We start from the raw sequence: 204,323 nt of genomic DNA on the forward strand, positions 1-204,323 counted from the left end.
ACCGCCCCGGCCCGCCGCCACGCCGCCGCCGTGCCCGCGACCGCCGCGACGGCCGCCACCGCGAGCCCCTGGAGCGCGAGCCAGGGCAGCGGCCGGCCCGCGAGGACGGGCCCGGGGTCCGGCGCCCGCCCGGCGGCCATCAGGTAGAAGAGGTAGAAGAGCAGGCCGAGCGCCGCGAGGAGCCCGGCGCCGGAGAGCAGCCGGGGCGCCCACCGGCTCACCGGCCGGACCGTCCGCCCGCGCACCCGCCGGACCAGCGCCACCAGCGGGTACGCGGCGAACGCGACGACGAACAGCACGAAGGCGACGAGCTGCGCCCACGCCGACGCCCACCACGGCGACGGCGAGACCTCGGCGCTCCGGTGCTCCTGGCGGGGCGGCGCCGGGGCGTCGGCGACGGGCGCCTTCCCGCTCGTCGCGTCGCGCACCCAGGAGCCCACCAGGTCGGCGTAGCCGGGGGCCAGCGCCTCGCCCCGGGTGACGCCGCCGTCGGGGGTCGTGTGCGCGCCGTGGTCGGCGCCCGCGAAGAAGCGGAACGTGTAATGGACGTTGCCGCCGCGCCGCAGCGCCCGCGCGAACAGCGGCGGGTTGTCTCCCGGCGGCGTCTGGAGGTCGTGGTCGCCCCACACCCCGAGCAGCGGCTGCCGGACCCGGCTCAGGACGTCCTCCGCGGGGAAGAACGCCTCGGCGAACAGGCCCGCGTCCGCGCCGAGCCGGGCGAAGTTCCGCTTGCCGTGGTCGATCAGCGAGCCGGACGCGCCCGCCCGGCGCAGCGCGGACGCCTCGTTCCAGAGTTGCTGGCGGATCGGCGGCATGGCGTTGCCGCCGACCACGATCACGAACGCGACGTCCGCCGACCGGGACGCGGCGAGCGGCGCGACCCAGCCGCCCTCGCTCAGCCCCCACAGCCCCACCTTCGCCGGGTCGACGCCGGGCCGGGCGCGCAGCGCGCGCACGCCGCCGAGCGCGTCGTCCGCGAGCTCGGAGTAGGAGCGGCGGAAGTCGGTGTACCCGACGGACCGCTTGTCGTAGATCAGCACGGCGAGCCCCCGCCGCGCGAACTCGACGGCCTCGGTGAGCAGGTGGTCGCGCGGCACGCCGGAGCCCGAGCCGGTGACGAGCACGACGCCCGGCAGCGGCCCGGCCGCCTTCCGCGGCGCCACGACGGAGCCGTGCAGGGTGAGCCCGCCGTACCCGGTGAAGCTCACCTCGTCGGCGGTCAGCCCGGCCGGCACGGGAACCCGCGCGGACGGCGCGGTGCGCGCGGCCCCCGCCGGGGGAGAGCCCGCGATACCAAGCAACGCGGCGGCGAGGAGCGCCGCCGCGGCGATGAGCACTGTCTTCATGGCGGCGACGCTAGACCACAGAGAAGTCTCTGCAAAGGGTTCTCTGCAAAGATACCTCTGCAGTATTAGACTGCTCCCCATGAAGGACGACCTGGAGCCCGTGATCCTGGACGACCCGGGACGGATCAAGGCGCTGAGCCACCCGCTCCGCCGCCGGATCCTGCACCGGCTGCGCGCGCACGGACCCGCGACGTCCACGACGATCGGGGAGGTGCTCGGCGCCAACACCGGCACGACGAGCTACCACCTGCGGCAACTGGAGAAGTACGGGTTCATCGAGGAGATCCCGGAGCGGTCCGCCGGGCGGGAGCGCTGGTGGCGGCCCGCCGACACCCCGCGCGACCTGCGGCTCCCCGCCCCGGACACGGTCGCGCCCGAGGACCGGGCCGTCCTGGACGAGCTGATGCGCGTCGCGCACGCCGAGGACCTGGAGCTCTTCCGCAGGCTGCCCGCCGAGTACGCGCGCGACCGGTCCTGGGCGCTGCTGTCGCGCGGCTTCGCCCACATGACCGAGGAGGGCCTCGCCGAGTTCTTCGAGGCCTACATCCGCCTGCTGCACGAGCACTCGCACCGCCGGGAGGACGCGCCGCCGGGCGCGCGTCCCGTGCACATCCGGCTCTTCACCGTCCCCGCCGACGAGGACTGAGGGGCGCCTTCGGGCCTTACGATCTATGGGATGAGCGGTGTGCACGCGATCAGCGACCTGCACGTGGGATTCCCCGAGAACCGGGCCTTCGTCGAGGGCCTGCGGCCCGAATCCGGCGACGACTGGCTGATCGTGGCCGGCGACGTCGCCGAGCGGTTCTCCGACGTCGAGTGGACCCTGCGCACGCTTCGCGAACGGTTCGCGACCGTGATCTGGACGCCCGGCAACCACGAGTTGTGGACCGTCAAGGACGACCCGGTCCAGCTACGCGGCGAGGCCCGCTACCGGCGGCTGGTCGAGATGTGCCGGTCCCTCGGCGTCCTGACCCCCGAGGACCCGTACCCCGTGTGGGAGGGCGAGGGCGGCCCCGTCACCATCGCGCCCCTGTTCCTGCTGTACGACTACACGTTCCGGCCGGAGGGGACCTCCACGAAGGAGGAGGCGCTCGCCGTCGCGCACGAGGCGGGCGTCGTCTGCACCGACGAGGTCTACCTGCACCCCGACCCGTACCCGACGCGGGACGCCTGGTGCGACGCCCGCGTCGCCTACAGCGAGAAGCGCCTCGCCGCCCTGGCGCCGGGGACGCGCACCGTGCTGGTCAACCACTGGCCGCTCGTCCGCGAACCGACCCGCATCCTCTGGTACCCGGAGTTCGCGCAGTGGTGCGGGACGGAGCGCACCGCCGACTGGCACCGCCGGTTCGGCGCGGTGTCGGTCGTGTACGGCCACCTGCACATCCCCCGGACGATCCGGACGGACGGCGTCCCGCACGTCGAGGTGTCGGTCGGCTACCCGCGCGAGTGGCGCAAGCGGGGCGAGGCGCCCCGCGGGCCGCGCCGCGTCCTGCCGCCCTCCCCGGAGACCGCCTGACCAGGAAACGCCTGACCAGCCGCGTCAGCCCGCCTTGCCGGAGAGCACGCCGCGGGAGGCGAGGGCGAGGAGCCGTCCGGCGGCGGCCGGCTCCCGCTCGGTGACGGTCGCGATCCCGGCCGCGAGGCGGAGCGCGTCGGTGAACACGGCGTCCTCGGGGACGTCCCCGGCGTCCCGCGCGCGGGCGAAGAGGGCGGCGCCCGCCTCGCGCATCGCGCGGCACGCCGCGGACGGCTCCGGCGGGTCGTCGCGCAGCGCCACCGCCGCCGACGCCGCCATCCCGGGGAACGCCGTCACCCCGGACACGTACGCGCGCAGCCACGCCGCCAGCGCCGCCCCCGGATCGGGGGCGGCGAGCAGCTCGCGCGCGGTCGCCGCCAGCCCGTCGTAGACGTCGGCGAGCACCGCCTCCAGGAGGTCCTGCCGGGTCGGGAAGTGGCGGTAGAGCGTTCCGATGCCGACGCCCGCGAGCCGCGCGATGCCCTCCAGCGAGGCGTCCGCCCCGTCCCGGCCGAAGGTCTCCCGCGCCGCGGCGAGCAGCCGGGCCCGGTTGCGGCGCACGTCGGCGCGCACCGCCCTCACCGCCACCGCCGGTGGCATGTCGTCGCTGGTCACGTGATCGTCGGTCCTTCCGGCGAGTGGACGGGCCGGCGGCGATCCGGAGGGCTCCGCGGCTTTTGGAACGGTCCCTCGATACTAGCCCGAGCTAGGCGGGGGGCGGCCCACCGGGGGAGACCGGCAGGTAGACGCGGCCTCCGCCGTCCCGGAACTCACCGGCCTTCGCCCGCATCCCGGCCGCGAGCGCCTCGTCCTCGGCGAGGCCGTGCTCGGCGGCGTACCGGCGGACGTCGCGGGTGATCTTCATCGAGCAGAAGTGCGGCCCGCACATCGAGCAGAAGTGCGCCGTCTTCGCCGGGGCGGCGGGCAGCGTGGCGTCGTGGAACGCCCGCGCCGTGTCCGGGTCGAGGGACAGGTTGAACTGGTCCTCCCAGCGGAAGTCGAACCGCGCGTCGGACAGGGCGTCGTCCCACGCCTGCGCGCCCGGATGCCCCTTCGCGAGGTCCGCCGCGTGCGCCGCGATCTTGTAGGCGATCACGCCCGCCTTGACGTCGTCGCGGTCCGGCAGCCCGAGGTGCTCCTTCGGGGTGACGTAGCAGAGCATCGCGGTGCCGTGCCAGCCGATCATCGCCGCGCCGATCGCCGAGGTGATGTGGTCGTAGCCGGGCGCGATGTCGGTGGTCAGCGGGCCGAGGGTGTAGAACGGGGCGCCGTCGCACCACTCCTGCTGCAGGTCGACGTTCTCCTTGATCTTGTGCATGGGGACGTGGCCCGGCCCCTCGTTCATCACCTGGTTGCCGAACTCCGCGGCGATCCTCGTCAGCTCGCCCTGGGTGCGCAGCTCGGCGAACTGCGCCTCGTCGTTGGCGTCCGCGATCGAGCCGGGGCGCAGCCCGTCGCCGAGCGACCAGGTGATGTCGTACGCGGCGAAGATCTCGCACAGGTCGCGGAAGTTCGTGTAGAGGAAGTTCTCCTCGTGGTGCGCCAGGCACCACGCCGCCATGATCGAGCCGCCCCGGGAGACGATCCCCGTCTTGCGCCCGGCCGTCAGCGGCACGTACCTGAGCAGCACCCCGGCGTGGACGGTCATGTAGTCCACGCCCTGCTCGGCCTGCTCGATCACCGTGTCGCGGAAGACCTCGTAGGTCAGTTCGGCCGGGTCGCCGCCGACCTTCTCCACCGCCTGGTACAGCGGGACGGTCCCCACCGGCACCGGCGAGTTCCGCAGGATCCACTCCCGCGTCGTGTGGATGTCCCGCCCCGTGGACAGGTCCATGATCGTGTCGGCGCCCCAGCGGGTCGCCCAGGTCATCTTCTCGACCTCGTCCTCGACGGACGACGCGACCGCCGAGTTGCCGATGTTGGCGTTCACCTTCACGAGGAAGCTCCGGCCGATGACCATCGGCTCGATCTCGGGGTGGTTGACGTTGGCGGGCAGCACGGCGCGGCCCGCGGCCAGCTCGTCCCGGACGACCTCCGGCGCGACGCCCTCGCGCAGCGCCGCGAACTCCATCTCCGGGGTGATCTCCCCGCGCCGCGCGTACGCGCGCTGCGTCACCGCGCCGCCGGTCGCGCGGCGCGGCCTGCGCGTCAGGCCCTCCCGGGCGGGGCCGGGGCGCCCGTCGGCCTTGCGGCCGTCGTCCTCGGGTCGGACGGCCCGCCCCTCATACGGCTCGGTGTCGCCGCGCTCGGCGATCCACGCCTCGCGGAGCGGGGGCAGCCCGGCGCGGACGTCCGTCCGGTGCGCGGGGTCGGTGTACGGCCCGGACGTGTCGTACAGGACGACGGCCCCGCCGCCGGTCAGCGGCACCTCGCGCATCGGGACGCGCAGGTCCGGGCGCGAGCCCTGGAGGTAGGTCTTGCGCGCGGCTGGAACTGGAACCACAGGTTCGGTCATGACGACTCGATCTCTCCCTACGCCGGCATTACCCGGTCAGGTTCATGCGGTCAGCGGCCGTCTCAGCCGCTATCTCAGCCCGGTTCGCCGGACCCCCGCGATCTGTCGCCACCGACGCTAACCCGGTCCACCCCCGTTGCCGCAACCGCCGGTCATGGGGTAGACGCGCGCGTTAGGACGGCCGGGGCGCGGCCCCCGCCAGCAGGGGCAGGGCCAGGGTGAGCGCGCGCAGCGCGGCGGGCGCGGACGGGGACCGGTACAGCCGCGTCCCGCCCTCCCCGTCGGCCGGGACCCGGAGGGAGGCGGACTCGCGGCCGTCCACGCCGGTGACGACGTAGCGCCCGCCGCCGCCCCGGGTGGTGCCGAGGAGCATGCCGTCGGCCGCGTGGAAGGACGGCTCGCGCGAGCCCCTGACCCGGCCGATGAGGCGGCCGTCCGCGTCGAGGACGCGGATCCGGTCGCGGCCGAGCGGCGGCCGCTTGAACACGAGCAGCCTCGCCGCGTGGGGGTCGCGGAGGACGACCGTCCGGCGGCGTCCGCAGGCGACCGCGAGCAGGGCGCCGCCGCGCTCGCACCGGTAGCGGCCCCGGTCGTCCACGGTGACGCGGTCGGCCCTGGTCAGCGCGTCCGGCGGCGGCGGCTCGACCTCCTCGCCCGCGTCGTCGACGACGCGCCACGGCACGCCGAGTGTCCCGGTCGCGGCGTCCCGGACGGCGTCGAGCCGACCCGGGGGCAGCAGGCGGCCGCGCAGTAGGGGCGCGGCGCCGTCCTCGACCTTCGCGACGGCGGCGACGCCGGGGGCCGCGGCGGGGTCGAGCCAGACCGTCCACACGGGGTCGGCGACGGGCCAGGCGATGCCGATCGCGTCCAGCGCGCTCACCGGCACGGACGCCCGCGCCCCGCCCCGGCGCAGGACGAGCCCCTTCGCGTCGATCGTCACGACCAGCCGGGTCCGGAAGATCACGGCGGCCCACCCGGCGGCGGCCAGCGCGCCGATCCCGAGGAGGACGGCGGCGCGGCGCGCGTCCTCGGCGTCCAAGGCGCCGGTCCGCGCGGCCAGCGCGGCGAGCGCCGCGAGGGCGAGCGCGGCCAGGCAGGTCCGGAGCGGCCACCGGTAGGCTCTCCGGCCCGGCGCGACCCGGAGCTCCTGCGGGGGGACGGACGGCGGGGGCACGGACACTGTCAGCCCTTCGTGATCGAGTCCGCAGAACTATAGGGGCGCAACCCCCGTTTCACCGGAAAGCACGCGACAGTGATCATCCTGCCCGTCCGGCCCGCCGAAGGGAACGGCCGCCGCGTGTCCGGGTTCGGAGCGGGGCGGTGCGGCGCGGTCCGGGGCGTCGGTGAGAATGGACGGGTGGTGATCGTGCCCCGGGCCGGTGTGACGGCGAAGGACGCCCTGCTCGCGGCGGTGCTGGCGGCCGTCGCGGTGGCGGTGGCGGCGGCGTGGCCCGGCGTCCGCGGCCTGGACGCCGCCGGAGCGCTGCTGCTCGTCGCGGCGCACGTCCCGCTCGCGCTGATCAGGCGGTGGCCGACGCCGGGCCTCGTCGCGCTGGTCGCCCTGGTGCTGCCCTACCACCTGGCGCAGTACCAGCACCACGCGCTGGTGCCCGCCGAGGTGATCGCGCTGTTCGCGTACGCGGTGCTCGGACGGCGGGTCAGGGTCGTCCTCACCGTCGTCGGGTTCCTGCTGGGCGTGTGCGTGGTCGGGATGGCGATGCGGGCGGGCGGAAGCTCCGTCCGCGAGCAGATCGCGGTGATCGAGGCCGTGGTGTCGGTCGTGATCGCCGTCCAGGTGTGGCGGACGCACCGGGCCCGGGTCGCGACGATCACCGAGCGGGCCGAGCGCGCGGAGCGCACGCGCGAGGAGGAGGCGCGGCGGCGGGTCGCCGAGGAGCGCCTGCGGATCGCCCGCGACTTGCACGACCTGCTGGCCCACAGCATCACGCTGATCGGCGTCCAGGCGGGCGCGGCGGCGCACCTGGTCCGCGGCGACCGGCCGCTCGACCGGGACGAGCTGGCCGACGCGCTCGGCGCGATCGCCGAGACCTGCCGGGACGCCCGCACCGAGCTGCGCGGCACGCTGCAGGTCCTGCGCGGCACGGACGCGGCGCCGTCCGGGTTGCCGGACGGGACGCTGCCCGGCACGGGCGGCATCGCCGACCTCGTCCAGGCCGCGCGGTCCGCCGGGATCGAGGTGGACCTCGACGACGCGGGCGCCGGGACGCCGCCGCCGGAGGTCGGCGTCGCGGCGTACCGGATCGTCCAGGAGGCCCTGACCAACGTTGTCAAGCACGCGGCCGCGAAGCACGTCGTGGTGAGCCTCACACGCGCGGACGGCGGCCTCGTCGTGCGGGTGGCGGACGACGGCCGCGGGCCGTCCGGCGGGACGCCGAGCGGCTTCGGCGTGCTCGGCATGATCGAGCGGGCGCGCAGCGTCGGCGGGACCCTCGACGCGGGTCCGCGCGACGGCGGCGGGTTCGCCGTCACGGCCGTGTTCCCGGCCGCGGACGTCGCGGCGCCGCGGTGACCGCGCGCCGGGCGGCCCGCGGCGCGGCACCGGGACGATCTACCCGCGAGGGCTTTCAAACCCTTACCGGTAGGGTCAGGATCAAGGGGGACCAGGGGAGGCGAGCGCGTCGGTGAGCACGCAGAGCACGCAGCGGGAAGCCCCGCAGGACCGGATCTTCACGGTGCCGAACAGCCTGAGCCTCGCCCGGCTCGTCGGCGTCCCGCTGTTCCTGTGGCTCGTCCTGATCGAGGCCGACTGGTGGGCGCTCGGCCTGCTGGTGTTCGCGGGCCTGTCGGACTGGCTGGACGGCAAGCTCGCCCGGATCCTGAACCAGACCAGCAAGCTCGGCGCGATGCTCGACCCGGCCGCCGACCGGCTCTACATCCTCGCGACGCTGGTCGGGCTGACGATCCGCGACATCATCCCGCTGTGGCTCGTGGTGCTGCTCGTCGCCCGCGAGCTGGCGATCGTGCCGATCGCGCCGATCGTCCGGCGGCTCGGGTACAGCGGCACCCTGCCCGTGCACTTCATCGGGAAGGCGGGCACGCTCTGTCTGCTGTACGCCTTCCCGCTGCTGCTGCTCGGCGACCACGACGGGACGGCCGCGACCGTCGCGAAGGTGATCGGCTGGTCGTTCGCGATCTGGGGGGCGGGCCTGTACTGGTGGGCCGCCGTCCTGTACTGGGAGCAGACGCGGCAGCTCGTGGTGGCCGCCCGCGGCGCGCCGCCGCCGGCCGCGCCCGACCCGGACCCCGAGGGCGAGCAGGAGGGAGCGGAGACCCCCCGATGAAGGCCGTCGTGATGGCGGGAGGCGAGGGGACGCGGCTGCGCCCGATGACCGCCAACCAGCCGAAGCCGCTGCTTCCCCTCGTCAACCGGCCGATCATGGAGCACGTGCTGCGGCTGCTGAAGCGGCACGGGTTCGGCGAGACCGTCGTCACCGTCCAGTTCCTCGCGGCGCTGGTCCGCAACTACTTCGGGGACGGCGAGGAGCTCGGCATGGCGCTGAGCTACGCGACGGAGGAGGTCCCGCTCGGCACCGCGGGCAGCGTGAAGAACGCCGAGGAGGCGCTGCGCGACGACCGCTTCCTGGTGATCTCCGGGGACGCCCTCACCGACATCGACCTGACCGACATGGTGCGGTTCCACGAGGAGAAGGGCGCGCTCGTCACGATCGGGCTGAAGCGCGTCCCGAACCCGCTGGAGTTCGGGATCATCATCGTCGACGACGAGGGCCGCGTGCGCCGCTTCCTGGAGAAGCCGACGTGGGGCCAGGTGTTCTCCGACACGGTCAACACCGGCATCTACGTCATGGAGCCGGAGGTCCTGGAGCACGTCGCGGCGGGGGAGCCGGTCGACTGGTCCGGGGACGTGTTCCCCGCGCTGCTCGCGGCCGGAGCCCCGCTCTACGGGTACGTCGCCGACTGCTACTGGGAGGACGTCGGCACCCACGAGAGCTACCTCAAGGCGCAGGCCGACATGCTGTCCGGGCAGGTCGGCGTCGACCTGGACGGCTTCGAGGTGTCGCCGGGCGTGTGGGTCGCCGAGGGCGCGGAGGTGGACGCCGAGGCCGTCCTCAAGGGCCCGCTCTACATCGGTGACTACGCCAAGGTCGAGGCGGGCGTGGAGCTGCGGGAGTACACCGTCCTCGGCAGCAACGTCGTCGTGAAGGAGGGCGCGTTCCTGCACCGGGCGGTCGTCCACGACAACGTGTTCGTCGCGCCGTCGACGAACCTGCGCGGCTGCGTCGTCGGCAAGAACACCGACATCATGACGGGCGCCCGCGTCGAGGAGGGCGCCGTCATCGGCGACGAGTGCGTCATCGAGGCGGAGGCGTACGTCTCGTCCGGCGTGAAGGTGTACCCGTTCAAGACGATCGAGGCGGGCGCGGTCGTCAACACGAGCGTGATCTGGGAGTCGCGGGGGCAGCGCAACCTGTTCGGGCCGCGCGGCGTGTCCGGGCTGGTCAACGTCGAGATCACGCCGGAGCTCGCGGTGCGGCTCGCGAGCGCGTACGCGACCACGCTGAAGAAGGGCTCGACGGTCGTCACCGGCCGGGACGTCTCCCGCGCCGCCCGCACCCTGAAGCGCGCGGTGAACAGCGCGCTGACCGCGAGCGCGATCGACGTCCGCGACCTGGAGGCGACGCCGCTGACCGTCGCCCGGTTCGAGACCGGCCGGGAGGACGCCGTCGGCGGCATCTACATCCGCACCACGCTCGGCGACCCGCAGGGCGTCGACATCCTGTTCTTCGACTCCGGCGGCGCCGACCTGTCCCAGGCGGCGCAGCGCAAGCTGGAGCGGGTGTTCGGGCGGCAGGAGTACCGGCGCGCGTTCCCCGGCGAGATCGCGGAGCTGACCTACCCGCCGCGCGTCGTCGAGACCTACACCCGCGACCTGCTGCGCCGGGTCGACATCGGCGGGGTCCGGGAGGCCGGGCTCAAGATCGTCCTGGACTGCGCGGGCGGCGTCGCCGCGCTCGTCCTGCCGAGCCTGCTCGGCAAGATCGGGGTGGAGGTCCTCACCCGCAACGCCGGGCTGGACGAGGCGAACCCGACCGAGACGCTCGCCGAGCGGATGCGCGACCTGGAGCGGCTCGGCGAGCTCGTGTCGTCGTCGCGGGCCGCGTTCGGCGTCCGGTTCGACCCGGTGGGGGAGCGGATCTCCCTGGTCGACGAGAACGGCGAGCTGGTCGGGGACGACCGGGCCCTGCTCGTCATGCTCGACCTCGTCGCCGCGGAGCGGCGCGGCGGACGGGTGGCGCTGCCGGTGACGACGACGCGGGTCGCCGAGCAGGTGTGCCGGTTCCACGGCGTGCGGGTCGAGTGGACGTCCACGTCCCAGGACGTGCTGACCAAGGCGGCCGCGCAGCCCGGCGTGATCTTCGCCGGGGACGGCCGGGGCGGGTTCCTGATGCCCGAGTTCGGCGGCACCGTCGACGGGATCGCGGCGTTCGCCCGGCTGGTCGGGCTCGTCGCGCGGACGCGCCTCACGCTGTCGCAGATCGACCGCCGGATCCCGGACGCGCACCTGCTGCGCCGGTCCGTCCCGACGCCGTGGGCGGCGAAGGGCGGCGTGATGCGGCGCGTCGTGGAGGCCGCCGGGAGCCGCACCGTCGACACGACCGACGGCGTCCGCGTGGTCGAGGACGACGGCCGCTGGGTCCTCGTCCTGCCCGACCCGGCGGAGGCGGTGACGCACCTGTGGGCCGAGGGCCCCGACGCCGACGCCGCCCAGGCGCTGCTGGAGGACTGGGCCGCCGTCGTCGAGCGCGCCGGGTCCTGAGCCGCGCTCAGCAGCGCTCGCGGGGCTTCAGGCCGGTCGCGTCCGGCTCGCCGGTCCCGTAGGCGGCGGCGAGGAAGCCGGTGAGGCGGTCGACGTCGGCCGTGTTGGACACGAGCCCGAGCGACGCGCGCACCGCCCCGCCGCTCGGCAGGCCGAGGACGCCGAGGTAGTCGTCGAGCGTCCGCATCCGCCGGTGCGCGGTGAGCCGCAGCGCCCGCTCCGGGATCTCGAACGCGCCCTCCCCGGCGCCGGGGTTGCAGAAGCACCCGGTGCGGACCGAGATCCCCGCGGCGGCGGTGTCGCGGGCCACGATCCGCTCGTCGACGACCCCGCCGCGCGCGTCGAGGACGTTGAACGCGACGGTGCCGCCGCGCCGGTCGGTGCCCTCCGGCCCGTAGACCCGGACCAGCGGGGAGCCGTCCGGGTGGCGGAGCGCGGCGAGGCGGCGCAGCAGGCGGGCCGTCAGGAACGTGACGCGGCGGTGGATGAGGTCCATGCCGATGTCCTCGATCCAGCGGATGCCGAACTCCACGTCCGGGATAGACAGGAAGTTGAGGGTGCCGTCCTCGAACGCCGTCTCGTCCGGGGCGAGGACGTGCCAGCCGCCGAGCGCGCTGACGGCCTGGATCGTCCCGCCCGCGAACCACGGGCGGCGCAGCCGCGACAGGGCCTCGCGCCGCGCGACGAGCGCGCCGACGCCGGTCGGGTACCCGAACACCTTGTACCAGCTCACCGGGACGAAGTCGGGCCGCACGACGGAGAGGTCCAGGCGGTTGGCGGGGACGAACGCCGCCGCGTCCAGCAGGACGTCGTAGCCGTGCGCCCGCGCGAGCTCGATCCAGCTCAGCGGGTGCTGCACGCCGCTGAAGTTGCTCTGCGCCGGGAAGACGAACAGGCCGCGCCGGCCGGTGAGCGCGGCGGCCACCTCCTCGTCGGGGACGCGCAGCTCCGGCCCGCAGACGGGGACGTGCACCGTCGCCGCGCCGCGCGCCCGCGCGAACTCGCGCAGCCCGTTCACCGAGTTGTGGTTGTCGCCGGTGAGGACGAGCCGGTCGCCCGGCTCGAACGGATACGCCTCGCCGACGAGGCGGCACGCGCCGCTCGCGTTCGGCGTGAACACCACCGCGTACTCGTCCGGGGAGGCGTTGAAGAACGCGAGGATCGCCTCCCGCGTCCGCTCGACCAGGGCCGTGGACGCGCTGGACGTCGGGTTCTCCGAGTGCGGGTTGCCGTAGCAGCGGCCCGCGAGCCGCTCGCAGTGGGCGCGGATCTGCGCGTCCGCCGCGACGCCCGAGCCGGTGTAGTCGAGATAGGTCTGGCCGCGTTCGTCCAGGTAGCGGTACTCGGTGGCGCGCAGCTCGTCGAGCCGCCGCGTCCCCGCGTAGCCCCCGCCGCAGCCGGACGGGTCGTCTGAGCCGGATGAAGGGCCCATGGTGCACCCCCCGCGTGCATGTAAGCCACACCCTTAGGGAAACGGTCCGTAATTCGGGTGTGACACGCAAGGGGGTGTCCTGACCTTTTTTGGTCCGGCCGGGGACGTTTGTCAGGTAGGCCGGATGTCAGGTGCGCCGGACGATCACCAGCCACGTCCCGGCGAGGAACAGCGCCGCGAACCCGCCGAGGAACGCCCAGTCGGCGGCGACGGCGCGGGAGAACGTGTCCCCGTAGGAGTCGAGCAGCGGCGGGCCGAGCGGGGAGCGCCCGGTCGCCCAGAGCCGCTCGACGCCGAGGCTGTGGCCGAGCCCCTCGAACGCCCACCGGTTGGACATCGCGTAGCTCAGCCAGCGTCCCGGCGCCGCCATCACCGGAACGGGCAGGATCGCGCCCACGAACAGCACCTGCGGGAAGCACAGCATCGGCAGCGCCATCGTCGCCTGCGCCGGGTCGGTCACGGCCGCGGACACGAGCAGCCCCAGCGCCAGCGCCGCCAGGGAGCACAGCAGCAGCGTCGCGAACAGCTCCCCGTAGGTGCCCCAGCCCGCCGGGGGCAGCCGGTCGAGGGCGCGCAGGACGCCGAGGGTCAGCGCGTCCACGACGGCCAGCAGCGGCAGCAGCACGGCGACCTTCGCCAGCACGTACGGCCCGGCGCGCAGCCCGGTGAGCCGCTCCCGCCGCACCACCGGCAGCTCCGCGCACACCTGGAGCAGGCCGTAGGTGAGGCCGAAGAAGAACCCGCCGAACGCGATCCAGAACAGGATCATCACCGTGGCGCTCGGGCTGGGCGCGGCGGGGGAGAACGCCCCCGGGCGGAACAGGACGGCGAACATCGCCAGCACCATCACCGGCGAGCCCGCGAGGACGGCGAGCGTCAGGCGGTTCCGGGTCAGCAGGTCGGCGTTGCGGCGGCTGAGCAGGGCCCACTGCCGCCACGCCCCCACCGGCCGCCCTCCCGGCGGCGGGTGGTCGATGTCGCGCGGCGCGGGCTCCACCGGGGGCTCCGCTACGGGGGCCGCCGCGGTCTCCGCGGGGTCGCCGGACAGGCGGAGGTAGACCTCGTCGAAGCCGTCGGCCCGGAAGTGCGCGAGCGCCTCGCCGGGCGGGCCGTAGAACGCGAGCGTCCCGTCCATGGCGAGGACGGCGACCTTGTCGCAGGCGGCCGTGTCCGGCGGGTGGTGCGTGGTGAGGACGACCGTCGTCCCGGTGGCGGTGAGGCCGCGCAGCGTCCGCATCAGCCCGGCCGCCGTCGCCGGGTCCAGGCCGGACGTCGGCTCGTCCAGGAAGAACACGCGCGGCCTGGTCAGCAGCTCGACCGCGATGCTGGCGCGCTTGCGCTCGCCGCCGCTCAGCGCCCCGACCCGCTGCCCGGCGCGCCCGGTGAGACCCAGCGCCGCGAGCGCCCCGTCGACCGCGCGCCCGGCCTCCTCCGGCGGCGTCCCGGCGGGCAGCCGCAGGCCCGCCGCATAGCGGAGCGTGCGCCGCAGCGGCAGGTCCCGGTGGACGATGTCGTCCTGCGGGACGTACCCGAGCGACCCGCCGCCGCCCGCGTGGCGGACGTGGCCCTCGGCGGGCGGGCGGACGCCCGCGATCGCGTCCAGCAGCGTGGTCTTGCCCGCGCCGCTGCCGCCGATGATCGCGACCAGCTCCCCGGTCCCGATCGTCAGCGACACGTCGCGCAGCGTGCGGCGGCCCCCGTCCGCGCGCTGGCCCACGTCCCGGACCTCGATCATCTCCGCCTCGCTCCCGTCCGGGCGCCCGGCACCGCGCCCCGAGGGAAAACGATGGACGATCCGCCCCCGGCACGTCCAGGAAGGTCAGCCCACCGTGGCGGCGCGGGGACGCGCCCGCCGGGTGCGTTACGGACCGGGTTCCCGCGTTGATTTGGACGTCCTTGCCATGATGGGGCCGTGATCACACGACGGGACGACGGCCCGGACGGCTGGCGGCGGCGGCCCGACGCCTCCATGTCGCTGCTCGCCGACCTGTTCGCCGGCAAGCTCCTCGACCACGGCTACGCCGAGGCGGCGGCCCGGCGCGCGGCGGCGGGCGGGACCGGCCCCCGGCGGGGGCGGCTGCGCGGCGGCGGCGTCCTGCTCGTCCTCGCGCTCGCCGGGACGCTGATCGCGGTCGCCGGGGCCGAGGTGCGGCGCGGCGAGCCGGTCGCCGCCGAGCGGCGGTCCCGGCTCGTCGGCGAGATCCGCGCCCGCACCGCCGAGACCGACGACCTCCAGCGCCGCCTCGGCCGCCTGCGGGACGAGACCGAGCGCCGCCGCGCCGCCGCCCTCGCCCGCAGCGCGGAGGGCCGCCGCGTCCGGCACGCGCTCGCCCGCGCGGGCGCCGCCGCGGCCGCGACCCCGGCGGCCGGCGACGGCCTGGTCGTCACGCTCGACGACGCGCCCCGCGGCGACCCGGACGACCGCCCCGGCCGCGAGCCCGCCGCGGGCGACGGCCGGGTCTACGACCAGGACCTCCAGGTGCTGGTCAACGGCCTGTGGGCGGCCGGGGCCGAGGCGATCGGGATCAACGGGCAGCGGCTCACCCCGACCACCGCGATCCGCGCCGCGGGCGAGGCGATCCTCGTCGACTACCGCCCGCTCGGCGCGCCCTACGCGGTGACGGCGGTCGGCGACCCCGGCCGGCTCCGCGCCGCGTTCGCCGGATCGGCCGCCGACCGGCGGCTGCGGGCGCTGAGCGAGCGCTACCGGATCGGGTACGGGACGCGCCGCGCGTCCGGCGTCCGGCTGCCCGCCGCCGGAGCGGTCCGGCTGCGCTACGCCGTCCCGCACGAGGGGGACGGCCGGTGAGCGGGGGACCGGTGGACGCGGGAGGGGTGACCCGGACGTGATCGCGCTGATCGGGCTCGTGATCGGCGTGGCGCTCGGGCTCGTCCTCCAGCCGGACGTGCCGCTCTGGGCGGAGCCCTACCTGCCGATCGCGGTCGTCGCGGCGCTCGACGCCATGTTCGGCGGCATCCGCGCCCGGCTGGAGGGGATCTTCGACGAGAAGGTGTTCGTCGTGTCCTTCCTCAGCAACACCGTCATCGCCGCGCTGATCGTGTTCCTCGGCGACAAGCTCGGGGTCGGGTCGCAGCTCTCGACCGGCGTGGTGGTCGTCCTCGGCATCCGGATCTTCTCGAACGCGGCGGGCATCCGGCGCAGGCTGTTCGGCGCATGACGGGCCCCGAAGGCGACGCCGAACGCGGCGCCGGGCCGCGCCCGGAGGGCCTCCGCGCGGTCGCCGATCTGTTGAGGCCGCGAGTCAGCTGGGGCCAGCTGGTCGGCGGTCTGCTGTGCCTGGTCCTCGGGTTCGCGGCGGTCGCGCAGATCCGCTCGAACGAGCGGGACACCACGTTCGCCACCGCCCGCCAGGACGAGCTCGTCGGCGTCCTGTCCGACCTCGGGCAGCGCTCCGAGCGGCTGCGCGGAGACCTGCGCGACCTGGAGGACACCAAGGCCCGCCTCGAACGGGACGCCCAGGGCGGAACCGCCCTGGAGGAGGCCCGCAACCGGGCGGCCACCTATGGCCTCCTCGCGGGCACCGTCCCGGCCGAGGGCCCCGGCATCGAGCTGACGGTCGACGACCCCCGGCGCGGCGTGAAGGCGGTCAACCTGCTCGACGCGCTGGCGGAGCTACGCGACGCGGGCGCCGAGGTCGTGCAGGTCAACGACGTGCGCGCCGGGGTCGACAGCTACTTCCTGGACGGCCGCGACGGCGTCCTCGCCGACGGCCGCCCGCTCGTCCCGCCGTACCGGTTCCGCGCCATCGGCGACCCCCACACGATGACGACCGCGCTGAACATCCCCGGCGGCCTGGTGCGGACGCTCCAGGGGGCGGGCGCCGAGGTCTCGATCACCCCGCGCGCGAAAGTCGTCGTGGACGCGATACGGTCTCCGTAGAGGGAGACGGGGGGAGCGGTAAACCGGACGGCCCGCTCGAACGTCGTCATCGGGGCGGTCCGCGCGGCGGCGTAGACCTGCGATCATCGACGAATGTAGTTTGGTCCGGTCGGCTCACCGTTCCAGTTGACCCCTCGGGTAATACCCGCGTAAGTTGCGGCGACCGTCGTCTGAGCGGGCGGTGGGTCGACCGTGGCCGGGGGCGGGCCCCCGGCGTGGGTTGGTTGATGGATGCGCGTGGCGCAGGCGGCTCCCGTTGCGGCGGGGCGCCCGTGCCGCGCCGATGGTAGGAGGCCGAGCCGATCGATGCCGAGCGTCTACTGCACGCAGTGCGGTCACGCCAACCCGGATGATGCCCGCTTCTGCTCGAACTGCGGTACTCCGCTCACCCGGAGTCCGCTGCCTCCCCGGGAGTCGCCCGGCGAGTCCACGTCCACCATCTCCATCGGCGGCTTCGAGGCCCTCGACACCGACGCCGGGACCGAGGAGCCCTCGCTCGGCCCCGACCAGATGGCCATGGACGCGCTCCCCCCGGGGACGGCGCTGCTCGTGGTCAAGCGGGGCCCGAACGCGGGCAGCCGGTTCCTGCTCGACAAGGACCGCACCTCCGCCGGACGGCACCCCGAGAGCGACATCTTCCTCGACGACGTGACCGTGTCCCGCCGCCACGCCGAGTTCGCCCGGCAGGGGACGGTGTTCTCCGTCCGCGACGTGGGCAGCCTCAACGGCACCTACGTCAACCGGCAGCGGATCGACCAGGCCGGGCTGTCCGGCGGCGACGAGGTGCAGATCGGCAAGTTCCGGCTGGTGTTCCTGACCAACCCGGCGCACGGCTGACGCGGGCACCGGCGAGCACGAGGCCGCGGCGACGATGGGAGGGGCCATGAACGCGCAACCAGCCCGGTCCCTGATGACGATCGGGGACGTCCTCGGACTGCTCAGGCCCGACTTCCCCGACATCACCATCTCCAAGATCCGGTTCCTGGAGTCCGAGGGCCTCGTCGAGCCGCAGCGCAGCCCCTCCGGGTACCGCAAGTTCGGCGCGGCCGACGTGGAGCGGCTCCGGTTCGTCCTCGCCGCGCAGCGCGACCACTACCTCCCGCTCCGCGTCATCCGCCAGCACCTTGAGGCGCGCGACCGCGGCGAGAACCCGCCGCCGCTCGGCCCCCGCCGCGCGGGCGCGCCCGAGCCGCGCCGCCCCCGCACGCTCGTCGCGGCCGACACCACCGCCGCGGACCCGCCCGTCCGGCTGACCCGCCGCCAGCTCCTCGACGGCGCCGGGATCGACGAGGGCCTGCTCGCCCGGCTGGAGGAGTACGGCCTCGTCCGCCGCGCCGGGACGCACTACGAGGGGGACGCGCTGAGCGTCGCCCGCGCCGCCGCCGCGCTCGGCGAGTTCGGCTTCGAGGTCCGCCACCTGCGCGCCGTGAAGGCCGCCGCCGACCGGCAGGTCGGGCTGATCGAGCAGATGGTCGCGCCGCAGCTCCGCCGCCGCAGCCAGGGTGCTCACGAGCAGGCGGCCGAGACCGCGCGGGAGATCGCGGCGCTGTCGGTCCGGCTGCACGCGGCGCTGGTCGACGCGGGGCTCCGCGAAAGTCTCGACCGCTGATCATGGCCGCCGCGGAGGATTTTGCCGGACCCGCGGCATCACGAGCTGTCCGGGGGCGGGTGTACGTTGGCTACAGGGTTCGGTCACGAACTGATCCGCTGCACGTGGTGATCGAGACGGCGAGAACCAGCAGGGAGCCGCAGTGAAGCAGATGGAGGTCGTCGGCGTCCGGGTCGAGATGCCCTCCAATCAGCCCATCGTCCTTCTGAAGGAGACGGAGGGCGACCGCTACCTGCCCATCTGGATCGGGGCGGTCGAAGCGACCGCGATCGCCTTCGCCCAGCAGGGGGTGCTGCCCGCCCGCCCGCTCACCCACGACCTGTTCCGCGACGTCCTGGACGCCCTCAGCGTCCAGCTCCGCACCGTCAACATCACCGCGCTGCGCGAGGGCATCTTCTTCGCCGACCTGGTGTTCTCCAACGGCGTCGAGGTGAGCGCCCGGCCGTCCGACTCGATCGCCCTCGCGCTGCGCACCGGCGCCACGATCTTCGCCAGCGAGGACGTCCTCGAAGAGGCCGGGGTCGCGATCCCGGACGAGCAGGAGGACGAGGTCGAGAAGTTCCGCGAGTTCCTCGACACCATCTCCCCGGAGGACTTCGGCCGCGCGGGCTGACCGCCCGGGCCGCGGCGCGGCGAGCACCCTTGGCGAGCCGCGGGCGCGAGGGGATCACCAAGAGGTACTCTCGTTTCAGCAACCTCAGCCACCACCCCGGCCACGCACGCGCCCGGACCGTCGCGATCGCGGGCGAAGCCAGGTTCGAGCGAGGCGAGAACCTGATCGCGAAGCGAGCCGCAAGGCGAGCCGGAGCGATGCGGCGATCGCACAGCGGTGCACGACGATGGAGGGCCGCCAAGGCCCGAAGGAGGAGTGCGCCGCGATGAACACGAGTGCGGGGCGATAAACACGGGTAGGAGTGGGGTTGGCTCGGAAGGTGCGAGGTTTGCCCACGTGAAGCCGGTTCATCCGGGCATGCGACGCGCCGACGATGAACGTTGACCACACCCTGACCGGCACCTACCGTGCTGGTGGAACACCCGTGGTGTAAGTCGTCAAACCCCCTTGACGAAGCGCCACGGGATGATAGAAGCCGGAGGTCCGCGTGGCGGTGAGCAGCGGCGAGGGCAAGGCGACCCCCGACAGGCAGATGGCGTCCCAGCGCGCCGGGGAGCAGGGGCTGCTCTTCGACACGCAGGTGTCCGTGCCACCGGAGGATGTCGGCTACCGCGGCCCGACGGCGTGCGCCGCGGCGGGGATCACCTACCGGCAGCTCGACTACTGGGCGCGGACGAAGCTGGTCGAGCCGAGCGTCCGGTCGGCGCACGGGTCGGGCAGCCAGCGGCTCTACAGCTTCCGCGACATCCTCGTCCTGAAGGTCGTGAAGCGGCTCCTCGACACCGGGGTGTCGCTGCAGCAGATCCGGACGGCGGTCTCGCACCTGCGCGACCGCGGCGTCCGCGACCTGGCGCAGATCACGCTGATGAGCGACGGCGTCAGCGTCTACGAGTGCACCTCGGCCGACGAGGTCGTCGATCTGCTGCAGGGCGGGCAGGGCGTGTTCGGGATAGCGCTCGGCCGCGTCTGGCAGGAGGTCGAGGGCAGCCTCGCCGAACTGCCGGGCGAACGCGCCGAGGCCGTCGGGGACGACCCGTCCGAGCACCCGCACGACGAGCTCGCGAACCGCCGCCGCGCCCGCCGCACCGGCTGACCCTCCACCCCACTGTCTCGAACCCCCTGGCTCGCCCCCGCACCGGCTGAGCCCCCCGGGCACCGACCGAAGCCCCGCCGCACCGGCTGAGACGCACTCCGCCGGAACCCGCGCACCGGTCGAAGCCCCGCCGTACGGCCCGCCGCACCCGCTCGACCCTCCGGCCCAGGCTCAGAGGGCTTCCTTGCGTTGGAGGTAGGCGAAGGCCGCCCAGCCGGGGAGCACCGGCAGCCACAGGGTCAGCAGCCGGTACAGCAGCACCGCCGACGTCGCGGTCTCCGCGGACAGGCCCGAGATCGTCAGCGCCAGCGTCAGCGCGCCCTCCACGGCGCCGAGCCCGCCGGGCGTCGGCGCGGCCGAGCCCAGCGCGTTCGCGGTGAGGAACACCACGAACACCGACGTGATCGGCAGCGAACCCCCGAACGCGCGGATCGAGGCGTCCAGGCATAGGACGAACGCGAGCGTCAGCAGCAGGGTCCCGCCCATCCCGGTGGTGAGCTTCTTCGGCGACTGCAGGACGTCCACGAGCCGCGGCACCACGCCGGAGAACATGCTCCGCAGCCGCGACGTCGCCTCCCGTCTGACCCGCGGCACGGTCACCGCGAGCCCGGCCACCAGCCCGGTCGCGAGGACGGCGATGACGATCGTCCGGGACGGCGCGAGGTCCCGCGTGGCCTTGCCGCTCGACCCGGTGAGGAACCCGAACAGGACGAGCAGCAGCAGGTGCGTGGCCAGCCCGACGAGCTGGGACGCGCCGACGCTCGCCACCGCGGGCCCCGGCCGCACCCCGGACCGCTGCAGGTAGCGGGTGTTGACCGCGACGCCGCCGACCGCCGCCGGGGCGACGAGCTTCACGAACGACGCGGCGAGCTGGGCGAGGACGGTCCGGCCGAGCGGCAGCCGCTCCGGGACGAACCCCATCAGCATGAGCGCCGCCGCCAGGTAGGTGAGCGCGGCCCCGCCGAGCGCGGCGACCACCCAGTGCCAGCTCGCCGTGGCCGCCATGGTGCGCAGGTCGAGGCTCGCCACCTGCGGGATGACGATGTACGCCGCGATCGACAGCGCGACGATGCTGAAGACCGTCCGGGGCCGGAACCGCTCCAGCCGGATCGGCGCGACCTCCGTCTCCGGCTTCAGCCGGACGATCTGCTCCCTGATCCGGGTCAGCAGCTCCCGGTCGTGCCGCAGCGCCGCCCGCGTCTCCCGCGACAGCGCGACCCGCTGCAGCAGCGGCACGGCGGCGGCGAGGGCCTCCTCGCCGAGCACCCGGGCGGCGGTGCGGACGGCCCGCTCGGCGTCCGTCCGGAGCGCGACGGTGGTGAGGAACTGCGCGAGGTCGAGCCGCAGCGCGAGGTCGCCCGCCGCGATCTCCCCGGCCCGCAGGCCGGTCAGGTAGGCGCGGCCGTCGTCGCCGACGAGGACGGCGCCGTCCTGCAGCCGCCGGTGCGCGAGCCGCGCCGCCTGCAGGGCGCGGAACTGCCGCCACACGTCGGTGAGGAGGGCGTCGGTGACCTCCTCTCCGGGGACGTCCGCGAGCCGCCGCCCCGGGACGTGCTCGTAGGCGAGCAGGGCCGCCTCGGTGCCGACCTCCGACGTGCCGAGCAGGCGCGGGGTGCGGACGCCCGCCGCGTCCACCGCGTACGCCATCAGCGACTCCTGCTCCAGGGAGCGGCGCAGCGACCGCAGCGCCCGGCCGGTCGTCGCCGAGCGCAGCCGCAGCAGCCGCCACACCCGGTAGAGCAGCCCTGCGGTCTGCTGGTCGCGGTCGAGGACGTGGACCTCCACGTCCCAGCCGCCGCGCCGCGCCGGGGGGCGGACGCCGTGCCCGGCGACGGGGCCGGAGCCGAGGACGACGCCGTACCGGCGGGCCTCCTCGGCGCCCTCGGCGGGCTCGTCCAGCCGGGCGGCCTTCGCCGCGTGGAGCCCGAGCCGGGCCAGCGCGGCCATGACGGCGGCGCCGGACGGGCGCGGGTTCGGGGTGCCGACCGCGTAGAGCGTCCCGTGGCCGATGGCGGTGCCGAGGAAGTAGGTGGCGGCGAGCGCGGCGACCGACGCGTAGGACGCGGTGAGCCCGGTCAGCGCGGCGAGGCCGATCAGCGTCCAGGTCGCGGCCTGCCAGCGGGCGCGGCCCGCCATCCCGACCGCGCTGACGAACGCGATCACGGGCGCGATGTCGGTGTGCACGGGCGCGGTGGCGCTGCCGCCCCAGATCAGCGAGTCGAGGACGCCGCCCGGCGCGGCCCGCACGACGAGGTCGTCGAGGCCCACCGTGATCCCGAACGCGATCACGGCGGCGAGCAGCGCGATCGCGACGCGCGTCCCGTCCTTGTGGAACAGCCGCTCGACCGCGAACGCCACCGGGACGGCCAGCACGCCGAAGCTGGACACGAGCGTCGCGAGGGACAGCAGCAGCCGCGGCGCGTGCGCGGTGCCCTGCGCGATGTCGGTCTGCAGGCCGTGCGTCGTCTGCTGCGCGATCGACACGAGCAGCATCACCGCGGCCAGCCCGACCACGGACGCGGCGAACCGGATGGCGTCGGACGAGCGGCGGATCCGGTCCGGCTGGGCGGGCTCGTCGACGGGCACGGCTGCCGGGGTCACGGCCGCGCCCGCCCGTGCGTCCGCCCGTGCGTCCGTGCGCGCGCCGCGCCGTCGCCCGTGTGCGTCACGCCGTACCGCCGCCCTGATCGTCCATCGCCGTGATCAGTGTCCCAGGCCCGGTCCCCCCGGTGGACGTGCACATGGTACTCGCGGGTAGAGGCGCTCCGGCGCACCTCGGAGGGGTGGGACGATCGTCGCGACCGATCTTTGGGTAGGGTTTGTCCAGGACATGCCGTCGACCCTGTGCGGGAGAGTCCCCACGCGGCCAGCGTGGGGCGCCGAAGGGGCAACCTCCCCGGAACCTCTCAGGCAAAAGGACCGCTCGGGCGAGGCACCTCTGGAAAGCAGGCGCCGGTCCCCGCGGGAGGGGGCGGGCGGCTCACCGAAGGGGAAACCCCGCCGCGCGGGTGAAGCTCTCAGGTGCCGATGACAGAGGGGGAGAACCGGCCGCCGGTCAGTCCCGGCGGTTCACCTGAGCGACCAGCGACCCGCAGCAGCCAGGAGGCTCTCCATGACGGCCCAGTTCTTCGCGCCCGTGGCCGCGCCGCAGCACCCGCGCGCCGCGTTCGCCGACCGGCACATCGGCCCGTCCCCGGACGACCAGGCGAGGATGCTGGCGGCCGTCGGCTACTCCGGCGTCGACGCCCTGATCGCCGACGCCGTGCCCGCCGCGATCCGCACCGGCCGCCCGCTGGACCTGCCGCCCGCGCTGAGCGAGAGCGCCGCGCTGGACCGGCTCCGCGAGCTCGCCGCCCGCAACACCGTCCTCACCTCGATGATCGGGCTCGGCTACCACGGCACGACCACGCCGGGCGTGATCATGCGGAACGTCCTGGAGAACCCGGGCTGGTACACGGCGTACACGCCCTACCAGCCGGAGATCTCGCAGGGGCGGCTTGAGGCGCTGCTGAACTTCCAGACGGTCGTCAGCGACCTGACGGGCCTGCCGGTGGCGAACGCGTCCATGCTGGACGAGGCCACCGCCGCCGCCGAGGGCATGGCGCTCGCGCACCGGGTGTCCAAGCGCAAGGAGCCTGGCACGTTCCTGGTGGACGCCGACGCGCTGCCGCAGACGATCGAGGTCGTGCGGACGCGGGCCGTCCCGCTCGGCATCGAGGTCGTCGTCGCCGACCTGTCCGGCGGGCTGCCGGACGGCGACTTCTTCGGCGTGCTGCTGCAGTACCCGGGCGCGTCCGGGGCCGTCCGCGACCTGGAGCCGGTGATCGCGCAGGCGCACGAGCGCGGCGCGCAGGCGGTCGTCGCCGCCGACCTGCTCGCGCTGACGCTGCTGCGCCCGCCGGGGGAGTCCGGCGCCGACATCGCGGTGGGCTCGGCGCAGCGGTTCGGCGTCCCGTACGGGTTCGGCGGGCCGCACGCCGGATACATGGCGGTCCGCGACGGCATCCAGCGCCAGCTCCCCGGACGGCTCGTCGGCGTGTCCGTCGACGCCGACGGCGCGCCCGCGCACCGGCTCGCGCTGCAGACCCGCGAGCAGCACATCCGGCGGGAGAAGGCCACCAGCAACATCTGCACCGCGCAGGTCCTGCTCGCGGTGATGGCGAGCATGTACGCCGTCTACCACGGCCCGGACGGGCTCGCCGCGATCGCGCAGCGCACGCACCGCCGCGCCGCCGAGATCGCGGCCGGGCTCCGCGCCGGGGGCGTGGACGTCGTGCACGGCGCGTACTTCGACACCGTCCTCGCCCGGGTGCCCGGACGCGGAGCGGAGGTCGTCGCGGCGGCCCGCGAGCGCGGCATCAACCTCCGCCCGGTGGACGCCGACCACGTCGCCGTCGCCTGCGACGAGACGACGCTGCCCGCGCACGTCGCCGCCGTCCTGGACGCGTTCGGCGCCGCGCCCGCCGCCGAGGCCCCTGCCGAGGCGATCCCGGACGAGCTGCGCCGCGAGAGCCCCTACCTGACCCACCCGGTGTTCCACGCGCACCGCTCCGAGACCGCGATGCTGCGCTACCTGCGCCGCCTCCAGGACCGCGACGTCGCGCTCGACCGGTCCATGATCCCGCTCGGCTCCTGCACGATGAAGCTGAACGCCACCGCCGAGATGGAGCCGATCACCTGGCCGGAGTTCGCGAACATCCACCCGTTCGCGCCGGTCGAGCAGGCCGCCGGGTACGTCGAGCTGATCGGCGAGCTGGAGGGCGCGCTCGCCGAGATCACCGGGTACGCGAAGGTGTCCGTCCAGCCGAACGCGGGGTCGCAGGGCGAGCTCGCCGGGCTGCTCGCCATCCGCGGCTACCACGCCTCGCGCGGCGAGGAGCGCCGGGACGTGTGCCTGATCCCGTCGTCCGCGCACGGCACGAACGCGGCCAGCGCCGTCATGGCGGGGATGCGCGTCGTCGTGGTGAAGTGCGACCAGGGCGGCAACGTCGACCTCGACGACCTGCACGCCAAGATCGAGGAGCACGGCGACCGGCTCGCCGCGATCATGGTGACCTACCCGTCCACGCACGGGGTGTTCGAGGAGACGATCACCGACGTGTGCGCGGCCGTGCACGACGCGGGCGGCCAGGTCTACGTCGACGGCGCCAACCTCAACGCGCTCGTCGGGCTGGCCCGTCCGGGCGAGTTCGGCTCGGACGTGTCGCACCTGAACCTGCACAAGACGTTCTGCATCCCGCACGGCGGCGGCGGGCCGGGCGTCGGCCCGATCGGCGTCCGCGAGCACCTGGCCCCGTTCCTGCCGAACCACCCGCTGCGCGCCGAGGCGGGCCCGGACACCGGCGTCGGCCCGATCTCCGCCGCCCCCTGGGGCTCGGCGGGCATCCTGCCGATCTCCTGGGCCTACATCGCCATGATGGGACCGGACGGCCTGCGCGCCGCCACCGAGGGCGCGATCGTCGCGGCCAACTACCTCGCCGCCCGGCTCGGCCCGCACTACCCGATCCTCTACACGGGGCGGAACGGGCTCGTCGCGCACGAGTGCATCGCCGACCTCCGCAAGATCACCAAGGAGACCGGGATCACCGCCGAGGACGTCGCGAAGCGCCTCATCGACTACGGCTTCCACGCCCCGACCCTGTCGTTCCCCGTCGCCGGGACGCTGATGATCGAGCCGACCGAGTCCGAGGACCTCGCCGAGCTCGACCGGTTCTGCGACGCGATGATCGAGATCCGCCGGGAGATCCAGCGGGTCGCCGACGGCGCCTACGACCGGGAGGACAACCCGCTCAAGAACGCTCCGCACACCGCCGCCTGCCTGCTCTCCGACGACTGGAAGCACGCCTACACCCGCGAGGAGGCCGCCTACCCGCTGCCCGCCCTCCGCGAGGACAAGTACTGGCCGCCCGTCCGCCGCATCGACCAGGCCCACGGCGACCGCAACCTGGTCTGCTCCTGCCCGCCGCCGGAGGCGTTCGAGGACTGATGGTCGCCCCTCCGGGGCGGCGCACCCGCTAGGCTCGGGCGCGACCCGACCCCCCGAGAGGGCGGCGCGTCCCCGACCCCAGAGGGCAGATCGATGAGCGAGTCCCCGGAGCCGGACCTCGACCCGGCGAAGGCGTGCGAGGAGGCTCGGAACCTGGCCGAGAGCGGCGAGGCCGAGCGGGCGGCGGCGTTGTTCGAGGCGGTGCTCGCGCTGGGCGACACGCCGTGCCGGGCGCGGGCGGCGCTCGGGCTCGCGGTCGTCCTCGACGACGCCGGGGACGTCGCCGGGGCCCGCGAGGCCGACCGGGCGGCGATCGCCACCGGCGACCCCGAGTACGGGCCGCGCGCCGCCTACCACCTCGCGCTCACGCACGAGCGGGCGGGCGAGCAGGCGCAGGCGGCGCCCGCGTGGCGGGTCGTGGTCGACTTCGGCAACCCGGCCTACCTGCCGCCCGCCCACCTGGCCCTCGCCCGGATCGCCGACGACGCGGGCGACTTCGAGGAGGCGCGCGGCCACTGGGAGGCCGTGCTCGGCACGGGCGACGCCGAGTACGGCCCGCCCGCCGCGCACGACCTCGCCGAGCGGCTGCTGGAGCGCGGCGAGCCCGCGCGGGCGCAGCGCGTCCTCACCGCCGGGCTCCGGCTGATCGACCGCGGCGCCGCGCCGTACGCCTACGCGCGGCTCGCGGTCGCGCTCGGCATCGCCTGCCTCGACCAGGCGATCGGCGCGTTCGACGCGGCGCTCGGGCAGGACCCGTCCGACCCGGAGGTCGGGCCGCTCGCCACCGAGCTGCTCGCCCGGACGCTGCCGCTGCGCGGCCGCGGCGGCGAGGCGGCCGAGGTGTGGCGGCGCGGCCTCGCCGACCCGGCGACGGCCGCGCAGGTCCGCGCCCGGCTCCGCCGCGACTTCGGCGCCGACGAGGACGACGCCGACCCCGCCGACCTGTGGTGGGAGCCCGTCGTCGAGCAGGCCGTCGCGGACGGGACGCTGCCCGCCCTCGCCGGCGACGCGTTCGGCGCGCTCGACCACATGTACGCGCTGCTCGCCGTCCAGGACGCGGGCGGCCCCGCGGACCGGCCGAAGGGCGACGCGGGCGACGCGCTCGGCCGGGCGGTGCGCGTCCCGAGCGGCTACGCGTGGGGCCCGCTGCTGCGGGAGAGCTTCGCCGAACGCCTCCGCCTCGCCATGGACGCCCCCGACCGCACCGACACCTGACCGGGCGCGGGACGGCAAGCCGCTCGGCGGGCTAGTCGGTGATGCCGCGTTCGGCGACGACCTTCGTGACGCGGGCGCGGACGAGGTACTCGGTCGGGACGGCGTTGCGCGCGCCGAACTCCTCGGCGCGGTCGGCGCCCATGTAGCGGCCGCCGATGGCGGTGGCCCAGCGGCGCATCTCGTCCAGGTCCTCGACCAGGGACGCCTCGGCCCGCATCATCACGTACGAGTAGGGCGGGGTCTGGTCGTCCACGCAGATGGAAAGGCGCGGGTCCCGGGCGAGGGCGCGGCCCTTGACGGTCGCGCGGGCGGTGTTGAACAGCACGTCGTCGCCGTCGAGGACGAACCAGACCGGCGTGACGTGCGGCGTCCCGTCCGCGGTGGTGACCGCCGCCTTGCCGGTGCGGGTGCCCGCCATGACGAACGCGCGCCATTCGGCGTCTGTCATTCGCTCCATCCGCCCAGTCTGCCGCAAAGATCATCAGGGCGGCCCGCTACGGTGGGCGCATGGGCAGGCGGACGAGGCTGGCGACGGCGCACGGACCGGCCGGGGTGACCGTGGACGCCGTGGACGCCCCCGCGTTCCTGCTGGTCCTCACGCACGGCTCGAACGGGGGAGTGGACGCGCCCGACCTGCTCGCCGTCCGGGAGGCGGCGCTCGGCCTCGGCGGCGCGGTCGCGCGGGTGACGCAGCCGTTCCGGCTCGCCGGGCGCCGCGCGCCGGGCTCGGCGGTGAAGCAGGACGAGGCGTGGCTGCAGGTCGTCGCGAAGCTGCGGCGGCGGTTCGGGGACGTCCCGCTCGTCCAGGGCGGGCGGAGCAACGGGGCGCGGGTCGCGTGCCGGACGGCGGCGGCCGCCGGCGCGGCGGGCGTGGTCGCGCTGGCGTTCCCGCTGCACCCGCCGGGCCGTCCGGACAAGACGCGGGTGGAGGAGTTGCGCGGGGCGGGCGTGGAGGTGCTCGTCGTCAACGGCGACCGCGACCCGTTCGGGGTGCCGGACGCGGCGGACGCCGCGGAGGTCGTCGTCCTGGCGGGGGAGCGGCACGACCTGGGCCGCGACCCCGCCGCGGTCGGACGGGCGGCGGAGCCGTGGCTGCGGAGATGGGCGGGGTCCGCGGCGGGGTCGCGGGCGGCCCGTCCGGTGGGGACGGGCGGCCGGTGAGGGTCTCCGGTCCGGGCCCGGTGCGGGCCCGGAGTCCCGGGACAGGTGGGCGGAACAGGTGGGCGTTGCCCCCGAGGATGATCACCCGTTTGAACTAGTCCCCCGTGGACGCGTTCAAGCGGCGGACGGAGTCAGCGGATCCGTCGGCCGGTGCGGTGCGATGACTTCCCCGTCGGGCAGCAGCTCACCGGTGTCCTCGAAGAGCACGACGCCGTTGCACAGCAGGCTCCACCCCTGCTCGGGGTGGGAGGCCAGCGTCCGTGCGGCGTCGCGGTCGGGCGCGTCGTGCGAGGGACAGGGCGGCTGGTGCGGGCACATCGTGTGCCTCCGGTCTCGTGCAACTGGTCGGTCGCGTACTTGCTTGTCTGACGCACCCCAGTGTGGAACGGTTCGTGCCCCTCGGCCATAGCCCGTTGGGACGGTTGTCCGTTGGTACCGGAGTACCGGACGCTGTGACCCGCCTCACCCCGAAGTGCCGGTAACCTCAGCGTCCCCGCCGCGCGATAACGGACGGAGAACGACACGCCGTCGCCGCGTGAAACCCCTACGATGTTCGGCGGGAACGGGCTTTGCGGAGCGTGGGGGGAGTGAGGCCGGTGCGGGTCGCCCTGTCCGTCGCCTGCTTCGACGACGCGCTGTTCCCGGACACCGGGAAGGCCGTGACCGCCCTGCTGGAACGGCTCGGGCACGAGGTCGAGTACCCGCCGGGCCAGACGTGCTGCGGGCAGATCCACTGGACGACCGGCTACCACCGCGAGGCGGCCGCGCTGGCCCGCGCGTACGCGGCGCTGTTCGAGGGCGCCGCGGCGGTGGTGGCGCCGTCGGCGTCGTGCGCGGCGGCCGTCCGCGACTCCTACCCCCGGCTGGCCCGCGCCGCCCGCGACCCGGCCCTCGCCCGCGCCGCCGAGGGCCTCGCCGTCTACGAGCTGACCGAGTTCCTGGTGGACGTGCTGGGCGTCACCGACGTCGGCGCGTACTTCCCGCACCGGGTCACCTACCACCCGTCCTGCCAGGCCGCGCGGGTGCTCGGCACCGGCGACCGCCCGCTGCGGCTGCTGCGCGCGGTGCGCGGCCTCGACCTCGTCGAGCTGCCCGCGGCGGAGGAGTGCTGCGGGTTCGGCGGCGCGTTCGCGATGAAGAACTCCGACGTGTCGGTCGCGATGGTGGCCGACAAGGTCCGGCACGTCCGCGACACCGGCGCCGACGTGGTGTGCGCGGTCGACAACTCGTGCCTGGCGCACATCGGGGGCGCGCTGTCGCGGCTGCGCGGCGGCGTCCGGACGATGCACCTGGCCGAGATCCTCGCCGCGACGGGGCCGGCGTGACGGCCTCCTCCCGGCGGACGGCCCCCTCCTCCGCCGGGACGAGGCCCGGCGGAGGCCCGGTGCCGCTTCCCGCGCCGAAGTTCGCGACCGCCGCGCGGTCCGCGCTGGCCGACACCGGCCTGCGCCGCAACCTGCGCGGCGCGACCGCCGAGGCGCGGGCGCGCGCGTCCGCCGCCACCGCCGAGGCCGCCGACTGGGAGGCGCTCCGCGAGGCGGGCCGCGCGATCGGGGAGGCGGCGCTCCTCAACCTCGACGTCCACCTGGAGGAGCTGGAACGCGCGGTGACCGGCGCGGGCGGCGCCGTGCACTGGGCGGTCGACGCGGCCGAGGCGCGCGAGGTCGTCACCGGCCTGGTGCGGGCGTCCGGCGCGACGGAGGTCGTGACGGCGTCGTCGGCGACGCTGCGGGAGATCGGGCTGGCCGGCGCGCTGGCCCGCGCCGGGGTCGCCGCCCACGAGACGGCGATCGCCGACCTGGTCGTCGGGCTCGGCGGGGACGAGCCGTCCCACCTGCTGTCGCCCGCGCTGCACCGCGACCGCGCGGAGATCGCCGAGCTGTTCCGGCGGACGCTGCCCGCCGCCGCGGACCTCGGCGACGACCCGGCCGGGCTGGCCGCCGCCGCCCGCGCCCACCTGCGCGACCGGCTGCTGCGCGCCCGCGTCGCGGTGACCGGCGCGAACTTCCTCGTCGCCGAGACCGGGACGCCCGTGGTGGTGGAGTCCGAGGGCAACGCGCGGATGTGCCTGTCCCTGCCGGACACGCTCATCACCGTCGCGGGCATCGACAAGGTCGTCCCGTCGTGGGCCGACCTGGAGGTGTTCCTGCAACTGCTGCCGCGCGCGGCGGGCGCGGGCCCGATGACCCCGTACGTGACGTCGTGGCCGGGCGTGACGCCGGGCGACGGGCCGCGCGCGTTCCACCTCGTCCTGGTCGACAACGGGCGCACGCGGGCCCTCGCCGACGAGGTCGGGCGCGCCGCGCTGCGCTGCGTCCGCTGCTCGGCCTGCGTGAACGTGTGCCCCGTCTACGAGCGGACGGGCGGCCGGGCGTACGGGCCGGTGTATCCCGGCCCGATCGGCGCGATCCTCACCCCGCAGCTGCGCGGGGTGGAGAGCGCGGCGGACGCGTCCCTGCCGTACGCGTCGACGCTGTGCGGCGCGTGCGCCGACGTCTGCCCAGTGAAGATCGACATCCCGGGGGTGCTGGTGCACCTGCGGGGCGCGGTGGTGGAGTCGCGGCGGCGGCGGCCCGTCCCGACGCCGGAGCTGGCGCTGATGCGCGGGCTCGCCTGGACGATGGGCGACGCCCGCCGCTACGAGACCGCGCTGCGGCGGAGCACCCGGTGGGCGCGGCTGCTGTCGCGCGGCGGCCGGATCCGCCGCCTGCCCGGCCTGCTCGGCAAGTGGACCGAGGCCCGCGACCTGCCCGCGCCGCCCGCCGAGAGCTTCCGCGCCTGGTGGGCCCGGAGGCGCCCGTGACGGTGAGCGGGACGGCGAGCGGGACGGCGAGTCGGACGGCGGGGCGGTCATGACCGGCGGCGGTTCGCGCGCGGAGGTGCTGCGCCGGGTGCGGGAGGCGCTCGGCGGGTCGCGCGGCACGAGCCCGCCCGTCCCGCGCGGCTACGACCGGGCGCTGTCCGAGGCCGACGCCGCGACCAGGGCGGACGTCGTCGCGCTGTTCACCGAGCGGGTCGCCGCCAACCGGGCGGCGGTGCGGCACGTCAGCGCGGACGAGCTCGGCACCGCCGTCGCCGCCGCGCTGTGGGGACGCGAGGCCAAGCAGATCGTCGTCCCCGCCGACCTGCCGTACGGGTGGCTGGCGGAGCTGGACGGCGTCCGCGCGCTGGCCGACGCCCCGGCCCTGGACGCCGAGGCGCTCGGCGCCGTGGACGGCGTGGTCACCGGCTGCGCGGCGGCCGTCGCGCGGACCGGCACCGTGGTGCTGGACGGCGGCCGCGCGCAGGGCAGGCGGGCGCTCACCGCCGTCCCCGGCTACCACCTGTGCGTGGTGCACGCCGACCAGATCGTCGGGACGGTGCCGGAGGCGGTGGGGCGGCTCGACCCGTCCCGGCCGCTGACGTGGATCAGCGGGCCGTCGGCGACGCACGCGATCGAGATGGTCCCGGTGGAGGGCGCGCACGGCCCCCTGCACCTGGAGGTCCTCGTCGTCGAGGACTGACCCGCCGGGCTACTGGACGCTCTTCAGGACGAGCTCCAGCCCGGCGTCGAAGCGGTCGTCCCAGTTCACGGCGCGGTCGGCGCCGTCCTCGGCGGTGCCGCGGACCTCCAGCGCGGCGTGCCCGATGACGTAGCCGAGGAGGGCGTGCGCGGCGACGGCGGCGGTCTCCTCGCGGACGCCGCCGCGGCGCAGCACCTCGCGCAGCGACGTGACCGTCGTGACGAGCGCGGCGGGGTTGCGGCGGGTGACGACGAGGGGGAGGACGCCCGCGTGCGCGAGCAGGCGCGTCCGGTAGCCGCGGGCCCAGCCGCGCAGGACGTCCTGCCAGCCGGCCTGCAGCGCGACCGTGCCGGTGTCGGCGGGCGCGGCCGCGACGTGCGCGACGAGCCCGTCGAGGAGCTGCTCCTTGCCGCGGGGGAGGTGGTGGTAGATCGCCATCGCCTCGACCTCCAGGGCGTCGCCGAGGCGGCGCATGGTGAGCCGGGCGAGGCCCTGGCCGTCGACGATGCGCAGCGCCGCCTCGATGATCCGCTCGGTGGACAGCGGCGCGCGGTGCTGGGCGTTGATGCTCGGTTGCCTGACCATAGTGAGCCTGGACCTTACTACGTAAAGGGCCGGGGCGGGGCGTCCGCCGTCACGACACGCCGGGGCGCCGCGTACCCTTTCCTCGTCCGGACGATTTCACCGACCACGATGCCGACCGCCGAAGGAGTACCGCCATGCCGCTGGGCCGCCGGGTGAGCAAGGACGTCGCCGAGCCGTACGAGGCCGACCAGCGGCTCGCCGCCGAGTACGAGGAGCGGCTCGCGGCGGCCGGGGAGGCCGAGCGGGAGCTGCGGGACGCGCAGGGCGCGCCGACGCCCGAGCCGCGGCTGCGGGAGCTGACCGAGGCGTTCGACCGGGCGCTGACCGCCGTGCTCGCCGCCGCCGAGGCGGCCGAACGGGTCGAGATGGGCCCGAAGGCCTACGCGACGGACGCGCAGGACGCGAAGGCCCGCCGCGCCGCGGAGATCGCCGCCCGCAAGGCGCGGGCACGCGCGGCCGTCCGCCCGTGGACCGACGAGGTCGACCGGCTGCGCACCGCCCGCGAGGCGCACCGGCTGAGCTTCCGCACGCAGCCGACCGTCGTCGTCTGAGCGAGGCCGTGCCAGGGGGGCGTGGGGCCCGACCTGTGCCGACACAGTGTCGCCGGGTGGCACCGGGCACGGAACTTTGAGAGTCTGCCCTCTCGGGGGAGCGTCGGGGGGCGCCGCGCCGCGTGCCGCAGGAGCGCGCCGCGCGCGGCGGCGGCCCGGCGGAGGGGGCACATCGTGCTCTGGACGCGGGGGGAAGTCACGTGGAGCGCACGCCGCCGGATCGTGGCCGGTTGATCGAGTCCTACCAGGACGGGGTGGGGGCGATCCGGGCGCTGGCGGAGCAGGCCGCCGACTGGGACGCGCCGACGCCCTGCGCGGACTGGCGCCTCATCGACCTCGCCGGGCACCTGCGGTGCGTCGCGGAGAACTTCCTCGAGTACCTGCAGGACGCGCCCGACAGCCGGCTGGCGAAGCTGTTCGCGCAGGACGCCGCGTCCGCGGTGCTGATCAGGCAGCAGGCCAGGCAGAACGCGGCGGAGCTCGCGGTGCTGCCGGCGGAGCCCGGCCCGGCCCGGATCCTCGCGTTCGGGGTGTCGGCGGGCGCGTACGCCGACCTGCTGCCGGACATGTGGGACCGGACGCACCTGATCTACAAGGGCACGAAGTACACGGTCGGCGACCACGCGGGCGCGGCGTGCGTGGAGTGGCACCTGCACGCGTGGGACATGGCCCGCGCGATCGGGACGCGGTACCGCCCCCGCGACCCCGACCTGCTGGTGTCGGCGTGGCACTGGGGCGTCCCGCACCTGCCGCTGGAGTCGGGCGACTCGTGGGAGGCGGTGCTGCGGTCCTCGGGCCGGTCGCCGCGCTGGCCGGACCCCGGCGAGGGGGCGGGCCGCACGAGGGGGCGGCGCGCGGGCCGCGCCGCGGCCAGGGGCCCGGCGGCCGCTCCGGGCGGTCCCGCGGGCAAGCCGGTCGGCTGACGGGGTGGTGGGACGCGGCGGACGGGGTAGGGGAGTGTTCGCGACGCGGCGGGGGAACGGAGATCGGACCGATGGCGACCTGCGAGGTCTGCGGCAACGACTACGACATGACCTTCGAGGTGCACGCGCAGGGCCAGGTGCACACGTTCGACTCGTTCGAGTGCGCGGTCACGCGGATGGCGCCGGTGTGCGAGAACTGCGGGTGCCGCATCATGGGGCACGGCGTGGACGTGAACGGGCACTGGTACTGCTGCGCGCACTGCGCCCGGATGGTCGATCCGGAGCGGGGGCGGCAGGCGAAGGACGCCGTGCTGGCCTGACGGGCGAACCCGCCTGACGGACGAAGCGACCTGACGCACGAATGGGCCCGGTGGGCGACCGGGTTCGGCGGCGGCGTCGGCCCGGCCGTGCCGCGGGTCAGGGGCCGTCGCGGCCCGCGAGCGCGGCGGGCAGGCCGGCGCCGAAGGGCTGGGCGACGCCGTCCTCCAGGTAGACGGCGCGTCCGGTGGCCATGGCGTGCAGGCTCGGCCCCATCCGCCGCGCCACGTGCGGCGGCGCCAGCTCGGGGATCTTCTCCGGCGCGACGAGGATGTGGTCGGACAGCTCGTCGGGCGGCAGCCGGATCGCGGCGATCTCCTCGCCGGTGATGGTGCCGCCGAAGACGAAGACGTTCACGGCGTCGACGCCGTCGTCGCGCGGGGAGCCCCAGTCGACGCAGGCGAGGCCGTCCAGGCGGGGGACGAGGCCGAGCTCCTCCGCGCACTCGCGCACGCACGCCGCCAGCGGGGACTCGTCGGTCTCGATGACCCCGCCGGGCAGGTACCAGCCCTCGCTGTAGGTGGGCTTGACCAGCAGGACCCGCCCGAGGTCGTCCAGCAGCAGGGCCGCCGCGGCGCCGCGGGAGCGCGGCAGTGAGGCGTAGTAAGCAAGGTCGGGCATGTACCGAGGTTAGGCGCGATCATGGCCGCGCGAGCCGGGCGGGGTGGGGGTGTGGGCCGCATCCTTCCACGAGATCGACAAGGCACCGCGAATCCGTTCGGAGATCCGGGCAATGGTGACGAATGGGCCCTGACGCAGATCGACAACGCTTGACACGCGATCGTCAATGCGGGCGGTGCGAAACAGGATTTACCGTCGGGCCTCATGGGGTCCGCCGGCGTCGGCGCGGGCGTCCCGGCCCGGCGCGCACGGCGCGGGCTCGCCGAACCGCGTGTCGTGGTGGGCGAGGACCCGCAGGATCAGGTCCTTGAACAGGCGGACCTCGTCCGGGGACAGCGGCTCGAACAGCACCTCGTTCAGCCGGGCGCGGTCGGCGAGGGCCTCGCCGAGCGCGAGCCTGCCGTCCTCGGTGGCGTCCAGGGCGTAGCGGCGGCGGTCCTCCGGGTCGCGGCGGCGCGAGACGTGCCCGGCCTCCTCCAGCGCGTCGACGATGCCGACCAGGTCGCCGGGGTCCATCCGCAAGTCGGCGGCGACCTCGCGCTGCGACATCGGCCCGAGGCGCGCGACGCACGCGAGGACGAGCATGTGCGGCAGCCGCAGCCGGCCGGGGAACATGCGGACCGAGGTGCGCCGCGCGAGCCGCATCAGCTCGAACATCAGGTAGGTGGCCGAGTCGCGCATCGGGTCGGGCCGGTCGTCCACGTCCCCCTCCCTCGGGTTCGGTTGGCATGTCCATTTTCTCTTGACCTGAGAGATAGGCTATCCCTACCGTTGGTGGGCTAACAAATGTGGGCCGGTGCGCGACGCGGAGGGAGACCGGATGCCGGACGGGGGACCCGCCGTCGAGGTCGACGGCCTGATCAAGCGGTTCGGGGACGTGGAGGCCGTGCGCGGCATCGGCTTCACCGTCCGTCCCGGGGAGATCTTCGGGTTCCTCGGGCCGAACGGCGCCGGCAAGTCCACCACGATCAACATGCTGTGCACGCTGCTGAAGCCGAGCGGCGGGCGGGCGCTGGTCGGCGGGTTCGACGTGGTGACCGAGCGCGACGCGGTCCGCCGCAACATCGGCCTGGTGTTCCAGGACACGACGCTCGACGGCTACCTGTCCGGCGAGCAGAACCTGCGGTTCCACGCCGAGCTGTACGGCGTGCCGAGGGCGGTCACCGCCGACCGCATCCGGCAGGTGCTGGAGATGGTCGGGCTGTGGGACCGGCGCTCGGACCTGGTGCAGACCTACTCCGGCGGGATGAAGCGGCGGCTGGAGATCGCGCGCGGCCTGCTGCACTCCCCGCGGGTGCTGTTCCTGGACGAGCCGACCGTCGGCCTCGACCCGCAGACCCGCGCGTCCATCTGGGACTACATCCGCCAGCTCAAGGACGCCGAAGAGATCACGATCTTCATGACGACCCACTACATGGACGAAGCGGAGTTCTGCGACCGGATCGCGATCATGGATTCGGGGCGGATCGTCGCGCTGGACACCCCCGAGGCGCTCAAGGCGGGCGTCGGCGAGGACCGGGTCCGCATCCAGACCGCCGACGACGAGGCCGCGATCGCCGCGATCAAGGAGCGGTTCGACCTGGAGGCGGTCGTGTCCGAGGGCGCGGTCGCGTTCTCGGTGGCGTCCGGGGAGGCGTTCGTGCCGCGGCTGTTCGCCGAGCTCGGCGTGCCGATCCGGTCGGTGAGCGTGTCCCGGCCGTCCCTGGACGACGTGTTCATGTCCTTCACCGGTTCGACGATCCGCGACGCCGAGGCCGGCACGGCCGACCGCATGCGCGTCGCGATGCGCGCGATGCGCCGCTAGCCGGGCACGGGCGAGAGGCGAGGAGAAGAGAGACCATGGCGAGTTCGGTCAAGACCGCCGCCCCGGTCGCCGACGTGGTCCGCGTCCGGGTGCCGGAGCCGGGCCTGCGGCAGGACCTGCGCGCGGTGCGGATCGTCCTGCACCGGGAGCTGATCCGGTTCTGGCGCGACAAGCTGCGGATGGTGTCGGGGCTGGTCCAGCCGGTGCTGTGGCTGCTGGTCATGGGCACCGGGCTGTCGAACCTGATGGCGAGCGGCGGCGGCGCGCACGGCGACATCGACCTGAAGACGTTCATCTTCCCGGGCGTGTGCGCGATGTCGGTGATGTTCACCGCGATGTTCTCCGCCGGGTCGATCGTGTGGGACCGGGAGTTCGGGTTCCTGCGCGAGATGCTCGTCGCGCCGGTCAGCCGCAGCGCGATCGTCATCGGCAAGTGCGTCGGCGGCGCGCTCGTCGCGACGCTGCAGGGCGCGGTGATCGTGGCGCTGGCCGGGCTGGCGGGCGTCCCCTACGACCCGGTGCTGCTGGCGGAGCTGCTCGGCCTGATGTTCATCGGCGCGTTCGCGCTCACCGGGTTCGGGGTGATGATGGCCGCGCGGATCAAGCAGATGCAGTCGTTCTTCGGCCTGATGCAGATGGCCATGATGCCGATGATGTTCCTGTCCGGGGCGCTGTACCCGCTGAACGGGCTGCCGACGTGGCTGACCGTCCTCACCCGGTTCAACCCGCTCACCTACGCGGTCGACCCGCTGCGCCAGGCCGTGTTCCGCCACCTGGACCTGACGCCCGCGCTCCAGCGCACGTTCAACCCGGGCGTGACGTGGAACGGATGGGTCGTCCCGGTGTGGCTGGAGATCGTCATCGTGCTGTGCATGGGCGTCGGGCTGATGGGCGTCGCCATCGTGGAGTTCCGCCACGCGGACTGACTCAGCGAGATCCACCCGTCACCGTTCGTGATGCTGGATACTGGGCTGGCTACTCATGGAGTCGGCTCGGATTCGAAGGGTGATGGTATCCAGGTGAACGGGCATCGGACGATGTGGCGCTGGACGGTGGCCGCCGCGGCGGTCCTCGCGGCGGTGGCCGTCCCCGCGACGGCGGACGGGCGGGCGGCCCGCGCGGCCCACGCCGCGCCCGCGGCGCGGACGGCGGACGCGGGGCCGGGGCTGCGGATCACGCGGTTCCTCGGGGAGCGGACGCTCCCGCACATGATGAGGTTCGAGGGCACGACCGTCGGCGGCCTGTCGGGCATCGACCGCGACCCCCGCACGGGGACGTGGTACATGATCTCCGACGACCGCCGGCGCTACGGCCCGGCCCGCTTCTACACCGGGAGCGTCGACATCGACCCGCGCACCGGCGCGTTCTCCGGCGTCCGGATCAGCGGCGTCTCGACGCTGCGGCGGGCGGACGGCACCCCCTACCCGGGTTTCGGCGAGCCCGGGTCCGCCGACCCGGAGAGCATCCGCTACGACCCGAGGTCGGAACGGGTCGTGTGGGGCGACGAGGGCGACCGCCCGGACGAGACCCACCCGGGGATCCCGGTGTCGGACCTGTCGGTGCGGTGGGCGGGCCGCGACGGCGCCTACCGCGGGGAGCTGGCCGTCCCGCCGAACCTGAAGCAGACCGACGAGCACCGCGGGCCCCGCCGCAACTTCGGGTTCGAGGGCGTGGCGCTCACCCGGCACGGCGTCGCCGCGATGGCCGAGGGACCCCGCTACGAGGACGGCGACCCGCCGTCCACCCGGCAGGGCGCGCTCACCCGGCTCACGCTGTGGGACCGGTCCGGGCGCGCGCGGGCGCAGTACGCCTACCCGGTCGACCGGCTCGCGGCCGCGCCCGTCCCGGCGGGCGGCGCCGACAGCGGCGTCTCGGAGCTCCTCGCCGCGGGCGGCCACCGGTTCCTGGCGCTGGAGCGGTCGTGGATCGAGGGCGTCGGCTACAAGGCCAGGCTGTACGAGTTCGACACGCGCGGCGCGTCGGACGTCCTCGGCCGCGACTCGCTCGCGGGCGGCGCCGGGTACCGGACGGTCGCCAAGCGGCTCGTCGCCGACCTCGGCCGCTTCGGCGGGACGACCCAGAACCTGGAGTCGATGAGCTGGGGGCCGCGCCTGCGCTCGGGCGAGTGCACGCTGGTGGTGGGCTCGGACGACAACTTCGACTCCCGCGAGGTCACGCAGTTCCTGGCGTTCGCGGTGGACGGCTGCCGCGCCGCGCCCCGCTGAGCCGACCTGCGATCGCGAACGGGAAGGCCCGCTGGACCGGTACCGGTCCAGCGGGCCTTTTCCGCGGGTGGTGCGCGTGTCAGACGGCGAAGTCGAGCAGCGGGCGCGCGTTGCTCGGGTGCCGCAGCTTCGACAGCGACTCCTTCTCCAGCTGCCGGATCCGCTCGCGGGTCAGCCCGAGCGCCTTGCCGATCTCGTCGAGGGTGCGGGGCGTCCCGTCGTACAGCCCGAACCGCATCGCCATGATCTTGGCCTCGCGCGGCGACAGGATGTCGAGGGTGCGGCGCAGCTGGTCGGCCATGAGCTGCCGGTCGACCAGCTCGGACGCCTCGGGGCAGTCGGTGTCCTCGATGAGGTCGCCGATGCGGGTCTCGCCGTCCTCGCCGATGGTGGAGTCCAGGCTGATCGGCTGGCGGCTGGTGCGAAGCAGCTCGCGGACCTGCTCGGGGCTCTTGTCGAGCTCGGCGGCCAGCTCCTCGGGGGTGGGCTCGCGGCCGAGGCGCTGGTGCATGTCGCGCTCGACGCGGCTGAGCTTGCTCAGCATCTCCAGCACGTGGACGGGCAGCCGGATCGTCCGCGCCGAGTCGGCGAACCCGCGCTGGATCGCCTGCCGGATCCACCACATCGCGTAGGTGGAGAACTTGTAGCCCTTGGAGTAGTCGAACTTCTCCACGGCGCGGATCAGGCCGAGGTTGCCCTCCTGGACGACGTCCAGCAGCGACAGGCCCCGGTCGGAGTACTTCTTGGCGACCGACACCACGAGCCTGAGGTTGGCCTCCAGCATGTGCGCCTTGGCGCGGCGGCCGTCGGCGGCGACCCATTCCAGGTCGGCGCGCACGGCGGGGGAGAGGTCGTCGTTTTCCAGCTTGTGCTCGGCGTACAGGCCGGCCTCGATGCGCTTGGCGAGGTCGACCTCCTGCTCGGCGGTGAGCAGCTGGCGGCGTCCGATGGCCTTGAGGTAGGTGTGGACGGAGTCGCCCATGGCGGTGGACTGGTCGTCCAGGTCGGCCCCGGCGTCGGCGTCTGCCACGGTGTCGGCGGCCTCGACCTCGGTGACCTCGAACCCGTCGTCGTCGGGGGACGCGGCGTCCTCGTCGCGGGCCCGCGCCGCGGCCTTCTTGGCCGTTTTGCCCGCGCTCTTGCGGGCCTTGGCGCTCTTGGCGTTCTTGGCGGGGGCGCGCCGGGCGGTGCCGGGCGTCGCCTGGGCGGTGTCGCCGCCGTCGTGCTCGGCGGCCGCGGCCATCTTGCGGACCGTGTCGGCCTCCCCGGCCAGGCTGATCCCGGCCTCGGACAGCTCGCGCAGGATGGAGCGGCCCTGTGCCGGGCTGAGTCCGGCCGATTCGAAGGCCCCCCGCACCTCGTCGAGCGAGAGGCGCCCTTGGGCGCGGCCACGCTTCAGGAGGTCGTCGAGCGCGGGGCTCGCCGACTCCGTGAGCGGGGTCTCTACGGCGCTTCGCGGCATGGGGACACCCCCCTCCCTTCGGTGGTGTGAGTGCGGCGCGGATTGTGTTCGCTCGTGGCGCACGCACTTAACGGAACGTCGCGGAGCCGGTCCGTTGTTCCCGGCGCCGGGGATCGGCGTCCCGCTGGGGATCGTGGAGGAGCGATCCAGTGGATCGTGGTGCCCGAGGCGGGGCGTTTCACACCGCCGTGCGCGCCGCGCCCCCGGACAGGACTCACCTTACTGCGTAAAGGCCCTGGGCGTTGGCGATTCTCCCAAGAGAACGTCCCAAGGGAACCTACGATTCCGAACGCCTGGGACGCGACGTCCGGCCGTACCGGGCGATGACGCGTTCGCGCAGTTCGGGGTCGTCGCGGGGGACGGGTTCGAGGAAGACCTCGTCGATCTCCTCGTGCGCGTCGCGCAGTTCATGGGCCATCCGGACGCAGGCGCGCTCGACGTCCCCGGCGGTGAGGGAGTCGCGGAAGTCCAGCCGGGCGCAGACGAGGACGCGGTCGGCGCCGAACGTCACGGTGACGATGTCGACGACCCAGTCGACCTCGGGCGCGGCGCCGAGCGCGGCGCGGACGTCGGCGACGAGCCGCGGGTCGGCCTGCGTGCCGATCAGCAGGTTGAGGTTGATCCGGCCGAGGACGAGCGCGACGGCGGTGAGCAGCACGCCGATGAGGAGCGATCCCACGGCGTCCCAGACGGGGGAGCCGGTGAGCTGGTGCAGGCCGAGCCCGCCGAAGGCGAGGACGAGGCCGATCAGGGCGGCGGAGTCCTCCAGCAGGACGCTGACGGAGGTCGGCTCGTCGGTGCGGCGGATGTGGGCGCGCAGCGGCAGGTCCTCGGCGCGGGCGGCGGCGCGGACCTGCCGGACGGCCTGCTGCCACGACGTCGCCTCCAGGACGAACGCGATGCCGAGGACGGCGTAGCCGACGACCGCGCCGCCCTCGTCGGCGGCCCGATGCCCGGCGAGGGTCTGGACGCCCTGGTAGAAGGAGAACAGCGCGCCCATCCCGAAGATGGCGACGGCGACGAGGAGCGTCCAGATGTAGCGCTCCTTGCCGTAGCCGAGGGGGTGGCGGCGGTCGGCGGGGCGGCCGCTGCGCCGCAGGCCGACCATGAGCAGGACCTCGTTGAAGGTGTCGGCGACCGAGTGCGCGGCCTCGGCGGCCAGGGACGCCGACCCGGTGATCAGCGCGGCGACGATCTTCGCGACGGCGATGCCGAGGTTGGCGGCGAGGGCGAGCGCGACGGTGAGGGAGCTCTCGTCGCGGGTCCCGTGGTCGGTCTCGTCCGGCGGCATTGTCGTGATCTCCCCGGGAGGCGGGGCCGCCATGCGCGCGGATCAGGGACGGGGGCCTCGCAGCCGGGCCCGGTCGGGCTTTCCGGAGGCGAGCAGCGGGATGGCGTCGACGAGTTCCAGCTCGCGGGGCGCGGCGTGGGCGGGCATGGTCTCGCGGACGAGGGCGCGCAGTTCGGGCAGGCCGGGGCGGTCGGCCGCGGCGGGCACGACGACGGCGGTGACGCGTTCGCCCCAGTCGGGGTCGGGGCGTCCGACGACGACGACGTCGCGGACGCCGGGGTGCCGGGCGAGCGCGGCGGCGACCTCGCCGGCGACGACCTTCTCGCCGCCGGTGTTGATCACGTCGTCGACGCGGCCGCGGACGCGGAGCAGGCCGTCCTCCAGGGCGCCGAGGTCCTGGGTGACGAACCAGTCGCCGTCGCGGGCGGCGGCGGTCTGGTCGGGGCGCAGCCGGTAGCGGGTGAACAGGGACGGCCCGGCGAGGCGGATGCGGCCGTCCGGGGCGAGGCCCGCGCGCATGCCGGGCAGGGGCGTCCCGTCGTAGACGCAGCCGCCGCAGGTCTCGCTCATGCCGTAGGTGGTGTGGACGCGGGCGCCGCGGTCGCGGGCCTCGGCGAGCAGGGCGGGCGCTGCGGCGGCGCCGCCGAGGACGATGGCGCCGAGCCTGGCGAGGTCGGTTCCGGCGTCCAGGAGGCGGCGCAGCTGGGTGGGGACGAGGGACACGTGCGTGCCGGGGGGCGCGGCGGCGACGGCGGCGGGGTCGAAGCGCGGCGCGATGATCGGTTCGGTTCCGGCGACGAGGGCGCGGACGAGGACCTGGACGCCGGAGATGTGGCTGGTCGGGACGCAGCACAGCCACCGGTCGCCGGGCGCGGCGCCGATGCGTTCGAGGGTGCCGGCGGCGGAGTGGCGCAGCGCGGCGGCGGACAGTTCGGCGATCTTGGGGGTGCCGGTGGAGCCGGACGTGGCGATCAGCACGGCGGTGCCGTCCGCGACGGGGACGTGCCCGGCGGAGGGCGCGAAGGGACGCAGCCCTTCCGCTGTCTCGACGGCGTCCGGCGCGAGGGCGTCCAGCAGGGCCCGGAGGGCGGGCTCGGGCGTCGCCGGGGAGATCGGGCAGATCGCGGGCCCGCCGTCGAGCGCGGCCGCGAGGGCGCGCAGCAGCCGCGGGCCGGGCGGCAGGACGGCGGCGTGCAGTGGACGATCCATGGCGCCATCAGCGTAGACGACCCCGCTGAACGCGTTCAAACGGGGAGGCGGTTGAATGGACGCGAGCGCCGCCGCCCCCGGGCCGGGCGCGGGCCGCCCGGCCGGATCGCCGACGGAGAGGAAGCCATGGTCTCGGAGCTGTTCGACGCGGACGCGTGGAAAGAGGTCGAGGGGTTCGGGTTCACCGACATCACCTACCACCGCGCGGTGGACCACGGGACGGTCCGGGTGGCGTTCAACCGTCCGGAGGTGCGCAACGCGTTCCGCCCGCACACGGTGGACGAGCTGTACCGGGCGCTGGACCACGCGCGGATGTCCAGCGACGTCGGGTGCGTCCTGCTGACGGGCAACGGCCCGTCGCCGCGCGACGGCGGCTGGGCGTTCTGCTCCGGCGGGGACCAGCGCATCCGCGGCAAGGACGGCTACAAGTACGCCGACGGCGACACCTCCGACACGATCGACCCGGCGCGGGCGGGGCGGCTGCACATCCTGGAGGTGCAGCGGCTGATCCGGTTCATGGGCAAGGTCGTGATCTGCGTGGTGCCGGGCTGGGCGGCGGGCGGCGGGCACAGCCTGCACGTGGTGTGCGACCTGACGCTGGCGAGCCGGGAGCACGCGCGGTTCAAGCAGACCGACGCGGACGTGGCGAGCTTCGACGGCGGGTTCGGGTCGGCGTACCTGGCGCGGCAGGTCGGGCAGAAGTTCGCCCGGGAGATCTTCTTCCTGGGCGACGCCTACGACGCGGAGGCGGCGCACCGGATGGGGATGGTGAACGCGGTCGTCCCGCACGCGGAGCTGGAGGCGACGGCGCTGGAGTGGGCGCGGAAGGTCAACGGGAAGAGCCCGACGGCGCAGCGGATGCTGAAGTACGCGTTCAACCTGATCGACGACGGGCTCGTCGGGCAGCAGGTGTTCGCGGGTGAGGCGACGCGCCTCGCCTACGGCACCGACGAGGCGGCCGAGGGCCGGGACTCCTTCCTGGAGAAGCGCGCCCCCGACTGGTCGCGTTACCCGTGGTACTACTAGGGGTCTAACGCACGGTGTGATCTGGAATGCCGTGATGGTGACGTGATGGCCGCGTGATTCGGCGGGCGAGGTCTGGGGGTCTGGCGGGTGCGGGTGTACTCCATCCCGATGCGGACGCGGTTCCGCGGAGTGACGCGGCGGGACGGCGTGCTCGTGCGCGGCCCGGCCGGGTGGGGGGAGTTCTCGCCGTTCGCCGAGTACGGCCCGGCGGAGTGCGCGCGGTGGCTGGCCGCGGCGCGGGAGGCGGCGTTCGAGGGCTGGCCGGCGCCGGTCCGCGACCGGGTGCCGGTGAACGCGACGATCCCGGCGGTGGGCCCGGAGCGGGCGTTCGAGCTGGCCAAGGAGTCGGGGTGCCGGACGGCGAAGGTGAAGGTGGCCGAGCGGGGCCAGTCCGACGCCGACGACCTGGCGCGGGTGGAGGCGGTGCGTGACGCGCTCGGCCCGGACGGCCTGGTCCGGGTCGACGCGAACGGGGCGTGGGACGTCGACCACGCGGCCCGGATGATCCGGTCGCTGGACCGGTGGGGCCTTGAGTACGTGGAGCAGCCGTGCGCGACGCTCGCCGAGCTCGCGGCGGTGCGGCGGCGGGTGGACGTGCCGGTCGCGGCGGACGAGTCGATCCGCCGCGCCGAGGACCCGCTGAAGGTGCGGGCCGCGGAGGCGGCCGACGTGGCGGTGCTGAAGGTGCAGCCGCTCGGCGGGGTCGCGGCGGCGCTGCGGGTGGCGGAGGCGTGCGGGCTGCCGGTGGTGGTGTCGAGCGCGGTGGAGACGTCGGTGGGCCTCGCGGCCGGGGTGGCGCTGGCGGCCGCGCTGCCGGAACTGCCGTACGCGTGCGGGCTGGGGACGCTGTCGCTGCTGGCGGGCGACGTGGCCGCCGATCCGCTGTGGCCGGTGGCGGGCGAGATCGCGGTGCGGCGCCCCGAGGTGGACGAGGCGTCCCTCGCCCGCTGGGAGGCGCCCGACGCGGCCGGGTGGCGGGCCAGGGCGCTGGCGGCGCAGGAGCATCTGGACGGCCCGGACGTGATCGGGGCGGCCCCGTGACCGCGGCGCGGCGGGCGTCCTCGAAGGGCGGGACGCCGTGAACCCGGCGACCGCGCTGGCCGCCGTCCTGGTGGACGAGCTGCTGCGGTGCGGGATGACCGACGCGGTGCTGGCGCCGGGGTCGCGGTCGGCGCCGCTGGCGCTGGCCCTGCACGCGGCGGAGGAGGCGGGGCGGCTGCGGCTGCACGTCCGGATCGACGAGCGGTCGGCGTCGTTCCTCGGGCTCGGGCTGGCGAAGCGGTCGGGGCGCCCGGTGGCGCTGGTGTGCACGTCGGGGACGGCGGCGGCGAACTTCCACCCGGCGGTGGTGGAGGCGCACGAGTCGGGCGTCCCGCTGGTGGTGGTGACGGCGGACCGTCCGCCCGAATTGCGGGACACGGGCGCGAACCAGACGATCGACCAGGTGAAGCTGTACGGGACGGCGGTGCGGTGGTCCACCGAGGTGGGCGTGCCGGAGAACCGTCCGGGGATGGTGGCGTACTGGCGGTCGCTGGTGAGCCGGGCGTGGGGGCTGGCGCAGGCGCCGGCGGCGGGCCCGGTGCATCTGAACGCGGCGTTCCGCGAGCCGCTGATCCCGGACGGGGACGAGTCGTGGTGCGAGCCGCTCGACGGCGACGCGACCGGCGCGTGGACGAAGGTGCGGGCGGCGACGCCGGGGTCGGTGCTGCACGTCCCGCCGACCCGCAGGGGCGTGCTGGTGGTGGGGGACGGGGCGTCCAACGTCAAGCGGTACGTGGCGGCGGCGTCGATGGCGGGGTGGCCGGTGCTGGCGGAGCCGAACGGCAACGCCCGCTACGGCGACCACGCGCTGTCCTCGCACCACTTCCTGCTGGGGGTGGGGGAGTTCGTGGAGCGGCACCGCCCGGAGGTGGTGGTGACGCTGGGGAAGCCGGGGCTGTCGCGTCCGCTGCTGTCGCTGCTGCGGCGGGCGGAGGAGCACATCGTCCTGTCGCCGGACCTGGCCCGCTGGCCGGACCCGGTGCGGTCGGCGACGCAGGTCGCGCAGGAGGTCGAGATCCCGGTGGTGTCCGGGGACGACGCGTGGCTGAAGTCGTGGCGGACCGCCGACCTCGCCGCCGCGGCGGCCGTGGACGAGGTCCTCGACGCAGCACCCGGGGTGAGCGAGCCGCGGCTGGCCCGCGACCTGGTGGCGGGGCTGCCGGGCGGGTCGCTGCTGTTCACGGCGGCGAGCATGCCGATCCGCGACCTGGACCAGGTGATGCGCCCGCGGCGCGGGATCCGGGTCATGGCGAACCGGGGCGCGAGCGGCATCGACGGGCTGGTGTCCACGGCGATCGGCGCGGCGCTGGCGCACAGCGGGCGGTCGTACGCGCTGCTGGGCGACCTGGCGTTCCTGCACGACCAGAACGGGCTGATCATCGGGCCGCGGGACGAGCGTCCCGACCTCGCGATCGTGGTGGTGAACAACCAGGGCGGGGGGATCTTCTCGCTGCTGCCGCAGGCGGCGCTGGCGGGCCCGTTCGAGCGGGTCTTCGGCACGCCGCACCAGGTGGACCTGGCGGGGGTGGCGGCGGCGCACGGCGTCCCGTACCGGCGGCTGGACGCGCCGGGCGACCTGCCGAAGGCGATCGCGGGGGAGGGCCTGCGGATCGTGGAGGCCCGCACCGACAGGGAGGCGAACGCGGCCCTGCACGGCGAGATGCGTAAGGCGGCCCACGCCGCCGTCCGAGCCGTCCTGTCCTGAGCCTCAAGCGCTACGACTCCGGCTCCACTATTTCAGCCTTCAACTTACAACGTAAAGGCGCCGGGCTGGATGCCTCACCTCACCCCTCAAACACAAAGAACAATCAGCTAGCTGAGAAGACGAGCGCGGAGGGCGTCGGTGTCGTCGGGCGTCCAGCCGTGGCCGGACAGCCAGCCGGTCGTGCCGCCGAACTCCTCGTCCACGCGGGTGAGGAGCTTGTCCATGACGGCCGGGTCGAGGCGGTGGGCGTCCGGGGGACGGGAGTTCAGGTCGTCGGCATAGGTGTCGCTGGCGCGCAGCCGCTCGACGACGGCGTCGATGCGCTCGCCGCTGAGGGCGTAGTCGGTGACGATCGCCTCGCGGGTGACGCCCGCGACGTCGAGGGCGAGGGCGCAGACGACGCCGGTGCGGTCCTTGCCCGCGGCGCAGTGGACGAGCGCGGCGCCGTCGGTGCGGGTCATCACGCGGAGGGCGGCGACGATGGAGTCGCCGCGGTCGGCGAGGTAGCCGAGGTAGAGGCCGATCGTGCGGTCCTGTTCGGGGGCGTCGTCCGGGCCGCCGGGCCGGTCCTGCCAGGGCAGCGCCTTGTCGGCGTCCGGGGCGGCGGGCTCGGGCGGGGGGACGGCGGCGGCGTCGGTGTGGCGTCCGCGTTCGGGGAACAGCGACAGCTGGTGGACGGTCACCGACGGCACCCGGGTCAGCGGCCCGGGTCCTTCGAGTTCGACCTCGGCGTCGCTCCGCAGGTCGATGACGTTCTTCAGCTCGTAGTCGTCGAGGAGGACGCGGACGTCGGCGACGGTGAGGTCCTGGAGGTTGTCGGAGCGGAGCACCCGGGCGCGGCGTGTGAGGTGTCCGTCGGTGGTGGGGAGGCCGCCCAGGTCGCGGGCGTTGGCGGCGCCGTGCAGGTCGATCCACCGGGTGTCGTCCATGAATTGTGACCCTATATGGCCGTCGTGTGCGGTCTTTCGCGCAGGGTCCGGTTCACCTGGGGACGTGCGGTGGTACGGCGCGGCGGGGGTGGTGGTCCGGGGGAGCGAGGCGGGGTGGGGGTGACCGGGACCTGGGAGCCAGTCCGGGGATGGCTCCGCAGCGTGGAGACTGCCCGGTCTCACGCTCCGTAGTTTTTCGGGCAGTCGCTTTCCCTGTTCCGCGAGATGGAGGCTTCATGCCCGCGACCCTGTACGCTCCGCCCGCCCCACCCGTCCCGCCTGTGCCGGGGAGGGCGCCGGGGAGCGACTTCGCTCCGCTGGCGCGGCGGGTCCGCGAGAGCGGCCTGCTGGACCGGCGGCGCGGCTACTACGCGCGGGCGATCGGGCTGAACCTGGCGGCGACGGCGGCGGTGTGGGCGGCGGTCGCGTGGGCGGGGGACGGGTGGTGGACGGTCCTGCTGGGCGTGCCGCTGGCGGTGCTGGCGGCGCGGACGGCGTACCTCGGCCATGACGCGGGGCACCGGCAGATCGCGCGGAGCGCCCGCGCGAACCGGGTGCTTGGCCTGGTGCTGGGGAATCTGCTGCTGGGGATGGGGCACGGCTGGTGGAGCGACAAGCACAACCGGCATCACGCGAACCCGAACCATGTCGGGAAGGACCCGGACGTGGGGGAGGGCGTCCTGGCGTGGACGCAGGAGCAGGCCGGGCGGCAGCGGGGGGTGCTGCGGTGGGTGGCGCGGCATCAGGCGGCGCTGTTCTTCCCGCTGCTGACGCTGGAGGGGCTGAACCTGAAGGTGGGGAGCCTGCTGTTTCTGCGGGGGCGGTCGCGGCGTGATCAGGTGGTGGAGGGCGGGTTGCTGCTCGCTCACGCGGCGGGGTATCTGGGGCTGGCGTTCGCGTTGCTGCCGCCGGCGCAGGCGGTGGTGTTGATGGTGGTGCAGCACGCGCTGTTCGGTGTGCATCTGGGGGCGGTGTTCGCGCCGAACCACAAGGGGATGGCGATGCCGGCGCCGGGGGAGAAGTGGGATCATCTGCGGCGGCAGGTGCTGACGTCGCGGAACGTGCGGGGCGGCGCGGTGGTGGATTGGCTGATGGGCGGGTTGAACTACCAGATCGAGCACCATCTGTTCCCGGGGGTGCCGAGGTGCAGTCTGCGGCGGTTGCGTCCGCTGGTGCGGGAGCATTGCGCGGCGGTGGGCGTGCCGTACGCGGAGACGGGTCTGGTGGCGTCGTACCGGTTGGCGCTGGGACACATGCGTGAGGTGGGGGAGCCGTTGCGGTAGGGGGCCGCGCGGGGGTGGGGCCGGGGGTTATGCTCCGGCCATGCCGGAGGGACATACCGTTCATCGTCTGGCCGCCGAGCATCAGCGGATGTTCGGCGGCCGCCGTGTGGGGGCGTCGAGTCCGCAGGGTCGTTTCGCGGAGGGCGCGGCGCGGTTGGACGGGCGGGTGCTGGTGGACGCGGACGCGCATGGGAAGCATCTGCTGCTGGGGTTCGATGATGATCGGACGTTGCACGTCCATCTGGGGATCTACGGCAAGTACGTGTTCGGGGAGGGTGCGGCGCCGGCGCCGGTGGGGGCGGTGCGGTTGCGGCTGGTCGGCGGGTCGGGGTGGGCGGATCTGCGGGGTCCGAACGCGTGCGAGCTGCTGGAGCCGGGGGATGTGAAGGTGCTGCGTGACCGGTTGGGTCCTGATCCGTTGCGGGCGGACGGTGATCCGGAGGTGGCGTGGCGGCGGGTGGGGCGGTCGCGGACGCCGGTCGCGGTGTTGTTGATGGATCAGTCGGTGGTGGCGGGTCCGGGGAACATCTACCGGGCTGAGGTGCTGTTCCGGCAGGGGGTCGATCCGCGGTTGCCGGGGCGTGGGTTGTCGCGGGGGCGGTGGCAGGGGATCTGGGACGATCTGGCGGTGTTGATGGCGGCGGGTGTGCGGGCGGGGCGGATCGACACGGTGCGTCCTGAACACATGCCGGAGGCGATGGGGCGTCCGCCGCGGGTGGACGGTCATGGCGGTGAGGTGTACGTGTACCGGCGTGCGGGGTTGCCGTGCCTGGTGTGCGGGTCGGTGGTGGCGACGGTGGAGTTGGCGGGGCGGAACCTGTTCTGGTGTCCGGGGTGCCAGGCCTCGGAGGTGTAGGGGTCAGGCGGGTTCGGCGGCGTCGTGGTGCCCGGGGGTGGTGTCGGGTGCGGGCCGGGCGGTGGGGAGGGGGACGTCGTCGTCGGTCTGCGGGGCGGGTCGTGTGGCGTTTCGGCGTGCGGCGCGGCGGGTGCGCAGGCGTGCGGCGAGGGGTTCGGCGCCGCGGGCGAGGACGGGTCCGGCGACGGCGAGGATGAGGACGTAGGCGGCGGCGAGGGGCCCGAGGCGGGGGTTGGTGCCGGCGGTGACGGCGAGTCCGGCGATGACGATGTTGAATTCGCCGCGGGGGACGAGGGCGGTTCCGGCGCGGAGGCGTCCGGTGGGGGCGATTCCGGCGCGGCGTGCGGCGATCCAGCCGGTGGTGAGTTTGGTGAGGATTCCGGCGGTGGCGAGGAGCGCGGCGACGGCGAGGACGGGTGGGAGGTCGCCGGGGTCGGTGTGGAGTCCGAAGAAGACGAAGAAGACGGCGGCGAACAGGTCGCGGAGGGGGGTGAGGAGTTTCTGGGCGGTGTGGGCGAGGCTGCCGGACAGGGCGATGCCGACGAGGAAGGCGCCGACGGCGGCGGACACCTGGAGTTGTTGGGCGATGCCGGCGACGAGGAGGGTGAGGCCGAGGACTTTGAGGAGGAGGACCTCTTCGCTGGGTGAGGCGACGAACCGTTCGACGAGGGCGCCGTGGCGGAGGGCGATGTAGAGGATCGCGGTGATGGTGGCGGCGGCGATGGCGAGTGCGGCGGCGCCGCCGAGGAGTCCGGCTCCGGCGAGGAGGGCGGTGAGGATGGGGAGGTAGGCGGCCATGGTGAGGTCTTCGAACACGAGGATCGACAGGACGGCGGGTGTTTCGCGGTTGCCGAGCCAGCCGAGGTCGCCGATGACTTTGGCGGTGATGCCGGAGGAGGTGACGTAGGTGACGCCGGCCATGGCGACGGCGGCGACGGGTCCCCAGCCGAGGAGGAGCGCGGCGGCGGCGCCGGGGGCGGCGTTGAGGGCGAGGTCGGCGAGGCCGACGGGGGCGGAGGTGCGCAGGGTGCCGACGAGTTCGTCGGCGGTGTATTCGAGGCCGAGGGTGAAAAGGAGCAGGATGACGCCGACTTCGGCGCCGATGGAGACGAAGTCTTCGCTGGTGGTGAGGGGGAGGATGCCGCCGGAGCCGAAGGCGAGGCCGGCGATGAGGTAGAGGGGGATGGGGGAGATGGAGAAGCGGACGGACACGGCGCCGAGGAGGCCGAGGGCGAGGATGATGGCGCCGAGTTCGATGAGTTGGACGGCTGATTCCATGCGGGGTCAGCCGTGGGCGAGGATGTCGGCGACGGCGGTGGTGCCTTCGCCGGTGCCGACGACGACGATGGTGTCGCCCGCGGTGAAGACGAAGTCGGGGCGGGGGCTGGCGATGACCTGTCCGCCGCGGACGACGGCGACGATGGAGGCGCCGGTGCGGGTGCGGGAGCGGGTGTCGGCGAGGGGCCGTCCGTCGTAGGGGGATCCGGCGGCGATGGGGATCTGTTCGGTGACGAGTCCTTCGACCTGGCGGTGGAGTTCGGCGAGGTGTTGGAGGACGCGTCCGGTGCCGAGGAGTTCGGCGATGGCGTTGGCCTCTTCGGCGGTGAGGGCGACGGTGGCGATGCAGCTGTCGGGGTCGTCGCGGTCGTAGATGACGAGGTCGCGGCGTCCGGTGCGGTGGGAGATGACGCCGATCTGGCGGCCTCGTCCGGTGGTGATGACGTGCTGCAGGCCGATGCCGGGCAGGGCGGTCCGTTCGACGTCCACGGTGCTGGGGTCCTCCGTTGGTGCTGGTGGGTCGTGGTCGACCGTACCGGGTGGGTCGTGCGGGTTTTCACCGCCGGTGGGGTGGGTGGGAACCGTTTGGGGGCTGTTGGGCAATAGGGGGTGACCTGATCGGAAGCCCGAGAGGCCCAGACATATGAGTGAGACGAGCCCGGCGGGGGCCGACGACGCCGTCGTGATCGAGCGGTCGCGGCGGCATCCGGAGGTGTTCGCCGAGGTGTTCAGGCGGCACGCCCCGGATGTGAAGCGGTATGCGACGCGCAGGCTGGGGTGGGACGCGGCCGAGGACGTGGTGGCGGAGACGTTCCTGGCCGCGTTCCGGCAGCGGGACCGGTATGACCTGGCGCGGCGGGACGCGCGGCCGTGGTTGTTCGGGATCGCGACGAATCTGATCGGCCGGCATGTGCGTGCGGAGGTGCGTCAGCTGCGTGCGGTGGAGCGCGGCGGCGGTGATCCGGTCGCCGAGCCGTTCACCGACCGGTGTGACGAGCGGGTGAGCGCGCAGGCGCAGGGGCGGCGGCTGGCGGGGGCGCTGGCGGCGCTGCCCGAGGGGCACCGTGACGCGCTGCTGCTGGTCGCCTGGGGCGGTTTGACCTATCCGGAGGCGGCGGCGGCGCTGGGTGTGCGTGTCGGGACGGTGCGGTCGCGGATCAGCAGGGCGCGCGGGCGGTTGCGGCGTGAGCTCGGCGGGGTCGATCCCGCGGTGTTCGTCAAGGAGGAGACGGTCCATGGATGAGATGACCGTGCTGGAGGGTTTCCGGGCGGAGGTTCCGCGTCCGGGGATGGAGGGGTTGCGTGCCGAGGAGGCCCGGCTGATGGCCGCGATCGCCGGTGCGGGCTCGGGGGCGGAACCCGCGCCCGTGCGGCGGGTGCGGGGGGTTCGTCCGGTTCGGCGGGGGTGGCCGGCGGTGGGTCTGGCCGGGGGGTTGGCGGCCGCGGCGGTGGCGGGGGTCGTGGCGGTCACGGCGCGGGGGCCGGGGCAGGGGCCGGAGGGGGGTGCGGTCACGCATGTCATGCCGGTCGCCGCGTCCCGGGTGCTGACGCGGGCCGCCGACGCGTCCGCCGGGTTCCCGGAGCTGCGTCCGAGGGCGGGGCAGTTCCTGGTGTTCGAGTCGCAGACGATGGATCCGGTGGAGTCGAACTCCGCGCGGGGGCATGAGCGTTACCTGTCGCGCAGTGTCCGGAAGGTCTGGCTGCCGGTGGAGGGCGATGCGACGCGGGGTGTCGTCGTGGAGCGGATGCTGGCGCCGAAGCCGTATCCGGGGTGGCCGATCCCGCCGTCGGCGCGGCGGGCGGCCGGTCCGGCCGGGGGGCCGGAGAGGCTGGCGGACTTCGACGGCAGGGCGGAGTTCCTGCGCAACGACTTCGCCTACGTCAGCCGTCTGCCGGTCGAGCCGCGGGGGATGTACGAGCATCTCTACACCCGTCTGGGGAGCGGTGCCCGGGCGGACGTGGAGGCGTGGATGCGGGTCGGGGGCCTGTTGACGGAGGCGTATCTGCCTTCGGCGCAGCGGGTGGCGCTGTACCGTGCCGCGGCGGCGATCCCGGGGGTGACGACGGTCGACGGGGCGGTGGACGCGGCGGGCCGGACGGGTGTGGCGGCGGCGAAGACGGTCGGCGGTGTCCGGCGGGAGTACATCTTCGACCGGCGCACCTATCGGTACTTGGGGCAGCGTGAGGTCGTCACGGACGCGGCGCTGGCGAAGGCGCCGGTGGGGAGCGTCCTGACGTCCACGGCGCAGTTGAAGGTGTCGGTCGCCGACCGCGCGCCGCGGGTCGGCTCCTAGCCGGGGGTGGCCGGGTCTCGTCGCCGTCGCGGGGGCGGGGCCGGCCGTCCGGTTTTCGGGCGGGGGTTTCCGGCGGGTGGTCAGCCGTGGAGGGCGTATTGCATGGGGCGGAGTTTGGTGCGGGCCTCGGCGAGTTCGGCGTCGGGGTCGGAGTCGGCGACGATGCCGCAGCCGGCGAACAGGCGGGCGCGGGTGCCGTCGATCTCGGCGCAGCGCAGCGCGATGCCCCATTCGCCGTCGCCGCGGGCGTCGACCCAGCCGACGGGTCCGGCGTAGCGGCCGCGGTCCATGCCTTCGAGTTCGCGGATGAGGTCGAGGGCGGTGCCGGTGGGCGTCCCGGCGACGGCGGGGGTGGGGTGGAGGGCGGCGACGACGTCGAGGACGGACCGGTCGGCGGCCAGGCGTCCGCGGACGGGTGAGGCGAGGTGGGTGAGGTTGGGGAGGGTGAGGAGTTCGGGCTGGTCGGGGACGGTGAGTTCGGCGCAGAGGGGGGTGAGGGCGTCGCGGACCATGTCGGCGGCGTAGCGGTGTTCCTCGCGGTCCTTGGCGGAGGCGAACAGGCGGGCGGCGCGGGCGCGGTCGTCGGCGGGTCCGGTGCCGCGGGCGGTGGTTCCGGCGAGGACGAGGGATTCGATGTCGCCGCCGGTGCGGCGGATGAGGAGTTCGGGGGTGGCGCCGACGAGTCCGGCGCAGGAGAAGGCGTAGCAGGCGGGGAACCGGCCGGTGAGGCGGCGCAGGAGGACGCGGGCGTCGATGGGGGCGGCGGCGCGGGCGGTGACGTCGCGGGCGAGGACGACCTTGCCGAGGCGTCCGTCCCTGATGCGGGCGACGGCGGCGGCGACGGCGTCCTTCCAGGCCTGTTCGGAGAGGGCGCCCTGGTTCCAGGTGAGGCCGGTCGGGGCGGCGGGGGGCGCGGTGAGGGTGAGGGGTTCGGTGTCGTCGCCGATGGTGGTGAGCCAGGCGGCGCCGTCGCGGCGGCCGAGGACGCGGCGCGGGACGATGAGGACGGAGTCGGGCGACTTGGGGTCGAACCCGAACGATCCGAACGCGACGGGCCCGGTGCCGGGGAGGTCGACGGGGTCGTCGACGTCGGCGGCGCCGAACAGGCGGGTGAGGAGCCGGGCGGCGTCGGTGAAGCGGTCGCCGCCGTCGCCGCCGGGGAGGGTGAGGCGGGCGGCCTCGCCCCAGCCGACGATGCCCTGGCCGTCGCGGATCCAGGCGAGCGCGGTCGGGTGCGGAAGCCGCGCGACGAGGTCGCCCGGGTCGGGGACCGGGACGGTGCGGACGGACAGGCGGTCCGGTGCGGTCACGGCGAGCTTCACGCGACCCACTGTACGACAGATTTGAACCTGTTCAAACGGGCGGGGGCGGGGCGCGCGGTGAGGCGTGCGCCACATCCGTGACGCAGCACGCCCCGGGACGCCCCCGGGACGCCCCCGGGCCGCCGGACGGGACGGCCCGCCGGTCGGGCGGGCGGCGTGGCCGGTGCGGGCTTGGATTCCCGTCCGCCCGGCCCCTATGCGCGCCGCGCGCGAGGCGCGGGCCGGGACCGGGCGGACGGAAGCTCTGCCGCGCCGGGATGGGGACGGCGGCGGGTCGCCGGTGGGTCGGGGGTGGGGTCAGCGGCGGCGGGCGGCGCCGGTCAGCTTCCACGCCGCCGGGAGCAGCCCGGCCGCGAGCAGCACCTTCAGCGCGTCCCCGGCGAGGAACGGCGTCATCCCGAGGTCGACGGCCTTGCCGAGCCCGACGTCCAGCGACGCCATCAGGTACGGGACGCCCGCCGCGTACATGATCGCGGTGCCGACGAGCATGGTCGCGACGGTGCGGGCGGGGGTGCGGTCGCCGCCGCGCTGGGCGAGCCGTCCGACGACGGCGGCGGCCACGACGAACCCGATGACGTAGCCGAGGGTGGGCGAGCCGGTGCCGGAGTCGCCGTCGGTGAACCACGGGACGCCCGCGATCCCGGCGGCCAGGTAGAGCAGCATGCCGAGCGCGGCGCGGCCGAAGCCGAGCGCGGCGCCGGCCAGCAGGACCGCGAAGGTCTGCCCGGTGACCGGCACGGGGGTGCCGGGCAGCGGGACCGCGACCTGCGCGGCCAGGCCGGTGAGCACGGCCGCGGCGGCGACGAGCGCGGCGTCGCGGGCCAGGGCGCCGGGCAGCAGGTCGCCCAGGACGGCGGGACGCCGCCGGGCCGCGCCGCCGGCGGCTGCGTGGGCAGTAGCCACAGATCCTCCCAAACGTGTGTTCTTCAGGGCGAACCTAGCGAACGGGTACGCGGGGGTGGATCACGCGGGGTACGGAAACGGGCGCCCGCGCTTTGCCGGGCCCGCCCCTTGACACCGGCCGGGTCAGGCGTCGCGGCGGGGGCGGCGGGCGAGGTAGACGACGTCGGGCTCGCCGCGCGGCACCGGCACCGGCCGCGCCTCCACGGCCTCGAACCGGTCCCGCAGCAGCGCCTCGAACGCGGCGTCGGCGGCGGCGCTCCACACCGCGAGCGTCCCGCGGCCGGTGAGGCGGGCGGCGAGCAGGTCCAGCCCGGCGGGGGAGTAGAGGCGGGCGTTGCCGGGGGTGACGGTCCACCCGGGCCCGTTGTCGATGTCCAGGCAGAGCGCGTCGAACCGGCCGCCCTCCCCGCCGCCGCCCGCCGGGGCGGGTTCGGCGAGGACGTCGAGCAGATCGGCGCGGCGGACGGTGACGCGCGGGTCGTCCACCGCGCCGCGCGACCACGGCCGCAGCACGCCGCGGTGCCAGTCGACCACGGCCGGTTCGCGCTCGACGACGGTCACGTGCGCGACCCCGGGCAGGTCGAGGGCCTCGGCGAGGGAGAACCCGACGCCGAGCCCGCCGATCAGCACCCGCACCGGCCCGTCCAGCCCCTCGACCGCGGCGCGGACCAGCAGCCGCTCCGACGCCCCGCCCCGGGTGTCCATCAGGAACACGCCGTTGCTGATGATCTCGTAGTCGCCGCCCGCGCGGCGCAGCACGAGCTCCCCGCCGACCCCCTCGGCGCGTTCGACCACGACCGGCCCGCCGGACGTCCCCGGAACCACTCCCATGCCCGCACCCTACGACGTCCCGAGCCGCCCCCGAGCCGCCCCCGAGCCGCCACCGCCGCCGTCCCCTCCGGCGCGGCCGCCACCCGCCACCGGGCGGCCCGACACGGAACCTCCGCCGACCCGGCCCGGACAAGGGCTGGTGGCCGGGACGCGCGGCGGCCTACGGTGAGGCACCGTGGACGATCATGTGCGGTTGCGGCCCGTGGCCGAGCGGGACCTCCCCTTCGTCGAAGCGCTGCGCACCGACCCCGAGCTGTGCGGGCCGTTCCTGTGGGAGGGGTGGCGCGACCCGCACCGCTTCCGCCGCCGCTGGGAGCACGACGGATGGATCGGCGACGACACCGCCCTCCTGGTCGTCGCGCGCGGCGCCGACGCCCTCGGCCTGGTCTCCTACCGGCGCGTCGAACTGGCCGGACCCGTGTGGTGCTGGAGCATCGGCGCCCTGCTGGCTCCCGAGGCCCGCGGCCAGGGCGTCGGAAGCCGCGCGCAGCGCCTCCTCGTGGAGTACCTGTTCGGCTCCACCCTCGCGCACCGGATCCAGGCTGAGACCGACGTCGACAACATCGCCGAGCAACGCACCCTGGAAAGGATCGGATTCACCCGCGAGGGCGTCATCCGCGCCTACTCCTTCCTCGGCGGCCGCTACCGCGACGAGGTCGTCTACAGCATCCTCCGCGACGAAGTCCCCCCACCCTGACCCCACGCCACGACGGCCACCTCACCGACGCCAAGACGGCGGACAGGGGTGCGCCCGTCGCCGTCGAATTGTGGCTTGTTCGCGGAATTTGATGTTTTCGCGGGCATTGATCGTTGCTCGTTGTCGTGTGCTGGGAACGACGGCGCTCCCCGCCGTCCCCCGGGGTGGCTGACGAGCCGCCCGGGGCCGCCTTGGGCCGCCTGGGGGAGTGTCGGGCCGCCTACCGGAAGTCGGCGGCGTGGTCGAGCGCCCATTCGTCGAAGCCGATAGCGGGACGGCCCAAGACCTCCTCGACGGTGGACGTGGTCGGCGAGTTCCCGGCGGCCGCGTCGTCCAGGAACCGCAGCACCGCCTCGGCTTCCCACCCCCGCATGAACTGCGCGAACCGCTGCATCGCGGCCTCGCGGGACAGCTCCTCCACCGGGATCCGCCCGCCCACGGCCCGCCCGATCGCAGCGACCTGGTCGCGCTGAGAGATCCGAGCCGGGCCGGTGAGCAGCCCGCTCACCACCGGCGCGGGCTCCCCGCCGGTCAGCGCGGCGCAGGCCACGGCGGCGACGTCCCGCTCGTGGACCGGCGCGGTCAGCGCGTCCGGCCGGTACAGCGCCACGCTCGCGGAAGTGCGGATCTGGTACGCCCAGCCCAGAGCATTGTTCGCGAGCACGAGCGGACGGATCGGCACCACCGCCACATTCGAGGCGGAAGCGGCGGCGGCGAACGCGGCCTCGACCTCCCAATGCTTCTCGGTGATGGCGTTGCCCGCCGAGGTGGGATGGACCACGCTCCCCGACGACAACAGCACGACCCGCCCCACCCCGGCGGCGCGGGCGGCCTCGACGACACCGTCGACACCCTCGCGGTTCGCATAGAGGAACACCCGCCCGGCGCCCTCGAACGCCGGGAGAAGAGTCGCCGGGTCGGTCAGGTCGGCGGCGACGACCTCGACGCCGTCCGGGAACCGACCGGACTCCGGACGCCGCGCGGACGCACGGACCGGTACCCCCTCAGCCACAAGCTGCCGGAGGACGAGCCTCCCGACGCTCCCACCAGCCCCCATCACCAGGGTGGGCCTGCGATCAGAACGTGCCACGACCGGCTCCAATGCACGTAGTCCCTACGCGCCACGGAGACCAGACCGGCCGACAGGGCGTTCCGACGCCGCACCCCGCCACCGCCACCGCCAAGACTAACTCCATGATCAAAGCGCCGACAGGACACCACCACAACCACCCACGCCCGCCAACACACCCGAACCGCCGTAACGGACGCGACACCCGCGACGCCGCGGCCAGAAAGACGCGGCCCCTAAACAGGGCCAGACGCGGCCGAGAAAGCCGGAGATGACCACGCGGAGCCGACTAGGGCGTGTTTCGAATTACACAGGTTCTTCTTGTGCGCTCGGCCGCCTCCTGCAGCAGCGGCAGGTCCCGCAGGATCAGCGACCCCTTCGTCAGGACGGAGAACGGGTTGGCGGCGTCCCGCAGCGCCGCGAGGATCCCCGGCATCAGCCGGTAGCGGCCCTCCGCGCGCTGGTAGCAGTCGACGTTGGCGCCCAGCGCGATGTGCTCGCCCCGCCACCGCGGCGACGCCAGCTCGGCCCGGACCCGCTCGGCCGCGTTCACCTTCACCACGATCCGCGAGTCGAAGTCGGCACCCGACCCCAGGTCGAGGTACTCATGGGTCTTGCGGGCGAAGCAGTACACGCACGCGTGCGAGCAGCCCCGGTAGGGGTTGACCGTCCACCGGAACGGCATCCGGGACGCGTCCGGCACCCGGTTCACCACCGTCCGCGCCCGGACCTCGTAGAAGGTCATGCCGCGGAACTCGGGCGTGTCGAACGTCCGGGCCACCGCGCCCCGCTCGATCAGCGGCACGCCCGCGCCCGCGTCGGCGTCCCCCGCCTCGCCGTCCAGCCGCAGATGGTCCCAGCGCACACCCCACCCCTTTCGAACGTGTGAGCGAATCCGCGCGCGGCCAGTATGGAACACATGTTCGATGATCGCAATTCGCCGGTGGCGACGAAAGCGCACGTTGTGGGATAACACGGGCGTCTCGGTTTCGGCTGAAGCATCGCGACGCGTGCGTAACAATGGGCCGCTATGGCATCGCGATCCACGATCACGACGACGGCGGCGGAGCCCCCGGCCGGGCGCGGCGCGAACGGCCGGACGGCCGACCGGGCCGCTGACCGGGCGGATGGCCGGTCACGCGGCGGCGGCACGGCCCGGCTCCGGGCCGCGCGGGTCCCGGCAGGGCTCCTCGGCGCGCTCCGCGCGCGCGGCACCGCCGGGCTCGCGGCGGGGCTCGCGGCGGGCGCCGTCGCCGGATGCGGCATCCCCGCGTTCGGCGGCTCGGACGGATCCGGCGCCGGGACGGGAGCGCCCGTCCCCTCCGGCGCCGCCGCCGAATGCCCCCGCGTCGGCCCGCCCCCCGCGTCCAGCGGACGCGAACTGCGCGCCATGTGGATCGCCACCGTCGGCAACATCGACTGGCCGAAGAAGCCCCGCGCGTCCGCCGACGAGCAGAAGAAGCAGTACCTCCGCCTCCTCGACACCGCCGCCGCGATGCACCTGAACGCGGTGTTCGTGCAGATCCGCCCCAACTCCGACGCGTTCTACGCCTCCCCCTACGAGCCGTGGTCGCAGTGGATCACCGGGACTCAGGGCAAGGACCCCGGCTACGACGTCCTGGCGTTCATGCTCAAGGAGGCCCACGCCCGCAACCTGGAGTTCCACGCCTGGTTCAACCCCTACCGCGTGTCCCGCCAGGACGACGTGAAGAAGCTGTCGCCCAAGAGCCCCGCCCGCCAGCACCCCGACTGGGTCCGCAAATACGGCGGGGGACTGTGGTACGACCCGGGCCTGCCGCAGGTCCGCGACCTCGTCACCAACGCCGTCCTGGACGTCGTCCGCAAGTACGACATCGACGCCGTCCACTTCGACGACTACTTCTACCCCTACCCCGAGGGCGGCGAGTTCCCCGACGCCGCCACCCACAAGACCTACGGCGCGGGCCTGAGCAGGGGCGACTGGCGGCGCGCCAACGTCAACACCCTCGTCCAGTCGCTGTCGAAGCGGATCCACGACGCCAAGCCCTGGGTGCGGTTCGGGATCAGCCCGTTCGGCGTGTGGCGCAACAAGAGCACCGACCCCGCCGGGTCGCCCACCAGCGCCCTGCAGAGCCACGACGACATCTACGCCGACACCCGCACCTGGATCAAGAAGGGCTGGCTCGACTACGTCACCCCCCAGCTGTACTGGCCGATCGGCGACCCCCGCGCCGACTACGCCAAGCTCGTCGCCTGGTGGGCCGCGCAGGTCAAGGGCACCCGCGTGCAGCTGACCATCGGGCAGGCCGCCTACCGCGTCGGCGAGGACGCCGCCTGGCGCGACCCCGCCGAACTGTCGCGCCACCTCACCCTCAACGCCAAGTACCCGCAGGTCCGGGGGGACGTGTTCTTCAGCGCGTCCGACCTCGCCGCCAACCGGCGCGGGTTCGCCGCCCGGATCCGCGCCGACCACTACGCCCGGCCCGCGCTCCGGCCCGTCGCCGACGGCCTCGGCGGCGCCGCGCCGCCCGCCGTGCAGAACACCACCGCCGTCCCCGCCGACGGCAGCGGCAACCAGAGCGGCGCCGAGGTCAAAGACGTGAAGGCCGTCAAGGGCGTGAAGGTCACCTGGCGGCCCGCCGAGGGCGCCGCGTCCTACGCCGTCTACCGGGTCGACGGCAAGGGCCCCGCCTGCGCGGCCGTCCGCCCCGCCGACCTCCTCGCCGACGTCCGCGGCGGCGGGATCGTCGACCCGTCCGCGAAACCGGGCCGCACCTACACCTACTACGTCACCGCCCTCGACCGGCTCGGCCACCAGAGCGGCCCCGCGCGCGGCGCAACCGTCACCGCCCCCCAGGGATAATGATCATGTTCGAGGGGGAGGTACCAGACACCTGACCCCCGGAGGTAAGAGCATGTCGCTGTCGATGGAGGAGCAGCGGATCCTCTCCCAGATCGAGGTCCGCCTGAGCGAGGACGACCCGCGGCTGGCCCACCGCCTCGCCCGGCTCGGCACGCGCCGCCGCCGCGCCCGCACCGTCGTCATCGCCGCCGCCGTCATCGTCGTCGTCCTCGCCGCGATCGCCGCGCCGGTCATCGCGGCCGTGCTGTGACACCGCCGCCCCGCCGCCGCGGGCGCCGCAGCGGGCCCGCTCCCAGACCTCCGTGACCCCAGGCCGGGCCGCGCGCCCAACCTCCGCGCCCGGCCCCCGCGGACACGCGAACGCCGATGCCCCGGCGAGGACAGCCTCGCCGGGGCATCGGCGTTCAAGCCGGTGTGGTGGTCGCCTCACGGCGAAAGGCACAACGAAGCTCCAGCCCGGACCGCATGGGACCGGCGGTATTCCCCGAAGGCGTCAGGTAGAGCCCGGGGGACACATGCCACACCGACCCACCCACTGTAACGGCTCCACGGCACTGCCTCCTCCACCGCGTCCCCCCGAGCGCCGATCACCTCACCGCCGGGTGACGCTTCCCCTACGCCTGCGCACCGCCCCGCCGGGCGGCGCGTCCCTGCATATGACCCTTAATGCGACCGAACACGGCGAAGGGCGGCGGGGGGACGCCCGCCCGACGCCGCGCCGCACCCGGCACGGGCACGAGGAGACGGGGACGTGAACACCACGGGGACCACCGGCACCAGACCACCCGCCACCACCGGCACACAAAACACCGGCGACGACAACGGCGACACCCTCGACCGCGAACCAGGCAGCCACCCCAGCGCCCGCGACACCACCACCGAACCACACGGCACCCCCACCCTCAGCAGCCACCCCGGAAGCAGCCCCGGCAGCCACCCTGGCAGCCACCCTGGCAGCGGCCCTGGCGGCGGCCCTGGCGGCGGCCCTGGCGGCGGCCCTGGCGGCGGCCACGCCCCGGGCGGGACCGCGGGCCAGGTCGCGGGCCACAGCACAGGCGGCGCGCCGTCCGGCGAGACGGGCACTGAGACCGACAGCGAGACCGGTGGCAGGACGGGCGGCGAGGGGGGTGGGCGCGGTCGCGTCGCGGGCGAGCGGACGTGGGAGCTGAGCCCGGGTGCCGACGCCGCGTCACGGGCTCGCGCGCTCACCCGCCGCGCCCTGCGCGAATGGCACGTCACCGGGCCCGCCGACGCCGACGACATCGTCCTCATCGTCGACGAGCTCGTGACCAACGCCGTCGTCCACGGGGACGGCCCCGTGCGCCTCACCCTGCGCCTGGACGGCCCGCCCGACCGACGCCGCCTCACCGGCGACGTCCACGACGACGGCGCCCGCGCGCCCGCCAAGGCGCCCGCCCCGCCGACCGGGGCGCAGCCCCCCGACTGGTCCGAGGCCGGACGCGGACTCCTCCTCGTCGCCGCACTCGCCACCGCCCACGGCACCCGCCCCGACACCGCCCGCCCCAACACCACGGACAACACCAGCAACACCAGCAACACCGACAGCACTGGCGGAACCGGCAAGACCGTCTGGTTCACCCGGCTCCTCGCACCCCACCACCCAGGCGCCCGTCCCGCGTGAACCGGCCCTGAGCCACGGCCCCGCCCAGCCGACCCGCCCAGCCGACCCGCACTGAGCAGGCCCGCACTGAGCAGGCCCGCACTGAGCAGCAGGGCGAACAGCAGCACGGCGATTGCGCTGACGCGCCCTGGGCGTCGCCGTCGCCGGACGGCTCGGCCAACTGGCCGTCCTGGACGTCGTCCGCGAGCTGGACGGCGAGGGCCAGCTCTCACAGCGCCACGGCACGACATCCGCGGGCTGCGGGGCGTGCGCCCGGGTCAGGCCTGGAGGGGGCAGCGGTCTATCAGCCACACCTCCCCTTCGTCGTCGGTGAAGGGCTCGGGGGGCTCGTCGGTCAGGCGGTCCAGGTGCCACTCGACGTGCGCGAGGGGGCCGCGCCAGCCCGCCAGCAGGTCCGCCAGCGGGCGCGGCGGGCCCGGCGGCCCGTACGGGCGCGGGTCGGGCAGCTCCTCCTCCCACAGCGCGTCGTCGCAGTCGGCCGCCCAGTGCGCCACCGACGCCAGGACCTCCTCCAGGTCGCGGACGAGGTCGCCCAGCGACCGCAGCGCCATCGCGTCCTGGATCATCCGCTCCCGCGCGTCGTAGGGCAGGTCCCGGTCGAACACCGGCGGGAACCGCGGCCGCCGCCCCGCGAGCACCGGGTCCTCGCCGGTCGCCGCCGCGCGGACCGCCGCCGCCTGCCACCGCGTCCACTCCGCCAGATGCCCGAGGACCGTCCGCAGCGCCGCCGCGCCCGCGCCGCCGCCCGACCGGACCTCCGCCGCCGCGTCCCGCAGCCGCGACCGGACGAACTCCACCCGGTCCAGCGTCCACGCCCGCGCCCGGTCCGCGCCCGCCGGGCCCCGCGGACCCGGCGCCGCCCGCGGCCGCGGCACCGGCACCCGCAGCGCCGCCAGCAGCTCGTCCAGGTCGCGGACCTCCGCGCCGCGCCCCGACAGGAACGCCGCGCCGATCCGGTCCAGCCGGAACATCCGCGGCCCGTCCCGCATCCGGCACCACCCCACCAGGTACTCCCCGTAGGGGGCGGTGACGAGGCCGTGCGCCTCCACGTCGCGGAAACTCCGCGTCCCCGCCTGATCGGTGTAGGCCAGCCGGACGATCCGCCGCGTCCGCACCGCCTCCCGCAGCGTGTCGCGGACCGGCCCCATCAGCGACCCGACCTCGCTCAGCGGCTCAGGCTCCGGCGCGGCGGGCAGCACGTACCCGCGGCCCTTCTCCGCCCGCACCGGCAGGCCCCCGTGCGTCAGCAGCTCCAGGTCGCGGCGGACCGTCCGCCCGCTCACCCCCAGCCGCTCCGCCAGCACCGCCGCGTCCAGGGGCTCGGGGGACGCGGCCCGCAGCTCCGCGACGAGCGCCAGTAACCGGTCAACGCGATCCATGCACCCATCGTGACCGCGCCCACCGACATTTCCGCCGTCCCCGCAAGGCCCCAAAACCCTTACGGGACCGGCGTTCCCGGCGCCCGCGCAGGTCAGCGGCCCGACAGCTCCGCCGCCAGGCCCTCGAAATCGGCCGCCGTCAGCGACAGCGCGCTCCCGATCGCCCGCGTCGCCTCCGCGCTGCCCAGATGCCGCGTCGCCGCCCGGTCCAGGTAGGCCTCCACGAGGCGCGCGCCGGTCAGTCGGCCGCGCGGGCGCAGCGTGCCCACGTCCCGCTCCACCACCGCCCACGCGTCCGCGCCGAGCCGCAGCCGCCGCTCCTCGGCCAGCAGCCCCACCAGCGCCGACCGCGCCGCCGCGTCCGACAGGTCCGGCAGCCGCACCGCCCGCAGGTCGGTCACGAGCTCCGGCGACGCCGCCGACAGCTCCCCGACCCGGTCCGGCTCGCACGTCGCCAGCAGCGCCGTGTCGTTCACGCCCTCCAGCCGCGTCCGGTACAGCGCGGACGCGTACGCAGGGCCCTGCGCCTCGTCCAGGATCAGGCCGTCCAGGCCGTCCAGCAGCAGGACGTGGCCCGCGTGCTCCTCCAGCGCCGCGCGCAGCCCGTCCGGGCCGTGCTCGCGCAGGTCCTCGGCGTGCGCGGAGCGGACCTCGCCGCTGGAGGCCTCCACCTCCGCCAGCGCCGCGGCGACCATCCGCGCCAGCCGCCGCTGCCCGCTGGACGGCGTCCCGATCAGCAGCAGCGCCGGAGCCGACGCGCTCGACACGTCCTGCCCGCGCAGCCGACGCGCCCACTTCCCGCGCCGCCGCACCTCCGTCACCACGCGCTCGATGTCGTCCGCGCCGCACAGGAACCTGATCCCGTACGCCTCGGCGACCTGCGGGCTCTGCTCCGGGACGGGCGCCGCCCGCAGCGGCGGGGGCGGCTCGGGCACCGGCGCGGGAGGCGGCGGCAGATCCGCGTGCCGCTCACCCACCCGATCCCCACCCGGAGACGGGCCCGGAGAGGGGGGCGGGGGGACGGGGCCCTCCGCGCCCGGCCACGCCGGGCCCCGGTCGAGCTGGGTCTTGAACGCGTCGGTGTCCAACTGCGTGTGCTGCGGCTCCGACGGCCACACCGGCTCCGCGGGCGCGGGCGGCGGGACGGGCGCAGCCGGGACGGGCCGAGCCGGGGGAGGGGTGTCGGCGGTGGTCGCGTCCGGCGACGGCCACGCCGGGGCCGGGTCGTCCGCCGGAGGCGACGGCTCGGGCACCGGCGGCGCCTGGAACGGCGCCGGAGACGAAGGCGCCGGAGACGAAGGCGGCGGCGAAGGCTCCGGTGCCGACGGCGGCGGGACCGGCGGAACGGGCGGGGCGGACGGGGGCGGGGCGGGCGCGACCGCGGGCGGCGGGCCCGGGGCGTCCCGCGCGGGCTCGGGCACCGGCGCGACCGGCTGGTCGGCGCCCGGCTCGGCGCGCTCGGCGGCCAGGTGCGCGCGGGCGGCCTTGATGATGTCCCACGCCGACAGCTCGTCGGTGGACGGCGGCGTGTGCAGCGCCGGGGACGTCAGCTCCGCCGCCACCGCCTGCGGCACCGCGAACCCGGTCGCCGGCGGCGGCACCTGCGCCAGCCGGCACCACGTCAGCCCGAGCGTGTAGGTGGTGGCCAGCAGCGCCGCGAGCGCCTCGGCGGGCGGCGCCGCCCCCGGCGCCGCGGCCTGCGTGCCGCGCAGCGCGTCCGGCAGCCGCCCGTCGCGCGGCCACAGCACCCGCAAAGGGTTCGCCGGGTCGGCCAGGACCGCCTGGAGCGTCCGGGCGCTGTCGGGGTCGAGCCACTGCTGCACGGCGGCGAGCGCGCCCGGCGCGGCCTGCAGGTCGGCGGCCAGCACCGCGACGCCCGCGCGGCGGACCTCGTCGTGGCCCCGGCCCGGCGCCGCCGGGCGCGGCCCGGTCAGCTCCGCGACGATCTCCTGCAGGTCGTACAGGGCGAGGCGCAGGTACTCCCCGGGCGCGGTGTCGCGGACCATCGGCGTCGCGAACTCGGCCGGGCAGCGCCGCCGCCACTCCTGCACGATCGCGCCCGGCCCGTACCGGACGGTCGCGAGGTCCTGGTTGACCATCCGCAGCGACGCCGCCGTGATCGCCGCGAGCGCGTCCGCGCCGGGACGGAACCGCGGGTCGCCCCGCAGCCCGGCCGCGACCTCGTACATGACGCGGGCGACGTGCGCGGCGCCGCCGCCGTCGCCCGCGCCGAGCCGGTGCACGTAGTACCCGGCGAGGGTCGCGAAGTCGGGCGGCATCATCCAGTGCAGCTGCTCGGCCGACGTCGTCAGGAACGGGACGAACGACTCGATCAGCGGATGCTCGGTCAGCGCCACCGGCGACCCCGCGCACCACAGCAGCGCCCCCCACGCCGCCGCGACCGTGGACGGCGTCCCCGGCTGGAACATCGGGTCGTGCTGGGCGAACTGCTGCGGGTCGACCGCCAGCGCCGTGGTGAGGGCCTGGGAGATCCCCGCCACCACCGCCGTGTCGGGGACCGGCCCGAGGAACCCCAGCGGCGCGACCCGCCCGGCCGAAAGGTCCGGGCCGGTGGGGAACAGCTGCGGCGGGACGGGCGGCGTGCCCGCCCCGCGCGGCGCGGGCACCGCGACGCGGCGGTCCTCGAACGTCGCGGGCGGCGGGCACGGGTGCCACGCGCCGTCCAGGCCGCACCGGTACCAGCGGCCCCACGCCCCGTAGAGCCACCACTCCCCGGCGCCCCACAGCATCCGCGCGGCGATCTGCGCGGCGCGGTCGGCGGGCTGGGCCGTCCGCCACCACGGGGAGGCGACCAGCTCGCGCACGTTGCCCTCGACCGACGCGAACAGGTCCCCGCTCGGGCCGCCACCGGTTCCGCCGGGCCCGCCCCCGGCCGCCTGCCAGCTCATCCGGCGATAGTAGTGGCCGCGGCGCCGCGCCCGTGCGGCGCGCCCGGCATCGCCGCACACCCCGTCGGGAGCCCCGTCGGGAGCCCCGCCGGGGGCGCTTCCGCGGGCCCCGCGCGGCGGGTCGGCCCCCGGGACCCCCGACCCTTGTTGTAAGGAGTGTCCCTGCTGTACGTTCATTAACCGTTGGTTCCCCGGCCCTGCCGGGACGGCGGCGAGGATCGGGAGCTGCGGTGGACGGTGCGGCGCGCACCCGCGCCTGGGGCGTGGGCCTCACGGTGCTGTCCTCGGTATGCTTCGGCGCGTCCGGGCCGTTCGGCAAGGCCCTCATCGAGGGCGGGCTCAGCCCGCTGCAGGCGGTCTGGCTGCGGATGGCGACGGCCGCGCTCGTCCTGGTCCCGCTCGCGGCGGTGCTGCGCGGCCGCGCCCTCGCCCGGGGCCTGCGCCGCGACCTCGTCCCGATCGTCGGCTACGGCATCGCCGGGATCGCGGGCTGCCAGGCGTTCTACTTCGTCGCCGCGTCCCGGCTGCCGGTCGGCGTGGCGATCCTGCTGGAGTTCTGCGGACCGGTGATCGTGCTGGCGTGGCTGCGGATCGTCCGCCGCGCCCCCGTGCACCGCACCGCCGCCGCCGGCGTCGCCGTCGCGCTCGCCGGGCTCGCCCTCGTCGTCCAGGTGTGGCAGGGCCTCGGCCTGGACCCCCTCGGCCTGGCCGCCGGGCTCGCCGCCGCCGCGTGCCAGGCCGCCTACTTCCTCATCGTCGACCGGCTCGCCGGACGCGCCGACCCGATCGTGCTCACCGCGTCCGGGTCCGCCGTCGCCGTCGCCGCGCTCACCGCGATCGCCGCGCCGTGGACGCTGCCCTGGGACGTGCTGCCCGCGGACGTCGCCGTCGGCGGGCACACCGCGCCCGGATGGACGCTCGTCGCCTGGATAGGGCTCGTCAGCACCGTCCTCGCCTACCTCACCGGCACCGCCGGGCTGCAGCGCCTGCCCGCGCAGGTCGGCGGCGCGATCTGCTACACCGAGGCCGTCGCCGCCGCGCTCATCGCCTGGGCCGTCCTCGGCGAGCACCTCGCCCCCGCCCAGCTCGCCGGGGGCGCGATCGTGCTGACCGGCGCCTACATCGCCCAGCGCGCCGCCATCGCCCGCCCCGCACCGCCCGGCGTCCCCCCGGCCCCGGCCGCGCCCATCCCAGGGACCGCGCCCACGACCGCGGTCGGACGCTGACCCCGACCGCGGCGGGTCAGGCGTGCTCGGCGCGGAAGCGGCGCGCGCCGAGCGCCACCGACACCACCAGCAGCACCGCCGTGACCAGCGCGCCCTCCGCGACCGCCGCCGTCGCGTAGTCGCCGCGGAACGCCGCCCGCGCCGCGTCCACCACGTACCGGAACGGCGTCAGCCGCGACAGGGCGTCCAGCCAGCCCGGAGCCAGGCTCATCGGCAGCAGGATCCCCGACAGCAGCAGCAGCGGAAGCGTCACCGCCGACAGCAGCGGCGCGAACGCGTCCTCGCTGCGCGTCCGCAGTGCCAGGACGTAGGACAGCGACGCCACGCTCACCGCCAGCGACACCACGAACACGAGGCCCACCGCCACGCCGCCCGCCGGAGCCCGCAGCCCCAGCGCCAGCCCGACCCCCACCAGCAGCACCGCCTGCGCGCCCACCACGGCGGTGTCGCGCAGCACCCGGCCGAGCAGCAGCGCCGTCCGGCTCACCGGGGTGACCCGCAGCCGCTCCAGCACCCCCGACCGCAGGTCGCCGATCAGCCCGAACCCCACGAACCCCGCGCCGAACAGCGTCAGCTGGATCAGCACGCCCGGGACGAACGACCGCCACGCGTCGCCCGCCCCGGACCCGCGCACCTCCGCCAGGTCCTTCAGCAGCGGCCCGAACAGCACCAGGTACAGCAGCGGCTGCAGCGCCCCGAACACGATCGCGACCTTGCTGCGCAGCGTCTGCCGCAGGTATCGCAGGAAGATCAGCCGCGTGTCGGACGCGGTCCGCGCGAGAGACATCACAGGGGGGCTCCTTCGAGGCACGCCGGGACGCCGCTCAGGCGGCCGGCACGGAAGAGACAGAACCGGGACCGGACGAGGACGGGGCGGACGGGGCGGACGGGTCGCGCAGGGAGCGGCCCGTGACGGCGAGGAACACATCGTCCAGGGTCGGGCGCGACAGGCTCAGCGACGCCAGCTCCACGCCCGCCCCGTCCAGCGCGCGGATCAGGCCCGTCAGCGCCTTCTCGCCGTCCTCGACCGTCAGCCGCACCACCCGGCCCGCCACCGCCGCCTCCCGCACCGCCGGATGCCGCGACAGCGCCGCCCGCGCCGCACCCACCCCGTCCGCCACCCCGTCCGCCAGCGCGGCTCCGACCGGGTCGGCCAGTTCCAGGACGACGACGTCGCCCGCGACTCGGCGCTTCAGCTCGGCGGGCGTGCCCTCGGCCACGATCAGGCCCCGGTCGATGATCAGCAGCCGGTCGCACAGGGCGTCCGCCTCGTCCAGGTAGTGGGTGGTCAGGAACACCGTCGTGCCGTCCCGCTCGCGCATGGCGCGGATGTGCTCCCACAGGCCGCCGCGGCTGTGCGGGTCCAGGCCGGTGGTCGGCTCGTCCAGGAACAGCAGCGGCGGGCGGTGCACGAGCCCGAGGGCGATGTCGAGCCTGCGGCGCTGCCCGCCCGACAGCGACCCCGCCGGGCGCGCGCCCAGGCCGTCCAGGTCGAGGCGGGCGCACAGGTCGGCGATCCGCGCGGCGCGGTCCGGCACCCCGTACAGGCGGGCCTGCAGGTCCAGCTCCTCGGCGGCGGGGACGGACGGGTCGGTGCCGCCGCCCTGCGCCACCACCCCGATCCGGCGCCGCACCCCGGCCGGGTCGCCGCGCAGGTCGCGGCCCGCGACGGTCGCCGTCCCGGCGGTGGGCGCCAGCAGCGTGGTCAGCATCCGCAGCGTGGTGGTCTTGCCCGCGCCGTTCGGGCCGAGGAACCCGACGATCTCGCCGGGCGCGACCGACAGGTCCACGCCCCGGACGGCCTCGACCGTCCCGTGCCTGCCGGTGAAGGTGCGGGCCAGGCCGCGCGCGTCGATCACGGTCACCTCCGAGGAGCCGGGTGCGAAAGCCCGCCCACAGTAACCACAAATTTGCAGTGACACCAAATTTTAAGTGACACCAGTGAAGGTATATTCTCCGCATGGGAGACGAGATCGCGCCCGGCGGGGGAAGGCGGGCCGAGCCGGAGCTCGGGCTGCGCGAGCGCAAGAAGCGCGAGACCCGGCGCCGCATCTCCGACATCGCCACCGGGCTGTTCATCATGCGCGGCTTCGACAGCGTCACCATCGCCGACGTCGCCCGCGCCGCCGACGTGTCGGTCAACACCGTCTTCAACTACTTCCGCACCAAGGAGGACCTGTTCTTCGACCGGCAGGCCGAGATCGTCGAGCGCGCCGCCGCCGCGTTCGACGACCGCCGCCCCGGCGAGGGCGTCGCCGCCCTGTTCCGCCGCTCCTTCATGGAGGGCCTGGACGCCGGCGCCCACCACACCGGGTTCCACGAGGGCTCGGAGACCTGGGCCAGGACCGTCCAGGACAGCCCCGCCCTCATGGCCCGCCAGCGCGAGATCGTCCGCCAGGCCCAGGACGCCCTCGCCGAGCGCCTCGCCGAGGCCACCGGCGCCGACCCCGACGACATCGCCCCCGCCATCGCCGCCGCGATGGTGTTCGCCGCCGTCACCGGGCTGACCGACCACATCGTCCGCCGCAAGATCGCGGGGGAGACCCTGGAGGAGATGCGCGACAGCGTCTACGCCAACGCCCGCCGCGCCTTCGACCTCCTCGAACACGGCCTCGGCGGCTACGCCGCCGCCCCGCCCGACGACCCCGCCGCACCATAACCGCCGCTTCTGGGACGTAGAAGACCCATGTCTTGGACTTATCGGGCGGCGGACGGCACCCTGGAAGGGAAAGGCACACCGACCAGGGGAGCGACCATGACAGAGCGCGAGAAGGCCATGCGGCCCGAGGACATCACCCGGCTGTTCGTCGAACGGTCCAACGCGGGCGACGCCGCCGGCGTCGCCGCGCTCTACGAGCCCGACGCGGTGCTGGCCTACCCGCCCGGCTCCCAGACCGTCGGACGCGACGCCATCCAGGCCCTCTGGGAGAAGGTCCTGGCCGCCGGGCCCCGCTTCGAGCCCGAGGAGCCGCTGCCCACCCTCGTCAGCGGCGACATCGCCCTCACCTCCACCCCGCCCCGCGACGGCGCCGGGGCCCGCGCGCAGGTCGTCCGCCGCCAGCCCGACGGGAGCTGGCTCCGCGTCCTCGACCAGCCCGAGTTCGTCCCCGTCACCGGCGCCGCCGACGCCTGACCGCCCGCGTCCGGCGACAGGACGGCTGGGCGGCTGGCGGGGGTCGCCGGGGCGGGTCAGCCGGGCCAGATCGGGTAGTCGACGTAGCCGCGCGGGCCGCCGCCGTACCGGGTCCCCGGATCGTCGGACGCGGGCTCCACGCCCAGCGCGAACCGCGCCACCAGGTCCGGGTTGGCGATGAACGGCGACGCGAACGACACCGCGTCGGCGATCCCCGCCTCCACGACCGCGTTGCCCGCCTCCCGGCCGAACCCGTGGTTGGCGATCAGCGGCCCGCCGAACAGCCGCCGGTACCGCGCGAACCCCGCGAAGTCGGGGACGGCGCCCGGCCGCGGCAGCGCCCGCCCCCGCAGATGCAGGTAGGCGAGCCCCCGCCCGTCCAACTCCTCGACGAGGCCGTCGTAGTCGGCCAGGGCCGCCTCGTCGGCGGTGTAGGGGTAGCCCTCCGCCGGGCGGCACGCGTCGGCCGCCGTCCACCACGGGGACAGCCGCACCCCCGTCCGGGCCGGGTCCCACGCCGCCGCCACCGCGTCCACCACCTCCAGCGGCAGCCGCGCCCGGTCCGCGCCGTACCCGTCGCGGCGCACGTTCAGCCGCGGGTTCATGAACTGCGCGAGCAGGTACGCGCCGTTCGCGGCGACCTCCACCCCGTCGAACCCGGCGCGGCGCGCGTTGACCGCCGCCGCCGCGTACTCGGCGACCGTCCGGTCGATGTCGGCGGGCGTCATCTCCCGCGGCGTCACCGTCGGCCTCGGACCGGCCTCGGTCCGGCACGTCTCGCCCGGGTCCACCGGCGACGGCCCCGCGGGCCGCTCCCCGCCCAGATGGTCCGGATGGGAGAAGGCGCCCGCGTGCCACAACTGCAGCACGATCCGCCCGCCCAGCGCGTGCACCACCCCGGTGACCCGCAGCCACGCCTCCACCTGCGCCTCGGCGTAGATCCCCGGCACCCGCGGGAACCCGACCGCCCGCTCGCTCACCCACGCGCCCTCCGCCACGATCAGCCCCGCCGTCGCGCGCTGCGCGTAGTAGGCCGCGTGCAGGTCCGTCGGCACCCGCCCCGGACCCGACGCCCGCGCCCGCGTCATCGGCGCCATCACCACCCGGTTCGGCAGCGCCAGCCCGCCGAGCCGCACCGGGCCCAGCAGCGGCTGGTCCCGGCCGTTAGGCTGGTCGGGACGCCGTACGTCTCGGAACATCGCTCCTTCTCCTCCTCCTGCCGCGCCGTCCATTCGATGCCACCGAACAGACGGACCCCGACGAGGAAAGGTGACCGATGTCCGAGCACGCCGCCCTGGCCGAACGGTTCGAGGCCCACCGCGAGCGGCTCCGCGCGGTGGCCTACCGCATGCTGGGCACGGCCGGCGAGGCCGACGACGCCGTCCAGGAGGCGTGGCTGCGCCTCACCCGCGCCGACCCCGCCCGCATCGACAGCCTGGAGGCGTGGCTGCGCACCGTCGTGTCCCGGGTGTGCCTGGACATGCTCCGCGCCCGCGCCACCCGCCGCGAGGACCCGCTCGGCTGGCACTCGCCCGTCCAGGCCGAGGACGGCGACCCCGAGCACGAGGCCGAGCTGATCGACTCGGTCGGCCGCGCCATGCTCGTCGTCCTGGACGCCCTCGGCCCCGCCGAACGCGTCGCGTTCGTCCTGCACGACGTGTTCGCCGTCCCGTTCGACCAGATCGCCGCCGTCGTCGACCGCAGCCCCGACGCCGCCAAGAAGCTCGCCAGCCGGGCCCGCCGCCGCGTCCGCGGCGCCCCCGCCGCGCCGCCCGCCGAACTCGCCGCGCAGCGCCGCGTCGTCGAGGCGTTCCTCGCCGCCGCCCGCGGCGGCGACCTGGAGGCCCTCCTCGCCGTCCTCGCGCCCGGCGTCGTCCGCACCGCCGACGCCGCCGCGCTCGCCCCCGGCCGCCCCCGCACCGTCACCGGCGCCCGCGACGTCGCCCGCGAGATGCGGATGTTCGGACGCCGCGCCCGCTACGCCGCGCCCGCCCTGGTCGGCGGCGCGGCCGGCGCCGTCGTCGCCCCGCACGGGCGGCTCCTGCTCGCCCTCGCCGTCACCGTCCGCGACGGCCGCGTCGCCGCCTACGAGATGATCGCCGACCCGGACCGGCTCCGCGCCCTCGACATCGCCGTCCTGGACACCACCGTCCTCGACAACGAACACCGTCCCGAGCCCGCATAGACTTCGCCGCACCGACCAGACCGCCAGGAGACCCCGCATGCGCACCCCGACCAGCGCCGCCGCCGCCCACGACGGCGCCGCCCCCGTCCGCTGACATGGACGACCCGGGCAGCGCGCTGCACTTCGCCGACGCCGCCGCATGGGAGGCGTGGCTGGCCCGCCACCACGACACCGGCGCCGGGGCCTGGCTGACGATCGCCAAGAAGGGCGCGCCCGTCGCGTCCCTCACGATCGCCGACGCCCTCGACGTCGCGCTGTGCTACGGCTGGATCGACAGCCAGCGCAGATCCCTCGACGAGCACCGCTACCTGCAGCGGTACTCGCGGCGCCGCAAGGGCAGCCCCTGGTCGGCGGTGAACGTCGCCAAGGCCGAGGCGCTGATCGCCGCCGGGCGGATGCGGCCGCCCGGCCTCGCCGAGATCGACGCCGCCCGCGCCGACGGACGCTGGGACGCCGCCTACGCCGCCCAGCGCGACGCGACCGTCCCGCCCGACCTCGCCGAGGCCCTCGCCGCCCACCCCGGCGCCGCCGCCCGCTTCGACGCCCTCGACAAGACCGCCCGCTACCTGCTGATCCTGCCGCTGCTGAAGGCCCGCACCCCGGCCGGGCGCCGGGCCCGCCTCGACCGCGCGATCGCCGACCTCCTCGACACCTGACCCCGGGCCGGGCCCCGGGCGGGGGCGCCGCGGGCAGGGCGTCCGGGCGGTCGCCGGTGTTCTGCCGGTGTTCTGTCGGTGCCGCCGCATACTCTTCCGGAACCCGAGCACGACCGGGCACATCGCCCCGGAACCGGCGGGACGCCTCCGGCCACGGCGGCGACACGACAGGACGAGACCTGAGGAGAACACCGATGCGCACCTTGATCAGCACCGCCTTCGTCTCGCTCGACGGCGTCGTCGAGGCGCCCGGCGGCGAACCCGGCTACCGCAACTCCGGCTGGACGTTCAAGAACGTCGACTTCCTCCCCGAGGCCTACGAGATCAAGGGCCGCGAGCAGCAGGAGGCCACCGCCATGCTCATGGGACGCGTCAGCTACGAGGCGTTCAGCCCCGTCTGGCCCGACATGGCCGAGTTCGCCGACTACAAGGCGATGCCGAAGTACGTCGTGTCCACCACCCTCACCGACGCCGACCTGGTCGACAACTGGTCCGAGACGACGATCCTGCGGTCCCTGGACGAGGTCGCCGCCCTGAAGGAGACCGACGGCGGCCCGATCATCGTCCACGGCAGCGCCACCCTCAACCACGGCCTGTCCGACGCCGGGCTCATCGACCGCTACCACCTCCTGGTCTTCCCCCTCCTGCTCGGCGCGGGCAAGCGGCTGTTCAGCGACACCGACAAGGACGCGCAGAAACTGCGGCTCGTCGAGCACGAGGTCTACGCCAACGGCCTGCAGAAGAACGTCTTCGACGTCGTCCGCTGACCGCCGCGACCGGCTGAAGAGTCGGCAAAGACCCGGTATCGGACGCACGGCGCCGCCCGGGCGGGGCCGGGCGGCGCGGTTAGCGTGCGGGCATGCCGCAGCCGCCCGGCGACACGGCCGCCTACGCGCCCGCCGACCTCCCGCCCGACGCGCCCGGCCCGCCCCACCCCGCCCGCGCCGCCGGCGGGGGCCCGGCCCGCATGCCCGGGTGGCTGCCCCGCGCGTTCCTGCTCGCCGGCGCGGTCGTCCTGCTGTTCATGGCCGGGCTGTGGCTGCTGGAACGCCTCCGCGAACTGCTGCTGCTCCTGCTCACCTCCCTGTTCGTCGCGTTCGCGATCGAACCCGCCGTCAACTGGCTCGCCCGCCGCGGCTGGCGGCGCGGACCCGCGACCGGGCTGATGTTCATCGCCGCCGCCGTCCTCGGCGCCGCGTTCCTCGGCGGCATCGGGTCCCTGCTCGCCGGCCAGGCCACCCACCTCATCGACGGGTTCCCCGGCTACGTCCGCCACCTCATCTCCTGGGTCAACGCCACCTTCGGGACGCGGATCTCCGAGAACACCCTGTTCGAACGGCTCCCCACCGTCACCGGCACCCTCACCCGGCACCTGTCCGGCCTCGCCCAGAACGTGTGGGGCATCGGCGCCACCGCGTTCGGCGTCGTCTTCAAAGGGCTCGGCGTGCTGCTGTTCAGCTTCTACCTGTCCGCCGAAGGACCCCAGTTCCGCCGCACCGTCTGCTCCCTGCTCCCGCCCCGGCGGCAGCGGCAGGTGCTGTGGGCGTGGGAGATCGCCGTCGACAAGACCGGCGGCTACATCTACTCCCGCGCCCTGCTCGCCCTCATCTCCGGCATCGCCCACTACATCGCCATGATGGGGCTCGGCGTCCCCTACGCCGCCACCCTCGCCCTCTGGGTCGGCGTCGTGTCCCAGTTCATCCCCGCCATCGGCACCTACCTCGCCGGGGCCGTGCCCATCCTGATCGCGCTGACCGTCGCGCCGTCCACCGCGCTGTGGCTGCTGCTGTTCGTCGTCGCCTACCAGCAACTGGAGAACTACCTCCTGCAGCCCCGCATCACCGCCCGCACCCTCGACATGCACCCCGCCGTCGCGTTCGGGCTGATCCTCGCCGGCGCCGCCGTCGCCGGACCCATCGGCGTCGTCCTCGCCCTCCCCGCGGGCGCCAGCATCCAGGCGTTCGCCGCCGCGTACGTGCGGCGCTACGAGATCGAGGAGCACCCCCTCACCGAACCCGTCGCGCCCGCCGGGACGATCATGCGGTGGCTCCGCCGCGGCTGACCCGCGGCTGACCCCGCGGCTGACCCGCGCGGCTCGCCCGTCCGTCGTCGACCTTTGCCGTGGACGACGCCCCGGCGCCGGGTTACCTTGCCAGCGGAGAGCTTGATCATCGGGACTTCTCGGGGGCGGGAGGGAGCCGTCATGAACCGTCCCCGGAACCACAAGGCCGGGCGGGGGAGCCTCCGGCGGCGCTGGGCCGCCGGAATCGCCGCCGGGACGCTCGCCGCCACCGGACTCACCGCCCTCGGCCCCGCCGCCGCCCACGCCGACCCGCCCGGGTCCGGCGGGCGGGACCCGGGGCTGCTGCGGCTGATCCGGTCCATGTCGCTGGAGGAGAAGGCCGCGCAGCTGTTCGTCCTGCAGATCTACGGCAAGAGCGCCGACACCGCCGACCCGGCCGCCGTCGCCGCCAACCGGAAGCTGTACGGGGCCGACAACGCCGCGCAGGTCATGGCCCGCTACCGGCCCGGCGGGTTCATCTACTACGGCGAGAACGTCGCCGACCCGCCGCAGCTCGCCGCGTTCTCCAACGGCATCCAGCGCGCCGCCGCCGCGCAGCCGCACCGGATCCCCGCCACCGTCGCCATCGACCAGGAGGGCGGCATCGTCGCCCGCCTCCAGCCGCCCGCCACCCAGTCGCCCGGCGCGATGGCCCTGGCCGCCGGTCGCCGCACCGGCGACGCCCGCGCCCTCGCCCGCATCACCGGCCAGGAACTGCGCGCCGTCGGCGTCAACCAGGACTACGCGCCCGACGCCGACGTCAACGTCAACCCCGCCAACCCCGTCATCGGCGTCCGGTCCTTCGGATCCGACCCCTCGCTCGTCGCGTCCATGGCCGCCGCGCAGGTCGGCGGATACCGGTCCGCCGGGGTCACCCCCACCGCCAAGCACTTCCCCGGCCACGGCGACACCACCACCGACAGCCACACCGGCGTCCCCCGGATCGGCCACACCCGGCAGGAATGGGAACGGCTCGACCTGCCCCCGTTCCGCGCCGCCATCGCCCGCGGCGTCGACTCGATCATGACCGCGCACATCGTCGTGCCGTCCCTGGACCCCTCCGGCGACCCCGCCACCCTGTCGCGGCCCATCCTCACCGGCATCCTGCGCGACCGGCTCCACTACCGCGGCGTCGTCGTCACCGACGCGCTCGACATGCAGGGCGTCCGCGACAAGTACGGCGACGAGCGGATCCCCGTCCTCGCCCTCAAGGCCGGCGCCGACGTCCTGCTCAAACCGCCCGCGGACGCCACCGGAACCGGCGTGTTCCCCCGCCAGCTCGCCGCCGTCGTCGCCGCCGTCCGCTCCGGCGAGCTCACCGAGCGCCGCGTCGACGAGTCGGTGTACCGGATCCTGGACGTCAAACGGCGCCGCGGCCTGTTCCGCGACCCCTACGCCGACGAGACCCGCGTCGGCGACATCGTCGGAACCCCCGCGCACCTCGCCGCCGCGCGGCGCGCCGCCGACCACGCCGTCACCCTCGTCAAGAACGACGCGGGCGTCCTGCCGCTGCGGCCCGGGCCGCGGAACGTCCTCGTCACCGGATGGGGCGCGGCCACCACCGCCTCCCTCGCCGCCGAGATCGCCCGCCGCGGCGGCGCCGCCGCCGTCACCCAGACCGGCCTCAGCCCGAGCCGGGCCCAGATCGAGCGGGCCGCCGCCGACGCCAGGGGACGGGACCTCGTCGTCGCCGTCACCAACCGCGCCTGGGACGCCAAGGACGAGCCCGGCCACAACGGCCCCGGCCAGGCCGACCTCGTCAAGGCGCTCGTCGCGACCGGGACGCCCGTCGTCGTCATCGCCGTCCGCGACCCCTACGACATCGCCTGGTTCCCCGAGGCCCCGACCTACCTGGCCACCTACTCCTACACCGCCGAAGCCGTCCGATCGGCCGCCGGGGCCCTGTTCGGCGAGCTGAACCCGGGCGGGCGGCTGCCCGTCGCCGTCCCCGCCCGCGACGAGCCCGGCCGCGTCCTCTACCCGTTCGGGCACGGCCTGCGCTACCGGCCCTGAACCCCGCCCGGGGCCCGGTTCCGGAGCGGCAGCCGCCGCCGCGCCGGAACCGGACCGCCCCATCATCGCGGCACCCTGCGACATTCCCGCACGGACCACCCCGACCGGACCCCCTGGGGAGGCCGGGTCAGGCGAGGTCGGCCAGGAGCGCCGCCAGGTCGGCCGGGCGCGACAGCATCGGCCAGTGCCCGGTCGGCAGCTCGCGATACGTCCACTCGGGGCCGGTCATCGCGGCGAAGACCGGGACGCCCTCCTCGCCCATCCGCCGCACCTCCGCCAGCGGGATCGTCGACGCGACCAGCGTCCGCGGCGTGTCCGGCAGCGGATCGGGACGCGCCGCGGGCTGCGTCGCCGTCCCGAACGGCTGCGGCGTGCCGCGCTCGCGCATCTGCGCCAGCGTCCGCGCCGACAGCCCCGCGAGGTTCACCGGGTCGGCGTCCGCGTCGAACGGCGGGACGGGGATCATCCAGCCGCCGCCGTCCTCGGCCACCCGCTTCTCCAGCGCCGCCCGCGACTCCGGGTCGTGGAAGTCGATCCCGGCCAGGCCGTCCGGCATCGGCCCGGTGTCGACGTAGACGACCCGCGCGATCCGGTCCGGGATCCGGTCGGCGGCGGCCGTGGCCGCCATGTTGCCGCCGCTGTGCGCGACGAGCACGACCCCGCTGAGGCCGCCGCCCTCGATCACCTCGACGATGTCGGCCGCGTGGGCGTCGACGTCCACGTCCGGCGCCGCCTCGGCGGCGCGCTCGGCCACCCCCGCGAGCGTCACCGCGCGGACGTCGTGGCCCGCCGCGCGCAGCCCCGCGGCCACCCCGTCCCACACCCACGCCCCGAACCAGTACCCCGGGACCAATACGAATGTCGCCATGTCGGCCGTCCTTCCCTCCGTCGTCGCGACCACGCTACGGTCGATACCGGACAGAACCCGCCCGGATAAGGTGAGAGACCCGTGTCACATCCGACGACCCGCGTGCTGGCGATGCTGGAGCTGCTGCAGGCCAACCACCGCATGGGCGGCGGCGAGCTGGCCTGGCGGCTCGGCGTCGACGAGCGCACCGTCCGCCGCTACGCCGCGCGGCTGGACGACCTCGGCGTCCCCGTCACCGCCGACCGCGGCCGGTACGGCGGCTACCGGCTCCTGCCCGGATACAAGCTGCCGCCGCTGATGCTCACCGACGACGAGGCGACCGCCGTCGTCCTCGGCCTGCTCGCCGCCCGCCGCACCGGGCTGACCGGCCCCGGCGCCGAGAGCGCCCTGGCCAAGGTGCAGCGGGTGCTGCCCGCCGCGCTCCGCGACCGCGTCCAGGCCCTGCGCGACACCCTCGGGTTCACCGCCCCCGCTCGCGACGCGGCCGCACCGGACACCGCGGCCGTCCTCACCCTCGCCGCGGCGGCCCGGGAACGGCGCCGCGTCCGGCTGCGGTACCGGTCCTGGCGCGGCGAGGACACCGAACGGGACCTGGACGCCCACGGCCTGGTGTTCCACTCCGGCCGCTGGTACGTCACCGGGCACGACCACCGCAGCGGCGAGGTCCGCACGTTCCGCGTCGACCGGGTCGTGTCCGCCGAGCCCGGCGACGCCCGCTACGAGGTCCCCGGCGACGCCGACCCCGTCCGCGACGTCACCATGTCGCTGGCCCGCGTCCCGTACGCGCACGAGGTCGAGGTGCTGCTGGACGCCGGGCTGGAGGAGGCGCGCCGCCGCGTCCCGGCGGCCGTCGCGACGCTGACCGCGGAGCCCGGCGGGGGAGTGCTGCTCACCGCCCGCGCCGAACGCCTCGACGGCATGGCGCGGATGCTGGCCGGGCTCGGGTTCGGCTTCACCGTCCGGCGGCCCGGCGAACTGCGCGGCCACGTCCGCGACCTGGCCCGGACGCTCGCCGAGCAGGCCGAACGCTGACCGCCGCCCTCAGGAGGTCTGGTCGCGGGCGTCCCACTCGTGCCGCAGCATCGCGTACACGACCTCGTCGGACCACTCGCCCTTGACCATCTCGTTCTGCACCAGGTGCGCCTCCCGGCGCATCCCGAGCCGCTCCAGCACCCGGGCGGACGCGCTGTTGCGGCCGTCCAGGCGCCCGCACACGCGGTGCAGGTCCAGGCCCTCGAACCCGAGCCGCAGCACCACCTCGGCGGCCTCGGTCGCGAACCCCCGCCCGTGGAAGGCCGGGTTGAAGATGTAGCCGATCTCGCCCTGCCGGTGCTCCCTGCTGCGCCACTGCAGGTTGACCTCGCCGACCAGGTCGCCGGTCTCGCGCCACACCACCGCGAGGACGAGCCAGTCGCCCTCCTTCTCGACCGTGGACGCGCTCATCTTCTGCTTCAGGAACGTGCGGGACTCCTCGCGGTCGCGGGGCTCCCAGTACAGGAACCGCGCCACCTCGGGCAGGGACTGGTAGGCGTACAGGTCGTCGAGGTCGCCCTCGCGGAACGGCCGCAGGGTCAGCCGCTCGGTCTCGATCGGGTAGTCCGGACGGAGCATGCGACGATCCTATTCACGGTGATCGGCCTTGTGCGACCCGTGATCGCCCGGAATCGGCGCGTTCTGGTCCCCGTCGGGGGTCGTCCCGGCGCCGCTCTCGGCCGCGCGGTGCTCCAGCTCGGCGTTCAGCTCCGCGCCGAGCAGGATCGCCAGGTTCGTGATCCACAGCCAGATCAGGAATACGATGATCCCGGCGAGGCTGCCGTAGGTCTTGTTGTAGGACGAGAACCCCGACACATACAGCGCGAACAGGCCCGACGCCGCCAGCCACAGCAGGATCGCGAGGATCCCGCCGGGCGTCACCCACCGGAACCGGCGCCGGGTGCTCGGCGCCGCCCAGTACAGCAGCGAGAACAGGAACGCCACGATCAGCAGCAGCACCGGCCACTTCGCGATGTTCCAGGCGGTGACGGCCTGCGAGCCGAGCCCGAGCAGGTCGCCCGCCTCGCGGGCCAGCGGGCCCGACACCACCACCGCGAGCACCGACGCCGACAGCAGCACCAGCGACACCAGCGTCAGCGCGACCCGGAGCGGGACGGTCTTCCAGAACGGCCGCTCCTCCCGCACGTCGTAGACGACGTTGGCGGCGCGCATGAACGCCCCCACGTACCCCGACGCGGACCACACGGCCGCGCCGAGCGCGACCAGCGCGACCACGCCCGCCCCGGCGCGGTTGCCCTGGAGCTGGCCGATCGAGCTGATCAGCACCTGCTTCACCGACCCGGGCGCGATCTTCCCGGCGCTGTCGATGAGGTCCCGGGTGACCGACCGCCCGGCGAGCCCGACCAGCGACACCACCACCAGCATCGCCGGGAAGATCGACAGGACGGAGTAGTAGGTGAGCGCGGCGGCCCAGTCCGACAGGCCGTCGCGCTGGTAGCCCGTGACGGCGCGCTTGGCCGCCCGCCACCACGCCCTGGCGGACAGGCCCAGCGGCGTACCGGGTGCGCCCTTGGCGGGGGTGGCGCCCATGACCGGCCTTCCGCTCAGAGGATCGAACGGCGGCGTACCCGCCGCCCCGGCATCCGCCCGCCCATCCGCGAGCGCATGCCCGCGGGCATCCGGCGACGCATCCGGGGGGCCAGCCCCCCGCGCATACCGGCGGGCATCCAACGGCGCATCATGCGCGGCGTCCCGCCGGGCATGCGGGAGCGGAGGGCGGCGGGCATCCAGGCGGGCATCCGGGCCGGTGTCCGCATGGCCTGCCAGGCCCGCCGTCCGGCGGCGGTCCGCCGCGTGCGGGCGCGCGGGCGGGTGCCGCGCAGCCGGTCCGGCATCGAGACGGCGCGGCCGCGTCCACCGGACGAGCGGCGCCTGCGCAACCACATCACGCCGAGCGCGGCGGCGCCCACCCCGGCAGCTCCCATCCCGGCCCATCTGCCGCCCGGCCCGGCGGCGGCGTCCCTGGCCCGCGCGGCGGCGTCGGCGGCGCGTTCGCGGGCCTGCGCCGCCTTCTCCCTGGCCATGGCCTTCACGTCGGCCTTGGCGGCGAGCAGCTCCACGGTCTCGCCGAGGTCGTGGCGGGCTCGGTCGACGTCCTCGCGCAGCTCCGCCGTCCCGGCGTCCGCGCCGTGCTTGCCCTGCGTGGTCATCGGTGCGTCGCCCTCTCCCTGAGCTCGGCCATCGTCTGCCGGGCCTCGCCCATCGCCTGTTCCGGCTTCGGCGGCGTGGCGCGCCTGGCCTGGGCCCGGCCGAGGATCGCGAGGACGCCCGCGACCAGCATCAGGAACCCGCCGATGATCAGCGCCGCCGCCCACACCGGCAGCGCCACCGCGATCGCGGCGACCGCCGCCGCCAGCAGCACCGCCACCCCGTACAGGGCGACGAGCGCGGCGCCGCCGAGCATCCCGGCGCCGGTCCCGGCGTGCCGGGCCTTGTCCTTCAGCTCGGCCGCCGCCAGCCGCATCTCGGCGCGCATCAGGTCCGACACCTGCTGCGCCGCCTGCTTGACCAGCTCGCCCGTCCCGGGCTCGTGGCGCGCGTCCCGGCCGGGCCGGACGCCGTCGGCCTCGGGGACGCGTCCGGGGTCGTGCCGGTGCGCGCCCGGCATCCCGGTCCCCGCCGCCGTCCCGGCGCGCGTCCCGGCCTCGGTCTCGCCGTCGTATGTCGGCCGCACGATGCTCATCGCCTCCGGCCCCCTCACGTGCTCGTCGCGAAGCTCGCTGAAAGAAGGTCGCCGAAACCCGTTCCCCCTGCTGGGCGGCTAAACGTCCCGCAGGGCCGCCGGGGCCGCCGGGGCCGCCGGGTCACGCGGTGGTGAGCCAGCGCCACCACCTCGCCCCGCCCCAGGTATACGGCGATCAGCCCGGCGCACGCGTCAGCGACACGTTAGGGGCGTCCCACACGAACGACCGCCCGCCGGTCCCGGCCAGGGACACGCCGAGCTCGGCGCCCAGCCGATCCAGGCTGACGACCGGGACGTCCGGGCGGACGGCCTACATCCACGGCCAGGACGAGTCCCGGCGACCCTCCAGCACCGGGATCAGCCGGTCCCGGTACCCGGCGAGGTTCCAGGTGCAGACCGGGACGTTCTTCGGGACCTGGACGATCGGGTCACCGCCGAGATGGCCGCGCCACGCCTACTCGTCGATGACGATGACGACGCGGGCGTGCCCGCTGAAGATCGCCCGGACGGCCTCGGCGGTGCTCATGCCGCCCAGGTCGCCGAACCTCTCCGGCACCTTCAGCAACGACTCGCCGGTCGACCGGGATCAGCGGCCGACCGGCGAGCGCCGGGACGTCGGCCGCGAGTGGTTGAGCGCCTGCCCCAGCGGCTACGTCCACTGCAGGCTCGGTGCGGCCTTGTGCGCGGCGAGGAACCGGAACGGGAACATCCGCGACCGCGCGATGACCCCCGGATCGGAGATCTTGGCCGTCACCGTCGCCGCGACCTCATCGCTGACGCCCGCCCGCTCGAAGTTCCGCGGGTTCCGCACGAGCGCCATCACGCCCATGGACGGATGAACGCCTCCCACGTGGTCAGCCCGCGAGGGTCTCCCAGGTGATGCCCGGCGCGCAGTCGGTCGGTGCCGTCGTTGGCGGGCACCGCCATGAGCGTCTCGCGGGTCGGCGGCATCGCCGGGGGCGGGCTCGCCATCGCGGCTGTGGTGCCGGTCGAGCGCGTTGGAGAACCGCGTTGGAGAACAGGGTGCCTTGCCACGGCTTGTCCGCAGCCGGGGACGGGTGGACGAGATCGATCACGTCGCCGAACCGGAAGCCGCGGGAGTCGGTGTCGTCTTGAGCAGGGACCGCTGGGTGCAGAGCCGCTGGACGGCGAGGTCGACATCTAGCAGGCCAGCATCTCGCCGGGCTTGTCTGCGCGCTGCGGGAGGCTAGCGACGAGCTGGCGGTTGCCGCCGCTCAGCCCGGCCGCCAGCGGAGCGGACGAGGTCGCGGACACGGGGCGTGGCTCGTCGACGGCGGTAACGAGAACCGTCGCCTGCAGGCGGTGTGCGATGTCGCTTTCCCGCCCGCGCGAGCGCCGAGGATGGGGCCGCAAAATAGTGCAATCCCATCTGCAATCCCATATGCAAAACCCCGCGTCCCCCTGTCATCCCCAGTTGGCCCTGCGGGCGCCTATCCGTTCGCCTTCAAGGTCAACGTCTGCGCCGGGAGTGCCGGGATTGGTCGTTGCATATTCAGTTAAATGGCCTTTTGCTGGAATCTTTCCTTGGCTGCGTTGCGACGTTAGGGTCGCGCTTGGACAATTAAATTGTCCGAAATCGACCAAAGAAGGAGTCACCATGACCCAGACCGCGACACAGGCTCCGCCCTTCCAGGGCCGCCTTCTCAAGCGCCGCCAGCCGATGGAGTACGGCGACGATGTCGAGGTGTGGCAGGAGAAGATGAAGAGCCGGGGCTGGATCATCGACGTCGACGGCAAATACGGACCGCAGTCCGAGTCGAAGTGCAAGAAGTTCCAGACGGAGAAGGGGATCCAGGCGACCGGCGTCGTGGACGCCGACACCTGGGGCAAGACCTGGACGGCGCCGGTCACTCACTGAGTGATTCTCGGCCTTCCGGCCCGGCTCGATATTCGAGGAAGTGCTCGACCTGCCTCGGCACTTCCTCGAGCCTTGTCTGGATGGTTCGTAGGACCTCCGCGCCCCCCAACCGGTTTCCCGCCTGGGCAGAGCTGGGCGGGGCGGGTCAGTGGTTGGGGACGGCGCGGGTCAGGGCGAGCGCCGACACCCACAGCGCCACGCTCGCCCACGCCAGCGTGTGCAGTCCGGACGCGAACCCCCCGGGAAGCGACGCGGGTCCGGCGACCGCCCCGAACACCGCGACGCCGAGCGCCGTCCCGACTTGCCGGGCTGTGTTGTTGAACCCCCCGGCGAGTCCGGCGTGCGCGGGCGGGACGGCGCGCATCGACGCGGCGACCACGGCGGTGATGATCAGGCCGTCGCCGATCCCGACGGCGAGCAGCGCGGGCAGCAGCGGCCCGTAGCCGCCGTCGCCGTCCGCGCCGAGCAGCGACAGGCATCCCGCGGCGGCGGTCGCGGCGCCCGCGCCGAGCGGGAGGCGGGTGCCGTACCGGGCGGTGAGGCGTCCGCTGACCGGGGCGAGCAGCGCCAGCGGCGCCGCCATCGGCAGCAGCATCGCGCCCGCGGTGAACGCGGACCGGTTTCCGGCCTGCTGCAGTTCCAGCGTCGCGACGAACAGGATCCCGTTGGTGACCAGGTTCATGATCAGCGCGATGGCGGCGGCGCCGAGGAACGCGGGGGCGCGCAGCAGTCCGCCGGGCAGCATCGGCGCGGCGGCGCGCCGCTCGGCGGCCGCGAACCCCGCGGCGGCCGCGGCGGTCGCCCCGGCGGCGATCGCGGCGGCGGCGCGGTGGCCGTGGCCCGCGGCGATGACCGTCCACACCAGGCCGCCGAGGACGAGCGGGGCCAGGGCGATCCCGGCGCGGTCCAGCGGCGCGTCCGCGCGCGGGGACCGTCCCGGGGCGCCGACCAGGGCCCGCACCCCGGCCGCCGCCGCCACCACGATCGGGACGTTCAGCAGGAAGATCCACCGCCATCCCGCCGAGTCGACCAGGACCCCGCCGAGCAGCGGCCCGGCGGGCAGCGCCGTCGACGACACGCCCGCCCACACCCCGAGCGCCCGCGCCTGCTCGGCCCGCTCCGGGTACAGGGCGGTGATCAGGGCGAGGCTGCCGGGCAGCAGGAGCGCGGCGCCCGCGCCCTGCCCCGCCCGCGCCGCGATCAGCGGGCCCGCGCCGGGTGCCGCGCCGCAGGCCAGGGACCCGAGGCCGAACAGGGCGAGGCCGAGCAGCGTCGTGCGGCGGTGCCCGATCCGGTCGCCGAGCGCGCCGCCGCCGAGCAGCAGCCCGGCGATCGCGACGGCGTACCCGTCCACGACGCCCTGCAGCGCGGGCAGGCCGGTGCCGAGCGCCCGTCCGATGCCGGGGAGCGCGACGTTGACGACCGTCACGTCCAGCAGGACCAGGAACATCCCGGCGCACAGCACGGCCAGCGTCGCGCCGCGCCGGGGCGCGGGCCCGGACTGCCGGGCGCGGGGCGGGGAGGCGGGAGAGGTCATGCCTCCACGCTGTCCCTTGGACGTTTCGCCGCCCCTCGAACCATGCCCGCCCGGCCTGCGGGGGTCAGGGGTCGGCCGGAAGGTCGATCCACTCCAGCGCCCACCGGTTGAGGTCGAGCAGGACCTTGCCGAGCGCGGCGCCCTTCTCGGTCAGCCGGTACTCGATCCGCACCGGGGTGGTGGGCTTGACGTCGCGTTCGACGAGCCCGTCGGCTTCGAGGTCCTTCAACCGCTGCGACAGCAGCTTGTGGGTCATGTCCGGGACGGCCGCCGCGATGTCGCTGAAGCGGGTGGCGCCGCCGAGCAGGGCGCGCAGCACGGTCGCGGCCCAGCGGCGGCCGATCATGTCCATCGCGGCGGCGTAGTAGGGGCAGTAGGGCCGGAGGTGCTCGAGGTCCAGCGGGCGGTGTGACATGATCCACTCTCCGGGGTTTCTATCTTTAAGATACCTTCCATCCTTAGGATACAAGACGATCGCTGAGGAGTCAGGCATGCCCGAGTCGAGTACGGCGGCACTGTCGTACGAGGTGTTCGTGTCCGAGCCGATCCCCACCACCGGCACGCTGCCGACCGGGGCGCCGCAGATGTGGTCGCCGCTGTCGACCACCCTCGTCTCCGGCGACACGGACGCGGTGTTGGTCGATCCGCCGTTCACGGTCGAGCAGACCCGCCGGGTCGGCGACTGGGTCGAACGCTCCGGCAAGCGGCTGACGTGCATCTACATCACCCACGGGCACGGCGACCACTGGTTCGGCGCGGCGACGCTGGCCGAACGCTTTCCCGGGGCGCGGGTGTACGCCACCGAGGGCACCGTCCGGCTCATGCGCGCCTCGGCGACCGGGCGGCGGAAGGCGTTCTGGGACGGCCTGTTCCCCGGGCAGCTCCCCGACATCGAGGTCTCCGCCCAGGTGCTCCCGGACGGCGGCCTCACCCTGGAGGGCCACCCGCTCCACGCGGTCGAGGTCGGGCACAGCGACTGCGACGACTCCACGGTGCTGCACGTCCCGGCGCTCGGACTGGTCGTCGCGGGCGACGTCGCCTACAACAACGTCCACCAGTACCTTGCCGACGGCGGGCTCGACGGCGGCATCGACGCCTGGCTCCGCGCCCTCGACGCGGTCCGGGCCCTGCGCCCGTCCGCCGTGGTCGCCGGGCACAAGGACGCCGCCCGCGCCGACGACCCGCGCGTCCTCGACGAGACCGCCGAATACCTGCGCACCGCCCGCCGGGTCCTCGCCGGAAGACCCGAGCCGAGGACGTTCTTCGACGAGATGACCCGCCGCTACCCGGACCGGCTCAACCCCGGCACCGTCTGGCTCAACGCGCAGAGGCTGGCCTGATGCGCGCCGTGCGGTTCCACGAGTTCGGCGGGCGGGACGCCCTGCGGGTCGAGGAGCTGCCGCCGCCGGAGCGCGACGCCGGCAGTGTGGTGATCCGGATCGCCCGCGCCGGGGTCAGCCCCCTCGACGACAAGGTCCGCGGCGGGGTCCTGCCCGCGTCGATGCGCAAGCCGCCGCCGCTGGTGCCCGGAGCGAGCGCCGTGGGGCGCGTGGCCGACCCCGGCGCGTCAGGGCACGCGCCCGGCGCGCGGGTCCTGCTGTGCGGCTGGGGCTACGGCACGACACGCGACGGGACCTGGCGGGAGCTGGCGGCCGTCCCGCCGGACCACCTCGTGCCCGTTCCCGACGGCGTCGGCGACGACGCCGCCGCCGGGCTGGCGGCGGGGGCGGGGTATCTGACCGCCTGGCTGGCGCTCACCGAGACCGCCCGGTTGCGGCCGGGGCAGGTCGTCCTCGCGCCGGGAATCCACGGCGCGGTCGCCCACGCCGCCGCCCAGGTCGCTCCGCTCCTCGGCGCCGCGCAGGTCATCTCCACCGTGCGGGGCGCGGACCGCCTCGCCGCCGTCCCGCCCTTGCCGAACCTCGCGGTCATCGACCTGGAGCGCGAGCCGCTCGGCGCCGGGGTCGCGCGGTTGACCGGCGGCGCGGGAGCGGACGTCGTCCTCGACGGCCTCGGCGGCGACCTCACCGGCCCCGCCCTCGGCGCGCTGCGGCGCGGCGGCGTCCTGGTCAGCATCGGCTACACCGCAGGGAGGAGGGCCGCCATCGACGTCACCGACCTCATCTGGAAGACGGCGCGGATGGAGGGTTTCCTGTTCACGGCTTTCACCCAGGAGGAGATCGCCGACGCCTACCGCACCCTGCTGGGGCACCTCGCCGCCCGCGCCATCGAGCCCGCGATCGACCGGGTGTACCCCCTGGAGCAGGCCGCCGAGGCGCAGCGCCGCGTCGTCGCGGATCGCCCCCTCGGACGGGTCTTCCTCGACCCCTGCGCCTGAGCCGCCCCGTCGAGCACGGGGTGAGGGCCCGTCCCGGGAAAGGACGCACTTTCCCGGGACGTGCGGCGAAAGGGGGTGTCCGGGTGGGACACGACCGGACCGGCCCGGCGCTGCTCGTCCGCCGCTCGCCGCCGCCAGCTCCGGGCGGCCGAGTTCCCTGCCGACCTCGACGCGCCGCCCGTCTCGATCGCGGACGCCGGGGACAACGTCGACTCCGACGCCGAGCAGCGCGCCCGCGACCGGGCCCGCGCGGCGAGGGCGGGATCGAGGCGCCGGTCAGACCGTTCGACGGCTGGACGATCGGCGCGGTGCTGACCTCGGCGAACCCGGCAACGATCGCGCTGCACTGCCACTTCGCGGCCACTGCCTAGGTCAACCATCTCGAGATCCACCGGCTGGCGGCAGTGCTGCAGCCGACCGGCCTCGGCCCCGCCCACGCGCACGACGTCGGCACCTGGACGCTGCGGGCCGCTCGGCCCGACCCGGCGCTCTACCTGGCGGCGGTCCAGGCGACGGCGACGGCGAGTGGACCGCGGACGAGCGGGCCGCCGCTGGGTGCGGGTCAGGCGGGGAGGTCGTCGAAGACGGCGGCGGCGCGGTCGGCGTGCGCGGCGGCGCGCTGCCCTCGCAGGCGGCGCTCCCAGTAGCCGATGGTGGTGGCCGGGTTGACGTGGTCGGCGAACTCCTGCACCTCGGCGAGGGGGACGCCGTCGTCGAGCATGTGGGTGATGCGGGACGCCCGCCACACGTGCGGGGTCAGGTCGCGTCCGGGCAGGACGCCCGCGGCGCGGCCGAGGCGGGTGCTGATGCGGTCGACGTCGTGGCGGTCGAGGCGGTCGCCCTTGGCGTCCAGGAGCAGGGGCCCGGCGGTGCGGGCGCCGACGTGGTCGCGCAGCAGCCGCGCGCAGCGGGGCGGCAGCGGCAGCGCGCGCCGCTTGCCGCCCTTGCGGACGACCGACAGCACCGCCCGGTCCCCGTCGCCGGACAGGTCGGCGACGTCGGCGGCGCAGATCTCGGTGACGCGCCCGGCCAGGCTGTAGAGCAGCATCACCACCAGCAGGTCCAGTTCGCCGGTCGCGCGGGCGGCGACGGCGCGGACCTCCTCGACCTCCAGCACCGGGGTGGACGCGGCGGTGCGGCCGGACTCGATCCGGGGGCGGTCGTCCTGGGTGACGGGGTTGCGGGGCGGCGGGTCCAGCACGGCGGCGGCGTAGGCGTGCAGCGACGACAGGCACGCGACGTACCGGCCGATGCTGCGGGCGGCGACGCCCGCGCGCTCCTGCCGCAGCCGCCACATCCGGACGTGCTCGCGGGTCAGGCAGCCGACGCGGAACGCGTCGTGGCCGAGTTCGCGGGCCAGCGGCGCCCAGACGCGGCGCAGGTCGTCGGCGTAGCCGCGCTTGGTGGCGGCGGATGCGCGGCGGGCGCCGCTCAGCCAGTCCAGGACCAGCGCGAACGTCTCCGACGTGCACGCCTCGGCGAGCAGTTCGAGGCGGCGGCGGTAGACGCGGCGTCCGCCGACGCGGGCGACCTGCACCTGCCCGAGGTCGGCGTCCAGCGCCGCGAGCGCGTCCGCGGCCAGCCGCCCCGCCGGGCGGACCGGCGCCGTCCCGCCCGCCGCGCCCGCCGTGTCCGGGACGGACGCCGTGCCACGCGGCTGCGGGGGCGGGGAGTGGAGGACGGTTCCCTCCAGCGCTCCCGCGTCGGGTCCGGGGTGCCGGGTGTCGTCCACGTCCGCCTCCGTCTCGCCGCTCGTGATCGCCGCGGGCAGCGTAGCGCATAACGGCGATTATGCGCTCCCTCTGATTCCTTCTCAAGAAATCAGTTCGGCGTCTTTTCATTGCTCGGACGAGAAAAGAATGGGACACTGCCGGGCATGACGGTCGATGAGACGGGCCAGGACGACGCCGCCGCGGACGCGCCGGGGCGGCGGCCGCCGGCGGGCGCGGACCCGGCGGCGCCGTGGGGGCGGTGCAAGCAGTGCGACGCGCCGCTGCCGCGGCCGCCGAAGGCGCGCGGGCGGCGGCCGGAGTACTGCCCGCCCGAGCACGGCGACGACGGGCGGGTCGTGCGGGACTGCCAGGCCGAGGCGCACGCGGCCAACCGCGTCCCGGCCGCGGCGGCGGTGGGGGAGCCGCTGGCCGCGCTGCGCGCGGTGCTGACCGGGATGGCCGCCGCCGCGCGGGACCGCGCGGCCCGCGAGGCCGAGGCCGCCGACCGGCTGCAGGAGATCGTCGACACGGTCGTGGACCGCAACACCGAGCTGGAGCGGCGGGCGGCCGAGGCGGCGGCGCGGGCGCGGGACGCCGACGCGGCCCGGCGGCGCGCCGAGCGCGACGCCGACGCCGCCCGCGCCGAGACCGCGGCCGCCGGGGCGGCCCGCCGGGCGGCCGAGGAGCGGGCGCTGGCCGCCGAGGACGTCGCCCGCGCCGCCCGGGCGGCCGCCGAGTCGGCCGCCGAGACCGCCCGCGCGCACGCCGAGGCGCGGCAGGCCGCCGAGACCGCCGCGCGGGCCGCGGCCGAGGACGCCGCCGCGCGGACCGCCGCCGCCGAGGAGGCGCTGCGCGGCGTCCGCGCCGACCTCGCCCGGTCGCAGGACGCCCACGCCCGCACCCGCACCGAGCTCGACCGGACCGCCGGGCGCCTCGCCGAGACCCGGGCCCGCGCCGACACCGCCGAGCGGGACCTGGCCGAGGCCGCCGCGGAGGCGGCGCGGCTGCGGGCCGCGCTCGCCGACGCCGAGCACGCCGTCCGGGACGCCTCCCGCCGCGCCGACCGCGCCGACCTGGACGCCCGGGCCGCGCGGGAGGCCGCCGAGCACGCCGCGGAACGCGCCGCCGCCGACCGCGAGGAGGGCGCGCGGGCCGTCGCCGCCGCGCACCGCGACCGCGACGCCGCGCGCGCCGAGCACCGGGCCCGGGCCGCCGAGCTGGAGGCCCGGCTCGCCGCCGTGGCGGCCGAACGCGACGCGGCCCGCGCCGAGGCCGCCGCGCAGCGCGAACGCGCCGTCCGCGCCGAGACCCTCGCGCCCGCCACCGCGGACCCGGCCGCGGAGCAGGCGGGGGGCGACGGCGGGCGGGCGTCGTGACCGGGGGCGCGCGTCCGGCAGAATCGGCCGTATGAGGTACGCGCTGCTGATCTGCGACGACGAGACCTTCTCGCCCAGCAACGAGGAGATCGCCGCCGACCCCGTGCACCAGGCGTGGTACGCCGACCTGGAGCGGCGCGGCGCCCTGGTGCTCGGGACGCGGCTGCGGCCGGTGGTGGACGCGACGTCGGTCCGCGTCCGCGACGGCGAGACCCTCGTCTCGGACGGCCCGTTCGCCGAGACCAAGGACTTCGTCGGCGGGTTCGTCCTCATCGACTGCGCCGACCTGGACGAGGCGATCGAGATCGCGTCCGGCCACCCCTACGCGCGGTGGGGCGGCGTCGAGATCCGTCCCGTCTGGGAGTGACCCCGCGATGACCGCGCCCGGCGCGGCCCCGTCCGGCGAGGAGGTGCGGGCGGCGGTCGACGCGGCCTACCGGGACGAGTGGGGCCAGGTCGTCGCGACCCTGATCGCGATGACCGGCGACTGGGACCTCGCCGAGGACTGCGCGCAGGACGCCTTCGCCGCCGCGCTGACCGCCTGGGCCCGCGACGGGGTGCCGCGCCGTCCGGGCGCCTGGCTGACGACGGCGGCCCGCAACCGCGCGCTGGACCGGCTCCGCCGCGACGCCGCGGGCGCGGCGAAGCTGCGCCGTCTCGCCGACCGCCCCGCGGCCCCGCCCGGCGACTCGGGCGATCCGTCGGGCGGCCCGCACGAGTCCGGGGACGGCGACATCCCCGACGAGCGGCTCCGGCTGATCTTCACGTGCTGCCATCCGGCGCTGCCGTTCCCGGCGCGGGTCGCGCTGACGCTGCGGACGCTGGCCGGGCTGAGCACCGCCGAGATCGCCAAGGCGTTCCTGACGGCCGAGCCCGCGATGGCGCAGCGGCTCGTCCGGGCCAAGCGCAAGATCAGGGAGGCGGGCGTCCCGTACCGGGTGCCGCCCGCCGAGCGGCTGCCCGAGCGGCTCGCCGCCGTCCTGGCCGTGCTGTACCTGATCTTCAACCAGGGCTACGACGAGCGGGACGGGCGGCGGGGGCTCTCGGGCGAGGCGGTCCGGCTGGCGCGGGTGCTGGTCGGGCTGATGCCGCGCGAGCCCGAGCCGCGCGGGCTGCTGGCGCTGATGCTGCTGCACGAGGCGCGCCGCGCGGCGCGCACCGACGGCGGCGTCCTCGTGCCCTTGGAGGACCAGGACCGGTCCCGGTGGGACGGGGCGCTGATCGCCGAGGGCGTCGCCGAGCTCGACCGGGCGCTGGCGCGGCGCCGCACCGGCCCCTACCAGGTGCAGGCCGCGATCGCGGCGTGCCACGCCACCGCGCCCGGTGCGGCGGCCACGGACTGGCCGCAGATCGCCGCGCTGTACGGGGAGCTGGCCCGGCTGGCGCCGTCCCCGGTGGTGGAGCTGAACCGGGCGGTGGCGGTCGCGATGGCCGACGGCGTCCCGGCCGGGCTGGCGCTGGTGGAGGAGCTGGCGGCGTCCGGCCGGCTGGACGGCTACCACCTGCTGCCCGCGACCCGCGCCGACCTGCTGCGCCGGGACGGCCGCCCCGGCGAGGCCCGCGCCGCCTACGAGGAGGCGCTGCGGCTGGCGCCGACCGAGCCCGAGCGCCGCTACCTCGCCGCCCGTCTCCGCGGCCTTGCCCCGGACTGACCGGGCAGCCCCGCGTCGGCCGGGGAATCGGACGGGCAGGGAATCGGGTGGACGGGGATGTCGATCCGGTGGGGGCGCCCTTCGTCGGTGGGGTGAACGTCCGACCAGAGGAAAGGGGCACCGCCCATGAACACCCGCCCGGGCACCACCGAAAACACCACCGACGCCACCACCGACGACAGCGGCGCGGGGGCCGCGCCGATGCCGCCGGTCGCCGACCGGGCCGTGTGGCAGGCCGAGCTGGACGCGCTGCGCGTCCGGGAGAAGGCGCACACCCGCGAGGGCGACGCGATCGCCGCGGCGCGCCGCCGCCTGCCGATGGTCGAGGTCGCCGCGGCGACGCCGCTGACCGGCCCGGACGGCGAGGTCACCCTGCTGGACGCGTTCGAGGGCCGCCGCCAGCTGATCGCCTACTACCACATGTGGGACGCGGGGGCGCCCGCCGAGGCGCAGTGCGAGGGGTGCACGTTCTTCAACGGGCAGGTCCGCGAGCTGTCGCACCTGCACGTGCGCGGCGTCACCTACGCGACGTTCTGCGTGGGCCCCTACGAGGAGAGCGTCCGGTACCGGGACTTCATGGGCTGGGACGTGCCGTGGTACTCGGTCCGGGACTCGGCGGCGTCGCTGCTGGCCGGGCGGCGGCCCGACATGTTCCACCTGGTGTGCTACCTGCGCGACGGCGGCCGCGTGTTCGAGACGTACTGGACGAGCGGCCGCGGCGTCGAGGCGATGGACGCCAGCCTCGCCCTGCTGGACCTGACCGCCTACGGGCGGCAGGAGACGTGGGAGGACTCGCCCGCCGGGTGGCCGCAGGACCGGGTGTCCGACGGCGCCATGCGCACGCGGGGGCGTCCGACCTCCCAGTGGTCGCGGCTGGCGGCGGGCCGCTCCGACGACCTCGGCCCCGCGACCGGCTGACGCCGGCCGAGGCCCTGCACGCGCCGGGCGCCGGGCCGGGGCCCCTGGAAGGGGGGCGCCCGGCCCGGCGCTTTCACGTGTGCGGGGATTCCTGCGGAATTCGTGCGGGGCCGATGTCGATTCCCGGGGCGTGTGCTTCGTCGGTGGGGCGGAAGGTCCACCGGGAGAAGGGGAAGCACAGTGACCATCGACACGAGCGACAGGGCGGCGGGAGCGCGGGCGGGGGAGCGGCGCGGCGCGGCGCGGTTCGGCGCCAGGGACCGGCTGGTGCTGTTCGTCCTGCTGGGGGCGGGGTTCATGCTGTCGGTCGACTTCTCGATCCTGAACGTGGCGCTGCCGGAGGTCGGCGCGGGCGTCGGGCTCGGGGTGGCGGGCCTGCCGTGGATCACCTCCGCGTACGCGCTGCCCGCGGCCGGGTTCACGCTGCTGTTCGGCAGGCTGGGCGACCTGTTCGGGCGGCGGCGCCTGTTCGTGGCGGGGCTGGTGCTGCTGATGGGGGCGTCGCTGCTCGGCGGTCTGGCCGCCGGGCCGGGGGCGCTGCTGGCGGGGCGGGCGCTGCAGGGGCTGGCGACGGCGATGACGATCCCGGCGACGCTGTCGCTGCTGACCACGACGTTCGCCGAGGGCGGGGCGCGGGAGCGGGCGCTCGGGCTGAACGGGGCGCTGCTGTCGGGCGGGTTCACGGTGGGGGCGCTGGCCGGGGGGACGCTGGTGGGGCTGCTGAGCTGGCGGGCGGCGTTCTTCGTGAACGTGCCGGTCGCGGCGGCGATCCTGCTGGCGGTGCCGTTCGTGATCGGGGAGAGCCGGGCGCCGGGCCGGGTGCGGCTGGACGTCCCGGGCGCGGTGACGGTGACCGGCGGGCTGCTCGCCGTCGTGTACGCGGCGGTGGAGCGGAGCGTCCTGGCGGGAGCGGCCGGGGCGGTGCTGCTCTGCGCGGCGTGGGCGGTGGAGGCGCGGGCGGCGGTGCCGCTGGTGCCGGTGCGGGTGCTGCGGCGGGCGACGGTGCGGTGGGGGAACGGCGCGGGGCTGCTGGTCTTCGCGACGGAACCCGCCATGATCTTCCTGATGACCCTGTACCTGCAGGACGTCCTCGGGCTGTCGCCGCTCGGCACGGGCCTGGTGTTCGGGGTGCCGGGGCTGGCGTCGGTGGCGGCGGGTGTTGCGGCCGGGCGGGTGATCGGCCGGTTCGGGAGCCGGGCGGTGCTGGCGGCGGGGATGTCGGTGCAGGCGCTGGCGACGGCGCCGCTGGTGTTCCTCGGCGCGGACCGCGCGTTCCTGGCGGTGGTGGTCCCCGCGCTGTTCATCGGGTTCTACGGGCACGTGACCGCGATCGTGGCGTTCACGGTGACCGCGACGTCGGGGCTGCCGGACGGCGAGCAGGGCCTGGCGACCGGTCTGACGTCGATGACGCAGCAGGTGGCGCTGACGGTCGGGGTGCCGGTGATGGGGTCGGTCGCGGCGGCGTGGGGGGCGGGGCCGTCCGGCCTGCGGTTCGCGCTGGCGGTGATCGTGGCGGTGACGCTGCTCGGCACGGCCCTGGTGTGGTCGGGTCTGCGCCCGCGAGGCCCGCGAGGCGCGCGCGGCGCCCGCGCGGTCTCCGGGGCGGGCGTATCATCCGATTGATAATCTCAACGTTGAGATTGTGGATGGCAGGAGGTCGGATGGCCGACGCGGTGGACGCGATCCTCGCGCAGTGGGGGCGGGAGCGTCCCGACCTGGACGTGTCGCCGATGGGGGTGATCGGGCGGATCTCGCGGGCGCAGCTGCTGCTCGGCCGGGAGCTGCGCGCGTTCTTCGCCGCGCACGGGCTGGAGAACTGGGAGTTCGACGTGCTGGCGACGCTGCGCCGGTCCGGCGCCCCCTACGAGCTGACGGCGGGCGCGCTGCTGAAGACGGCGATGGTCACCTCGGGCGCGATCACCAACCGGATCGACCGGCTGGAGGCGCGGGGCCTGGTCGAGCGGGTCCGCGACACCGGGGACCGGCGGTCGGTGCGGATCCGGCTGACGCCGCGGGGCCGGGAGACGGTGGACGCCGTGGTCGGCCCGCACGTCGCCAACGAGGAGCGGCTGCTGGCGGCGCTGGGCACCGACGGCCGCGAGCGGCTGGCCGACGCGCTGCGCACGCTGCTGGAGTCGCTCGGCGACACCTCCGCCGACTGACCCGCCGCGCCCCGGCGGGGTGGGGGCGGGTCAGGCGAGGTCGCGGACGGCGGCGGCGGCGCGGCGGGCGATGTCGGCCAGCGGCCCGGCGAGTTCGGGCGGGTCGAGCAGGGTGTAGTCGACGGGCAGCATCGTGACGCGGTAGGCGAGGAAGTGCAGCGAGTCCGACCGGGTGTGCAGCAGGCAGGTGCGGTCGTCGACGGGTTCCAGGACGCCCTGCCAGGCGGTGACGTGCGCGGCGGCCTCCTCGGCGGGGACGTGCAGCAGCACCCGGGCGGTGATCGTCCCGGATCCGCCGGCGAGGGCGTCCATGGCCCAGGACGCGGCGTCGGCCCCGCCGGGCAGGGCGCGTTCGGGGCCGCGGACGCCGGTGCCGCGCGGGCCGGTGATCCGGTCGGCGCGGAAGGTGCGCCAGGCGGCACGGTCCTCGTCGTGGGCGACCAGGTACCAGCGGCGCCCCGCCGCGACGAGCCGGTGCGGCTGGACCAGCCGCCGTGACACGGCCCCGCCGCCCGCGTCAGCGCCGCCCGCGTCAGTGGCGGGGCGGGGGCGGCGGTGTAGGTGAAGCGGACCTTCTCGCGGGTGACGCAGGCGGCGGCGAGGAGGGCGAGGACCTCGGGGTCGGCGGGCGGCGGCCCGCCGTCGCGGGGCGGCAGCGCGACGGCGGCCTCGGTGAGCGCGGCGACGCGGCGGCGCAGCCGGGCGGGCAGGACCTGCTCCAGCTTGGCCAGGGCGCGGGGCGCGGCGTCCTCGGCCCCGGCGACGGCGCCCGCGGCGGCGGTGCGCAGCCCGATCGCGATGGCGACGGCCTCCTCGTCGTCCAGCAGCAGCGGCGGCATCGCGGCGCCCGCGGTGAGGCGGTACCCGCCGGTGTTGCCGCGCGCGGCATGGACGGGGTAGCCGAGGTCGCGGAGCCGGTCGACGTCGCGGCGGACGGTCCGGACCGTGACGCCGAGCCGTTCGGCGAGTTCGGGGCCGGGCCATTCCCGCGGTGTCTGCAGCAGGGACAGCAGCCGCAGCAGCCGCCCGGACGGATCGCGCATGACCCCCATATTGCCGTCCCATGAGGACGTTCACCGACCTGATTGGCCCGTAGCGTCGCGGGTACCGGGCCGGGGACGGGCCCCGCCCCGGTGGAGGGAGCTGGCATGTTTCGTGGTTTCGCGACCATCGTCTTCTGGGCCGACGACCTGGAGGCGGCGAGGGACTGGTACGCGCGCGTCCTGGAGATGGAGCCCTACTTCTCCCGCCCCGGGCCGGACGGGAAGACCGCCTACTACGAGTTCCGCGTCGGCGACCGGCAGGACGAGCTCGGCCTGATCGACGGCCGGTTCCGCCCGCCGTCCTCAGCGCCGGGCGGGGCGCCGGGGCCGGGCGGGGCGATCATGTACTGGCACGTGGACGACCTGGAGGGCACCTTCGCGCGGCTGCTGTCGCTGGGCGCCGCCGAGTACCAGCCGGTGACCGCGCAGGGCGACTCGGGGTTCGTGACGGCGGCGGTCGTCGACCCGTTCGGGAACGTCCTGGGGATCATGAACAACCCGCATTTCCTGGAGATGCTGGACGCGTCCGCGTGACCCGCGCCCCCGCGACCGGGCCGAGCGTCCGCGGCCCGGGTCAGGTGAAGACGGCGGCGGGGTCGCCGGTGTACCAGACGTTGTCGATGACGACGCGGCGGAGGACCCAGCGGCGCCCGTCGCGGACGAGTTCGGTGTCGTAGAGGTTCTTCAGCAGCGCGTGGACGGACCGGTCGGCGGTGAGCAGGTGCTGCGCCTCCACCAGCGCCGTGAGCCGCGCCGTGTCCCCGGCCGGGCCGCCGCCGCCGGGTCCGCCGTCGAGGTCGCCGTCGGAGTCGATGACGACGCGGGGGTTGGTGACCTGGTGGGTGGTGTCGACCCGTCCCTCGAACCCGCCGAGGATGGCGGCGACGATGGCGTCGCGTCCGGTCATCACGGGCGGCGCGGCGCCCCACGCGGCGGCGGCCGGGCGGAAGTCCAGCTCGGCGTCGGCGGCGAAGCAGGACGCGAACAGGGCGGGGTCCTTGAGGTCCTGGCCGAGGCCGAACCGGTAGAGCGCGTCGACGATCTCGGCGTGGTCGCGGAGCGCGGCGGCGCCCGCGCCCGGGTCGAGGGCGCGCTCGCGTGTGACGTACATGATTCTCCCGTGCGGGTCGGAGGGGGTTTGGACGGTTTGGACGGTCCAAGCGTCCGCCGCGCGGCCGGGCCGATCAACGCCGTCCTGTGCAAGGATCGTGAAGCGACGCTCAACGACGGGCGGGCTGGGGCGGGCCGGGCGGGTGGGGCGGTGCTGGAGCGGCACGAGATCGAGGCGCTGGTGGTGCTGGCCGAGGAGCTGCACTTCGGGCGGACGGCCGAGCGGCTCGGGGTGTCGACGTCGCGGGTGAGCCAGACGATCCGGGGGCTGGAGCGGCGGGTGGGGGTGCGGCTGTTCGACCGGACGTCGCGGCGGGTCGCCCCGACCCCGGCGGGGCGGCGGCTGGCGGCCGAGGTCGCCCCGGCGTGGGCGCTGATCGGCGCGGCGGTGGACCGGGCGGTCCGGGAGGGGCGGGGCGTGACGGGCACGCTGCGCGCCGCGTTCACCGGCGCGGCGGGCGGGCAGTTGCTGGCGGGCGCGGCGCGGCTGGCGCGGTCGCGGGAGCCGGGCCTTCGGGTGGTGCTCCGCGAGGCGCGCCCGGGCGAGGTCGCGGCCTGGCTCCGCGACGGCGAGGCGGAGGTGTGCCTGGTGGAGTTCCCGCCGGACACCCCCTGGGCCCCCGAAGCCGACGCCCGCCTCGACGGCCCGGTTGACGGCGGCGGGGGCGTCGGGCGTGTGGAGGGGGTGGAGGCGGGGCCGGTTCTGGTGCGGGAGGCGCGGATGCTGGCCGTCGCGTCGGGGCATCCGTTCGCGCGGCGCGGGTCGGTGCCGGTGGGGGAGTTGGCGCGGGTGCGGGTGCTGGACCCGCCGTCCCGGCGCGGGGGGACGCTGCAGGAGGCGCTGACGCTGGTCGGCGCGGGGGAGGGCGTGCTGCCGATGGGCGCGCACGTCCGCCGGTACCACGCGCGGCCCGACGTGGCCTACGTCCTCCTGGACGGCGCGCCGCCGGTGGAGTGGGGCCTGGTGTGGCGGGCGGACGGGGACAGCGCCCGCGTCCGCGCGTTCGTCCGCGCGGCCCGCGACCTGCTCGACGTCCCCTAGCGGACGGACGCGCCGAGGGGTGTGAGTTGCGTCTCTCCGTCCGGGCGGCCGTCACATTCGGGGCGCGGCGGGGGCTCTTCCTTGTATGGGAGCTTTCGCGATCAAGCCGCGTGTCGGCGGGTCCTGCGACATGATCCTGCGCGCCGTGAACGACGCGTTCCGCCGGGACCTGGACCGGCTGGCGGCGGCCGCGGCGGCGGGCAAGGGCGGCGCCGCGCATGTGCGGGAGGGCTGGGAGTACTTCAAGGAGCTGTTCCGGGTGCACCTTGACCTGGAGGAGCGGGAGCTGTGGCCGCGGGTGGAGCGGGCGGTGGCGGGCCGTCCCGCCGAGCGGGCGGTGCTGGCGGACCTGCGGGCCGGGCGGGCGCGGCTCGACCCGCTGATCGACGGGGTGGACGCGGCGCTGGCGGGCGGCGGCGACCTCCCCGCGGCGGTGCGGGACCTGCGCACGGCGCTGGAGGCGCGGCTGCGGACCGAGGAGGCGGCCGCGCTGCCGCTGGCGGAGGCGGCGCTGCCGCCCGCCGAGTGGGAGGCGTTCGCGGCGGAGGCGGGACGGCGGTGCGAGGCGCGGACGTCGCTGTTCGTCCCGTGGGTGGTGGACGGGATCGCGCCGATCGAGCGGAGCCGGTTCCTGACGTCGCTGCCCGAGCCGCTGCGGGACCTGAACCGGGTGACGTGGGAGCCGACCTACCGCAAGCGCCGCCTCTGGAGCGTGTGACCCGCCCTCCGGTCACCCCCGGCCGCGCGGGGGCCCGGGGGTCATCGGAGGGCGGTGAGCAGGGCCAGGACGGCGACGCCCGCGGTGAGCCAGGCGGCGTAGTCGCCGATGTGCCCGGAGTGCAGGGCGTGCAGCCGGGCCGAGACCGCCCCCGCGGCCCTGACGGCGGCGCGCCCGGCCGCGCGCCCTGCACGGCGGCGGGCCCCGTCCCGGCCCAAGGCCCCGCCGCCGTCGGAGGCGGTGTGCGGGGTGGCGTGGGGGACGGTGGCGGCGGCGACGAGCGCGGCGAGCAGCAGGGTGACGGCGGCCCCGGCGAAGCCCGCCGGGGTCCACGGGTCGGCCGGGACGGGATGCGGGTGGGTGAGGCGGCCGTCCAGGACGAGCGCGGCGTAGGCGCCGTGCCCGGTGAACGCCTCGGCCGCGGCGGCGACGGGCCCGCCGGGGATGAGCCCGGTCGCGAGCCCGGCGGCGAGCAGGACGAGGCCGGGGGCGAGCATCGTCCAGGGCAGGGAGCCGAGCGTGACGCGGGTCTCGGGGTCCTCGCGCTCGCGCGGCCCGTCCCGTCCGGACGGGGCAGGGGCGGGGGAGGACCGCCAGACCACGGCCCACACGCGCAGCACGGCCCCGGCGGTCAGCGCGGACGCCGCGACCGACAGCGGCGTGTACCACCACCATCCGATCTCCGTGGCGGCGTGCTCGGTGACGGCGTGCCCGGCGTAGGTCCCCGACGGCGGCAGCCCGGCCAGGAACAGGCCGCCGAGGAGGAAGGTGGCGCCGGTGACGGGCATGCCGCGGCCGCGGCCGCGCAGGTCGCGGACGTCGACGGTGCGGTGCCGGTTCAGCAGGGCCCCGGCGCCGAGGAACAGCGCGCCCTTCACCCCGGCGTGCCCGGCGAGGGAGTAAGCGGTCCCGGCGAGCGCGCCGGGGGTGGCGGCGGCGACGCCGGCGAGCAGCAGCCCGACGTGGGCGATGGTGGAGTAGGCCAGCAGCCGTTTGACGTGGTGCTGCAGGACGCTCATCACCGCGCCGAGCAGCGCGGCGGCGGCGCCGAGGACGGCGATCGCGCGGAGCGGGACCAGCCCGTCGAACACCGTCCAGTACGTCCGCGCCACCCCGTACACGCCGAGCTCGACCATGATCCCGGAGAACAGGACGCAGACGGGGGTGGGCGCGACGGCGTGCGCGTCGGCGAGCCAGAAATGGAACGGGACGGCGGCGGCCTTGACCAGGTACCCGGTGCAGATCAGCACGAACGCGCCGGTGACCAGCGCGCCCCCGGAACCGGCTCCGGCTCCGGGGGCGGCGGCGAGGTGGCGTCCGGCGGTGGCGTAGCCGAGTTCCCCGGTGCGGGCGTAGACCAGCGCGATCCCGGCGAGGGTGAGGTAGGCGCCGATCGACTGGACGATCCCGAAGTTCAGCGCGCCGTGGACGGTGCTCGGCTCCTCCGACCGGTACCCGGTCAGCGCGAACGCCACGACGCTCATCAGCTCGAAGAACACGAACGCGTCGAACAGGTCGCCGGTGTAGGCGAACCCGCACATCGACGCGAGGAACAGCAGGACCAGGGCGTGGAAGGCGGCCTGGATCTCGGTGAAGTACCGCCAGGAGAACGCCAGCGCGGCGAGGGTGAGGACGGCGGCGGTGCAGGCGGTCCCGGCGGCGAGGGGGTCGGCCGCCAGGGGGATCCCGACGCCGGTGCCGGGGCCCCAGCCGCCGAGCCAGGCGACCTGCGGGCGGTGCGGGGAGCGGGCGAGGGTGAGCGCGGTCAGCGCGGTGACGGCGGCGGCGGCGCCGAGCGCGGCGGCGTCCACGGCCAGGCGGGGGAGCCACCGTCCGGCGGCGGCGAGCAGCGCGGCGGCGAGGACGGGCAGCGCGATGGTCAGCTGCAGGATCACGATTCGAGGGACCGCAGGCCGGCGGGGTCCAGGGTGCCGCGCCGCTTGGCGACCTGGACGGCCAGGGCGAGCAGCAGCGCGGTGACGGTCGCGCCGACGACGATGTCGGTGAGGGCCATGGCCTGCACGACCGGGTCGGTGACCGGGCCCCCGGCGGGCGGCGGCGGGCGGTCGGAGAACACCGGCGCGGTCGCGCCCCACCGGTACCCGACCGCCAGCAGCAGCACGTACGTGCCGGACTGCGTGACCTGCAGGCACACCACGGCGTGGACGAGGTCGCGGCTGGTGACGATGCCGTACAGCCCGGCGAGGATGATCCACCCGGCGGCCAGGTAGGGCAGCAGGTGCAGCGGGTTCACCTCACGTCGTCCCCTTCACTTCTTCTCCCCGGCGGGTTCGCGGACGAGGAGCGCCTGCTCGAAGAACTTGGCGAGCAGCAGGACCAGGGCGCAGCCGACCTCGGCGCCGACGACGCCGTTGAGGGCGGGCACCCGCCCGGCCGCCGCCCATCCGGCGGCGTACAGCACGATCGCGGTGAACAGGGCGGCGGCGACGGCCTCGGCGGTCTCGAACGCCGGGAGGGGCCGCAGCCGCTGCAGCGCCGGGTAGTCCCCGGCGAGGTAGAGCAGGTGGACGGCGGTGCCGAGGACCACGCCGCCCTGGAACCCGCCGCCGGGGGACTGGTGCCCGTGCGCGACGATGTACACCCCGGCGACCAGGGTGACGGGCAGCAGCAGCGTCCCGGCGATGCGCAGCGCGTCCGACACCTCGGCCGGGCCGTGCCGGTGGGCGGTGCCGTCGTCCTCCTCCTCGCGCCGCACGACGTGCAGGACGACCACGGCGGAGACGGCCGCGGCGAGCAGGATCAGCTCCTCGCCGAGGGTGTCGAAGCCGCGCTGGTCGAAGGTGACCGACGCGACGACGTTCTGGGTGCCCTGCCCGACGGCCTGGTGGACGGCGCGCCCGGCGTAGGGGTGCACGGGCCCGCCGAACTCGGGCAGTCCGCGGAACGCGGCGACGAACAGCACCGCGACGCCCGCCGCGCCGACGGCGAACAGCAGCACGCGGGCGCGGGCCGTCACCGCCGCGCCTCCCTGCCACCGGACCCCCGCCCGCCGCGATCGTCGTGGTCGTCGCGGGCCGCGCGGTCCGCGGCGGCGTCGCGGTGGCGGCGGGCGGCGTGCAGGGCCAGGACGACGATGAGCGGCACCAGGACCGTCCCGACGGCGAGCTGGGACATGGCGACGTCGGGCGCCTGCAGCACCAGGAACAGCAGCCCGAGGACCAGCCCGTACCCCGACAGCACGATCGCCTGCCGGGCGGGGTCGCGGGTCAGCACCACGGCGGTCGCCATCGCCACGACCAGGGCGAGCGCGACGCCGATCAGCACGCCCGCGAGGGGCCCGGACAGCGCGTCCAGCGCCCGCGCTGGCGGTCCAGCGGTAAGGGTGGCGGTCATGGCGGGCTCATTCCGGTCCGGACGCGGCGGCGCGTTCGGCGGCCTGCGCGGCGGTCACGACGGTCGGCGGCCCGGTCGCGGCGAGCAGCACCGCGATGACGGCGAGCTTGGCGACGTCGTGCCAGGACGACCAGGGGCGCAGCGCCAGTCCCGTGAGGACCAGCGGCGCGGCCAGGACGGTGACGGGCGCGGCGGCGTGCAGCCTCCCGGTGGCGTCGCGGGCGGCGGCCAGCCGCACCGAGGCGGCGACGGCCACGGCGGTCCCGGCCCAGGTCAGCAGGTCGGCGATCAGGCCGAGGCTCAGGCTCATGGGTGGCTCCGGGGGTCAGAGGGTCCGGCTGAGGAACCGGGCGAACACCAGGGACCCGGCGAACGACAGCAGCGCCAGCACCAGCGCGACGTCGAGGTAGGCGGGCCGGCCGTAGGCGGCGGCGAGCAGCGTCAGCGCGACGGCGACCAGCGGCCCGGCGACGATGAGCCCGGCGAGCCGCCCGGCGGGACGGCCGCGCAGCAGCGCGGTCAGCGCGGGCGCCAGCGCCCCGACCATGATCACCAGGGCGGGCAGCGCGGTCCCGGCGGCGCTCATCCCTCCTCCCCGTCCCGCGCCCGCCCCTGGTCGTCGGCATCCCGTCCGGTGGTCTCAGAGTCGGCGGTTTCGGGGGCGGCGTTGTCGGGGGCGGTGACCAGGCCCGTGCGGCGCAGGCGCCGTTCGAACGCGGACGGGCCCGGGGTGAGGCGGTGCACGCGCAGCAGCCCGCGCTCGGGGTCGACGGCCCCGACGAACGTCGCGGGCGACGCCGACATCAGCAGCGTCGCGGCGCCGCGGGCGGCGGGCGCGGGCGCGACGGACAGGCGCGTCCAGTCCCCGCCGGACGCGCCGCGCACGGCGATGCGCGCGGTGTCGGCGACGACCCGCCCCGGCAGCAGCGCCCCCGCCGCGACCCCGTTCGCCGCCCTGGCGGCCACCCTGGTCGCGGCCGCTCCGGCGCTGGGGGAGCCGTCGTCTGGGCGGGCGGCGGAGTCGAACAGGGCGCGCCGTCCGGCGACGGCGGCGGCCGCACCGGCCGCCGCGGCGCCCGCTCCGACGGCGATCTCCAGCGGCGACACCGCCGAGACCATCGCCAGGTATCCGGCCAGCAGGACGGCCCACCACCACACCGGCTCTGCGGCCCGCCGCACCGCCCGCCGTGCGCTCGGGCGGCGCGGCGGCGGGCGGGAGTGCTCGTTCGCAGGCATGACCAACGCCATACCCGGCGGGACGGTTCCAACCGTCCAGCCCCTTGAACTGCGGGTTTTCCGCGCCGTCGGGCTTGACTCGGCCGTGACCGAATCCAGAACGCCCGTTTAGGGAGATCGGTACGGGTACATCGGGGGGCGTGCCGACGGCTCACCGGCGGCACACCGACGAAGCCAACCTGAGGAGAGGATGACATGACTGGGCCGATAGCCCAGCAGACCCAGGGCGGAACCCAAGTACAGCGAGGCGGTTCGAGCAGCAGCAGCCTCGCCGACGTCGTCGACCTGATCCTGGAGAAGGGCCTGGTCATCGACATCTACGCGCGGGTCTCGCTGGTCGGGATCGAGATCTTGACGGTGGACGTGCGGATCGTGGTCGCCGGCGTCGACACCTACCTGCGGTTCGCCGAGGCGGTCAACCGCCTCGACATCGCCCACAACGACACCTCGCAGGGACTGCCGGAGTTCGTGGGAGGAATGCAGGAGTCGGGCGCCAAGAAGAAGACCCGCGGCGTCCTGGAAGGCGCGGGAGAGCGCATCAAGGAGACCTTCACCGGCGACGGTGACTCCGACTCCGATGACCGCAAGCCCGCGCGACGCCGGTCGTCCCGCAAGAAGGAGGATGACGACGAATGAGCGCCCCGACTTCGCCCGCCCCCGCGGACGGGGGCCCGGCGCCGCAGTACGTGTACGGGGTGACGCGGTCGGGCGTGTCCCTACCGGACGGCGTGCCCGGCGTCGACGACCGGCCCGTGTCGGCGGTCGAGGGCGGCGGCTGCGCCGCGCTCGTCAGCGACCTGCCGACCGGCCGCCCGCTCGGCGAGCGCGCCGACCTGGTCGCCCACCAGCGGGTCCTGAACGCGCTGGTCGAGGCCGGGACCGTGGTCCTGCCGTTCCGGTTCGGAGCGGCGCTGGCCGACCGCGACGCCGTGGAGAAGGAACTGCTGACCGGCAACGCCGACCGCTTCACCAGCATCCTGGACGGCCTGGACGGGCGCGTTGAACTGCGCCTCAAGGCCTCCTACGTCCAGGAGACGGTGCTGCGGGAGATCATGGACGCCGAACCGGAGATCGCCGAACTGTCGCGGCGACTGCGCGACGTCCCGGCCGACGCCGCCGACGCCGTCTACTACGACCGGATCCGCCTCGGCGAGCTCATCGCCCAGGCCATGCAGCGGCGCCGCGACGTCGACGGCCAGATCCTGCTGGAGGCCGCCGCGCCCGCCGCCGAGGCAGTCGCCCCGAAGACCCCGGTGCGGGAGGAGGACGTCCTCGACGCCTCCTTCCTCGTCCGCGCCGACCGCCGCGCCGAGTTCGACAAGGCCGTCGAGGAACTCGGCCGCACGCACTCGGGCCGCATCCGGATCCGGTCGATCGGGCCGCTGCCGCCCTACGACTTCGTCCCGGAGGCCTGACCGCGATGGGACTGTTCACCGGGCTGGTCACGCTGCCGCTCGCCCCCGTCCGCGGCGTGCTGTGGCTCGCCGAGACGCTCACCGAGCAGGCCGAGGCGCGGCTGTACGACCCGGCCCGGATCGCGGCGGAGATGGAGCAGGTCGCCGACGACGTCGCCGCCGGGCGGATCGACGACGCGGAGGCCGCGGCCCGCGAGGAGGACCTCATCCGGCGCCTGAACGAGGGCCGCGCCCGCCGCGCCTACCCGGGCGTATAGGGAGGGCCGAATGCTGTCCGCGACCGAGGCCGCGTCCCGCGCGGTCGAGCACGTCACCGGGATGACCGGCCGCGCCGCCGAGTGCGTGGTCGGGATCGAGCGGCGCGAGGAGGGCGGATGGCGCGTCGCGGTGGAGGTCGTGGAGATCCACCGGATCCCCGACTCGGCCGACATCCTCGCGATCTATGACACCGAGGTGGACGCGGACGGGGAGCTGGTCGGCTACCACCGCGCCCGCCGCTACCCCCGCGGACGAGTGGAGAGGAGTTGAGACCGGATGAGTGAGATCCCCTGGACCGGGACGCCGTCCACGGCCCGCTCCTCGGCGCTGGACGCGCGGGCGGGCGGGCAGCCGGCGAACCTGGCCGACCTGCTGGAACGCATCCTCGACAAGGGCATCGTGATCGTCGGGGACATCAGGGTGAACCTGCTCGACATCGAGCTGCTGACGATCAAACTGCGGCTGCTGGTGGCGTCGGTGGACCGGGCCAAGGAGATGGGCATCGACTGGTGGGAGCACGACCCGTCGCTGTCGTCCAAGGCCCGCCGCGACCACAGCGCCGCGTCCGCCGCGGGCGCGACGGAGGCGGAACTGGCGGAGGAGAACCGGCGGCTGCGCGAGCGCCTCGCCGCCCTGGAGTCCGGCGACACCCGCCCCCGCGACGAACAACCCCGCCTGGAGCAGCCGCAAGCGGAACACGCACAACCGCAACCGCGGGCGGAACAGGCGCAGGCGGAGTCGGCGCGGAACGGGCAAGCCCCAGACGGCGACGGGCAAGCCCCTGACGGGCAATCCTCAGACGGGCAATCCTCAGACGGCCAGGATCCGGACGAGCGGGACCCGGACGAGCGGGCGCGGGACGAACCGACACGCCAGGCCCGCGGTGAACCGCGACGAGAGGAGAAGGCGCCGCGGACGCAACCGCGGGGGAAGGAGCAGGGATCATGACCGGAGCACCGTCCGTAGCGGACCCCGTGGATCCCGTGGACGCGGCGGACACCGCCGTCTATCTCTACGGGGTGGCGCGGGGCCTGGACCCGGCCGAGCTGCGCGGCGCGTCCGGCGTCGCCGGCGCACCCGTGCGGGGCGTGGTCGCCGGGGGCCTGACGGCGCTGGTCAGCACCGTCCGGCTCGCCGAGTACGGGGAGTCGGCGCTGCGCGCCAACCTGGAGGACCTGGCGTGGCTGGAGGCCACCGCCCGCGCCCACCACGACATCGTGGACCGCGCCGCGCACGCCGCGCCGACCGCCCCGGTCCGGATCGCGACGATCTACCGCGACGACGCCCGCGTCGCCGAGGTCCTCGCCACGCAGGCCGAACGGTTCCGCTCGGTGCTGGACCGCCTCACCGGCCGCACCGAGTGGGGCGTCAAGGCATGGGCCGACCCGTCCGCGCTGGACGCTCCCGACACGCACTCCGGTGGAGGGCTCGCGCCCGGCGCCGCGCCCCCCACCGGCCAAACACCCCCGCCCGCCCCCAGCTCACCCTCCCCAGGGGCATCCTCCCTGGGCTCCGCCCCGCAGGACTCCGCCTCGCCGGGCGGGGAGCCGTCGCCGGGGGCCGGGAAGGCATACCTGCTGCGGCGGCAGCGCGAGCGGCGGCGCCGCGAGGACGCCGGACGCCGCGCCGCCGAGCACGCCGGGACCGTCCACGCCGACCTCGCCGACCTCGCCGTCGCGTCGCGGCGGCACGCGCCGCAGGACCCGCGCCTGTCCGGACGCCCCGGCACCCAGGTCCTCAACGCCGCCTACCTGCTGGACGACGACCGGGTCGAGGACTTCCTCGCGGCGGCGCGGGCGGCGGGCGAACGGCTGGCGGGCGTCGAGGTGGAGGTCACCGGCCCCTGGCCGCCGTACTCCTTCATCGGGGAGGACGCGTGACCGCCGTCCTGGACCACGCCACCGACGCGCCGATGGAGCGGATCGCGCTGGTCGACCTGCTCGACCGGCTCCTGGCCGGCGGCGTCGTCATCGCCGGCGACCTGGTCATCTCCATCGCGGGCGTGGACCTGGTGCAGGTGTCGCTCCGCGCGCTGATCACCACCGTCCGCGAGGAACTCCTGCCCGACGCGGGGGAGGAGCGGCCGTGACCGCGCCCGGCGGCCGACCGTCCAGAGAGACCGAACTGCGCGAGCGGTCGGCGCGGACGATGCAGCGGCTGCGGTCCGACCCCGAGACCGTCGAGCGCGACCTGGTAAAACTCGTCCTCACCCTGGTCGAGCTGATCCGGCAGCTCATGGAGCGGCAGGCGCTGCGCCGCGCCGAGGGCGGCGACCTGTCCGACGACCAGATCGAGGCGCTCGGCCTCGCGCTGATGCGACTCGAAGAAGCCATGACCCGCCTCAAAGACCACTTCGGCCTGGACGACCACGACCTCAACCTCGACCTGGGCCCCCTAGGCCCCCTCCTCCCCGACGCCTAACCCGCCCACGCGCCTGCGTCCCACGCGCCTGCGTCCGGCGGGCCTGCGTCCGGCGGGCCTGCGCGCCTCCCGGAGCGGCCAGTGGAATCGGGCGCGGCGCGCTTAACAAGTGGTGGTGAGGAGCTCGGCGTCCCGCAAGTCCCGGTAGGGGCCCGGCACCGCGAGGAGATCCCCGTGCCGCCCCCGCTGGACGACGCGGCCGCGGTCCAGCACCACGACCTCGTCGGCGGCGTCCAGCGCGGCGAGACGATGCGTGACCAGCAGCACCGTCCCACCCCGCGGCCCCGACAGCAGATCCCGGGTCAGCGCGTCCGCCGCCACCGGATCCAGCGCCTCCGCCGGCTCGTCCAGCACCAGCACCGGCGGGTCGGCCAGCAGCGCCCGCGCCAGCAGCAACCGCTGCCGCTGCCCACCCGACAGGCCCCGCCCGCCCGCGCCGACGACCGTGTCCCACCCGTCCGGCAACGCCTCCACCACCTCCAGGAACCGCGCCCGCTCCGCCGCCGCCCGCAACCGCGCCATGTCCGCGCCGGGGCGGGCCAGCAGCAGGTTCGCCCGCACCGTCCCCGCGAACACGTGCGCGTCCTGCGCCAGGCCCCGCACCGCCGCCCGCACGTCGTCCGGCGCGCACCGCGACAGCGGACACCCGCCCAACTCCACCGTCCCCGCCGCCACCGGCACGTCACCCGACACCGCCGCCAGAAGCGTGCTCTTGCCCGCGCCGCTCGCCCCGACCACCGCGACGCGGCGGCCGCGCTCCACCCGCAGGTCCACACCGTCCAGCGCGACCGCACCGCCGAAGGCGACCCTCACACCCCGCAACTCCACACCCAGCGGACCCGCCGGAAGCCGCACCGGACGCGCCGGGACGACCTCCGGGGGAGCGGCCAGCACCGCGCCCACCCGCCGCACCGCCGGAACCGCCTCCCGCAACCGCCGCGCCGCCTCCGCCATCGGCAGCACCGACTCCACCGCCACCAGCGACGTCAACGCCAGCACCGCCGCGCCCACCTCGTCCACCCCGGCGCGCAGCCCCGCCCACGTCACCACGGCGACCGTCACACCCTGCACCGCGAACCCGGCCGCGGCCGCCCACGCCGACACCCGCGCCGCCGACCGCTCAGCCGCCTCCAGCCGCGCCGCCGCGTCCCCGGCCCGGGCCGCGAACCGGTCCGCCGCACCGAACACCGCCAGGTCGGCGGCCCCCTCCAGGACGTCCAGCGACCGCACCGCCAGCAGTTCCCGCGCCGCTCCTGCCCGCGCGGCCGCCCGCCCCCCGGCCAACGCGGCCGCCCACGGCACCACCACACCCGCCACCACGAGCCCCACCGCCAGCGCCCCCGCGCCCGGCGCCGCGACCAGCCCGCACACCACCACACCCGCAGCCCCGCACACCACCGCCGCCACCCCCGGCAGCACACACCGCAGCAGCAGATCCTGGACGGCGTCCACATCCGACACCATCCGCGTCAGCGCGTCACCGTCCCGGACCCGCCGCCGCCCCACCGGACCCGCCGCCAGCGCGTCGAACACCCGCCCCCGCAACTCCGCCATCACCCGCAACGCCGCGTCATGCCCCGCCAGCCGCTCCGCGTACCGCAGCGTCCCCTTCGCCAGCGCGAACCCCCGCACCGCCACGATCGCCAACGACAACGCCGCCAACTCCGGCCGCTGCGCCGCCCGCGCGATCAGCCACGCCGCCGCCGCGACCAGCCCCAGCCCGCACAACTCCGCCGCCGCCCCCGCGACCCCCGCCACGACCAACCGCACCGCCCACGGCCGCACCGCACCCCACACCCCCGCCACGCCACCCAACCCCTCCGACGACCGAGACGACGACCGAGCCGGGCGGCGGGACGGTCTGCGCTCAACCGCGGTCACGCCGCCACCTCCGCACCCTCCACCGCCACGCCCCCCGCGCCCTCCGCACCCTTTGCGCCCTCCGCACCCTTTGCGTCTGCCGTGCTAGCTGCATCTGCCGTGCCTGTTGTGACCAGGCGGCCGCCGTCCAGGCGCACCACCCGGTCCGCCACCGCCACCAGCGCCGGACGATGCGCCACAAGCACCGCCGTCCGCCCCGCCAGCAACCTGGCCGCCGCGTCCACCAGCACCCGCTCACTCCGCAGATCCAGCCGCGCCGTCGGCTCGTCCCACAACACCACCGGACCACCCGACAACCACGCCCGCGCCACCGCCAGCCGCTGCCGCTGGCCCGCCGACAACCCCGCGCCGCCCTCACCGAGCACCGTCGAATAACCGTCCGGCAGCGCCTCCACGAACTCCGCGGCGGCCGCCGCCCGCGCGGCCTCCACCACCCGCCCGCCGTCCGCCCCCGGATCACCCAGGCGGATGTTGTCCGCCACCGACCCCGCGAACAGATGCGGACGCTGCGGCACCCACCCCAACCGCGCCCGCCACTCCGCAAGATCCAGATCCGCCAGATCGACGCCGTCCACCAGCACCCGCCCCGACTCCGGCACCACCAGACCCGCCAACACCAGCAGCAGCGTCGACTTGCCCGCCCCCGACGGACCCGTCACCGCCACCCGCTCACCCGCACCCACCCGCAACGACACCCCGTCCAGCGCCACCTCCCGCGACCCCGGATACCGGACGGTCACCCCCCGCAACTCCAAACACGGCGCACCACCACCCGCCACGACCCGTCCGCCCCGCGCCACCGGCACCGGCGCGTCCAGCGCCGCGAACGCCTCACCCGCCGCCGCCACACCCTCCGCGCTCGCGTGGAACCGCTGACCCAACGCCCGCAACGGCAGATACACCTCCGGCGTCAACACCAGCACCAGCAAACCCACCGACAGCGCCAGCGACCCGTCCAGCAGCCGCAACCCCACCGGCACCGCCACCAGCGCCACCGACAACGCGCACACCAGCTCCACCACCAGCGACGACAGGAACGCCACCCGCAGCGCCCGCACGCTCGCCCGCCGATGACCGTCCGCCAGCTCCCGCACCACCCCCGACTGGTGCGCCACCCGTCCGAACGCCCGCAACGTCGACAGCCCCGCCAGCACGTCCCGGAAATGCCCGCCCAACCGCTCCAGCAGCCCCCACTGCCGACCCGTCAGCGCCGCCGTCCGCAACCCCACCAGCGCACCGAACACCGGAACCAACGGCACCGTCACCGCAACCACCAGGCCCGACGCCCAGTCCACCCACACCAGCCGCGCCAACACCACCACCGGCACCACACACGCCGCCAGCAACTGCGGCACATAACCCGTGAAGAACGGATCCACCCCGTCCAACCCGCGCGTCAGCAACGTCACCCGCGACCCCGAGCCCCCGCCCGAGCCCCCGGGCGAGCCCCCGCCCGAGTCCGTGGCCGTCTCCGCGCCCGGACGCCGGAGCAGCGCCTCCCGCAAACCCCGCTTCGCCCCCGCCGCCGCACGCCCCGCCACCAGCGCCACCACCCACGCCAGCACCGCACGGCCCGCCACCGCACCCGCCAGCCACGGCAACGGACCCGCGTCCAACCCCGCCACCGCACGCACCAGCAGCTCCGCCTGCACCACCAGCAGGACGCCCTGCCCCACCGCCAGCACACCCAGCGCCACCACGACCCGCCGCGACACCAGCCGCAGCAGACGCCGCTCCACCGCCTTCACCACACCGCCTTCACCGACGCCACGCCACCACTGCCGCCTACAGATACGAGGGCGACTCCACCCGCCCCCGGAACGTCCACCACACCAACGCCTGCGCCGCCACCAGCAACGGCAGCACCGCCACCGTCACCACCGCCGTCATCGTCAGCCCCGCACCGTCCGCCGCCGACCCCGACCACGGCAACCGCACACCCGCCACCACCGGAACAACGGCCAGCACCACCGCCGACACCCCGTACCGCGACGGCACCCCGCCGACCCGCACCGCACGCCCCGCCAAACCCACCGGCAGCCGCCACCGCGCGAACCCCGCCCCATGCCACGCGAACACCACCGCCAACGGCAGACCCAGCACGCTCCCCACGTTCAACCCACCGCCGCCCAACACCGAACCCAGCACCGACCCCCACGCCAACGCCAGCGCCCAACTCCCCGCCACCACCGCGCCGTCCCACACGGCCCGCCACGCCGCCGCGTCCACCCGGCCCCGCAGCCACAGCCCCATGTCCCGCACGACCCACCCGACCAGCAGCACCACGAACAGCGGATACAACTCAGCCAGCAGCTCGTGCTCCAACCCCGGGAACGCACCCGCCACCAACCCAGCCGCCGCCACCAGCCACACCTCGTTACCCAGGAAGAACGGCGCGAACGACGCGATCACCAACCGCCGCTCCCGCTCGTCCCGGCCCAGCCACGGCAGCAGCATCCCCACCCCGACATCCGCCCCCGCCAGCACCAGGTACCCGGCCGAGAACACCGCCAGCAGCACCACAGCAAGAGACTCCATCACCCAAGCTCCCGTCATCCGCCTCGCAACGCCAGACCGTCAAAACGTCGGGGACAACACCGGCGGCTCCACCGGATCAGCCCCATCCGCCGGGGGAGACCCGCCAAGACCCGCACCCCCCGGCCCCCGCCGCGCGAACCGCGCCAGCAGCCACCCGTTCACCACGAACAACCCCGCGAACAGGACCGTGAACACCACGAACGACGCCACCAACGCACCCGACCCCACTCCCGGCGACAACGCGTCCCGCGTCTTCAACACCCCGTACACCATCCACGGCTGCCGCCCCACCTCCCGGAACACCCACCCCGACAGCATCGCCACATACGGCAGCGGCACGGAAGCGATCATCAAAATGTGGAAAACCCGGCCCCGCACCAGCCACCCGCCGAACCACACCTTCACCAACGCGACCGCCGCTACCAAGATCATCAGCGACCACATGCCCATCATCAGGCCCTCACCCGCACCCGCCAGACCAGGCGGCATGTAATCGTCCGGCCCGAACCGCGCGGTGAAATCCGCCACCGCCGCGGCCGCGTCCTCCCCACCGCCCTTCGTCGGCTGCACGTACCGGAACTGCATCCCCCCGAAAACCACCACCGGCATCACCGACACGATCACCGTCACCAGACCGACCCGCATCGACCGCCGGAAGAACTCCACCTCCGCCGTCCGCCGCAACAGGTGATAACCACTCACACCCGCCATGAAGAACCCCGCCGTCAGCAAACCCCCGAACAGCACATGGAAGAACGCCGCAACCGCCGTCGGATTCGCCAGCAACGCCCCCGCGTCCGTCAACCGCGCCACACCGTCCACCATCTCGAAACCCACCGGACGCTGCAGCCACCCATTCGCCACCAGCACGAAATACGCCGACAGATAAGCCGTCAGCGTCACCACCCAGATCAACCCGAGATGCACCCACCGGTTCAGCCGGTCCCACCCGAAAATCCACAAACCCAAGAACGTCGACTCCACGAAGAACGCCACGATCGTCTCCAACGCCAACGGCGCCCCGAAAACGCTCCCCGTCACCCGCGACATCCCCGACCAGTTCAAACCGAACTGGAATTCCATCACCAAACCGGTGACGATCCCCACCGCATAATTCACCACATACAACTGACCCCAGAAACGCACCATCCGCTCATGCACCGCGCCGCCCGACACCACCGCGCGCGTCTGCATCAACGCCACCAGCGTCGCCAATCCCAGCGTCAACGCCACGAACAGGAAATGCGTCCCCGCCGTCAGCGCGAACTGCACCCGCGCCAACCCCAGCCCGTCCCCGCCCATCAGCACACGCTCCAAAGGATCGTCCGAAACGCCCCCACGATCCTCGGCCCTCACACCACTCGCGCGAATCGGGCCCGAGCAGTCAACCGCCCTACACCTTCCGCGTTACGTCCCCCCGCCCCCTACATCTCCCGCAGTACACGACGACGCCACGCCACCACCCAAAGAACGACCACCAGGAGAAGGGCACGAGAAACCACAGGTGCGGCCCCGAGCCGGGGGAGGGGAGTGGCCGCAGCGAGACCGCCCTCACCCGACGCGGCGCCGGGCACAGAGCGACCCGAGGCGCCGCTCAGCCGGGCAGGGGAGTGCGGCCGTACAGCGCGAGCAGCCGCGCCTGGTCGTCCGCGCCGTCCGGGACGTCCCGCTCCGGACCCACGAACCCCACCTCACGCCCACGCGCCGCCAACGACACGGCCCGCTCCAGCGCGTGCCGCGCCAGGTCCGGGTCGAACACCACCCGCTGCCCGGTCGCCTCCGCCAGATCCCATGAGTGGACGAGCAGTTCCTGCGGGTAACCGTCCAGCCACTCACTCAAGGCCACCTGCTGCCCGAAACGCAGCACGATCCGCCGCGCCAGCGCCTCCGGAGTCAACGCCGCCGTCATCCGCGCACGCGTCGCGCGCCAGCTCGCCACGGGATCGTCGCCCGCCACCTCGCGCCAGTCCGGATCGTCCTGGGGGAGCGGGCGACCGGCGGCGCGCAACTCCACCACGATCAACCCGGCGGTCACATGCCCGGCCACGTCGATCGCGGACCAGCCCTCACAGGGCGACGGCGAGAACCACCGGTCCGCGGGCACGGCGTCCAGCACCGCCTCGAAGCAGTCCAAGGCCCGGACGAAACGCTCAGGAACCACCGACGCCCACCGCCTTCGCCGAATTCGCGGGACGCCCCGCACTGTACCGACCCGCCGCGAGCGCCAACAAGATCACCTGGGCCGGACCCCTTCCCGCCCAGCCCACCAGGCCACTACTTAACATAATGAACATTATCGACCAACGATCGAGCCCCGTCGAAGCGGGGCGAATCAGACGGAAAGCAAGTCGATCCAGAACCGATCCTCGCCGCGCACGCGGCCCGCCGGGACGCCGCCGTTCGCCACGATCACGCGGCGGGACGGCTCGTTGTCGGCGGCGCACGTGAGCAGCACGCGATCCAACCCGAGCCGACGCGACTCGACCAGACCGGCGGCGAGCATCCGGGTCGCGTGGCCGCGGCGCCGCCACGCCGGGACGACGTGATAGCCGATGTGCCCGCCGATCTCGGTCAGCTCCGGCGTCAGCGCGTGCCGGATGATCAGCGTCCCGATGTACTGCTCGCCGGACACGTACCAGAACGTCGTGCACGGCACGCCCCACCGTTCCCGGACGCCGCTGCGCTCGGCGACGAACGCGGCGAAGTCGTCCCGGGCCGGTTCGAGCCAGGCGGTCGGCGAGCCGTCCTCGATGCAGCTCGCCCACTCCCCGGCCAGGAACGATTCGCGCACGTCCGTGGTCGGGCCGATCAGGCGCGGCGGCTCGGCAAGATCATTCACCTTCCCGAGTATCCCCTCCTGAAAGCCCTGGTCAAAGGGGTTTTCGCCCGTTTGGTCTAACCAGACAGAAGCCGAATTCTGTCTGGTTTGCGTAGTTTGTCGCGTTTGTCTCATGTGGACTTGCAGGTCGCAGCAGACACCACGAGTTCGTGTGTCTGCTGCGTGAGCGTGTCGCAGTCCGGGCGTTGTTCCTGGTCGCCGCGCTGACGGCGGCTGGCCGGTGTCAGCGCGCGCGGCGACGTGCGCGTTCTGACGACCTCCCCTCCCCTCGCCTTCGAACTGAACCTGCTCTCCCCCGGCCGGAGTCGGCGTGATCACGCATGGTTCCGGCTCGGCGGACGTCCGTCACGGGTCGTCGGTGGTGAGGGCGCTGAAGGCGAGGGCGTCGTGGACGGCGGCGCCGCCTGGGTCGTTGTTGAAGTACACGTACGCGTCGCCGTCCGCAGGGCCGAGCTCGCGGGCCCATGAGCGGAGCGTGGCGTCGTCGTAGCGGGGCCAGGGTTCGGCGGGTCCTTCGTGGAAGCGGAGGTAGAGCCAGTCGGTCGTGCGCCAGAGCGGGGTGAGGGGGCGGCCGAGGCGGTCGGCCCAGCAGAGGGCGGCGCCGTGGTGTTCGAGGACGGCGCGGGTCTCGTCCGTCCACCAGGAGGGGTGGCGGGGTTCGACGGCGACGCGGACGTCGTCCGGGAAGAGCCGCAGGCAGGTGGCGAGGCGGTCGGGTTCGGCGCGGAGGGTGGGCGGGAGCTGCAGCAGGACGGGTCCGAGCCGGTCGCCGAGTCCGCGGGCGGCGTCCATGAGGCGGGCGACGGGTTCGGCGGGGTCGTGGAGGCGTTTCATGTGGGTGAGGTAGCGGCTGGCCTTGACCGCCATGACGAAGCCTTCGGGGGTGGCGTCGCGCCAGTTCTCGAAGGTCCCGCGGGTGGGGAGGCGGTAGAAGGCGTTGTTGTTCTCGACGGTGGTGAAGGTGTCGGCGTAGTGGTGAAGCCAGCGTCGTTGCGGGACGCCTTGCGGGTAGAGGACGTCGCGCCAGTCGGTGTACTGCCATCCGGAGGTGCCGATGCGCACTTGGTTGTTCCCCCGTCTCCCCTGGTCGGCGGTGGCGGCGTGGTGGTGATACCCGGGTGGGCGGGGTTCTGTCGGTGGCGGGCGGTAGCGTCCGGCGGGTGCGTCCCTCTGAGATTCAGCGTCTGACCGTGGCCGAGACCGCCGACCGTTACGCGGAGATGGTGCGTGCGAAGACGTCGACGGGTGCGCTGACGCCGCGGACGGCGGAGGTGTACGTGCGTGACGTGCTGACGTTCGCGGAGCTGGCGGGCGGGTCGCGGGTGCTGGACGATCTGGCCGGTCAGGACGTCGACGAGGTGCTGTTGGCGTTCGCGCGCAAGCCGGACGGGCGGCGGCGGGCGGGGTCGGCGCCGGACCGGCGGATGGCGGCGGGGCCGGTGCAGAGTGCGGCGTCGCAGGCGCGGTTCCGGCGGTCGTTGTCGGCGTTCTTCAAGTACGCGGTGGTGGCGGGTTGGGTGCAGCTCGATCCGATGGGGGCTGTGACGGTGCGTCCGGTGCAGCGCGGGGGGTTGCGGGCGGAGCGGCGGGCGTTGACGGCGGAGCAGGCGGAGGGGCTGCTGGGGGCGGCGCGGGGGTTGGCGGAGGCGGGTCCGGGCGGGGTGGGTGGTCGTGCGGATCAGCGGACGGAGTTACGGGACGGGTTGATCGTGTTGCTGCTGGCGGCGGTGGGTCCGCGGGTGTCGGAGCTGACGGCGGCGAACGCGGAGGACTTCTTCGTCAACGGGGGGACGCGGTATTGGCGGATCTTCGGTAAGGGCGGGCGGACGCGGGACGTGCCGTTGCCGCGTCCGGTGGCGGAGGTGCTGGACGCGTATCTGGCGGAGGGGCGGGCGTTGCTGGATCGGGGGCGGGAGCCGAAGGCTTTGTTGCTGTCGTGGCGGGGTCGGCGGTTGGCGCGGGGTGATGTGCAGGGGGTGATAGATCGGGTGTTGGCGCGGGTGGAGCCGGGGCGTCGGCGTGGGGTGACGCCGCATGGGTTGCGTCATACGACGGCGACGCATTTGTTGGCGGCGGCGACGGATATGGACGCGGTGCGGCGGGTTCTGGGGCATTCGGATCTGTCGACGCTGGGCCGGTACCGGGATGAGCTTCCGGGTGAGTTGGAGGCGGCGATGCGGGTGCATCCGCTGCTGGGTCCGGTGGAGGGCCGCCGCCGCGGCTGACGGCGCCCCGCTCCCCCGGCCCCGCTCCCCCGCCCGGCGCCGCTGCCTTGGTGGGGTCGACGGCGCGCGGTCGCGTTGGTGTGGACGCGCGGGCTTGGACGAAGGGCGCCTACCAGCACCCCCGGTGAAGGGCCGGTTTCGCGGGCGCATCGACACTCGGTTGTTCAAGCCGAGCCGGTCTTTCCTATGGACGATGTCGGAGTCCCCTGCTGGAGGCAGTTCCACCGGCACCGTCCTGATGCGGGGGCCCGTCGCCCCTTGCACGGTTGTTCCCGACCGGCGGCTTGACGAGCGTCTCCGGCGCCTCGCCGGTTTCCTCTCCGGGGCTCGGGGTGGCTCAGGCGGGTTGGAGGGTGCGGGCGAGGGTGTAGGCGGCGGTGAGGTCGGTGCCGTTGTAGTGGAGGGCGGCGAGTCGACGAGGTGGTGGTCGGCGTTGACGGCGAGGGTATTGGTGAGGTGGCGGAACAGGGGCGCGTCGGACATGGAGTCGCCGTAGGCGGTGCATTGGGCGGGGGTGAGTGCGTGGCGGGTGCGGAGTCGTTCGGTGATGTGGACCTTGTCGGCGGGGGTGAGGATGCCGGTGGGGTCGAGGGTGCCGGTGAAGGGCATCGGGGGGAAGCGTGAGGCGATGACGTGGTCGAAGCCGAGGTCGAGGAGGTGGCGGGCGAAGAAGTCGGGCGACATGGTGATGACGGCGGAGTGTTCGCCGCGGGCGCGGATGTCGGCGCAGACGTCGGCGATGCCGGTGAGCCAGGTGGCCTCGGTGTAGGCGGCGGCGACGATGGCGGGGGTGAGGTCGCGCCAGAGTCGGTGGATCTCGGTGGAGAAGGCGCGGGTGTCGAGGGCGCCGGTGGTGAAGCGGGCTTCGAGGTCGTGGAGTTCGGGGAGGGTGCCGAGATGCCGGGCGATTTCGAGGTTGGCGGTGGTGCCGGTGAGCAGCGTGCCGTCCATGTCGAAGATGTGCAGGTGTCCCACGTTTTCTGGAGTGTGGTGGACGTGCGGGTGTGAGCGCGACCGGTTTTCCGGCGCCTGGGGGGGCGTTGTGCGGGGGGTTTCCGGGGTCAGTGGTCGTCGCGTGAGGGCCAGATGGCGTAGGAGACGAGGATGGCGGCCCAGATTCCGAGGGGGACGGCGGGCCAGAAGAACGTCCACTCCCCCTCGTGGACGGCGGACGCGGCCCAGATGACGGTCATGATGGCGGCGCCGCCGGCCCAGTAGCCCCATTCGTCGAGCCAGGCGCGTTTGTCGGCGTCGGCTTCGGCGGTGCGGCGGGCGGTTTCGGCGCGGTCGCGGGCGGCCCGGGATTCGGGCAGGTCGGCGGTGAGGCGGTGGAGGTCGCCGCGGGTGGTGGCGGTGAGGGCGCGGTCGAGGCGGCGGCGGTGTTCGGCGGTGTCGAGGGCGCCTTCGGAGAGGGCGTCGCCGAGGCGTTGGACGGTGGTGTCGCGGTCGTGGTCGGACGCGCGGACGTAGTCGTGGTCAGGGGCGTGGGTGTGGGCGGTCGGCGGTTCCATGGTCGGCGCTCCCCCGGGTCGGCGGTGTGGTGGGCTGCGTCGTCTCCAGGGTCGCGCGGTGGTGGGCGGTGGTGCTTCGTCCGGGGTGAGGATCCGGGTGTACATCGTTCGCAGGACGGGCGGTGGCCCTGTCGAAGGTCAGGGGTGGCGAGGGCCTTCCGCCTGATTCGCGGGCGGCGGGTCGTTTCCTAGCGTCGTGGCCATGGACATGGACGGGGTGATGGGTTTCGTGGACACGGCGGTGACGTCGCCGTGGTTCTATCTGGCGCTGTTCGCCGTGGCGGCGTTGGACGGGTTCTTCCCGGTGGTGCCGAGCGAGAGCATGGTGATCACGGCGGGGGTGTACGCGGCGTCGGGCGGCTTGGAGCTGGTGCCAGTGGTGGCGTTGGCGGCGGTGGGCGCGTTCGCGGGTGACCATGTGTCGTATCTGGTGGGGCGGGGTTCGGGTGGGCGGCTGGTGCGGCGGGCGCGGGCGGGGACGCGGCGTCATCGGGCGTTCGGGTGGGCGGGGCGGACCGTCGCGGAGCGGGGCGGGCTGATCCTGGTGGTGGCGCGGTACGTGCCGGGCGGGCGGACGGCGGTGACGTTGACGATGGGCGCGGTCGCCTTCAGGTTGCGGTCGTTCTCGCTGTTCGCGGGGGTGGCGGCGGTGTCGTGGGCGTTGTACGGGGCGTTGCTGGGTTATGTGGGCGGGGCGGCGTTCGAGGACGACCCGTTGATGGGCGTGGCGGTCGGCCTGGGGTTGGCGTTGTCGGTGACGGTGTTGGTGGAGGCAGTGCGGTTCACCCGCCGCCGCCGCGCGTCCGTCCGCGCCGGTGGCCGCGCGACCGGAGGTGCGGTCGGAGGCGTGATCGGGGCCGGGTCCGGAGGCGCGGGCGGTCTGGTGCGGGAGGCGGGGGCCGCGGCTGAGGGCGTGGCGGAGCGGGTGCCGGGCGCGTCGCGCGGCGGGCGGTCTTCCTGAGCGACCGGTCGCGCGCGCGGGGCTGGTGCGGCGGGGGTTTTCGGTGTTGGGTGTGTGATCGGCGGTTTGTGCCGAGGGTGACCTATGCATGGCTCTAGGGTGAACATTGGCGGTCTGCAGGGTGTCTCACAGGTGTCGGACGCGGGGCCGTCGTCGAGCGTGAGGGAGAGCATGGGACCGCCGGAGTTCAGTGCCGATCTGTACCGGGAGATCACCGAGTTCGCCGTGGGGACGCCGTCGTGGGTGCATTCGGCGGCCGAGGTCGGGACGGACGCGGGCCTGCTGCTGTTCGGGGTGTTGTTCGCGGCGGGCTGGTGGCGGGCGCGGGGCCGGGACGCGCGGTCGATGGGGCTGGCGCTGGCGGCGCCGTTCGCGATGGTGGCGGCGTATCTGGTGAGCGAGGTGTCCAAGGACGTGATCCGGGAGGAGCGTCCGTGCCGGGCGGTGGCGGGGGCGGTGCACATCGCGGCGTGCCCGTCGCCGGGCGACTGGTCGTTCCCGAGCAATCACGCGACGATCGCGGCGGGGTCCGCGGCGGCGATCGTGGTGGCGTGGCGGGCGATGGCGCCGCTGGTGCTGCCGCTGGCGGCGGTGATGGCGTTCTCGCGGGTGTTCGTGGGTGTGCATTATCCGCATGATGTGGCGGCGGGGTTCCTGGTCGGGGTCGTGGTGGCTTCGGTGGCGGCGGTCCTGTTCGCGGCGGTGCTGCGGCCGGTGGTGGAGTGGTCGCGGGGGACGGCGCCGGGCGCGGTGCTGCTGGGCGCGCGTCCGGCGGTGCCCGTCGGCGGGGAGTGGAACGCGCCACGTCCGGTGCCGGTGGGCGCGCCCGTTCCGGGAGGCGGCGGCCCTGTTCCTGGTCCCGGGCCTGTTCCCGGTCGTGGTCCTGGGCGGGTGCCGGTGGACGAGGCCGCGGTGACGTCGCCGGACGTGATGGGCGGCCTGCCCGCCGTTCCCCGGGGCGGCGGCACCCGCGGGTACGGCTCCTAGCCGCGGCGGCCGCAGGCTAGGCCCGGTGGTCGGGGGCGAACGCGTCGAAGGCGCCGGTGGTGGTGTCGACCAGTCCGGCCTCGTAGGCGAGGACGGCGGCCTGGACGCGGTTGCGGACGTCCAGGCGGGTGAGGATCGCGCTGACGTAGGCCTTGACGGTGCCTTCGACGACGTGGAGGCGCGCGGCGATCTCGGCGTTGGGGAGTCCGGCGCCGAGCAGGGCGAGGACGTCGCGTTCGCGCGGGGTGAGGTCGGCGGTGCGGCGGCGGGCGCGGGCGCCGCCGCTGAGGCGGTCGCCGCCGAGTTCGGTGATGACGCGGTGGGCGACCTTCGGGGACAGGTAGGCGGCGCCGTCGGCGACGGCGCGGACGCCGGTGATGAGTTCGCGGGGGTCGCCGGATTTGAGGAGGAATCCGCTGGCGCCGCCGGCGAGGGCCTGGGCGATGTAGTCGTCCTCGCCGAAGGTGGTGAGCATGACGACGCCGGTGGCGGGGGCGGCGCGGCGGAGTTCGGCGGCGGCGGCGAGGCCGTCGAGGCGGGGCATGCGGATGTCGAGGAGGGTGACGTCGGGGCGGTGCCGGAGGGTGAGGTCGACGGCCTCGTGGCCGTCGGCGGCCTCGGCGACGACGTCGATGGCGGGGTCGGCGGTGAGGATGGCGCGGACGCCCGCGCGGATCATGGCTTCGTCGTCGGCGAGCAGGACGCGAATCACGGGCCGTCCTTCCGGTGCGCGGGGTCGTCGGTGCGGCCGGCGCTGAGCTGGGCGGTGTCGTAGGAGTTCTTGGCGGTGAGGCGGCCGTCGGCGAAGCAGAGGCGGTAGACGCGTCCGGTGCCGATGAGGCCGGGGTCGGGGCGGTAGTAGCGGCAGCGGGCGTGGGCGGGTTCGGGGACGGTCTGCCGGACGACGTCCGCGTCGGGCGTCTCCAGCGGCGGGAGGGTGTCGGTGACGCGGTCCTCGGGGTCGCCGACGCGGAGGGCGGCGTAGTCGGCGGGTTCGAGGACGGAGTTGAGGGTGGTGTAGGCGTAGTAGCCGACCATGATGCCGCCGAGGACGGTCATGAGCGCGGCGGGGACGGCGATGGCGGTGATCAGGCCGCGGCGGACCTGGCGGCGCCGGGTGGCGAGGTGCCGGGCCGACTCCGACGTCCACTCCCCCGCGTCCGGGCCGGTGCCGGTGTCGGGGGCCGGGGTGGTGGGGGTGGCGGGGATGTCGGCGGTGACCTGGAAGCCGCCGTCGGGGGTGGGGGCGGCGTGGAGGGTGCCGCCGAGGAGGCGGACGCGTTCGGTGAGGCCGGTCAGTCCGTGGCCGCCGGACGGGAGCAGCGGCGGTTCGCCGGGCGGCGGCTGGTTGGCGACGGTGACGGTGATCGGGTCGCCGGGCCCGCGGTGGGTGAGGCGGACGGTGACGGCGGCGCCGGGGGCGTGTTTGGCGGCGTTGGTGACGGCCTCCTGGACGACGCGGTGGGCGGCGAGCGCGACCATCGGCGGGGGCTCCGGCGGTGGTGTGCGGGCGTCCGGCGGGCCGTCCGGGACGCCGCCGGGGTCTGGGGCGTCGATGGTGAGTTCGATGGGGACGCCGGACGCGCGGGCGCGTTCCACCAGGTCGGGGATGCTCTCCCGCGCGGGCCGCACCGGCGCCGCTGCGGGCTCCCCACCGGGTGCCGTGCCGGGTGCGGCGGGTCCGGTGTCGTCGCGGAGGACGCCGATGATCTCGCGGAGGTGGTCGGTGGCCTCGGCGGCGCCGGCGCGCAGTTCGGCGGCGGCGGCGCGGTGCCGGTCGGCGAGTCCGGGCGCGACCTGCAGGGCCCCGGCGCGGACGGCGATGAGGGCGAGTTCGTGGCCGAGGGAGTCGTGCATGTCCTGGGCGATGCGGGCGCGTTCGCGGAGCCGTTCGCGTTCGGCGATGATGCGCTGCTGGTGCTCCAGGCGTTCGGCGCGTTCCCATCCGGCGCGCAGGAGCTCCTGGTACTGGCGCCAGTAGCGGCCGACGAGCCAGGGCAGGACGCCGAGCAGCACGAGCCAGACGGTCGCGGGGAACCAGGCGGTGACGTTCACGCCGCGGGCGACCGACAGCGCGGCCCCGCCGGCGAGGACGGCGGCGAACCCGAGCAGCGGCGGCTGCGCGCGGGCGGTGCGCAGCCCGGTGAGGTAGGCGAGGACGGGCATGGCGAACGCGTAGTTGCCGTGCAGGCCGGTGAGGCACATGGCGGCGAGGAGCGCGGCGGTCGGCCAGGCGCGGCAGACCGCGACGGCGGCGGCCAGGACGGTGAGCCCGGCGATCTCGGCCCAGGGCACCGGTCCGCGGCCGAGCGGCTGCGACAGGACGCCGATCAGCACGGGGAACGAGAACAGCGCGTACAGCAGGACGTCGGTGACGAGCGCGGTCCGGGACGGGCGCCGGACCGTGGCGCGGACCGTCGCGCGCAGCTCCGCGAGCCGTGCCGCCGCGCCGGGACGGCCCGGGGCCGGGGCGAGGGTCGCGGGGGTGTTCACGCGTCCACGCTACAAGCCGGTCATCTGGGCCGTTACTGACGAAAGTCAGGGGTGCCCGGCGGGTGTGGCGGCCGGGGGCGTCGGGTGAGGTCGGACGCGGCGCGGGACGGGCCCCGTCTGAACTACGGTTGGCGGGCGGACGGCGCACACGGGCGGCGGCGACGGCGGCGCACAGGCCCCCGCGTGCGGGGACACGGAGCGCGAGGGGCCGGGGGCGGCGTCCTCCGCCGGAGGGAGAGGGGGGTCGTGTGATCCGGGTGATGCTGGCCGACGACCAGAGGCTGGTGCGGGCGGGGTTCCGGTCGATCCTGCAGGGCGAGGACGACATCGAGGTCGTCGCGGAGGTCGGCGACGGCCTGGAGGCGGTGCGGGCCGCGTCGGAGCTGCGTCCCGACGTGGTGCTGATGGACGTCCGGATGCCCGTCCTGGACGGGTTGGAGGCCACGAGCCGGATCACCTCCGACCCGCGCCTGGACGCGGTCCGCGTCGTGATCCTCACCACGTTCGACCTGGACGACTACGTGTACAGCGCGATCAAGGCGGGGGCGAGCGGGTTCCTGGTGAAGGACACCGAGCCGCCGGAGCTGATCCACGGGGTGCGGGTGGTGGCGCGGGGGGACGCGCTGCTCGCGCCGACGGTGACGCGGCGGCTGATCGCCGAGTTCGCGGCCCGGATCGCCAAGCCGCCGCCGGCCGAGCGGCTGGACCCGCTGACCGACCGGGAGCGGGAGGTGCTGGAGCTGGTCGCGGCGGGCCTGTCGAACGAGGAGATCGCGGGGCGGCTGGTGCTGTCGCCCGCGACCGCCAAGACCCACGTCAGCCGGATCTTGTCGAAGGTCGGGGCGCGGGACCGGGCGCAGCTGGTGGTGCTGGCCTACGAGACGGGCATGATCCGTCCCGGCTGGCTCGGCTGACCCGCCGCGCGCCGCGCCGGCCCCGCTCACGCAACCGGACGCGGCGCGGCGGTGTTCGAACGGATGTGACGGTAACGGACGAGGAACTCCCCCGCACCCGGCCCGCCCCCGCCGACGGCGGGGTGGAGGGCGCGGACGAGGCGGCCGCGCGGGTCGTGGCCGCCTTGACCCGCGACCTGGACACCGGGTTCGAGGCCATGTACCAGGCGTACCGGGGCGCGGTGTTCTCGACGGCGCTGCGGCTGTGCGGGCGGTGGGCCGAGGCCGAGGACCTGGCGGCGGAGGCGTTCCTGCGCGCCTACCGGGCGCTGTGCGGGTACGGTCCGGCGCGGATCGCGGAGCTGCGGCCGCGGGCGTGGCTGCTGACGATCCTGACGAACGTGTGGCGCAACACCGTCCGGTCGGCGGTGCGGCGGCCGCCGCCGGGCCCGCTGGAGGACGCGCCCGACCCGCCCGACCCCGGCGAGGGCGTGGAGGACGCCGCCGCCCGCCACGAGACCGGGCGGGAGCTGGCCGCGCTGCTGGCCGAGCTGCCCCGGGCGCAGCGCGCCGCCGTGGTTTTGCGGCATGTCGCCGGGCTGCCGGTCGCGGAGATCGCCGTCGTCCTCGGCGTGCCGGAGGGCACCGCCAAGTCGCACGTCTCCCGGGGGCTGTCCCGGCTGCGCGACCTGCGCGCCCGGCCGCGTCCCGGCCCGGGAGACCCCGGACCGCAGCACCTTGACCAGCGAGGGGGCACCCCATGAACCACCACGACGACGACACCGCCCTCGACCCGAGCGGCACCCCCGAAACCAGCCCCGAAACCAGCCCGGACGCCGGTCTGGACCCCGGGATGGAGGGTGAGCTGGCGGCGCTGGCCGTCGAGCCGCCGCCGTCGCTGCTGGACCGGGTCGCCGCGCGCCGCGTCCACCTCGACGTCCCCGGGCCGCTGGACGGCGTGCAGGTCGCCTTCACCGACCACGGCGTGGCGTTCCTGCGCGCCGGGATGGACGACGCCGAGTTCGCCGCCGCGTTCCGCGCGCGGTTCGCGCGTCCGCTGCTGCCCGCCGCGCGTCCGCCCGCCGGGCTGGTGCCCGCGCTGCGCACCGGGCGGCTCGGCGGGCTGCGGCTGGACCTGCGGGGTCTCAGCGGCTTCGAGGCCGCCGTGCTGCGCGCCGCCGCGACGATCCCGCGCGGGCAGACCCGCCCGTACGCGTGGGTGGCGCGGCAGGCCGGGCGGCCGAAGGCGGTGCGGGCGGTGGGGTCGGCGCTGGGCCGCAACCCCGTCCCGCTGCTGATCCCCTGCCACCGCGTCACCCGCTCGGACGGGACGCTCGGCGAGTACGTGTTCGGCGCCGCCGCCAAGGAGCGGCTGCTGCGCGCCGAGGACGTCGACGTCGACGCGGCCGCCGACCTGGCCCGCCGCGGCGTCCGGCTGGTCGGCAGCGACACCACCGGGATCGTGTGCTACCCGACCTGCGGCGACGCCCGCCGGATCACGGCCGCGCACCGGCGCGGGTTCCGCGACCTGGCCGCCGCCCGCGCCGCCGGGTACCGGCCGTGCGAGCGGTGCCGTCCCGGCGACCCGACCCCCGCCTGACCCCCGCCCGCCCCCGCGGGGCGTGCCGGGGCGGGCATAGATCGGCGCGGGGCGGGAATGGGGCGGTCCCGTCCACCTGCGGGGACGGTCCGCGGGGGCGGCGTTGAGGAGGGAGGCCGCCATGCGCGTCGTCGTGACCGGCGCGACCGGCAACATCGGGACCCGCACGGTCCGGGCGCTCGCCGCGGACCCGGCCGTCACCGCGATCACCGGTCTCGCCCGCCGCCGCCCCGGCCCCGACGCGGGCCTGGGCGCGGACACGGACGGGATGGACAAGGTCGAGTGGGCCGAGGCCGACGTCACCGACAGCGACCTGGTCCCGCTGATGCGCGGCGCGGACGCCGTGGTGCACCTGGCGTGGCTGTTCCAGCCGACGCACCGTCCCGCCGTGACGTGGGACGCCAACGTCCTCGGCAGCTCCCGCGTGTTCGGCGCCGCCGCCGAGGCGGGCGTCCCGGCGCTGGTGTACTCGTCTTCGGTCGGGGCGTACTCCCCCGGCCCGAAGGACCGCGCGGTCGACGAGTCGTGGCCGACGCACGGCTGGCCCGGCGCCGCCTACAGCCGCGAAAAGGCCTACGTCGAACGGCTCCTGGACGTGTTCGAGGCGAACAACCCGGACCGCCGCGTCGTGCGGATCCGGCCGGGGTTCGTGTTCGAGCGGCAGACCGCGGCCGAGCAGCGGCGGCTGTTCGCCGGTCCGCTGCTGCCGGGGCGGCTCGTGCGGCCGGGGCGGGTGCCGGTCGTCCCGGACATGCCGGGGCTGACGCTGCAGGCGCTGCACTCCGCCGACGCCGGGGAGGCGTTCCGGCTCGCCGTCACCGGCGGCGCGCGCGGCGCGTTCAACATCGCCGCCGAACCCGTCCTGGACGCCGCCGAGCTCGCCGACATCCTCGGCGCGCGGACCGTGCGGGTGCCGCTGCGGGGGGTGCGGGCCGCAGTCGCCGCCGCGTGGGCGCTGCACCTGGTGCCCGCCTCGCCGGGCCTGCTCGACCTGGCCCTGCGGGTCCCGGTCATGGACACCGCGCGGGCCCGCGACGAGCTCGGCTGGACGCCCCGGCACTCCGCCCGCGCGGCGATCGAGGAGTTCCTGGAGGGCCTGCGCACCGGCGCGGGCCGCGGCACCCCGCCGCTGTCCCCCGGCACCGGCGGGCGGATGCGGGCCCGCGAGTTCGCCACCGGCATCGGCCGCCGCCCCTGACCCCCGTACCGAGCCGCACCGTTCCGAACCGAGCCGTCCCAGCCGTACCGTCGAGACCCGGAGGGCAGTCCATGCCGACGATCACTTCCGAGCACCTGCACGCCCTGCTCGCCTCCCCCGACCGCGACGCCGCGCTCGTCGTCGTCGGCGGGCGCGCCAGGGTGGTGCCCGGCGACCCGTCCCGCAGCGACGGACCCGAGGACGCGCTCGTCCTCACCACCCGCGACGCCGTGATCGCCGAACTGGACACCGGCGCCAACGACGAGCAGATCGAAAGCCTCGCCCAGCGCCTCGACGTCGCCCTGGAAAGCCTCGGCGGCTGACCCCTCCGCGTCCGGCGGGCCGGGGTCTCGCGGGGCGTGGTCAGCGGGGGCCGGGCGGCCTGGGGGCCAGGGCGCCCGACAGGAACAGCGTCGTCACCGACGCGCTCGCCTCCTCCACGCCGAGGCGCCGTCCGACGACCCGCGACACCACGCCCTCCAGCATGCTGAAGTACAGCTCGGCCAGGGTGTGGACGGGCACGTCGCGGCGGAACGCGCCCGACCGCGCGCCGCGCTCGAACACCGCCCGCAGCGGCCCCGCGAGTCCCCGCTCGGCCCGCCGCGCCTCCGCCGGCGTCCCGCCGAACAGGCCGGGCGCCCGGTAGCGGACGGCCACGGCGATCGTCGCGCTGGTCATCCGGGCGACGGCGTCCTCGATCGGGACGGTGTCCAGCCGCGCGTCGGCGAGCCGCCCGGCGAGGTCGGCCAGCGCCGCCTCGGCCAGGGCGCACAGCAGCGCCTCCCGGGTCGGGAAGTAGCGGTCCAGGGTGTCGCGCGGCACCCCGGCGGCGCGGGCGACGTCGGCCATGCTCGCCGGGCCGTCCCGCCCGGTCAGCACCGCCGCCGCGGCGTCGAGGATCCGCGCCCGCACCTGGTCCCGGAGGAGGAAACTGCTGGTCATCGCCGGGTGATGCTACACGACGCCCGCCCCGTCCGACGCGGCGTTTCCAGGGAAGGCGCGACGTGTCGGACATCGCGGGCGCGGGGTGTCCTCGCGGGCGGCGCACCCGTCTGACATCCTGCATGCCCGGGGGCGACGCCCCCCGTCCGCGAACACGACCACGAACGCGCCGGGCACCGGGGAGAGGGGAATCCGTGCGCTACGTCCTGATGATCTGCAGCGACGAGACCGCCGGGACCGACCCCGCCGAGGCCGCCGCGACCGGCTGCGGCGGCTGGTCGCGGGAGATGGACCGGCGCGGCGTCGTCCGCGGCGGCGCCGGGCTGCGGCCCGCCGACGAGGCCACCACCGTCAAGGTCCGCGGCGGCGAGGTGCTGCTGACCGACGGGCCGTTCGCCGAGACCAAGGACCAGATCGGCGGGTTCACCCTCATCGAGTGCGGCGGCCTGGACGAGGCCGTCGAGATCGCCGCCCGGCACCCCTGGGCCGAGCTCGGCCAGATCGAGATCCGCCCCGTCCTCGACCCCGAACCGCCCCCCGGGACCGACCCCGACACGGCCCCCGGGACGGCGTGACCGCCGAGCCGGGCGTCGAGCCGGGCGCCGCGCGGGACGCGGAGCGGGCCGTGGCGGAGGCGTTCCGCGCCGAACGGGGGCAGGTCGTCGCCACCCTCATCCGGATGACCGGCGACTGGGACCTGGCCGAGGAGTGCGCCCAGGACGCCTTCGCCGCCGCGCTGGAACGCTGGCCCCGCGACGGCGTCCCGTCCCGGCCCGGCGCGTGGCTGACCACCACCGCCCGCAACCGGGCCCGCGACCGGCTCCGCCGCGACGCCACCGGCGCCCGCAGACTCGCCGAGGCCGCGGCCGACCGCGCACGCCACCCCCACCAGGGCGGGAGCGAAGGCGAGGGAGGGGGCGTGTTCGGCGACGACCGGCTCCGGCTCGTCTTCACCTGCTGCCACCCCGCCCTGAACCTGGACGCCCGCGTCGCGCTGACCCTGCGCGTCCTCGGCGGGCTCGGCACCGCCGAGATCGCCCGCGCGTTCCTCGTCGACGACGCCGCCATGTCCAAGCGGATCACCCGCGCGAAACGCAAGATCCGCGACGCGGGGATCCCCTACCGCGTCCCGCCGCCGCACCTGCTGCCCGAGCGGACCGCCGGGGTCCTCGGCGTGCTGTACCTGCTGTTCAACGAGGGCTACGCCGCCACCGCCGGGGACGCGCTGCAGCGCCGGGCACTGTCGGCCGAGGCGATCCGGCTGGCCCGGCTGGTGGCCGCGCTGCCGCCCGCCGACCCCGAGGCGCGCGGGCTGCTCGCGCTGATGCTGCTGCACGACGCACGCGCCGCCGCCCGCACCGGCCCCGACGGCGTCCTGGTCCCCCTGGAGGAGCAGGACCGGTCCCGGTGGGACGCGGCGCGGATCGCCGAGGGCGTCGAGATCCTGGAGGACGCGCTGCGCCCCGCCCCCGGGCGCCCGCCCGCCGGGCCCTACCGGATCCAGGCCGCGATCGCCGCCTGCCACGCCACCGCGGCCACCGCCGACGCCACCGACTGGCCGCAGATCGCCGCGCTCTACGAGCGGCTGATCCCGCTCGTCCCGTCCCCGGTCGTGCGGCTCAACCACGCGGTCGCGGTCGCGATGGCCCGCGGGCCCGCCGCCGGGCTGCCGCTGCTGGACGACCTGGACCGCACCGGCGCCCTCGACGGCTACCACCTGCTCCCCGCCGCCCGCGCCGACCTGCTGCGCCGCCTCGGCCGCCGCGCCGGCGCCGCCCGCGCCTACCGCCGCGCGCTGGACCTGGCCCGCAACGACGCCGACCGCCGCTACCTCACCCGCCGCCTCGACCAGGTCACCCGCCCGCAGAACGAGCCGCCCGCGGGTGTCCGTCCCGGGGCTTCCCGTTCGTCGGTGGGGTGACGGCCCCGTGCGGGCGGCCCGCGCGGGCCGCCCGCACGGGGCCGGGATCCGCCGGAACCTGGGAAGGACACCCTCATGGACATCGTGAAATCCGCGGACGGCACCCGCATCGCCTACGACCGCACCGGCGACGGCCCCGCGCTCGTCTACGTCGGCGGGGCCCTCAACGACCGGGGGTCGGGCGCCGCGCTCGCCGCGCTCCTCGCCCCCGGCCACACCGTGCTCACCTACGACCGGCGCGGGCGCGGCGACAGCGGCGACACCCCGCCCTACGCCGTCGAACGCGAGATCGAGGACATCGCCGCCCTCCTCGACGCCGCGGGCGGCGCCGCCGCCTTGTATGGGATGTCGTCGGGGGCGGCGCTGGCGCTGCGGGCCGCCGCGCACGGCCTGCCGGTCACCCGCGTCGCCGTGTTCGAGCCGCCGTTCTCGCCGCCGCACGACGACCGCCTCACCCGCGCCCGCGCCTACCACACCGACCTGACCGGGCTGCTCGCCGACGGGCGGCGCGGCGACGCGGTCGCGCTGTTCATGACGGCCGTCGGGATGCCCGAGGACGCCGTGCGGCAGATGCGCGGCGCGCCGATGTGGCCCGCGCTGGAGGCGCTCGCGCCGTCCCTGGCCTACGACTCGGCCGTGATGGACGACGCGGGCAGCGGCGGCGCCGTCCCCGAGGAGGTCCTGCGCCGCGTCACCGTCCCGGCGCTGGTCCTGGACGGCGGCGACAGCCCGGCCTGGATGCGCGACATCGCCGCCCGCACCGCCGCGCTCCTGCCCGCCGGGACGCACCGCACCCTGCCCGGGCAGACCCACGACGTCGCGCCGGACGCGGTCGCGCCCGTCCTGTCGGCGTTCCTCACCCCCTGACACCGCCGCGGCCGGGCTGGGGTGGGCCGGGCGGTCAGGTGACGGGGACCTCGATGTGGCCGGGCGCGCCGCGCCGCACCCGCGCGCGTCCGGCCGTGACCCGCGCCGCCCACGCCTCGAACTCCCCCAGCTCGGCCGCCGGGACCGCCACGTCGGCCTCCACGCCCGCCCCGTACCGGACGTCGCCCGGCTGCGGGCCGCGGGCGTGCAGGTCGGTGAGGAACCGTCCCGCCAGGGCGTGGTCCACGGCCACGGTGACGGTCACCACCGGGCGCAGCTCCACCACCCCGACCGCGTCGACCGCGTCGCCGACCGCCTGGGCGTAGGCGCGGGCCAGGCCGCCCGCGCCGAGCTTCACCCCGCCGAAGTAGCGGGTGACGACCGCGGCCGTCCCGGTCAGGCCGCGGCGGACCAGCACCTCCAGCATCGGGACGCCCGCCGTCCCCGCGGGCTCCCCGTCGTCGCTGCTGCGGGTGATCTCGCCGTGCTCCCCGACGACGTAGGCGGTGCAGTTGTGGGTGGCGTCGCGGTGCGCGCGGCGGTGCCCGGCGATGAACGCCGCAGCGTCGGCCTCCCCCGCCACCCGGGCGAGCGTGCACACGAACCGGGACCTGCGGACCTCCAGCTCCCGCGTCCCGCCCTCCCGGATCATCCGCATCGCCGCCGCCACCGGCTCCCCGCCCCCGGTCAGACCAGGTCGAGCAGGTCCGCGATCGACGCGACGACCCGGTGCGGCCGGAACGGGAACCGCGCGATCTCCTCCTCGCGCGTCACGCCCGTCAGCACCAGGACCGTCTCCAGCCCGGCCTCCACCCCGGCGACGATGTCGGTGTCCATCCGGTCGCCGACCATCGCGGTCCGCTCGCTGTGCCCGCCGATCATGTTCAGCGCCGTCCGCATCATCAGCGGGTTCGGCTTCCCGACGAAGTAGGGCTCCACCCCCGTCGCCCGGGTGATCATCGCCGCGACCGCGCCGCACGCCGGGAGCGACCCCTCCGGGGACGGGCCGATCGGGTCGGGGTTGGTCGCGACGAACCGGGCGCCGCCCTCGATCAGCCGGATCGCCCGCGTGATCTGCGAGAAGCTGTAGGTGCGGGTCTCGCCGAGCACCACGTAGTCGGGGTCGATGTCGGTCAGCACGAACTCCGACTCGTGCAGCGCCGTCGTCAGCCCCGCCTCCCCGATCACGTACGCCGATCCGGCGGGGCGCTGGTCGGCCAGGAACTTCGCGGTCGCCAGCGCCGACGTCCAGATCGCCTCCGCCGGAACCCGCAGGCCCGCGGCGGCGAGCCGCGCCGACAGGTCCCGCCGCGTGTAGATCGAGTTGTTGGTCAGCACCAGGAACGGCTTGCCCGACGCCGACAGCCGCCGGACGAACTCCTCCGCCCCCGGGACCGGGCGGCCCTCGTGGACCAGCACCCCGTCCATGTCCGACAGCCAGTAGTCGATCGGCCCGCGCTCGCTCATGCCCCCATTGTCGCAGGCGAAGATCGCCGCCCCGCCAACCCCGGGCGTGCACGAGGGGCGTCCCCGGACCGGCCTCCACCAGGCCCGCTCCGGGGACGCCCCTCGGTCACGCCCGCCCCGCGCTCTCCTCCCCGCCCCGCTCGAGCCCCCCGGCTCGGACATCGGGGCCGGGCCGGGGTCAGACGTTCACGCCGAAGTCGGACGCGATGCCCGACAGGCCCGAGGCGTACCCCTGGCCGACCGCGCGGAACTTCCACTCCGCGCCGTTGCGGTACAGCTCGCCGAACACCATCGCGGTCTCGGTCGAGGCGTCCTCCGACAGGTCGTAGCGCGCGATCTCGCTGTTGTCGGCCTGGTTCACCACCCGGATGAACGCGTTGCGGACCTGGCCGAAGTTCTGCTGCCGGCCGTCGGCGTCGTAGATCGACACCGGGAACACGATCTTGGTGACCTCGGCGGGGACGCCGGACAGGTTCACCTTGATCTGCTCGTCGTCGCCCTCGCCCTCGCCGGTGAGGTTGTCGCCGGTGTGCTCGACGGACCCGTCGGGGCTCTTGAGGTTGTTGAAGAACACGAAGTGCTGGTCCGACAGGACCTTGTTCTCGGCCGAGCACAGCAGCGCGCTGGCGTCGAGGTCGAAGTCGGTCCCGGTCGTGGTCCGGACGTCCCAGCCGAGGCCGACCACGACGGCGGTCAGTCCCGGAGCCTCCTTGGTCAGCGAGACGTTGCCGCCCTTGCTCAGACTGACTCCCACTGTGTCTACCTCCGTATCGGCCCGTGCGGGTCCCGTGCGCCCGCAACGTGTTCGTCTGTCTTACGAGAACGGTAGCCATCTCCCGCCGGTTCCCCCGCGTCCTTGGCAAAGTCGCGGCGTGGCGTGCGGATTCGCCCCCCGGCGGGCCCTGCGACGGGCCCGCCGGGGGCCACCGGAACGGGGACGAAGGACGAACGGAGACGAGCCCAGGCGGGCGGAGACGGGTCGGGGTGGGACGGGGGCGGGTCAGGTGGAGGTGAGGAACGCGGCCGGGGCGGTGACCGCGGCGGGCAGCTCGAACGCGGCGGCCAGCTCCGCCGCGCGCGGGGCCAGCTCGTCGCAGACCCGCCGCCGCGCCGCCCACAGCCGGTCCAGGGTGCCGGGCGGCGCGGCGCCCTCGTTGAGCAGGTCGGGGGCGCGGCGCTCCAGCAGGTTCAGGGCGTGCAGGCCGAGGATCCGGCGCAGCAGCGGCCGCGCGTCCGGCGGCGCGGTCGCGGGCGCGGCGGCGAGGATCTGCAGGACCAGCCGGTCCGCGCACGCCCCGGCCGTCCGCGCCGCGAGGACCAGGTTGCCGTTCCACGCGGCGAATGCGTCGGCGCCGCCGCGGCGGGACGCCGCGACCCGGTCGGCGAGCCGGTCGCGCATCCGCCGCTCGGCCTCCCCCGCCAGCGCCAGCCACGTCCGCGGCGAGTCCAGGTCGGCGTCCGGGGCGACGGCGCACGGCTCGGGCGGGACGTAGCGGTCCAGGTCCGCCATCGCCCGCGCCGTGTCGTAGAGGATCAGCTCGTTGTCGCCGCCCGCGTTCAGGTAGGCGTGGGTCAGGCCCCGGTAGGAGTTGAGGCGCTCCACCGCCGCGAAGCCCGGCGCGCCGCTGTGCACCCGGCACTCCGACACCGTCCGCTGCGCCTGCGCGGTCGCCGCCGCCTTCAGCAGCGCCAGGTCCCGGTCGACCGCCGACCACGGCGCCCACGCCGTCTCCGGCCCGCCGCCCGCGCCGCCGCCGGCGGGGGCCGGGCGGGGCGCGGTGGCGTGCGCGGCGACGGCGGTCAGCGCGTACCCGGCGGCCAGCGCGCCGAGGACCGCCTCGCGCTGGTTGCGGTAGTCGGTCAGCGGGCGGCGCGGCGCGAGCCGACCGAGGGTGGTCCGGCCCGCCGAGTGCGCCAGCAGCGTCCCCGCCGCCGCCCGCGTGACCGCCGCCGACGCCGACACCACCGCCCGCCACACCGGCGGCGCGATGCCCATCGACCGGGTCAGCCGCGCCGCCGCCGTGCCCTCCGGGTCGTGGAACTCCCCGGCCGCGTCGATGGCGGCGCCGTCGCGCAGCCACGCCCCGTAGGGGACGCGGACGTCCTCCAGCAGGACGGCGGCGTAGTCGACGGGCAGGCCCGTGGTGTCGGGCGCGGCCACCACCCGGACGCCGGGCGGGACCGCGCCGTCGCTCCCGCGCAGCGGCACCGCGAACACGAACACCCCCCGCTCCCGCCCGCCGTGGACGAGCGTGGCGTACACGGCGGCGGTCTTCGGGACGTCCGGGTGCGCGGTGTTGGTCGGGAACTTCGCGGCCTGCGCGTCGGGGGTGGTGAGGACGAACCCGCCGCCGTCCGGGTCGTGCCGGGCCAGGGTGCGCGGCGACAGGTGGCTGTTGCTGCGCCCCACCTCGGTCATCAGCAGCGTCCCGAACGAGGCCATCGACTCCAGGTCGCCGCGGATCCGGCGGGTCTCGGGCTCGTCGGCGCCGAACCGCAGCACCGGGCCGAGCGCGAGGGTGTAGTGCAGCAGCATCACGTGGAACAGCGCCGGGTCGGCGACCGCCGCGCGGTCCAGCAGCGCGCACAGCGCGGGCGGGTCGGCCAGCAGCTCGGCGGCGGGCGGCGCGGCCTGCCCGGCGCGCCGCAGCCGCTCGTAGGTCAGGGCCTGCCGGGCGCGCGGCGTCAGCCCGTCGGGGCAGGTGAAGAACTCCTCGGGGACCGCGTCCGCGAGCCGCGCGCGGGTCTTGGCGTCCACGGACGCGCCGCGCACGAACCCGGCCAGACCACCGCCGCCGTCGCCGTCGCCGCTCATCGCCGTCCTCCTTCGCCCGCGAGCCCCGACACCGCGTCACCCGAACCCGCGCCCGACACGGTGTCCGGCACCGTGCCGGGGGGCGGTTTCGGGGTCACCGGCGGGACGCCGCCCGCCGCGACCCCGGGGGCGGCCTTGCCGGTGACGCCGGGGCGGGGACGGTCCCGCAGCGGCGTCAGGGTCCGCGCGCCGGGGACGCACAGCCGCGCGCACTGGCACAGCGCGGCGCCCGCGCCCGCCTCGGCGAACACGGTCGCGCCCGCCGCGTGGACGGCGCGCAGCGTGTCCGGCAGCCGCACCGGCTGGACGACGCAGTCGGCGAGCGCGCGGTGCAGGTCGTCGTCGTCGCGGTAGGCGCGGCCCCGGACCGGGGAGTGCACCGCGACCCGCAGGGGGCGCTGCGGGAACCGGCGGATCATGGCGTACCACTCGTCGTCGGCGCCGGTGAGGGCGGGGTGGTGCGACAGGTAGGGCACGGCGAGCCGCACCGCGCCGACCCCGCGTGCGCGGGCGGCGGCGAGGACGGCCTCCAGGGGCCCGTCGGGGCCGGAGACCACCGTCGCCGACGGGGCGTTCAGGCACGCGACGACCACGTCCGGCTCCCCGGCGGCGCGGACGAAGGCGCGGGCGTCGTCCTCGCCCGCCTCCAGCAGCCCCATGCCGCCGCCCCGGCCGCGCCGGGCGAGGACGTCGACGGCCGACACCGCCATCCGCGCGCCGTCGGTGATGGTGAACGCGCCCGCGCACACCAGCGCGGCGATCTCGCCGAAGCTCTGCCCGACGGCGAAGGCGGGGTGGACGCCGTGCGCGCGCAGCGCCCGGTCGACGGCGACGGCGACGGCGTAGGAGGCGAGCTGCGCGACGCCGGGGGCGCGGGCGGCGGGACGGTAGGCGGCGGGTTCGTCCAGCAGGATCGTGCGCAGGGACGGCCACCCGGTGGGCGGCAGGCCCTCCTGGACGGCGTCCAGGACGTCGGCGACGGCGCGGGCGGCGCCGGGCCCGGTCCGGGCGAGCGCCGGCAGGTCGGGCACGCCCGCCGCGCCGGTGCCGGCGAACAGGAAGGCGCAGGTGTCGTCGGGCTTGAGCTCCTCGGCCGGGCGGAATTCGGAGGACGGCACGCGGGGGTCTCCTTACCTGAAAGGAAGGCACTCTTTTCTATTCGGATAAAGGCCGCTTAACACCTAGTTATGGAACATAAACCCTGAAATGGGATTATTCACTCAAGGGATCGGGCTGACAACCGTCAGTGCGGCACGGAGGGTGGCGGGCAGATGAACGCACACATGACCGGACAGGTCGGCGGACGCGCGGAACGGCGGTCGGGCGGGACGGACCGGCTCCCCCGGCCCCGGCCGGACCAGCGCCTCCCGCTCGGCGGACCGTCCTGGGCGATCCGCGCGACCGGGTCCTACCTGCCCGGCGACGGCGTCCCGAGCACCGAGGTGTCGGCGTCCCTCGGGCTGGACCCCGGGTGGATCGAGTCGCGCACCGGGATCCGCCGCCGGCACGTCGCCGCGCCCGCCGAGGCCGCCTCTGACCTCGCGGCCGCCGCCGCCGACCGCGCGCTGCGCGCCGCCGGGATCGACGCCGCCGACGTCGGGCTGATCGTCCTCGGCACGTCCACGCCCGACGTGCTCGCGCCGTCCACCGCCTGCCGCGTGCAGGCCATGCTCGGCGCCCGCCGGGCCGCCGCGTTCGACATCTCCGCCGCCTGCACCGGGTTCGTGTTCGGGCTGCAGAGCGCCGTCGGGTGGCTGGCCACCCAGCGCGGCGCGGCCCCCTACGCGCTGGTCGTCGGCGTCGAGGTGTACTCGCGGTTCCTCAACCGCGCCGACCGCGCCACCGCCGCGCTGTTCGGGGACGGCGCCGCCGCCGCGGTCGTCGGGCCCGTCCCGCCGCCCTACGGGTTCGGGCCGATCACACTCGGGTCGGACGGCTCGGGCGCCGACGACGTCCTCATCCCGGCGGGCGGCAGCCGCACCCCCGCCAGCGCCGCCACCCTCGCCGGGCACGGCCACACCATCCACATGGACGGGCGCGCCGTCCGCGACTTCATCGCCCGGATCTTCCCCCGGCTGGTCGGCGACGCCGCCGACGCCGCCGGGCTCAAACCCGCCGACCTGGACCTGGTCGTCCCGCACCAGCCCAACCCGCGGCTCGTCGCCTCCCTCGCCGGCGACGCCGGCCTGGACCCCGGCCAGCTCGCCATCGTCGGGCAGGACGTCGGCAACATCGGCGCCGCGAGCATCCCCTACGCCCTGGACCGCGCCGCCCGCGACGACCGCATCGGCCCCGGCGACCTGGTCCTGCTCGCCGGGTTCGGCGCGGGCCTCACCTGGGGCCACACCCTGATCACCTGGCCCCCGCCCTGACCCCACGGGACGTCCATGCCTCTGAAGGCTCCACGGGGTCGCCATGCCGACCCGCGGTACTAGCGATTCGCTATGGCCGTCTCGCTCAAGTGCTTCGTCCCTGGCTCAAACGGTCACCCGGCACGAGCCCGCACTTGGCTCTAGGCGAAGAGCGAGAAGATCACTGCACTGACCAGGTACCTCGCGTTGACCGTCGGGAACAGTCACACACACGGAGCACTTCTCTCCTCCCGGCGAGTCGACGATCGGGGTGGAGGTCCCCAACACCGACAGTGTGGGATGAGACTCCGCGGCGTCCCGGAGTCGCGGCGCTCCCCGCCGCGCCCGATGAGCCCTGGGTGATGCGCGCCACCTCCCACGAGGTCCAAGGGATCCTTGCGGAGGGTCACCGAGGGCGGGGGCTTATCGGCGGCATCGCAGGGCGCACGGTAGTGAAACGTTCTTGGAATCCCACAGACAGCACTGGGTGGCTTGTACTTTCCCGGTGCGGAACGAGGGGCTGCGTGCGCTGCCCAAAGCCCGCAAGGCCATGGGACCGTAGACCCGTGCGTGATGCAAGCCACACGTCAATGGGCGACGATCCGGATACGCCTCAACCGGGGGAAGACACCTCTGCGGGGTCGGAGCCGATCGTCTCCAACCGATGCCGCGACAACCAGCACAAGATGTGTCGCGGGCGCGTCTACGTGTTCCCGCCCGTGGACGGCCGAAGCCTGCTGGTCTGCGAATGCCGCGTCTGCAGCCATCCCGAGCACTGGCGCGGCCGTCCGCAACGGCGCCAACCTTGACCTGCACAATGCCGCATCGCTCGGCCCCTCGGTCTTGGTGCTCCGGCGAGTTCCCTGCCGAGCCTCGCCGGAGCACCACCCTTAGCATTTGCGCCCTTCTCTGGTAATGGGGAAGGGCCGGATCTATCAGGGCGGGACCCACCCGAGGGAGTCCAGCCCCTCTATCATCGTGCCTGCCGCCCAACCCGGAGCAGTGGGCGACAGCACCGCCTACGGCGCCGGTGCGGGCGTCGTCTCCGCGCAGAGCTTGACGCCCGGTGGCGGCTTCGGCCCCCTCTTGTACTCGAGCGATGTGAAGATGTCGGGAATCCAACTGCCCGTCGGAAGCTGGTCCCAGACGCTCACCGCGAAGTCCGGTCGGCCCTGGCCAGGCATCGACACAGGCTCGCCGTCCCGGATCTGGCAGACGACCTCGACCATGTCGCCTTCACGGTAGATCGGCCGGAATCTGGCGGGTTTGCTGCTCATGCTGGGATGCTGGTAGGCGTACGTGGCGCCCTTCTCCGTGTGGACGATCGAGGCCGACACCCTGCTGCGCGTGGGGCTCTCGCCTCCACGGCTGACGATCGCCGAACAGGCGACGGGGCCTGCTGTCCCCATGGCTCCGACGACGGAGCCGGCGAAACCGATATAGGCGGCGACCACCGCAGTGTTATGAGCGCGGTCGCCCGTCCTGAACAGCAGCCAATTCCGCCAACGCCGACGTCGACCGGGTGTGGCGGGGTGGCCGGTGCGCGTCTCGGCTGCGGACTCCTTGTCGGGAGCCGGTGCGGCAAGCTCACCCGGGTCGGGTGCGCTCTGAGGGCGCGTGCCGGTGTGCGGGGTCGCGGGGGCGGAGGTTGCGCCCTGCGGCTGGTCGGGTGGGTCGGGGGACGGCACTCGACGCCGGTGTCGCCGGTTGGGGCTGGCGTTGCCGCCTCCTCGGTGGGCCCTCCTGCGCGCGCGGCCGCGTTGGCCGCCCTGGTCAGAGGGTGACTCGAATTCTTCGTGTGTCATCGAAAAGTTCCGGTTGAAAATTGTTTCACGGAAGTCTCTCGGGTTGGAGATCGGAAGGGGCCCTCATCTGACCGATTTCGGGGGTGATCCTCCGAACGATCATTTGGGCCCATTCGACTCGTCGCGGCGCACGACGACCGAGGAGAATAGCGCTTGACCTGCTCCCGCAGCCCAGGGGCCGTGCGTCGCCGGGGGATCCGCCGCCAGGGCGGGCGAAGGGGGCTGGGGCCGTTGCGCGTCAGTCCTTCCGTGCATCGCCGCGTTTGCGTGCCTACGAGAGTCCCGCTATACCCGCAGATCCTAACGGCCGTCTCGGAGGGGCCGTAGCAGCGCCTCCGCTCATCTGGCCAACGGATGCCTTGAGCCGATGGTTCGCGGCCGGTAACTAGGCAATTCTCGCCGTATAGCTCCTAGTACCCGAGGCTCACTCCAGAACATTGCAGGAACATGTTCTAGAATCCTATTCATTCAATGAATGATCGCCTCTGATCTGCGAAAATGCGCAGACATGAACTAAACCGGTGTACTGTCTGCTTCAAAGGACGCGGAGGCGGACCGTATCTCACGGGCTAGGCGCGAGACATGGAACACCACCCCACCCGATGCTTGACAATATTTCGTGACATGCCACGCCCCGCCACGGACGAGACGCCCCGGAGAGGTACGTCGCGTGTCGGCGCGGTCGCCCGGCAGGCTCGGAGGCTCGCCGTGGACCCCGGCCGCCGGACGGTTCGTGGAAGTGCACCCAGGTGACACCGTCGAAGATTCCCTTCGCGCGAGGGAACTTGCCATGCATGGAACGTTCGATACGCCACCTTCGAGGCCCACTGCCGCCGCGCCAAGACGCACCTGTTTCACCGACCCGGTCAGGGGGTGGAGTCAGCGTCTTCGGCGGAGTTTCGGTCCGAGGATCCCGACAGCGGGGGGCGGAGGGCTACCGGTAGGGCTGTTGTCAACACACGTCCATGCGGTAGCAATCCGCGCCGCCATCAAGGAGGTGCACTATCGGGAGGGATCGACGTTTCCCGCACCGGCTCTCGAACGTGCAGCGGCTTGCGGATCAGAGCTCGACTCGATAACGGCCCGCCCGAAACCCAGGTCGCAGGTTGGCCGAGCATGGTCAGATGACCGACGAAACCGGAAAGACAAGGAGGTCTTACTCAGAAGGCCACATCGCAAAAAAATTCCGGAACTTTTCGTCGCAGTCAGGTCGGATTGGCCCGTTATGCTGGCTGACGGACCGCCACAAACGTCTCATTAGACTGGAAACCGCTCATGAAGACATGAAGCGCGCGAGGCCCACGAAGCCCCCAATCCGCTTACCGCTTGGCTGCGAATTCATTCCGGCAAAGGGCTCGCCAGCGGCGCCGTGTGCCCGCACTCTTGTACGGAAGTCACGTTCCGCCTTGCATTCGGAACGCACCGCAACCACACATGTCGTCCCTTCCCGCTTGATCGGAACACCAATGCCCTCATCGGTGCCTGACACCCATCCCGGACCTGCTGCTGAAGACCCGCCACCGCTGCCGGCCCGGGATCGTGCCTTCCTCACCATGCACTCGGTCATCCTTACCACTGCCGTACTCGGCTACGTCCTCAGCGGAGTCATCACCGGCTCCTGGGAACCCAGCCCTTGGCCGGCCGGGTTCATGGCTGTATACCTCTCCGGGTTCGCCGCCCTCACCGGCTACGCGGTGTGGCGGGGGGTGACGGGACGAGCCAAGATCGACACCGAGTCGCTGGGCGCGATCAAAAGCAACTGCCTGCAGGAAGCAGCCAACCGTCCTGGGCCGGCCGCAGCCGTGGCGATGCGTCCGGTCCTTCCCCATCCACTCACGAGTTGGCTGTACACCACCGTCACGGCTGAACGCCTCGGACCCGCCGCCGCAGGCACGGTCGACGTCTCCCTGCGGGAGACACCCGGCTGGGCGCTCACACGCCGCACCGCGTGGAACCGCGGCCTCGTCCTCGCCGGGCACCCGGACACTCACCCGGACGCGGCGCCCAGCACCCACCTGGGGACGATGGAAGACCCTGCCGCGTCGCATCGGCCATTGAGAGAGCACGGCCCCTGCCGGGCAACGCATGTCCACACCGTCGCCATCGCCTGCAACCGCTCCCCCAGCAGCTGACCCCTGAAACACCGCTAGGGGGTGCGGGTCACCCCCGGACTACTCATGTCGGCCCCGCACCCCCAGTCGCATCTCCCACGCACGTGGGGCGGGTCAGCTCAGGAGCTGATCGCCAGCCTCGGATTCAACTCCCCGCCGCGTCATGTAGACGATCCCGGCGTCCGCGGGAGCCCGGCAGCGAGAACGGCATTCCTCTGTGCAGCAGGTCAGAGCCCTCCAAAGAAGCAGGTCGTCCCAGAGGCAGCCAACATCTCGCCGTTGCCTCGGAACAGACCCGGCCGCCGTACGTGCCCGCTCCGGGACACGCATACGTCCCTCGGCTCGACCAGACCGTCCCTCGCCTTGCGAAACCCAGTGACCAAGCATCACGATCTTTACGGGCGCCGCCGTAGACGCCGGGGCACGTCATACCTCCCCCTATCGCAGATTTCGGCAAGGTAAGTCCGTGCACCGACCAATGGGTGTCCACACCGGTGTGCAGTGTGTGGACCTGGTGTATCGGCAGATCAGTTACGCCGGAACTGGAGTAGGTCAATGAGCAACAACGCCCGTGCTCGCAGGCTGCTGACGCTGCTTCAGGCACTCGGAGGGAGCGACGGCCGGGGTGATATGCCTGTCAAGGACACTGCCCTCCGTCAAGCGATCGACGCTTACGCTGCCGAGCTCGCCAAACCGACCATCGACGTCCTGCGAGAAGCCGTGGACCCCGTGGACCGGCTCCTCAGGGCCGTGGGCCTGATCCGGCTTGTGTCCCCGGAGATCACGGACCGGACCGCCCGCCGCAACGTTGCGCTCGCGATCGCCTGCAAACCGACCGACGAGGGTGGTGACGGCATGAAGAAGACCCGTGCCGCGCGCCGCGTAGCGCTTACTCGTGGGTTCGTGCATCGTGAGGCCTGCGGGCACACGGCGTTGACAACCTCCCAAGACGTCGACGCGGTCCGCGCGGAGTTCGCCCGTCAGTTCGGCAAGGCCACCCCGATCCAGGTCGCGCAGATCGAGGAAGCGCACATCCGCGTGCTCCGGGCCCTCAAGGACGGCGCTGTCGACGTCCGCACCCAGACCATCCGCGAGCTCGCTCAAATCACTGCCCCCGGACCAACCGGGCCTAGGCAGGCCTATCCACCCAGCACGATCGCGGCGCTGACCGGGATGGAGACGTCCCAGGTGAGCTACGACCTGTACACCGCTGGCAGCGGGTCCCGGCAGCGTCGCTACGGCAGCAGCGACACCATCACCACAGCACAGGCGAAAGCGCTACGCGGTGTCGCCGACGACGGCCGTATGCGCAACCACGGCCCCGGCCGGGTGCATTTGAACACGCTGCTCGCGCTCGTCCGCGCCGGCCTGGCCGAGCAGGTCGAGATCAACCCCGCCTTCGTGCCCATCCCGGGCCGACCGGGCGAGACCCGAACTATAACCGAGTACGTCATGGTCCTCACCGAGCGGGGCCAGGCCTTCCGCAAGCAACTGCAGGCCGAGGCGGCTCGACCGCGCCACCCCACGCGACTCGCGCTCACCCCCGCAGTCAGCCCGGCCAGCGCACCCGCCGGGTAGACGCCTCGCGACCGCCGACGCTCCCCAAGGGATGGTCCACAGCGGATGAAAGAAACGGATCTGCGCGGTCGCGTCTTCGGCCGTCCCACTGCGCGAACGGCGGACGGCCCGGCGGTCCCCGTCGGGGCCCCGGGCCGTCCGCCGTTCGCGGTCGGGGGCGGTCAGCGCTTCAGGGAGCGCAGCAGGGCGCGGGACTCGGCGCGCCGGTCCCACGCGATCGCCGCGAACACCGCCGCGTACGCGGCGGGCAGCAGCGCCCACGCCGGCTCCAGCACCAGGACCTGGGTGAGGACGGCCCCGCCCATCAGCCCGATCAGGCTCGCCGCGGCCAGCCCCGCCAGCCTCGGCACCACCAGCCCGATCGCGCCCGCCGCCTCGACCGCGCCGGTCACGTACCGGAACCACTGGCCCCAGCCGATCTCGTCGAACGTCGTCACCGCGTCGGCCTGCCCGGCGAACTTCGGCAGCGCCGAGGCGAAGAACAGGAACGCGGCCAGCAGGATCTGCGCGCCCCACAGCACCTTGCGCAGCACGCGCCGCTCCCCGGCGGCGCTGTCGCGGACGGTGTGCAGGGTGCTCGCGGTGTGGGCGGTCATGGCGGTGGTCCTTCCGTGCGGGTGTCTCATCGGGCTTTCACTGACGCGTCGCACGGCCCGCGCCCGGATCGACATCCCCGCGGATTTTTCTCCGAAGTTTTTTCCGCAGGGCCGTCGAGGGGCCGGTCACCAGGGGGAAAGGACCAGTGCCTGGACGGCCAGCGCGGTCGCCGCCTGCGCCGCCAGCCACGCCCGCCGCCCGCGCCGGGGCGGGGCCGCGACGAGCGCCCACGCGGCGAACGGCAGCCAGATCCGCTCGACCTCGCCCTTGGTGACGCCGGACGCGTCCAGGACGAGCACCCCCAGCAGCGCCGCCCCCGCCAGCGCGCCGGGGCCCGGGGGCGCCGTGCGGGCGCGGGCGGCGCGCCACACCGCCGCCGCCGTCCGGGGCAGCGCGTGCGCGACCGCCGGGCCCGTGAGCAGCCCCAGCACCGCGAGGTTCCCGAACGCGAAGTAGGTGTAGGAGCGCTGCGCCGACCCGCGGCTGACCAGGTAGGTCTCCAGGGTCGCGCGGACGCCGTCCGGCCACCAGAACCCGAGCGCCGTGAACGCCGCCGGGACCACCGCCAGCCCGAGCGCCGCCGCGACCGCCGCCCGCGCCGGGGGACGCCGCGCCAACACCACCGCCGCCGGGACCGCGAACAGCGGCAGCAGCCCGTAGCTCAGGTACGGCAGGCACCCCAGCAGCAGCCCGCCCGCCGCCGCGGGAACGACCGGGCGCGCCGACCGCGCCGACACCGCCAGCAGGGCGGTGCCCCAGGCGGCCACGGCGAGGAAGAACGCGTCCATCGACGTCGCGACCCACACCGCCGAAGGGGCCAGGGCGAGGAACGGCACCGCCGCCCGCGCCGCTCCCTCGCCCGCCGCGCACCGCACCGCGACCGCGATCGCCGCCACCGCCGACGTGCCCGCCGCGACGATCAGCGCCGCCGCCCAGCCGGTCCCGCCGAGCCCGGCGCGCTCCAGCGCCCACAGCGCCAGCGTCGGCAGGGGCGGGTGCCCCCGCACGTGCGTGGTGTAGCCGCCGAGCCGGTCGGTGAACGTCGCGATCCACTCCAGCGGGTCCGGGCGGACCTGCGCCAGGCCCGCCGGGTACTCGGTCGGCGCGTCCAGGGGGCGGGCGAGGGCGGCCGGGCCGTCGGCGGCGGCGAGCGCGACCGTCCACGCCGCGCTCGCCGCCCACGCGGCCGGGAGCAGCGCCCGCCACGGCAGCCGCGCCGCCAGCGCCGGGAGCGCGGCGACCAGCGCGGCGGCGACCGCGGCGGCGGGCAGCACCGGCCAGGTGAGGGGGCGTCCGCGCGGGCGGGCGTGCAGCGGGGGCAGCGCGTCCTCGGTGGCCAGCCCGGCGCGCCGCAGTTGCCAGCCGACGGCGAACGCGGCCGCGATCCCCGCCGCCCACACCGCCACCGCGACCCACCCGGCCCGGCCCGCCCGCCGCGCGTCCCCCTCCCCTCCGGCGGCCGCGCGCCGGACCGGGGTGAGCGTCATCGCGCCCGCCTCCTCCGCCGCGCGACCGCGCGGACCGCGACCGACGCGGCGGCCGCCGCCGCCACGAACGCGAGGACGATCGCGAGGTTGCGGTCGTAGGGCAGCGGCAGCCGGGACGGCTCGTCCGCCCGCCGCCCCCGGCCGAGGACCATCGGCAGCGCCACCACCGCCACGCAGCCCGCCGTCACCAGCGCCGCCCGCACCGCTCCCCGGTAGGCGCCCGGGACGAGCCCGGTCGCCGCCCCCGCGGCGAGCACCAGCGGGGCCAGGACCCCGTCGTGCAGCACCGCCGCCCCCGCGAACCACGTCAGCCATCCCCCCGCGCCGACGTGCGCGACGATCCCGTACACGCCCCACCCGATCAGCGCCGTCCCGGCCGCGGCCGCCGCCGCCCTGGCCGCCGTCCCCGCCGCCGGGGCCCTCACGTGACCACCACCCGGTACAGCCACTTGGTCTGCATCACGCCGGGGCGGTCCGGCGCGATCAGGCGGCAGGGGTAGCCGTGGTCCAGGTCGAGCGGCTCGCCGTTGACCTCCAGGGCGAGGAGGGTGAGCGGGTCGCGCCAGTGGTCGGGCGCGACGTCGGAGGTGCGGTAGATCCCCCAGGTCTCCAGCGACTCCACCCGCACCCGCGCGTCGGCGGGCGCCCCGGCCAGGGCCAGCAGGTCCCGGAGCCGGACGCCGCGCCAGTCCGCTTCCGCGCTCCACCCCTCCACGCACGCGATCGGCAGCCGCGCGGAGCGCTGCGGCAGGGCGCGCAGGTCGGACAGCGACAGCGCGACCTCGCGGCGGACGCGGCCGGTCACCGTCAGCCGCCACCCCGGGTCGCGGGCCGCCGCGACCACCCCCGCGAACACCGCGGACTTGTTCACCGGCAGCCGCTGCGGCCCGACGCCGGGGCGGCGCGGCGCGAGCACCGCCAGCCGCGCCAGCGGCGTGAACGTCTGCCCGACGGTCGTCGCCGCGATCAGCCCGGCCGCCCCGGCGGCGGTGAGCAGGAACCCCCGGCGGCCGACCGCGTCGCGGGGGCGGGTCATGACGGTGCGGCGCGTCCCGTCCCACTCGTCGGCGACGTGGATCAGCAGCGCGCCGAACACGATGTAGGCGGTCCAGTAGTGCGCGGTGGTGAAGAAGAACGGGAACGCGTACCAGTACGCGATGTTCAGCACCCCGGTGACGAGCTGGAACACCGAGCCCGCGACCAGCGCGAACACCGCCGCGCGGCGTGCCGCGTGCGCCGCCGACCGGATCGGCGGCCACTGCCACAGCCGCGGGTAGACCGTCCACAGCTTGGCCAGCAGCAGCGGCACCGTCGCCAGCCCGCCGATGACGTGGACGCCCTGGGTGACCCGGTACAGGTTCACCGGGCGCGACGGCCACGCCATCCACCCCTGCGGGTGCTGCATGAAATGCGACACCAGCCCGGTCGCGAACGCCGAGGTGAAGCTGATCCCGAGCGCGATCCCCAGCCACGCCGCGATCCGCTCGTCGTGCAGGGGGCTGGTGAACCGTCCCGCCACCGTCCGCGGGTCGGCGGGCCCGAGCCGGCCCGGCCCGTTCACCGGCGCAGCGCGACGAACCACCGGTCCGCCTCCTCCCACACCTCGGTCACCGACGCCGCGCACCCGGCGGCGAGCGCGGCCGCGGCGTCGGCCGACACCCGCGCCCACGCGAACCACTCCCCGACCGCGCGTCCCGACCGCAGCCGCAGCGGCTCCACCCGCGACCCCGCGCCGGGCGGCTCCACCTCCGCGAGGACCAGCCCGCCGGGCGCGAGCAGCGCCAGGACGCGGCGCAGCAGCGCGGCCGGGTCGCCGCCGATGCCGATGTTGCCGTCGGCGAGCAGCGCCGTCCGCCACCGCCCGGCGCCGGGGACGCGGCCGAACACGTCCCGGCACAGGGCCGGGGCGCCCGCCGCGACCGTCAGCGCGACCGCGGCCGGGGCCAGGTCGATGCCCAGCACCGGGACGCCGCGCCTGGCCAGCGCCACCGTCAGCCGTCCCGGGCCGGAGCCGACGTCCAGGGTGGCGCCCGCGCAGCGGGCCAGCAGCCCGCCGTCGCCGGGGCGCGGGCCCAGCCAGTCGCGCACCGGCAGCGGGCGGCGCCGCCCGTCGGCGTGCTCGATCTCCACCGGGCCGCCGCCGCGCAGCGCGTCCTCGTACAGTTCGCCGATCACGCCGGGACGCCCCCCTCCCGCGCGGCCCGTGCGGGGCGCAGGGCGCGGACGGCGGCGGCGAACCGGGTCGCGGGCGCCAGCCCGGCGACCGCGGCGGCGTCGGCCGGGACGTCGACGTCGGTCAGCTCCGGCAGCACCGCCACCGCGAGCCCGGCGGCGCGCAGCCGCGCGAGCTGCGCCGCGCCGGTGCGGGGGGTCGACATCGGGACGCCGCGCAGCAGCCGCGCGTCCGGGCGGCGCAGCCCGAGCAGCCAGAACCCGCCGTCGGACGCCGGGCCGAGCACCGCGTCCCGGCGGGCCAGCGCGCGGCCCGCCGCGCCGAGCAGCGCGGGGGTGACCTGCGGGGTGTCCATCCCGATCAGCACGAGCGGGCGCCCGGCGTAGGCGTCGGCGAACGCGGCGGCGAGCCGCTCGTCCAGCCCGCCGCCGCGCTGCGCGACGACCGCGACCCCGCCCGGCAGCCACGGGCCCGGCGCCCCGGACAGGGCCAGGGTGCGGCGCCCGGCCGGGGCGGCGGTGACGGCGGCGAGCGTGTCGCGCAGCGCCGCCTCCGCCAGGGCCGCCGCCTCGGCCGGGGTGTAGAAGGGCGACAGGCGGGTCTTGACCCGGCCCGGCACCGGCTCCTTGGCGATCACCACCAGATCCACCACCAGATCCGCCGGCGGGGTTTCGGGTTCGGCGGCGGGCGTCATGGCGCGACCTCCGCGAGGACGCGGCGCATGTCGCGGACGGCGCGGACCGTCCCGCCGAGCGTCCCGGTGACCTTCGACGTCCCGGTCCGCGGGCGGTAGGGCACCTCGACCTCGCCGATCCGCCAGCCCGCGGCGGCGGCGCGCAGCACCGTCTCCAGCGGGTACCCGAACCGGCGGTCGGCCAGCCCGAGCGCCAGCAGCGCGTCGCGGCGGGCGGCGCGCATCGGGCCGAGGTCGCGCAGCCGGGTCCCGGCGCGCCGGTTCAGCGACCGGGCCAGCACGGCGTTGCCGAGCCGGGCGTGCGGCGGCCACGCGCCCCGCCCCACCGGCCGCCGCCGTCCGAGCACCAGGCCGGGGACGCCGCCGGACTGGAGCGCCGCCAGCTCGGCGGTGAGGCGGGGCAGGTCGGCGGGGTCGAGCGAGGCGTCGGCGTCCATCACGCACACCACCTCGCTGGACGCGGCGAGCAGCCCCGCGTGGCACGCCGCGCCGAACCCGCGGACCGGCGCCGCGACCACCCGCGCGCCGTGCGCCTCGGCCACGTCCGCCGACCCGTCGGTGGAGCCGTTGTCGACCACCAGCGGGCGGAACCCGTCCGGCATCCGGGTGAGCACCCACGGCAGCGCCTCGGCCTCGTCCAGGCACGGGAGGATCACCTCGACCGCGTCGCCGGTCACCGCGTCGCCGCCTTCGGCGACCCGGCCCGCACATCGGCGTCGGCGTCGGCATCGGCGTCGGTGGTGGCGGGTGGGCGGGCGAACTCGGCCATCCCGTCGGCGAACGGCACCGACGCCGCGAACCCCAGCTCGCGCCGGGCCCGGTCGGGGCGCGCGACGATGTGCCGGACGTCGCCGAGCCGGTACTCCCCGGTGACGCGCGGCGCCGGGCCCCCGGTCGCGGCGGCCAGCGCCGCCGCCAGGTCCCCGACCGTGCGGGGCTCGCCGCTGGCGACGTTGTAGGCGCGCAGGCCGCCCGGCTCCGGCGGCCGCGCCCCCGCGACCCGCTGCACCGCGAGGACGTTCGCGCGGGCGACGTCGCGGACGTGGACGAAGTCGCGGAGCTGCCCGCCGTCCTCGAACACCAGCGGCGCGCGGCCGTCCGCCAGCCGCGACCGGAAGATCGCCGCGACCCCGGCGTAGGGGGTGCCGCGCGGCATCCGCGGCCCGTACACGTTGTGGTAGCGCAGCGCCGCGACGGTCCCGCCGGTCGCCCGCGCCCACGACGCCGCCAGATGCTCCTGCGCGAGCTTGGTGTCGGCGTAGGCGTTGCGCGGCGCGGGCGCCGCGTCCTCCCCGACCGCGCCCGGGTCGAGGGGACGGCCGCACTCGGGGCAGGCGGGCTCGAACCGCCCGGCCCGCAGCGCCTCCTCCGGCCGCGGCCCGGGGCGGACGCTCCCGTGCCGCTCGCACGTGTAGGCGCCCTCCCCGTACACCACCATCGACGACGCCAGGACCAGCGCGCCGACCCCGGCGCGGGCCATCTCCGCCAGCAGCACGGCGGTGCCCTGCACGTTCGCGGACGCGTAGGCGGGCAGGTCGGACACGTCCACGCCGAGGCCGACCTTGGCGGCCTGGTGGCAGACGGCGTCCACGCCGCGCAGCAGCCGCGCGACGGCGGCCGCGTCCCGCACGTCCGCGACCTCCCCGCCGCCCTCCCCGCCGACCTCTTTCGAGCCGGGGGCGGCGGGGCGCAGGTCCAGGCCGCGGACGCGGTGCCCGGCGGCGGCCAGCGCCTCGGCCACGTGCGAGCCGACGAACCCCGCCGACCCGGTGAGCAGTACGTTCATGCCGACGAACGTAGGCCGCGCGGCGCGCCCGCACCGCCGGGAACCGCCCCGTCACCGCGCCTTGTACGAACCTTGTAAGAACTTCGGCCGATCCCCGAACCTCACCCTGCCGCGCGTGCCGCGCCCGCCGCGAGGAGGGGGGCGAGGAGCGCGGCGGCCCTGTCGACGTCGGCCTCGGTGGTGGTGAGGTGGAACGCGCAGCGCAGCCGTCCCGCCCGGACCGCGGCGACCACGCCGCCCGCGCGCAGCGCCTCGGCCGTCCCGGCCGGGACGGTCACCGCCACGATCGCCGAGTCGCCCGGCGGCAGCCCGAGCGCGGCGCTGAACCGGCGCGCCAGTGCCACGTCGTGGGCGTGGATCGCCTCGACCCCGACGCGTTCCAGCAGTTCCAGGGCGGGGGCGTGCCCGGCCCAGCACTGCCACGCCGGGGACATGTCCAGGCGGCGCGCGTCCGGGGCCAGGCGCGGCGGCAGCCCGTACACCGAGTCCCAGACGTCGGCGCCCGCGTACCATCCGGCGGCCGCCGCGGGCAGCGCGTCCAGGGCGTCGGGGGTCCCGGTGAGGAAGCAGGTGCCGCGCGGTCCGAGCAGCCACTTGTACCCGCCGCACACCAGCCAGTCGACGTCGGCGGCGGGCAGCGGCAGCCACCCGGCGGCCTGGGTGGCGTCCAGCAGGATCCGCGCGCCGTGGACGCGCGCGGCGGCGACCAGGTCGGCCATCGGGGCGATGCGCCCGTCGGCGGACTGCACCGCCGACACCGCGACGACGTCGGCGCCGTCGACGTGCTCGGCGATCCGCTCCAGCGGCACCGACCGGACGGTGAGGCCGGGGCGGGCGGCGAACGGCCACAGCAGCGAGGTGAAGTCCCCGTCGGCGACCAGGACGGTGGACCCGGCGGGCAGCGACGCCGCGACCAGCCCGACGAAGTAGGACACCTGCGGCCCGCACGCCACCCGCGCGGCGGGCACGCCGAGCAGCCGCGCGAACGCCTCCCTGGACCGGGTGACGGCCTCGTCCAGCGCGCCCGGCGCGAGGAGCCCGGCGGCGCGGTCCCGCTCGGCGGCGAGCATCGCCTCGTGCGCCGCGCGGGGCGGCAGCCCGTAGGTGGCGGTGTTCAGGTAGGCGACCCCGGCGCGGAACTCGCGGCGCGCGTCCTCGATCGAAAGGCTCATGCCGTCGATCGTCGGCCACCCCCACCCATAGGACAAACTAAGATCTTCTGGGCGAACCATCAGCGGGGTTGATACCTTGCGGTCATGCTGGACCTGCACCGGGGCCGGATCCTGCGGGAGGTGGCCCGGCTCGGCTCGATGACCGCCGCCGCCAAGTCCCTCGCCTACACCCAGCCCGCCGTGTCGCACCACGTCGCGCGGCTGGAGGCCGAGGTCGGCACGCCGCTGGTGGTGCGGCACGGCCGCGGCGTCCGCCTCACCGAGGCCGGGCGGATCCTGGTCGAGCACGTCGAGGACGTCCTCGCCCGCATGGACGACGCCGAGGAGCGCATCGCCGCGATCGCGGGGCTGCGCGCCGGACGCGTCCGCGTCGCGGTGTTCCCCACCGCCGCCGGGGCGCTGCTGCCCGACGCGATCGCCGGGCTGCGCGCCCGCGCGCCCGGCGTGTCGGTCACGCTGGTGGACGCCGAGCCCGCCGAGGCGATGTCGCTGCTGCGCGCCGGGGACACCGACGTCGCCGTCGTGTTCCGCTACGCGCACATGCCGCCCGACACCGACGCCCGGTTCCGCGAGGTCGCGCTGTGCGACGACCCGCTGCGGGTCCTCGTCCCCGCCGGGCACCCCGCCGCCGGGGCCGCCGGGCGGGGGCCCGGCGGGCTGGACGGCCTGGCCGGGGAGACGTGGGCGTCGGGCTGCGCGCGGTGCCGCGACCACCTGCGGTGGGCGTGCGCGCGGGCCGGGTTCGTCCCCGACATCGCCTACGCCACCGAGGACCACGTCGCGATCCAGCGGCTCGTCGCGCGGGGCCTGGCCGTCACGACGCTGCCCGCGCTGGCGCTCGCGCTGCACGCCGAGCCGGGCGTCGCCGCCGCCGACGTCCCCGGCGTCGGCCGCCGCGGCATCGCCGCGGTCGTCCCGGCGGGCCCCCGCCCGCCCGCGGTCGCCGCCCTCCTGGACGAACTGACCGCCGCCGCGCGGCGCCTGGACCGGCCCGCCGACCAGCCCGCCGGGGCGAACCGCTGACGCGGGCCGCCCCGGGCGGGTCGGGCGGTTGGGGCTAGGCGAGGTGGCGGTGCAGGTCGGTGAGGCGGCCCGCGGCGGCGCGGACGGCGTCGGCGAGGCCGGGGAGCCGGTCGTCGCCGAAGCGGACCGAGGGGCCCTGGAGCGCGACGGCCGCGAACACCCGTCCGCCGCCGTCGCGGACCGGCGCCGCCACCGCCCGCACGCCCGGCAGCCGCTCCTCGTCGTTGACCGCGAACCCCCGGTCGCGGACGCGCCGCAGGTCGGCGTCCAGTTCCGCGCGGGTGGTGAGGGTGGCGGGGGTGAAGCGGCGGTACGGCTCGTCCATCGCGACGGGGTCGCCGCCGAACGCCAGCAGGGTCTTGCCCATCGCGCACGTGTGGATCGGGTTGCGGTCCCCGGGCGGCTGCTCGTACCGCAGCGGGTGGGTGGAGGGCAGGTGCAGCAGCACCGCGACCTCGTCCCCGGCCCGCACGCCGAGGCTGACCGCCTCGCCGGTCCCGTCGCGCAGCGCGGTCAGCTCGGGCTGCAGCAGGGTCGCGCCCATCCGCTCCAGCGCCAGCCGCCCGAGGATCGCGGTGGTGGGGCCGAGGAAGTACCGCTCGGTCGCCGGGTCCTGCGCGAGCATCCCGGTGGCGTGCAGGGCGTGGACGATCCGGTGCGCGGTGCTGACCGACAGGCCCGTCCGGTGCGCGATCTCGGTGGGGGTCTGCCGGGCGGCGTCCTCGAACGAGCGGAGCACCGCGACGGACCGGTCCACGGTCTGCGTGCCCGGCTTCGGCTGCCGCGCCCCCTCGCCGCTTCCGCCCGTACGGCCATCCGCGCGGCCATCCGGGCGGCCGTCGGTGCTTCCGTCTTCCGGCGCGTTCACCGGCCCGCCGCCAGGGCAGGCGTCGACTCCTCCTGCGTCACGCGCCCATCCTCGCACCGGGCCCCGCCCGCGTCCCGCACGGGGGTGTCCCCGCGGGCGGACGGGCCGGCAGGGACGTCCCGGCACGGCCGCGGCTCAGGGGCGGGTGGCGCGGGTGAGGCGGGCGGCCATCGCGGCGAGCCTCGCGGTGAGCTCGGGCGGGCCCTCGACCTCGAAGTCCAGGTCGAGGTAGGCGATGCGCAGCGCCGTCCACTCCAGGGAGTCGGGCGCGGTGCGGAGCCTGCAGGTGCGGTCGTCGACGGGCTCGACCTCCGCGCCGGTGACGCGGAACCGGTCGGCCAGCTCCGCCGCGGACGCGTGCACGGTCAGCACCGCCCGCCCGGCGGGACGCGCCCCCGCCAGCGACCGGGCCACGAACGCGGCGGCGTCGGCGGCGGGCGGCTCGCGCGGCGGGCACCGCACCCCGGTGGGGCGCGGGTCCGACAGCCGGTCGACGCGGAACGTCCGCCAGTCGGCGCGGCCGGTGTCGAAGGCGACCAGGTACCAGCGGCGCCCGGCCGACACCAGCCCGTACGGTTCGACCAGGCGCCGGGTCTCGCCGTCGTCGCGGTCGCGGTAGGCGAAGCGGACCCGTTCGCCGTCGCGGGACGCGGCGGCCAGCACGGTCAGCGCCTCGGGGTCGGCGGCGGGCCCGGCGGGCGGCCCGGTCAGCGGCGTCGTCGCGGCGTGCAGGGCGGTGACGCGGCGGCGCAGCCGCGCGGGCAGCACCTGCTCCAGCTTGGCGAGGGCCCGCACCGACGCCTCACCAATTCCCTCGACCGCTCCTCCGGCCGCCGCGCGGAGGCCGACGGCGATCGCGACGGCCTCCTCGTCGTCCAGCAGCAGCGGGGGCATCGCCGTGCCCGCCTCCAGCCCGTACCCGCCCGCCGCGCCGGGGGTGGCGTGCACCGGGTAGCCGAGGCCGCGCAGCCGCTCCACGTCGCGGCGGACGGTGCGGACGCTCACGCCGAGCCGCGCGGCCAGCTCCGGGCCGGGCCACTCGCGGCGGGCCTGCAGCAGCGACAGCAGCCGCAGCAGTCGTGCCGATGACATCCCCCCAGTATGCGCGGCATCGAGGACAGGACCTGACCGCGTTCTGCCGGGCCCTTCCCCGGGGCGGGGTAGGAGGGCGGGGACGCGCGGCGATGAGTTTCCGCCGCCCGTCGCGTCTACATGGGCACGACCGAACCGAACGCGAAGGAGGGACGGCGACATGACCGTCCGCGAACCCGTCGAGACCCGCAACCTCGACATCTACGGCGGCGGCGAGCTGCCCTGGGACACCGTGCGGGACGCCCTGACCGCGGCGCTGCCGAAGATGGAGACGCCGGTGTTCCTCGGCACCGTCCGCCCGGACGGGCGCCCGCACGCGGCGGGCGTCGGCGCCCTCTGGTACGACGGCGACCTGTACTTCACCAGCGGGCCCGGCACCCGCAAGTCCCGCGACCTGGCGGCCAACCCGGCGTGCACCCTGTCGGTCCGCACGGCGATCGCGGACGTGGTGCTGGAGGGCGAGGCGCGGCGCGTCACCGACCCGGGCGTGCTGGAGCCGGTCGCCGCCGGGTACCGGGAGGGCGGCTGGCCCGCGCAGGTCGACGGCGACGCGCTCACCGCCCCGTTCAGCGCGCAGAGCGCGGGCCCGCCGCCCTGGCACCTGTACCGCTTCACGACGCGGACGGCGGTCGCGGTCGGCACGACCGAGCCGTTCGGCGCGACCCGGTGGACGTTCGCGCCCTGACCGCCGCCCGTCCGGGGCGGTGTCGACTTTGGTCTACCGGGCATGGCCGTCCGGGCGCTGCGCCGGGCCGCGGCCGCCGCCGACACTCGGGGGCATGACAGGGGGCTTCTCGCCGCGCGGCGCGCCCGCGGGCCGCTGGACGCTCGTCCGCGACGGGCACCGGCTGGAGGTCGAGACCGCGCGCGTCGGCTGGTACCGGGCCGTCCGCCTGTTCGTGGACGGCGAGCCCGCCGGGGACGCCACGACGGACGCGATGAAGGCCGAACTGCCGTACGGGGAGATGAGCGTCGCCGTGGCGTTCGACCTGCTCGGCCTGGTCGACGGGCAGGCGGCGCGCTGCGACCTCGTCCCCGCCGACCACAGCGAAGCCAGCGATGACGGCGAAGACGATGAAAGCGACCCGGATGGGGGCCGGGTCGCGTTCGAGCCGGGCGCGGGGACGCGGGCGGCCCGGCGGGAGGCGCTGGCGCGGGCGCATCCGGTCCTGTACGCCTCGCGGCACGTGGCGGCGGCGACCGCGAAGGTGCTGTTCCCGCTGCTCGGGCTGGGCGCGCTGGTGCGGGTGCTGCTCCGCGCGGTTCCGTGGCCGGACGTGCGGCTCCCCGACGTCGACGCGCCGTCGATCCCGTGGCCGGACGTCCCCTGGCCCGGCCTGCCCGATCTGCCGGACCTGCCGGAGGTGTCGGCGCCGCCGTGGCTGGCGCCGGTCCTCGCGGCGGCGAAGTTCGCGGTGCCGATCCTGATCGCGGTGGCCGTGGCGGCGCGGGAGGCCCGCCGCCGCAAGCGCACGCCCCCGCCGCCCGCCGAAGACCCCCCGCCCGCGACCGGCGCGACCACGCCGGAGGCGCCGGGGGCCCGCACCGGGCGGGACGGGGGCGGATCGTAGACTCGGCGGTCATGAGCGACGCGCCGTCACCCGTCCCGTACCTGTCGGAGCTGTTCTCGCTGGAGGGCAGGGTCGCGGTGGTGACGGGCGGCAGCTCGGGCATCGGCCGGGCGATCGCGGTGGCGCTGGCGCGGGCGGGCGCGTCCGTCGTGGTCGTCGCGCGGCGGGAGGCGGAGCTGGCCGCGACCGTCGCCGAGCTGGAGGGGCACGGCGGCCGGGCGGCGTGGGTGAGCGCCGACCTCGGTTCGCGGGACGGCGTGGCGCGCGCCGCCGAGTCCGCGGCGGCGGCGTTCGGGGAGCCGGACATCCTGGTGAACGCCGCCGGGGTGAACCTGCGCCCGCCGATGGACGAGCTGGGCGAGGACGTCTGGGACACCACGATGGCGGTGAACCTGGACGCGCCGTTCCTGCTCGGCCAGCGGTTCGGGCCCGCGATGGCGCGGCGCGGCTTCGGGCGGCTGATCCACATCGCGTCTCAGCAGGCGTTCCGCGCGTCGGTGACCAGCGGCGCGTACGGGGTGTCGAAGGCGGGGCTGGTCGCGCTGGCCCGGTCGCAGGCCGAGGCGTGGTCGGGCCGCGGCGTGACCGCCAACGCGCTGGTGCCGGGGTTCGTGATGACGCCGCTGAACGCGCGGCTGTCCGGCGACCCGGCGATGGTGAAGGCGCTCGCCGAGCGGACGATGACCGGCCGCAACGGCGTCCCGGACGACTTCGCGGGCGCGGCGGTGTTCCTGGCGTCGGACTCGGCCGGGTACGTCACCGGCCAGTCGATCTTCGTGGACGGCGGTTTCTCCGCCCACTGACCCCCCGCCCGGCCCGTGGCGGGGTCAGGGCCAGAGGCCGGTGGCGCGGACGGCGGCGGCCGGGTCGGGGGCGTGGACGATCCCGCCGACCGGACGCCCCTCCTCGTCGTGGACGCGCCACCCGCCGACCTGGACGACGGGGACGGTGCCGCGGCGCAGGGCGAGGGCCAGCTCCGACAGCGTCCCCCACGACCCGCCGACGACGATCACGGCGTCGGCGGCGTTGACGATCAGGGTGTTGCGGGCCTGGCCGAGGCCGGTCGGCAGCACGACCGACAGGTCGGCGGAGGCGGCGGCGCGGTCGGCGGCGGGCAGCACCCCGACGACCGTCCCGCCGGCGGAGCGGGCGCCGGCCGCGGCGGCGGCCATCACCCCGCCGAGCCCGCCGCAGACCACCACCGCGCCGCGGGCGGCGAGGAGCCGGCCGGTCTCGTGGGCGTGGTCCCATTCCCGCTCGGTGCACTCCCCCGGCCCGCACACCGCCACCTGGACCGGCGCTCGGTCCGGCACGGCGGCGCTACGCCGCCCCGTGCCGGGCCGCGATCGCGTCGATCGTCGCGGCGAGGTCGAAGTCCTTGCCGGTCAGGCCCCCGGCGCTGTGGGTGGACAGCGCGAACGCGAGGGTCCGCCAGCGGATGTCGATGTCGGGGTGGTGGTCGGCGTCCTCGGCGGCGCGGGCGACGTCGGTGACCACGTCGATCCCGGCGAGGAACGAGGGCGCCTTCACCCGGCGGCGGATCTGGTCGCCGTCGCGGGTCCAGGCGGGCAGGTCGCGCAGGCGGTCGGCGACGGCGGCGTCGTCGAGCGTGTCGGCCATCGGGCTCACTCCCTGTTCGTCGGCGCTGATGACCCTGTCCTTCCGAGTACATCACGGCCCGCCGCCGGTCACGCGGAGGGCGCGGTCAGGTCGTACAGGACGGCTCCGCCGACCGTGGTCGCGGTGTAGTGCGCGGCGACCCATTCGCTGATCGCCTGCGCGGCGCCGCTGCCGCTGCGTCCCCCGGGCCCGCCGGGCCCGCCGGGGCCGCCGCCGGGGCCGCCGCCGGGGCCGCCGCCGGGGCCGCCGCCGGGGCCGTTGCGGCCGCCGCCGATGAAGTAGTGGATCCGTCCCTGGCGGGCGAGGCGCCGGAACTCGGCGAGGGTGGGCGCGGGGTCGGTGCCGTTGAACCCGCCGACCGCCATGACCGGGCGGCGGGTGGCGAGCTGGTACCCGGCGGCGGTGTTGGACCCGACGGCCGCCGCGACCCAGGTGTAGCGGTCCGCGTCGGCGGTGAGCGCGGCTTTCACGGCGGCGCTGGGCGTCCCGGCCCCGAGCAGCCCGCCCGGCGCTCCGGCGGGCGGGGCGCCGGGGAATCCGGTGCGGGGGCCGGTCGCGCGCCCGCCGCCGGGCGCGGCCTGGCCGGGCGGGGCGCCGAGGCGCTGCGGCGGCGGCGCACCGGGATTCCAGCCGCCGGGCCCGCCGCGTCCGCCCGGGCCGCCGGGTCCCAGACCGCGGCGGCCGGGGCCGAAGCCGCGGGACGTCGCGGGCCCGGCGGTGACGATCGCGCCGGTGTGCGGGGTCGCGGTGGTCTGCACCGCGTAGGCGGCGGGCCCGGCGAGGCAGGACAGGACGGCCAGGGCGGCGCCCGCCGCGACGATCCGCCCGCCCGGCGCGCGCCCCCGGAACCGTCCGGCGAACGGCGCGGCCGCCAGCGCCGCCGCCGCGACGAGCCCGGCGGCAAGGACGAGGGGGCCGAGCCAGGGATGCCAGCCCGGCGACCGTCCGAGCAGCACGTATGCCCACACGGCCGTGGCCGCGACCACCGCCGCCGCCACGGCCGCTCCGGCGGGGCGGTGGCGGCGCTCCCACAGCAGCGCCGCTCCGGCGCCGACGAGTCCGGCGATCGCGGGGGCGAGCGCGACGGTGTAGTACTCGTGGAAGATCCCGCGCATGAAGCTGAACACGGCGGCGGTGAGCAGCAGCCATCCGCCCCACAGGGCGAGGGCGGCGCGGGCTGGGTCGGTGCGGGGCGCGCGGCGGGTCGTCCACAGCCCGGCGGCGAGGAGGATCAGCGCGGCGGGCAGCAGCCAGGACACCTGCCCGCCGATGACGGGGCCGAACATGCGGCCCCATCCGGCGTCCTGGTCGAGGTTGCCGAGGCCGCCGGTTTCGTTCCCGTCGAGCCGTCCGAGGCCGTTGTAGCCGAGCGCGAGTTCCAGGACGGAGTCGTGCTGCGACCCGCCGATGTAGGGCCGCGCCGAGGCGGGCACCAGCGCCACGGCGGCGACCCACCATCCGGACGCGGCGAGCAGCACGCCCCCGGCGGCGGCGAGCTGCCACAGCCGCCGCCGCGCGCCGGTCGGCGCGGCGGCGAGGTAGACCAGCGCGAGCACGGGGACGACGAGGAACGCCTGCAGCATCTTGGCCAGGAACCCGGTCCCGGCGCAGGCGGCGGCGAGCAGCAGCCACCGGGTGCTCGCCGTCTCCTGCGCGCGGAGCGTCCCGTAGGCGGCGAGGGCCGTCAGCAGGACCAGCAGCGCGTCGGGGTTGTTGAACCGGAACATCAGCGCGGCGACGGGGGTGAGCGCGAGGACCGTCCCGGCGAGCAGCGCGGCCCAGGCGGGGAACCGGCGCCGCACCGCCGCGTGCACGGTCGCGACGGTCGCGACGCCCATCAGCGCCTGCGGGACCAGGACGCTCCAGGGGTTCACGCCGAACACGCGGGCGGTGAGGGCCATCGGCCACAGCGCGGCGGGCGGCTTGTCGACGGTGATGGCGTTCGCGGCGTCGGACGAGCCGAAGAAGAACGCCTTCCAGCTCGACGCCCCCGCCTGGACGGCGGCGGAATAGTAGGGGTTCGCCCATCCGGACGCGCCGAGCCCCCGCACGTACAGGACGGCGGTCGCGGCCAGCAGGGCGAGCAGCGCGGGGCGTTCCCAGGCCGCGCGTCCAGCGGGCCCGCGCAGCAGGCGGCCCGGAAGCCGCCGCGGGGTGCGGGGCGGGGCGGGGGCGGCTCCGATCGTGGAGGTCATCTGATGTCTTCCCGATTTCCTGTGCGGCGTCGGTGCAGGTCGGACGAAGGCGAAGGCGAAGGCGAGGGCGCGGGGTGCGGTTCGGGGAGGCGGCGCGGGTGGAAGATCCAGGCGCGCATCAGCAGGAACCGGGCGAGGGTGGCGGCGGCGTTGGCGGTGACGACGGCGGCGATCTCGACGGTGCGGGACGGGCCGGGCGCGGCGGCGTGCGCGAGGGCGAGCCCGCCGGTGCTGAGGGCGAGGCCGAGCAGGAACGCCAGGCCGCCTTCGAGCTGGTGGCGCAGGGCCCGGCGGGTCCCGGTGACGCCGAAGGTGAAGCGGCGGTTGGCGGCGGTGTTGGCGGCGGTCGCGGCGGCCAGGGACAGCGCGTTCGCCCACAGCGGCCCCGTGACGAGCCGCAGCAGCACGAACAGGGCGAGCTGCACGAGTGTGCTGACGGCGCCGACGGCGGCGAAGGCGGGCAGCTGCCGCGCCATCCCGGCGGGCAGCACGGCGGGCGGTGCGGCCGCCGGTGCGGCGCGTGGTGCGGCGGGTGGGCCGGGGCGGCGGCGGACGGGGGCGCGGAACGCGCCGGTGAGGATGCGGCGGGCGACGCGGGCCATGCCGAGCAGGTCGTCGCGGGCGGTGCGCAGAACGTCGACGCGGCTGTCGGGGTCGTCGACCCAGTCGACGGGGACCTCGTGGATGCGCAGCCCGCCGCGCTGGGCGAGGAGCAGCAGCTCGGTGTCGAAGAACCACTCCTCGTCCTCGACGGCGGGCAGCAGCGCCTGGACGATCTCGGTGCGGGCGGCCTTGAACCCGCACTGGGCGTCGGTGAACCGGGCGGCGAGCGCGGCGCGCAGCAGCAGGTTGTAGCAGCGGGACACGACCTCGCGGCGGGGGCCGCGGACGACGGCGGAGCCGCGGGTGAGGCGGGACCCGATGGCGAGGTCGCTGTGCCCGGAGATCAGCGGCGCGACCAGCGGGAGGAACGCGTCGAGGTCGGTGGACAGGTCGACGTCCATGTAGGCGACGACGTCGGCGTCGCTTGCGCCCCACACGTGCCGCAGCGCCCGGCCGCGTCCCCTGCCCTCCAGCCGGACGGCTCGGACGGCGGGCAGCCGCGCCGCGAGCCGCTGGGCGATGGGCCAGGTGGCGTCGGTGCTGGCGTTGTCGGCGACGGTGATCCGGAACCGGTAGGGGAAGGTGCCGTCGAGGTAGGCGTGGAGGCGTTCGACGCTCGCGGCGAGGGCGCGTTCCTCGTTGTGGACGGGGACGACCACCTCGACGAGCCGTCCCGGCCCGCGCGTGCCGGGTTCTGCGGCGGGTTCAGTGACGGGGTGACTCATGGGACCGAGGCTGGCCGCCGGGCGTGGGAGCCCCCTGAGCCGCGCATGAAGCCCCCATGAGAAACCCGCATGAGAAATCCCGCGCGGGGCCGGTGGGCGGGTCAGTCGCCGGGGTCGGGGGCGCCGGGGAGGCGGACGCGGGCGAGGGTGCCGCCGCCGGGCGCGGGTTCCAGGGCGACGCGCCCGCCGGACTCGGCGACGACCCGCGCGACGATCGACAGTCCGAGCCCGGAGCCGGGCAGGCTCCGCGCGGACGGCGACCGCCAGAACCGGTCGAAGACGTGCGGGAGGTCGGCGGCGGCGATGCCGGGCCCGTGGTCGCGGACGGTCAGCTCCCCGCCGGCGAGGCGGACCTCGACGGTCCCGCCGGGCGGGGAGAACTTGACGGCGTTGTCGAGGAGGTTCACGGCGGCGCGTTCCAGGGACGCGGGGTCGCCGTGCACGTACCAGGGCCGGGTGTCGGCGCGGACGGTGATCCCGGGCCCGCGGAGCCGGGCGCGGTCCACGGCGCGGGCGACGGCCTCGTGCAGCGCGACGGTCTCGCGGACGGGCCCGGCCTCGTCGGGGCGGGCGAGTTCCAGCAGGTCCCCGACGAGGCTGGACAGCTCCCGCATCTGCGCCTTGACGCTGGCGAGCAGGTCGCGGCGGGCGGGTCCGGGCAGGTCGCGGCCGGCGGCCTCGGCGCGCAGCAGCAGGTCGATGTTGGTGCGCAGGCTGGTGAGGGGGGTGCGCAGCTCGTGCCCGGCGTCGGCGATGAGGCGCCGCTGCCGTTCCCGGGACGCGGCGAGCGCGGCGGTCATGCTGTTGAAGGACCGGCCGAGCCGGGCGATCTCGTCGGTGCCCTCCTCGGGGATGCGGACGGCGAGGTCCTCGGTGCGGGCGATGTGCTCGACGGCGCCGGTCAGCTCGTCCACGGGCCGCAGCGACGCGCGGGCGATCATCAGCCCGGCGCCCGCCGCGGCCAGCACGCCGAGGGCGGTGACGGCGGCGAGGAGCAGGGCGAGGTTGTCCAGGGGGCCCTCGACCTCGTCCAGCGACAGCGCGAACGACACCGCGGCCCGCTCGCCCCGGTCGGTGCGGAACGGGCGGGTGAGGACGCGGACGCGGTCTTTCGTCCCGTCGGCGGTGACGCCGTCGCCGTCGCGGTAGAGGGGGCCGCGTTCGCCGCGGGCGACCCGCGCGTCGGCGGCGGTGACGGTCAGGGACCCCGAGCCGGGGACGGCGCAGGGCCGCCCGGCGGCGTCGACGAGCTGCACGATCTCGAACGGTCCGGGCGGGCGGGCGCCGCCCGCGGCGGGGCGTCCGGCGCAGGCGGCGAGCGCGTCGCCGAGCTGCCGGGCGGCGGGGCGCGGCGGGCCCTCGCCCTCGGGGCCGGGGCCGGGCGGCCCGCCGGACACGGCGGCCAGCCGCCGGTCCAGCTCCCGGTAGAGCTGGTTGCGGGTGATCAGCCACCCGGCGGTGGCGCAGGCGGCGACGGCGAGCGCGACGGCCGCCGCGGTGAGCAGCGCCATCCGGGCGCGCAGGGTGAGCCGCCTGGCGACGGGCCGCCGCCCGGCCGGGGCGGTCACGGGGACGCCGCCGCGCGGAGCACGTACCCGACGCCGCGGACGGTGTGCACGAGCCTCGGCAGCCCGCCCGCCTCGGTCTTGCGCCGCAGGTACATGACGTACACGTCCAGGGAGTTGGAGGCGGGTTCGAAGTCGAAGCCCCAGACGGCCTCCAGGATCTGCTCGCGGGTGAGGACCTGGCGGGGGTGGGCGAGGAACATCTCCAGCAGCATGTACTCGGTGCGCGTGAGGTCGACGGGGCGTCCGGCGCGGGCGACCTCGCGGGTGCGGGTGTCCATGGACAGGTCCTCGAACGCCAGCACGCGCCCCTCCTCTCCTTCGCCGGGGGCGCCGCCGGGGGGCATGGCGGCGCGGCGGAGCAGGGCGCGGACGCGGGCGAGGAGCTCGTCCAGGTCGAACGGCTTGGCGAGGTAGTCGTCGGCGCCGGCGTCCAGGCCGGTGACGCGGTCGCCGACCATGTCGCGGGCGGTGAGCATCAGGACGGGCATGGTGGCGCCGAGGGCGCGCAGGCGGCGGCAGGCGGTGAGGCCGTCCATGCGGGGCATGAGGACGTCCAGGACGACGAGGTCGGGCCGGTCCCGCCCGACCCGGTCCAGGGCGGCGGCGCCGTCGGCGGCGGCGTCCACCCGGTAGCCCTCGAACTCCAGGCTGCGGGCGAGGGACTCGCGGACGGCGGGCTCGTCGTCCACGATCAGTATCCGCGCGGCCCCCCGCCCGGCGGCCCGCCCGCCGGGAGTGCGTCCGGCCTGGTCGCTGCGCTGGTCCATGTGCTCACGGTAGGCAGCGCGGGCGGGGTCCCGGCCCGTCGGCGGGCGTTTCTCATCGTTCTTTCAGGATGTTCTGAGCGGGGGTTCAGGGCGCGGAGTCGGCGGAGTCGGTGGCCTCAGTGGCCTGGGCCCATACGTCCCCCGGCGCGGCGTCCCCCGGAGCCTCCCGGGGCTCGCGGGGCTCGTGCCCGAGGTCCCCTTCGACGGCGGCCGCCACGGTCTCCTCGACGACGGCGGTGACGACGACGGTCGGCGGCTCGGGGCGGGTGGCGCCCGCCCAGGTGGTCTTGACGACGTCGACCACGACGTCGCGGGACACGTCGACGATGATCCCGCGCAGGGTGTCGCGGAGGGCGAGTTTCAGCGCGTCGCGGATCAGCTCGCGCAGGACGGCCTCGATCGCGGCGGTGGTCGCGCGCAGGGCCAGGTCGCGGGCGGTGCGGGCGGCGGCGCTGCCCGCGACGGCGGTGAGCACCCCGCCGGCGGCGCGGGCGGCGTCGGATCCCGCGGCGCGGGAGGCGAGGGCGGTGAGGGCGGCCAGGTCGGCGGCGACGCCGGTCTCGCGGGCGGCGTCCCGGACGGTGTCGCGGACCGCTCCGGCGAGGTCGCGGGCGGCCTGCTCGGCGGTCTCGCGGACGACGCGGGCGACGACGTCGCGGGCGACGAGCATCGCGGCGTCCACGGCGGCGTCGGCGACGGTGTCGACGGCGGCGTCCACGACGGCCCTGGTCGCGGCCCGCACGACGGGGCGGGACGCGGTGGCGGCGGCGGTGCGCCCGGCGCGGTCGCCGAGGTCGCGGGCGGCGGCGGCGAGGTCGCGGGCCAGCGGGCTGGTGACCGCGAGGCGGCGGGCGGCCTGCTCGGCGAGGGTCATGGCGGTGGTGGCGGCCTCGAACGCGCTCGCGGTCGCGGGGTTGGCCGCGGCGGCGGCGCGGGCCTCGGCGACGGCCCGTTCGGCGGCGCCGGACGCGGCGGTGACGGCGGCGTCGCGGGCGGCCCGCTCGACGGCCTTCATCGCGGGCGTCCCGGCCACCTGGTCCAGGATGCGGGTGGCGGCGACCGCGGCGGCGCGGCGGGCGGCGCCCGCGACGGGCTCGCCGGCCGAGGCCGCGGCGCGCGCGGCGGCCGGGGCGAGCCCGGCCCACAGCTCCTCCAGCCGGTCGGCGGCGGCCCGGTCGGCGCGCCGGGCCCGCTCGGCGAGCCCCGTCCCCGGCTCCTTCTCCGGCTCCGGCCGGGGCTCCGTCCCGGCGGGTCCGCTGTCGGGCTCGGCGGGAGCGCCGGTCTCGCGCTGCTGTTCGTCGTCCACGGTCACGCCTCTCATCGCGATCCGCCCCTCAAATGACGATAACTGCCGAACTGCTCCGCCAGTTCCTGCGGGCCCGGGCATCGCCCGGGAAAAGGGGGTGCCGGTCGCGGGCGCGGCGGGGTAGAGTCACGCCCGGACCCGAGAGGAGGTGTGGACGCATGGCCGTCGTTGCGCTGGCCGCTGCCCGCGGCATCCAGGTCGTCCTCATCTCCCGGGCCGCCGGCTGACCCGCGCCCTTCGTCGCGCGCTCGCCGGGGCCCCTTCACGCAAGGGTTCTCGAAGTGTCCTCTTTCACTTCCGCTTCTTCTTCGTCTTCTTCTGATTCCGCTGGGTCTTCGGACCCGTCCGGTCTGGCCGCCTACGGCTGGGACGGCGCCTGGGAGGACCTGTTCTCCCCCCACCGCGCGGCGGGCCTGGTCCCGGCGCGGGTCGCCGCGGTCGACCGCGGCCTGTGCGACGTGGTCACCGCGTCCGGTCCGCTGCGCGCCGCGACCCGCGCGGTCGACGGCCCGGACGGCGGGGCGTGCACGGGCGACTGGGCGGGGCTGCGGCCGGACGGCCCGGACGGCCGCGCGGCGGTGGCGGTGCTGCTGCCGCGGCGGACGGCGATCGTCCGGTCGTCGGCGTCGCGGGACTCGCGCGGCCAGGTGCTGGCCGCCAACGTCGACACCGTCGCGGTGGCGGTGCCGCTGACCGCGCGGGCGGCGCCCGGCCGGATCGAGCGGCTGGTCGCCCTGGCGTTCGAGAGCGGGGCGCGGCCGGTGGTCGTCCTCACCAAGGCCGACCAGGTGCCGGACACCGCCGGGTTCGAGGCGGACGCGGCCGCCGCCGCGCCCGGGGTGGACGTGGTGGCGTGCAGCGCCGCGACGGGCGAGGGCGTGGACGCCGTCCGGGCCGTGCTGGCCGGGACGGTGGCGCTGGTCGGCCCGTCCGGGGCGGGCAAGTCCACGCTCGGCAACGCGCTGCTCGGCGCCGACGTGCTCGCGACCGGCGAGGTCCGCGGGTCCGACGGCAAGGGCCGCCACACCACGGTCCGGCGGGAGCTGCTGCCGCTGCCGGGCGGCGGGGTCCTGATCGACACGCCGGGGCTGCGCGGCGTCGGCCTGGTCGAGGCGTCCGAGGGGCTGGAGCGCGCGTTCGCCGACGTCGAGGAGCTCGCCGCCGGGTGCCGGTTCCGCGACTGCGCGCACCGGGCCGAGCCGGGCTGCGCGGTCCTCGCCGCCGTCGCCGACGGGACGCTGCCGGCCCGCCGCCTGGACAGCTACCGCAGGCTGCTGCGCGAGAACGAGCACGCGGCGGCGCGCACCGACGCGCGGCTGCGCGCCGAGCAGCGCGACCGGTCCAAGGCCATCACCCGGTTCCAGCGGCAGCTGTACCGGGAGCGGGGCCGCGACCGCTGACCGTCCCTCACCCGGGCGCGGGGGGCCGCGGCCTCCCGCGCCCGGGCGGGGTCAGCGGCCGCGCGTGCGGTAGGTCCGCGCCGACAGCGGCGCGAACACCGCGAGCAGCAGCAGCGACCAGCCGAGGCTGGCGGCGACGGGGTGGGCGATGGGCCAGGCGGCGTCCGCGGCCGGGGCGGCGGGGTTGCCGAACAGCTCGCGGCAGGCGGCGGTGAGCGCGCTGACGGGGTTCCAGTCGGCGACGACCCGCAGGACCTTCGGCATCCCGCCGGTCGGGACGAACGAGTTGGACAGCATCGTGACGGGGAACACCAGCGGGATGAGGTTGTCGGCGGTGTGCTCGTTCTTCACCACCAGCCCGAGGTAGCACCCGGCCCAGCTCAGCCCGTACCGCATGAGGCCGAGCAGCAGGAACGCCTCGGTGGTCGGCCACAGGCCGCGGTGGGCGCGCCAGCCGACGACCAGCCCGGCGACGGCCATGATCGCCAGGCCGAGGGCGCCGTGCAGGAAGTCGGCGCCGGTGTGCCCGAACGGGACGGCCGAGCGGGCGGTCGGCATGGAGCGGAACCGGTCCATGACGCCGCGGGAGGCGTCGGTGGCGACGCGCAGCGTCACGGCCATGGTGGAGGTGAAGGTGACCATGGCGAACAGGCCGGGCATCAGGTACTCGCGGTAGTTCCCGCCGCCGGGGACGGCGATGGCGCTGCCGAACACGTACCCGAACAGCACCACCATGATCGCGGGGAAGATCAGCGCGGCGATCAGCTCGCCGGGCTCCCGCCGGATCCGCGACATTTCCCGGCCGACGAGGGCGAGCCCGTCCGACAGGGCCCAGCGGAGCCGGACGGCGCGGGAGGCGGGCGCGTGCGCGGCGGGCGGTCCGGCGGCGGGTGCGGCGGCGGTCATCGGACGGTCTCCTTCGCACGCCCCGGCGCCGACTCCCCGGCGGCGGCGCCATCGGCGGTGGCGCCGGCGGAGTCATTGGCGGTGTCGGCGGGGGCGCCGGTGAGGCGCAGGAACACCTCGTCGAGGGTGGGGCGGCGCAGCGCGACGTCGGCGACGGCGACGCCGGCGCGGTCGAGTTCGCGGACGACGTCGGCGAGCCGGACGCTCCCGGCGGGCAGCGGGACCGACAGGCGCCCGCCCGCGAGGCCCGGGTAGGCGCCGGCGAGGCGGTGCAGGACGTCGGCGGCGCCGCCGGCCGCGCCGGGGTCGTCCAGGACGACGTCGAGCCGGTCGCCGATCGAGGACTTCAGCTCGTCGGGCGTGCCGGTGGCGATGACGCGGCCGTGGTCGACGACGGCGATGTCGTCGGCGAGCCGGTCGGCCTCGTCCAGGTACTGGGTGGTGAGCAGGACGGTGGTGCCGCCGGCGACCAGGTCGCGGACGGCGTCCCAGATCTCGCCGCGGCTGCGCGGGTCCAGGCCGGTGGTGGGCTCGTCCAGGAACAGCACCTGGGGGCGCAGGATGAGGCTGGCGACCAGGTCGAGGCGGCGGCGCATCCCGCCGGAGTAGCCGGCGACCTGCCGGTCGGCGGCGTCGGCGAGGCCGAACCGCTCCAGCAGCTCGTCGGCGCGGGCGCGGGCGTCGCGGCGCGACAGGTGGTAGAGGCGGCCGAACAGGCGCAGGTTGCCGCGCCCGGTGAGCTTCTCGTCGACGGCGGCGTGCTGCCCGGCCAGCCCGATCCGGGCGCGGACCTGGTCGGGCCGCCGCGCCACGTCGAACCCGGCGATCCGGGCCGTGCCGGAGTCGGCGTCGGCGAGGGTCGCGAGGATCCGCACGGCGGTGGTCTTGCCGGCGCCGTTGGGGCCGAGGACCCCGCAGACCGTCCCGGCGGGGACGGCCAGGTCGAGGCCGTCCAGGGCCTGGGTGTCGCCGTAGCGCTTGCGCAGCGCCTCGGCGACGACGATCGGTTCGTCCGCCACGGTCCCTCCTCTGAGTACGATGTACGCAACCAAGGCCGCCAGCGTAGACAACTGGGTACGTCGTACGCAACTAGGATGCTCTGCGTGGACGGCGACGCGGAGAAGGCCCGGTGACGGCGGTGGTCACGCGGGCGGCGGTGACGGTGAGAGGGGCGGCGCGGTGACGGACGGGGGCGGGCAGGTCAGCATCTGGTCGGTGCCGGAGCGGCAGGGCCGCGGCCCGCGGCCCGCCTACAGCCGCGCGCAGATCACCGAGGCCGCGATCCGGATCGCCGACGCCGAGGGGCTGGAGGCGGCGTCGATGCGCCGGATCGCCGCCGAGCTCGGCACGGGGGCGATGTCGCTGTACCGGTACGTGCCGTCCCGCGGCGACCTGCTGGACCTGATGGAGGACCACGTCCTGCTGGAGGCGGGGATCCCCGACCGCCCGAGCGGCGACTGGCGCGCCGACCTGACCCTGGTGGCCGAGGGGTCGCGGGCGGTGTACCTGCGGCACGGGTGGCTGGCGGACCTGCGGCGGCCGCGCACCACGCTCGGCCCGAACCGGCTGCGCCTGGTGGAGTTCGCGTTCGGGGCGCTGGACGTCGGCATCCCGATCGACGACGTGTTCGTCCTGATCGAGATGCTGACCGGCTACGTCGAGCGGGCGGTGCGCTCGGAGCTGGCGTGGCGGCGGGAGGTGCGGGAGGGCGGGCTCACCCCCGAGCAGTGGATGATGCGGTCGGCCCCCTACGTCCGGGAGCTGCTGGACAGCGGCGCCTACCCGATGTTCAGGCGCATCGTCGTCGACGCGCGGATGCCGCACATGAGCGCCGACGAGCAGTTCCGGTACGGGCTGGAGCGCGTCCTGGACTGCGTCGCCGCCGTCCTGCCGCCCGCCACCTGACCCGGCCCGGAGACGGCGGACCGGGCCAGGGCGGTGCGGCTATTTCTTGGCGGGCGCCTGGAGGCTCCAGACCCGGCCGTCGGGGTCGCGGACGGTCATCTCGCGGGTGCCGTAGTGGGTGTCCTCGAACGGCTCGACGACCTCGACGCCGGGCCCGGGCCGGAACGCGTCGGCGTCGGGCACCTTCAGCGCGACGCGCAGGCCGGGGTCGCGGTCCTCGGGGACCTCGACGAGGAACACGTAGGGGCCGCCGCCGTTGCGGAACAGGCCCGAGCCGTGGTCGGTCTCGAACTCCAGCTCGAACCCCAGGCCCTGCAGGAACCCGGCCGTCCTGCCCCAGTTGCGGGTCTCCAGGAACAGCGCCTCGATCCCGTCGGTGCCTTCGATGCGCTCGGTCATGTCCGCTCCCCCTTCTGCGGCGTGTCGCCCGCCTGCTCGCTCGCCTGCTCGGTCGTCCCGGCGCGGGTGCCGTCGAGGTAGGCGCGCAGCGCGTCGGCGACCAGCGCCGACAGGGACGTCTCCGACTCGATGGCCTGGTGCTTGACCCGCTTGATCAGCCCGATCGGCAGGTACACGTTGAACTGCTTGACATCCTCGTCACCCACCCCCGCATGCTAGCAAATTAGAAAGCTAAGCGAGCGCCGTCATGCCGGTGCGCCCTTCGGGGGGATGTTGAAGTTGACGCGGAACACGTTGCCGGGGTCGTGGACGGCCTTGAGCTCGGTCAGGCGGGTGTAGTCGCCGGGCCGGTAGGCGGTGCGGACGACGGCCGGGTCGGCGTCCTCCACGCCGGCGAAGTTGAGGTTGGTGCCGCCGGTGCTCCAGGGGCGCATGTCCGCCAGGAGCCGGTCGCGGGCCTCCCGGCTCCCGGGGGCGGGCGTCGCGCCGGTGAACAGGGAGTACGCCGCGTCCCTGCCGCCGACGCAGTTGGGGATCGCGGGCGGGCGGGCGTAGGCGCCGCCGAAGTGGCGCAGCTCGGCGATGAACGGCGGCCGCGCGCCCGGTCCGGCGTGGGCGAGGAGCGTGTCGACCGCGTCCTTGCCGAGGCCGCGCAGGAGGGCGTTGCGGTCGTAGGCCGTGTAGGGGGCATCGGTGGGGTCGTGGTGGATGGTGCCGACCTCGGCGTAGGGCATGTGCCGCAGCGTGTCCATCAAGGCGGGGCCGATCTCCCGCAGCGGCCGCACCAGGTCCTCGCCGCCTTCGGCGCCGCTGTAGGCGATCCGCACGTGGGCGACGGACCGGCCGCGCAGCGGCGCCGGGACCGCGGGCAGGTCCGGGTTCTCGGCCAGCATCACCGAGGAGGCCATGGGGTCGGGCAGCGAGCGGGTCCATTCGGTGTAGGCGTGCAGGACGTCGCCGGCCGCGTCCGCGGGGAAGTAGAGCCCGCCGCCGTACAGCCACGGCACCGGGAACAGGTCGATCTCCATGCCGACGACGACGCCGAAGTTGTCCTTGCCGCCGCGGACCGCCCAGAACAGGTCGGGGTCGCTGCCGGGGCCGACGTCGCGGATGCGGCCGTCGGCGGTGACCAGGCGCAGCCGCCGCACGTGGTCGGCGGCGAAGCCGAAGCGGCGGCCGAGCAGGCCCGCGCCGCCGCCGGTGGTGTACCCGACCGCGCCCACGTTCGGGCTGGAGCCGTTGAGCGGGGCCAGGCCGTGCGGGGCGGCGCGCTCCACGACCCGCCGCCACCGCGTCCCCGCCTCCACCCAGGCGGTCCTTGCCGCCGGGTCCACCTCGACGCCGTCCATCCGCCCGGTGTTGATCAGCGCGGCGCCGTCGGCCGCCACCGAGGGGCTGTGGCCGGTGGCCATGACGCCGACGGCCCGGCCCTGCGCCACGGCCGTCCGCACGGCGTCGGCGACGTCCCGCTCGCCGCGCGCCGCGGCCACCCACGCCGGACGCGATTCCACGGCCCGGTTGAGCCCCATCCGCTCTCGGTCGTATTCAGGCGCGCCAGGTCGAAAGATCCGGATCGGAGATACGTTCATGCAGGTCAACGTAGCCACGCCCCGGACGGGCGGTCTTGTAGGAAACGGCCGCCCCACCCCGCCCCGCGCCCTGGTCCGAGATCGGCCGCGCGCTCGGCCGCGCATTCGGCATCGGTCAGGAATCGAGAAGCGCGGCCCGGCGGCGCGTGGCTAGCGTGAGCTGCGTGGACACCGGAACGTCCACGCCACGACCCAGTACGCGAACCCATAGGAGTGATCATGGCTGGTTCTTCCACGCAGGGGATCAAGACGGTGCTGCACCCGGTGTCGGACCTGGCGGCGGCGACCGCCGTGTACACGGCGCTGCTGGGCGTCGGGCCGACCGCCGAGTCGTCCTACTACGTCGGGTTCGACGCGGAGGGGCAGCACATCGGGCTGGTGCCGGACGGCGGCCCGCAGAAGCTGGCGTCGCCGGTCGCGTACTGGCACGTCGCCGACATCGCGGCGAAGCTGGCGGAGGTGACGGCGGCGGGCGCGGCGGTGCGCGAGGAGCCCCGCGACGTCGGCGGCGGGCGGCTCGTCGCGACGTTCACCGACCCCGACGGCAACGTCCTCGGGCTCGTCCAGGACCAGTGAGCCGCCCGGCCCGCTCCCCCGCCCGGCCGGGGGCGGGCTGGTCGGGGCGCCCGCCGGGCGGACGTACTGTGTTAAGCCGCCCTAATCTAAACGCGCCGTGGTAGAGCCCGGCGATTTCCCCGCCGGACGGATGGAGACGATCGATGAGCACGACCCCGGGCACCGCCGACGCCCGCCCGCAGGACCCCGAGACCACCGCCGCCGGGGGCGGGGGCGGGGCGCGCCCCGCGGACGCGCACGACATGATCCGCGTGCACGGCGCGCGGGAGAACAACCTCAAGGACGTGAGCGTCGAGATCCCCAAGCGGCGGCTGACGGTGTTCACGGGCGTGTCGGGGTCGGGCAAGAGCTCGCTGGTGTTCGCGACGATCGCGGCGGAGTCGCAGCGGCTGATCAACGAGACCTACAGCGCGTTCGTGCAGGGGTTCATGCCGACGCTGGCGCGTCCCGACGTCGACGTCCTGGACGGCCTGACCACGGCGATCATCGTGGACCAGGAGCGGATGGGCGCCAACCCCCGCTCGACGGTCGGGACGGCCACCGACGCCAACGCGATGCTGCGGATCCTGTTCAGCAGGCTCGGCGAGCCGCACATCGGGTCGCCGCAGGCGTTCTCGTTCAACACGGCGTCGGTGCGGGCGTCCGGCGCGATCACCGTGGAGCGCGGCGACCGCAAGGCCGAGCGGGTCAGCTTCACGCGGGCGGGCGGGATGTGCCCGCGCTGCGAGGGGATGGGCAGCGTCACCGACATCGACCTGTCCCAGCTCTATGACGCCGACAAGTCGCTCGCCGAGGGCGCGATCACCGTTCCCGGGTACAAGGCGGACGGGTGGTCGGTGCGGTTCTTCACCGAGTCGGGGTTCTTCGACCCGCACAAGCCGATCCGCGACTACACCGACGCCGAGCTGCACAACCTGCTGCACCGCGAGCCCGGCAAGGTGAAGATGAACGGCATCAACATGACCTACGAGGGTCTGGTGCCGCGGGTGCAGAAGTCGCTGCTGTCCAAGGACCGGGAGGCGATGCAGCCGCACATCCGCGCGTTCGTGGACCGGGCGGTCACCTACACGGCGTGCCCGGACTGCGGCGGGACGCGCCTGAGCGAGGCGGCCCGGTCGTCGAAGATCGCGGGGATCAGCATCGCGGACGCGTGCGCGATGCAGATCAGCGACCTGGCGGAGTGGGTCGCGGGCCTGGACGAGCCGTCGGTCGCGCCACTGCTGGGGTCGCTGCGCCACACCCTGGACTCGTTCGTGGAGATCGGCCTCGGGTACCTGTCGCTGGACCGCCCGGCGGGGACGCTGTCGGGCGGGGAGGCGCAGCGCACGAAGATGATCCGGCACCTCGGGTCGTCGCTGACCGACGTCACCTACGTGTTCGACGAGCCGTCGATCGGGCTGCACCCGCACGACGTCCAGCGGATGAACGAGCTGCTGCTGCGGCTGCGGGACAAGGGCAACACGGTGCTGGTGGTGGAGCACAAGCCGGAGGCGGTCGCGATCGCCGACCACGTCGTCGACCTCGGCCCGGGAGCCGGGACGGCGGGCGGCGAGGTGGTGTTCGAGGGCACCGTCGAGGGGCTGCGCGCGTCGGGCACGCTCACCGGCCGGCACCTGGACGACCGGGCGTCGCTGAAGGCGTCGGTGCGGGCGCCGTCGGGGGCGCTGGAGGTCCGCGGCGCCGACTCCCACAACCTGCGGGACGTGGACGTCGACATCCCCCTCGGCGTCCTGACCGTGGTGACCGGGGTGGCGGGGTCGGGCAAGAGCTCGCTGATCCAGGGGTCGGTCGCGGGCCGCGACGGCGTCGTCGTGGTCGACCAGGCCGCGATCCGCGGGTCGCGGCGCAGCAACCCGGCGACCTACACGGGCCTGCTGGACCCGATCCGCAAGGCGTTCGCGAAGGCCAACGGCGTCAAGCCCGCCCTGTTCAGCGCGAACTCCGAGGGCGCCTGCCCCGCCTGCAACGGCGCCGGGGTCCTCTACACCGACCTCGGGATGATGGCGGGGGTCGCGACGACGTGCGAGGAGTGCGAGGGCCGCCGGTTCGAGGCGTCGGTGCTGGACCACCTGCTCGGCGGCCGCGACATCGCCGAGGTCCTGGCGATGCCGGTCGCCGAGGCCGCGGAGTTCTTCGCCGCGGGCGAGGCGAAGACCCCCGCCGCGCACAAGATCCTCACGCGGCTGTCCGACGTCGGCCTCGGCTACCTGCGGCTCGGGCAGCCGCTGACGACCCTGTCGGGCGGTGAGCGGCAGCGGCTGAAGCTGGCGACGCACATGGCCGAGAAGGGCGGCGTGTACGTGCTGGACGAGCCGACCGCGGGCCTGCACCTGGCGGACGTGGAGCAGCTCCTCGGCCTGCTGGACCGGCTCGTCGACTCCGGCAAGTCGGTGATCGTGATCGAGCACCACCAGGCGGTGATGGCGCACGCCGACTGGATCATCGACCTCGGGCCGGGCGCGGGCCACGACGGCGGCCGGGTGGTGTTCGAGGGGACGCCCGCCGACCTCGTCGCGGCCCGGTCGACGCTGACCGGGGAGCACCTGGCGGCCTACGTCGGGGCGTGACCGCCGCACCGGCGGCGCCGCCCGGCCCGCCCGGCCCGCGCGGGCGCCCGCGGCGGCCGACCAGCGGCGGCGCCGCCGGGTATGGCACGATCTGGTGCGTGACCGGTTCGGGGGCGTCCGAGGGGACGGCGGAGGCGCGGCGGCTGCGCGACCTCGCGCGGCTGCGCGGCGTCCGCGACCGGATCGACCGGGAGTACGCGCGGCCGCTGGACGTGGAGGCCCTCGCGCGCGGGGCGAACATGTCGGCCGGGCACCTGAGCCGCGAATTTCGCCGCGCCTACGGCGAGTCGCCCTACGGGTACCTGATGACGCGGCGGATCGAGCGGGCGATGGCGCTGCTGCGCCGCGGCGACCTGTCGGTCACCGAGGTGTGCTTCGAGGTGGGCTGCGCGTCGCTCGGGACGTTCAGCACCCGGTTCACCGAGCTGGTCGGGGTGCCGCCGAGCGTGTACCGCAGGCAGGCGGCGGAGGCGACGCAGGGCATGCCGCCGTGCGTGGCCAAGCAGGTGACCAGGCCCCTCCGAAGCCGCTGACCGCGCCGCCTGCCCGTGCCGCGCCCGCGGGCGGGCGGTTAGCGTGGCGGTCATGGGCATCAGCATTCACTCGGCGTTCCTGCCGCACGACGACCCGGAGGCCGCGCTGGCGTTCTACCGGGACGCCCTGGGGTTCGAGGTGCGGGGCCAGGTCGCCTACGGGGACCTGCACTGGATCACGATCGGCCCGCCGGGGCAGCCGGGCACGTCCATCGTCCTGCACCCGCCGGCGGCCGACCCGGGGGTGAGCGAGCGGGAGCGCCGCACGGTCGCGGAGATGATGGCGAAGGGCGTCTACGGCGGGATCATCCTGGCGACCGGTGACCTGGACGGGACGTTCGAGCGGCTGCGGGCGGGCGGGGCGCAGGTCGTCCAGGAGCCGGTGGACCAGCCGTACGGGGTGCGGGACTGCGCGTTCCGGGACCCGGCGGGCAACATGGTCCGCATCCAGCAGCGGCCCTGAACCGCGGCCGGGCGTGGAGGGGTCTCCCCGGCAGGGATCGAACCTGCGCTTCCGGCTTCGGAGGCCGGTGCTCTGTCCGCTGAGCTACGGGGAGGGGACCCCGCCCCCAGGGTGACAGGGGGGGCGGGGCGGAGACGCCGGTGGGATTCGAACCCACGTGGAACGGTTTTGCAGACCGTCGCCTGAGACCGCTCGGCTACGGCGCCGCGTCCCCCTGAACCGGGGGGTCGGGTCGGAGGGGTGGGGCGGAGGGGGAGATGGAAAGGGCCGCGCTTCCGGTCGGGGAAGGCGGCCTGCCGCTGGGCTGTGAAGCCGGGGTGTCAGGGGGCCGCCGGGCGGGTCCGGGCGCGATCGCCGCGTCGACAGGTCATGACCGCTCCTCCGGTGGCTCGGGCGCCGGGTGCGCCCGCGTGATCAGGGTGCCCCGCCGCCCGTCCCACCCGCAACGCCTTTTTCCGCAGCCCGCCGCGCACGGGACCCGGCCCGGGGGTCTTTCGGCGGGGTTTTTTCATTGAACGGAATGATGATGTTCCTGTGAACGCCCCGCGTTGCGAGGGTGGTACGGGGCACGTGTGCAGTCCCCCGCGGCCCCCGGGGGCAGTCCGGTGGGCGGCCGGTCGGGGCGCGGCCCGGATGAGGAGGAGCGATGACGTTGCTCGACCCCGGCGTGTGGACCGGGAAGATCTTCGACGGCGGGTGGGTCGCCGGGGACGGCGGCTCCTACGCCGTCACCGAGCCCGCGACCGGCGCGACGCTCGGCACGATCGGGCAGGCCGGCGCGGCCGACGCGGCCCGCGCGGCGCGGTCGGCCGCGGCGGCGCAGCGGGACTGGGCGGCCCGCACCTACGAGGAGCGCGCCGCCGTCCTGCGCCGGGCGGGACGCCTGTTCGAGGACCACGCCGCCGAGGTGGAGGAGTGGCTGGTCCGCGAGGCCGGGTCGATCCCGCCGAAGGCGCAGCTGGAGGCGCACTTCGCGGCGAGCCTGTGCTACGAGTCGGCGGCGCTGGCCTCCCACCCGCAGGGCATCGTGCTGCCGTCGGCGCAGCCGCGGTGGAGCCTGTCGCGGCGCCGCCCCGCCGGGGTCGTCAGCGTGATCGCGCCGTTCAACTTCCCGCTGATCCTGTCGATGCGGTCGGTGGCGCCCGCGCTGGCGCTCGGCAACGCCGTCCTGCTGAAGCCCGACCCGCGGACGGCCGTGTGCGGCGGCGTCACGATCGCGCGGATCTTCCAGGAGGCGGGCCTGCCGGAGGGCCTGCTGCACCTGCTGCCCGGCGGCCGCGAGCCCGGCGAGGCCGTGGTGACCGCCCCGGAGGTGCGGGTGGTGTCCTTCACCGGGTCCACCGCCGCGGGACGCGTCATCGGCGAGGTGTGCGGACGGCTGCTGAAGCGCGCCCACCTGGAGCTCGGCGGCAACAACGCGCTGATCGTCCTGCCGGGCGCGAACGTCCCCGACGCGGTGTCGGCGGCGGCGTGGGGAGCGTTCCTGCACCAGGGGCAGATCTGCATGACCTCCGGGCGGCACCTGGTCCACGAGAGCCTGCACGAGGAGTACGTCGCGGCGCTGGCCGACAAGGCCGACAAGCTCGCCGTCGGCGACCCCCACACCGCGCAGGTCGCGCTCGGGCCGATCATCGACGAGGGGCAGCTCGCCCACGTCGACGGCCTCGTCCGCGACACGGTCGCGGCGGGCGCGCGGCTCGCCGCGGGCGGCACCCACGAGGGCCTGTTCTACCGGCCGACCGTCCTCGCGGAGGTGACCCCGGACATGCCCGCCTACGCGCAGGAGGTGTTCGGGCCGGTCGCGCCGGTCGTGCCGTTCTCCACCGCCGAGGAGGCGATCGCGCTGGCGTCCGACTCCGAGTACGGGCTGTCGCTCGGGATCCTCGGCGACGTCGGCCAGGCGATGAAGATCGCCGACGCGGTGCAGACGGGCCTGGTGCACATCAACGACCAGACCGTCAACGACGAGCCGGTGGTGCCGTTCGGCGGGGTCGCCGCCTCGGGCAACGGGTCCCGGTTCGGCGGCCCGGACGCCAACATCGAGGCGTTCACCGAGGCGCAGTGGGTGACCGTCCGCGGCGAGATCGCCACCTACCCCTTCTGATTCAGGGCCTGAATCAGGGAGGGGTGCAGGGCGCGGACCAGGGCCACCCACCGGTCGGGGTGGACGTCGGCGACGACCGCGCCGCGGGGCAGCCCGGCGGCGCGGAACGCGGCGTCCACCCGCCGGGCCGGGTGGACGGTGCGCAGCGAGGCCCGCAGCGTCCCGCCGACGCCGGTGAACCCCAGGTCGACGCAGTCGAGGTAGGCGCCCATCGCGGCGGCGGGCAGCAGCGGGACCGGGCGGCGGTCCAGCCGCAGCACCGCCGAGTCCACGCGCGGGACGGGACGGAACCGGTCCCGCCCGATCCGCCGTCCCAGCCGCCACCCGAACTCCGGCCACGTCCGCACGGTCAGGCGGCTCCACCGCCCGTAGTCGCCGGTGCGCTTGCGCGCGTACTCCCGCTGGACGATCAGCGTCGCCGACGCCAGCGACGGCGCGTCCAGGGCCCACCCGACGATCCGGGACGTGGCCGCGTAGGGGATGCTCCCGGCCAGGTGGAACCGGCCGCGCGGCGGCCGGGCCCGCAGGAAGTCGCCGGTCACGCAGGTCACGTGCGGCAGGCCCGCGCACCGGTCGGCGAGCCGCGCCGCCATCACCGGGTCGATCTCGTAGGCGATGACGCGGCGGGCGCGCCCGGCGAGCGCGGCGGTGATGCGGCCGTCGCCGGCGCCCGCCTCCACGACCAGGCCGCCGGGGCCGTCGCCGACGGCGCGGGCGTAGCGGGCGATGATCTCGGGGTCGGCGAGGAAGTTCTGCGACAGCGCGCGGCGGGCATGGCCCCGGGCACTGCGGCTCCCGGCGCGGTTCGTGGTGCGGTTCGTACTGCGGTCGGTGGTGCGGTTCACGGTCACCGTGTCCTGGGTCCCCGGCCCGTCGCGGGCCGGTCGGGCGGTCGAGGGACGCTCGAAGGCCCTGGACGACGGCAGGCGCGAACGGCGCGGACACCGGCGGCGCGGTCAGCGCGGCCCGCGCACCGGCAGACGGCGCCGCGCTGAAGCGGGCGGCGCCGTGCGGACGGCGGGCGGTGCTGCGAGGCGGCGGCCGGCGTTCACCTGAACGCGGGCGCTCACCTCACGCGGACGGACGCGCGCATGGACGCGCGCATGGACGCGCGCATGGACGCGCGCATGGACGCGCGCATGGGGCGCGTCCCGTCACACGGAGTGGAACCGGGCGGGCGTCAGCGGCCCGCCGGGTGGTCAAGCGCCGGCGCGGCCTGGACGGTCCAGGGCGGGGCGACGCTCACGCAGCCGAACGGCGACGGCGGCGGAGACGATCACCCGCGCCGCGCCGTCGTAATAAGCGCTCATGCGGGCCAGCCTAAAACAGGGCCCGCGCCGTCCCCAAACCTTTTTCCGCGAGCACGCCGCGGACCGCGCCCGGACACGGCCGACCAGGGGCCGAACGGCCGCCGCCCACGGGCTTACCGGGGGCATTGACACGCGTGAACGATCCGTTTCCCGGCGGCGGCCCGGCCGTGACCTGCACACAAAGCCGCTTGCCGTCCCGTTTATCCCGCTTGACGCGGGCAATCAACTCTTCAACCCCGGGCGACCGGGACGCACAGGTCGAGGAGGCCCCGCCGTGTACAGGACGCACGAGATGCGGATGGTCCGGACCGAGGAGTCCGGGCTGGAGGAGTGGGCCTGCCCCACCTGCGGCCGCCGCATGCTGCTGCGCTGGCCGCCCCACTACGAGAAGAGGATCGTCGAACCCGGCGACGCCCGCGCCTGCCACGTCGGCAGCGCGGCCCCCGGCCCCACCGGGACCGGCGGCTCACCCGACGCCCCACCCGAGACGCCCGGCACGTCCGGGGAGCGGGAGGGCGGCGACCGGTGGCGCGACGCGCGCCGCTGGCTCCGCGAGACCGGCGTCGACGCCGTCCCCCCGGCCGCCGAGGCCAACCGCTCCGAACCCGTCTGACCGGCCGCTCAAAGCGCGCCGCCCACAACCCGCGGGTCAGGGGCGGGACAGCTCGGCGCGCATCAGGTCCAGGCCCATCGGGCCGAGGTCCAGCGCCCGCCGGTGGAACTCCTTCAGGTCGAACGCCGCGCCGTCCCGGCGCCGCGCCGCCTCCCGCGCCTCCAGCCAGATCTTCTCCCCCAGCTTGTACGCGATCGCCTGCCCCGGACGCCCCAGGTAACGGTCGATCTCGAACGCCACCTCCGCGCCCGACCGCGGGCCCGCGTGCGCGGCCAGGAACTCCCGGCCGAGCTCCGGCGTCCACCGCTCGCCCTCGTGGAACCCCGTCCCCGCCGGGATCTCCAACTCCAGGTGCATCCCGATGTCCAGGATCACCCGCGCCGCGCGGAACTGCTGACCGCCCGCCAGCATCCCCAGCCGGTGCGCCGGATCCGGGTAGTGGCCGAGCTCGTCCATCAGCCGCTCCGCGTACAGGCCCCACCCCTCGCAGTGCCCCGGGTGCAGCTCGCTCGACACCCGCTGGAACCGGTTCAGCACCGGGTTCAGCGTCGTCACGCCCAGCTGGAGGTGGTGCCCGGGCACCCCCTCGTGGAACATGGTCGCCGGAACGCTCCAGGTCACGATGTCCGCCGACGGGTCGTCGACCGTCCACCACACCGTCCCCGGACGCGACAGGTCCTCCGCCGGCGCCAGGTAGTACACCCCCGCCTCCACCGGCGGGATCCGGCACTCGATCCGCCGCAACGGCTCCGGAATGTCGAAGTGCACCCCGTCCAGGTCCGCGATCGCCCGGTCCGCGAGCTCCTGGATCCACGCCCGGAACGCCTCCGCGCCCCGCATCCGGTGCGCCGGATCGGCGTCCAGCGCCGCCACCACCTCCGGCAGCGGCGCACCCGGCAGGATCGCCTCCGCCGCCTCGGCCATCTGCGCCTCGACCCGCGCCAGCTCCTCCCAGCCCCACGCGTACGTCTCCGCCAGGTCCAGCTCCGTGCCGAGGAAGTCCCGCACCCCCAGCCGGTACCGGTCCGCGCCGAGCGCGTCCCGCTCCGGCGCCCGGCCCGCCAGCTCACCCGTCAGGAACTCCGCGAACTCCCCCAGCGCCGCCGACGCCGCCTCCACCGCCGCGTCCAGCGCCCCCCGCAGCGGACCGTCCGGGACCTGGTACCGGCCCGCCAGCTCACCCAGATACGCCGGGACGTCCAAGCACTCGCGCGCGCTGCGCAGCACCTGCCGCCGCGCCGCCACCCGGCCACGCCCGCACGCCCGCTCCAGACCGTCCCGCAACCCGCCGAGCGCCCCCGGCAGCGCCGACACCCGCGCCAGCACCGCTTCCCAGTCGCTGTCCTTGCCCTGGTCGAGCAGCTCGACCGCCGTCCGGAGCCGCTGCACCGGACCGTCGGTCGTATCGAGCCAGCCCTCGCGGACGCCCGCCTCGTCCAGCGCGACGTCCACCTCCAGGCGCTCCCGCAGCACCGCCGCGGCGATCCGCCCCGCCTCACCCTCCACCGGGGTCCGCGCGAGCTCCGCCAGCGTCGCGCGCGCCAGCTCCGCGCGCGCCGCCACGCCGTCCGGGCCGTAGTCGGTCAGCCGCGCGTCCTGCCCCGAGATCCCCATCATCGCCGCCAGGCAGGGGTCCAGCGCTGCGAACGCGTCCACGTACCGGTCGGCCAGTTCATCCAGTGCGGTCACCGCCCTAGGCTACGGCCACCCGCCCCCATTGGGCGATCATGAAAATGTGCCAAAACGGTGGAACCTTCAACGGAATTGTCAACGTGTCGCGGCCGCCAACCGCACGCCCAGCCCCACCAGCACCACACCCGACACCTGGTCCAGCCGCCGCCGCACCACCGGCCGCACCAGCACCCGCCGCGCCGCCCCCGCCAGCCACACCACCACCGCGTACCAGGCCAGATCGATCAACGCCCACAGCACCGAGAACCCCACCAGCACCACCGGCACCGGCCACCCGTCCGGCACGAACTGCGGCAGGAACGACACCGCGAACACCCCCGCTTTCGGATTGGCGAAATTCGTCACCAGACCCAGCCGATACCACCGCCACCCCGACGGCCCGCCCCCGTCCCCCGCTCCCCCATCACCCGGGCCCCCATCACCCGCCGCGGCGACACCGTCATCGCGGTCATCGCCGACGCGGCGGCGCGCATGCCACAGCGCCCGCACCCCGAACCACACCAGCACCGCCGCGCCCGCCACCCGCAACCCGTCATAGGCCAGCCGCGACGCCGCCAGCAGCGCCGACAGGCCCACCGCCGCCGCCACCCCCCACACCAGCACCCCGGTCTCGTTCCCCAGCACCGCCGCCAGCCCCGCACGGCGCCCCGACCGCACCGACACCCGCATGATCACAACCGTGCTCGGCCCCGGCGCCATCGCGATCAACACCGCCGCGCCCGCGAACGCGACCAGACTCCCCAGCATCCCCCCATGCTCGCCCGCCCCGCCGAAACACGGCAAACCCTTTCCCGGGCGCCACCGCACCACCCCACAGCGCTACCGGACGCTACAACGGCCCATCGCCGTCCTCACCGCCACCACCGCCCGGACCCGGCGACGGCGACTGACCCGGCTGACCCGGCTGCCCCGGCGCCGACGTGGGCGGCGGACTCGGACTCCCCGGCGACGGCGACGGCTCACCCGGCCGACCCGGCGCCGACGTCGGCGGCGGCCGCGACGGCACCGGAAACGACGGCGTCGGCTCCGGCGGCGGAGGCGGCGGCTCCTTCGCCTCCGGCTGACACGCGAACAGCACCCCCATCAACAACGCCAGCACCAGCAACCCCGCCGCCAGCCCCAGCACACCCCCGACCAGACTCCGCTCCGGCGGACGCTCCACCACCACCGGCCCCGCCCCGCCCGGACCCGGCGGCGGCTCCGGACGCTCCAACGCCGGCTCCGCCGACCCCAGCCAATACGGCTGGAACTGCGGCCCCCGACGCCGCCGACCACCCCACCACGGACGCCCCGACCCCTGGAACACCACCGGCTCCAGAAACCGCTCCGCACCCGCACGATCCGCCTCATACGCCGTCGCCACCCACGGCGCCGGACCATCCGGCTGCGCCGCCACCACCGGCGCCGGATCACCCGGCCCCCCACCCGACACCCCACCGGGCCCGCCCGGCCCACCACGCCCCGGCACCGCCGCGTTGATCGCCGCACGGAACCGGTCCCGCGCCGCCGCGTCCCCCGCCGCACCCCGGTTCAACACCGCCACACTCGCGCGCCGCCCCTCACCGTCCACCCCCAGGAACACGATCCCGGCGGCCGACTCCGACAAACGCGCCGACAAACGAAACGGCCCCAACCGGTCAGGATCACCCGGGGGCAACGGCCTCGACATGGCCGCAACACTAACAACCACCCCCTACGATCAGCCCCGAGACACGACCCACCCCCCGCCCCCACAGGCCTCCCGCCCCCGCCCACCGCCCCACCCGAACCGATCACCCGCAACACGCACGTATCCCCAACGAACGGGTACAAGTGATCGCGTAGTGTCGAAAACGCGCCCAGCCCAGGCACCCGACGGACACTGAGGGGAAACCCGTCATGACCATCGCCGCCACCGACGTCGACGAGGCCGCAGCACTCCTGCAGAACACCCTCGCCGAAGTCAAGAAGGTCATCGTCGGCCAAGACCACATGGTCGAACGCCTCGTCGTCGCCCTCCTCGCCCGCGGCCACTGCCTCGTCGAAGGCGTCCCCGGCGTCGCCAAGACCCTCGCCGTCGGCACCCTCGCCCAAGTCGTCGGCGGCACCTTCGCCCGCCTCCAGTTCACCCCCGACCTCGTCCCCTCCGACATCGTCGGCACCCGCATCTACCACCCCTCCACCGAACAGTTCGACGTCGAACTCGGCCCCGTCTTCGTCAACTTCGTCCTCGCCGACGAAATCAACCGCGCCCCCGCCAAAGTCCAGTCCGCCCTCCTCGAAGTCATGGCCGAACGCCAGGTCTCACTCGGCGGCAACACCTACCCCCTCCCCAAACCCTTCATCGTCCTCGCCACCCAGAACCCCATCGAATCCGAAGGCGTCTACCCCCTCCCCGAAGCACAACGCGACCGCTTCCTCATGAAGATCGACGTCCACCACCCCGCCGCCCACGAGGAACTCCAAATCCTCCAGCGCATGAGCGTCGACCCACCCGAAGCCGCCCAGACCCTCGACACCGACCGCCTCGCCGCACTCCAACGCGCCGCCGAAGAGGTCTCCGTCCACGAACTCATCGCCGACTACATCGTCCGCCTCGTCATGGCCACCCGCGAACCCGACCAGTACCGCCTCCCCGACCTCCGCGGCGTCATCGACATCGGCGCCAGCCCCCGCGCCACCCTCGGCCTCGCCGCCACCGCCCGCGCCCTCGCCCTCCTGTCCGGACGCGACTACGTCCTCCCCGACGACGTCCGCGCCGTCGCCCGCGACGTCATGGCCCACCGCCTCGTCCTCACCTTCGACGCCCTCGCCGACGGCGTCGACGCCGCCGACGTCATCACCCAGATCATCACCGCCGTCCCCCCGCCACGCGTCGTGTGGAACCACGGATCGGCGGCGGTGACCACCGCATGACCCCCCGCCACCCCACCACCGGACGGAGGCGCAGCGGCAAACTCGCCCACCTCGCCCCCGAACGCACCCTCCGCCGCCTCGAACTCCAGGTCACCCGCCGCCTCGACGGCCTCCTCAACGGCGAACACCTCGGCCTCCTCCCCGGCCCCGGCACCGAACTCGCCGAAGCACGCCTCTACCAACCCGGCGAAGACGACGTCCGCCACATGGACTGGGCCGTCACCGCCCGCACCACCACCCCCCACGTCCGCGACCTCATCGCCGACCACGAACTCGAAGCCTGGGCCCTCGCCGACCTCACCCCCAGCATGGACTTCGGCACCACCACCATGACCAAACGCGACCTCGCCGTCGCCGCCCTCGCCGCCGTCGGCTTCCTCACCGTCCGCCTCGGCGACCGCGTCGGCGCCTACCTCCTCCACCACGACGGCATGCGCCGCTGGCCCGCCCGCACCGGCAAAGCCGCCCTCTACGCCCTCCTCCAAGCCGTCCTCGACGCCCAGTCCGTCGACGACACCACCCCCGGCACCACCCGCACCGGCACCGCCTCCCCCCGCGACCTCCCCGCCGCCATCGCCTCCCTCGACCGCGGCCAGACCCGCCGCGGCCTCCGCGTGATCATCTCCGACTTCCTCGGCCCCGACGGCGCCGACCCCACCGGCCTCCCCGCCGCCCACACCACAGGCCGCGCCCACGACGCCCACCCCGACTGGGAACGGCCCCTCCGCCGCCTCACCACCCGCCACCAGGTCCTCGCCATCGAGATCATCGACCCCCGCGAACTCGACCTCCCCGACGTCGGACTCGTCGAGATGACCGACCCCGAGACCGGCGCCGTCCACGAGATCGTCCTCAACCGCCGCACCCGCGAACGCTACGCCGCCGCGGCCGCCGCCCAACGCGCCCGCACCCGCGACGCCCTCCGCCGCTGCGGCGCCCACCACCTCGTCCTGCGCACCGACCGCGACTGGATCGCCGACATCGCCCGCTTCGCCCTCCGCCAGCGCCGCGCCGCAGGCCGGCCCGTCACCACCGCGGGAGCGCGCCCATGACCTTCCTGTCACCAGAACGCCTCTGGCTGCTCGGCCTGCTCCCACTCCTGGCCGCCGCCTACACCCTGCTCCAGCTCCGCCGCAGCCGCTACGCCGTCCGCTTCACCAACCTCGCCCTGCTCTCCCAGGTCGCCCCGCGCCGCCCCGGCTGGCGCCGGCACGTCGCCGCCGCCCTCTTCCTCATCATGATCACCCTCATGATGATCGGGTTCGCCCGCCCCGCCGACTCCGTCAAGGTCCCCCGCGACCGCGCCACCATCATGGTCGCCATCGACGTCTCCCTGTCCATGATGGCCAGGGACGTCCCACCCAGCCGCTTCGACGCCGCCAAGGCCGCCGCCAAGAAGTTCATCGACGAGCTCCCCGCCCGCTTCAACGTCGGCGTCGTCGGCTTCGCCGGAAACGCCAACCTCATCGCCGCCCCCTCCGCCGACCGCGCCGCCGCCATCGCCTCCATCGACCAGCTCGTCCTCGCCAAACGCACCGCCATCGGCGAGGCCGTCTTCACCTCGCTGCAGGCCATCCGCTCCTTCGACGCCGACGCCAGCCAGGACCCGCCGCCCGCCCACATCGTCCTGCTCTCCGACGGCGACAACACCACCGGACGCTCCGTCCAGGAGGCCATCGACGCCAGCCGCGGCGCCCACGTCCCCGTCTCCACCATCGCCTTCGGCACCCCCTACGGCACCGTCGACATCGAAGGCGAGACCACCAGCGTCTCGGTCAACAAGGAGACCCTGCGCGCCCTCGCCGACAGCACCGAGGGCAAGTCCTACGAGGCCGCCGACGCCGGACAGCTCCGCGAGGTCTACGCCAACATCGGCACCTCCCTCGGCTTCAAGACCGAGCACCGCGACGTCGCCGCCCGTTACCTCGGCATCGCGCTGATCTTCGCGCTCGCCGCCGGCGGCGCGTCCCTCGCCTGGTTCTCCCGGCTGCCCTAGCGCGGCCCGCCCGAGCGCCCGCACCGGCGCGGCGCCGGTACCCGCGCGACGCTGGTACGGTCGGCCGACGTGGGGGAACACTACTTCGCCGAACGGCCCGGCACCGCGAGCCGCCGCCGCACCGTCGACCTCGTCCTGCCCGACCTGCACCTGCGGCTCGACACCGACGCCGGCGTGTTCTCCCCCGACCGGATCGACCCCGGCACCCGCATCCTCCTCGAGACCGTCCCTCCGCCGCCGCCCACCGGCGACCTCCTCGACCTGGGCTGCGGATACGGGCCCATCGCCCTCACCCTCGCGAAACGCTCTCCCCAGTCGATGGTTTGGGGCGTGGACGTTAATCGCAGGGCCTTGGAACTCGCCGAGGGTAATGCTCAAGCCGCTGGCCTTGACAATGTAAGGTTCAGGGTGGCGGACGACATCGACCCCGGCCTCCGCTTCGCCGCGATCTGGTCCAACCCCCCGATCCGCGTCGGCAAGACCGCCCTGCACGACCTCCTCCTGGCCTGGCTCCCCCGCCTCTCCCCCGGCGGCGCCGCGCACCTCGTCGTCCAGCGGCACCTCGGCTCCGACTCCCTGCAGCGCTGGCTGGACGGCCAGGGCCTCCCCGCCGAGCGGGTCGCGTCCCGGTCCGGATACCGGGTCCTGCGCGTCACGGCCCGCCCCGAACCCGACACGGAAGGCACCACCCGATGAGCGGCCCGACCACCCCCGGACGCCGGCAGCTGCGCGGCACCGACGTCAAGCGCCTCAACCGCGACTGGCGCCGCCGCACCGAAGCCCGCCTCGGCCTGCTCGTCGAATCGGTCACCCAGCCGTTCAACACCGGCTCCATCGTCCGCAGCGCCGCCGCGTTCGGCGTCGAGCGCGTCTGGTTCGCCGGGAACGCCACTCCCCCGACGCAGAAGGGCGTCGACAAGACCGCGCTCGGCACGCTGCGGCTCGTCCCGTGGGAGCACGCCGGGTCCGCCGCCGACGCCGCGGCCGCCGTCCGCAAGGAGGGCCTGCGGCTCGTCGCGATCGAGCTCACCGGCGACGCCGTCCCGCTGCACGAGGCGCCCCTGGACGGCGACGTCTGCCTCGCCGTCGGCGGCGAGGACCACGGCTGCTCCCCCGCCCTGCTCGCCGCCGCCGACGCGGTCGCCTACATCCCCCAGATCGGACGCGTCGGCTCCCTCAACGTCGCCGTCGCCACCGCCATCGCCCTCGCCGAGGCCCGCCGCCGCGAATGGACGTCCTGACCCTGCCTGCTTTGCCGAAACGGCAACGTCGTTAGCGGGACGGGCGCCCGTCCGGGCACCATCGCGGCATGGACGAACCCACCAACGGCCAGGAGTTCTGGGACTCCCGCTACGCCGAGCACGAGCACATGTGGAGCGGCGAACCCAACGCCGTCCTCGTCGAGGAGACCGCGGACCTCGACCCCGGCACGGCCCTCGACCTCGGCTGCGGCGAGGGCGCGGACGCGATCTGGCTCGCCCGCCGCGGCTGGCGCGTCACCGCCACCGACATCTCCGCCGTCGCGCTGGAGCGCGCCGCCCGCCACGCCGAGCACGCCGGCGTCGCCGACCGCGTCGACCTCCAGCGCCGCGACCTCGCCGAGTCGTTCCCCGAGGGGTCCTTCGACCTCGTGTCCGCGCACTTCCTGCACTCGCCCCACGAGGGCATGCCGCGCGAGGAGATCCTGCGCGCCGCCGCCGCGGCCGTCGCCCCCGGCGGCACGCTGCTGATCGTCGGGCACGCCGGGCCGCCGCCCTGGGACCCCGACGCCCACGGCGGCGTCCACCTGCCCACCGCCGACGAGGTCCTCGCCTCGCTCGCGCTCCCGGACGGCGACTGGGACGTCCTGCGCAGCGGCGAGCACGAACGCGTCCAGACCGCCCCGGACGGACGCGTCATGACCCGCACCGACAACGCCCTCCGGCTCCGCCGCCGCCCCTGACCGGCTCCCGGGGCGCCGTCACGGACGGGCGGCGGCGCCCTCCATCAGGGCCGTGAACTCCTCCAAGGAGATCTTGCCGTCGCGGTTGGCGTCGGCGGCCACGACCACCTCCACCACGCGCGTGTCGGTCGCGTCCTGGCCGAGCTTCGCCATGAGGTTCTTCAGCTCGGCCGTCGAGATGTAGCCGTCGCCGTCGACGTCCACCAGCTCGAACGTCGCTCTGTACTCGTTCACGTCCGCCACGCCCGCTCCTTGGTCGATCGTTTTGCCGCGGCCGACCGTAGCACCGACGTCACACAACCGCGGGCCTTTACACAGTAAGGTCCGTCGTGACCTCCCCGTCCGACATAATCGGACGGGTGCGCCGCTCGTACGAGTTCCTCGACCACCCCGGACCGATCCCGTTCGCCCACCGCGGCGGCGCCGGCGGCCGCCCGGAGAACTCCATGGCCGCCTTCCAGCGCGCCGTCGACCTCGGCTACCGCTACCTGGAGACCGACGCGCACGCCACCGCCGACGGCGTCGTCGTCGCCTTCCACGACCGCACCCTCGACCGCGTCACCGACCGCAGGGGCGTCATCGCCGAACTGCCCTACGCCGAGGTCGCCAAGGCCCGCATCGGCGGCACCGAGCCCATCCCCCGCCTGGAGGAGCTGCTGTCGTCCTTCCCGGACGCCCGCGTCAACATCGACCTGAAGGACGCCCCCGTCATCGGCCCGCTCGCCGCGGCCCTGCACCGCGCCAAGGCGTGGAACCGGGTGTGCCTGACGTCCTTCTCCACCCGCCGCCTGGCCCAGATGCGCGCCCGGCTGCCGCTGTTCACCGACCGGGACGTGTGCACCGCGCTCGGCCCGCGCGGGGTGATGGCGCTGCGCGCCAAGTCCTACGGCGGCCCCGCCGCCAAGCTGATCCGCCTCGCCGCCACCGGCGTCGCCTGCGCGCAGGTGCCCTACGGGCTCGGGCCCGTCCCGTTCGTCACCGAGTCGTTCGTCGCGCGCGCCCACGAGCTCGGCCTGCAGGTCCACGCCTGGACGGTCAACGAGCCCGCCGACATGCGCCGCCTGCTCGACCTCGGCGTCGACGGCATCATGACCGACGAGCTGCTCGCCCTGCGGGACGTGATGTCGGCCCGCGGCCAGTGGCCCGGCCCCTCCTGAGGCGGCCCCTCCTGAGGCGGGCCCTGCCGGGGCGGGGCGCGGCCGGGAGCGGCGGCCCCGTCAGCGGGTGAAGCCGGGCGGGCGGTACTCGGCCGCGATCCGCATCGGCCCTGACGGGCCGGGACGCTCGGCGGGCCGGGACGGCTGCCCGGGCGGCACCGTCCCGCCGACCTGGAGGTCGAGACGCTGCGACCGGACCATCTCCAGGAGCTCCAGGTCCTCCGGGGAGACCAGCGCGGCCATCACCCGGCCGCGCCGCGTCAGCTTCACCGGCTCGCCGGTGTAGGCGACCCGGTTCACCAGATCCGCGAACTGGGCACGTGCTTCGGTTACCGGAACATCCACGTGATTCATCGTATAGCGAAACTCCCCGCTCTCCCCTGGTCGCCCTCAGCCACACCGCGTTAACGTGCTCACGTACATAGTGTACGAACTGTACAGATGATCAAGGAGGGTCACGTGAGCGACGGACCGATGCGATGGGACGGCGACCGGCCCGGCGAGCGGCCGAACACGCCCTACACGACCTACGTCGGCAGGACGCGGGCCAGCGTCACCGAGGCCCCGCAGCTCGCCGAGGCGCAGCTGTTCGAGCGGCTCCTCGCGCAGCGCATCGTGTTCATCGGCAGCGAGATCGACGACCAGCTCGCCAACCGGGTCAACGCCCAGCTCCTCCTGCTCGCCGCGCACGACGCCCGGCGCGACATCACGATCTACGTCAACTCCCCCGGCGGCGTCGTCGACGCGGGCATGGCGATCTACGACATGATGCAGTTCGTCCCGAACGACATATCCACGGTCGTGATGGGCATGGCCGCGTCCATGGGCCAGACGCTGCTGTGCGCCGGCACCGCGGGCAAGCGCTACGCGCTGCGGCACGCCCGGGTGATGATGCACCAGCCGCACGGCGGGATCGGCGGCACCGCGTCCGACATCAAGATCCAGGCCGAGCAGTCCCTGTACCTCAAGCGGACCCTCGCCGAGCGGACCGCGTTCCACACCGGGCAGCCGCTGGAGCGCATCGAGGCCGACAGCGACCGCGACCGCTGGTTCACCGCCGAGGAGGCCCGCGACTACGGCTTCGTCGACCACGTCATCGACAGCACCGACCGGGTGGGCACATGACACACGCGGAACGCCGCTACCTCGTCCCGTCGTTCGAGGAGCGGACGACTTACGGCCGCAAGGAGACCGACCCCTACAACAAGCTCTTCGAGGACCGGATCGTCTTCCTCGGCACGCCGGTCGACGACGTCAGCGCCAACGACGTGACGGCGCAGCTCCTCGCGCTGGAGGGGATGGACCCCGACCGCCCCATCGCCCTGTACATCAACTCGCCGGGCGGGTCGCTGACCGCGATGCTGGCGATCTGCGACACGATGCGCTACGTCCGGCCGCCGGTCGAGACGACCTGCGTCGGGCAGGCCGGGTCGGCGGCGGCGATCCTGCTCGCCGCGGGCGAGCCCGGCCGCCGGCAGGCGCTGACCGGCGCGCGGATCGTGCTGCACGAGCCCGCGATCGAGGTGTCGCGCGGGTACGCCACCGACCTCGACATCCAGGCCCGCGAGATCCTGCGGCTGCGCGAGCAGGCCGAGGCGATCGTGGCGGAGGCGACCGGCCGCGACCCCGCGACGGTCCGCGCCGACCTGGACCGGACGCGGTACTTCGGCGCCGCCGAGGCCAAGGACTACGGGCTGATCGACGAGGTCGTCACCACCCGCGGCTGACCCGCCCCGGCCGCCGTCCGGCGGGACGATCTCGCCCCGCGGCGCGGCCCGGCCGGAAACGGCAGGGTTGGATCACTCCCCCGGCGGGAATCTTGTCACGGTATTCAGCGTTGGTGATGGCAGGACCGCAAGCCGTCTGGGAGGCACGTGACGATGGCCGAGCGCGCACTTCGCGGCACCCGACTCGGAGCGACGAGCTACGAGAACGATCGCAACACCGATCTGGCCCCTCGCCAAGAGGTCGACTACACCTGCACGAAGGGCCACCGGTTCACCGTGACGCTCGCAGCCGAGGCCGAGGTGCCGATGACCTGGGAATGCCGCAACTGCGGCGCCACGGCCCTGCGGGTCGACGGGGAGCTGCCCCAAGCCAAGAAGGGGAAGCCGCCGCGCACGCACTGGGACATGCTGATGGAACGCAGGACGCTCGAAGACCTTGAGGAGGTCCTCGCGGAGCGGCTGGAGATCCTGCGGGCGGGGCGCCGCCGGTCGGCGTGAGCGGCTGAGAGCACGCGCGGGAAGGGCCCGTACCGGCGACGGTGCGGGCCCTTTCCATGCCCGGGGGGCCCTCAGCGGCCCGCGCGGGGCAGGACGAGGCCGGTCTCGTAGGCGGTCACGACGGCCTGGACCCGGTCGCGCAGCCCCAGTTTGCGCAGGATCCGACTGACGTGGGTCTTGACGGTCTCCTCCCCCACCACCAGCCGCGCGGCGATCTCGGCGTTGGTGAGGCCCTCGGCGACCAGGCGGAGCACGTCGGTCTCGCGCGGGGTCAGCGCGTCCAGGACGCCGGGGCCCGCGGACGGCGGCCGCGGGCGCAGCCGGGCGAACTCCCCGATCAGGCGGCGCGTGACGGCCGGGGCGAGCAGCGCCTCCCCCGCCGCCACCACCCGGACGGCGTCGAACAGGCGCTCGGCGGTGACGTCCTTCAGCAGGAACCCGCTGGCCCCCGCGACCAGGGCGTCGTAGACGTGTTCGTCCAGGTCGAACGTGGTGAGCATCAGGACGCGCGGGGCGTCCGGGGCGGCGGTGACGCGGCGGGTGGCCTCGATGCCGTCCATGACCGGCATCCGCACGTCCATCAGGACGACGTCCGGGCGGTGCTCGCGGCACATCCGCACGGCCGCGGCGCCGTCGGCGGCGGTGGCGACGACGGCGAGGTCGGCCTGGGTGCCGAGCAGCGCCCCGAACCCGGCGCGGACGACCTCCTGGTCGTCGGCGACCACGACGCGGACGCTCACCGCGCTCCGCCGTCCGCGTCGTCGGTCGGCAGCGCCGCCTCGACCAGGAACCCGCCGACCGGCCCCGCGCCGGTGCGCAGCGCCCCGCCGACCGCGGCGGCCCGCTCGCGCATGCCGAGAAGCCCGTGACCGGCCGCCGACCCACCCTGCGGGGCGTCGCCCGGCGGGGGGCCTGGGCCGTTGTCGCGGACGCGGACGAGCAGTTCCGCGGCCGTGTACTCCACCTCCACGTCCACGGCGGCGCCGGGCGCGTGGCGGCGCACGTTGGTCAGCGCCTCCTGGACGATCCGGTACGCGGCCAGCTCCACCCCCGGGTCCAGCGCGGCGACGCTCCCCCGGACGGTCAGCCGCGTGTTCGCCGCGCCCGTCGCCCGGGCCTCGTCGACCAGGTCGAGGAGCTGCTGCAGGCCGGGCTGGGGACGCCGGTCCGGCGCGGCCCCGGCGGCTTCGGCGTCCTCGCGGAGCACGCCGAGCAGGCGCCGCATCTCGGTGAGCGCGGTCCGGGCGGTGTCGCCGATCGCCAGCAGCCGCTTCGCGCCCTCGTCGGGCATGCCGGGGACGGCGAGCCGCGCCGTCTCGGCCTGCACGGAGATCATCGAGATGTGGTGCGCGACGACGTCGTGGAGTTCGCGGGCGATGCGGGCGCGCTCGCCGCGCGCGGTGTGCTCCAGCAGCGTGTGCTCGAACGCGCGGCGGGAGGCGTCCAGCTCGGCGGCCCGCGCCCGCCGCCCGAGCGCCCGGCGGCGCAGCAGCGCGCCCCAGACGGTCACGAGCGCGGCCAGGGCCGCGAAGGCGAACCCCCGGTGCAGGACGCACGCCGCCGGGGCCGCCACGGTGATCGCCGCGGCGGCGGCGGTGATCCGGTCGCGGGCGAGGACGAGCGGGAGCGTGGCGCACACGTCCACCACGATCGCCGCCGACAGCGCCGCACCCCACACCGGCGCCCGGTACACCGCCTCCACGACGGAGGCTGCGGCCAGGCAGGCCCCGGCGACCGGCCACGCGCCGAGGCTCCCCTTCCATCGCGGCGGCCGCCCCGCCGACCACCGTGCGCGCCGTCCCGCGTCGACCTCCACGTCCGCCATTGTGGCGCGGACGGCGGCGCGGCGGCGTCCCCCCGCCGGGGGACGCGCGGTCCCCCCGCCGCCCGCGCCGCGAACGGTCCCGGGGCGTGACGACCCGGCGGCGCCCCGGTCCGTAGCCTCCCGGAGCATGGAGGCAACCATCGAAGTACGGGGGCTGCGCAAGCGGTTCGGGACGACCGTGGCCGTGGACGGCCTGTCGTTCACGGTCGGCCCGGGGCGGGTCACCGGGTTCGTCGGCCCGAACGGCGCGGGCAAGTCCACCACCATGCGGATGATCATGGGGTTGGACCGTCCCGACGCGGGCACGGCGCTCGTCGGCGGGCGGCCCTACCGGTCGCTGCGGACCCCGCTGTGCCGGCTCGGCGCGATGCTGGACGCGTCGGCCGTCCACCCCGCCCGCCGGGCCCGCGACCACCTGCGCTGGCTCGCGCACGCCAACGGCCTGCCCGCCCGCCGGGTGGACGAGGTGATCGAGCAGGCGGGGCTCGGGCCCGCGGCGCGGCGCCGGGCGGGCGGGTTCTCGCTCGGCATGCGGCAGCGGCTCGGGATCGCGGCGGCGCTGCTCGGCGACCCGCCGGTCCTGATGTTCGACGAGCCGGTCAACGGCCTGGACCCCGAGGGCATCGCCTGGATCCGGGGCCTGCTGCGGTCGCTGGCCGCCGAGGGCCGCGCCGTGCTGGTGTCCAGCCACCTGATGAGCGAGCTGGAGGGCGGCGCCGACCACCTCCTCGTGATCGGGCGGGGCCGGCTGATCGCCGACACCCCCGTCGAGGACCTCCTCGCCGCCGCGTCCGACGGGCGGGTCGAGGTGCGCACCGAACGGCGGCGGGAGGCGATGACGGTGCTGGCCCGCGCGGGCGCCACCGTCACCGCGTCGGGGCCGGACGCCCTCGTCGTCGCCGGGCCGACCGCGGAGCGGGTCATCGAGCTGCTCACCGGGGAGGGCGTCGCGTTCAGCGGGATCTCCGCGCACCGGGCGTCGCTGGAGGAGGCGTACATGGAGCTGACCAAGGACGCCCTGGAGTTCCAGGCCGTCGCCGGCGGGGACGCCCGGTGACCGCGCCCGCACCGCCCGCGCCGCCCGCTCCCTACCGCAGCACCGTCGCCGGGGAGGCCCGCGACGGGTTCGGGCGGCTGCTGCTGGCCGAGTGGACCAAGCTGCGCACCGTCCCCCGGTGGACGCTGACCCTCCTCGCCGCCGTCGTGCTGATGGTGGCGGTGGCGCTGCTGTCGGCGTCCGACAGCGGCTCCAGCGGCCCGGAGGACAAGCCGCCCTCCACCGCCGGGCGGCAGATCATCGACCTCGGGCACTACACCTACCTGCCGCTCGCGGGCGACGGGTCCGTCGTGGCGCGGGTCGCCTCGCAGGACGGCGGCGGGGCGTGGGCGAAGGCCGGGCTGATGATCCGGGGCAGCGCCGAGCGCGGCGCCCCGTACGCGGCGCTGGCGGTGACGCCGGGGCGCGGCGTGCGGATGCTGACCGGCTACGAGCGCGACGGCGCCGGCGGCGGGAGCGCGGCGGCGCCGCAGTGGCTGCGGCTGACCCGCGCGGGCGCCACCGTCACCGGCTACGCGTCCCCGGACGGGCGGGGCTGGCGGCGCGTCGGCTCGGTCCGGCTGGACGGCCTGCGGGGGCAGGCGCTCGCGGGCATGTTCGTCGCCGTCCCCGACAAGGTCGACGTGCGGCGCGTGTTCGGCGGCGAGATCATCTCCGGCGAGCCCGGCGCCACCACCGCGGCCTTCGACAACGTGGCGGTGTCCCCGGCCGCGCCGGGCGCCGCCTGGCGGGACCGGAGCGGCCCGGTCGGCGGCCCCGCCGACGACCCGGCGCTGGACGGCAGCACCCGCTCCGGCGGGACGTTCACCCTGAAGGGCACCGGCGACATCGGCCCCGACGAGTTCGCCCCCGACGTCACCAAGGCGACCCTGGCGGGCGCGATGATCGGGCAGGCCGCGATCGTCGCGCTGGCGGTGCTGTTCATGACGGCCGAGTACCGGCGCGGGACGCTGCGCACCACGTTCGCCGCGAGTCCCCGGCGGGGACGGGTGCTGGCGGCGAAGGCGGTGGTCGTGGGGCTGGCGTCGCTGGCCGCCGGGCTGGCCGCCGCGTTCGGGTCGGTGCTGCTCGCCCGGCCGCTGCTGGTGTCCGGCGGGATGGCGCCGCCGCCGGTGTCGGACCCGGCGGTGCTGCGCGCGGTGTTCGGCACGGCCGGGCTGCTCGCCGTCCTCGCGGTGCTCGCCCTGGCGGCGGCGGTGATCGTGCGGCGCAGCGCGGTCGCGATCGCGGCGGTGCTGCTGGTGCTGCTCGTCCCGGAGATCACCGCGACCGGGCTGCCGGTGTCGGCGGCGCGGTGGGTGGAGCGGGTCACCCCGGCGGCCGGGTTCGCGATCCAGCAGACGGTGCCGCGCTACGACGCGGCGATCGGCCCGTGGGCCGGGTTCGGGGTGCTGTGCGCGTACACGGCGGCGGCGCTGGCGGCCGCGGCGTGGCTGCTGCGAAGGCGCGACGCGTGACCGGCCAGACGGGCCGGACGGGCCGGACGGGGCGGACGGGGCGGCCCTGCCGGACGCGGACCGGCCGGGCCCGGCAGGCGGGGCGGGCGGTGCGGGCCGAGTGGACGAAGCTGCGCACGCTGCCGAGCACGGCGTGGCTGCTGCTGGCGCTGGCCGCGGTGACCGTCGCGGTCGGCGCGGCCGTCACCGGCGCGGTCGACACCTCCCACTGCGCGACCCCGGCCGGGTGCCGGGAGGACACGCCGAAGCTGGCGCTGTCGGGCGTCCGGCTCGGGCAGGCCGCCGCCGTCGTGCTCGGCGTCCTCGCGGTCGGCGGCGAGTACGCGACCGGGACGATCGCGGTGACGCTCGCGGCGGTGCCGCGCCGCTGGACCGTCCTCGCCGCCAAGGCCGCCGTCGTCGCGGGCGCGGTCGCCGCCGCGGGGACGGCCGGGGTCCTCGGCTCGCTGGCGGCGGGCCGCGGGATCCTGCCCGGCAACGGCTTCACCGCCGCGAACGGGTACCCGCCGCTGTCGTCGCTGGACGGGCCCACCGCGCGGGCGGCGGCGGGGACCGTCCTGTACCTGGTCCTGGTGGCGCTGCTGGCGCTCGGCGCGGGAACCGCACTGCGGGACCAGGCGGCGGCGGTCACGGCGGTGCTGGGGGCGCTGTGGCTCGTCCCGCTGGTGGCGGGGATGGTGGGCGACGACGCCTGGCGGGACCGGCTCGCCAAGTACGCGCCGGAGTCGGCGGGGCTGGCCGTCCAGTCGACGCGGGCGCTGGAGCGGCTGCCGATCGGGCCGTGGGCGGGCCTCGGCGTCCTCGCCGCCTACACGGCGGCGGCGCTGCTGGCGGGCGCGGCGGTGCTCGCCGCACGGGACGCCTGACCGCTCATGGGCGGGCCGGTCACGTGCGGGAGGACGGGTCGTCCTCGTCGATGACCTCGCCGCGGACCACCGGTCCCGGCGGGGTCTCGACCCGGTCGCGCTCGGGCCCGTACCGGTCGCGGCCGAACGGGTCGAAGGGGGCGCCGCCGAAGCCGGGCGGGAACACCGCGCCCGCCGCCGCCCGCTCGCGGGCCCGCGCCTCGGCGGCCCGCATCCGCCGCGCCGCGAACCGGGACACCGCCCGGCGCACCAGCGGCCGGGTGAACGGCAGCACGAACGCGAACCCGATCACGTCGGTGACGAACCCGGGGGTGAGGAGCAGCACGCCGCCCGCCATGACCAGGGCGGCGTCGCCGAGCTCCCGGTCGGGCATGACGCCGCGGCGCAGCGTCTCCTCCAGGGCCCGCCAGGCGCGGCGGCCCTCCCGGCGGACGATCCACCCGCCGAGCACGCTCTCGGCGACCAGCAGCGCGATCGTCGGCCAGGCGCCGATCACCCCGCCCACCTGGATGATCACGTAGATCTCCAGGACGGGCGTCGCGAGCAGCGCGAGGACCAGTAGCAGCGGCAGCATGACTCCATCTTCGGGGTCGCGGACGTTCTCCCTACCCCGTACAACGCCGGGACGCCGCCGAACGTTTCCCCCGCCCGCCCTCGTCGGGCGCCGGCGGGGTCGCGGGGCGGGCTCGGCGGGGCGGGGTCAGCGGGGCGGGCGGGAGCGGCCGAGGCGGTCGGCCATCCCCCACTGGGTGATGCGCAAGGCCGCCTCCGCCATCACGTCGCGGCTCATCTTGCTGGTGCCGTGGACGCGCTCGACGAACGTGATCGGCACCTCCACGACCCGGAGCCCCTGCCGCAGCGCCCGCAGCGCGAGGTCGATCTGGAAGCAGTAGCCGCGCGAGTCGACGCCGTCCAGGCCGATCTTCTCCAGGGTCGCGGCGCGGAACGCGCGGTAGCCGCCGGTCGCGTCGTGCAGCGGGATGCCGAGCATCAGCCGCGCGTAGGTGTTGGCGCCGCGCGAGAGCGCCTCGCGGCGCTTCGGCCAGTTGCGCACCTCGCCGCCGGGCACCCAGCGGGCGCCGATGACGAGGTCGGCGTCCTCCAGCGCGGCGAGCAGCCGGGGCAGCTCCTCGGGCTGGTGGGAGCCGTCGGCGTCCATCTCGACCATGACGTCGTAGCCGCGTTCGGCCGCCCACCGGAACCCGGCGATGTAGGCGGGGCCGAGGCCGTCCTTGCCCGCCCGGTGCAGGACCTTGATCTGCTCGTCGGCGGCGGCCATCGCGTCGGCGACCTCGCCGGTGCCGTCCGGGCTGGCGTCGTCGACGACCAGGACGTCCACCGCGGGGACGGCCGCGCGGACCCGGCCGGCGATGCGCTCGACGTTGTCCCGCTCGTTGTAGGTCGGGATGATCACGAGCACCCGGCCGAGGTCGGCTGGGATCTCCATCGGCGTCAATTCTCCTCGTTCTTCCTGGCCGTCGCTCTGGATGCCGCCGCCGCCGCGCAGATCGCGCCGAGCCCGAGCGCGGTGAGCGCCCATTCGGGAGCGGCCCCGACCCGGTCGGACAGGGTCCGGGACGTCCGCGCCGGGACGGCGGCGACCTGCAGGTCCGGGACGAACTCCCGGGACCGGTCGATCATCCGGCCGTCCGGGGCGACGATCGCGCTGATCCCGCTCGTCGCGGCAACCAAGATCGTACGGCCATGTTCGACCGCGCGCAGCCGGGACATCGCGATCTGCTGCGGCGGCAGGCTCGTCCGGCCGTAGGTGGCGTTGTTGGTCTGGACGACGAGGAGCTCGCCGCGGGCGACGTCGCGGACCTCCTTGTCGTAGGCGACCTCGAAGCAGATGACGTCGCCGATGTTCACCGGGCCGAGCCTCATCACGCCGGAGCGGGTGCCCTTGGCGAAGTCGCGCGGGATCTGGTTGAACCGCGTGATCAGCTTGGTGAGGACGTCGCGGAACGGCAGGTACTCCCCGAACGGGACGGGGTGCCGCTTGACGTAGTAGTTCCCGGGGCCGGTGCGCGGGTCCCAGACGATGCCGCGGTTCTCGACCTTCCTGCCGTCGGGGGTGTCGGTGAGCGCGCCGACGAGGACGGGCACGCCGACGTCGCGGACGGCGCCGTCGATGGCGTTGTAGGCGTCGGGCTCGGAGTAGGGGTCGAGGTCGCTGGCGTTCTCGGGCCACACGACCAGCGCGGGCCTCGGCAGCAGCCCCGCGCGGACCTTCGCGGCGAGCTCGTGCGTGGCGCGGACGTGGTTGTTCAGGACGGCCTGGCGCTGGCCGAGGTAGTCGAGCCCGAGGCGCGGCACGTTGCCCTGGACGACGGCGACGGTCACCGGCCGCCCGGACGTGGGGGTGGGGATCAGCGTCCCGCCCGCGGCGAGCGCGGCGACGGCGGCGAGCGCGCCCGCGGCCGGGACGAACGCCCGCCGCGACGCCCGCCCGTCCCGCGTGTCCGCTTCGTCCGGCGCGGTGGTGGCAGGGCGGCGGGCCGTGTATGCGGTGCGGGCGGTGAGCGCGGCGTAGGCGAGGAGGCCGCCGACCAGGGCGGTGAGGAAGGTGACCAGGGGCGCGCCGCCGTAGGAGGCGTAGGGCGTCAGCGGCGTCGCGGTCTGGCTGAACGCCAGCCGCGCCCACGGGAACCCGCCGAAGGGGACGTGCCCGCGCAGCAGCTCCTCGCCGACCCACAGCGCGGCCGTCCACACCGGCCAGCCGCGCAGCCGGGCGACCAGCGAGATCCCGGCGCCGAGCGGCAGGAAGTAGGCCGCCTGGACGAGGCTGAGGACGATCCACCCGTCCGGCCCGACGGCGGAGATCCCCTCCAGGACGGGCAGGAAGAACCCGGCCCCGGCGACGAACCCGAGCCAGGCCCCGGTGCGCGGCGCCCGCCCGCGCAGGACGAGGGTGAGCAGCGCGACGCCGACCGGGGCGAGCGGTGTGAGGTCGAGGGGCGGGAACGCGGGCCACATGACGAGGCCGGCGGCGAGGGCGAGCAGGGTGCGGGGCCAGCCCGCGCGGCCGCCGGAGCGGACGCCGGAGCGCCACCGGGCGAGGCGGCCGGGGCGCGCGTCGGAGCCGGGCTCGCCGGGGGCCCCGGCGGGGCCCCGCGCGGGCGGCCGGTCCGGGAGGGTCTCCTGCGCCACGTCCCCACCTCGCTCGTTCGGTGCTGCTGGGAACGCTACCGGGCCGCGACCACCGGGGCGACCGACTCACAGACCCGGCATAGCGCGCATCAGCGGCACGGGAGGCGGGGCCAGGGGTCGGAATGAGGGGCCGCGGGACGGGGCGGGGGCGTGGGGCGCGGACACGGAAGAGGGCCCGCGACACCCATCGGGCCGGAGTCGTCCCACAGGCGGTGAGAGCGAGGCTCCGTTTTCTACTGGATGTCCGGGCCCTTCCCGGGTCCAACCCCCCGCGCGATCGGGCGGCTCCGCCCCGGGACGCGGCACCGGAGCACCGCACTGGCTCAGGCGGGCGCGGCGACGACCACTGGCGTGATCCCCGTCCCCGTCGTGGCGCGGTACCCGGCGGCGCCTCGGGCGGCCGATCGGTGAGTCCCGTGCTGGACTGCAGCAAAACTACCGGCTTCCGCCACCTTGTCAACCGCCCGGTGCCCTGCGGCTACCCACCTTTTCCCAGCTCAGAACCATGATCGGAAGGTCCGGGGATTTCCCCGCCGGGACGCGCCGATCATGGCGTCCCGGGCGTGTCGGCGGCGGGCGGGACGGAGACGACGACGGTGCCGGACGCGGTGACCGCGACGATCGGCTCCGCCAGCACCTCGGCGGCCGACCCGCCCCGGTCGGGGCGTCCCCGGCACACGACGCGGGCCTCGAACTCCATGGCGCGGCTGCGGGTCCCGGCGCGGACGAGGACGGCGGTGGCCTCCAGCACGTCCCCGGCCCGGACGGGGGCGCGGAACTGGACGTCGGAGTAGGACGCGAACAGCCCCTCGTCGCCGTCGGTGCGGACGCACAGCTCGGTCGCCACGTCCCCGAACAGGCCGAGGACGTAGGCGCCGTCGACGAGGTCCCCGGCGTAGTGGGCGTGGGAGTAGGGGATGTACCGGCGGTGCGTGACGGCCAGCCCGACGCGCGGGTCGCTCATTCGTCCTCCTCGGTCGGCGGGGTCTCCCCCGCCGCGGTCTCGCGGGGCAGCAGGGCGTGGACGAGGTAGCTGGCGACCTCGGCGGGCGTGGTGCCCTTGCCGAAGATGCGGTCGACGCCGAGGTCGTCCTCGGTGACGGTGTCGAAGCGGGGGCCGCCGACGACGAGCAGGGGGCGCCCCATGCCGCCCGCGACGGCGGTCGGGTACTCGGCGTGGAACGCGGCGGCCATCTGCTTGGTGTTGTGCAGGTGCGCGTTGCGCTGGGTGACGACCTGGGAGACCAGGACGGCGTCGGCGTCCTCGGCCTTGGCGCGCTCCACCAGCTCGGCGACGGTGACCTGGGCGCCCATGTTCACGACCTGGATCTCGCGGTAGTACTCCAGGCCCTTCTCCCCCGCGAAGCCCTTGACGTTGAGGATCGCGTCGATCCCGACGGTGTGGGCGTCGGTGCCGATGCACGCGCCGACGACGACCAGCCGCCGGTTCAGCGCCCGCCGGATCGCCTGGTTCACCTCCTGCGAGGTCAGCAGCGGGTAGGCGCGCTCCTCCGGGACGGGGATGGACGCGTAGTCGATCAGGTGCCGCACCTTCCCGTACACGATGAAGAACGTGAAGTCGGGGCCCATCGGCTTGGCGTGGACGACGCTCGCCGGGTCCAGGCCCATCTTCGCGGCGAGCTGCAGCGCGGCGGCGTCGGCGCGCTTGCCCGCCGGGACGGGCAGGGTGAACGACATCTGCACCATGCCGTCGCCGGTGGTGTCGCCGTAGGGGCGGATCACCTGCCGGGTGTCGGCGGGCTCGGCGGGCGGGACGGGCGGGGCGTCGGTCCCGGTTCCCGGGGCGGGGGTCGTCATGCGGGCACCTCCTGCTCGGCGGCGTCGGCGGCGGGACGGGCGGCGTGCGGGTCCTCGGCGTCGAGGATCTCGATCGCGGGGTTGACGTAGCCGTCGGCGCGCGGGACGACGCCGTCCAGGCCCTTGCCGCCGTCGGGCGGGCGGCGCGTCACCCCGAACGTGCCCTCGGCGATGGCGGCGAGGAGCCCGTCGTCGGCGACGCGCTCCAGCAGCTCGACCGACTCGGCGAGGACCCGCTTGGCGCGCTGGACGAGCATGCCGTCCGGGCGGGGCATGAAGTCCTCGGCGAGGCCCCCGCACGCGTCGCGGACGTAGCGGACGTTCTCCAGCGCCAGGTCGCGGTCCGACAGCCAGGGGGTGTGGATGCCCTCGGTCATCATCCCGATCAGGATGATCGACTGGCCGGTCATCACCCCGGCGAGGTTGAAGAACGCGTCCAGCAGGTACCCGGCGAAGATGTTGCCGGTCATGTGCTTGGTCGGCGGCATGTACTTCAGCGGCGCGCCCGGGAACAGCTCGCGGACGAGCTGCGCGTGCGCGAGCTCCAGCCGGAACGACTCGGGGATCGACGGGTCGATCTCGAACGCGTGGCCGAGGCCGAGCTGGGCGTCGGTGAGGCCCGCCTCGTGCCCGAACCGCTCGTTCAGCAGCTGGCTGACGACGACGGTGTGCGCGGCGTCGACCGCGTCGGCGGTGGTGAGGTAGTTGTCCTCGCCGGTGTTGATGACGATGCCCGCGCGGGCGTGGATCTGCCGGGAGAACCGCTGGTCGATGAACGTCCGGCGGGGGTTGATGTCGCGGAAGATGATGCCGTACATGCAGTCGTTGAGCATCATGTCCAGGCGCTCCAGCCCGGCGAGCGTCGCGATCTCCGGCATGCACAGCCCGGACGCGTAGTTGGTCAGCCGCACGTACCGGCCGAGCTCGCGGGACACCTCGTCGAGCGCGGCGCGCATCAGCCGGAAGTTCTCGCGGGTGGCGTAGGTGCCCGCGTAGCCCTCGCGGGTGGCGCCCTCGGGGACGAAGTCCAGCAGCGACTGCCCGGTGGAGCGGATCACCGCGACGACGTCGGCGCCCTCGCGGGCGGCGGCCTGCGCCTGCGGGATGTCCTCGTAGATGTCGCCGGTCGCGACGATCAGGTAGACGAGCGGGCGCGGCGGGTCGGCCGCGTCGGGGGTGGGCAGCGCGGCGAGCAGCGCGTCGCGCTCGGCGCGGCGGCGGTCGACGCGGGCGATGCCGGCGCGGGCCGCCCGCTCCGCCGCCGCGCGGGCGCGGCCCGCGTCGGCGCCGGAGGGCAGCCGGAACGACACCCGGCCGCGGGCGGCGGCCCCGGCGAGGTCGGCGAGGGTCGCGTGCGGGCCGTTGAGGAGGGCGTCCCACACCGGCAGGGCCACGCCGTGCTCCAGGCCGACCTGGTCGCGGACGGCGTCGGCGAGGTGGTTGACCCAGGGGCGCCCGCCGTCGTCGGCGCCGCCCAGCCCGGCGAGGCGGAGCAGGGCGCGCTCGACCGACACGGTCGTGTGGGTGCGCGCCATCTCGATGATCGGCTCGGCGGCGCGGGCGGCCAGCCGCCGGGCGGCGCGCACCGTGTCCGGGTCGAGGTCCAGCTTTCCCTGCGGCGCCATTGCCGCCTCCCCTCGCCGGCCGGTCGTGGCCCACCGGCCCGTCGTGTCAATCGTCCTTCATGTCGGGTTCTCTACGGGAGATCTTCCGGTATCGACACCGTATTTCACAAGAACTACCGGGAAACCCTCGCGTCCCGTGGCCGAAGCCGCACCGGGGGCCACTTCCATCTTCCCCGGCCGACCGGTCACCTCACTCCAAGGTGAGGACAACGGCAAAACCATCAGTAGCGACTTTCCGTAAATCTACAATCACCCGAGGTAAGCGCCGATCCGCACACCTGGGGAGGGGCATGATCATTTACTTTGGCGCCGCGGCCTGCGCGATCGCCGTGGTGATCGTGACGAGCCGGCTCGTCCGCCGGACCCGCGCGGTGGAGGACCCCGACCCCGACGGGCCCACCACCGGGCACACCGGCGCGATGCTGTCCGCGCTGTTCCTGCTGGCGTTCGCCATCGCGATCGTCGTCCCGTGGACGACGTCCGACGCCGCCCGCACCAACACCTACACCGAGAGCCAGGCGATCTCCGAGGCGTTCTGGGCGGCGGGCCGGCTGCCCGCGCCCACCGGGCCGCACGTCCAGGCCGAGCTGCGCGGCTACGTCGACCTCGTCCGCGGCCCCGAGTGGCGCGAGATGCGCGACCACGCCGAGCTCACCGCGCGCGGCTGGGCCGTGCTCGACGGGCTGCGCCGCGAGGTCCTCGCGGTCAAGGCCGACACCGACGAGCTGAAGGACGCCCGCGGCGCGCTCCTCGACCGGCTCACCGAGATCTCCGCCGCGCGCCGCCAGCGCGCCGCCGACGCCGCGACCGAGCCGCCCGCCGGGCTGCTCGCCGTCACCGTCCTCACCGGGATCGTCGTCGTGCTGCTGCCGTTCCTCGCGGGCGCCCGCCCGCGCGGGATGACGCTCGTGCCGCTGGCGCTGATGGCGGCCGTGCTCGCGGCCGGGACGTACCTGACGATCGACATCATGCACGTGTTCAGCGGGGCCCTGGCCGTCGGGCCGGACGCGTTCACGTCGCTGAGCACCGACCTGCAGCGCATCGCGGCAGGTGGCTGACCGTGCGCCGCAGCACCCGTCCGCGGGCCCGCCGCCCGCGGGTCGCGGCACGGGCCGTCGCCGTGCTGGCCGTCGCCGCCGGCGGCGCGCTGGCCGCCGCGCCGGGCGCGCTCGCCGCCGAGCCCGGCCCCGACCCGGGCCCCGCGATCCTCATCCCGAAGCCCCGCATCAGCCTGTGCGTCGACCTGCAGATCGGCCACGGCGGGGGCAACGGCGACTGCTTCCCGCACCCGCCGCCCTGCCCTCCCCCGCACTGGCCCCCGCATCCCATCCCGCCGCATCCCATCCCGCCG

The 204,323-nt window shown here is 75.4% G+C and carries 204 protein-coding genes, 2 tRNA genes, 3 pseudogenes and 3 riboswitches (1 of these 212 only partly in view); of the genes and pseudogenes, 106 read left to right on the top strand and 103 right to left on the bottom strand.

The annotated features are described in order from the left end of the window. Window positions 1–1,346, bottom strand: partial view of an alpha/beta hydrolase family protein gene (locus ACH01S_RS05935; RefSeq protein ID WP_083980368.1) — the 5' portion only. Its footprint begins 94 nt before the window's first position; the window shows 1,346 of its 1,440 coding nt (coding positions 1–1,346); the start codon lies at window positions 1,344–1,346; its stop codon lies off the left edge, out of view. 79 nt (window positions 1,347–1,425) lie between these two features. On the opposite strand from ACH01S_RS05935, the gene ACH01S_RS05940 reads away from it, so the two are divergent. Together ACH01S_RS05940 and ACH01S_RS05945 are read left to right on the top strand one after the other, a co-directional pair. Further along, window positions 1,426–1,992, top strand: coding sequence for a winged helix-turn-helix domain-containing protein (locus tag ACH01S_RS05940; RefSeq protein ID WP_067886165.1), 567 nt, complete (start codon window positions 1,426–1,428; stop codon window positions 1,990–1,992). A 30-nt stretch (window positions 1,993–2,022) separates the two neighbouring features. After that, complete coding sequence (locus ACH01S_RS05945; protein WP_067886167.1) at window positions 2,023–2,862, top strand: metallophosphoesterase family protein; 840 nt, start codon at window positions 2,023–2,025, stop codon at window positions 2,860–2,862. 24 nt (window positions 2,863–2,886) lie between these two features. On the opposite strand, the gene ACH01S_RS05950 is transcribed toward ACH01S_RS05945, so the two are convergent. From ACH01S_RS05950 to ACH01S_RS05960, 3 genes are all read right to left on the bottom strand, one after another. Beyond that, window positions 2,887–3,477 (bottom strand): TetR/AcrR family transcriptional regulator, encoded by a 591-nt coding sequence (locus tag ACH01S_RS05950; protein ID WP_246237120.1) that lies wholly within the window; start codon window positions 3,475–3,477, stop codon window positions 2,887–2,889. Window positions 3,478–3,568: 91 nt separating this feature from the next. Then, window positions 3,569–5,317, bottom strand: coding sequence for a phosphomethylpyrimidine synthase ThiC (thiC, locus tag ACH01S_RS05955; RefSeq protein WP_067886169.1), 1,749 nt, complete (start codon window positions 5,315–5,317; stop codon window positions 3,569–3,571). Continuing rightward, window positions 5,313–5,426, bottom strand: a riboswitch (TPP riboswitch). It overlaps the preceding gene by 5 nt. Before the next feature lie 63 nt (window positions 5,427–5,489). Then, the gene (locus tag ACH01S_RS05960; RefSeq protein WP_067886171.1) at window positions 5,490–6,497 is read right to left on the bottom strand and encodes a hypothetical protein; all 1,008 of its coding nucleotides are present in this window, start codon (window positions 6,495–6,497) and stop codon (window positions 5,490–5,492) included. A gap of 177 nt (window positions 6,498–6,674) precedes the next feature. On the opposite strand from ACH01S_RS05960, the gene ACH01S_RS05965 reads away from it, so the two are divergent. The 3 genes from ACH01S_RS05965 to ACH01S_RS05975 all read left to right on the top strand — a co-directional run bounded on the left by ACH01S_RS05965 (window position 6,675) and on the right by ACH01S_RS05975 (window position 11,114). Then, window positions 6,675–7,847 carry a sensor histidine kinase gene (locus ACH01S_RS05965; RefSeq protein ID WP_067886562.1) on the top strand — a complete coding sequence of 391 codons (1,173 nt, stop codon included), beginning with the start codon at window positions 6,675–6,677 and terminating at the stop codon, window positions 7,845–7,847. A gap of 112 nt (window positions 7,848–7,959) precedes the next feature. After that, a complete protein-coding gene (clsA, locus tag ACH01S_RS05970; RefSeq protein ID WP_067886173.1) occupies window positions 7,960–8,619 on the top strand; it encodes a cardiolipin synthase ClsA in 660 nt (219 codons plus the stop codon). Then, on the top strand, window positions 8,616–11,114 hold the full coding sequence (locus ACH01S_RS05975) for a mannose-1-phosphate guanyltransferase (protein WP_067886175.1): 2,499 nt from the start codon (window positions 8,616–8,618) through the stop codon (window positions 11,112–11,114). The genes clsA and ACH01S_RS05975 overlap by 4 nt, the downstream gene beginning before the upstream one ends. A gap of 7 nt (window positions 11,115–11,121) precedes the next feature. Here ACH01S_RS05975 and ACH01S_RS05980 read toward each other — a convergent pair whose 3' ends face one another. Further along, window positions 11,122–12,546: an aminotransferase class V-fold PLP-dependent enzyme gene (locus ACH01S_RS05980; RefSeq protein WP_083980369.1), complete on the bottom strand. Its 1,425-nt coding sequence runs from the start codon at window positions 12,544–12,546 to the stop codon at window positions 11,122–11,124. A gap of 127 nt (window positions 12,547–12,673) precedes the next feature. Next, entirely contained in the window at window positions 12,674–14,281 is a 1,608-nt protein-coding gene (locus tag ACH01S_RS05985; RefSeq protein WP_067886177.1) for an ABC transporter ATP-binding protein/permease, read from the bottom strand. A gap of 177 nt (window positions 14,282–14,458) precedes the next feature. Here ACH01S_RS05985 and ACH01S_RS05990 point away from each other — a divergent pair, with 177 nt between their 5' ends. From ACH01S_RS05990 to ACH01S_RS06020, 7 genes are all read left to right on the top strand, one after another. Continuing rightward, on the top strand, window positions 14,459–15,355 hold the full coding sequence (locus ACH01S_RS05990; RefSeq protein WP_067886179.1) for a DUF881 domain-containing protein: 897 nt from the start codon (window positions 14,459–14,461) through the stop codon (window positions 15,353–15,355). A gap of 37 nt (window positions 15,356–15,392) precedes the next feature. After that, on the top strand, window positions 15,393–15,725 hold the full coding sequence (locus ACH01S_RS05995; RefSeq protein ID WP_067886181.1) for a small basic family protein: 333 nt from the start codon (window positions 15,393–15,395) through the stop codon (window positions 15,723–15,725). Beyond that, window positions 15,722–16,447, top strand: coding sequence for a DUF881 domain-containing protein (locus ACH01S_RS06000; protein WP_067886182.1), 726 nt, complete (start codon window positions 15,722–15,724; stop codon window positions 16,445–16,447). The genes ACH01S_RS05995 and ACH01S_RS06000 overlap by 4 nt, the downstream gene beginning before the upstream one ends. A gap of 306 nt (window positions 16,448–16,753) precedes the next feature. Further along, window positions 16,754–17,284, top strand: a complete 531-nt coding sequence (locus tag ACH01S_RS06005) for a double zinc ribbon and FHA domain-containing protein (protein WP_067886184.1) — start codon at window positions 16,754–16,756, stop codon at window positions 17,282–17,284. Window positions 17,285–17,330: 46 nt separating this feature from the next. Next, window positions 17,331–18,056, top strand: coding sequence for a transcriptional regulator FtsR (gene ftsR / locus ACH01S_RS06010; protein ID WP_083980370.1), 726 nt, complete (start codon window positions 17,331–17,333; stop codon window positions 18,054–18,056). Window positions 18,057–18,198: 142 nt separating this feature from the next. Beyond that, window positions 18,199–18,669, top strand: a complete 471-nt coding sequence (locus ACH01S_RS06015) for a bifunctional nuclease family protein (protein ID WP_067886188.1) — start codon at window positions 18,199–18,201, stop codon at window positions 18,667–18,669. A 487-nt stretch (window positions 18,670–19,156) separates the two neighbouring features. Next, window positions 19,157–19,762 (top strand): MerR family transcriptional regulator, encoded by a 606-nt coding sequence (locus ACH01S_RS06020; protein ID WP_067886191.1) that lies wholly within the window; start codon window positions 19,157–19,159, stop codon window positions 19,760–19,762. Window positions 19,763–19,933: 171 nt separating this feature from the next. Here ACH01S_RS06020 and ACH01S_RS06025 read toward each other — a convergent pair whose 3' ends face one another. Then, entirely contained in the window at window positions 19,934–22,363 is a 2,430-nt protein-coding gene (locus tag ACH01S_RS06025; protein WP_067886193.1) for a lysylphosphatidylglycerol synthase transmembrane domain-containing protein, read from the bottom strand. A gap of 236 nt (window positions 22,364–22,599) precedes the next feature. Beyond that, window positions 22,600–22,694, top strand: a riboswitch (glycine riboswitch). Continuing rightward, window positions 22,695–22,806, top strand: a riboswitch (glycine riboswitch). 68 nt (window positions 22,807–22,874) lie between these two features. On the opposite strand from ACH01S_RS06025, the gene gcvP reads away from it, so the two are divergent. Together gcvP and ACH01S_RS06035 are read left to right on the top strand one after the other, a co-directional pair. Further along, window positions 22,875–25,748: an aminomethyl-transferring glycine dehydrogenase gene (gene gcvP, locus ACH01S_RS06030; RefSeq protein WP_067886196.1), complete on the top strand. Its 2,874-nt coding sequence runs from the start codon at window positions 22,875–22,877 to the stop codon at window positions 25,746–25,748. 93 nt (window positions 25,749–25,841) lie between these two features. Continuing rightward, window positions 25,842–26,963, top strand: coding sequence for a tetratricopeptide repeat protein (locus ACH01S_RS06035; RefSeq protein ID WP_067886198.1), 1,122 nt, complete (start codon window positions 25,842–25,844; stop codon window positions 26,961–26,963). 31 nt (window positions 26,964–26,994) lie between these two features. Here ACH01S_RS06035 and ACH01S_RS06040 read toward each other — a convergent pair whose 3' ends face one another. Next, window positions 26,995–27,420: a PPOX class F420-dependent oxidoreductase gene (locus ACH01S_RS06040; protein WP_067886200.1), complete on the bottom strand. Its 426-nt coding sequence runs from the start codon at window positions 27,418–27,420 to the stop codon at window positions 26,995–26,997. 50 nt (window positions 27,421–27,470) lie between these two features. On the opposite strand from ACH01S_RS06040, the gene ACH01S_RS06045 reads away from it, so the two are divergent. Beyond that, a complete protein-coding gene (locus ACH01S_RS06045; protein WP_067886202.1) occupies window positions 27,471–28,124 on the top strand; it encodes an alpha/beta hydrolase family protein in 654 nt (217 codons plus the stop codon). A 114-nt stretch (window positions 28,125–28,238) separates the two neighbouring features. Here the strand turns inward: ACH01S_RS06045 and ACH01S_RS06050 are convergent, their stop codons facing one another. After that, window positions 28,239–28,442, bottom strand: a complete 204-nt coding sequence (locus ACH01S_RS06050) for a DUF5999 family protein (protein ID WP_067886204.1) — start codon at window positions 28,440–28,442, stop codon at window positions 28,239–28,241. 278 nt (window positions 28,443–28,720) lie between these two features. Between ACH01S_RS06050 and ACH01S_RS06055 the strand changes: the two genes are divergently transcribed. From ACH01S_RS06055 to ACH01S_RS06065, 3 genes are read left to right on the top strand one after another with little or no spacing between them, the layout of a single operon-like run. Then, the gene (locus ACH01S_RS06055) at window positions 28,721–29,449 is read left to right on the top strand and encodes a (Fe-S)-binding protein (RefSeq protein ID WP_067886206.1); all 729 of its coding nucleotides are present in this window, start codon (window positions 28,721–28,723) and stop codon (window positions 29,447–29,449) included. 59 nt (window positions 29,450–29,508) lie between these two features. Continuing rightward, entirely contained in the window at window positions 29,509–30,927 is a 1,419-nt protein-coding gene (locus ACH01S_RS06060) for a lactate utilization protein B (protein WP_067886208.1), read from the top strand. Window positions 30,928–30,976: 49 nt separating this feature from the next. Beyond that, entirely contained in the window at window positions 30,977–31,627 is a 651-nt protein-coding gene (locus tag ACH01S_RS06065; protein WP_067886210.1) for a LutC/YkgG family protein, read from the top strand. 9 nt (window positions 31,628–31,636) lie between these two features. Here the strand turns inward: ACH01S_RS06065 and ACH01S_RS06070 are convergent, their stop codons facing one another. Then, on the bottom strand, window positions 31,637–32,212 hold the full coding sequence (locus ACH01S_RS06070) for a TetR/AcrR family transcriptional regulator C-terminal domain-containing protein (protein WP_067886212.1): 576 nt from the start codon (window positions 32,210–32,212) through the stop codon (window positions 31,637–31,639). Window positions 32,213–32,346: 134 nt separating this feature from the next. Here ACH01S_RS06070 and ACH01S_RS06075 point away from each other — a divergent pair, with 134 nt between their 5' ends. The 3 genes from ACH01S_RS06075 to ACH01S_RS06085 all read left to right on the top strand — a co-directional run bounded on the left by ACH01S_RS06075 (window position 32,347) and on the right by ACH01S_RS06085 (window position 34,006). Beyond that, a complete protein-coding gene (locus tag ACH01S_RS06075) occupies window positions 32,347–32,763 on the top strand; it encodes a plectin (RefSeq protein WP_067886214.1) in 417 nt (138 codons plus the stop codon). Window positions 32,764–32,993: 230 nt separating this feature from the next. After that, window positions 32,994–33,686 carry a maleylpyruvate isomerase N-terminal domain-containing protein gene (locus tag ACH01S_RS06080; RefSeq protein ID WP_246237121.1) on the top strand — a complete coding sequence of 231 codons (693 nt, stop codon included), beginning with the start codon at window positions 32,994–32,996 and terminating at the stop codon, window positions 33,684–33,686. A gap of 71 nt (window positions 33,687–33,757) precedes the next feature. Beyond that, window positions 33,758–34,006 carry a metallothionein gene (locus ACH01S_RS06085; protein WP_067886218.1) on the top strand — a complete coding sequence of 83 codons (249 nt, stop codon included), beginning with the start codon at window positions 33,758–33,760 and terminating at the stop codon, window positions 34,004–34,006. Window positions 34,007–34,103: 97 nt separating this feature from the next. On the opposite strand, the gene ACH01S_RS06090 is transcribed toward ACH01S_RS06085, so the two are convergent. Both ACH01S_RS06090 and ACH01S_RS06095 read right to left on the bottom strand, forming a co-directional pair. Next, window positions 34,104–34,625, bottom strand: a complete 522-nt coding sequence (locus tag ACH01S_RS06090) for an NUDIX domain-containing protein (RefSeq protein WP_067886220.1) — start codon at window positions 34,623–34,625, stop codon at window positions 34,104–34,106. Between the two features lie 189 nt (window positions 34,626–34,814). Next, on the bottom strand, window positions 34,815–35,327 hold the full coding sequence (locus tag ACH01S_RS06095) for a MarR family winged helix-turn-helix transcriptional regulator (protein ID WP_067886222.1): 513 nt from the start codon (window positions 35,325–35,327) through the stop codon (window positions 34,815–34,817). Window positions 35,328–35,445: 118 nt separating this feature from the next. On the opposite strand from ACH01S_RS06095, the gene ACH01S_RS06100 reads away from it, so the two are divergent. From ACH01S_RS06100 to ACH01S_RS06110, 3 genes are all read left to right on the top strand, one after another. Beyond that, entirely contained in the window at window positions 35,446–36,429 is a 984-nt protein-coding gene (locus tag ACH01S_RS06100; RefSeq protein WP_067886224.1) for an ATP-binding cassette domain-containing protein, read from the top strand. Between the two features lie 35 nt (window positions 36,430–36,464). Continuing rightward, complete coding sequence (locus ACH01S_RS06105) at window positions 36,465–37,355, top strand: ABC transporter permease (RefSeq protein ID WP_083980372.1); 891 nt, start codon at window positions 36,465–36,467, stop codon at window positions 37,353–37,355. Between the two features lie 93 nt (window positions 37,356–37,448). Continuing rightward, entirely contained in the window at window positions 37,449–38,654 is a 1,206-nt protein-coding gene (locus tag ACH01S_RS06110; RefSeq protein ID WP_246237122.1) for an esterase-like activity of phytase family protein, read from the top strand. Between the two features lie 79 nt (window positions 38,655–38,733). On the opposite strand, the gene ACH01S_RS06115 is transcribed toward ACH01S_RS06110, so the two are convergent. The 3 genes from ACH01S_RS06115 to ACH01S_RS06125 form a co-directional block, all read right to left on the bottom strand. Next, window positions 38,734–40,116 carry an RNA polymerase sigma factor gene (locus ACH01S_RS06115; RefSeq protein ID WP_067886226.1) on the bottom strand — a complete coding sequence of 461 codons (1,383 nt, stop codon included), beginning with the start codon at window positions 40,114–40,116 and terminating at the stop codon, window positions 38,734–38,736. A gap of 277 nt (window positions 40,117–40,393) precedes the next feature. Then, complete coding sequence (locus ACH01S_RS06120) at window positions 40,394–41,407, bottom strand: cation diffusion facilitator family transporter (protein WP_067886227.1); 1,014 nt, start codon at window positions 41,405–41,407, stop codon at window positions 40,394–40,396. A 42-nt stretch (window positions 41,408–41,449) separates the two neighbouring features. Further along, window positions 41,450–42,616 carry an AMP-binding protein gene (locus ACH01S_RS06125; protein ID WP_067886229.1) on the bottom strand — a complete coding sequence of 389 codons (1,167 nt, stop codon included), beginning with the start codon at window positions 42,614–42,616 and terminating at the stop codon, window positions 41,450–41,452. A 126-nt stretch (window positions 42,617–42,742) separates the two neighbouring features. Here ACH01S_RS06125 and ACH01S_RS06130 point away from each other — a divergent pair, with 126 nt between their 5' ends. From ACH01S_RS06130 to menD, 3 genes are all read left to right on the top strand, one after another. Next, window positions 42,743–43,642 (top strand): 1,4-dihydroxy-2-naphthoyl-CoA synthase, encoded by a 900-nt coding sequence (locus tag ACH01S_RS06130; RefSeq protein WP_067886231.1) that lies wholly within the window; start codon window positions 42,743–42,745, stop codon window positions 43,640–43,642. Window positions 43,643–43,729: 87 nt separating this feature from the next. Next, window positions 43,730–44,683 carry an o-succinylbenzoate synthase gene (locus ACH01S_RS06135; RefSeq protein WP_083980374.1) on the top strand — a complete coding sequence of 318 codons (954 nt, stop codon included), beginning with the start codon at window positions 43,730–43,732 and terminating at the stop codon, window positions 44,681–44,683. Between the two features lie 37 nt (window positions 44,684–44,720). Further along, window positions 44,721–46,388, top strand: a complete 1,668-nt coding sequence (menD, locus tag ACH01S_RS06140) for a 2-succinyl-5-enolpyruvyl-6-hydroxy-3-cyclohexene-1-carboxylic-acid synthase (protein WP_067886233.1) — start codon at window positions 44,721–44,723, stop codon at window positions 46,386–46,388. 107 nt (window positions 46,389–46,495) lie between these two features. Here the strand turns inward: menD and ACH01S_RS06145 are convergent, their stop codons facing one another. Continuing rightward, window positions 46,496–47,317, bottom strand: coding sequence for a tyrosine-protein phosphatase (locus tag ACH01S_RS06145; protein WP_067886235.1), 822 nt, complete (start codon window positions 47,315–47,317; stop codon window positions 46,496–46,498). A 236-nt stretch (window positions 47,318–47,553) separates the two neighbouring features. Between ACH01S_RS06145 and ACH01S_RS06150 the strand changes: the two genes are divergently transcribed. Continuing rightward, on the top strand, window positions 47,554–48,600 hold the full coding sequence (locus ACH01S_RS06150) for a fatty acid desaturase family protein (RefSeq protein ID WP_067886237.1): 1,047 nt from the start codon (window positions 47,554–47,556) through the stop codon (window positions 48,598–48,600). A gap of 40 nt (window positions 48,601–48,640) precedes the next feature. After that, window positions 48,641–49,456 (top strand): Fpg/Nei family DNA glycosylase, encoded by an 816-nt coding sequence (locus ACH01S_RS06155; RefSeq protein WP_067886239.1) that lies wholly within the window; start codon window positions 48,641–48,643, stop codon window positions 49,454–49,456. Window positions 49,457–49,459: 3 nt separating this feature from the next. Here the strand turns inward: ACH01S_RS06155 and ACH01S_RS06160 are convergent, their stop codons facing one another. Together ACH01S_RS06160 and ACH01S_RS06165 are read right to left on the bottom strand one after the other, a co-directional pair. After that, window positions 49,460–50,734, bottom strand: a complete 1,275-nt coding sequence (locus ACH01S_RS06160) for a cation:proton antiporter (protein WP_067886241.1) — start codon at window positions 50,732–50,734, stop codon at window positions 49,460–49,462. A 6-nt stretch (window positions 50,735–50,740) separates the two neighbouring features. Continuing rightward, window positions 50,741–51,223 carry a cation:proton antiporter regulatory subunit gene (locus ACH01S_RS06165; RefSeq protein WP_067886244.1) on the bottom strand — a complete coding sequence of 161 codons (483 nt, stop codon included), beginning with the start codon at window positions 51,221–51,223 and terminating at the stop codon, window positions 50,741–50,743. 154 nt (window positions 51,224–51,377) lie between these two features. On the opposite strand from ACH01S_RS06165, the gene ACH01S_RS06170 reads away from it, so the two are divergent. Together ACH01S_RS06170 and ACH01S_RS06175 are read left to right on the top strand one after the other, a co-directional pair. Beyond that, on the top strand, window positions 51,378–51,977 hold the full coding sequence (locus tag ACH01S_RS06170; RefSeq protein ID WP_067886246.1) for an RNA polymerase sigma factor: 600 nt from the start codon (window positions 51,378–51,380) through the stop codon (window positions 51,975–51,977). Continuing rightward, on the top strand, window positions 51,970–53,028 hold the full coding sequence (locus ACH01S_RS06175; RefSeq protein WP_246237123.1) for a CU044_5270 family protein: 1,059 nt from the start codon (window positions 51,970–51,972) through the stop codon (window positions 53,026–53,028). Before ACH01S_RS06170 ends, ACH01S_RS06175 begins: the two co-directional genes overlap by 8 nt. A gap of 80 nt (window positions 53,029–53,108) precedes the next feature. On the opposite strand, the gene ACH01S_RS06180 is transcribed toward ACH01S_RS06175, so the two are convergent. The 3 genes from ACH01S_RS06180 to ACH01S_RS06190 form a co-directional block, all read right to left on the bottom strand. Next, a complete protein-coding gene (locus tag ACH01S_RS06180) occupies window positions 53,109–54,350 on the bottom strand; it encodes an isochorismate synthase (protein ID WP_067886248.1) in 1,242 nt (413 codons plus the stop codon). Window positions 54,351–54,647: 297 nt separating this feature from the next. Continuing rightward, window positions 54,648–55,253 carry a biotin transporter BioY gene (locus ACH01S_RS06185; RefSeq protein WP_067886250.1) on the bottom strand — a complete coding sequence of 202 codons (606 nt, stop codon included), beginning with the start codon at window positions 55,251–55,253 and terminating at the stop codon, window positions 54,648–54,650. A gap of 123 nt (window positions 55,254–55,376) precedes the next feature. Further along, window positions 55,377–56,084 (bottom strand): spermidine synthase family protein, encoded by a 708-nt coding sequence (locus tag ACH01S_RS06190; RefSeq protein ID WP_067886252.1) that lies wholly within the window; start codon window positions 56,082–56,084, stop codon window positions 55,377–55,379. A gap of 175 nt (window positions 56,085–56,259) precedes the next feature. On the opposite strand from ACH01S_RS06190, the gene ACH01S_RS06195 reads away from it, so the two are divergent. Continuing rightward, window positions 56,260–56,781 carry a GNAT family N-acetyltransferase gene (locus ACH01S_RS06195; RefSeq protein WP_067886254.1) on the top strand — a complete coding sequence of 174 codons (522 nt, stop codon included), beginning with the start codon at window positions 56,260–56,262 and terminating at the stop codon, window positions 56,779–56,781. A gap of 220 nt (window positions 56,782–57,001) precedes the next feature. On the opposite strand, the gene ACH01S_RS06200 is transcribed toward ACH01S_RS06195, so the two are convergent. Next, the gene (locus tag ACH01S_RS06200) at window positions 57,002–57,871 is read right to left on the bottom strand and encodes an NAD(P)H-binding protein (RefSeq protein WP_148344692.1); all 870 of its coding nucleotides are present in this window, start codon (window positions 57,869–57,871) and stop codon (window positions 57,002–57,004) included. A gap of 268 nt (window positions 57,872–58,139) precedes the next feature. Then, a complete protein-coding gene (locus tag ACH01S_RS06205) occupies window positions 58,140–58,715 on the bottom strand; it encodes a radical SAM family protein (RefSeq protein WP_370671558.1) in 576 nt (191 codons plus the stop codon). 165 nt (window positions 58,716–58,880) lie between these two features. On the opposite strand from ACH01S_RS06205, the gene ACH01S_RS06210 reads away from it, so the two are divergent. From ACH01S_RS06210 to ACH01S_RS45130, 3 genes are all read left to right on the top strand, one after another. After that, the gene (locus ACH01S_RS06210) at window positions 58,881–60,692 is read left to right on the top strand and encodes a family 10 glycosylhydrolase (protein WP_148344693.1); all 1,812 of its coding nucleotides are present in this window, start codon (window positions 58,881–58,883) and stop codon (window positions 60,690–60,692) included. Between the two features lie 52 nt (window positions 60,693–60,744). Further along, the gene (locus ACH01S_RS06215) at window positions 60,745–60,942 is read left to right on the top strand and encodes a DUF3040 domain-containing protein (RefSeq protein WP_067886258.1); all 198 of its coding nucleotides are present in this window, start codon (window positions 60,745–60,747) and stop codon (window positions 60,940–60,942) included. Window positions 60,943–61,443: 501 nt separating this feature from the next. Beyond that, complete coding sequence (locus ACH01S_RS45130) at window positions 61,444–62,334, top strand: ATP-binding protein (RefSeq protein ID WP_067886259.1); 891 nt, start codon at window positions 61,444–61,446, stop codon at window positions 62,332–62,334. 257 nt (window positions 62,335–62,591) lie between these two features. Here the strand turns inward: ACH01S_RS45130 and ACH01S_RS44985 are convergent, their stop codons facing one another. Both ACH01S_RS44985 and ACH01S_RS06230 read right to left on the bottom strand, forming a co-directional pair. Beyond that, window positions 62,592–63,713, bottom strand: coding sequence for a helix-turn-helix transcriptional regulator (locus tag ACH01S_RS44985; RefSeq protein WP_067886262.1), 1,122 nt, complete (start codon window positions 63,711–63,713; stop codon window positions 62,592–62,594). Window positions 63,714–63,805: 92 nt separating this feature from the next. After that, window positions 63,806–66,622, bottom strand: a complete 2,817-nt coding sequence (locus ACH01S_RS06230) for a hypothetical protein (protein ID WP_067886264.1) — start codon at window positions 66,620–66,622, stop codon at window positions 63,806–63,808. A gap of 230 nt (window positions 66,623–66,852) precedes the next feature. Between ACH01S_RS06230 and ACH01S_RS06235 the strand changes: the two genes are divergently transcribed. Continuing rightward, window positions 66,853–67,848, top strand: coding sequence for an EamA family transporter (locus tag ACH01S_RS06235; protein WP_067886265.1), 996 nt, complete (start codon window positions 66,853–66,855; stop codon window positions 67,846–67,848). 16 nt (window positions 67,849–67,864) lie between these two features. Here ACH01S_RS06235 and ACH01S_RS06240 read toward each other — a convergent pair whose 3' ends face one another. Continuing rightward, entirely contained in the window at window positions 67,865–68,635 is a 771-nt protein-coding gene (locus ACH01S_RS06240; RefSeq protein ID WP_067886577.1) for an ABC transporter permease, read from the bottom strand. Between the two features lie 37 nt (window positions 68,636–68,672). Then, the gene (locus tag ACH01S_RS06245) at window positions 68,673–69,707 is read right to left on the bottom strand and encodes an ATP-binding cassette domain-containing protein (protein WP_067886268.1); all 1,035 of its coding nucleotides are present in this window, start codon (window positions 69,705–69,707) and stop codon (window positions 68,673–68,675) included. 101 nt (window positions 69,708–69,808) lie between these two features. Between ACH01S_RS06245 and ACH01S_RS06250 the strand changes: the two genes are divergently transcribed. Next, window positions 69,809–70,507 (top strand): TetR/AcrR family transcriptional regulator, encoded by a 699-nt coding sequence (locus ACH01S_RS06250; protein WP_067886270.1) that lies wholly within the window; start codon window positions 69,809–69,811, stop codon window positions 70,505–70,507. 96 nt (window positions 70,508–70,603) lie between these two features. Beyond that, window positions 70,604–70,981, top strand: coding sequence for a YybH family protein (locus ACH01S_RS06255; protein WP_067886272.1), 378 nt, complete (start codon window positions 70,604–70,606; stop codon window positions 70,979–70,981). Between the two features lie 56 nt (window positions 70,982–71,037). On the opposite strand, the gene ACH01S_RS06260 is transcribed toward ACH01S_RS06255, so the two are convergent. After that, the gene (locus ACH01S_RS06260) at window positions 71,038–72,180 is read right to left on the bottom strand and encodes an oxidoreductase (RefSeq protein WP_067886274.1); all 1,143 of its coding nucleotides are present in this window, start codon (window positions 72,178–72,180) and stop codon (window positions 71,038–71,040) included. A gap of 77 nt (window positions 72,181–72,257) precedes the next feature. On the opposite strand from ACH01S_RS06260, the gene ACH01S_RS06265 reads away from it, so the two are divergent. The 5 genes from ACH01S_RS06265 to ACH01S_RS06285 all read left to right on the top strand — a co-directional run bounded on the left by ACH01S_RS06265 (window position 72,258) and on the right by ACH01S_RS06285 (window position 77,897). Further along, complete coding sequence (locus tag ACH01S_RS06265) at window positions 72,258–73,166, top strand: sigma-70 family RNA polymerase sigma factor (RefSeq protein WP_067886275.1); 909 nt, start codon at window positions 72,258–72,260, stop codon at window positions 73,164–73,166. Between the two features lie 95 nt (window positions 73,167–73,261). Then, entirely contained in the window at window positions 73,262–73,822 is a 561-nt protein-coding gene (locus ACH01S_RS06270) for a YdeI/OmpD-associated family protein (protein WP_067886277.1), read from the top strand. A 194-nt stretch (window positions 73,823–74,016) separates the two neighbouring features. Continuing rightward, complete coding sequence (locus ACH01S_RS06275) at window positions 74,017–74,589, top strand: dihydrofolate reductase family protein (RefSeq protein ID WP_067886279.1); 573 nt, start codon at window positions 74,017–74,019, stop codon at window positions 74,587–74,589. Between the two features lie 92 nt (window positions 74,590–74,681). Beyond that, entirely contained in the window at window positions 74,682–75,884 is a 1,203-nt protein-coding gene (locus ACH01S_RS06280; RefSeq protein WP_083980375.1) for an AI-2E family transporter, read from the top strand. A gap of 141 nt (window positions 75,885–76,025) precedes the next feature. Then, window positions 76,026–77,897 (top strand): glycoside hydrolase family 3 protein, encoded by a 1,872-nt coding sequence (locus ACH01S_RS06285; protein WP_083980376.1) that lies wholly within the window; start codon window positions 76,026–76,028, stop codon window positions 77,895–77,897. Window positions 77,898–78,024: 127 nt separating this feature from the next. Here ACH01S_RS06285 and ACH01S_RS06290 read toward each other — a convergent pair whose 3' ends face one another. Then, on the bottom strand, window positions 78,025–78,765 hold the full coding sequence (locus tag ACH01S_RS06290) for an alpha/beta fold hydrolase (protein ID WP_067886281.1): 741 nt from the start codon (window positions 78,763–78,765) through the stop codon (window positions 78,025–78,027). Between the two features lie 81 nt (window positions 78,766–78,846). Between ACH01S_RS06290 and ACH01S_RS06295 the strand changes: the two genes are divergently transcribed. Next, window positions 78,847–79,797 carry a helix-turn-helix transcriptional regulator gene (locus tag ACH01S_RS06295; protein WP_067886283.1) on the top strand — a complete coding sequence of 317 codons (951 nt, stop codon included), beginning with the start codon at window positions 78,847–78,849 and terminating at the stop codon, window positions 79,795–79,797. Window positions 79,798–79,806: 9 nt separating this feature from the next. Here the strand turns inward: ACH01S_RS06295 and ACH01S_RS06300 are convergent, their stop codons facing one another. The 6 genes from ACH01S_RS06300 to ACH01S_RS43230 all read right to left on the bottom strand — a co-directional run bounded on the left by ACH01S_RS06300 (window position 79,807) and on the right by ACH01S_RS43230 (window position 83,473). Then, window positions 79,807–80,376 (bottom strand): GNAT family N-acetyltransferase, encoded by a 570-nt coding sequence (locus ACH01S_RS06300; protein WP_067886285.1) that lies wholly within the window; start codon window positions 80,374–80,376, stop codon window positions 79,807–79,809. Between the two features lie 9 nt (window positions 80,377–80,385). Continuing rightward, window positions 80,386–81,348 carry a YihY/virulence factor BrkB family protein gene (locus ACH01S_RS06305; protein WP_067886287.1) on the bottom strand — a complete coding sequence of 321 codons (963 nt, stop codon included), beginning with the start codon at window positions 81,346–81,348 and terminating at the stop codon, window positions 80,386–80,388. A gap of 14 nt (window positions 81,349–81,362) precedes the next feature. Then, complete coding sequence (locus ACH01S_RS06310) at window positions 81,363–81,968, bottom strand: DUF3618 domain-containing protein (protein ID WP_067886290.1); 606 nt, start codon at window positions 81,966–81,968, stop codon at window positions 81,363–81,365. Next, window positions 81,965–82,501, bottom strand: a complete 537-nt coding sequence (locus tag ACH01S_RS06315) for a phage holin family protein (RefSeq protein ID WP_246237125.1) — start codon at window positions 82,499–82,501, stop codon at window positions 81,965–81,967. The genes ACH01S_RS06310 and ACH01S_RS06315 overlap by 4 nt, the downstream gene beginning before the upstream one ends. A 649-nt stretch (window positions 82,502–83,150) precedes the next feature. Continuing rightward, window positions 83,151–83,321: a TROVE domain-containing protein gene (locus ACH01S_RS06320; protein WP_169809214.1), complete on the bottom strand. Its 171-nt coding sequence runs from the start codon at window positions 83,319–83,321 to the stop codon at window positions 83,151–83,153. Further along, window positions 83,321–83,473 (bottom strand): hypothetical protein, encoded by a 153-nt coding sequence (locus tag ACH01S_RS43230; protein WP_157406269.1) that lies wholly within the window; start codon window positions 83,471–83,473, stop codon window positions 83,321–83,323. Before ACH01S_RS43230 ends, ACH01S_RS06320 begins: the two co-directional genes overlap by 1 nt. 646 nt (window positions 83,474–84,119) lie before the next feature. On the opposite strand from ACH01S_RS43230, the gene ACH01S_RS45750 reads away from it, so the two are divergent. Further along, entirely contained in the window at window positions 84,120–84,380 is a 261-nt protein-coding gene (locus ACH01S_RS45750; protein WP_067886294.1) for a peptidoglycan-binding domain-containing protein, read from the top strand. 145 nt (window positions 84,381–84,525) lie between these two features. On the opposite strand, the gene ACH01S_RS06330 is transcribed toward ACH01S_RS45750, so the two are convergent. Together ACH01S_RS06330 and ACH01S_RS06335 are read right to left on the bottom strand one after the other, a co-directional pair. Continuing rightward, on the bottom strand, window positions 84,526–85,917 hold the full coding sequence (locus ACH01S_RS06330; protein ID WP_246237127.1) for an MFS transporter: 1,392 nt from the start codon (window positions 85,915–85,917) through the stop codon (window positions 84,526–84,528). Window positions 85,918–85,981: 64 nt separating this feature from the next. Then, window positions 85,982–86,332, bottom strand: a complete 351-nt coding sequence (locus tag ACH01S_RS06335; RefSeq protein WP_067886296.1) for a winged helix-turn-helix transcriptional regulator — start codon at window positions 86,330–86,332, stop codon at window positions 85,982–85,984. A 76-nt stretch (window positions 86,333–86,408) separates the two neighbouring features. On the opposite strand from ACH01S_RS06335, the gene ACH01S_RS06340 reads away from it, so the two are divergent. Genes ACH01S_RS06340 through ACH01S_RS43235 form a run of 3 tightly spaced genes read left to right on the top strand, consistent with a single transcriptional unit; the run spans window position 86,409 to window position 88,570 of the window. Beyond that, window positions 86,409–87,257, top strand: coding sequence for an MBL fold metallo-hydrolase (locus ACH01S_RS06340; protein WP_067886298.1), 849 nt, complete (start codon window positions 86,409–86,411; stop codon window positions 87,255–87,257). Then, entirely contained in the window at window positions 87,257–88,255 is a 999-nt protein-coding gene (locus ACH01S_RS06345) for a quinone oxidoreductase family protein (RefSeq protein WP_067886300.1), read from the top strand. Before ACH01S_RS06340 ends, ACH01S_RS06345 begins: the two co-directional genes overlap by 1 nt. A gap of 60 nt (window positions 88,256–88,315) precedes the next feature. Continuing rightward, window positions 88,316–88,570 (top strand): hypothetical protein, encoded by a 255-nt coding sequence (locus ACH01S_RS43235; protein WP_148344694.1) that lies wholly within the window; start codon window positions 88,316–88,318, stop codon window positions 88,568–88,570. Window positions 88,571–88,817: 247 nt separating this feature from the next. Here the strand turns inward: ACH01S_RS43235 and ACH01S_RS06350 are convergent, their stop codons facing one another. Then, entirely contained in the window at window positions 88,818–89,987 is a 1,170-nt protein-coding gene (locus ACH01S_RS06350; RefSeq protein WP_067886302.1) for a tyrosine-type recombinase/integrase, read from the bottom strand. A gap of 144 nt (window positions 89,988–90,131) precedes the next feature. On the opposite strand from ACH01S_RS06350, the gene ACH01S_RS06355 reads away from it, so the two are divergent. The 6 genes from ACH01S_RS06355 (at window position 90,132) to ACH01S_RS06380 (ending at window position 96,075) form a co-directional block, all read left to right on the top strand. After that, window positions 90,132–91,343, top strand: coding sequence for a hypothetical protein (locus tag ACH01S_RS06355; protein WP_067886304.1), 1,212 nt, complete (start codon window positions 90,132–90,134; stop codon window positions 91,341–91,343). 31 nt (window positions 91,344–91,374) lie between these two features. Next, window positions 91,375–91,710, top strand: coding sequence for a YciI family protein (locus ACH01S_RS06360; RefSeq protein ID WP_067886306.1), 336 nt, complete (start codon window positions 91,375–91,377; stop codon window positions 91,708–91,710). Window positions 91,711–91,717: 7 nt separating this feature from the next. Then, on the top strand, window positions 91,718–92,995 hold the full coding sequence (locus ACH01S_RS06365; protein ID WP_067886308.1) for an RNA polymerase sigma factor: 1,278 nt from the start codon (window positions 91,718–91,720) through the stop codon (window positions 92,993–92,995). A gap of 126 nt (window positions 92,996–93,121) precedes the next feature. After that, a complete protein-coding gene (locus tag ACH01S_RS06370) occupies window positions 93,122–93,913 on the top strand; it encodes a DUF899 family protein (RefSeq protein WP_083980378.1) in 792 nt (263 codons plus the stop codon). Window positions 93,914–94,093: 180 nt separating this feature from the next. Then, window positions 94,094–95,536: an MFS transporter gene (locus ACH01S_RS06375; RefSeq protein ID WP_067886310.1), complete on the top strand. Its 1,443-nt coding sequence runs from the start codon at window positions 94,094–94,096 to the stop codon at window positions 95,534–95,536. 38 nt (window positions 95,537–95,574) lie between these two features. After that, on the top strand, window positions 95,575–96,075 hold the full coding sequence (locus tag ACH01S_RS06380) for a MarR family winged helix-turn-helix transcriptional regulator (protein WP_067886312.1): 501 nt from the start codon (window positions 95,575–95,577) through the stop codon (window positions 96,073–96,075). Between the two features lie 30 nt (window positions 96,076–96,105). On the opposite strand, the pseudogene ACH01S_RS46730 reads toward ACH01S_RS06380, so the two are convergent. Then, window positions 96,106–97,118: pseudogene (locus ACH01S_RS46730) on the bottom strand (helix-turn-helix transcriptional regulator). Between the two features lie 105 nt (window positions 97,119–97,223). Between ACH01S_RS46730 and ACH01S_RS06390 the strand changes: the two are divergent. After that, a complete protein-coding gene (locus ACH01S_RS06390) occupies window positions 97,224–97,652 on the top strand; it encodes a VOC family protein (RefSeq protein ID WP_067886314.1) in 429 nt (142 codons plus the stop codon). Between the two features lie 40 nt (window positions 97,653–97,692). On the opposite strand, the gene ACH01S_RS06395 is transcribed toward ACH01S_RS06390, so the two are convergent. Next, complete coding sequence (locus ACH01S_RS06395; protein ID WP_067886316.1) at window positions 97,693–98,229, bottom strand: nuclear transport factor 2 family protein; 537 nt, start codon at window positions 98,227–98,229, stop codon at window positions 97,693–97,695. 36 nt (window positions 98,230–98,265) lie between these two features. On the opposite strand from ACH01S_RS06395, the gene ACH01S_RS06400 reads away from it, so the two are divergent. Beyond that, window positions 98,266–99,270, top strand: coding sequence for a LysR family transcriptional regulator (locus ACH01S_RS06400; RefSeq protein WP_246237135.1), 1,005 nt, complete (start codon window positions 98,266–98,268; stop codon window positions 99,268–99,270). Between the two features lie 85 nt (window positions 99,271–99,355). After that, window positions 99,356–99,988: a hemerythrin domain-containing protein gene (locus ACH01S_RS06405; protein ID WP_083980379.1), complete on the top strand. Its 633-nt coding sequence runs from the start codon at window positions 99,356–99,358 to the stop codon at window positions 99,986–99,988. Window positions 99,989–100,029: 41 nt separating this feature from the next. Here ACH01S_RS06405 and ACH01S_RS06410 read toward each other — a convergent pair whose 3' ends face one another. The 7 genes from ACH01S_RS06410 to ACH01S_RS06440 are packed head-to-tail and all read right to left on the bottom strand — an operon-like array spanning window position 100,030 to window position 104,578. Beyond that, on the bottom strand, window positions 100,030–101,883 hold the full coding sequence (locus ACH01S_RS06410) for a complex I subunit 5 family protein (protein WP_218010152.1): 1,854 nt from the start codon (window positions 101,881–101,883) through the stop codon (window positions 100,030–100,032). After that, entirely contained in the window at window positions 101,880–102,242 is a 363-nt protein-coding gene (locus ACH01S_RS06415; protein WP_246237136.1) for a sodium:proton antiporter, read from the bottom strand. The genes ACH01S_RS06410 and ACH01S_RS06415 overlap by 4 nt, the downstream gene beginning before the upstream one ends. A gap of 15 nt (window positions 102,243–102,257) precedes the next feature. Then, window positions 102,258–102,965: an MnhB domain-containing protein gene (locus ACH01S_RS06420; RefSeq protein WP_067886323.1), complete on the bottom strand. Its 708-nt coding sequence runs from the start codon at window positions 102,963–102,965 to the stop codon at window positions 102,258–102,260. Continuing rightward, the gene (locus ACH01S_RS06425) at window positions 102,962–103,342 is read right to left on the bottom strand and encodes a hydrogenase subunit MbhD domain-containing protein (RefSeq protein ID WP_083980380.1); all 381 of its coding nucleotides are present in this window, start codon (window positions 103,340–103,342) and stop codon (window positions 102,962–102,964) included. The genes ACH01S_RS06420 and ACH01S_RS06425 overlap by 4 nt, the downstream gene beginning before the upstream one ends. A 7-nt stretch (window positions 103,343–103,349) precedes the next feature. Beyond that, a complete protein-coding gene (locus tag ACH01S_RS06430; RefSeq protein ID WP_067886324.1) occupies window positions 103,350–103,652 on the bottom strand; it encodes a monovalent cation/H(+) antiporter subunit G in 303 nt (100 codons plus the stop codon). 15 nt (window positions 103,653–103,667) lie between these two features. Continuing rightward, complete coding sequence (locus ACH01S_RS06435; protein ID WP_067886326.1) at window positions 103,668–103,928, bottom strand: monovalent cation/H+ antiporter complex subunit F; 261 nt, start codon at window positions 103,926–103,928, stop codon at window positions 103,668–103,670. Further along, window positions 103,925–104,578, bottom strand: a complete 654-nt coding sequence (locus tag ACH01S_RS06440; protein ID WP_148344707.1) for a hypothetical protein — start codon at window positions 104,576–104,578, stop codon at window positions 103,925–103,927. Before ACH01S_RS06440 ends, ACH01S_RS06435 begins: the two co-directional genes overlap by 4 nt. A gap of 195 nt (window positions 104,579–104,773) precedes the next feature. Between ACH01S_RS06440 and gvpJ the strand changes: the two genes are divergently transcribed. From gvpJ to ACH01S_RS06480, 8 genes are read left to right on the top strand one after another with little or no spacing between them, the layout of a single operon-like run. Next, window positions 104,774–105,214, top strand: coding sequence for a gas vesicle protein GvpJ (gene gvpJ / locus ACH01S_RS06445; protein ID WP_067886331.1), 441 nt, complete (start codon window positions 104,774–104,776; stop codon window positions 105,212–105,214). Then, the gene (locus ACH01S_RS06450; protein WP_067886333.1) at window positions 105,211–105,993 is read left to right on the top strand and encodes a GvpL/GvpF family gas vesicle protein; all 783 of its coding nucleotides are present in this window, start codon (window positions 105,211–105,213) and stop codon (window positions 105,991–105,993) included. The genes gvpJ and ACH01S_RS06450 overlap by 4 nt, the downstream gene beginning before the upstream one ends. A gap of 5 nt (window positions 105,994–105,998) precedes the next feature. Then, complete coding sequence (locus tag ACH01S_RS06455) at window positions 105,999–106,250, top strand: gas vesicle protein GvpG (RefSeq protein WP_067886335.1); 252 nt, start codon at window positions 105,999–106,001, stop codon at window positions 106,248–106,250. 10 nt (window positions 106,251–106,260) lie between these two features. Beyond that, on the top strand, window positions 106,261–106,521 hold the full coding sequence (gene gvpO / locus ACH01S_RS06460) for a gas vesicle protein GvpO (RefSeq protein WP_067886337.1): 261 nt from the start codon (window positions 106,261–106,263) through the stop codon (window positions 106,519–106,521). Window positions 106,522–106,527: 6 nt separating this feature from the next. Beyond that, complete coding sequence (locus ACH01S_RS46735; protein ID WP_067886339.1) at window positions 106,528–107,199, top strand: gas vesicle protein GvpJ; 672 nt, start codon at window positions 106,528–106,530, stop codon at window positions 107,197–107,199. Next, window positions 107,196–108,131: a GvpL/GvpF family gas vesicle protein gene (locus ACH01S_RS06470; protein ID WP_067886341.1), complete on the top strand. Its 936-nt coding sequence runs from the start codon at window positions 107,196–107,198 to the stop codon at window positions 108,129–108,131. The genes ACH01S_RS46735 and ACH01S_RS06470 overlap by 4 nt, the downstream gene beginning before the upstream one ends. After that, window positions 108,128–108,340, top strand: a complete 213-nt coding sequence (locus tag ACH01S_RS06475; RefSeq protein ID WP_067886343.1) for a gas vesicle protein — start codon at window positions 108,128–108,130, stop codon at window positions 108,338–108,340. Before ACH01S_RS06470 ends, ACH01S_RS06475 begins: the two co-directional genes overlap by 4 nt. Next, window positions 108,337–108,672 carry a gas vesicle protein K gene (locus ACH01S_RS06480; RefSeq protein WP_246237137.1) on the top strand — a complete coding sequence of 112 codons (336 nt, stop codon included), beginning with the start codon at window positions 108,337–108,339 and terminating at the stop codon, window positions 108,670–108,672. The genes ACH01S_RS06475 and ACH01S_RS06480 overlap by 4 nt, the downstream gene beginning before the upstream one ends. A 102-nt stretch (window positions 108,673–108,774) precedes the next feature. Here ACH01S_RS06480 and cydC read toward each other — a convergent pair whose 3' ends face one another. The 7 genes from cydC to ACH01S_RS06515 all read right to left on the bottom strand — a co-directional run bounded on the left by cydC (window position 108,775) and on the right by ACH01S_RS06515 (window position 116,992). Then, window positions 108,775–110,478 carry a thiol reductant ABC exporter subunit CydC gene (cydC, locus tag ACH01S_RS44830; protein ID WP_246237138.1) on the bottom strand — a complete coding sequence of 568 codons (1,704 nt, stop codon included), beginning with the start codon at window positions 110,476–110,478 and terminating at the stop codon, window positions 108,775–108,777. A 71-nt stretch (window positions 110,479–110,549) separates the two neighbouring features. Next, the gene (cydD, locus tag ACH01S_RS44835; RefSeq protein WP_218010153.1) at window positions 110,550–112,301 is read right to left on the bottom strand and encodes a thiol reductant ABC exporter subunit CydD; all 1,752 of its coding nucleotides are present in this window, start codon (window positions 112,299–112,301) and stop codon (window positions 110,550–110,552) included. Window positions 112,302–112,338: 37 nt separating this feature from the next. Then, complete coding sequence (locus ACH01S_RS06495; protein ID WP_067886598.1) at window positions 112,339–113,091, bottom strand: cytochrome d ubiquinol oxidase subunit II; 753 nt, start codon at window positions 113,089–113,091, stop codon at window positions 112,339–112,341. 39 nt (window positions 113,092–113,130) lie between these two features. After that, the gene (locus ACH01S_RS06500; protein WP_067886600.1) at window positions 113,131–114,393 is read right to left on the bottom strand and encodes a cytochrome ubiquinol oxidase subunit I; all 1,263 of its coding nucleotides are present in this window, start codon (window positions 114,391–114,393) and stop codon (window positions 113,131–113,133) included. Between the two features lie 292 nt (window positions 114,394–114,685). After that, a complete protein-coding gene (locus ACH01S_RS06505) occupies window positions 114,686–115,252 on the bottom strand; it encodes a TIGR03086 family metal-binding protein (protein WP_067886347.1) in 567 nt (188 codons plus the stop codon). Between the two features lie 171 nt (window positions 115,253–115,423). Continuing rightward, the gene (locus tag ACH01S_RS06510; protein ID WP_067886349.1) at window positions 115,424–115,930 is read right to left on the bottom strand and encodes a GNAT family N-acetyltransferase; all 507 of its coding nucleotides are present in this window, start codon (window positions 115,928–115,930) and stop codon (window positions 115,424–115,426) included. Window positions 115,931–116,275: 345 nt separating this feature from the next. Continuing rightward, the gene (locus tag ACH01S_RS06515; RefSeq protein ID WP_067886351.1) at window positions 116,276–116,992 is read right to left on the bottom strand and encodes a DUF72 domain-containing protein; all 717 of its coding nucleotides are present in this window, start codon (window positions 116,990–116,992) and stop codon (window positions 116,276–116,278) included. 128 nt (window positions 116,993–117,120) lie between these two features. On the opposite strand from ACH01S_RS06515, the gene ACH01S_RS06520 reads away from it, so the two are divergent. Beyond that, window positions 117,121–118,155, top strand: a complete 1,035-nt coding sequence (locus ACH01S_RS06520) for a tyrosine-type recombinase/integrase (protein ID WP_255220095.1) — start codon at window positions 117,121–117,123, stop codon at window positions 118,153–118,155. 519 nt (window positions 118,156–118,674) lie between these two features. On the opposite strand, the pseudogene ACH01S_RS41900 reads toward ACH01S_RS06520, so the two are convergent. Continuing rightward, a pseudogene (locus ACH01S_RS41900) lies at window positions 118,675–119,106 on the bottom strand (haloacid dehalogenase-like hydrolase); the annotation flags it as partial. Between the two features lie 110 nt (window positions 119,107–119,216). Continuing rightward, window positions 119,217–119,666, bottom strand: coding sequence for a DUF1707 SHOCT-like domain-containing protein (locus ACH01S_RS06540; RefSeq protein WP_067886360.1), 450 nt, complete (start codon window positions 119,664–119,666; stop codon window positions 119,217–119,219). Between the two features lie 202 nt (window positions 119,667–119,868). On the opposite strand from ACH01S_RS06540, the gene ACH01S_RS06545 reads away from it, so the two are divergent. Both ACH01S_RS06545 and ACH01S_RS06550 read left to right on the top strand, forming a co-directional pair. Beyond that, window positions 119,869–120,627 (top strand): DedA family protein, encoded by a 759-nt coding sequence (locus ACH01S_RS06545; RefSeq protein WP_246237139.1) that lies wholly within the window; start codon window positions 119,869–119,871, stop codon window positions 120,625–120,627. A 171-nt stretch (window positions 120,628–120,798) separates the two neighbouring features. Further along, window positions 120,799–121,614, top strand: a complete 816-nt coding sequence (locus ACH01S_RS06550; RefSeq protein WP_083980384.1) for a phosphatase PAP2 family protein — start codon at window positions 120,799–120,801, stop codon at window positions 121,612–121,614. Between the two features lie 16 nt (window positions 121,615–121,630). Here the strand turns inward: ACH01S_RS06550 and ACH01S_RS06555 are convergent, their stop codons facing one another. After that, on the bottom strand, window positions 121,631–122,326 hold the full coding sequence (locus tag ACH01S_RS06555) for a response regulator (RefSeq protein ID WP_067886365.1): 696 nt from the start codon (window positions 122,324–122,326) through the stop codon (window positions 121,631–121,633). Next, window positions 122,323–124,107, bottom strand: a complete 1,785-nt coding sequence (locus tag ACH01S_RS06560; protein WP_067886367.1) for a sensor histidine kinase — start codon at window positions 124,105–124,107, stop codon at window positions 122,323–122,325. Before ACH01S_RS06560 ends, ACH01S_RS06555 begins: the two co-directional genes overlap by 4 nt. A gap of 248 nt (window positions 124,108–124,355) precedes the next feature. Here ACH01S_RS06560 and ACH01S_RS06565 point away from each other — a divergent pair, with 248 nt between their 5' ends. From ACH01S_RS06565 to ACH01S_RS06585, 5 genes are all read left to right on the top strand, one after another. Next, on the top strand, window positions 124,356–125,021 hold the full coding sequence (locus ACH01S_RS06565; protein WP_067886369.1) for a response regulator: 666 nt from the start codon (window positions 124,356–124,358) through the stop codon (window positions 125,019–125,021). Between the two features lie 65 nt (window positions 125,022–125,086). After that, on the top strand, window positions 125,087–125,764 hold the full coding sequence (locus ACH01S_RS06570; protein ID WP_246237140.1) for an RNA polymerase sigma factor: 678 nt from the start codon (window positions 125,087–125,089) through the stop codon (window positions 125,762–125,764). Then, window positions 125,761–126,600, top strand: coding sequence for a methylated-DNA--[protein]-cysteine S-methyltransferase (locus tag ACH01S_RS06575; protein ID WP_246237141.1), 840 nt, complete (start codon window positions 125,761–125,763; stop codon window positions 126,598–126,600). Before ACH01S_RS06570 ends, ACH01S_RS06575 begins: the two co-directional genes overlap by 4 nt. Before the next feature lie 121 nt (window positions 126,601–126,721). Beyond that, on the top strand, window positions 126,722–127,798 hold the full coding sequence (locus tag ACH01S_RS06580) for an NAD-dependent epimerase/dehydratase family protein (RefSeq protein ID WP_067886371.1): 1,077 nt from the start codon (window positions 126,722–126,724) through the stop codon (window positions 127,796–127,798). 71 nt (window positions 127,799–127,869) lie between these two features. Further along, window positions 127,870–128,121 (top strand): hypothetical protein, encoded by a 252-nt coding sequence (locus ACH01S_RS06585; RefSeq protein WP_067886373.1) that lies wholly within the window; start codon window positions 127,870–127,872, stop codon window positions 128,119–128,121. 40 nt (window positions 128,122–128,161) lie between these two features. Here the strand turns inward: ACH01S_RS06585 and ACH01S_RS06590 are convergent, their stop codons facing one another. Next, complete coding sequence (locus ACH01S_RS06590; protein WP_067886374.1) at window positions 128,162–128,740, bottom strand: TetR/AcrR family transcriptional regulator; 579 nt, start codon at window positions 128,738–128,740, stop codon at window positions 128,162–128,164. A 194-nt stretch (window positions 128,741–128,934) separates the two neighbouring features. On the opposite strand from ACH01S_RS06590, the gene ACH01S_RS06595 reads away from it, so the two are divergent. The 3 genes from ACH01S_RS06595 (at window position 128,935) to ACH01S_RS06605 (ending at window position 131,528) form a co-directional block, all read left to right on the top strand. Next, on the top strand, window positions 128,935–129,315 hold the full coding sequence (locus tag ACH01S_RS06595) for a YciI family protein (protein ID WP_067886376.1): 381 nt from the start codon (window positions 128,935–128,937) through the stop codon (window positions 129,313–129,315). Beyond that, window positions 129,312–130,661 carry an RNA polymerase sigma factor gene (locus tag ACH01S_RS06600; protein WP_067886378.1) on the top strand — a complete coding sequence of 450 codons (1,350 nt, stop codon included), beginning with the start codon at window positions 129,312–129,314 and terminating at the stop codon, window positions 130,659–130,661. The genes ACH01S_RS06595 and ACH01S_RS06600 overlap by 4 nt, the downstream gene beginning before the upstream one ends. Window positions 130,662–130,736: 75 nt before the next feature. Continuing rightward, the gene (locus ACH01S_RS06605; protein ID WP_067886380.1) at window positions 130,737–131,528 is read left to right on the top strand and encodes an alpha/beta fold hydrolase; all 792 of its coding nucleotides are present in this window, start codon (window positions 130,737–130,739) and stop codon (window positions 131,526–131,528) included. A 34-nt stretch (window positions 131,529–131,562) separates the two neighbouring features. Here ACH01S_RS06605 and ACH01S_RS06610 read toward each other — a convergent pair whose 3' ends face one another. From ACH01S_RS06610 to ACH01S_RS06630, 5 genes are all read right to left on the bottom strand, one after another. Further along, on the bottom strand, window positions 131,563–132,186 hold the full coding sequence (locus ACH01S_RS06610; RefSeq protein WP_067886608.1) for an IMPACT family protein: 624 nt from the start codon (window positions 132,184–132,186) through the stop codon (window positions 131,563–131,565). Window positions 132,187–132,215: 29 nt separating this feature from the next. Then, window positions 132,216–132,995, bottom strand: coding sequence for an HAD-IIA family hydrolase (locus tag ACH01S_RS06615; protein WP_067886382.1), 780 nt, complete (start codon window positions 132,993–132,995; stop codon window positions 132,216–132,218). Window positions 132,996–133,173: 178 nt separating this feature from the next. Beyond that, window positions 133,174–133,749 (bottom strand): TerD family protein, encoded by a 576-nt coding sequence (locus tag ACH01S_RS06620; protein ID WP_067886384.1) that lies wholly within the window; start codon window positions 133,747–133,749, stop codon window positions 133,174–133,176. A 246-nt stretch (window positions 133,750–133,995) separates the two neighbouring features. Continuing rightward, complete coding sequence (locus tag ACH01S_RS06625; RefSeq protein ID WP_067886386.1) at window positions 133,996–135,810, bottom strand: acyl-CoA dehydrogenase; 1,815 nt, start codon at window positions 135,808–135,810, stop codon at window positions 133,996–133,998. After that, window positions 135,807–136,928: an acyltransferase domain-containing protein gene (locus ACH01S_RS06630; protein ID WP_067886388.1), complete on the bottom strand. Its 1,122-nt coding sequence runs from the start codon at window positions 136,926–136,928 to the stop codon at window positions 135,807–135,809. Before ACH01S_RS06630 ends, ACH01S_RS06625 begins: the two co-directional genes overlap by 4 nt. 153 nt (window positions 136,929–137,081) lie before the next feature. Between ACH01S_RS06630 and ACH01S_RS06635 the strand changes: the two genes are divergently transcribed. Then, window positions 137,082–138,182: a 3-oxoacyl-ACP synthase III family protein gene (locus ACH01S_RS06635; RefSeq protein WP_255220096.1), complete on the top strand. Its 1,101-nt coding sequence runs from the start codon at window positions 137,082–137,084 to the stop codon at window positions 138,180–138,182. A 998-nt stretch (window positions 138,183–139,180) separates the two neighbouring features. Here ACH01S_RS06635 and ACH01S_RS06640 read toward each other — a convergent pair. Beyond that, window positions 139,181–139,615: a hypothetical protein gene (locus ACH01S_RS06640; protein WP_067886398.1), complete on the bottom strand. Its 435-nt coding sequence runs from the start codon at window positions 139,613–139,615 to the stop codon at window positions 139,181–139,183. Window positions 139,616–141,519: 1,904 nt separating this feature from the next. Between ACH01S_RS06640 and ACH01S_RS06645 the strand changes: the two genes are divergently transcribed. After that, window positions 141,520–142,098 (top strand): hypothetical protein, encoded by a 579-nt coding sequence (locus tag ACH01S_RS06645; protein WP_067886400.1) that lies wholly within the window; start codon window positions 141,520–141,522, stop codon window positions 142,096–142,098. 534 nt (window positions 142,099–142,632) lie between these two features. After that, window positions 142,633–143,655 carry a hypothetical protein gene (locus tag ACH01S_RS06650; RefSeq protein WP_148344708.1) on the top strand — a complete coding sequence of 341 codons (1,023 nt, stop codon included), beginning with the start codon at window positions 142,633–142,635 and terminating at the stop codon, window positions 143,653–143,655. 161 nt (window positions 143,656–143,816) lie between these two features. On the opposite strand, the gene ACH01S_RS06655 is transcribed toward ACH01S_RS06650, so the two are convergent. The 9 genes from ACH01S_RS06655 to ACH01S_RS06695 all read right to left on the bottom strand — a co-directional run bounded on the left by ACH01S_RS06655 (window position 143,817) and on the right by ACH01S_RS06695 (window position 151,564). Beyond that, window positions 143,817–144,251 carry a DoxX family protein gene (locus ACH01S_RS06655; RefSeq protein ID WP_083980386.1) on the bottom strand — a complete coding sequence of 145 codons (435 nt, stop codon included), beginning with the start codon at window positions 144,249–144,251 and terminating at the stop codon, window positions 143,817–143,819. A 126-nt stretch (window positions 144,252–144,377) separates the two neighbouring features. Further along, the gene (locus ACH01S_RS06660) at window positions 144,378–145,739 is read right to left on the bottom strand and encodes a hypothetical protein (RefSeq protein WP_067886404.1); all 1,362 of its coding nucleotides are present in this window, start codon (window positions 145,737–145,739) and stop codon (window positions 144,378–144,380) included. Then, on the bottom strand, window positions 145,736–146,164 hold the full coding sequence (locus tag ACH01S_RS06665) for a hypothetical protein (protein WP_067886406.1): 429 nt from the start codon (window positions 146,162–146,164) through the stop codon (window positions 145,736–145,738). Before ACH01S_RS06665 ends, ACH01S_RS06660 begins: the two co-directional genes overlap by 4 nt. After that, window positions 146,161–147,321: a molybdopterin-dependent oxidoreductase gene (locus tag ACH01S_RS06670; RefSeq protein ID WP_246237142.1), complete on the bottom strand. Its 1,161-nt coding sequence runs from the start codon at window positions 147,319–147,321 to the stop codon at window positions 146,161–146,163. Before ACH01S_RS06670 ends, ACH01S_RS06665 begins: the two co-directional genes overlap by 4 nt. Beyond that, window positions 147,297–147,914, bottom strand: coding sequence for a class I SAM-dependent methyltransferase (locus ACH01S_RS06675; RefSeq protein WP_067886409.1), 618 nt, complete (start codon window positions 147,912–147,914; stop codon window positions 147,297–147,299). Before ACH01S_RS06675 ends, ACH01S_RS06670 begins: the two co-directional genes overlap by 25 nt. After that, a complete protein-coding gene (locus tag ACH01S_RS06680; protein ID WP_067886411.1) occupies window positions 147,911–148,606 on the bottom strand; it encodes a TIGR04282 family arsenosugar biosynthesis glycosyltransferase in 696 nt (231 codons plus the stop codon). The genes ACH01S_RS06675 and ACH01S_RS06680 overlap by 4 nt, the downstream gene beginning before the upstream one ends. Then, the gene (locus tag ACH01S_RS06685) at window positions 148,603–149,283 is read right to left on the bottom strand and encodes a glycosyltransferase family 2 protein (RefSeq protein WP_067886413.1); all 681 of its coding nucleotides are present in this window, start codon (window positions 149,281–149,283) and stop codon (window positions 148,603–148,605) included. The genes ACH01S_RS06680 and ACH01S_RS06685 overlap by 4 nt, the downstream gene beginning before the upstream one ends. Further along, a complete protein-coding gene (locus ACH01S_RS06690; RefSeq protein ID WP_067886415.1) occupies window positions 149,280–150,392 on the bottom strand; it encodes an NAD-dependent epimerase/dehydratase family protein in 1,113 nt (370 codons plus the stop codon). The genes ACH01S_RS06685 and ACH01S_RS06690 overlap by 4 nt, the downstream gene beginning before the upstream one ends. A gap of 101 nt (window positions 150,393–150,493) precedes the next feature. Beyond that, window positions 150,494–151,564 (bottom strand): aminotransferase class V-fold PLP-dependent enzyme, encoded by a 1,071-nt coding sequence (locus ACH01S_RS06695; RefSeq protein ID WP_067886418.1) that lies wholly within the window; start codon window positions 151,562–151,564, stop codon window positions 150,494–150,496. A gap of 84 nt (window positions 151,565–151,648) precedes the next feature. Between ACH01S_RS06695 and ACH01S_RS06700 the strand changes: the two genes are divergently transcribed. After that, window positions 151,649–152,587 carry a LysR family transcriptional regulator gene (locus ACH01S_RS06700; RefSeq protein ID WP_067886420.1) on the top strand — a complete coding sequence of 313 codons (939 nt, stop codon included), beginning with the start codon at window positions 151,649–151,651 and terminating at the stop codon, window positions 152,585–152,587. Window positions 152,588–152,621: 34 nt separating this feature from the next. Here the strand turns inward: ACH01S_RS06700 and ACH01S_RS06705 are convergent, their stop codons facing one another. Then, window positions 152,622–153,455 carry an IclR family transcriptional regulator gene (locus tag ACH01S_RS06705; protein ID WP_083980387.1) on the bottom strand — a complete coding sequence of 278 codons (834 nt, stop codon included), beginning with the start codon at window positions 153,453–153,455 and terminating at the stop codon, window positions 152,622–152,624. A gap of 135 nt (window positions 153,456–153,590) precedes the next feature. Beyond that, window positions 153,591–154,547 carry a helix-turn-helix transcriptional regulator gene (locus ACH01S_RS06710; protein ID WP_067886422.1) on the bottom strand — a complete coding sequence of 319 codons (957 nt, stop codon included), beginning with the start codon at window positions 154,545–154,547 and terminating at the stop codon, window positions 153,591–153,593. A 160-nt stretch (window positions 154,548–154,707) separates the two neighbouring features. Between ACH01S_RS06710 and ACH01S_RS06715 the strand changes: the two genes are divergently transcribed. The 3 genes from ACH01S_RS06715 to ACH01S_RS06725 all read left to right on the top strand — a co-directional run bounded on the left by ACH01S_RS06715 (window position 154,708) and on the right by ACH01S_RS06725 (window position 156,921). After that, entirely contained in the window at window positions 154,708–155,232 is a 525-nt protein-coding gene (locus ACH01S_RS06715; protein ID WP_067886424.1) for a pyridoxamine 5'-phosphate oxidase family protein, read from the top strand. 94 nt (window positions 155,233–155,326) lie between these two features. Beyond that, complete coding sequence (locus ACH01S_RS06720) at window positions 155,327–156,118, top strand: hypothetical protein (RefSeq protein ID WP_067886425.1); 792 nt, start codon at window positions 155,327–155,329, stop codon at window positions 156,116–156,118. A gap of 11 nt (window positions 156,119–156,129) precedes the next feature. Then, on the top strand, window positions 156,130–156,921 hold the full coding sequence (locus ACH01S_RS06725; RefSeq protein WP_067886428.1) for an SDR family NAD(P)-dependent oxidoreductase: 792 nt from the start codon (window positions 156,130–156,132) through the stop codon (window positions 156,919–156,921). A gap of 24 nt (window positions 156,922–156,945) precedes the next feature. Here the strand turns inward: ACH01S_RS06725 and ACH01S_RS06730 are convergent, their stop codons facing one another. The 7 genes from ACH01S_RS06730 to ACH01S_RS06760 all read right to left on the bottom strand — a co-directional run bounded on the left by ACH01S_RS06730 (window position 156,946) and on the right by ACH01S_RS06760 (window position 164,917). Next, window positions 156,946–157,431, bottom strand: a complete 486-nt coding sequence (locus ACH01S_RS06730; protein WP_067886430.1) for a TIGR00725 family protein — start codon at window positions 157,429–157,431, stop codon at window positions 156,946–156,948. Between the two features lie 7 nt (window positions 157,432–157,438). Then, the gene (locus ACH01S_RS06735; protein WP_067886617.1) at window positions 157,439–157,738 is read right to left on the bottom strand and encodes a 4a-hydroxytetrahydrobiopterin dehydratase; all 300 of its coding nucleotides are present in this window, start codon (window positions 157,736–157,738) and stop codon (window positions 157,439–157,441) included. A gap of 68 nt (window positions 157,739–157,806) precedes the next feature. Beyond that, complete coding sequence (locus ACH01S_RS06740) at window positions 157,807–159,933, bottom strand: ArnT family glycosyltransferase (RefSeq protein ID WP_067886432.1); 2,127 nt, start codon at window positions 159,931–159,933, stop codon at window positions 157,807–157,809. Continuing rightward, on the bottom strand, window positions 159,930–161,261 hold the full coding sequence (locus ACH01S_RS06745; protein ID WP_067886434.1) for a dolichyl-phosphate beta-glucosyltransferase: 1,332 nt from the start codon (window positions 161,259–161,261) through the stop codon (window positions 159,930–159,932). Before ACH01S_RS06745 ends, ACH01S_RS06740 begins: the two co-directional genes overlap by 4 nt. Before the next feature lie 101 nt (window positions 161,262–161,362). Next, the gene (locus ACH01S_RS06750; RefSeq protein WP_246237143.1) at window positions 161,363–162,829 is read right to left on the bottom strand and encodes a HAMP domain-containing sensor histidine kinase; all 1,467 of its coding nucleotides are present in this window, start codon (window positions 162,827–162,829) and stop codon (window positions 161,363–161,365) included. Next, a complete protein-coding gene (locus ACH01S_RS06755; RefSeq protein ID WP_083980388.1) occupies window positions 162,826–163,596 on the bottom strand; it encodes a response regulator transcription factor in 771 nt (256 codons plus the stop codon). The genes ACH01S_RS06750 and ACH01S_RS06755 overlap by 4 nt, the downstream gene beginning before the upstream one ends. A gap of 85 nt (window positions 163,597–163,681) precedes the next feature. Next, window positions 163,682–164,917: a hypothetical protein gene (locus ACH01S_RS06760; RefSeq protein WP_148344710.1), complete on the bottom strand. Its 1,236-nt coding sequence runs from the start codon at window positions 164,915–164,917 to the stop codon at window positions 163,682–163,684. 266 nt (window positions 164,918–165,183) lie between these two features. Between ACH01S_RS06760 and rsgA the strand changes: the two genes are divergently transcribed. Next, on the top strand, window positions 165,184–166,302 hold the full coding sequence (rsgA, locus tag ACH01S_RS06765) for a ribosome small subunit-dependent GTPase A (protein WP_067886438.1): 1,119 nt from the start codon (window positions 165,184–165,186) through the stop codon (window positions 166,300–166,302). Between the two features lie 51 nt (window positions 166,303–166,353). Here the strand turns inward: rsgA and ACH01S_RS06770 are convergent, their stop codons facing one another. Together ACH01S_RS06770 and ACH01S_RS06775 are read right to left on the bottom strand one after the other, a co-directional pair. After that, a complete protein-coding gene (locus tag ACH01S_RS06770; RefSeq protein ID WP_083980389.1) occupies window positions 166,354–167,208 on the bottom strand; it encodes an ABC transporter permease in 855 nt (284 codons plus the stop codon). Next, a complete protein-coding gene (locus ACH01S_RS06775; RefSeq protein ID WP_148344711.1) occupies window positions 167,205–168,227 on the bottom strand; it encodes an ATP-binding cassette domain-containing protein in 1,023 nt (340 codons plus the stop codon). The genes ACH01S_RS06770 and ACH01S_RS06775 overlap by 4 nt, the downstream gene beginning before the upstream one ends. A 160-nt stretch (window positions 168,228–168,387) precedes the next feature. On the opposite strand from ACH01S_RS06775, the gene ACH01S_RS06780 reads away from it, so the two are divergent. Next, entirely contained in the window at window positions 168,388–169,113 is a 726-nt protein-coding gene (locus tag ACH01S_RS06780; RefSeq protein WP_067886442.1) for a TetR/AcrR family transcriptional regulator, read from the top strand. A 39-nt stretch (window positions 169,114–169,152) separates the two neighbouring features. On the opposite strand, the gene ACH01S_RS06785 is transcribed toward ACH01S_RS06780, so the two are convergent. From ACH01S_RS06785 to ACH01S_RS06795, 3 genes are read right to left on the bottom strand one after another with little or no spacing between them, the layout of a single operon-like run. Then, entirely contained in the window at window positions 169,153–169,512 is a 360-nt protein-coding gene (locus ACH01S_RS06785) for a VOC family protein (protein ID WP_067886444.1), read from the bottom strand. Next, window positions 169,509–169,718: a ribbon-helix-helix domain-containing protein gene (locus ACH01S_RS06790; protein WP_067886446.1), complete on the bottom strand. Its 210-nt coding sequence runs from the start codon at window positions 169,716–169,718 to the stop codon at window positions 169,509–169,511. Before ACH01S_RS06790 ends, ACH01S_RS06785 begins: the two co-directional genes overlap by 4 nt. A gap of 39 nt (window positions 169,719–169,757) precedes the next feature. Then, window positions 169,758–171,041, bottom strand: a complete 1,284-nt coding sequence (locus tag ACH01S_RS06795) for an FAD-binding oxidoreductase (RefSeq protein WP_218010154.1) — start codon at window positions 171,039–171,041, stop codon at window positions 169,758–169,760. A gap of 279 nt (window positions 171,042–171,320) precedes the next feature. On the opposite strand from ACH01S_RS06795, the gene ACH01S_RS06800 reads away from it, so the two are divergent. From ACH01S_RS06800 to ACH01S_RS06815, 4 genes are all read left to right on the top strand, one after another. After that, entirely contained in the window at window positions 171,321–171,677 is a 357-nt protein-coding gene (locus ACH01S_RS06800) for a VOC family protein (protein ID WP_067886626.1), read from the top strand. A 242-nt stretch (window positions 171,678–171,919) separates the two neighbouring features. After that, on the top strand, window positions 171,920–174,244 hold the full coding sequence (locus tag ACH01S_RS06805; RefSeq protein ID WP_067886628.1) for an ATP-binding cassette domain-containing protein: 2,325 nt from the start codon (window positions 171,920–171,922) through the stop codon (window positions 174,242–174,244). 98 nt (window positions 174,245–174,342) lie between these two features. Beyond that, on the top strand, window positions 174,343–174,777 hold the full coding sequence (locus ACH01S_RS06810) for a helix-turn-helix transcriptional regulator (protein ID WP_067886629.1): 435 nt from the start codon (window positions 174,343–174,345) through the stop codon (window positions 174,775–174,777). Between the two features lie 52 nt (window positions 174,778–174,829). Continuing rightward, the gene (locus ACH01S_RS06815; RefSeq protein WP_067886450.1) at window positions 174,830–175,240 is read left to right on the top strand and encodes a VOC family protein; all 411 of its coding nucleotides are present in this window, start codon (window positions 174,830–174,832) and stop codon (window positions 175,238–175,240) included. A gap of 22 nt (window positions 175,241–175,262) precedes the next feature. On the opposite strand, the gene ACH01S_RS06820 is transcribed toward ACH01S_RS06815, so the two are convergent. Together ACH01S_RS06820 and ACH01S_RS06825 are read right to left on the bottom strand one after the other, a co-directional pair. Next, a tRNA-Arg gene (locus tag ACH01S_RS06820) sits at window positions 175,263–175,334 on the bottom strand. A 38-nt stretch (window positions 175,335–175,372) separates the two neighbouring features. Beyond that, a tRNA-Cys gene (locus ACH01S_RS06825) sits at window positions 175,373–175,446 on the bottom strand. 440 nt (window positions 175,447–175,886) lie between these two features. On the opposite strand from ACH01S_RS06825, the gene ACH01S_RS06830 reads away from it, so the two are divergent. After that, complete coding sequence (locus ACH01S_RS06830; RefSeq protein ID WP_067886452.1) at window positions 175,887–177,344, top strand: benzaldehyde dehydrogenase; 1,458 nt, start codon at window positions 175,887–175,889, stop codon at window positions 177,342–177,344. Here the strand turns inward: ACH01S_RS06830 and erm are convergent. Further along, the gene (gene erm, locus ACH01S_RS06835) at window positions 177,332–178,105 is read right to left on the bottom strand and encodes an ErmE/ErmH/ErmO/ErmR family 23S rRNA (adenine(2058)-N(6))-methyltransferase (RefSeq protein ID WP_370671560.1); all 774 of its coding nucleotides are present in this window, start codon (window positions 178,103–178,105) and stop codon (window positions 177,332–177,334) included. The two genes, ACH01S_RS06830 and erm, sit on opposite strands and share 13 nt — an antisense overlap. A gap of 823 nt (window positions 178,106–178,928) precedes the next feature. Here erm and ACH01S_RS06840 point away from each other — a divergent pair. Continuing rightward, a complete protein-coding gene (locus ACH01S_RS06840) occupies window positions 178,929–179,267 on the top strand; it encodes a hypothetical protein (protein WP_067886454.1) in 339 nt (112 codons plus the stop codon). Between the two features lie 36 nt (window positions 179,268–179,303). Here the strand turns inward: ACH01S_RS06840 and ACH01S_RS06845 are convergent, their stop codons facing one another. Continuing rightward, window positions 179,304–180,956, bottom strand: coding sequence for a DUF885 domain-containing protein (locus ACH01S_RS06845; protein WP_067886456.1), 1,653 nt, complete (start codon window positions 180,954–180,956; stop codon window positions 179,304–179,306). A 78-nt stretch (window positions 180,957–181,034) separates the two neighbouring features. Further along, a complete protein-coding gene (locus tag ACH01S_RS06850; RefSeq protein WP_067886633.1) occupies window positions 181,035–181,706 on the bottom strand; it encodes a LysE family translocator in 672 nt (223 codons plus the stop codon). A gap of 1,131 nt (window positions 181,707–182,837) precedes the next feature. Between ACH01S_RS06850 and ACH01S_RS06855 the strand changes: the two genes are divergently transcribed. The 6 genes from ACH01S_RS06855 to ACH01S_RS06880 all read left to right on the top strand — a co-directional run bounded on the left by ACH01S_RS06855 (window position 182,838) and on the right by ACH01S_RS06880 (window position 187,792). Next, window positions 182,838–183,854, top strand: coding sequence for an AAA family ATPase (locus tag ACH01S_RS06855; RefSeq protein ID WP_067886458.1), 1,017 nt, complete (start codon window positions 182,838–182,840; stop codon window positions 183,852–183,854). Beyond that, window positions 183,851–184,906, top strand: coding sequence for a DUF58 domain-containing protein (locus tag ACH01S_RS06860; RefSeq protein ID WP_067886635.1), 1,056 nt, complete (start codon window positions 183,851–183,853; stop codon window positions 184,904–184,906). The genes ACH01S_RS06855 and ACH01S_RS06860 overlap by 4 nt, the downstream gene beginning before the upstream one ends. Then, the gene (locus ACH01S_RS06865; RefSeq protein WP_067886460.1) at window positions 184,903–185,850 is read left to right on the top strand and encodes a VWA domain-containing protein; all 948 of its coding nucleotides are present in this window, start codon (window positions 184,903–184,905) and stop codon (window positions 185,848–185,850) included. Before ACH01S_RS06860 ends, ACH01S_RS06865 begins: the two co-directional genes overlap by 4 nt. A 69-nt stretch (window positions 185,851–185,919) precedes the next feature. After that, on the top strand, window positions 185,920–186,546 hold the full coding sequence (locus ACH01S_RS06870; RefSeq protein WP_067886462.1) for a class I SAM-dependent methyltransferase: 627 nt from the start codon (window positions 185,920–185,922) through the stop codon (window positions 186,544–186,546). Further along, window positions 186,543–187,091, top strand: a complete 549-nt coding sequence (locus ACH01S_RS06875; protein WP_067886464.1) for a TrmH family RNA methyltransferase — start codon at window positions 186,543–186,545, stop codon at window positions 187,089–187,091. Before ACH01S_RS06870 ends, ACH01S_RS06875 begins: the two co-directional genes overlap by 4 nt. Before the next feature lie 68 nt (window positions 187,092–187,159). Then, on the top strand, window positions 187,160–187,792 hold the full coding sequence (locus tag ACH01S_RS06880) for an SAM-dependent methyltransferase (RefSeq protein ID WP_067886466.1): 633 nt from the start codon (window positions 187,160–187,162) through the stop codon (window positions 187,790–187,792). 18 nt (window positions 187,793–187,810) lie between these two features. Here ACH01S_RS06880 and ACH01S_RS06885 read toward each other — a convergent pair whose 3' ends face one another. Further along, window positions 187,811–188,026, bottom strand: a complete 216-nt coding sequence (locus ACH01S_RS06885) for an EF-hand domain-containing protein (RefSeq protein WP_370671559.1) — start codon at window positions 188,024–188,026, stop codon at window positions 187,811–187,813. Window positions 188,027–188,151: 125 nt separating this feature from the next. Between ACH01S_RS06885 and ACH01S_RS06890 the strand changes: the two genes are divergently transcribed. After that, complete coding sequence (locus tag ACH01S_RS06890; protein ID WP_067886637.1) at window positions 188,152–188,949, top strand: glycerophosphodiester phosphodiesterase family protein; 798 nt, start codon at window positions 188,152–188,154, stop codon at window positions 188,947–188,949. Between the two features lie 60 nt (window positions 188,950–189,009). Here the strand turns inward: ACH01S_RS06890 and ACH01S_RS06895 are convergent, their stop codons facing one another. After that, a complete protein-coding gene (locus ACH01S_RS06895) occupies window positions 189,010–189,294 on the bottom strand; it encodes a type II toxin-antitoxin system Phd/YefM family antitoxin (RefSeq protein ID WP_148344713.1) in 285 nt (94 codons plus the stop codon). Window positions 189,295–189,423: 129 nt separating this feature from the next. Between ACH01S_RS06895 and ACH01S_RS06900 the strand changes: the two genes are divergently transcribed. The 3 genes from ACH01S_RS06900 (at window position 189,424) to ACH01S_RS06910 (ending at window position 191,174) form a co-directional block, all read left to right on the top strand. Next, window positions 189,424–190,074 carry a ClpP family protease gene (locus ACH01S_RS06900; RefSeq protein WP_067886639.1) on the top strand — a complete coding sequence of 217 codons (651 nt, stop codon included), beginning with the start codon at window positions 189,424–189,426 and terminating at the stop codon, window positions 190,072–190,074. Beyond that, window positions 190,071–190,676, top strand: coding sequence for an ATP-dependent Clp protease proteolytic subunit (locus ACH01S_RS06905; RefSeq protein ID WP_067886472.1), 606 nt, complete (start codon window positions 190,071–190,073; stop codon window positions 190,674–190,676). Before ACH01S_RS06900 ends, ACH01S_RS06905 begins: the two co-directional genes overlap by 4 nt. Window positions 190,677–190,829: 153 nt before the next feature. Then, window positions 190,830–191,174 carry an RNA polymerase-binding protein RbpA gene (locus ACH01S_RS06910; RefSeq protein WP_067886474.1) on the top strand — a complete coding sequence of 115 codons (345 nt, stop codon included), beginning with the start codon at window positions 190,830–190,832 and terminating at the stop codon, window positions 191,172–191,174. 71 nt (window positions 191,175–191,245) lie between these two features. On the opposite strand, the gene ACH01S_RS06915 is transcribed toward ACH01S_RS06910, so the two are convergent. Next, the gene (locus tag ACH01S_RS06915; RefSeq protein WP_067886475.1) at window positions 191,246–191,914 is read right to left on the bottom strand and encodes a response regulator; all 669 of its coding nucleotides are present in this window, start codon (window positions 191,912–191,914) and stop codon (window positions 191,246–191,248) included. After that, window positions 191,911–192,990 carry a sensor histidine kinase gene (locus ACH01S_RS06920; protein ID WP_218010155.1) on the bottom strand — a complete coding sequence of 360 codons (1,080 nt, stop codon included), beginning with the start codon at window positions 192,988–192,990 and terminating at the stop codon, window positions 191,911–191,913. The genes ACH01S_RS06915 and ACH01S_RS06920 overlap by 4 nt, the downstream gene beginning before the upstream one ends. 136 nt (window positions 192,991–193,126) lie before the next feature. Here ACH01S_RS06920 and ACH01S_RS06925 point away from each other — a divergent pair, with 136 nt between their 5' ends. Genes ACH01S_RS06925 through ACH01S_RS06935 form a run of 3 tightly spaced genes read left to right on the top strand, consistent with a single transcriptional unit; the run spans window position 193,127 to window position 196,379 of the window. Then, window positions 193,127–194,056 (top strand): ABC transporter ATP-binding protein, encoded by a 930-nt coding sequence (locus ACH01S_RS06925; protein WP_067886477.1) that lies wholly within the window; start codon window positions 193,127–193,129, stop codon window positions 194,054–194,056. Continuing rightward, window positions 194,053–195,513 carry an ABC transporter permease subunit gene (locus ACH01S_RS06930; protein WP_067886479.1) on the top strand — a complete coding sequence of 487 codons (1,461 nt, stop codon included), beginning with the start codon at window positions 194,053–194,055 and terminating at the stop codon, window positions 195,511–195,513. Before ACH01S_RS06925 ends, ACH01S_RS06930 begins: the two co-directional genes overlap by 4 nt. Beyond that, window positions 195,510–196,379 (top strand): ABC transporter permease subunit, encoded by an 870-nt coding sequence (locus ACH01S_RS06935; protein WP_222869221.1) that lies wholly within the window; start codon window positions 195,510–195,512, stop codon window positions 196,377–196,379. The genes ACH01S_RS06930 and ACH01S_RS06935 overlap by 4 nt, the downstream gene beginning before the upstream one ends. Before the next feature lie 19 nt (window positions 196,380–196,398). On the opposite strand, the gene ACH01S_RS06940 is transcribed toward ACH01S_RS06935, so the two are convergent. The 6 genes from ACH01S_RS06940 to kamD all read right to left on the bottom strand — a co-directional run bounded on the left by ACH01S_RS06940 (window position 196,399) and on the right by kamD (window position 202,972). Beyond that, the gene (locus tag ACH01S_RS06940) at window positions 196,399–196,953 is read right to left on the bottom strand and encodes an FxsA family protein (protein WP_148344714.1); all 555 of its coding nucleotides are present in this window, start codon (window positions 196,951–196,953) and stop codon (window positions 196,399–196,401) included. A 126-nt stretch (window positions 196,954–197,079) separates the two neighbouring features. Continuing rightward, window positions 197,080–197,826: a polyprenol monophosphomannose synthase gene (locus ACH01S_RS06945; protein WP_067886481.1), complete on the bottom strand. Its 747-nt coding sequence runs from the start codon at window positions 197,824–197,826 to the stop codon at window positions 197,080–197,082. A 5-nt stretch (window positions 197,827–197,831) separates the two neighbouring features. Further along, entirely contained in the window at window positions 197,832–199,529 is a 1,698-nt protein-coding gene (gene lnt / locus ACH01S_RS06950; RefSeq protein ID WP_067886483.1) for an apolipoprotein N-acyltransferase, read from the bottom strand. A gap of 547 nt (window positions 199,530–200,076) precedes the next feature. Then, on the bottom strand, window positions 200,077–200,493 hold the full coding sequence (gene kal, locus ACH01S_RS06955) for a 3-aminobutyryl-CoA ammonia lyase (protein WP_067886485.1): 417 nt from the start codon (window positions 200,491–200,493) through the stop codon (window positions 200,077–200,079). Then, window positions 200,490–201,347, bottom strand: coding sequence for a lysine 5,6-aminomutase subunit beta (kamE, locus tag ACH01S_RS06960; RefSeq protein WP_083980392.1), 858 nt, complete (start codon window positions 201,345–201,347; stop codon window positions 200,490–200,492). Before kamE ends, kal begins: the two co-directional genes overlap by 4 nt. Further along, window positions 201,344–202,972, bottom strand: coding sequence for a lysine 5,6-aminomutase subunit alpha (gene kamD / locus ACH01S_RS06965; protein ID WP_067886486.1), 1,629 nt, complete (start codon window positions 202,970–202,972; stop codon window positions 201,344–201,346). Before kamD ends, kamE begins: the two co-directional genes overlap by 4 nt. Window positions 202,973–203,262: 290 nt before the next feature. Here kamD and ACH01S_RS06970 point away from each other — a divergent pair, with 290 nt between their 5' ends. Both ACH01S_RS06970 and ACH01S_RS06975 read left to right on the top strand, forming a co-directional pair. Continuing rightward, window positions 203,263–204,030 carry a bestrophin-like domain gene (locus ACH01S_RS06970; RefSeq protein WP_067886487.1) on the top strand — a complete coding sequence of 256 codons (768 nt, stop codon included), beginning with the start codon at window positions 203,263–203,265 and terminating at the stop codon, window positions 204,028–204,030. Between the two features lie 2 nt (window positions 204,031–204,032). Next, window positions 204,033–204,323 (top strand): annotated as a pseudogene (locus tag ACH01S_RS06975) (hypothetical protein); the annotation flags it as partial.

This window comes from Actinomadura chibensis NBRC 106107, from assembly GCF_001552135.1.
Lineage (GTDB): Bacteria > Actinomycetota > Actinomycetes > Streptosporangiales > Streptosporangiaceae > Spirillospora > Spirillospora chibensis.

Excerpts from the sequence above, each read along its gene's own strand:
- ACH01S_RS06695 (WP_067886418.1), bottom strand. The coding sequence starts at position 151,564 with ATGAGCCTTTCGATCGAGGACGCGCGCCGCGAGTTCCGCGCCGGGGTC.
- ACH01S_RS06275 (WP_067886279.1), top strand. The coding sequence starts at position 74,017 with ATGCGCACCTTGATCAGCACCGCCTTCGTCTCGCTCGACGGCGTCGTC.
- ACH01S_RS06065 (WP_067886210.1), top strand. The coding sequence starts at position 30,977 with ATGACCGGCGGCGGTTCGCGCGCGGAGGTGCTGCGCCGGGTGCGGGAG.
- ACH01S_RS06610 (WP_067886608.1), bottom strand. The coding sequence starts at position 132,186 with ATGCGGATGATCCGGGAGGGCGGGACGCGGGAGCTGGAGGTCCGCAGG.
- ACH01S_RS06745 (WP_067886434.1), bottom strand. The coding sequence starts at position 161,261 with ATGAGTCACCCCGTCACTGAACCCGCCGCAGAACCCGGCACGCGCGGG.
- ACH01S_RS06925 (WP_067886477.1), top strand. The coding sequence starts at position 193,127 with ATGGAGGCAACCATCGAAGTACGGGGGCTGCGCAAGCGGTTCGGGACG.
- ACH01S_RS06155 (WP_067886239.1), top strand. The coding sequence starts at position 48,641 with ATGCCGGAGGGACATACCGTTCATCGTCTGGCCGCCGAGCATCAGCGG.
- ACH01S_RS06160 (WP_067886241.1), bottom strand. The coding sequence starts at position 50,734 with ATGGAATCAGCCGTCCAACTCATCGAACTCGGCGCCATCATCCTCGCC.
- ACH01S_RS06500 (WP_067886600.1), bottom strand. The coding sequence starts at position 114,393 with ATGGGCGGGGACGGGCTGGGGTTGGCGCGGGTGCAGTTCGCGCTGACG.
- ACH01S_RS06175 (WP_246237123.1), top strand. The coding sequence starts at position 51,970 with ATGGATGAGATGACCGTGCTGGAGGGTTTCCGGGCGGAGGTTCCGCGT.
- ACH01S_RS06285 (WP_083980376.1), top strand. The coding sequence starts at position 76,026 with ATGAACCGTCCCCGGAACCACAAGGCCGGGCGGGGGAGCCTCCGGCGG.
- ACH01S_RS06430 (WP_067886324.1), bottom strand. The coding sequence starts at position 103,652 with ATGAGCCTGAGCCTCGGCCTGATCGCCGACCTGCTGACCTGGGCCGGG.
- ACH01S_RS06150 (WP_067886237.1), top strand. The coding sequence starts at position 47,554 with ATGCCCGCGACCCTGTACGCTCCGCCCGCCCCACCCGTCCCGCCTGTG.
- thiC (WP_067886169.1), bottom strand. The coding sequence starts at position 5,317 with ATGACCGAACCTGTGGTTCCAGTTCCAGCCGCGCGCAAGACCTACCTC.
- ACH01S_RS06315 (WP_246237125.1), bottom strand. The coding sequence starts at position 82,501 with ATGAGCATCGTGCGGCCGACATACGACGGCGAGACCGAGGCCGGGACG.
- ACH01S_RS06545 (WP_246237139.1), top strand. The coding sequence starts at position 119,869 with ATGGACATGGACGGGGTGATGGGTTTCGTGGACACGGCGGTGACGTCG.
- ACH01S_RS06000 (WP_067886182.1), top strand. The coding sequence starts at position 15,722 with ATGACGGGCCCCGAAGGCGACGCCGAACGCGGCGCCGGGCCGCGCCCG.
- ACH01S_RS06815 (WP_067886450.1), top strand. The coding sequence starts at position 174,830 with ATGGGCATCAGCATTCACTCGGCGTTCCTGCCGCACGACGACCCGGAG.
- ftsR (WP_083980370.1), top strand. The coding sequence starts at position 17,331 with ATGAACGCGCAACCAGCCCGGTCCCTGATGACGATCGGGGACGTCCTC.
- ACH01S_RS06425 (WP_083980380.1), bottom strand. The coding sequence starts at position 103,342 with ATGACCGCCACCCTTACCGCTGGACCGCCAGCGCGGGCGCTGGACGCG.
- ACH01S_RS06380 (WP_067886312.1), top strand. The coding sequence starts at position 95,575 with ATGGCCGACGCGGTGGACGCGATCCTCGCGCAGTGGGGGCGGGAGCGT.
- ACH01S_RS06455 (WP_067886335.1), top strand. The coding sequence starts at position 105,999 with ATGGGACTGTTCACCGGGCTGGTCACGCTGCCGCTCGCCCCCGTCCGC.
- ACH01S_RS06250 (WP_067886270.1), top strand. The coding sequence starts at position 69,809 with ATGGGAGACGAGATCGCGCCCGGCGGGGGAAGGCGGGCCGAGCCGGAG.
- ACH01S_RS06075 (WP_067886214.1), top strand. The coding sequence starts at position 32,347 with ATGCCGCTGGGCCGCCGGGTGAGCAAGGACGTCGCCGAGCCGTACGAG.
- ACH01S_RS06655 (WP_083980386.1), bottom strand. The coding sequence starts at position 144,251 with ATGACCGCCCACACCGCGAGCACCCTGCACACCGTCCGCGACAGCGCC.
- ACH01S_RS06880 (WP_067886466.1), top strand. The coding sequence starts at position 187,160 with ATGGACGAACCCACCAACGGCCAGGAGTTCTGGGACTCCCGCTACGCC.
- ACH01S_RS06495 (WP_067886598.1), bottom strand. The coding sequence starts at position 113,091 with ATGGAGTCTCTTGCTGTGGTGCTGCTGGCGGTGTTCTCGGCCGGGTAC.
- ACH01S_RS06900 (WP_067886639.1), top strand. The coding sequence starts at position 189,424 with ATGCGATGGGACGGCGACCGGCCCGGCGAGCGGCCGAACACGCCCTAC.
- ACH01S_RS05940 (WP_067886165.1), top strand. The coding sequence starts at position 1,426 with ATGAAGGACGACCTGGAGCCCGTGATCCTGGACGACCCGGGACGGATC.
- ACH01S_RS06035 (WP_067886198.1), top strand. The coding sequence starts at position 25,842 with ATGAGCGAGTCCCCGGAGCCGGACCTCGACCCGGCGAAGGCGTGCGAG.
- kamE (WP_083980392.1), bottom strand. The coding sequence starts at position 201,347 with ATGACGACCCCCGCCCCGGGAACCGGGACCGACGCCCCGCCCGTCCCG.
- ACH01S_RS06390 (WP_067886314.1), top strand. The coding sequence starts at position 97,224 with ATGTTTCGTGGTTTCGCGACCATCGTCTTCTGGGCCGACGACCTGGAG.
- ACH01S_RS06650 (WP_148344708.1), top strand. The coding sequence starts at position 142,633 with ATGAGCAACAACGCCCGTGCTCGCAGGCTGCTGACGCTGCTTCAGGCA.
- ACH01S_RS06635 (WP_255220096.1), top strand. The coding sequence starts at position 137,082 with ATGAACGCACACATGACCGGACAGGTCGGCGGACGCGCGGAACGGCGG.
- ACH01S_RS06360 (WP_067886306.1), top strand. The coding sequence starts at position 91,375 with ATGAGGTACGCGCTGCTGATCTGCGACGACGAGACCTTCTCGCCCAGC.
- ACH01S_RS06105 (WP_083980372.1), top strand. The coding sequence starts at position 36,465 with ATGGCGAGTTCGGTCAAGACCGCCGCCCCGGTCGCCGACGTGGTCCGC.
- ACH01S_RS06240 (WP_067886577.1), bottom strand. The coding sequence starts at position 68,635 with ATGTCTCTCGCGCGGACCGCGTCCGACACGCGGCTGATCTTCCTGCGA.
- ACH01S_RS06345 (WP_067886300.1), top strand. The coding sequence starts at position 87,257 with ATGCGCGCCGTGCGGTTCCACGAGTTCGGCGGGCGGGACGCCCTGCGG.
- ACH01S_RS06770 (WP_083980389.1), bottom strand. The coding sequence starts at position 167,208 with ATGACCGCCGCCGCACCCGCCGCCGGACCGCCCGCCGCGCACGCGCCC.
- ACH01S_RS06090 (WP_067886220.1), bottom strand. The coding sequence starts at position 34,625 with ATGCCCGACCTTGCTTACTACGCCTCACTGCCGCGCTCCCGCGGCGCC.
- ACH01S_RS06875 (WP_067886464.1), top strand. The coding sequence starts at position 186,543 with ATGAGCGGCCCGACCACCCCCGGACGCCGGCAGCTGCGCGGCACCGAC.
- ACH01S_RS46735 (WP_067886339.1), top strand. The coding sequence starts at position 106,528 with ATGAGTGAGATCCCCTGGACCGGGACGCCGTCCACGGCCCGCTCCTCG.
- ACH01S_RS06215 (WP_067886258.1), top strand. The coding sequence starts at position 60,745 with ATGTCGCTGTCGATGGAGGAGCAGCGGATCCTCTCCCAGATCGAGGTC.
- ACH01S_RS06290 (WP_067886281.1), bottom strand. The coding sequence starts at position 78,765 with ATGGCGACATTCGTATTGGTCCCGGGGTACTGGTTCGGGGCGTGGGTG.
- ACH01S_RS06575 (WP_246237141.1), top strand. The coding sequence starts at position 125,761 with ATGAACCACCACGACGACGACACCGCCCTCGACCCGAGCGGCACCCCC.
- ACH01S_RS06100 (WP_067886224.1), top strand. The coding sequence starts at position 35,446 with ATGCCGGACGGGGGACCCGCCGTCGAGGTCGACGGCCTGATCAAGCGG.
- ACH01S_RS06320 (WP_169809214.1), bottom strand. The coding sequence starts at position 83,321 with ATGGCGCTCGTGCGGAACCCGCGGAACTTCGAGCGGGCGGGCGTCAGC.
- ACH01S_RS06970 (WP_067886487.1), top strand. The coding sequence starts at position 203,263 with ATGATCATTTACTTTGGCGCCGCGGCCTGCGCGATCGCCGTGGTGATC.
- ACH01S_RS06395 (WP_067886316.1), bottom strand. The coding sequence starts at position 98,229 with ATGTACGTCACACGCGAGCGCGCCCTCGACCCGGGCGCGGGCGCCGCC.
- ACH01S_RS06700 (WP_067886420.1), top strand. The coding sequence starts at position 151,649 with ATGCTGGACCTGCACCGGGGCCGGATCCTGCGGGAGGTGGCCCGGCTC.
- ACH01S_RS06045 (WP_067886202.1), top strand. The coding sequence starts at position 27,471 with ATGGGCAGGCGGACGAGGCTGGCGACGGCGCACGGACCGGCCGGGGTG.
- ACH01S_RS06435 (WP_067886326.1), bottom strand. The coding sequence starts at position 103,928 with ATGAGCGCCGCCGGGACCGCGCTGCCCGCCCTGGTGATCATGGTCGGG.
- ACH01S_RS06855 (WP_067886458.1), top strand. The coding sequence starts at position 182,838 with ATGACCATCGCCGCCACCGACGTCGACGAGGCCGCAGCACTCCTGCAG.
- ACH01S_RS05985 (WP_067886177.1), bottom strand. The coding sequence starts at position 14,281 with ATGATCGAGGTCCGGGACGTGGGCCAGCGCGCGGACGGGGGCCGCCGC.
- ACH01S_RS06755 (WP_083980388.1), bottom strand. The coding sequence starts at position 163,596 with ATGGACCAGCGCAGCGACCAGGCCGGACGCACTCCCGGCGGGCGGGCC.
- ACH01S_RS06615 (WP_067886382.1), bottom strand. The coding sequence starts at position 132,995 with ATGAGCGAGCGCGGGCCGATCGACTACTGGCTGTCGGACATGGACGGG.
- ACH01S_RS06330 (WP_246237127.1), bottom strand. The coding sequence starts at position 85,917 with ATGACCTCTCCCGCCTCCCCGCCCCGCGCCCGGCAGTCCGGGCCCGCG.
- ACH01S_RS06230 (WP_067886264.1), bottom strand. The coding sequence starts at position 66,622 with ATGAGCTGGCAGGCGGCCGGGGGCGGGCCCGGCGGAACCGGTGGCGGC.
- ACH01S_RS06940 (WP_148344714.1), bottom strand. The coding sequence starts at position 196,953 with ATGCTGCCGCTGCTACTGGTCCTCGCGCTGCTCGCGACGCCCGTCCTG.
- ACH01S_RS06305 (WP_067886287.1), bottom strand. The coding sequence starts at position 81,348 with ATGGGCGCCACCCCCGCCAAGGGCGCACCCGGTACGCCGCTGGGCCTG.
- ACH01S_RS06800 (WP_067886626.1), top strand. The coding sequence starts at position 171,321 with ATGGCTGGTTCTTCCACGCAGGGGATCAAGACGGTGCTGCACCCGGTG.
- ACH01S_RS06690 (WP_067886415.1), bottom strand. The coding sequence starts at position 150,392 with ATGAACGTACTGCTCACCGGGTCGGCGGGGTTCGTCGGCTCGCACGTG.
- ACH01S_RS06585 (WP_067886373.1), top strand. The coding sequence starts at position 127,870 with ATGCCGACGATCACTTCCGAGCACCTGCACGCCCTGCTCGCCTCCCCC.
- ACH01S_RS06740 (WP_067886432.1), bottom strand. The coding sequence starts at position 159,933 with ATGACCTCCACGATCGGAGCCGCCCCCGCCCCGCCCCGCACCCCGCGG.
- ACH01S_RS06645 (WP_067886400.1), top strand. The coding sequence starts at position 141,520 with ATGCACTCGGTCATCCTTACCACTGCCGTACTCGGCTACGTCCTCAGC.
- ACH01S_RS06335 (WP_067886296.1), bottom strand. The coding sequence starts at position 86,332 with ATGTCACACCGCCCGCTGGACCTCGAGCACCTCCGGCCCTACTGCCCC.
- ACH01S_RS05975 (WP_067886175.1), top strand. The coding sequence starts at position 8,616 with ATGAAGGCCGTCGTGATGGCGGGAGGCGAGGGGACGCGGCTGCGCCCG.
- ACH01S_RS06795 (WP_218010154.1), bottom strand. The coding sequence starts at position 171,041 with ATGGGGCTCAACCGGGCCGTGGAATCGCGTCCGGCGTGGGTGGCCGCG.
- ACH01S_RS06540 (WP_067886360.1), bottom strand. The coding sequence starts at position 119,666 with ATGGAACCGCCGACCGCCCACACCCACGCCCCTGACCACGACTACGTC.
- ACH01S_RS06625 (WP_067886386.1), bottom strand. The coding sequence starts at position 135,810 with ATGAGCGGCGACGGCGACGGCGGCGGTGGTCTGGCCGGGTTCGTGCGC.
- ACH01S_RS05945 (WP_067886167.1), top strand. The coding sequence starts at position 2,023 with ATGAGCGGTGTGCACGCGATCAGCGACCTGCACGTGGGATTCCCCGAG.
- ACH01S_RS06190 (WP_067886252.1), bottom strand. The coding sequence starts at position 56,084 with ATGGGAGTGGTTCCGGGGACGTCCGGCGGGCCGGTCGTGGTCGAACGC.
- ACH01S_RS06680 (WP_067886411.1), bottom strand. The coding sequence starts at position 148,606 with ATGACGCCCGCCGCCGAACCCGAAACCCCGCCGGCGGATCTGGTGGTG.
- ACH01S_RS06470 (WP_067886341.1), top strand. The coding sequence starts at position 107,196 with ATGACCGGAGCACCGTCCGTAGCGGACCCCGTGGATCCCGTGGACGCG.
- ACH01S_RS06945 (WP_067886481.1), bottom strand. The coding sequence starts at position 197,826 with ATGGAGATCCCAGCCGACCTCGGCCGGGTGCTCGTGATCATCCCGACC.
- ACH01S_RS05980 (WP_083980369.1), bottom strand. The coding sequence starts at position 12,546 with ATGGGCCCTTCATCCGGCTCAGACGACCCGTCCGGCTGCGGCGGGGGC.
- ACH01S_RS06450 (WP_067886333.1), top strand. The coding sequence starts at position 105,211 with ATGAGCGCCCCGACTTCGCCCGCCCCCGCGGACGGGGGCCCGGCGCCG.
- ACH01S_RS06005 (WP_067886184.1), top strand. The coding sequence starts at position 16,754 with ATGCCGAGCGTCTACTGCACGCAGTGCGGTCACGCCAACCCGGATGAT.
- gvpO (WP_067886337.1), top strand. The coding sequence starts at position 106,261 with ATGCTGTCCGCGACCGAGGCCGCGTCCCGCGCGGTCGAGCACGTCACC.
- ACH01S_RS06760 (WP_148344710.1), bottom strand. The coding sequence starts at position 164,917 with ATGAGAGGCGTGACCGTGGACGACGAACAGCAGCGCGAGACCGGCGCT.
- ACH01S_RS06850 (WP_067886633.1), bottom strand. The coding sequence starts at position 181,706 with ATGCTGGGGAGTCTGGTCGCGTTCGCGGGCGCGGCGGTGTTGATCGCG.
- ACH01S_RS06660 (WP_067886404.1), bottom strand. The coding sequence starts at position 145,739 with ATGACGCTCACCCCGGTCCGGCGCGCGGCCGCCGGAGGGGAGGGGGAC.
- ACH01S_RS45750 (WP_067886294.1), top strand. The coding sequence starts at position 84,120 with ATGACCCAGACCGCGACACAGGCTCCGCCCTTCCAGGGCCGCCTTCTC.
- ACH01S_RS06145 (WP_067886235.1), bottom strand. The coding sequence starts at position 47,317 with ATGGACGACACCCGGTGGATCGACCTGCACGGCGCCGCCAACGCCCGC.
- ACH01S_RS06715 (WP_067886424.1), top strand. The coding sequence starts at position 154,708 with ATGACCGTCCGCGAACCCGTCGAGACCCGCAACCTCGACATCTACGGC.
- ACH01S_RS06355 (WP_067886304.1), top strand. The coding sequence starts at position 90,132 with ATGACGGTCGATGAGACGGGCCAGGACGACGCCGCCGCGGACGCGCCG.
- ACH01S_RS06270 (WP_067886277.1), top strand. The coding sequence starts at position 73,262 with ATGGACGACCCGGGCAGCGCGCTGCACTTCGCCGACGCCGCCGCATGG.
- ACH01S_RS06085 (WP_067886218.1), top strand. The coding sequence starts at position 33,758 with ATGGCGACCTGCGAGGTCTGCGGCAACGACTACGACATGACCTTCGAG.
- ACH01S_RS06910 (WP_067886474.1), top strand. The coding sequence starts at position 190,830 with ATGGCCGAGCGCGCACTTCGCGGCACCCGACTCGGAGCGACGAGCTAC.
- ACH01S_RS06405 (WP_083980379.1), top strand. The coding sequence starts at position 99,356 with ATGGGAGCTTTCGCGATCAAGCCGCGTGTCGGCGGGTCCTGCGACATG.
- ACH01S_RS06265 (WP_067886275.1), top strand. The coding sequence starts at position 72,258 with ATGTCCGAGCACGCCGCCCTGGCCGAACGGTTCGAGGCCCACCGCGAG.
- ACH01S_RS06170 (WP_067886246.1), top strand. The coding sequence starts at position 51,378 with ATGAGTGAGACGAGCCCGGCGGGGGCCGACGACGCCGTCGTGATCGAG.
- ACH01S_RS06865 (WP_067886460.1), top strand. The coding sequence starts at position 184,903 with ATGACCTTCCTGTCACCAGAACGCCTCTGGCTGCTCGGCCTGCTCCCA.
- ACH01S_RS06735 (WP_067886617.1), bottom strand. The coding sequence starts at position 157,738 with ATGGCCGACACGCTCGACGACGCCGCCGTCGCCGACCGCCTGCGCGAC.
- ACH01S_RS06590 (WP_067886374.1), bottom strand. The coding sequence starts at position 128,740 with ATGACCAGCAGTTTCCTCCTCCGGGACCAGGTGCGGGCGCGGATCCTC.
- kamD (WP_067886486.1), bottom strand. The coding sequence starts at position 202,972 with ATGGCGCCGCAGGGAAAGCTGGACCTCGACCCGGACACGGTGCGCGCC.
- ACH01S_RS06725 (WP_067886428.1), top strand. The coding sequence starts at position 156,130 with ATGAGCGACGCGCCGTCACCCGTCCCGTACCTGTCGGAGCTGTTCTCG.
- ACH01S_RS06830 (WP_067886452.1), top strand. The coding sequence starts at position 175,887 with ATGACGTTGCTCGACCCCGGCGTGTGGACCGGGAAGATCTTCGACGGC.
- ACH01S_RS06050 (WP_067886204.1), bottom strand. The coding sequence starts at position 28,442 with ATGTGCCCGCACCAGCCGCCCTGTCCCTCGCACGACGCGCCCGACCGC.
- ACH01S_RS06115 (WP_067886226.1), bottom strand. The coding sequence starts at position 40,116 with ATGCCGCGAAGCGCCGTAGAGACCCCGCTCACGGAGTCGGCGAGCCCC.
- ACH01S_RS06720 (WP_067886425.1), top strand. The coding sequence starts at position 155,327 with ATGACAGGGGGCTTCTCGCCGCGCGGCGCGCCCGCGGGCCGCTGGACG.
- ACH01S_RS06860 (WP_067886635.1), top strand. The coding sequence starts at position 183,851 with ATGACCCCCCGCCACCCCACCACCGGACGGAGGCGCAGCGGCAAACTC.
- ACH01S_RS06255 (WP_067886272.1), top strand. The coding sequence starts at position 70,604 with ATGACAGAGCGCGAGAAGGCCATGCGGCCCGAGGACATCACCCGGCTG.
- ACH01S_RS06070 (WP_067886212.1), bottom strand. The coding sequence starts at position 32,212 with ATGGTCAGGCAACCGAGCATCAACGCCCAGCACCGCGCGCCGCTGTCC.
- ACH01S_RS06440 (WP_148344707.1), bottom strand. The coding sequence starts at position 104,578 with ATGCCTGCGAACGAGCACTCCCGCCCGCCGCCGCGCCGCCCGAGCGCA.
- ACH01S_RS06260 (WP_067886274.1), bottom strand. The coding sequence starts at position 72,180 with ATGTTCCGAGACGTACGGCGTCCCGACCAGCCTAACGGCCGGGACCAG.
- ACH01S_RS06040 (WP_067886200.1), bottom strand. The coding sequence starts at position 27,420 with ATGGAGCGAATGACAGACGCCGAATGGCGCGCGTTCGTCATGGCGGGC.
- ACH01S_RS06580 (WP_067886371.1), top strand. The coding sequence starts at position 126,722 with ATGCGCGTCGTCGTGACCGGCGCGACCGGCAACATCGGGACCCGCACG.
- ACH01S_RS06710 (WP_067886422.1), bottom strand. The coding sequence starts at position 154,547 with ATGTCATCGGCACGACTGCTGCGGCTGCTGTCGCTGCTGCAGGCCCGC.
- ACH01S_RS06280 (WP_083980375.1), top strand. The coding sequence starts at position 74,682 with ATGCCGCAGCCGCCCGGCGACACGGCCGCCTACGCGCCCGCCGACCTC.
- ACH01S_RS06120 (WP_067886227.1), bottom strand. The coding sequence starts at position 41,407 with ATGCCGCCGGACGAGACCGACCACGGGACCCGCGACGAGAGCTCCCTC.
- ACH01S_RS43230 (WP_157406269.1), bottom strand. The coding sequence starts at position 83,473 with ATGGCGAGCCCGCCCCCGGCGATGCCGCCGACCCGCGAGACGCTCATG.
- ACH01S_RS06805 (WP_067886628.1), top strand. The coding sequence starts at position 171,920 with ATGATCCGCGTGCACGGCGCGCGGGAGAACAACCTCAAGGACGTGAGC.
- ACH01S_RS06130 (WP_067886231.1), top strand. The coding sequence starts at position 42,743 with ATGGTCTCGGAGCTGTTCGACGCGGACGCGTGGAAAGAGGTCGAGGGG.
- ACH01S_RS44985 (WP_067886262.1), bottom strand. The coding sequence starts at position 63,713 with ATGGATCGCGTTGACCGGTTACTGGCGCTCGTCGCGGAGCTGCGGGCC.
- kal (WP_067886485.1), bottom strand. The coding sequence starts at position 200,493 with ATGAGCGACCCGCGCGTCGGGCTGGCCGTCACGCACCGCCGGTACATC.
- gvpJ (WP_067886331.1), top strand. The coding sequence starts at position 104,774 with ATGACTGGGCCGATAGCCCAGCAGACCCAGGGCGGAACCCAAGTACAG.
- ACH01S_RS06605 (WP_067886380.1), top strand. The coding sequence starts at position 130,737 with ATGGACATCGTGAAATCCGCGGACGGCACCCGCATCGCCTACGACCGC.
- ACH01S_RS06785 (WP_067886444.1), bottom strand. The coding sequence starts at position 169,512 with ATGACCGAGCGCATCGAAGGCACCGACGGGATCGAGGCGCTGTTCCTG.
- ACH01S_RS06125 (WP_067886229.1), bottom strand. The coding sequence starts at position 42,616 with ATGGATCGTCCACTGCACGCCGCCGTCCTGCCGCCCGGCCCGCGGCTG.
- ACH01S_RS06365 (WP_067886308.1), top strand. The coding sequence starts at position 91,718 with ATGACCGCGCCCGGCGCGGCCCCGTCCGGCGAGGAGGTGCGGGCGGCG.
- ACH01S_RS06550 (WP_083980384.1), top strand. The coding sequence starts at position 120,799 with ATGGGACCGCCGGAGTTCAGTGCCGATCTGTACCGGGAGATCACCGAG.
- gcvP (WP_067886196.1), top strand. The coding sequence starts at position 22,875 with ATGACGGCCCAGTTCTTCGCGCCCGTGGCCGCGCCGCAGCACCCGCGC.
- ACH01S_RS06310 (WP_067886290.1), bottom strand. The coding sequence starts at position 81,968 with ATGACCACGCAGGGCAAGCACGGCGCGGACGCCGGGACGGCGGAGCTG.
- ACH01S_RS06300 (WP_067886285.1), bottom strand. The coding sequence starts at position 80,376 with ATGCTCCGTCCGGACTACCCGATCGAGACCGAGCGGCTGACCCTGCGG.
- ACH01S_RS06210 (WP_148344693.1), top strand. The coding sequence starts at position 58,881 with ATGGCATCGCGATCCACGATCACGACGACGGCGGCGGAGCCCCCGGCC.
- ACH01S_RS06340 (WP_067886298.1), top strand. The coding sequence starts at position 86,409 with ATGCCCGAGTCGAGTACGGCGGCACTGTCGTACGAGGTGTTCGTGTCC.
- ACH01S_RS06905 (WP_067886472.1), top strand. The coding sequence starts at position 190,071 with ATGACACACGCGGAACGCCGCTACCTCGTCCCGTCGTTCGAGGAGCGG.
- ACH01S_RS06370 (WP_083980378.1), top strand. The coding sequence starts at position 93,122 with ATGAACACCCGCCCGGGCACCACCGAAAACACCACCGACGCCACCACC.